Here is a 230,686-nt window from a genome sequence, read left to right on the forward strand (position 1 = left end):
ACTCCTTGTATCTTGAGGTTTCGTACCCCTCAACCTTAGCGAGCGCGAGCGGGGTTGGCGGCCCTGTTCGCCAGGGGCGCAGTTCCGACGTTTGCCTCGCTACAGCTGCGGCTGGGACCACAGCACCTCGCCGCCCGCCTCACGAATGGTTGCGTGGGGGCTGTTCTCGAGGGTGATCTCCACGTCGAGGAAGCGCTCTCCCCCGTTTTCGTGGGCGCGATACGTCATTTTTTCGTTTGCGATGTCGAGGACCTCGGTTCGGGAGGTCACGAGCCACGGCGCATCCCGGCGCACAGCGATGAGGCCGGCGATCGCCTCACGCATCGCGGGCCCTTCACCGAAGAAGTCACTCGGGGAATCGGGGAACGCCTGGCGCACGTCGTCATCTCCCCCAACGCGCTCTTCCTTAATGCCGCGGAAGGCCTGTTCATCCCCGTAGTAGAGGGCTGGGGTGCCACCAAGCGTGTAGAGAATCGCGTGGGCCGTAAGCGCACCGTCGGCACCGAGCACGCTCGCGATGCGGCTCGTATCGTGGTTGCCCACGAACGTCAGCGGCAGGAAGTGCTCGAGGAATCCGTTGTGGCGCCCAAGGGTCCATTCGAGCTCGAACAGATTCTTCTGCTCGATGCTCGAGTAGATCGCCTTCCACAGCTCGTACTCGGTCGCGGAATCAACTCCGGCATCTTTCACGAATGCGGCATAGTCGCCGTGGATGATTTCCGCGAAGAAGAACGCTTCGGGGAAGTCACGGCGAAGGGCGGGGATGATGTCACTCCAGAAACTCGGAGGAACCGAGTAGGCGGCATCGAGACGCCAGCCATCGATCCCCCGCTCGAGCCAGAAACGCATCACGTGGGCGATCCGCTCGTGCGCGGCGGCGCTTTCGTGATGGAAGCGGGCAAGCTCCCCGTGCCCTTCCCACACGCGCGGTGCCGGGCCGCCCTCGGCGTGCATGTCGATGTCGAATTCGCGGCCGCTCGCGTCGGCCGCGGGATTTTCGAGCTCGCGGCGAAGCGGCGCGAAATCGGTCGAGACGTGCGAAAACACGCCGTCGAGGAGCACGCGGATCCCCCGCTTTTTGCACTCGGAAAGGAAGCGATCGAAAGCGGCGTCGTCGCCAAGGCGCGGGTCGATCTTCAGGTAGTCGAGGGTGTCGTAGCCGTGGGTTTTCGAGGCGAAGATCGGGCCAAGCGCGATGCCGTTGAGGCCGATTTCCTGCACGTAGTCGAGCCAGCTTGTGAGGTGGTCAAACCCTCGGCCGGTGCGGGAATCGCCCTCGCGGATCGGGGCATCGGTGAAACCGAGCGGGTACACGTGCCACCACAGGGCGTGATCGATCCAAGCCATGACTACTCCTCCTTCACACGGCGCCGCGCGCTGTTAAAAGCGTAGCGGCCCCGCCTCCGCTTTCGCGAAGAGGGGCCGCGCCCTTAAGGGATGGTGCGAGACTACTTATCTTCGCCCTTATCCTCAGCCTTCTCGGCAGCCTTCTTCGTGGTGGCCTTCTTGGTGGTGGCCTTCTTGGCGGCCGGCTTCTTCTCAGCGGTCTTCTTGTCCGCGGACTTCTTTTCGGTCGTCTTCTTCGCGGCGGGTTTCTTGGCAGCAGCCTTCTTGGCGGGCTTCTTCTCGCCCTCGTCCTTGGCGTCCTTCTCGGCCGAGGAAGCGTCGGACTCCTCACCCTTCGAAAGGCCCAGATCCAGAACCTTGCCCTCGGTCGACTTGACGGTCACCTCGGCGAGCACGTCGTCGAGAGCCTTCGAACGCTGCACCTCGCCGAAGATCTGTTCGAGCTGGCCGCCCTGGGCGACAGCCTGGAGGAACGTGTTCGGGTCCATGCCGTACTGCGCGGCCATCTGGGACATGAAGCCCATGAGGTCTTCCTGGCCCACCTCAACCTCGCGCGTTTCGAGGATCGCGTCGAGGAGGAACTGCGCACGGATCGCCTTGACCGTGTCGTCCTTGATTTCCTCGCCGTGCGGGTCGTCAGCGCTCTTGCCTTCGTTCTCGAGGTGCGCCTCGATCTCGTCCTTCACGAGCTGCTCGGGAACCTCGACCTCGATGTCCTCGAGGAGCTTTTCGATGAGCGCGTTACGGGCGAGCGCCACGCGGTTGCCCTCGGCGTCCTTCTCTGCCTGCGCCTTGAGATCGGCCTTGAGCTCGTCGATGGTGTCGAATTCGGAAGCGAGTTCGGCGAATTCATCGTCAGCCTCGGGAAGCTCGCGCACCTTCACGCTCTGCGCGGTCACGGTGATCTGTGCTTCCTCGCCGGCGCGGTCGCCACCGGCAAGCTTCGACGTGAAGGTCGTGGTCTCGCCAGCCGAGAGGCCAATGAGGGCCTCGTCGAGGCCGTCGAGCATGTTGCCCTCGCCGATGTTGTACGACACGCCTTCGACGGTGTCGATCTGCTCGTCATCGATCTTCGCGATCATGTCGATCGACACGAAGTCGCCATCCTCGGCGGGGCGGTCCACGCCCTTGAGGGTGCCGAAGCGCTCACGCAGCGCGGTGAGGCGCACGTCCACGGCGTCATCGTCAACAGCCGGCTCTTCGATCTCGACTTCAATGTCACCGAAGGTGGGAAGTTCGATCTCGGGGCGCACATCCTGCTCGATCACGAACACAAGGTTGCCCTCTTCCGAGCCGTCGAGGCCCGGAACTTCCGTGACCTCAACCTCGGGGCGGCCCGCCGGCTTCAGCTCGGCCTCGGCCGCAGCCTGCTGGTAGTAGCCCGGGAGCGCGTCGTTCACGGCCTCCTGAATGATGGCGGGCTTACCGAAACGCTGCTCGATGAGCGACGTGGGAACCTTGCCCTTGCGGAAGCCGGGAAGCTGCACATCCTTGGCAATCTTCTTCGCGGCCTGATCGATCGCGGGCTTCAGTTCCTCGAAAGGAACCTCAACGTTGAGCTTCACGCGGGTGGCGCTCAGCTTCTCGACTGCAGTCTTCACGTGCAAGTCTCCTCGTAGTAGTTCTCGTATTTCAAAGTCGGTAACCGGGGCGCCGTGAGGCGGCCCCTGCGACGTCGGGATGACAGGATTTGAACCTGCGACCTTCCGCTCCCAAAGCGGACGCTCTACCAAGCTGAGCTACATCCCGGTGCTGCATCCCGGTCGAGGCCGTAAGACCATCGAAGGCCGATGGGGCAACCCCGCCAAGTTTACCCGCCTCCACCTGAGGGCGCTCGGGCATCGCTCGCGTGATGTGACGAGATACATGCGCGCCCCGGCCCGCACTCGCCTTGGGGCATGGCGCAGTATGTGGCAAGATGGATCCCTGAAGCGCTTCGAGCGCTTTTCGCGGGTGTAGCTCAATGGTAGAGCCTCAGTCTTCCAAACTGATTACGCGGGTTCGATTCCCGTCACCCGCTCCACTCCCTTCTCGAATTGCATAGAGGTTGTGGGGGTTTCACCCACGCTTAGCTCTCCCGTCGCCTTCAACTGCGCACCTCGGCCGGCGCCCCGCCCTCCACGGGTTTTCTTGCTTCGTTAGTCGCAAAACCGACAAAATCCGTCCCTAGATCTCCGCTTTATCCTGATCTACCTGCGGAAACGTTTTCTTGACTGTTTCTTGCTTCCTACTCCCCTTTACACACTCGGCGAAGCAAGAACGACAGCGCTCAGCCTCATGCCCCTACCCAATCGGCTCCGGGCAGGGCCCCGAGCGCCTGGCAATGCTTCCCACTGGCCGCGCGGGCCACGCTCGAGATCACCCACCCGAGCTGCACCCAAAGTTTTCTTGCTTCGTTAGCCGCAAAACCGACAAAATCCGTCCCTAGATCTCCGCTTTATCCTGATCTACCTGCGGAAACGTTTTATTGACTGTTTCTTGCTTCTCAAGCATACTGATGTCATGACCCCACTCAATGCAACGTCGAGGGAAAAGGCGATCGCCCGTCTGCGACGTTTTCTTGCCCTACCGGCTGAGCTTCCTTGGCTCGAGTTCAAGGAGAACTCTGCGACATCGGGGCCTGAGATTGCGAAATATGCGTGCGCACTCGGGAACTCTGCGCGTCTCCATGACGAGCCGGCCGCCTACATGGTGTGGGGCGTAAGCGACTCACACGAAATTGTGGGAACCACATTCCAATGGCAGACGGCCAAGGGGAAGGGCAATGAAGATCTCCTCCCTTGGTTGCAGCGAGTTATTGACCCCGCACCCCAGATCAGTTTCAAAACTGTCGAGGTCGATGGGTTCCGTGTCGTGCTTATGCGGGTCCCCGCTGCGATTTCAGCCCCCTACGCCTACGATCATCAACGTTTCTTCCGGCTTGGCAGCTACACCAAAAACCTCATGCAGTATCCCGATCACGAACGGGAGCTATGGCGCAAGCTCAACCAGTTCCAGTTTGAGGCGAGCAACGTAGCGGAGGAGCTCACCGAAGCGGAGATTATTGAACTCCTTGATCCAGAGGCTTTCTTCATGAATCGCCCTGAGTTACCACGCATCTCGGGTAACGCCCTCATTGACACTTTGGCCTCGGCGCAGGCGATCTCGCACTCGTCAGAGTTGGGGTGGTGCATTCCTGCGTGGTCAGCCCTCATGTATGCGCGCTCCCTCAAGGATTTCCCTCGCCTCAACGGCTTGGCTCCACGCGTCATGCACTTCGCGGGTTCCTCGCGAACGAACCTGCAACGCGAGTGGGAATTCAACGAAGGATACGCCGCATCGTTCGGCCCCATCATGACTCTTTTCGAGACCGTTAGGCCGGGTGGGGAGACGCTCGATGCCACCGGTCGCCGGGTGGAAACCCCTCCGCTTCCGACGGTTGCCTTTCGCGAGGTGTTCGCTAATGCGCTCATGCACCAGGATCTCGAGCAACGAGGTCAGTACCTGACGGTCGAGATATTTAGCGATCGGGTCGAGGTGACGAATCCAGGAACCCCACTCGTGAATCCTGAGCGGTTTATCGATGCGGCTTCCACGACTCGAAACGTGCGACTTGGTGAGGCTTTACGTCTGGCGCACTTCGTTGAACAGCGAGGAAGCGGCTGGGACAAGATTGTCGAATCCCTGGAGGCGGCACATTTTCCGCCTGCTCTTATTCGCGCAAATGGCAACACGACCGTGACGTTGAGCGCCTATCGTACTTTCGCTTTGATGACGACCGAGGAAAAAATTCAGGCGGTCTATCAACATGCTTGCCTTGGATTTTTGGCAAGCCGTCCGGTGACTAACGCGTCGATTCGCAAGCGTTTCGGTCTTCGTGATTCTCAAGCCTCGCAGGCGACACGGCTCATCAACGCCGCGCTGGAGAAGGGGCGGATCCGCGTGCATGACGCCGACGCGGGGCCGCGGAGCCGTCGGTATCTCCCTTATTGGGCTGTGTGAGCTCTCCGCGTACTTCGCTCCAGGGGTGGGGGCGAGAGGTCCCTCTTTTCGCAGCCGAGGGCTTTTAGACTTAGATCACACCCGTTGCTACGCGAGAAAGGCCGAGCGATGGCCACCGCTGTTTGTGCACGCGAACTCACCGTCACGATCGGCGAGAAACGTATTTTAAAGGATCTCAACCTCGATGTTGAGAAAGGCGCCTTCCACGGGATTATCGGCTCGAATGGGGCGGGCAAAACAACGCTGTTCGATACGCTCCTGGGTTTCCGCAGGGCTACCTCGGGAACGGTTCGACTTCTCGATTCAAATCCGTGGCCACGCAATCCGCAGTTGCTTCGACGGATCGGCATTCAACATCAATCGCCGGCGTTTTTCACGAAGATGACTCTTGTGGAGCACGTGCGGGCTGTGGCGAGCATTTTCGATGTTCCTTCGGCATATGTTGAGGAGGTTCTCGAGGCGCTCAATCTTACGGCTGCGGCGCACACGCGCTGCACGAAACTCTCGGGTGGTGAGCGGCAGCGTCTCGCGCTCGCCTCGGCGCTCGTGCATCGCCCGGAGGTGCTTTTCCTGGATGAGCCCACGGCGGGGCTCGATCCTGCTGCGCGCAAGTCGCTCGTGGAGCTGCTGCGGGACACGGAGTTCGGCGCGATGACGGTGCTGTACACGACGCACTACCTCGAGGAGGCGGAGCGCTTGTGCGATGTGGTGTCGATTCTCGATCAGGGCCACGTGCTCGTGACGGATTCGCCGCGCTCCCTCATCACGAAGGCGCATCTTGGCACCACGGTGCTTTTGCCGGGCGCCCTGCACCAGGAGCAGCAGGTACGGGCTCTGTTTTCAGGGGTCGAGAAGGGGGCCGACGGTCTCCTGGTTCGCACCGATGATGCAGCTTCGGCTTTTGCTCTCTTGACCCACAACGGCATCGAGACAGCGGGCGCAGTGGTGAGCCAGGGAACTCTCGAGGACGTGTTTTTCTCGGTAACGGGGAGGGAGATTTCGCGATGAAAACGGTGCGTTCGCTGAGCCGGGTGTTGCTCAAGACTGACCTTCGCGACACGTCAACGATTATCATGTCGTTCGTTTTTCCGCTCGTGCTTCTGGTGGTTTTGGTGCGCGCTTTTGGCACGATGCCGGAACTTCCCGGCATGGATTTTGTGTCGCCGATTTGTGTCAACGTGCTGGGTTTTGGCGTGGCGTACGTGGGGATTTTTGCGGGTGCTTTGCATATTGCGCAGTGGCGTGAAAATGGCATGGTGCAGGTGCTTCGCGCTTTTCCGCTCTCCACGGGGGCGATTCTTCTCGCGCAAGCGCTCGTGGGGGCGTGCCTTGCACTCATTCAAGCTGTATTGCTTATTGCTCTTGCGGTCACGCCGTGGATTGGCATGGAGCTTTCCCCGTGGGCCCCGCTCGGAATCGTGCCGCTTGCACTCGGCTATCTCACGTTTTATTTCCTTGGCGTGCTTCTCGCGGTTTTCGTGCCGTCCCTCGCAGCGGTGTCGATGCTCGCGAACCTCATCATTATTCCCCTCGGCTATGCGGGTGGGGCGATGATGCCAATTGAGCTTCTCCCTCGGTGGGTGCAGAACATCGCGCCGTACACGCCGTTTTTCCAGATGCGTGTAGCGCTCAGCAAGCCACTTATTGATCTTGGCACGTGGGGCGACGCGGGACTTGGCTGCGTGTATTTGCTGGTGGCGTCGGCTATTTTGCTGCCGCTTGCCCACCGGTTCTTCCGCTGGAAGTAAACCCGCACCTAGTTGTCATTGAACACGGGCACGGCGATTCCGCGCAGCACCCTAATTTCTTGCCCGCTGAACGTGTCGGCGAAGAGGGAGACTTCCCACGGTTCGACCTTCTCGAGGATTTTCGCTTTTTCGTCGCTTTTCACGGTTTCGATTGTGGCGACTTCGAAGGTGAACACTCTGCCGGTCACGTCGGTGATGGTGAACCGGTCGCCGTCGGACGTTTCGGTGAGCCGCCCCAGTTGCCCGGCCGTGTTCGGCCCGCCGATGGCGAGTGTGCCGCGCTCGAGCACGCCGGCGTAGGCGCCGGGGCGGGGGCTTTCGGGGCGCCAGCTCGCGGCGATGGGGAGGCGCACGTCCAGGGCGGGGATCTCGAGGATTCCGACGTAGTCTCGGCCGTCGATGTTGACGACGGGGCTCGGCGTGCTTTCGCCTTCGGGAACGACGTTAGCGTTCGTGCGCTCGGTGGGGATGAGCGAATCGAGCTTGGCGAGGTCGCTGCGGGCGCTCTCGAGGTCCCGGTTCTGCTGCACGTAGCTCCTGGCGACGAGGGCGATCGCGAGGATCACGCCTGCGGCGAGGAGTACGCGCAGCAGAACCTTCGCTCTGATGCGGGGTCTCGAGGTCACCTGTTTAGCGTACCGAACGCCTCCTCCAGTACAGACCGCCAATCGCACCGGCGATCAACAGCCCCGCGAGGGCGTAGCCGGGGCGGAAGCCGTCGCCGCCGGAATCGGGCAGCTCGTAGTTCGGGAAGTTCTTGACCGTCACGACGGGGGCATCAGCTCCCGCTTCGGGTTTGCTGATCTTCCGGAAATCGTCGCTCTTGGTGTAGCCCGCGGGTGCGGAAACCTCCATCACCCAGTACGAGTCCTCTTTGAGCCCCGTGAGGTCGGCGTTGCCGTCGTTGTCGGTCGTCACGACCTTCAGGGGGTAGTAGCGCGTCTCGCCGTCCTTGATGATCTGGTTTTTGAACGATTCGGGAAGCGTGGCTTTGACCTTGTCGCTCTCGGCTTTGTTCGGCGTGAGAAGACCGAAGGTCGCGCCTTCGAGCGGGGCGCATTCCGTGTCCGTGGTGCAGTTGCCGCCATCGAGCTTGCGGATTGACGCGGCCCACTGGCCGTTACGGTTTACCGCGGTGAACTCCGGATTTTCGGCTTTGCGGTAGGTGAACGTCGTGTGGTTGCCGGTCACGCGCGACTCACTCTCGGGCACAGCCTGTTCAATGCGCGCAAGTTCGGAGCCGTCGCTCGCAGCAATCTCGACGAGGGTGTACTGCGCCCCCTCTCCCCACTGCCACTTAGTGTTCGTGGGGTTCCAAGCCTTCGCCTGAGCGTCGTACTGGTAGGTCGTTTGCGGCGAGAGAGGCAACGCCTTGGAGGTGGTTTCACCCTTCGCGACGGTCCGCTCGACGAGGGCCACCTGGCGCTTCTCAAGCGCCTTCTCGAGGCTCTGACTTTCGAGCTGCGCCGGCGTCAGCGCCTCCCCGGAATAAACGAGGAACTGGTAGGTCGAGTCTGCCGCAGCCTGACGAGGCTGCCCCTTCTCATCCACGAGGGCCTTAGCCAGCGTGGGTGCCGGCGGGATGCGCACGCCTACCTTGAGCGGGATGGACGACAGCGTGAGGGTGCTGGATCCCGGTGCCAGGTAGCGGTAGCCGAAGGTGTTCCAGGCGATCTCGCCGGGCTTGGCGTCGGCGTCGTCCGGAATCTTCGAGTCGAAGCTCACCCGTAGGGTGCCATTGCCGGGGATCACGCCCGCGTTATCAGCAAGGCTGATGCGCATGGAACGCATCTTGTCCATGGCATCTGGTTGAGCGAGCCATCTACCCGAAGCGGTGTTCCCGGCCCAGTCGTCGTCGTTGAAATCCGTCTTATCAGAAAAATCGATGCTGTACTTCGACGGGTCAATCGCACGCAGGACTTTGCCGTCCTTGTCAACGAGTTCCACCTTGAGATTCAGCTGGTCCCCAAAGGCAGTCTTGAATTCACTCAAGCGCTGGGGCGCCGTCGCAAACGTGTAGTCGTCGCCCTCCTGCGGAAGGTTGTTGATGAGCACCATCTTGTTGATGGAGTCGCTCTTCTTATTCGTCACGTTCATCTCGTAACGGAACACCGAGTCCTTCGAGGGGAGCGTGATGAAGTTCGGGTCGCTTACCGACGTCGCATCGTTGTCAGCATCCGCGACCTCGACGACCCGCTCAATCGACGTGGTGAACAGGTCATCCGCGATCGGAATCTGGGCTACGGACTGTACCGATGGCTGATCCTGGTAGACCTTGGGCAAGGGCTTCGGGCGGCCGAAGTTGTTGTAGTCAAGGTAGTTTTCGGCGGCCTTGACCGTCTGCTTCGTCACGGAGCCGTGCTCCACGGCCCGCGGATCCCAGCCCTTCGACAGAGGCGTCAGATAGCCGGTGTTGAACGCGACGCGATAATCCTGCTTGGCGCTCGCCTTCCGCTTGCCGTTCACGACAAGCACGGCCTTACCACCGGGCTCAAGCGGCATCCCGGAGAACGCATTGCCGCCACCCGGAGGGCGCACGCCTTCGCTGTCGATGGGTGCGCGGACGTCGAGGCGCACGCCACCGCCCTCCGGCACCGAGCTGAGCGAAACATAGATCTGCGGGTGCAGGTAGTTGATGGGGTACTTCAGGACCTGCGCCTGTCCATCGACGGTCAACGTAGTCGTGACCTCGTTGAAGTACGGTGCCGTATAGGTGATCTCCACCGATTTCTTGCCGTTGCTGTCGGTGCTCCATTTCCCGAAGGTGAAGAGCGTGGTGTCATAATTACCAGTGCTCTTTGTGCCGGAGGCATTCTCGGTATGGAACTTCACGGGGCCGGTGAATTCATAGTGCTCGTCGAGCACGTCGGAGATGATGTAGTCGGAAATCGGCACCGCCGAATCGTTATGGCCGGTGACCGTCCACTCCAGCGTGTCTTCATAGCCCGCGTACTCAGGGCCCTCCACGCGCTTGCCGAGCGCTGATTTCGCGGTGACGTCCTTGCTCACGCCCGGGACGAAGAGCTTACGCTGCACGTCGACTGTGGACACGAGCCACTGCTCGCCATCTTTGCCGCTCATGCCGAGCTTGGCGGCGCCTGCACCGTCGACCACGTCGCGAGTACCGTCGTTCAGCGGGTTCTTCTCGAAGGCGTTGCTGGTGATCGTGACATCAGGATTGACGCTCATGGGGTTCGCCATGCCGCCGTCGTGCGGCATGCCCACCCAGTTGGTGGCGACATTCGTGAGCTTGCTCTTGTCGTCCACAAGCGCGAAGTACCGGAACGCGAGGGTTTCGCCAGCGTTGAGGTAGTACTTCTGCTTGGCCTTGTCATAGGAGAGGTTGGAGCCCTCACCAGAGTTGTCAATCTGGAACGTCACCTTACGCGGGTTGCTCGGGTCCGTGCTCGCGTGAACGGTGCCGATCTTGGGTTTCGACGAGGTACCGGAAAGGGAAACCGGCACCTTGGAGGCGTCAGCCACCCAGTTCCAGGAATTCTTTCGATCCTGTTCCGTGGGGAACACGAGGTTGTGGCGCTGCCCACTCACGTACGCGTGTGCCGCATCAGATCCGCCGAAGGTGAAGCCCTCGGGCAGCACGTCTTCGATGTCGTTGAGGTAGATGCGCGAGGAACCATCGTTGTGGAGAACGGCGTAGTACATGACGAACCCGCCCTGCTCCCCGTAGATCGTGCGGCCGTCCTCGCTTCCGTCTACCTGCAGCACCTTGTCTTGCGGATTGGATCTGCCGGAACAGGAGGTTACGCCGCTGGGCGAAACCTTGCAGATCGAGGTAAAGGGTTTTGCCGTGCCATAGGAACCGGTGGACGAGACGCCCTTTTGCAACGTGGCCTGAAGCCCACCCTCGAGGTAGTGCGAAACCTGCGACTTCGCGTCCTTCACGTACCAGGTGTTGTACAACGTCTCGGAGCTGTACGCCCCCACATACTCCTGCCACTGATCGCCTGCAGGGAAGGTAAGCGTCACGTACCAGTACACATTGCCGGTGACGCTGAGCTTCAGGTCCTCGCCCCACACGATGTACTGCTGCGTGTCATCAGCCTTCTGATCAACGGGGTTCGTGTTCGTGATGCTCCAGCTCTTGAGGCTGCCCTGCTCCACCTTCACAGTGTTCTGTTCAGGGAACTCAATGTTCACGTTCGCCTTTGACCAGGGGCTGCCCTTGAGACTCTTCGGCAAGGCGTCGTAGATGTCCTTGCCGGTGACGGTATACGGCTGCTCGCCGAACTGCGAGAGGCTCACCCGGTAGGTGACGGTCTCGCCGTCGGAGATCTTGCTCTGCTGCACTGTGGCGTCGTCGCTCAGGTTGTTGACGTTCCTCTTGTCCGTCACGATGCGCTTGTCAGAGCCGAGCTTCGAGATATTGAACGTCTTCGAATCGCTGGCCTGGAACTCGCGGTGCCCCCCACGTCCAACGTTGATCACGTCGTCGCGTTTCGCCCCTGCGTTCTTGTAGCCCGCGACTTTCGGATCGGTGACCGCCTTGTAGCGCACGGAAATTACCGACGGGTTCTGGAAGTCCTGCGAGGCGATGTACCAGTAGGTGTTGGTCTGGATTCCCTTGTCGCCAAGGTCCGTGATCTCGACACGGTCGGCCACGAAGATCTTCTCCGTCGTGCGTCCGCCGGCTTTCTCCTCGGCGCGGAACCGCACACCTTCATACGTGCCGGGCTGGTTCAGCACGTAGTACTGGGTGCCCGCCACGTCCATCGTGGGCAGGCCACGATTCGCAAGCGCTTCGTTCAAGCCGACCTCGGCAAGGAGCACCTGGGCGCCGGTGAGATCGTCGATGAGGGGCACAGAATCGTACGTCGCCTGGCCGCCCTTTCGTTCGAGCGTCAGGGAGTAGTCGACCACGGTACCGACCGGAATCTCGGTGCCGTTCGTGGTCACCTTGTCGCCGTTCACGAACGCATGCTTGGAGAGCTCGATCGCGTTCTCAATCTTCGCGGCGTCCGGCACATCCTTGCCGAGGTGCACAGTGTTCGTCGCATCCTCAGAGGTGAGATCGCCCGCCATGAAGTGATCCTTGACGGTGGCCTTCACCACGCGCTGGATTTTTTCGCCACCGTTGATCGTGCCGTTCGGCAGGGCCCAGGTGAGGGTGTAGGTGGTTTTTGGCGTGACGATCCATGTCCCGAGCGCCTTCGCGAACGCCGCTTCCGTCGCTTTCACCGTGGTGGCAGCGGCGCCGTCGCGCTTGACGGCGAGTGTGCCGTCGGCTTTCTTCTTCACCGTAAAGTTATGGTTCTGGGAAGCGACGCAGTCTTCCGACGTCTGCGCCGACGGGGTGACGCTCCCCCCCGACGTGCCAGTTCTGCCTGCGACGGTGGCCGTGCACACTTCTACGTTCTTGATGTCGATGGTGAGGGCATCGCCACCGTCGGCGGCAAACATCGCGAGCATCTGTGCCGGGGTGACGTGGAACGCCTTAGGAAGTGCGTCGACGATCTTGCCCTCGTCCTCACGACCCTCGTTAATCTTCCAGGGCTGAGTGCCCTGGTTTTCAGCAGTGATAGTGAAGTCGATGGGGTCACCGCGGAAGTACTGCTTGTTGCTGTCGTGCGACTTTGAGACTTTGGGCTCGACACCTTTTGCACGGATCGTGGCCGGCGCATCAGCCTTGGTCGCCCTCTCCGCACTGTGGCGGTATTTCGTCGTCACGTCCAGGTGATTGGCGATGTCTGCCTTGAACGAGCGATCCGGAGCCTTATCCCCACTCTTCACGAGCACGTTGTCCGCAAACTTCACCCGAAATGCGGGTCCGTCGACCCTCGTAGTGGGTTTGGTCGGCGCGTACGGCATCGTGATGGTGATGGTCCGGAAATCTTTCGAGAATTCGTACCTGAATTTACTGTTTTCTATGTAATCGCCGGGGTTATACACCGTGAGCACGGGCGTACCGCCGGCGACCAGGGTGTTGAAATGCGCATTCCCATCGCTCTGGCCGGGATATATCGACGTAGTAAACCATTCGAATCCTGTGCCATTCGACTTCTGGCCACCACTGAGTTTGGAACCCAGCTTATTCACGATGTCAGGGTTGATCTCAAAGCCTTCGGGAACGGTGAAGGTGTCCTTGTACACCATCTCCACGGCAGGATCTTCGCCACGATCGCTCTTCCAGGCGCCCTTCTCGTCAACATTCCCGGCGAGAGTAGCGTCATCACGTTCGTTGTGGATGAGGTAGCGAAGGTTGTGGATGTAGTATCGGCCGCTCTTCGCGTCGTACGCCAAACTGGGATCGGTGGTGTCACCCCACGTTTCCTTCGTGGTGCCGTTCGCGGCTTGCGTGGAATCGAGCAGCACCTTCTTCGCGTTGTACTCGGTTCGATCCACGCCCCACTTCGCGGAGTGGACGCCGCACTCGGGAGCGCTTGCCTTCGCACCGCGCGCTTTGAGCTGCTCAGAAGTCAGTTCTTCCACCCACGATGTGACGGTGCCGCCCGCAGATTTAGGCGGGTACACGGCCTGCACATCGAGCGCGAACGTTTCGCCAACTTCGGCAGCGGGCACCTCGATGTAGTACACGAGCCCGTCGCCATCGGCTTTCTTCAGCGTGTACTTATTCTTTTGCGCTTCACGCTGCTGGTAGTAGGTTTCGCCAACCTTGAGCTTGGTCTTGGAGTCGCCCGCAACGAGATATGGGAGCTCAGTTTCGCCCTGCTTCGCATTCGCGAACTCAAAGTAGATGCGGAAGGTGCGGTCGTCGTTCGCGGTCGTGTTCGAGATACCGAACCGCTGCCCGTAGCCCTCGCCGCTCCAACGCTGCGAGACTTTCTCGACGATCGCGTCCTTTTTGATGGTCTCTTCGTTGTCAGCGCCGGCGCGCTGATCGATGACCTCGATAGAAATGTCGCCGTCAGTGAGGTTGTGCATCACGGCGCCGCTTCCGGCGGTGCACTCCCCCACGCCAACGGCGTCAGCGTTTGCTCCGTCCACGGAGAAGGACGGCTGCGTGAGCCCGAGCATGGTGAGCATGAGGGTACATGCCGCAAGGAAGGCGGTGATGGAGCGCCAGGTGCTGCGCTGCTCTGCTTGGTGTCGCGCGTTAGTCATTGTGCGCTCCCTTCCGTGCGGTGCGTGCTCGCTGAGGGCGCGGTGCGCTCAGGGCGAGCATGGTGATGCCGAGAGCGCCAAGAAGTGCGGCGCTCAGCCAGTAGCTGTTGGCGTTAAAACCGGTGCGGGGCAGCGGCGTCTTTTTCGGCGTGGGGGTGGGGGTGGGGTTGGTGTCGGTTCCGGCGTCGTGGAGGGCGTCGGCTCCGGGGTAGGCGTGGGCGTTTCACCGGGCGTGAGCGTGTTCATGATGATGAACGTCGCGCCTTCGCGGGTGTTGGTCACGGTGTAGGCGAGGCCGTCGAGTTGTTCCACGGCGGTCCATTCGGCGCCGCTTTCATCGCTCCACGCGTAGCTCCAGTTGTTCGCGGAGCTGAGCGTCACGGTTTCGGCTCGCACGCCGTTTTTGAAGAGGTCCACGGTGATGCTCGCGGGGCGCTGCTGTTCGGCGCCTCGGTCGCTCCAGTGCTTGACCACGCGGTAGTCGCGTGGGCGGGGCTTCGTGGTCGCGTTGAACTTGGGCTTCACCACGACGTCGTAGGTGATCTGGCCTTCGGTATTGCGTGCGGGGATCGACACGATCGCGGGGGTGAAGGTGAGGGTTTCGGTGCCGCGCGCCGTTTCGCGAACGCGGTCGTTGAGCACCACGAGGTACACGCCGGGCGTGAGGTGTTCAGCGCGGAACGTTCCAGCTTGATCGGTTGCGCCGGCAGCGTCGGCGGACTTGCCGGAGGTAGTCACGTAGTCCGCGAGGGTGCGGGCGAGGGTGGCCCAAGTCCCTTGGGTGAGGTCTCCGGTTCCGACGGTGTCTGCCCAGGCGGTGCGCTCGAGCAGCGTGGCGTAGCCGGGCACGGCGGGGAGGCCGCGTTTCGCTTGGGCGATGCGGTAGGCCGACGCTTGCACGCCCTCAATCGCTTCTCCATTCGCGCGGTGGAGCTCGACGGTGAGGGAGGAGTCGCGCGTCTCGTCTACCTGGCCGAGGTCGATGGCGGCGTTGCCACCGTCGGCATGGGCGGGCGCGGTGAGGGGTGCAAGGGCGAGCACGAGCGCAAGGGCGAGGAGCCCAAGGGCGCTGAGGCGCGCGAAGCGTGAGGCGGCGCCGTGTGTGGCGCGCTGGAGGATGGTCATGAGGCTTTCCCCTCGTGTGAGGTCGTGGCGCGGGTGCGCTTGCGGCGTGAGTGCATCACGTAGAGCGCGCCCAGGCAGATGAGGATGGGGACGGACACGAACATGGAGACGAGCACGGGGTCCATACGCACGGCGTCCGCGGGAAGGTATTGGGATTCGACGTAGTCCACTCGGTGGCCGCGCACGAGGAGGCGATGCGTGTTGATCGCGTACGGCGTGCACGTGATGAGGGTGACGTAATCTTGCCCGTCGACGATCTCGAGGTCCTGAACTTCGTGCGGTTCCACGACGCGGATTTGGTCAACTTGGTAGGCGAGGTTGCGGTCGAGCGCGTGGAGCACGAACACGTCGCCTTCGCTCATTTTGTCGAGGTTGGTGAAAAGCGTGGAGGTGGGAAGGCCGCGATGCCCGGAGAGCGCCACGTGGGTTCCTTCGCCTCCGCCGGGAAGCGAAGACCCGGGGATGTGACCCACGCCGGCTTGGAGCACCGGATCTTCCACGGTGTGGTAGACCGGCAGGTCAACACCGATTTTGGGGATTTCGATGTGGCCCATCATTCCCGTTCCCGCAGGGTTGAGCAGCGAGTTGTATTCGGCAAGCTGGTCGTCGCTCAAGTGGAATCCCGCGGTGGAGTTGCGGAGGTTCTCGTTGTAGGTGTCAACGTCACGCCAGATTTGCGTGAAGTCGTCCGCGCTCATGTGTGCCACGGTGTCGTCGTAGCGCGCGATCGCGCGGCCCTGATTGAGGGAGTTCCAGTAATCGCTGATGGGTGGGTAGAGCAGAATGCCGAGCCCAAGAAGGAAAACGCCTGCGAGAAGAAGATCAGGCCAGCGCTTTCGCTTCTTGGGTGCGCGGGATTCCCGCCCGGCAGGTGCCGGGCGGGAATCCTGAGCGACATTCTCACTCATGCGCAATGAGACTCTCAGGCCTCAGCGCGCTTGCGGTTGCGTGCAACGATGCCGAAGCCGGCAAGCAGCATCACTGCGAGGCCGCCTGCGGTGAACAGCACCGTACCCATGCCACCGGTGGACGGGAGGTCCGAGGTGGAGGTGTTAGTGATGTTCTGGTAGACAGTCGCAGCGGCGAGGTCGCGAGACGTGGCCTTACCGTCGATCGTTGCCTGCGTTGCCTTGAAACCATGCTTGGCGGTAAGGCTCGTCAGTTTACCGAGGCCCTCTTTAGTCTCTTCGTGCTTCGCTTCGATGGTGAAGTTCACCGGCTTCTGCAGCGCGACGTACCCTTCGGGAGCCTTCGTCTCCTCGAGGTAGTACGTGCCAGCATCGAGGCCCTGGAACTTGAAGGTCTTTCCCGCAACCGTCTTCACCGCGGTGACCTGCTTCGCGTCAGTCACCCACGAATCGACCTTGTTGTTCTTGTCGAGCTTGGCGTATTCCTTGACGGTTTTGCCCTGGTCGTTCTGAACCTCGCGGTAGAGTTTGAACTCTGCGCCAGCAAGACGATCGCCGGTGGAGGCGTCAGTCTTGGTGTTCTCAATGGTGTAGGTGAACACCCAGGTGTTGTCCCACGGGGTCTCGCCAGGCGTTTCCTTGCCAGAGCCCTCAGCGGTGCTCTTCTGGTAGTACACCTGCGACTTGTTGCCGTTGCCCTTGTCATCGATCGCGGCGTTTGAGTTGAGCTTCGCGGTGTACTCCACGCGGATCTTGGAATCCTTGTTGGCCTTCGGGGCAGCCTTCTTCAGATCTTCGAACTCAACGGAGAAGGTCTTGCCGCCCACGTAGTGGCCCTCGGTGTCCGAAGCCTTCTCTGCTTTGGAAACCGTGAAGCCCTCGGTGATTTCCTTGTCGTCCACGTAGACCTTGACATTCTGCGGGTCGTTGAAAGCCTTGGAGAGGGTGTCGCGGAAGCCGTACTTGTAGCTGTCGAAGCCGGCGTAGTTGGAGGGCAGGGTGCCGTGCAGCACGAAGGGCACGTCGTCGCCGATGGTGTAGTCAGCGGTCTCACCGAGCTCGCCCGTGGAGTTTTCCTTGACCTGCTTGTCGTGGGTGGGAACCGACGACTTGGACTTGACGGTAACCGTGCCCACAACCTTGAGGATCGGCGAGGTGACGGCCGAGGCTTCCTTGGTGTTGGTGTCAACGATCACGTAGTAGCCCTGTTCCACCGTGTCTGCGGTGTAGGTGAAGGGAGCCTTTTCACCAGTCTTGGTGAAGGTCACCGGGGAGCCCTTGACGTGCTTGGCCACAATCTTCGAGAGCTTCACGGCGTCGAGTTTCGAGAGCTTCGCGGCCAGCTGGGCAGCGTTCTCGTCGCCGGTCACCTCGGTGAACTTTTCAGCGAGTTCTTTGCGCAACAGGGCGGAGTCAACGCCGGTGCCCCACTCAATGCTGGCGAGCTGTTCGCCGTTCGCATTGCCCTTGAAGATCTGGTAGGCGCCGTAGGTGTGATCGCCCTCATCCGAGGTAATGGTGATGGCGGGATTCTTCGCATCACCGACGGGAGCAGCGTGGGCGAGCGGCGAGACGAGCACAGCGAGCGCCGCGAAGAGTGCGACGAGAACGGTGAGCAGGCCTCCCTTCGCCACGTTGCGGTGAGCATGCGTAAACATGTGGTTCTTTTCCTATCTGTCGTAGGCGCACACGACTCGTGCGCGCGGGGATATCGAAAGGTCACGCTCACCGGGGCGGGGGCTATTACGCACGGCCACTCGCGGCAGAGCATTTCGAGGTTATACCCAGAGTTACCGCGAGGCTAACTGTTGGGCAAATATTTATCGAATTGTTATGCAACTGCCCGAATGACGACCGTTTTAGTCGACCCACGTCACATGAGTCAGCGGCCACACGACGGCTTTCACGGTTCCCAGGACTTGATCTTCGGCAACGGTGCCGAGGTGCTCTGAGCGTGAATCGATCGACGTGCTGCGGTGATCGCCAAGCACGAAGTAGCGACCTTCGGGAACCTGGTAGGGGAAATTGATATCCACGTTGCCGCCCTCGCCGGGGTCGAGCACGTAGCTCTCGTCGAGCTTCTCGCCGTTGACGATCACGCGGCCATCCTCAGCGAAGTCGATCCAGTCCCCCGGGAAGCCCACCACGCGTTTGAGCAGAACCTTGTTGTTGTAGTAAAAGGCCACGATATCGCCGGTTTCGAGGCTCTTCGAGTGGGTCGCTACAGCGAGGTCGCCATCGCGGAACGTGGGCTCCATTGACGTGCCGCGGATTTGCAGCACGGAGAGGAAGAAGGTGGAAATGAGGATTCCCACGGCGGCCGTAACCACGGCAACTTCGAGCACGCGGCCGAGGATTTTCCAGCGAGAGCGGGACTTGCGTGGGGCCTCGCTTGTGCCCTTCGCGCTCTGATTCGCGGGCTCCGAGCTGGTCTCACCGACGGTCCCGGCAGGGGCCGCGGCACACTTACCTTCGCGGTTCGGCTTGGGCGAATCGCCCCCGGCAGCCGGTTTCTCTTCATTCACCTTCGGGGCAGGCGCGCGGCGCTTCCCCTTCGGCTTATTCTCAACTGCGTTGTTACCGGAATCGGGACGAGGCTCGTTGGCATTCGCTGAGCCGCGATGAGTCGCCATGCGCGCCTCCCCTCTCCCGTGTCTCCGATTGCGTGGTAGCTATAAGAATAACCATGCGAGGCGCGGGAGTGCGCGCGGGCGAGTGGGCCGCTTGGCGCGCATCACGGTAACTTCACGGGCGCGTACTCGGGAAGCACGCGATATAGCCATGCGGCGCCACCCCACAAGAGCCCCGACGTGAGCAAAGCCGCCCACCCCACGGGCAACGCGAGCGTCACAATCGACACGAGAAGCGGCGCCGAAAGCCGCCCCGCCCCCATGAGCGTGTTCCAGCGGGCAAGGTCGCGCGTGCGCGTCGCGCTATTGGAAAGATCAATCCCGAGAGTCATCATGATTCCCGATCCAAGCCCATTACCAATCCCCGCAACGATCTGGGCGAAAAGCAGCACCGCAAAACCGCGGCCGCCAGCGGAAAGCCCCGCTTCACCGAGTGCAAACGGCGCCGCGAGCGCAAAGCCAAGCCCAAGGATGCTCATGCACGGCACGATCGCCGCGACCCTCCCCCACCGATCCATGATCACGCCCGCCGGGTAAAACAGCAGAATCTCGATTGCGGCGGCAATGCCGAAAATGAGCGTGACGTCCCTTTCCGTGAGTCCCATCGCCACCGCCATGAGCGGCACCACGATCGGCCGATTCGTGCGCGCCGCGGCCAGTGGCAGCACGCCGAGCGCCACCCGCAGCATGTCTCGAAACGTCAGTTGGCGCCCGAGGGCTCCGGTCACGGTCTCGGGTTCGCGAGGTTTTTCCACGGCGGCGGGCTTCGCCTCACCGCCTTCAGGTCCGACGATTGCCGGGCGAGCGTCGGAAACTTTCCCTCCCGGCGATGCATCGCCCTCGAGCATGCGCGCCCACACGCACCACACCGCGACCGCCACGAGAACGGCATAGAGGTAGAACACCCACGGGGCGTGCCCCACCCACAACACCGCCGAGGAGAGAAGCGGGCCGAGAATCTCACCGATGCGCACCGCGCCGCCGAACGAGGTCATGCCCCGAGCGCGCACGCGCGGCGGAAGGTGGGTGCCAAGGTAGGCCTGGCGGCCGAGGTTCCACACGATCATGCACACGCCCTGCACCACGAGCGCGCCAATCAGCACCCATCTGTGCCACGCGGAAGGCGTGCCCGCAAGCGCATCCCCCACAACGGCGCCGAGACCGAGGTTGAGCACGATGAGCAAGGCCCCCGTCGCGAGGATCGCACGGCGCTCCCCCACGCGCGCCATGAGCTTGCCTGCGGGAACGGTGCCCACGACCGAAAGGATGCCCGCGATGAGGCCGAGGGCCGCAGCGCCCGAGATGGAAAAGCCCATGCGAATCGCGATGAGCGGAAGGATCGGCAGGATCGCAGCGTTGCCCGAGAACTGCAGCGCCGTAGGCACATACACGGGAAGAATGAGAGGCCTGAGCGCCGCGCCGGCTTCGGAGCTGCCGCGGCCGAGGTGCGGGGTAGGAGGCTCGTTTTTCGCCACACCCGCTCCTTCTTTCATAGACTCGCCACGAAGCGGCCCTCGCGTCGCATTCTCGCGCTTCCCGCCCGCGCGGCACGGCCGCGCAGAAAGATTCTGCCATGAGCACACCCGAGCACCGCGAAGTTCTCACGATCGTCGACGCCGCAAGTGCACTCGGCGACGCCCTCGTGAGCGAGTCCTACCTTGCCCTGCGTGGACGCGGCGAGGTCACGGCCCTGAGCGCCCACCCGGAAAACCTCACACGATTTTCGCGCGCGATTCGCTACGAGGCCATCCCCCACGACCTTGGCGAGTATGCCCTCACGCTCGGCGGCACGAGCGCCCTCCTGCTCGTGATCGAGAACAACGAGGAGGCCGAAGCCCTCACCACCCGAACAATCCGCGCGATGCGGCGCGCGGGCGTGAGGCGGCTCGTCGCGGCGGCGCCCCTCGATGCCCTCGCCTACACCGTTCATGGCACGCGCGATGCCGAAGCACCGCGCCGGGAACTCTCCCTCATCGTGAGAACAAGGAAGGCGTGGGCACACGTCGGAACCCCGAACCCCGGCCTGCTGAGTGCCCGCCGGGCCCTCGAACTCGTGCGGCGCTCGGGCCTTGACACCACGCTGCTCCTGCACCCGCCGATCCTCGTGGCCCCCGGGCCCGCGAGCGTCACCCGAACCCCCACCGCCTACGCGCCCACCGCGAGCGCCGAGATCACCGCCGCAAACGCCGCCCGCGCGATCCTTTCTGCCCGCACCGACTCCTCGATCGGCGCCGAAGACGTGCTGAGCGAAGGCTGAGTCGAGAGAAAAGTCAAAAAGACTAGCGAGAAGGGGGCACTGTGCAGCGCCATCCAGGCCGTGCCCCTATCGTGGTGCCGTGACTGAGAACGCGACAAACGCTCCCCAGAATCTTCCGCCCGCCGCCTCCTTCAACGCGGCCGACTTTGACGCCTACCTCTTCGACCTCGACGGGGTCGTGACCCCCACCGCCGAGGTGCACATGCGCGCATGGTCCCGCATGTTCAACCAGGTGCTCGTGGATTACGAGGGCCAGGCCAAATACACCGACATGGACTACTTCACGTACGTGGACGGCAAACCCCGCTACGACGGCGTGAGGAGCTTCCTCACCTCGCGCGGTATCGAGCTTCCCGAGGGCACGCCCGAGGATGCCCCCGCCGCGATGACCGTGTGCGGGCTCGGCAACCGCAAGAACGCGCTCGTGCTCGACATCCTCGAACAGGAAGGCGTGGAGCCCTACCCCGGCACGCTCGCCTTCCTCGACTCGCTGCCGGCAACCGCGAAAGTCGCGATCGTCTCAAGCTCGAAGAATGCCCGCACCGTGCTGAAAGCCGCGGGCCTCCTCGAGCGTTTCGAGGTGATCGTGGACGGCAACGTCGCCGCCGAACACTCCATCCCCGGCAAGCCCGCGCCCGACACGTACCTCCACGGCGCGACACTCGTGGGCGTGCCCGCCGAGAAAGCCGTGGTGCTCGAAGACGCCACGAGCGGCGTGCAGGCCGGCGCCGCCGGCAACTTCGGCGCTGTGATCGGCGTTAACCGCGGCGTGGGCCACGAGGCACTTGCCGAGGCCGGCGCCACCATCGTCGTCGACGACCTCAAGGAGCTGGCATGAGCCTCCACAAAGTTTCCGCCGCCCCCATGGACAGGGTCCACCTTCCCGTCAACGAGTGGCAGCTCGTGGAAGCGCGCCCCGGCGCCGATCTCGGCTTCCTCGAAACGATTTTCGCGACCGCGAACGGCTACCTCGGGATGCGCGGCACGCCCGAAGAGGGCCGCGACGTGGCAAGCCACGGCACGTTCCTCAACGGCTTCCACGAAACCTGGCCCATCAAGCACGCCGAAAACGCGTTCGGCTTTGCGAAAACCGGCCAGACCATCGTCAACGCGCCCGACTCGACCGTCATCAAGCTGTACGTGGATGACGAACCGCTCAACGTTTCCACGAGCGACCTCCTCGAATACAAGCGCTGGATCGATTTTCGCGAAGGCGTGCTGCACCGCGACCTCCTGTGGCGCACACCGAGCGGCGCCCACGTGCGCGTGCGCTCAAGCCGCATGGTGAGCTTCACCGACCGCCACCTCGCGCTCATGTCCCTCGAGGTCGAGATGGTCAAGGGCAGCGCCCCCATCGCGATCTCCTCGCAGATCATCAACCGCCAGGATCTCGACCTCGATGCCGCGCCCGCCACAGCTCCGCTCGCTGGTGAAAACAAGCACGATCCGCGGCAAACCACGTCGTTTGATACGCGCGTACTCGTGCCAGAGGACAACCACGCCTCCGGCGACCGCGTGCTCATGGGCTACCGCACCGCTCACTCCGGAATCGGTATTGGCGTTGCCGCCGACCACGAAGTGGAAACCGAGATCAACTTCCAGAGCCTCGTCAAAATCGACGACGACATGGGCCGCTTCATCATGCGCGGCGAACTGCCCGAAGGCGAAAAGTTCCTCGTCAAGAAGGCCGTGGCGTACCACTACGCGGCGGGCGTGCCCGTACGGGAGCTTCAGGACCGCTGCCGCCGCACGCTCGACCGCGTGCACAAGCACGCCTTCGAGCACTACCACGAGGCGCAGCGCGAGTTCCTCGAAGGCTTCTGGCAGCGCTCCGACGTGCGCATCGAAGGCCAAAGCGCCGTACAGCAGGCAAGCCGCTGGTGCATCTACCAGCTCGCGCAGGCCGCCGCCCGGGCCGACCAGGCCGGTGTTCCCGCAAAAGGCATGACCGGCTCCGGCTACGAAGGCCACTACTTCTGGGACACCGACATCTACGTGGTCCCGTTCCTCACATTCACCTCGCCCGAATGGGCGCGCAACGCCCTGCGCTTCCGCGTCAACCTGCTCGACGCCGCGCGCGAGAGGGCACGCGAGCTCAACCAACGCGGCGCCCTCTTCCCGTGGCGCACCATCAACGGCGACGAGGCGAGCGCGTACTACGCGGCAGGAACCGCGCAGTACCACATCGATGCCGACATCGCGTGGGCATTCTCCACCTACAACGACATCACGGGCGACACGAGCTTCCTCGATCTCCAAGGCGCCGAAGTTCTCGCCGAAACGGCGCGCATGTGGGCCGATCTCGGCTTCTGGCGCACAAACGGCGATCGCACCTTCCACATCCACGGCGTGACCGGCCCCGACGAATACACGACGGTCGTCAACAACAACCTGTTCACGAACGTCATGGCGAAATACAACCTCGAGCGGGCCGCCCGCACGCTGCGTGACCTGCGCGAACGCCTCCCCGAGACCTACCGCGCGCTGGTGCAGAAGATCGACCTCGACGAGCGCGAGATCGACGAGTGGCAGGCGTGCGCCGAAGGCATGTACATCGAGTTCGACGAAACGATGGGCATCCACCCGCAGGACGACCGCTTCCTCGACCGCGAAGTGTGGGATATCAAAGCCACCCCGCCCGAAAAGTTCCCGCTCCTGCTCAACTACCACCCGCTCGTGATCTACCGCTTCCAGGTCATCAAACAGGCCGACGTTGTGCTCGCCACCTACCTGCGCAGCGCCGAGTTCACAACCGAACACAAGAAGGCGAACTTCGAATACTACGACCCGATCACGACCGGCGACTCGACCCTCTCGGCGGTCGTGCAGTCGATCATGGCCGCCGAAGTGGGCCACCAGGACCTCGCCCTCGACTACTTCCTCACGGGCCTCTACGTGGACCTCGCCGACCTCCACAAAAACACGAAAGACGGCGTGCACATCGCCTCCGCGGGTGGCGTGTGGAACGGTCTCGTGGCCGGCTTCGGTGGAATGCGTTTCACCGACGGTGACGTGAGCTTCGACCCGCGCCTTCCCGACGAATGGCCCGCCCTCGAATTTCCCCTCACCGTGCGCGAAAGCCGCTTCACCGTGCGCATCACGAAGGGCGAGATCAGCTTCGTGCTCGAAGAAGGCAACGAGCTCGAGGTAAGCGTGCGCGGCGAAACCGTGCGCGTCACGAGTGAAGGCGTGAGCGTTCCGCTTCGTGGCCAAGGTCCCCTCCTCGAAGATGGCCACCTCGAAGCGCACTACGTTGGCGACACGCGCGCCGACGGCTCCGTGATTACCTCGACCGTGCCCGACCCGAACGCCCCGTGGGAATACCCCGAGGCGGCGATTGAGGGCCACGAAGGCTAGGCCGCAGGGTTAAGATTGAGGTCCGACGGTTGCCCGGCAAGCGTCGGACCCTGTTTTTTCATCGAAAGAGAGTCATGAAACCGCGCATCGTTCGTGCTGACCTTCCCGCCGAGATCACCCGCGAGCTTCCGCCATGCGTGAAGCGCCGCGATCTCGGCGCCCTCGGCCTCACGGGTGCTGCCGCGCTCGCCCTCGCCGGCTGCGGGCCCGATCGCGGCGGCCTCAAGGCAAAGGAAGTCCAGGTAGATGATTCGGGGGCAGTGGCGCTTGAAGATCTGCCCGAGAACCAGACGACAATCGTGAACTTCGGCGGACAGCGGGCCTTTGTGGCGGTGGTGCGCGGAAGCGGCGAGGACCTCCACGGCTTCGAGGCGTACTGCACGCACCAGGGCTGCGCCCTCAACCCCGAGGGGCCCGTGCTGCACTGCCCGTGCCACGATTCGACATTCGATTCGGAGACGGGCGACGTCAAGGGCGGGCCGGCCGAGAAGCCCCTCGTGGAGGTTGCGCTCAGCGTGGCGAACGGCAAGGTTACCCGTGCCTGAGGCCTCGCATCTCACGAGCGACGGGCGCGTGCGGCGCGAGGTCGTGAGCTTCGTGCGGCGCGGCTCGCGCCTCAATGCGGCCCAGGAGCGGGCATGGCAGGCGCACGCGCAGCAGTACGTCGTGGAGGTGCCCCGCGGGGCGCGTTCGACCCTCGCTGATCCCTCGGTGCGGCTCTCCGTGCCGGAACTGTTCGGAAACCGCCACCCGCTCATTGTGGAGATCGGCTCCGGTCAGGGCGATTGCGTGGCCGCCGCTGCCGCCTCACGCCCGGGCGAGAACTTCCTCGCCCTCGAGGTGTACAAGCCGGGAATCGCGCAAACGATGCTCCACCTCGAGCGTCTCGGCCTCCCTCAGAACGTCAAAATGCTCGAGGTTGACGCCGAAAACTCCCTCCCCACGCTTCTCGGGCCCGAGTCGATCCGCGAAGTGTGGATCTTCTTCGCCGATCCGTGGCACAAAACGAAGCACCACAAGCGCCGCCTCATCTCCCCCGAGTTCTTGCGCGTGCTCACGGAGCTACTCGAGCCGGGCGGAATCATCCGCACCGCAACCGACTGGGCCGACTACGCCGAGCATCAACACGCCGCCTTCGAGACCGTCGCCCGCGAAGGGCTGCTCGTGAACCTGCACCCCGAAGGGCCTCGGCCCGAGGGCACTGCCTCGGACCCGGTGAGCGAGGCGATGCCGCGCGTGGGGTTCGCCCCTCGATTCGATGGGCGCGTGCGCACCGCCTTCGAGAAGAAAGCGACCGCCGCGGGCCGGCTCGTGTGGGAGTTCGCCTACCAAAAGGCGTAAACGCGCCGGCTGGCTAGGCCTCCGCGGGCGATTCGAACTTGTAGCCGAGGCCTCGCACCGTCACGATGAGTTCCGGGCTCTTCGGATTGACCTCGATCTTCGCGCGCAAACGCTTAATGTGCACATCGAGAGTCTTCGTGTCGCCCACGTAATTCGAGCCCCACACGCGGTCGATGAGCTGGCCGCGCGTGAGCACGCGATCGGCGTTACGCAGGAGGATCTCAAGCAGCTCAAATTCCTTGAGCGGCAGCGGCGTATCTTCACCGCGCACGCGCACCACGTGGCGATCAACGTTCATCTCGATGCCGCCGGCCGTCAGAACCGCCTCGTCTTCCTCGCCTTCCTGGCTTGTGGCCTTCTGCTGCTCGCCGCGGCGAAGCACCGCCTTAATGCGGGCGAGAAGCTCACGCGAAGAATACGGCTTCGTCACGTAGTCATCGGCGCCGAGCTCGAGGCCGAGAACCTTATCGAACTCGTCATCCTTCGCGGTGAGCATGATGACGGGAACGCTCGAGGTTTTACGGATCTCGCGGCACACGTCGGTGCCGCTCATACCGGGAAGCATGAGATCGAGAAGCACGAGATCAGCGCCGTGCACCTGGAACACCGCGAGCCCACGGTCGCCCGTGTTCGCGACAGCGACCTCGTATCCCTCCTTGCGCAGCGAGTAGCTGAGCGCGTCGGAGAAACTCTCCTCGTCTTCAACAATGAGGATGCGTGCCATGATTCCTATTCTCCTGTGTGAACGGGCAGGTCCCTGGGTGAATCGTCGGCGAGCTCGGGAATGCGAAGCGTGAACGTCGAACCCGAGCCCTCCTTCGACCATACTGTGACGTCGCCACCGTGGTTGCTCGCAATGTGCTTCACGATCGACAAACCGAGACCGGTGCCGCCGGTCGCACGAGAGCGAGCCTTATCCACGCGATAGAAGCGCTCAAAGATACGCTCCATATTCTCAGGCGAAATACCGATGCCCTCATCCTTCACGGAAATCTCGACCATACCGTTATGGCGGCGAGTCGACACACCGATGAGAGTGTTCGGCGGTGAATACGTAATCGCGTTCATGATGAGGTTCGACAGCGCCGTGGTGAGCATCGTCGAGCTTCCGAACACCTCGAGGTTCGGCGTACCGCCAGACTGGATCGACATTCCGTGGCCCGAGGCGAGGTTCTGGTTGAGGGCAACGGCTTCGGCCACCACGGAATCGACATCGACCGAGGAGGCGTCGGCAAACGACTGCGCACCCTGCACGCGCGACAGTTCAATGATTTCCTGCACGAGGAGGGAGAGGCGCCGCGATTCGGTTTGCATGCGGCCCGCGAAGCGGCGCACGGCCTCCGGGTCATCGGCCGCATCCTCCATCGTTTCGGCAAGAAGCGTGAGCGCGCCCACGGGTGTTTTCAGCTCGTGGGAAACATTCGCCACGAAATCGCGGCGGGTTTCCTCCACGCGGGACTGCTTCGTGAGGTCATCGGCAAGCACAAGAATGCGGCGCGAACTACTGAGGGCGCCCACGCGCACGCTCACGACCGTGGGCGTGTTCTGGTCCGAGCGAGTGTTCTTCGCGTTCGTGAGCACCTGCTCGCGAAAACCGCCCTGGCGCGACACCTGGGTGACGATATCGATAAGATCGCGATGCGCGAGCCGCGGATAATCCCCGCCGGTCGTGCGCACGAGCCCGTAACTGTAGGCGAGGGGCGAAGCGCGCAGCACATCGCCGCTTGAATCAAGCAGCACGTATGCGCTCGAAAGGATCGACAGCACCTCGGAGGTTGGCTCCGTAATGGCCGGCTTCGGCGGTTCGGGCACGGAACGGCTCCCGCGCATCGCCGCATACATCGCCACAGCCCCCGCCACGAGACCGCAGAGGGCGGCAGCAATGAGGAGGGCAACGGAATTCACCCTATAAGGGTACGCGCTCGCGCATTCCGACGCCTGCTCGGACCCCATCGAATCCACTTTCGTTTCCTGGTTATTCACCTTGAGGTTTGCATACATTCACCTCCCGCCGGGAAGATGGGATCACAGTATTGCCTCTAGAGAAAAGGACGATCCGATGCGTGCCGCATTCCAGAATGAACTTCAGGTCCTGCGCGAAGGCCTGATGGAAATGAACTCCCTTGTGGCCACCGCACTTGAGGATGCCTCGAAGGCGCTGCTCACCGGCGATCTCGCGCTCGCCGAACAGGTCATTGTTCGCGACCAGGAGATCGACGACCTCCAGGCCGAGCTCGACGAGAAGTCGGTCGACGTTCTCGCGACCCAGTCGCCCGTTGCCACCGACCTGCGCACAGTCGTCGCCACGCTCCGCATGAGCGCCTCGCTCGAGCGCATGGGCGATCTCGCCGCCCACATCGCTCTCGTGCTGCGCCGCCGCCACCCGAATGAGGTCATCCCCGCAGACCTGAAGTCGGCCATTGAAACCCTCGCCGATCTGAGCCTCAACGCCGTGAAGGACGCAGGCAAGGTCCTCGACACTTACGACGTTGCTCTCGCTGCCGTCGTTGAGGAGCGCGACAACAACCTCGACCGCGCGATGGACGAGGTCTACGCCGCCCTTTCTGCCGATGATGCCCCCTACTCCGTGAAGGAATCGGTGGATCTCGCGCTGCTCGCCCGCTTCTACGAGCGCCTCGGCGACCACGCCGTCTCGGTGGCGCGCCGCGTGGTGTTCCTCGTGACGGGCGACGCGCTCGACTCGCACACCCCCCACACGGACGTCACCGAGTTCTGATTTTCAGCTTTCTCGCTGACGCGGCGCAAGGGGCCTAGGCGGCCTTCGCGAAGCCGCACTTCTCCTTTGGCGGGGTCCCAGCATGAGCTGGGGCCCCGCATTTCGCTGCAGCTTCCACCCCCCCTTTTGGCTGCACCGCCTTTTCCGCAGCACCTCCCCTTTTGGCTGCACCGCCTTTTCCGCAGCACCTCCCCTTTTGGCTGCACCCTCTTTCCCCTGCACCCCACCTCCACCCCTCACCCTCTCGGCACCACCCGCCTCACCTCTCACCTCTGCCCCACCCACTTCACCCCTCTGACCCCCACCTCATCTCTCCCCTCCCTCAGCACCACCCACTCCCCTCAGCTCCACCCGCCTCACCTCTCCCCCTCCCCCTCAGCTCCACCCGCCTCACCCCCTTCTCGACGAAAGTGGTCAAAAACGGCACTGATCCACCAATTTTCAACGCGAGGTGGCGGTTTATCACCACTTTGGATGGCACAGAAAAGGTAAGCAGGTGGAGGGCCGACGGTGGCCGGGCAACCGTCGGAATCCCAACTGCCTCCAGACTCCCCCGGTAGCCTGGTGCGGTACCCGCATCAAAAGCGACAGGAGTTCCCATGCCCTCGAAGCCCAGCAATCCCTTGGTCGGCGCTATCGTGACGGTCGCCGGGATCGGCACGTCGATCCTCGCGAAGAAGGCGCTCGCTGCCGGCTGGCATCGCGCCTTCGATGAGGAAGTTCCCGACTCGAAGTTCGAGAAGCAGGCCAAGAAGGACCTCAAGGAACGTAAGAAGCAGGCCAAGAAGGACGGCGCCTCGAAAGCTGAGCTCAAGGAAATGACGAGCGAATACGAGGACGTCGACGCCTGGAAGGTCGCGCTGTTCACGATCCTTTCGGGCGTGGTGATCACCGGTCTGCAGCAGGCTGCGAGGAAGGGCGCGCAGTCGGGTGCGGAGCGTCTCGTGGCGCGTCGCCCGCGCGCAAACCGCGGCTAAGCGACCCATTGTTTTCGGGCCCGGCCCCCACGGGGGTCGGGCCCTCACGCTGCTCGCACGTCGCGACCCTTCATCGACCATTAGGTGCCGAAGTTTCCCTGTTTCAACCATCGCTCACGACGAAAAAGCATTTCCGGCTTTACCGCTTCCGATTGCTCAGGGAGCCATAACTGTGAATGTTGCACGGTGCGTCTAGCCATGAGCTGTTCGAGGAGTTCAGGGGCCCACTGAAAAGAATCAGAATCAGTGAAGTGATAGTGCGAAGCACGGCTAAGAATCGCACACGCCCAATCAGCGAATTGCATCGCCCCATACCGGTGACTTTCCAGCTCCATGGGAACTTCGATTATGCGCTTCATAGGCGCGGGGCTCGACGCAGAATAAATGAACGCCGCCATGGCTGTAATCGCCTCTTCTCGAGGCATCGGGCCGCCTCGATCGAGGAGAACCAGAAGGTTTTGTTTCTGCTGATCCGCGTAAAAACACAGATTCTTAACAGCACCGAGTAGAGTTCGCCGCGTCGTTTCGCTCGGCGTGCGGCCCGTTTCCTTTGCCGTGCCTATCGGTTTGTGCTCACCGTAAAAATAGAAACGACCACCACGATCACTTAGGTAACGAGCGAGGGCCACCACCTGAGCATTGCGTGCCGGATATCGCTGCTGCGCACCGGTTGTATAGAGCTCTGCTCCTTTCTTTTCCCATCGACGTGGGTGTTTGCCCGAGGCCATAATATCCCGGCGAAACATACGAAATTTACGTTGCTCAAACCGCGCTCCGAATGCCCGCACTTGTGCCTCTGGCAGCACTATTCCCGCGTAACCGAAAAGCGGGTGGTGATGGAACTTCTTATGCCCCGGAGCCACGAAAGGGCCAACGTGCCCAAACTCATCTAGATACGCGACAAGCATAAGCAGCAGCTCCTTGAATTTTAACTGCGCGAGGGACGGCCACTGCGGGTCGTCCCTCGGAGTTAGCGCGTGGTCCGCGAAGGGACTGCTACTCACTTGTGACACTAACAGTGGATGGCCCCGGCTGCAATGGTGGTGTGAACTCCAGGCATCCTCAAACGACGATCTCAGTGGATAACACCATCGTGTCACGCCTGAATAGTGCCGTCTTTCGATGGAGAACCATTGTGGATAAAGCGGCGTCGGGACTTCTCGCGCGTTCTCAGCCTCGCCGCGGGCCTGGCATCCGTCGGACCCACCCCCACTCACACACGCTTCATGGCGAAGAAAAGTGCAGGGGCACGCCCCGAAACGGGGCCGTAGTGTCGTTTCCCCCGCCCTCAACGTGGGGTGGGCGGCGGAGTTTATGGCGTCTACTGTTGCCCGGTTTGCTCCTCGGGCGCGAGATACTCGAGTGATTCGTCGAGCAGCTGCACGGTCAGGCGCTGCGTCTCTTCGCCCACGGTGACATCAACGAGAACGTTGTCGCCAAGCTTCTTCGAGGTCGTCACCTCGATGGGTTCCGCTCCCTCGCCACCGATCATGACGGTCTCGCCGGCAGGCACGTTGATGCTTGCGCTGCCGCTCGCCCCCTCAACGAACGTGAGCTGCACCGTGTAATCCTGCGACGACTGGTTCACCACTGCGCCCGTGACCTGCACGCCGTTCGCGCCTTCCACCGCGAGGAGGTTGCGCACACCGATGGGCTGGGCGACACCTTCGGGGGTGAAGTTCACCAGGGCACCTTCTGCCGGCTGGTAGAAGTGGTGGGTCTGCATGGGGTTGAAGTAGGCGCAGCCACTGAGACTAAAAGCGGCAATGCCCATGAGCGCGGCAGCGCGGGAGAGGGGACGAAGTTTCACTCTGGCTCCTGCGATTCGTGAGGTCACGTGATGGTCGATGACGTAATGGTGTGCATCGCGAAGCGGGACTATCCAGCCGGGACTTAGAGCCCACCCGGAAGGAGCGCCGCCGCGCTAGCAGTTCCCTCACAGACTACCCCACAAGGCGCCCTCGCCGCCCAATTCTGCGGCGGCGAAATATAGCACACGCGTGAATGTTAGAATGGCTGCCGGACGAAAGGGACCTCAACTCATGAACTTTAATGTCGGCGAAACGGTCGTCTACCCGCACCACGGTGCGGCACTCATCGAAGAAGTCAACGAGCGCACCATTAAGGGCAAGGTGAAGAAGTATCTCAAGCTCAAGGTCGCGCAGGGTGATCTCACGATCGAGGTCCCGGCGGAAAACGTTGACATGGTGGGTGTTCGCGATGTCGTCGATCAGGAAGGCCTCGAAGAGGTTTTCGAGGTGCTTCGCCAGCCCTACGTTGAGGAACCCACGAACTGGTCTCGCCGCTACAAGGCGAACGTGGAAAAGCTCGCCTCGGGCGACATCAAGAAGGTTGCCGAAGTTGTGCGCGACCTGTGGCGCCGCGATCAGGATCGTGGCCTGAGCGCCGGCGAAAAGCGGATGCTTTCGAAGGCCCGCCAAATCCTCACCTCGGAGCTTGCGCTTGCCGAGGATTGCTCGCAAGAGCGTGCTGAGGAAATTCTCGACGAGGTTCTCGCCTCCTGATGAAACACATTGCGGTTGTGTGCGGCGCCGGGGTAGCCACCTCGTCGGTGATCCGCAAACGCATTGAAGCGCACTACGACGCTCGCGGCATCGACCTGAACGTTACTCAGGCAACCGTGATGGATATGCTCTCGCCGCAATTTTCTGCCGACGCGATCGTCACGACTGTCACCATCCCCTCCTCAATCGGCATCCCGCAGCTAAGCGGCATGCCGCTTCTGCTCGGCACAGATTCAAGCGTGACATTCGAGGCGCTCGACGAGTTGCTCGGCTTCACCTCGCGCCGCGAGGATCCGCAGGCCTAGCCCTGTGCCGCGCGGGCTAGTCGCCGCGTGGTTTCGGTGGGTTCAAGGTCGCGCCTTGGTGAAGGCTTCGCGGTCCGACGGCTGCCCCGCCCCCATCGTGTCGCGTTCGAAAAACACGGAGGGCGGCGGCCCACACAGTGGCGAGCCGCCGCCCTCAGCAATCAGAAATTCACCAGGTCAGTGGCAGGTCGCCGCCTCAACCGCCGAACGCACGATGTCGTCGAGGTCCTTCGAGCTCTTCCAGCCGAGCGCCTTCTCGATGCGCTCGGTGGAGCACACGAGGCGAGCGGGATCGCCAGCGCGGCGAGGCGCCATCTCGGGTTCGATCTCCACGCCCTTGGCGCGTGCGATCGCGTCGATTACTTCGAGAACGCTCGAACCCTTTCCGGTGCCCACGTTGAACACGCGGTGCTCGCGCTCGTCGTTTTCGAGGTAGCCGAGGGCCGCGACGTGCGCATCGGCGAGGTCTTCGACGTGAACGTAGTCGCGGATGCACGTGCCGTCGGGAGTGTTGTAGTCGTTGCCAAACACCTTCGGGGTCTTGCCGCTCTCGAGGGCATCGAGCACGATCGGCACGAGGTTCATGACGAGGGTGTCGGCGAGTTCCGGGGAACCGGCGCCGGCCACGTTGAAGTAGCGCAGGGCGACGGTGCGCATGCCGTGAGCGCGCTCGGCGTCGGCAAGCATCCATTCGCCCACGTACTTGGTCGCGCCGTAGGGGTTGATGGGGCGGCACTCGAGTTCCTCATCAACGAGCTCGACATCGGGCATGCCGTACACGGCGGCGGAGGAACTGAACACGAAGTCGCGCACGCCCGCGCGGGCGGCGGCGTCGAGAACGTTCGCGAGGCCGCCGATGTTGTCATGCCAGTACATTTCGGGCTTTTCGACGGATTCGCCCACCTGCTTGTGGGCAGCGAAATGAATCACGGCCTTCACGCCACGCTCGCGCATCTCGCGCTCGAGAACCTCAACGGCACCGTCGGCGGTGACGTCCTGCTCAATGAGCGGGGCATCGCCGATGCGGTTGCGAAAGCCCGTCGAGAGATCATCGACAACCGCGACGGACTCGCCGCGCTCGAGAAGAAGCTGCACAACGTGTGCGCCAATGTAACCTGCGCCACCAATAACCAAAGTCGTCATGGCTCTAGTCTAAGCACCCGCCTCGGCCGAACCTCCCCGAAATCTCTACGCAAATCACACGCCGCAACCAAAAACTCGAAAAATCCCGCCGTAAACTGACCAGCATGACCGTGCCAGAATCGCCCGAACCCTCGCTGCCTAAACGCAGCGCGGGGCGACACCGATACGCGAGGCCTACCAAGGCCGATTCGATCGCACAGAAAAACGCCCAGCAGCGCTATGAAGAAGCACAGCGGGAGCATGGATTCGACCTCTCCCGCAGGCAGGCTTCTCAATTCCCGAAGCCCGGTAGCACGAGGGCTGAGGCTGCCGTCGGAACCTCTACCGAAAACGCGAAGCGGGGCTCCGGTGCCCGCCTCGCCGCCGGTGCGGCCGTGACCCCGCTCGGCGATGGCGTAATGCGCACCGAGCCGCTGCCGAACCTGCGCCCGCGTGACCACCAAAATGCTGCGGCACGCGAGAATGACGATTCGATTCCCACCGGCGCTCCCGCAAGCATCGGCCTTGGGCGGCGCACGAGCCTCGAGGAAGGCTCGCTCGCGCGCGCGTCGGTGTGGACGGCGAGCGGCAGCGTATTCCCCGGGTTCGGGCTCATCCCCACGAAGTGGCGCGGGATTGGCATCGCGCTCATGGCGATCGTGATCCTCATTGTTGGCGCGTTTGCCGCGCTCCTCGCCTTCGGCGACCCCACAACGCTCGTGTTCCGCTACGGCACGCGCCGCCCGATTGTGATCGGTGCGCTCATCGCTGTTGCCGTGGGCACCTTGGTGTGGGTGGCAACGATCTTCGTCACGAACCAGCTCCACAACGTGCGCGAGAAGCTCCGCGGCCCCGCCCGCAACGCCTCGCGGGCCCTCGCCTACACGCTCGCCCTCATCGTGGCGCTTCCCGGCGTGTACACCGCGCACAGTCTCTATGCGACCCAGGCGCTGCTCGGCAACTCGAAGGTGTTCGCTGGCTCCGAGGCGCACAAGCTCGCGCCAGGCAAGGATCCATGGGCGAACCGCGAGCGCGTGAACATCATGCTGCTCGGCCAGGATGCAGGCCCGGACCGCACGGGCACGCGCCCCGACACGATCATGGTCGCCTCGATCGACACGAAGACGGGCCGCACGGCGCTGTTCTCGATCCCCCGCAACCTCCAGTACGTGCGCTTCCCGAAGGGTTCAGCACCGGCGGAGGAGTTCCCGGAAGGCTTCACGTATTTCGGTAAGGATCAGAACCTCATCAACGCGGTCTGGTCGTGGGCCGAGGGCGTGCGCCCCGACCTGTTCCCGGGCGACGACAACCCGGGCCTGACCGCGACCACGATGGCCGTCGAGGAAACGCTTGGTCTCAAGGTCGACTACTACGCGATGGTGAACCTCCAGGGCTTCGCCGACCTCGTCGATGCGATCGGCGGCGTCGATATCGAAGTGGAGCGCGACATCCCAATCGGCGGCGGCGCGTCGAAGGTCGAGGGCTACGTCAAGAAGGGCTGGCAGCACCTCGATGGCTTCCACGCCCTGTGGTACGCCCGCTCGCGCCACGGCTCGAACGACTTCGACCGCAATTGCCGCCAGCAGCGCATCGTGCGCACCGTTGCGGAAGAGGCGAACGTGTCCTCGCTCGCGCTCAATATCCCGAAGCTGATCGGTGCGACCGAGCGCAATATCGAAACGGACATCCCGAGAACTCAGGTTGAGGCGTTCGCTGATCTCGCGCAGCGCATCCAAAAGGGCGGCTTCAAGTCGTACCCCATCAACCCCACCGTGACGCCTTCGGGCAACCCCGATTACCCGTACATCAAGGAATGGGTGAAGGCCTCGATTGACGATTCGATGGAGGGCTACGGCGAAGTTCCCGTCAGCGGGAAGCCGGGCGGCAAGGCTGGTTCCGGAACGGGCGTGGGCGTCACGAACATGAGGCCGCTTCCCGCGGAGCCCACGACCTCACCCGACGATTCGGAAGGCGACAGCGACTCGAGCGATGCGGATAGCACCGGCGATTCGACTTCGACACCCGCACCCGAAGTCAATCAAGACCCGCTCGCGCCATGCATGCCGGGCAACGAGGATCCGATGGGCTAACGCCTCGCGCGAAAGCCCCTCACCGACTCCCCCTCACCGCGAAGCGCCCTGGTGCGGCTCGATCTAGTCGAGCTGCAGCAGGGCGTTTTCGAGCACTTCGGGCATCGCGGGGTGGATCCAGTACTGCTTCGTCGCGACGTCGCGGGCGTCGAGACCGAAGCTCATCGCCTGAATGAGCACCTGGATGAGCGTCGCCGCCTCGGGGCCGATGATGTGCGCGCCAAGGATCTTTCCGGATTCGGCATCGGCGATGATCTTCACGAAATCGCCCGGCGCGGAAAGCTCCATCGCCCATCCGTAGGCGACGTCGGCAAACTCCTGCCGCGCCACCCGGATCTCGCGCTCGGTTGCGCCCGCCCACTCACGTGCCTCGCGCTCGGTCATGCCCACCGTCGCGATGTGCGGGTCGGTGAACACGGCGGCGGGAATCGGCATGTCGTCGCTTCGGCGCAGGTCATGCGGGTGCAGGATGTTGTGCCGCGCGATTTTCAGTTCGTGGTTCGCGACGTGCTTGAGCTGTGCGGGCGAACTTAGGTCGCCGATCGAGTAGATCCCCTCGAGCACCTCGCCGCTCGGGCTCAGGGCCCGCTGATGGGCATCGACCATGACGCGCCCCGCTTTATCGACGCCGATCCCGCCGGCCTCGGCGTTCAGGAGGTCGCTGTTGGGGGTGCGGCCGGTTGCCACGAGAATGTCGGCAACGGCGAGGGTGCGCGGTGCGGGAGCGGTGGGGTTTTTGGGGTCCGACGGTTGCAGGTCAATCTCGACGCCGTCTTTCGTGCGTCGCACCTCGGTGGTCGAGGTATTGAGGTGCACCGTGTAGCGCTCGGAGGCAACCTCGGTGATGCGCCGCGCGACGTCCTCGTCGTAGGCGCGCAGCAACGTTCCCGAGCGAGCAATCAGGTGCACGTCCACGCCGAACGCGTCGAGGATGTGCGCGAACTCGAGGGCGATCACGCCCGAGCCGAGGATCGCGATCGACTCGGGGAGCTGCTCGAGACGCATGATCGTGTCACTCGTGAGGGGGCGCGCGTCGCGGAGCCCGGCAATGTTCGGGATCGCGGGGCGCGAGCCGGCGGCGAGGAGGAACGTCTCGGCGGTGATCTCGCGTGTCCCCTCGCGAGTCTCCACTTCGAGGCGTTTCGGGGCGGTGAAGCGCGCGGTTCCGCGCATGAGGGTCAGGTTCGCGTTATCGGGGTGGGTTTCGCGATACTCTTCGCCGCCGTGGGAGATCGGGTCAATGCGGCCAAAGATCCTCTCGCGTACCGATGGGAAGTCGACGCCACCGAGCGCGGCATCGACGCCGAACCTCTCGGCGTTCTCTGCGCGCGCGTTTTGCGCGATGTCGGCGGTGTGCACGAACATCTTTGTGGGAATGCAGCCGAGGTTGAGGCAGGTTCCGCCGAAAACATGCTCGGGGCCTACGCCGCGGTCGATGTAGACGATCGATTTCTCCTCGAACTCGGGGCCGGGGAAAGAATTGCCGGAGCCGGAACCGATGAGGGCAATGTCGAAGTGTTCTGGGGCGCTCATGGTCTCAAGGATACGGGCTACGACTCGCGCATTTCGAGCACCGTGAAACAATGGTTCCATGCACGAGATTCTCGAGACCATGCCCGAAGCGAGCGAGGCAATGTTCCTGCTCACGGCCCCCATCGAGAACGAACTCGTCATCACGAAATCCCGCTTCCTTGCCTACCTCGCGCCGGTTGCCACAGTTGACGAAGCCGACGAGATCATACGCGCGCGCCGCGCCATGCACCCCAATGCGCGCCACCACTGCACCGCCCTCACGCTCGGCACGCCCGTGCACCTTCAACGCTCCAATGACGACGGCGAGCCAAGCTCCACGGCCGGCATGCCCATGGCGCAGGCCCTGAGAGGGCGGCACATGACGAACATCCTCGCCGTCGTCACGCGCTACTTCGGCGGGATCAAGCTCGGGGCAGGCGGCCTCGTGCGCGCCTACGGGAGCGCCGTCACCGATTGCCTCGATGCCGCCGCAGCGAAGAAGCTCGTGCGCGAAAGAGTCGTTCGCCAGGTCACCGATCTCGAGGTTGGCTACGAGCTCGCGGGCACGTTCGAGGCATCGATTCGCGCGTGGGCCGAAAGCACCACCGGTGTGCGGGTCGAGGGCGCCAACTACACCGCGAGCGGCCTCACCCTTCGCTTCGTGCACCGCGTAGAAACCGCCCCTGACCTGGAGCGGGCCGCCGCTGAACTTTCCAGCGGCGCCGTGTACGCGGCAACCGTCGGATACACCTACGCCGATGTGCCCGCGCGATTTTAAGACCCCTGGCACGCCGAACAACGTGCGAAAAGTCCCGGGCGGCCCTATAGTGCTTGGAGGCCGCGAAACCGCGCGCCCAACGCTGACAATGGAGTCTTGATGAAAAAGGTCCTCAATTCGCTGCTGATGAAGATCGTGATTGCGATCGTGCTTGGCATTCTCGTGGGGCTCGTGGCCCCCGATTGGTTTTCGCGCGGCGCGGCAACGTTCTCGAAACTTTTCGGTAATTTCTTGAGCTTCATCATTCCGCTCATCATCATCGGTCTGATCACGCCCGCGATTTCCGAATTCGGAAAGGGCGCCGGCAAATGGCTCGGCGTGACCGCCGCACTCGCCTACTGCTCCACCCTCGTGGCCGGCACTTACGCGATCGCCGCCGGTTACCTCGCCTTCCCGGCGCTGCTTGGGAGCAGCACGCAGCTCGGCGGGGTTACCGAGCCGAAAACGAGCTTCGAGCCGTATTTCGAGATCGCCATGGATCCCATCTTTGGCGTGATGACGGCGCTCATCACGAGCTTCGTGATCGGCCTTGGCATCGTCGCAGTGCGCGCCACGACCATTAGCGAGGGCTTCCTTGAGCTTCGCAAGATCGTCAACGCCACGATCTCGAAGATCATCGTGCCGCTTCTTCCGCTCTACATTTTCGCGATCTTCGAAAACATGACGGCGAAGAAAGAGGTCTGGGACATCATCGTGAAGATGCTTCCGATCGTCGTGCTCGCCTTCGTGCTCACGGCCATCATGCTCGTTCTCCAGTTCCTCGCCGCCGGCATCGCCAAGCGCAGGAACCCGTTCGTCATGCTCGGCAAGATGCTGCCCGCCTACGCCACCGCGCTTGGCACGAGCTCGAGCGCAGCGACCATTCCTGTCACGACCCGCTGCGCGGAAGACGCCGGGGTGTCGAAGTCCGTCTCGAACTTCGTGATTCCGCTGTGCGCGACGATCCACCTTTCGGGCTCGACCGTGAAGATCACCCTGTTCGCCTTCGCAATTTTGTGGACCACGCACGGCGACTACAGCTTCGCGAGCCTCCTCGGCTTCGTGGCGATGCTCGGCGTGTCGATGATCGCCGCGCCCGGCGTACCCGGCGGCGCGATCGTGACGGCATCGGCGCTTCTCGGTGAGCAGCTCGGCTTCAACGAGTCGCAAGTGGGCCTCATGGTCGCCCTCTATGTGGCGCTCGACTCGTTCGGCACCGCCACGAACGTCACGGGCGATGGCGCGATCGCCGCGGTCGTGGATCGCCTCTCGGGCGGCAAGGTCAGCGATGATGCTGATGCCGATACCGATGCCGATGCCGAGAAAGCGGAAGCTGGGGCTAAAGCGGAGACGGCCACCGACGCGCCTGAACTCCCCGTGGAGGAATCGACCGAGCGCGTCTCGGGAGGATCCGCTCGGGCGTAGCTTGCTTCCTCGTTTCTTCTTTCATCTCACTGGAGGCGCGGCTTCGGCCGCGCCTCCTTTTTGTCGCGAACCGCTCACTGGAGGGCTGTGAGCACGGTGCGGGCCTTCGTGAAGGTCTCCTCGATCTCGGAACTGGCATCGCTCAGGCGAGTGATCGCGCCGCCCACCCCGAATCGAGCACCGGCCTCATCGAGTACCGCCGTGCGAATCACAATGCTGAGCGACGCCGCCCCGTTCGGCGAAATCCACCCGATCGCCCCGGAGTAGATGCCGCGCGGCCCGCCCTCGAGCTCGCGAAGAAGCTGCACCGTGCGGAGTTTCGGCGCACCCGTCATAGAGCCGCCGGGGAAGGCCGCTTCGATCGCGTCGAAGGCGGTGCGGCCGGCCGCGAGCCTGCCCGTGATGGTCGAGATCATCTGGTGCACCGTGGGGAAGGATTCCACCTGGTAGATGCGTGGAACCTTCACGCTGCCAGGCTCACACACACGCGAGAGGTCGTGCCGCACGAGGTCCACGATCATGAGGTTTTCGGCGCGATCCTTGCGGCTTGCGGCGAGCTCAGCGCGCAGCTTCGCATCCTCCCCCGGATCTGCGGAGCACGGTGCCGTTCCCTTGATGGGGCGCGACTCGACCTCTCCCTCGGCGCTCACCTCGAGAAACCTCTCGGGCGACGCGCTCGCCACGCTCCACTCCCCGCACTGAAGAAGCGCACCGTAGGGCACGCGCGCCACGCGCCTGAGCCGCGCGTACACCTCGAGCGGGTCGAACTGGCCCGGCACGCGCGCCTCGTTCGTGAGGCACAGCTCGTAACTTTCGCCCTCGTCAATGAGTTCCTGGCAGCGGGCGATGAGAGCCGCGTAGCGGGCGGGGGTGTGCCGGTAGATGGGCGCGGGTGCGGTTCCGACGCCAGCTTCCGCCTCGCTGCCCCGACTTCCAACCTGCGCTTCTCTCGCCCCCACGAGCACGCTCACCATGTTCCGAGTCGCTTCAGCGATCCACGCGCGCTGCTCCCCCACGGTGCCGGGGGTTTCCGCACCGCCGCTGAGTTCCGCGAGCGCGACTGCCCTCACGGTGCGGCGCTCGTGGTCGATCATGAGGGCGCGCGTGAGAAACACCAGGTGAGCGTCGCTTTCCATGCCCGCGCGAGGCTCGCGCTCGAGGCCGAGGGTTTCGGCACCGAGCCCGTAGCCGAGGTAGCCCACATACCCGAGGGCGAAGCCCCCGAGACGCTCGGCTGCTCTGTGCCCTTCATCGTCGAGCCGCACCTCGCGCAGTTTGCCTCGAAGTTCATCAAAGAACCCGCCCTTCGCGGGAACGCCCTCGACGCGCGCCACATCCGGAACTCGATACTCGAAAACGTGCGAGCCGGGGCCGTCGCACGCGCCCATGATCGAGAAGCGGGAGCGGTGATCCTCGCTTGCCGAATCGAGCCACACCGCGCGCGGCAGCGGTGCGACAAGATCACGGTAGAGCGCCTCGGCCTCGGTGAAAATGTTCTCCAACGCCATCTCGTGGCCAAGCAGAAGCGTGTGGCTCGCGGGAGCCTGATCGGCGTTGCCGGCGGGGTTCACCCGAGAAGGCTTTGCCTCGATTCTTGCCGGGCAATCGTCGGCCCCGCCTCGTACGTTGAGGAAGGCGCGCATGAGGTCAAGGCCGCCCTCGGTGCGAATCGATTCGGGGTGGAACTGCACGCCCCACGCTTTGTGCCCGCGCAGACGCGCGGCTTGGATCGCGCCGTCGGGCGTGGTGCCGAGTACCTCCAGTTCACGCGGGCATTTCTCGATCGCGAGCGAGTGGTAACGCACGATGCGCAGCGCGCGCGGCAAGCGCGCAAACACGGGATCGTTCGCGGCAGCGTCCTTGAAGCGCAGCGCATCCTCGAGACCGTGCATGGGGGTGGGCGCACTTCCCACGCGCCCGCCGTGGGCAACAGCCATGAGTTGCAGGCCCAAGCAAATACCGAGCACGGGAATATCGCGCTCGAGTGCTGCGCGGTACACGTCGAGCGAGCAGCCGAGGTCGCCCGGATTGTGCGGGGTGCCGGGGCCTGGGCCGATGATCACGTGGCTCACGCCGTCGAGGCTCGGGCGTGGCCCGCTCGCGAGCAGCACCTGCGGCATGGCGCCCGAGGCTTCGGCAACGAGGTGCGCGATGTTGAACGTGAACGAGTCGTGGTTATCAACGATGAGGACGCTCATGCGAAATGCTCCCGGAGAGGCTCGGCGCGCTCCCACAGCGCGTCCTGGAAGTCCCGCGCGGCGGGGGCAAAAGGCCCGCGGGGTGGGGCGCATGTGTCGGCAATGTGCGGGGCGGGCAGGTCCGTGAGTCCGACGCTTGCCTCGCACACGCCGTGCAGCGAACTGAGAAGCCACATGGCGTCGGCCTCGAGAAGGCGCTGTTTCGTGAGGGGCGCCGCGAGGGTTTCGTGGCCGCGCTCGCGCGCGATCTCCACGATCACGCGTTCGGTGATGCTCGGTAGGCGGTCGGCGTCAATGCTCGTGACGAGCACGCCGTTCGACCATAGGGCGACGCTCCCGAAGGCGGTTTCGCTGTAGTGGATTTGAGGGGCAAGGGGGTGCGGGGTGCCGTCGGAAATTTTGGCGCTGCCCGGTGCGGAAGGGGTGTTCCGGCCGCCCTGTGCGTGGGTGCCGTCGGACATGCCCGCGCTGTTCACCCCCGCTGAGCGTGCACGCAAGAGGGCATCGCTCGCGCCGCTCTTCACGGCCCATTGCCGCACGCGCTCTTGCCAAGCGAAATCGGGGCCCTTGAGGCGCGGGCGGGTGCGTTCGTCGTTGCCGGGGTAGGCGATGAGGTGCGCGGTGGTCTCCAGGCGCTGCTCTGTGATTGGCCGAGCGTTAACGTCGGATCGGAGCTCGCCTCCAACCTGCTCGAGGGTGAGCTTCGGGAAGAACAGGCCTGCCTCTCCCCCGAGTGTGTGCGCGGCTTGTTCGTAGAGCGCCGCGACGGCGTCGTCGATCGCCCCCGGGCCCACCTCGGCGCCCCACAGCTCGTGCGCCGACTCGCGCATGCGCTCCCGGTGGGCGCTCGGAGCCACCGCACGGCCGTCCCTCACAAGGAAGGAATCAACGAGTGGCACGGCAGGGCTCCTTCACAGTGATCGCGCGGGCGGGTAGGCAAGGGGATGCCAGCGGCATTGGTGCTGGCTGCAGTGATAAAGGTACACCCGCCCTGGCGCGCACATCGAAGCCGCGCGCTACTCGTTTCGGGCGGGTGTCCCCTTGATCATTGAGACTCGCTGGGTTACATTTCAGTCAAGCGCTGTGCAATAGCACTGCGAAGTGAGCTCGGCAGCCTTCCGGACGGTGGGTGAGCCGGGCTTCGCGCTTTAAAGCATTCTTGCCTCGGCTACGAGCGGCTCTGCGCATTTCCTCCATTCCCCCTTCGCTGCGAAGCACCAGGCAATGGCGTCGGAAATCCACAGCAACGGCTACTCCTCCTTCTGACCCCATGCTCCCTGTGGGTACTCGGTGCGCAGCCAGGTCATGAACCCTTGGGCGACACTCGCGCCGTACGGGTCGTGGACGATGCCGTGATCGATTTCTTCGGCAACGATCGCCTGGGCCAGATGGTAGTGCTCGCGAACAACTCCGTAATCCATGTCTTCTCTTTCGGCGATCTCGTCCTCCCCGGCGAGGCAGTGCTCCCGGATGGCCGAGAGCACGCGCATGAAGTCGTCGTTGTCGCGAAGGTGGTCGTAATTAATCATTGAGGTTCCCTATCAGTCGTCACCGCATGTGGTCTAGGTAACAATAAAAAAATACTTCGCGGGGCGCAACCCCTTTTTTGCGAATCTGCCAACCCTCGCCGCGCCCACAGAAAATGACGACATCGACTGATGTTACGATCACTTTTCAAAGAAACTGATCGTAAGGGTGGTCGTTGTGAGCAGTTTTGTGCCTGTGCCTCCGGTTGAGCGCCGTCCCGAAAGATGGGAGGTCCCCCACGGCATGACCTCGCGTCGCGCCCGTGAGCGCGGCACTGGAACATACTTCGTCACGAGTCCAGCGCGCATTTCCACGCTGACACTCGATTTGCCCTCCGGCCTCGCTGCTCATATTGCCGATGCCGAGAACGCACTCGCGAGTTTCGACGAGCACAGCTCCGCAACCTTCGGATCTCTTGGCCAACCGCTAGGTCCGATGTCGAGCATCCTTTTGCGGAGCGAAAGCGCCTCGAGCTCACAGATTGAAAATCTCACCGTTGGCGCACGACAGCTCGCTCTCGCCGTACTGAACGAAAACACGAGTTCTCATGCCTCTCTCGTGCTCGGAAACGTTCGCAGCATGGAGGCAGCGCTCTCACTCGCCGAGAGCCTCGACGTTGATGCTCTCCTCGAGATGAATGTCGCACTCTTGCCCGACGGTGGACGCCTACGCGAGAGCCTTGTGTGGGTGGGCAGTTCAAGCTTCTCCCCCGTGGGCGCCGCGCACGTCGCCCCTCACGCCAGCGATGTACCCGAGGCGCTCGATGATCTCATCGCGTTCGCACGGCGCACCGACATGCCCGTTCTCCTCCAGGCCGCCATCGCTCACGCCCAGTTCGAAACAATCCACCCCTTTATCGACGGCAACGGGCGCGTTGGCAGGGCACTCGTGCACGCAATGCTCGCGCACCACGGACTCGTGACCTCCACAACCGTGCCCATTTCCGGCGGCCTTCTGCGAAATACGAAGCGCTACTTCGATGCGCTGACCGCCTATCGCGAAGGAAACGCCGCGCCAATCATCGAATGCTTCGCTGACGCCGCGCTCGCATCCGCGAACGACGGCCGCGAACTCGCCGACCGCCTCAGCCACATCGCCCGCGAGGCAGAAAACACGCTTCGCAACGCCGGAGTTCGGCGCCACTCATACGCCTACCCACTCGTCCAGGTTCTTGTGGGGCAGCCCGTGGTCAACACAGTTTTCGTGCGCGAAAAGCTCGGCGTCAACACCTCCGTTGCACAGCGAGCGATCACGACGCTCACCGAGCTCGACATTCTCACTGAACGCACGGGGCGCAAGCGGGGACGCGTGTGGCACTGCACGGCCATCATCGATGCACTCGAGGAATACGCGGAACGCTCACGCCGGGCGTGAACTGTTCCGTACTCGCACACGATTCGGCGCTCCCCCTCCGTCAGGGCGCGCACCAGCGGGCACAGAAAACGGGCGACCCGGTCGCTATGACCGAGCCGCCCGCTTCTACGTCGAGTGGGCCCTGCGGGGATCGAACCCGCGACCCGCGGATTAAAAGTCCGATGCTCTACCAACTGAGCTAAAGGCCCCTGTTACTCGAACTACCACAGTTTAGCGGTCACACGCCGTGCCTCCAAGTTCACGGGGCGCACCTCACGCACGCGCACGGCGAGAAACAGGTCAAAAATGTGAGCCCTAACCAGGCGGTGTCAAGAATGTGTCAGGAAAAATCGGCGCCGCGTCAAGAACGCGTCAGTTTTCATTCGGGCCCGGGCCACCTCGACGTTCGATAGCAGTGCCGCTCAACCGAGCGACTTCGCACACCGGGTACCCCGGTTGCGGATCCGCCACGCCGGAGGGTTTCCGGCAGCACCATTCAGGAGCCATACCGTGCTCGACATTGTGTTTGTCGTATTGACGACCGTGTTCTTCGGAGGATGCCTGGGCCTCGCATCGGCGGTGAGCCTGCTGTGACCATCCTCGATATCGCCTGGCTGCTCATCTGCGCAGCCGCAATCGTGTACGTGACCTATGCACTCATTCGACCGGAAAGGTTCGGGTAGTCATGGCGTTCGTGCAAATCCTCGTTCTCATCGCGGCACTCGTCGCGGTGCATCGATCGCTCGGCGCGTACATGGCGCGCACCTTTACCTCTGAGCGCCACCTGTGGCCGGAGCGGCTCGTGTACCGCTTCGCGGGGATCCGAACCGACCGCGAGCACTCGTGGCGAATTTACCTTCGCAACATTCTCGCCGTCTCTCTCCTGAGTGTGCTCGGCCTCTACATCCTGCAGCGCGTTCAGCAGTGGCTGCCCATGGCACACGGCCTCGGACCCGTCGAAGAGACGCAGGCGTGGAACACGGCGACCTCGTTCGTGACCAACACGAACTGGCAGTCGTACGGCGGTGAAACGACGATGTCCCATCTCACGCAGATGCTGGGCATGTCGTTCCAGAACTTCATTTCGGCCGCCGTCGGAATCTGCGTGGCTATCGTGATCATTCGCGGTATTGCCCGCCACGGCACGGATAAGCTCGGCAATTTCTGGGTTGACCTCGTGCGCTGTAACTTCCGCATCCTTCTTCCGATCGCGTTCATCGGCGCGATCCTCCTGATCGCCGGCGGCGTCATCCAGAACTTCAACGCCGCCCAGCACGTGCACACGCTCACCGGTGGAACGCAGATGATTCCCGGCGGCCCCGTCGCGAGCCAGGAAGCGATCAAGGAGCTCGGCACGAACGGTGGCGGCTTCTTCAACGCGAACTCCGCTCACCCGTTCGAGAATCCGAACGGCCTCACGAACCTCCTCGAGATCTTCTTGATCCTGCTTATCCCGTTCGCTCTCCCCCGCACCTACGGAATCATGGTGGGCGACAAGCGTCAGGGCTGGGCTGTTCTCGGCGCGATGGCTGTTCTCGCGATCGGTTCGCTCGCCGCCACGACCGCCCTCCAGCTTCACTTCGCGGGCGATCATCTCGCCGCGATGGAAGGCAAGGAGGCGCGCTTCGGGATCGTCGGTTCAAGCTTGTTCGCGACCGCGACGACGCTCACCTCAACGGGCGCCGTGGACTCGATGCACTCCTCCTACGAGCCGATCTCCGGCGGCGTGTTGATCTTCAACATGCTTCTCGGTGAAATCGCGCCGGGCGGCGTCGGTTCCGGCCTGTACGGCATGCTCGTCATCGCGATCATGAGCGTGTTCATCAGCGGGCTCATGGTGGGCCGTACGCCCGTCTACATGGGTAAACGCATCGGCCCGACCGAGGTCAAGCTTTTGAGCCTGTACATCCTCGTCGTGCCCGTGCTCGTGCTCGTGGGTTCGGCAGTCGCCATCGCCCTGCCGTCGACGGCGGCGTCGCTCGCCAACGGCGGCCCCCACGGTTTCAGCGAGGTGCTGTACGCGTTCACGTCGGCGTCCAACAACAACGGTTCCGCCTTCGCGGGCCTCAACGCGAACACGCCGTTCTTCAACGTGGCGCTCGGCTTCGCCATGCTGCTTGGCCGCTTCTTGCCGATGCTGTTCGTGGTGGCGCTCGCGGGCAAGCTCGCCGCCAAGGAGGTTGTCGCAACCAACCGCGGCACCCTGCGCACTCACACACCTCTCTTTGCAGGCGTCATGGCCGGCATCGCGCTCATCGTGACCGGCCTGTCCTTCCTTCCGACGCTCGCTCTTGGACCACTTGCTGAAGGACTCATGAAATGACTCAGGTACAGGTGACCGACCGCGTTTCTTCGCAGCCTCACGGGGCGACGACCGCGAATTCCGGATCAGGCTTCACGCCGCGCGCTCTTGCCAAGGCGCTCCCGCAGGCGCTGCGCAAGTTGAACCCTGCGCACATGGTGCGCACGCCCGTCATGTTTATCGTCGAGATGGGCGCGCTCATCACGATCATCGTGGGCTTTTTCAAGCCGAGCATCTTCGTGTTCTCGCTCGCGATCTGGCTGTTCCTCACGGTCGTGTTCGCGAACCTCGCCGAGGCCGTCGCCGAGGGGCGAGGTAAGGCGCAGGCCGATGCGCTCCGTTCCGCGAAGACAGCGGCCGTGGGCCGCGTGCGCCGCGAGGATGGAAGCATCGAGGAGGTGCCCGCTGCGGATCTTCGCCCCGGCGACATCGTCGTGGTGTGTGCCGGCGAGACGATCCCGGGCGATGGCGACGTCGTCAAGGGCGCCGCGACGGTCGATGAGTCTGCGATTACGGGCGAATCCGCTCCCGTGATCCGCGAAAGCGGCGGCGACCGTTCCGCGGTCACGGGCGGCACGCGCGTCCTTTCGGACGAGATCGAGGTGCGCATCACTTCGGAGCCGGGCAACACGTTCGTGGACCGCATGATCGACCTCGTCGAGGGCGCGCAGCGGCAGAAGACCCCGAACGAGATCGCTCTTTCGGCGTTCCTTTCGGTGCTCACGCTCATCTTCTTGTTCGTCGTCGCGACGCTCGTTCCCATGGCCGATTACGCGGGCGCGAAGCAGCCGATCGAGGTTCTCATCGCCCTGCTCGTGTGCCTTATCCCCACGACGATCGGCGCGCTCCTTTCGGCGATCGGTATCGCCGGCATGGATAGGCTCATGCGCCGCAACATCATGGCGACGTCGGGCCGCGCGGTCGAGGCCGCTGGCGACGTGACGACTCTGCTGTTGGACAAGACCGGCACGATCACGGTGGGTGATCGCCAAGCGAGCGCGTTCATTCCCGCCCGGGGCGTGAGCGAGGACGAGATCGCCTACGGCGCGCTGCTGTCCTCTCTCGCGGACGAGACCCCCGAGGGGCGTTCGATCGTGGAGTTCGCGACGACGACCATGGGCGTTGGCCCGATTCCCGAAAGCGAATATCGAAACGCCGAGTTCATTCCGTTCAGTGCGGAAACGCGCATGAGCGGCGTGCAGCGCACTCCCGAGCACTGCATCGTCAAGGGCGCGGCTTCCGAGATCCTCAAGTGGGTCGCCGCGAAGGGCGGGACCGTCACGGAGGATGTCAACGAAACTGTGCGGGAGATTTCTTCCGACGGTGGCACGGCCCTCGTCGTGGCCGAAGAGAAGGCCGGGGCCCGCCGCGTGCTCGGCAGCCTGCACCTCAAGGACGTCATCAAGGAAGGCATGACGGAGCGCTTCGCGCACCTTCGCAAGATGGGTATTCGCACCGTCATGATTACGGGCGACAACGAGCTGACGGCGCGTGCAATCGCGAAAGAGGCCGGTGTTGACGACTATCTCGCGGGCGCAAAGCCCGAGGATAAGCTCGCACTGATCCGCAGTGAGCAGCGCGGCGGCAACATGGTCGCGATGACCGGTGACGGCACGAATGACGCTCCGGCGCTTGCGCAGGCCGACGTCGGCGTGGCCATGAATACGGGCACGCAGGCCGCGAAGGAAGCGAGCAACATGGTCGATCTCGATTCGGATCCGACCAAGCTCATCGAGATTGTCGAGATCGGCAAGCAGCTTCTCATCACGCGCGGTGCTCTCACGACGTTTTCGATCGCAAACGACGTCGCGAAGTATTTCGCGATCGTTCCCGCGATGTTCGTGAGCGTGTTCCCCGGCCTCGATCTGCTCAACGTCATGCGCCTGAGTTCACCCGAGTCGGCGATCCTCTCGGCCGTGATCTTCAACGCGCTCATCATCGTTGCGCTCATTCCTCTCGCGCTCAAGGGCGTGAAGTATCGACCGGGTTCTGCGAACCAGCTCCTCGGCCGCAACCTGCTCATCTATGGCCTTGGCGGATTCATCGTTCCGTTCATCGGGATCAAGCTCATCGACCTTGTCGTGAGCATCATTCCCGGGCTCTAACCATGAGGGCCGAGCCGCGAGGGCACCGCTTCTCGTGACCTCTCCGGCTCGGCCCCACCACCACTGTCGTTTTTCTCTCGATTGGAAAACTCATGAACTCGACAATCTCGGGCCTCGTCTCCGCCGTGTGGCGCTCCACGCGCGTCCTTCTTGCCCTTCTCGTTGTGCTTGGCCTGTTTTATCCGGCGGCCGTGTGGGTCGCGGGCCGGGCGTTCGCTCACAATGCCGACGGTTCCATGATGAGCCTCGATGGCCGCACCGTCGGGTCGTCCCTGATCGCTCAGGACACGTCGAAGGATCCCGCCCTGTTCCACCCCCGGATGTCGGCGGGTGACTACGACGGTTTGGCTTCGGGCGGCTCGAACTTGAGCCCCGTCGGTGAGGAGATCACCGCGCAGGTCGCTGAGCAGCGCGCCCTTATCGCCCGCGAGAACGGCGTGGATGAGGCCGTTGTCCCCGCGGATGCGGTGACCGCGAGCAGTTCCGGTCTCGATCCACACATCAGCCCGGAGTATGCTCACCTCCAGATCGAACGAGTGGCGAAGAACTCGGGGCTTTCGCGGTCGGCTGTTGCACAGCTCGTCAAGAAGCACACCCAGGGTCGAACCCTCGGTTTTGCAGGTGAAGAGGTCGTCAACGTCAATGAGCTGAACCTCGACCTGCGTGCGGCGAAGGACTGACATGAACACGGTGCGCGGTGTACTCAAGGTGTATCTGGGGGCTGCCCCCGGCGTAGGTAAGACCTGCGCGATGCTCGAGGAGGCCCATGACCGCCTGAAGGGCGGGGAGGACGTCGTCGTGGGTGTCGTTGAGACCCACGGGCGTTCGGGTACCGCCGCGAGGCTTGAGGGGCTGCCGGTGATTCCGCCTCGGCGGGTGAACTATCGCGGCTCGACATATGACGAGCTTGATGTTCCGGCGATTATCGAGCGCAAGCCCGACGTCGTTCTCGTGGACGAGCTCGCTCATACCGTGCACGGTGAGGATACGACGGCGAAGCGCTGGCAGGATGTTCACCGTTTGCTCGATGCGGGCATCAATGTCATCTCGACCGTGAACATTCAGCACCTTGAGTCCCTCAACGACGTGGTCACGAACATTACGGGCCACGTGCAAAACGAGACGATTCCCGATCCGGTCCTGCGCGAAGCGGAAGAGGTCGAGCTGATCGACCTGAGCCCCGATGCGCTGCGCGTGCGGCTGCGGCAGGGGCAGGTGTATGGGCCCGCGACCGTGGATGCGGCGCTCAGCAAGTTCTTCCGCAAGGGGAACCTCACGGCGCTTCGTGAGCTCGCGCTTTTGTGGCTCGCCGATCAGGTCGACGATGGTCTCGAGAAGTACCGCAGCGAGGAAGGCATCAAGGAGCCGTGGGCGGCGCGAGAGAGGATCCTCGTGGCCGTGGGCGGCCGCCCGAAGACGGCCGCGCTCATTCGACGTGGCCGCCGCATCGCGGGGCGCATCGCCGGGCGCGAGCTCCTCGTCGTTCACGTCCTCGCGGCGGATGGCCCGCCGCGCATGTCACCCGAGCAGATGAGTGAGGCACGCTCCCTTACCGAATCTCTCGGCGGCTCCTGGCACGTGCTTTCGGGCGATGACGTCCCGCGCACGCTCCTCGATTTCGCCACGACCGTGAATGCGAGCCAACTCATCGTGGGCGCGTCGCGTCAGGGCTTCGCGCAGCGGCTGCTCATGCGGTCCACGAGCGCCGCGATTATCGACGGTGCCGGCGACATCGACGTTCATATCGTCGCCGTGGACCCGCCCGCCACGCACTGGTCGGCTCCCACGCCTCCCACGAGCCTCTCCCCAGCGCGGCTCGCGACGGGCTGGGCACTCGCGACCGTCCTCACGATCGTCGTCACCCTCGCGAACCTCGCGCTCGGCGATCCCACGGCGCACCTGTCCACGGCGATCATGAGTTTCGTGCTCGCCTCCGTCGTCGTCGCCCTCGTGGGTGGCCTGTGGCCAGCTCTCGCGACCGCCATCGGTGGCGCGCTCTTGCTCAACTGGTTTTTCACCGCGCCCACGCACACGCTGTCCATCACGGAACCGAAGAACATCTTCCTGCTCATCGTGTTCGTGCTCGTCGCGGTCCTCGTCGCCCAGGTCGTTGATGGCGCTGTGCGCCGCCAGCGCGAGTCCCAGGAGGCGCGCCGGCACGCGCAGCTCATGACGGAGCTTGCCCGCTCCGTGATCCGCGACGGGATCGGGATCCAGGAGATCCTCGAACAGATCGCCACGACGTTCGGCCAGGATGGCGTCGCCCTCGCCACCGTCGAGGGCACGGCGCTCGTGCCCGAGTACAAAGTAGGCATCCCGATCGAATCGGTCACGCTCGCCGACGAAGCCTTTTCGCTCGATGACCAGCACGTTCTCGCCCTCGTTGGCCGCCCGCTCACGTCGAGCGAGCAACAGCTCCTCGAGGCCTATTCGGGCCGGCTCGTGAGCCTCATGACCCAGGCGCAGCTCAACCGGGCCCGCACGCAGGCCCGGCAGCTCGAGGCCGCGAACTCCGTACGCACGGCGCTTTTGACAGCCGTCTCGCACGACCTGCGCACCCCGCTCGCGACGATTAAAACGGCCGTCTCCGGTCTCCTCCTCGACGACGTTGATCTTCCCCGCGACGCACAGGTGGAGCTTTTGCGCACGATCGAATCGTCCTCGGACAGGCTGGATCGGATCGTCGCGGACCTCCTGGATATGTCGCGCATCCACACGAATAAGCTCGAGGTTAAGGCAGTCACCGTCGGACCCGCCGAGCTGGTTGCCCAAACCCTTCACCACATGGACCCCTCCCTCGTGCCGCCTTCGCTCGAGGTGCGCGTTCCGCGCGAGCTACCGGCGATCACGACGGATGCGGCGCTCATGGAGCGCGTGCTCGAGAACCTCATCAGCAACGCGGCCAAACACACCGACGCGGGAGTCACGATCGACGCGACACAGGATGGCGAGCGTATCCTCATTCGCGTGATCGATTACGGGCCCGGCCTCACTGAGGAGAGCAAGGCGCGCCTGTTCACGCCGTTCACGCGGTTCGGTGACACGACGAACAGCCACGGGCTCGGCCTCGGCGCCGCGGTCGCGCGCGGGCTCGCGGAAGGCGTGGGCGGCACGCTCACCGCCGACGACACTCCGGGAGGTGGGCTCACAATGGTGCTGTCACTGCCGCTCACGATCACCCCAGCCGCCGCCGACAGTGCACCTACCCCCGCTCACGAGACCACCACCGTTGGGAGCGCGTCATGATTCTCATCGTCGAGGACGATCCAGCACTGGCGAGGGCCATGACCGTGAACCTCACGGCCCGCAAATACCAGGTGCTCACGGCAACGACCGGGGAGCAGGCGCTCGTCATGGCCGCCGACAATCCGATCGAGGCCGTCCTCCTCGACCTTGGCCTACCGCACATGAGCGGCCTCGACGTCATCGACGGAATCCGCGGCTGGTCAGATGTCCCGATCATCGTCGTGACCGCCCGCCACGAAACCCACACGAAGATCGAGGCTCTCGATCGCGGCGCCGATGACTACGTGACCAAACCCTTCGCGCTCGGGGAGCTCCTTGCGCGTTTGCGCGCCAACCTCAGGCGGCGAACGTCAGGCTCCCCCTCCCCCGTCGTGACCACCGCCGACGGGCGCCTCACGATCGACCTCGCCGCGAAAACCGCGACCGTCAACGGCACGCCGGCGCGCCTCACCCCGCACGAGTGGGGCATCGTGAGCTACCTCGTGAGCCACCCCAATCAGCTCGTGCGCAAGGACGAACTGCTCGAGAACGTGTGGGGCCCCGAATACACGAACGAGGCCGGCTACGTGCGCGTCTACATGTCGCAGATCCGCCAGAAACTCGAGGAGGATTCCTCCGCCCCGCGCTACTTCCTCACCGAGCCGGGCCTCGGCCACCGCTTCGTGCTTGGCAGCTAGCGTTAGCGCGGCAAGTAGGCGCTGCGCTGCCTCGTCCAGGTGACGAGGAGGCGTTCGCGGGCTCGGGTCGCCCCCACGTATAGGAGCGAGCGTTCGCGGAGCATCGCCTCACTTCGCCCATCGGGATCGAAGTTGTAGCCGCGCACGGCATAGGGCACATGCTGGTCGTCGATGCCGAAGAGGATCACGCGTTCAAACTCGGTGCCCTTGGAGCGGTGGAGGGTCATGACCGCGGGCCGAGAGTTGAGGTAGCCGCCGCGATCAATGTTCTGCACGCGTAGCCCACGCTCCTCGAGCGCGCGCACAAGGTTGTCGCGCTGTGTTTTGGTGCGCGTGAGGATGCCGATACGGGGGCTCGTGTGCTCGCCCTCGCCCATGTCCTCACGCCATGCGCGCAAAACCTCGGCGACACGATCGAACTCCTCGGCGAGAGTGTCGGCACCAATGAATTCGGGAGCGGGGCCGTGCATGAGCGAGCGGTAGGAGCCGTGTCGCGTGGTGAGTTCGTCGCTTCCCGCCTCATCGCTATCGAGGGCGCCGGAGTAGTCTCCGCCGTCGAGGATTGACAGGGCGAGGTTAAGATTTTGCGCGGTTGTGCGGTAGTTGAGGCGGAGGCGCCGCGAACGCCCGCGAATGTTGATCCCGTAGTGGCTTGGGCGTACCGCGGTGGAGTAGATCCGCTGGTGTTCATCGCCCGCGAGGAACATGTCGTTGGGGCCCTCTGCCACGAGTGCCCGAAGAAAAACGAGGCGCACGGGGTCGAGGTCTTGCGTTTCGTCAACGAGTACGTGGTCGGCAACGCGACCATTCTTTTCGGCGTGCAGGTCGAGCATGCGTGTAGCAATCGCGATGCGCTCGGTGAAGGTCACCTCATCCGCAAGCTGCCCGCTGTCGCGAAATGCCTCGATGATGTTCCACATTGCGGCGCGCTGCTTTCTTCCAAGTTTGGCGCCGCGGCCTTTACGGGAGGCTCGCATGTAGTCGTGTGCGCTCGTGAGAGCGAAGGGAAGGATCACACTCGCATACTCGGTCGTAAGGAACGGCACTTCTTCGAGCACGCCTTCGATCGGCGTGCGAAGGCGCGCGCTCGCGACCGCATCGCTCCATGCGGCGTTCTCATTTGTGCGCACGCGAGGCACATCGCTCGACCAACCAAGAACTTCGCGCATCGCCTCGGAGAGGTCAGCGCCGGGCCGCACAACGTGGGTCGCGAGCTGGTCAACGTTCGCGATGAAGATTCCGGGATCACCGAGGTTGTCGGCGATACGCACGTCCGGGTCGAGTGACTGAATGTGGGCGCGCAGCTGTTCGGCGAGGTTCGTTGTGAAGGTTGTGGCAATAATGCGCGCTTCGGGGTTGCGGCGCGCGAGTTCCACGGTGCGGTGCACGAGCACGACGGTTTTTCCGGTTCCGGCGCCACCTGTGAGGCGGTAGGGGCCTCTCGTGTGAAGGGTGACGTAGCGCCGCTGCTCGGGGTGGAGGAAGAGCCGCCATGCCTCGAAGTCGCCGCTCTCGAGCACGCGTTGCAGGTCGTCATCGCTCGTGAACACGGCGAAGGTGCTGCGGGCAGTGTCGGTGGCGAGGGCCTCGAGGAGAGCGCGGTCCGACGCCACTTCGCCTTCCTTGCGCGCTTTTTCGGCCGGCGCTGCCGCGTATCGTTCGAGCACGACGGCGAAGGGGTCACCCACGGCGAGCGCGAGGAGTGCTTCTGCTTGCCACGGGACTTCGGCGGCATCAATAAGCGCTTCGAGCTGTACTTCGTTTGCTTTAACGGCGGCGTAGGCGAGGTCGTGATCGATGCCGAGGTCGCTCACGAGGTGCGAAGCGTCGTAGTGCTCGAGCGGGATGTGCGCGGTTCCTTCGGGTATATGTGAGCGCGCGGCGGCGAGTTCGGCTTTGTGCCGTGCTTCAAGCTTCGCGGTGTGGGCGCGAAGTCGCGCCTCGAAATCCGCTTCGGAGTCCCCGCTCGACCGGATCTCAGGGATTCTTGTCGCGGGGTTGAGCGTGCACACGGATGAGCGAGCAATTTTGATCGCGTCGTCGTGGTTGTACACGCCCGTGGGGATCCACGTGGGCTCGCCGCCGTCGGGGTTGTCGATCTTGAACACGACCATGCGAAATTGGTCGTTCACTCGAACGGTGCGCACACGCGCGTCGGCGGGCTGTTGCATGGGTTCGACGTGCAGGCCAGGCAGGTCGGCAGATTCCTGAAGCTTGCGGAGGGTTTCGGTGGTTTGTGCCGAGACCTGCTTCGGTACGGATGTGAAGAACGAGGGTGGGATGTACAGCATCGAGCTCATGGGCGCTCACCTTTCAATGCGAGAAGCAGGGCAGCTGCGGGGTCGTTTTCGCTTCCGTCGATCACACGCCAGCCAGCCTGCTCGAGTTCCGCACGAGAGCCGGCGTCGAGTTCATCGGCCACGAAGGCGATCTCGTCATCGAGCCACGCAAGGTCCACGATGATGCCTTCGATTTCCTCACCTTGCGCGGGGAGGGAGACACCGCGAGTGGCGAGGTCTCGAAGCACGCGGCCTTCAGCATCGGTCAGGGCCTCATCGAGAAGTTCCTGCCACTCGGGGGGCACGGACGCGATGGCGGAGCCCGGAGCGCCCGGATCTCCAGCACGAGCACTACGGCGGTCCGCGGGGTCGGCACTCGCTACTGCCCTGGTTCCGACGCCCGCCTTTGCCGTATTGCCGCGGATGAGGCTCGTTGTGGTCATCGTGAAACGCGTGGGGCGCGGCATCATTTGCGCAAGGTTCGAGAGGCGCAGCCACGCGCGCCACTGCTCACTGAAGCCCGATTCTTCGAGGGCGTTCGGCGTATCGTCGAGCACGGCCATGATGCCACTTCGCTCTTCGGCGGCTCGTTGAGTCGCAAAAGCAAGCAACGCACCCCTACGGATCACGGAGGAAAACGCCGAGTTGAGGGCCGGGTTTTCCACAACGACCTCGCTGCTTCGCCCCTTGCTCTCGAGCAACGCTCTCGCGGCGGATTCGAAGCCGCTCACGTCGCTTTCGATGAATGCTGTCCCGCTAGACATGAGGAACGGCATCACTTTGCCCATGGCGCGGGGCACGTCGAGGTTTCCGCTCGCGACCACGTGGAAGAGGATGTCGAGCGCCGAGCCGCCGATGAGCGTGGACGTGTCAGGCGGAAGTTGCCGCGCGTTCACCCACGCACTCAGCACGGCATTGTTAATGAAGAAGGGCGGCTGTGTGGCCGCGCGCTGTGTGCGCGAGGGGTTAGCGGAGGTTCGATTAAGACCGTGAGCCTTTTCGAATTCCTCGAGGTCGTCCCAGGCGGAGGAGAGCACCCAGTAGTTCATGTCGCGCAGCGCCTGGCGTTTCACTGCATCATCGGCGAGGCGATTGTGCGCGGCTCTCGCGTGGTATTGCTCGCCGTCGGTGAATACGGCAATTCCCTGAATATCGCTTCCACCCCATGTGAGCACAAAGTCAGGTTCGGCGGGGCCCACGCGCGTGCGGGTACTGAGCGTGAATGACTTTTGAGGCGTCGTAATGCGCACTTCTTCGCCCGTATTGGTGGAGCGGCTCGTGACCTGAAGGCCAGGGGTCTTTTCCCATGCCTCCACGAGGAGGGCGCGGAAGCGGGATTCAAACTTCGAGTCGCCGCTGAAACCCTTGACGGCAAGGCCGCCTCGTTCGCGCCCATTCTTGATCGCCCAATCCGTGCCCTCGGGGACTTCGGCGCTCACGTGGAGGATTTTCTCGAGGGTGAGGAGCACCTTTGTTTTGCGCGCGGTGCGCCCTCCGGGGAAGGCGGCGATGCACGCGGGGCAACCGTCGGCACACGCACATTCTGCGAGGGCTTCGCGGGCTGCCTCGAGCACACGGCGCGCACCCTGGGCGCTCGCGAGTTCGGCAAGATACCCTGTGCCGCCCGGAACGGTGTCGTGCAGGAGGAGCGCCGGGGTTTTCTCGCCGGGCCCGCCGGTGGGATCCCCCACGACGTCGATCGCGATGTTCGCGATGCTGCCGCCGAAGAGGCGGTCAATACCGAGAAGAAGCGCGGCGCCAAAGCCCGCAAGCTCCTCCGAATCGGGTTTTTCCTGGCGAAGGAACGTGGGGAGGGTCAGGGCGGCGGCTTCGCTCACCATGTCGCGCGCGAGAACGATGCTCGTGTTCTTGCCTTTGCGCTCACGGCGCAGAGAGCACCACGCCTGGTGTTCGGAGGGCTTGTTGTCGCTCGTGTCCGGGTCCACGTGCCCGCATTCGCTACACACCACGAACCCTTCAACGGGTGCGGTGAGCCCGCCGAGTGTGAGGGTCGCCGAGGCCTCGGTGGGCTGGCCAAGGTTCAGCCTCGTGAGGCGCGCGGCGCGGTAGAAGGTGAAGCCCATACCGAACGCGGTCTCGTGCCACGAGTCGCGAATCTCGGCGTTCGAGACGTCCACAAGGATGCGCTCTTCGTAGCGTTTCATTGCACGGTCATCGTCCGCATCGGAGATGACGGCGTGCGAACGCTTCATCGTCGAATACACCTTGCGAAGGTCCACGACGGTGAGGTGCTGGCTCGCGTCGGAAATGCCCGGTTGCCCGCACGCGGGACATGTTTCAGGAGCGTACTGTTCGATTGGTACCTGGTGCGAACAGTCCGGGCACACGGCCACGCGCGTGCGGTTGCTGCCGTCGGTACCGAGATCGATCGTGTCGATCGTAAGGGCTTTGCCGTGCACGTAGAAGCGTGATTCTGGGGCAAGGTCCCGCAGGGCCGCGCTTCCGGCACGGTCGTAGGTTTCGTTTTCGTGGCGCCACTTCTTGTTGTCGTCTTGCCAAATGAGGGTTGCGTCAAGCGTCACGGAGTCGTCCACGAGCGTGTAGTTCGGCAGGAGACCGAAGCGTTCGAGAACGCTAATCCAGTGGCTGTGGTCGAGCTCGGCGATTTCGCGGCGAAGGCGCCCGGATTGGCCGCGCAGGCGCTTCTTTTCGCCCTCGATATCGAGCTCCTCGTCTTCCCCCTCAGCAGGAGAGGCGATCCCGAGTTTTTCCTCTTCGAGCGTGAGGAGGGAGAGCTCAGCGCTCAGCTGCGCCTTGTTCTCTTCGGCCTGCTCGGCAGTGTCGAGCGCGAGGGATTCGAGGCTCGCAAGGCTTTCGGTGAGTTTCTGGCGGCGCCGCACGAGTTCTTCGCGTTCCATCTTCCATCGCTCCGCGGCGCTATTGATGCTCACCTCGAGGTCGTGCTTGCCATCCGTGGGAAGCGCCCACGCGCGAAATGCCTTGAGTGCCTCCGCGGTGAGGCCCTCCCACGGCCGTTCGGCCACGGAGAAGGCGCTCAGGAATTCCTCAACGCGCCGCTCGCCGCGCTCGCGCGCCTCCTCAATCACGGCGCCGAGGAACGATCCTGGCCCGGTTTTGGCGAGCACGGGGCTGCCGTAGGCGGGTTTTTCTACGCGAGCATCACCCGCGAGGAGGTCCATGAGGAAGGCGAGGTATTGGCGGCGCAGGATCTCTTCGGCGCTCAGGTAAGCTCCGGGGGCGCGCACGGCACCGTTGATCATGCTGAGGGGGTTACTGCTGAACGCACTCAGCCCACCGCGCACGGGAACGAACGTGACGTTGAGGGAGTTGCCCGTGAGGCGCCCGGCGCGGCCCACGCGCTGGAGGTAGCTCGCGACGGTGCGCGGCACGGAGGCGAGCATGACGGTCGAGAGGTCGCCGATGTCGATACCCATCTCGAGGGTTGGGGTTGCGACGAGGACGTTGGGGGCGCCGGGGCTCGAGGCGGACTCTTTGAACTTCTGTTCGTAGTCGAGGCGTTCCTCGGTTTCGAGGAGGGAGGTGTGTTCGCGCGCGATTACGCGGCGCATGTCGGAAAGGTAGAGGCTCTGGTAGTAGTTTTCACCGATCGCGCTCGGTTCGAGGTTTCCTGCGCAGCGGGCGCGCATGCACGGCCCGCCGGTGAAGGACGTAAGCGCCGCTTCGAGTCCGAGGAACGTGTCGCCGCAGGTCGTGCACGTGAGGCTCGGGGTCTCACCGCCGTGTTCGATCACATCGGCGCGACGCGCCACGAGCCGCTCTGGCACGAGCGCGTACGTCACCGCGCCACGCTCGGCGCGCACCGCATCGAGGATCCCGTGCGCGGCGAGCGCTTCGAAGAGTGGCCGCACGAGCGAGGCCGCCTCTGGGCGAAATAGCTTAAGGGCCCGCCTCGTCCAATCGAGGTACCAGCTTTGGCTACTACTGACCGAGTCGAATTCGCTCTTTTCCGCGAGCGCTCCGAAGGCCGGGAAACCCGCGGCTCCGCGGCCCTTCGGGAAGGCTGGCATGATCGCACTTTCGGGCCGCCTACCCCAGATCCAGATCCGCTTGCCGCCGCGCGTGCGGAACTTCTCGTACCACTCGTGGCTTATCGCGCCACGAATCCGGAGACGTTCGAGCACGCCGCGCACCCACATCGCCTCGCGTGATGTGCCGCGCCCATGCTGCTCGCGGGTACCGCCGAAACTTTTGAACCCCTCAATCATGGCGCTCGCTCCCATGCCGCTCTTCGCGACCGCCACCGCTGCCGCGGCTTCGAGTTCGTCATCGCTCACGGCAACGCCCGCGTGCGCGGCGCCCGTGACGAGCAGGGTGCGACCTACGTGGCCCGTGCGGCCGAGCTCGAGGGCAAGGTCGAACGTGAGTCGTTTCGCGACCTTTCGCTCGGCCCTCTCGCGCTGTTTTTCGCTATAGCGCCGCCCGCTCCCCGGCGCATGCTCAGCCCAGAAGGCGCGCACGTCGTTCGCATCGACGATTTCGGGGTGGAGCAGTCGGTAGCGCGCGGCCCCACCATCGTCGCGGGCCTTCGCGCGCGCGATCATGCGCTCGGAGATCTCGACGATCGAGGCGTTTTCGCTCGTCAACGCATCGAGGATCGCGGAGCGGTAGGTCATCGCGTGGCTTCGCGATTCGACGAAGCCCGCGCGGTGGGCCGCGTCTTGCACAGAGTCGGTGAACACGAGAGCTTTTTTCTCGTTCGCGTCGAGGGCGCGCGAGCCGAAAAGCGAGGTGAGGGACACCGAGAGAAGGGTTGCCACGGCGCTTCCCACGAAACGGATCCCCTCGGATTGTTCGCATGCGGGGCACGTCGAATTCCGCACGTTCTCGCCCGCCCTGGCGCCGCCGTAGGTAAGAACGGGGATGATCGTGCCGGAGTCTTCGTCGCCGGCGTCGTCGGGTTCGGTGATCTCGAGGGTGTGGGTGTCGATGTTGAGGTAGAGTCTCGCGCCGATCGCGGAGGACTCGGCCGTGCCTCGCGCGTCGGGGGTGTCGAGCAGGAGCGGCCGGTAGCCCTCGTCGCCCACGAGGGAGGCACGACGGATCTTGTTCACGTCGCTTTCGAAGGCGTTGCTTGCCTTGGTGACGCGCGTGGCCCAGCCGGAGCGGCCGCAGTGGCGGCAGAAGATCGCGGGCAATTGCAGGGTTCCCTCGAGTTCGTCGTTGCTCACGCGGCCGCGGTCATCGCCCCACGCGAAGTGCGGGGCGGTTGCCACAACGCGATTGATGCGGCTCACTTCGCGGATCCACGTGTGGATTTCGAGGGTGGGGAATGCGTTGCGGTTCGCGGGATCGCCCTGGCTCAGCTGTGCGCGCACGTGGCTGAGGGCGGCAAGGAGGAGGGTGAGCGCGTCGTGCTGGAGGCGTGTGTTGGGGGCGAGCGTGGGCAGGAGCCGCTCGGCAAGGGCACGCGTGGGTTGGGCTTCGCCCGTGTGTTCGAGAATTGCCCGCACGAGGGGGTGGGCGATCAGGAGGTCGGCTTCTCTCAGGTCGTGTGCGCGGGCAAGGCGTTCGAGGTCACCGTCCGTGCTCCACAGGGCGCTCAGCACGGCGTGCGTGAGGTCTTCGGGGCTTCGATCGGAGTTGGGGTGCAGGTAGGTGCGCGCGAGTACGCGCACGGTTTCAGCGCTCGGCCGGGTCGCGCGCAGGTGCGCGGCGTGGGTGTGCACCTTTCGTTCCGACGCTTCCCCGAATTCCTCGAGGCTTTGGCGGCGTTCGCCCACGATCGCGGAAGCGTCAATCTTTTCGCCGAACACGGCGGCGGCGAAGGTGAGCATCGACTCTCCGGAGTCGCCATCGCCGAGGGTTGCCGAGGTCGCGACGGGGGCGAGGTGTACTTTGCCTGGCGCGAGACGGTTTAACAGGAGGCGCATGCGGCGCAGGAGCATCGCCACGTCGGTGCCTTGCGCCCCGTCGTATGTATGGAATTCATCGAGCACAACGTAGCGGAGGGTCTCGGCGCTTGCCGCCCACAGTTCGCGGTCGGCTTCGCGAAGGAGCAGCTGGTCGAGCATTTTGTAGTTGGTGAGGAGGATGTCGGGGGCTTCGGAGCGGATCGTGGTGCGCTCGGTGATGAGCCCTTCGGCATCGACCTGAGTGCGGGAGGTCACGGAGGCTTCGCCCGTGTAAAGGGCGGCCGTGACGCCGCCGTAGGCGGGGTTGCTCGTGATGGTTTTCGCGAGGCGTGCCGCCTGGTCGTTCGCGAGGGCGTTCATGGGGTAGAGGATGAGCGCCTTGATGCCGCCCGCGCTCCTACCCGCTTGACGTGCGGCCTGGCGGGCGCGTGCGGCGTGGTCGAGGATCGGGAAGAGGAACGATTCGGTTTTGCCCGAGCCCGTGCCGGTGGTGACGAGGGTCGGTGCGGGAACGCGGAAGCCGTTCTCGTCTCGCGTGCCTTCGAGCGCGGGGTTCGTCGAGAGGCGCGCAAACGCGGCGGCCTGGTGAGCGTAGGGCGTGAACCACGCGGGGAGCGTGGGAAGCGGCGGTACGGGCGGCTCTTCGGCCTTCACGAACGGGAGGCGCGTGCGCACGTAGGGGCCGTCGAAAATACCCGCGGTGTCGTGTTCGAGGAAGGCCGCGAGGGCTTGCTCGACCGAGGGCTCCGTGAGGGCGATCGCCGTCGTGACGTAGTCGGTGATCGCCCGGCGCAGGTCGTTTGCCTGGAGCGCGGGAAGGAGCTCGCTCATCTGGTGCCTCTATCTCAGTTGTGCGCGTGCGGGACCATTACAGGTGGTAGCGGCGCGCGAATTCGGCGTAGGCCTCGCGCATGTCTGCTTCGCGATCAAGGATACGGAACGGCAGCTCGTAGGTGTATTCCACGCCGCTTCCGGGGTGGGCCACGGTACGCGCTTCGGCATCGAGCGCACCCTGCTCTGCTTCGCTCTTTGGCCTTCCGGCCTTCACCCATGCGCTGCGCAGCTCCGAGGGGATCTGCCGCCCATTTGCGTCGAAGATGTAGGCGCCTTGCCCCTCGCCGCGGTCATAGCCCGCGAGCACACCGAATTGCGTGCGGTAGATCGTCGCGAGCTCGTCGATGCTCACGCCCGTCACGTGCGCCATGATCGCATCGAGCTCCACGAGCGCCTGGCGTCGGTCCTCGTCCCGGCGAAGCGGCACGGTCTCGTCCCACTCGCGCGGCACGTCGCCGAGCGCGGGCCGATCCGCGCGGTCGTGCCCGCCCGCCCATGCATCGCCGCGAAAGCTGCCGTAATCCGTCTCGGCGATCTCGCTCCACAGCTCCGCATAGGCGTTCGTGAGGCAGTTCAGGCGCAGCACGCGCAGGAGCGCGGCGGGGGCGAGGGGATGGGCGCCAGGAATGAAAGGAAGCCTAGAAGCTTCACCGAATCGGATATCTCCCCCGCATGTCGCACGCGCAAAGTAGTCGTCAAGTAAAGCTCCCATGCTCGCTTGCGCGAGGGCAATACCGCGCGAATCGAATCCTGTGGCACCTCTCGGTGCCCCAATTGAACAAACCGGATCAACGTGCCCCGTACCAGGGGGCATAATCGAGGAGATGAGGGTACGCATCGATTGCCGGTTACCCGTCATGCGCCGCCACATGATTCGGTAGTGGTCGCGCACCTGCGTCGTCTCCAGGGGCTTGCCATCAATGTCGCGCTCAAGCGCCCATTCGCCGTAGCTCGCGTCGTAGCGACGCGTGTTCGGTGAGCCGTCAATATAGCTCCCGTAGATCGGCTTGTATTCGGTCACGGGAAGAGCCCCGGGCTCAAGCGTCTCGAGGTCCACGTCCGTGTAGTCGCGATTGTTCTTCATGGACCTGTTGCGGCTCTTCGAAAGCGGCGTCGCGATATGGAAGTACGGCCCCTGAAGGATCACGTCGTGCCAGGATTCGGCGGCGCCCCAGCGCTGCTCGAAGTAGCCTTTTGTGCGATCCGTGGTCTCGTGCCATCCACCGTGGAACTGCGGATTGAGGCTCCCAATCTTTGCACCGTGCGCGAGCTTCGCGAGCACCTCGGCGCTCGCGGCGTTCGGAGCGGCGAGCATACGGCTCTCCGTCACCGGACTGTTCTCGTCGCCGTTCTCCATAACCTCGTGCCACAGGCGAAGCGTGGCCATATCGACCGTGAGGATGCGCCCGCGGTGGGGCGCGAGATTCCACTTCCCGTGCTCGTCTTTGTTTCCCGGCACGGGGCCGCTCCCGTCGTGCCGGAGCGAGCCCTCGATCGTCGAGGGGTGAAACACCCCCATGGCGGAAAGAAACCTCAAGGAACCCGGCGAGCGTTCGCTGCCATAGACGTTGACGGCGTACTCCGTCATGTGGTGAACCTCGTCAAAGAGCCGCAGCTCGTTGACGATCCGCCAGTGTCGCCTGAGGCGCGGGTAGGTTGCTGCGCGAAGCGGGTAAGCCCTGGCATCCGCAAGATGCGTGGGCGGGTGGAGGAGCGTGACGATCCCGCCCGGGGCGCTGCTCGCCCACGCGCGGCTCATAAACACCCGGTAGAGGTCTGGTTGTGTGCCCCTGAGCTCTGGATACACGGATGTGCTCGCCACAAAGTCGCCTGTGCCCGCATTGTCTGTTGCGCCCGCGAGAAGCGCCTCGGTCGCCCCTTTTATTGCCAGGCTCCCCTCGCGTCGCGCCTTCTTCGCGCCCTCGGAAGGCTTGTTCGTGAGAACCCACCACGGGTCGAAGTCGGAGAGAATGCCCGCTTCATCAAACATTGGCCGCACCCACGGCGGGTTGCCCACCTGGTAGTCGAAGCCGCCCCGCTCAAAGGCGGGCGCAAAATCGAGCTCCCAGTGGAAGAAGCGTTGCTCGCGCGCGATCTCGCGCGCTTGCGCGAGCCACGGGGTCGCCTCCTCGAGCGCGCCGAGATCAGCGCAGCCCTCGGCTGAGAAAAATACCTCGACGGTGTCAAGGGCGTTCCACGCGTCTCGCGAATCGCCAAGGTACCCGCCGCTGCGCACACGCTCCTTCTCCTTCGCGTTGCTGCGACCCGCTTCCACTTGTTCGCGATAGCTCGTGCCCACGATCTTCTCGATCGTCGAAAGCCACTCCTCGAACGTGGGCGGCGCCGGGATCTCCCGTTCCCCCTCGTGGCTCGTGCCACCCACCTCGGGTTCTACGGGCCAAAACCACAGCGCGCACCACGCATCCATCACGAGCCGCACGCGCTGGTACGCCGATTTGCGATCCGCGAGCGAGGCCTCGATCTCGGCGCGCGTGATCGCTCCACCCTCGGGGGCTTCGAAGCCCCACACGTCGATCGAGCGGCGCGTATTCTGCTCGGCAGCCTCGAGGCGCCGAAACGCAATCATGAAGAGCTCCTCAACGCGCTGCGTGAGCTTCTCGAGCCTCGCGATCTGGTCCTTCGTGGGGTTCTTCTTGACGCTCCTAGACCACTTGCGCAGGGCCTTCGCCCCTTCGGGCGCGAGCTTCTTCACGGCGGCATCCTCACCTGCGGCGCCCCACCCCTCACCGGGGAGCAAGAAGTGGAAGATTTTTCCGCTCACGGTGCCGAAGGAACCGTCGGAACCCGCCCCCTTCGAAAGCGCACCGCGCGCAATCGGGTCAGGCACCCCCTCCACAAGATCCTTGAGGGGCTTCTTAGCCGACTGCTCGGCCTTGCCCTTCTTCGCCTTCTCTCCCGCCTTCAGCATGTTCGCCGCCGCATACGTGGCGCGCCTCGCACCAATGAGTGAATTACCCGCGCGGAGCCGAAGCCCAAACCAGGGGGCCTTGAGACCGCTCGACATCGAGTCGAGCCACAGTGACACCTCCGCGAGCTCAACAGCCGTGGGGTTGAGGTCCACGCCGTACACGTTGTGCAGGGCAATGTAGGCCTTAACCTTCTGAAGCTCGCGCGGGTACTCTTCCGGGTCGATCCGTTCGCCGAGCTCCGTCTGGCGGCGCTGCAAGTATTCTTCCGCGAGCTGGCGCACCGCCTCGATCGCGAACGCGCCCGAGCCAAGCGCGGGTTCGCACACCCTCAGCCTCAGGATCTCCTCGGCGCTCGTCACACGACGAGTCACGCGTGTGCCGTCAAAGGTCGTGTCTTCTCGGGTTGTGGCGCCCTCGGGAACCTCCTCGCCCTCGGCAATGATCGGGTCAAGGAGTTCCTCGAGACCCTGGCGCACCGTGAAGCGCGTGATCACCTCCGGCGAATAGTACGAGGCGCTCTGCTGGCGCTCGCGGCCCGAAAGGCGGAACACGAACTCGCCGTGCGCGTAGCGGCGCACGTGCTCCTCGCCCGATTCGTCGCGCACCATGACGCGGTGCTCGGTGAGGCTCTCATCGAGGCTCGCCGCTGGGACCACCCACGAGCCTTTGCTCGGGTCGCCGTCCTTCGCGACTTCCACGAGATCCTCCGTGGCAAACGAGCCGCGGTAGCTCATGAGCGACTCGTACACCGCGCCGAGCTGGTTAATGCCGAGCGCGACATACGAGATGAAGCCTCGCTCGCGTCCCTTCGTTTCCTTCGAGAGCATGAGGTTGCGCAGCACCTTCTGGAGGGCGGCATTGCCAAGCTTCACTTCCGAAATGCGGCCCGTGCGATCCTCGCTGAACAGATCCGCCTCGAGGTTCTCAAACCTCAGGGTGCTGCCCGCGAGCGCCGTGTACTCATTGCCCTGCTCATCGTGCTTGATCACGGGGCCGCGAGGCGTGTGCCCCTTGTTCACGAGCGTGAAGAGCCGCTCGAGGCTCTCGTAAAGGTAGGTGCCGTTTTCCGACGCGCCGCCGAGCCGGCGCAGGGTCATCTCGCGCAAGCGGTCGATCGAGTAGCCGCTCGCGTATTCGAGCTGCCCCGCCGGGAGTATGCCCAGCTCGGGGCTTGCCTCGGCGTGCAGCACGAAGAGAATGCGATACAGGTAGCGCAGGGCCTCGAGTGCGAGCGGTTGCGCATCCTTCTGCTCGAGATCGGCAAGGCCCGCCTCGCGGCGGCGCCTCACGACCTCGTTCGCGATGATTTCGATCGAGGCGCGCACTCCGTCACGAAGATCCGCCGAAACGCCCACCGCGTTCTCCACGGCCTTCTCACGCGTGTCACGCCACCACAGCTCCCCAGAGGAATCAGGTGCGAGGCATTCGGCGGCAAGGCCGACGAGGGCCCGCTGCACCTCGCCGCCATTTTTCGTGTCGTTGCGCTCCGCGACCGTTTGAAGGTCGATCACGAGGTAGCGGCCCTGGGGCCACAGATCCGACGAGGTGAGGATCGCGTAGCGGCCCGCAAGAGCGAGCATGAGCTCAGGGGCATCCTCCTCGATGGCGGCATGGCTGAACGCCGCGGCGACGCTCTCGAGCTTCACCTCCTCACTCGTGCCCTCGCGGAGGGTCACGGGTGCAAGGAGCGAAGATTCGTTCTTGCTCACGACGTCCTCGTGCGAGGCCGCTGCCTTCGCGAGCACAATGAGAAGCGGACGCTCCTCGAGGCTCCGATCCCCCACGCGGATGAGCGGGGATTCGTCGCCGAGCACGTGGCGCGCGTGCACCGTTCCCTCGCGCTCAAAGGCTCGGCCGATCGGCTCGCCCGCCTCAGTCGTGAAGCCCGCGATGAACAGGACGAAGCGCGCAACCGCAAGCGAGGCCTCCGCGAGCTCGTCGTCCTCGCGGCGAGAGTTCGTGCCGCTCGAGGCGAGAGACTGCGCACGCAAGAACAGCTCAAGGAGCTCCGTGCGGCGCGACGTGAAGCGCGTGAGAGGCGACGGTCCGCCATCATCCTTCCACTGCTTCACGACATCGCGCACGCGCGCGAGGTACGTGCCCGACTTCTCGTCGCTCGTGAAGTAGTGCTCGGAGATCCAATCTTCGACGATGATGAGCGCATCTGATGCGGCCATGACCTCGCTCCTTCGGGACTTCCAGTGATGAATGCGGGTGGGGGTAAATGCCTACAATGCTGCTTGTTGCGACGTGCGGTTCTAGATGTGCCTACGCGCGCGGAACCGCGACGAGCAAGGGCCTCACGAACTCGCGCTTCGGCACGAGCTCATCGACGCTGCTCTTCGCACTCCGCACCGCCGAGCTCGTATGCCGAAACAGCTGGGTTTGTTTCGGGTGAAGCTTCGCGTTGTCGTCCCACGTCATCAGGCGCCTGCGCTGCTTCTCCGCGCGGTCGCGGGCGGCACGTGTGATCGCCGGCATGATGTTCTCGCGCACCTCACGCTCCGCCTCCGTGAGTGCGGCCGCGAGAAGCCCCGCGTACTGTTCGGGTTCGCGCACCTCGGTGCCGGGAATATCGGGGCAGAGCCCAATCTCGTCGAACAATTCCGCGGGGTCCACTTCCCGCATCACGCGCGGTGTCTCGCCATCCATGGCAACGGCGAGCAGCTCCGTGTGCACCGTTTGCCCGTTCTCCGCCGTGAGTAGCGCCTGCACGAACACCCACGGTGCGCCCACGCTCGCCTTGATCACCGGGATCGTGCCCTGATCGTGGCGCGCGAGCGCCCGATCCGCAACCCATTCCACAACGGGGTGCAACGGGCTGAGGTAGTGCACGGCGGGCCACAGGGTGCCGTCGGCCCCTTCGCGCGCTCGCGCGAGCGAACCATTGGCGACGTTCGCATCCGAGGTCAGCGCAATCCGGTGGGTGATGCCCCGCTCGCGCACGTAGCTCTGCGGCAAAAACTCGAGGCGGCGCACCAAATCGCTCGGCGGTGTGAACTCGAGCAGCGATTCGCGCGAATCATACGTGAGGCCCACGCCGCCCGCCGATGGATCACGCTGCTCGTTGCCGCCGAACACCTCCGCGAGGCCCGTGCGAACGAAATCCTCCTCCGAATCGAACAGGCCCGTATCGAATACCGCCTCGCGCTCGGCGCGGTGGCCCCGAGCTTCCTCGTGCTCGCCGGCGCCATTGCCCGCGAGGATGAGGCTCAAGAAAGGATTCTCGACCATCGTTACCGCTTGCGCGGGTTCGGGAAGCACCTCGTCGATGTCCTTCGTGCCGCGCAGAGCCTCCACCACCGAGTTCTTTTCCTCGCTCACGCTGTACTTATCCATGAGGCTCGCGGCATCGCCGAGGAGCGTATGGGCCTCATTCTCGCGCTCGAGCAAGCGCTCGAGGACTCGCACGTCGCCATCCGAACCCGGGACGCCCGTGAGGTCCAAAAGGAGCGCCGTGATCTGCGGGGCGACTCGCTGCCCGTAGCGATCAATGCGGCCGTTACGCTGCTCGAGGCGAATAAGCGACCACGGAATGTCGTAGTGCACAAGCTCGTGACACTGGCTGTGGAGATTCACACCCTCCGAAGCCACATCGCCCGTCACAAGCACGCGAATCGGCGAGGACTTTTGCTTGAAGCTCTCCACAATCGCCTGCTGGGTCGAATCCTGCAGGCCGCCATGCATGATCGTGACCGGGCCGAACGGCTGCCCCTTCGCGGCCTTTGGAAACTTCAGCGCCTTCTCGATCGATTCCTTGAGCCACTCGAGGGTTTTCACGCGCTCGGCAAAAATGACGATCCGCTCGTCGCTGCCAGGGCCCACGCCCTTCTCCTTGAGCAGCTTAATAAGCCTCTGGAACTTCCCCGACGATCGCAGCGGATTGCCCGCGAGGCAGCGATCATTAAGATTCTTCAACCGCGTGAGCGCCTCGCGCTCCTCCTTCGCGGGCTGCGAATCGATCCCCTCGATTTTCGCAAGGCGTGTGCTCACGCTTTCCGCGAGCGCGCTCGGCGAAGAAAGGAATGCCTCCATGAGAACCCACGGGAACAGTGCGTTCTTTCGGCCCGTTGCCGACGGAGCCCTGAAGGATCCAGGGAGCGCTATGGAAGCGTCGGACCTCTCGCCTTCCTCCCATGCCGCACCCGGGTGGGTCCACGTGCGGGCAATCTCGAGCGCCACCTCGCGCTCTGCTTCTGACGGCTCCGCGAGGGTGAGCACCGGGTCCTTGCGCGGCTGCCAACGCTCCCCCACCACATCCTTCACCGAATCCGAATACCGGTGGCGGCGAATCATGAGCTTTTGCGCCGTGTCCTTTTCCACCTCACCCTGTGGGCTCACGCTCGTTGGCTCCAAAAGGCTCATGAGCTGCGCAAACGACTCATTCTTGCCGTTGTGCGGCGTTGCCGAGGCAAGGATCAACGCATCCGTGTTCGGCGCGAGAATGCGCGCGAGCTGATTGTTCTGCGTGCTCTGATTCGTGACGTTATGCGACTCGTCAATGACCACCGCATCCCACGTGTGCGAGCGAAGATCGTGAACGAAACGCTCCTGCTTGAGCGTATCGATCGAAATGATGACCTTCTCGAAATACGAAAAAGGATTACTCGTTGCCGGAAGCTTCTGCTTCACCGCCTGCACACCTTGCGAATCAAGACGCACAAATGGCAGCGCGAACCGCACCCACATTTCGTGCTGCATCTGTTCGAGCACGTGTTTCGGGCACACGATCAGCACGCGGCGACCGCGGCCACGGCGCATAAGCTCAGTCAAAATCATGCCGATCTCGAGAGTCTTCCCGAGACCCACCGCATCCGCGATCAGAAGTCGCGGCCTCAGCCGCTCCGGGTCGAGCGCCGCCTCGACAGCCTCGCGCTGATACGGGAGATCATCCGCGAGCATCCGCGGAGCCACCGTAAGGCCGGGATGCGCGATCGGTACGGGCGTTTTCCGCAAAGTCGACTCGAGCCACAGGCGAGTCTTTCGATAGTGCGGCGACGCGTCACCCACAAGCGTCGCCGCACGCGGATTCACCGGGACAATCCGGTCGAGACTCTCGTAAAACTGCGCCTCGATACCCTCCACGAAGTCGCTCACGCCGCGCACCGTGAAAAGCGCGCCGTCCGACGTCTCCTCAACCGACGTCACGAGCCACGTCTCATCGCGCACACGCACGAGCGAACCCGGCGGAGTCATCGCGGCAACGCCGCTCACATTAGGCGTGGCGTCAATCGGGGTCGCGCTCACGGGGGTCCTTCCTCGAGGGGTGCGAAGGGGGCGAAACCATTGTGGCATGAGGCGGACCAAAGGAGACCCCCGAGGCTTCAAAAACCATGTAGTATGACGCCAACGCCTAACGACCGTTAGACGAACTGGATGCTCACACTCAAGGGAGAGAGCCGTGACTGAACACAACATCCATTCCTTTAGGCCAACCCGCCGGACCACACTCGGCCTCGGCGCCGCAGCCATCGCCCTCACCGGTCTCGCCTCATGCGGCGGCTCCGGAAAGTCCGGCGGAGGCTCGGGCGGCTTCAAAGAACAAGAGCTCAAGCTCCCCACCTACGTCGAGCCCAAGCTCCCCGAAGGTGGCATTGCCTCTGATGTCGAAGGCATGCCCACGATCTTCACGAGCCCCCTCAAGGAATACTTCAAGTCCGTTGACAAAGCACCCGGAAGCGGCGGCGAAGTCACAACCTTCCAAGTTCTCTGGGCAGCACCCCCACGACCACGTGAAAAGAACGACTACTGGAAGAGCCTCGAAGAGCGGCTAAACGTTAAGTTCACCCCCACCCTGGTCGCATCCGACGGCTACAACGACAAGCTTTCGACCACGATCGCATCTGGCAAGATCCCCGACCTCACGTTCGTCCAAGACACGGACGCGATCGGCCAGCGAGCACTCGCAGACGGCGCCTTCGCCGACCTCTCCGAGGTTCTCGCCGGCGACAACATCAAGAAGTGGCCCAACCTCGCCAACGTCGCCACCAACGCTTGGAAGGTCTCGTCAAAGAACGGACACATCTACGGCGTCCCAAACGAAAACCCCTTCCTCACCAACTTCCCGATCATCCGCAAGGACCTCCTCAAGCTCGCCGGTCACGAGAACATGGGTGCAAACACCGACGAGTGGCTCCAAGTCATGACCGATATCGCGAACCTCAAGCAAGCACATGGCAAGCAAATCTGGGGCATGGCAGGCATCGACGGCAAAGCGCAGGCCATGTTCGAGTGGATGTTCCGCGCAGGTACGACATGGCAGCTCGACGATTCGGGCAAGATCACGAACGTCCTCATGACGGATGTCTTCGAACAGGTCATGGAATACGAGAATAAGCTGTGGAAGGCAGGGGTTATCCACCCCGATGGAATCGGCGGCAATCTCCCCGACCTCTTCACGCCCGGCCAAATCGCCCTCTCGATCGACTCCTTCTCCGGGTTCTTTGGAAACCCCATCATTGGCCAGGTCATGGATGCTACCGAGGGCGCCGAGCTTGAATTCTTCGTTCCTCCCGCATTCGACGGGGGCGACCTTGTTATTCAGAGAGACGACGGCTACTGGGGCATCGTGGCGATTTCCTCTGAGGCAGCTAAGGATGAAAAGCGGCTCGAAGAGCTCCTGAACATCCTCAACTACTGGCGAGCACCTTACGGCTCCGAGGAAAACCTCTTCATTACAACCGGCAATGAAGGCGTGAACTTCGAGTTTGGCCCGAACAACGAGATCGTTCCACTCAATAATGAACAGGCAGACTCGGATCGCTTGGCCTTGCAGTGGCTCGGCGCATTCGCTTCACCCACCTTCCAGATCCCTGAGCGCCTGATCTTCTTGGCTGACAATTTCAAGACCAGCCTCGAACAGCTCATCAAGTTCACCGTGCCGAACCCGGTAGCCGGAACGATTGCTCCAAGCGCGGCAACACTGAACGCCAAGCTAGACACCTTGAACACCGATTACCGCAATGGCTTCATCACCGGCCGCAAGCCACTCAGCGACATGAAGGCTTACCGGGACGCCTGGCTCAAAGCGGGCGGGCAGAAACTATGCGATGAATACACGGAAGCCTACGAAAAGACAAATGCATAAGCGGACTAATCGCTAATAGAAGTTGTTCGGGCCCTGAGATCGGCCAGCAGGGCCCGAATAACTCGCTCAGTAACAGCCGCCATATCAACCGAAGAATTATCTAACAAAAATTGATATTGAAGCCCGTCCATGACCGCGATAATCCCAGCGGCCACCTCTTCGATATCTTGCTCCGGGACAGAAGGGTCACCGATCGCCTCGGCAACACCTTCAGCGACCTTGGGTCGCAAACCTTTAAATCGAGATATGAAAAAATCTTTTGCTGGATGATCCTCCGTCAATGATTCACCCAATAAAACTGAATAGAGCTGAGTAAGTACCAGATTCTCGCTATTTGCTTCCGAGGTTTCGACTAGATGGGCAAGCCGCGATTCACCCGCCTCTTCGAATGACGTGGACGTAGCACTCCGAGAGACATCATCACGGTAATCTAGAAGCGCTACGAGAAGTTCGTCTTTCGAATTGAAGTGATGCAGAAGGCTCGGTGCAGAGATACCTACTAAGCTGGCAATGTCGGCAAGGCTCGCGCGCGAGTACCCGTACTGCTGAATAACAATCGACGCAGCTTCGAGAATTTGTCTACGTCGCCGCGCCGTTCTCTCGGCTCGTGTTGTCGCCACCTGGCTGCTTACCTCAGTTTTATTAGGCATAACAAAACCATAGCAGTTTGCTCGATTCGAAGATGAAAATATGCAAAACTCTAACTATATTAAAAGAGAAAATGACCAGATTGTTTCAGGTCGAGATCTTCCCGAGTTTCGTCGAGGGATGGGCCTAGGCGGCTGGCTTCTGCCAGAGGGATACATGTGGGAATTCGAGGGAGAAGTCAATTCGCCCTTGCGCATGGAAAAGCTCGTCGCCAATATTCTCGGGGTTGACTCTGAAGAATTCTGGCAGAAATATCTCGACCGGTTCATCACGGAACGCGACATCGAGACCATCGCACGGGCTGGCTTCGATCACGTGCGTCTTCCTCTCAACTCGCGCACCATTATGAGTCAGGGGCACCTTAGTGCTGAGGGTGCCCGCCGAATCGACACCCTTATCGACTGGTGTAAATCTTCCGGTCTCACGGTAGTGCTCGACCTTCACGGCGCCCCCGGCGGGCAGACCGGCGCCAATATCGACGATTCTCCGAACCGCGCCCCCGAACTCTTTACAGACGCCAGCAACTTCGAGGCCGGGGTTCGCTTGTGGGGTGAACTCGCAGAACGCTACGTAGATGAACCTTGGGTTGCGGCCTACGACATCCTCAACGAACCGCTGCCAGACACCGAGGACAATCGCGCGCTGATCCCTGAACTCAATCGCTTCCACCGAGAAGCAGCACACGCGATTCGAGGAGTTGATCCGTGGCACCTACTCTCGTTCGAAGGCTGGCACTGGTCTACGAAATTCGAAGGTCTCGAACTCGATATTGACGAGAATTCAGTGCTGCACTTTCACAAGTATTGGTCGACTCCCGACACGTCAAGCATCCAGCCTTACCTTTCCTTGCGCCGAAATACAGGCCTCCCACTATGGATGGGCGAAAGCGGCGAAAACACTAATGAGTGGTATGGAAAAGCCTTCGCGCTCTTCGAGTCGCACAGCATTCCATGGACCTTCTGGACGTGGAAAAAGCTTGCGCGCACCAATTCACCAGCGACCATCACAAAACCACAGCACTGGGACCTACTCGAAGCCGCTGCACAAAACCCGACCCTGGCGATAGATCGAGAGAAAGCGTCGGCGGCCTTATGGCAGTTTGTCGACAACCTTCCCCTCGAGCGATGCACCATCAACCCTGATGTCCTTGAGTCACTCCCGGGCATTCATTCCTAGCACTTTTCACGACTCTCTCTTCGACAAGGAAGCCAAAAATGTCAGAACAAGTGAACGAGTCAACCGTCAGCGGCCCCACTCCGGAAACGCCAGCGGCACCTTCCCCACCCTCACCAGCTACTTCTCACCGCTCCAAGGGTGGCCTGTGGTACCGCATGCGACGCGAATGGCAGATGTACGTGTTCATCGTGCCTGGGCTCATCTTCTTCCTCGTATTCGCTTACCTGCCCATGCTCGGCAACGTCGTGGCTTTCCAGGATTTCTCCCCTTTCCGCGGGATCTTCGGCTCTGATTGGGTTGCGTTCGACAACTTCATCAACCTCTTCTCCGACACCGAAGTCATCAAGGCTCTCGTCAACACGCTCATCATCTCGGGATTGCAAATTCTTTTCGCCTTTCCAGCGCCTCTGCTTCTCGCACTCTTCCTGAACTCACTCATGAGTGACAAACTCAAGAAGACCCTGCAGACGATCGTGTACCTCCCCCACTTCATTTCATGGGTTATCGTGATCGCCATTTGGCAGAAGATTCTTGGCGGGGCCGGGCCGGTCGCTCAGCTCTTCGAGCTCTTTGGCATGCACGGTGTGAACGTCATGACGAATCCAGACACGTTCAAAATGCTCGTGGTGTCTCAGGTGATCTGGAAGGACGTCGGTTGGGGCACGATCATCTTCTTCGCGGCCATCACCGCCATCCCTACAGAGCTTTACGAATCTGCCGCTACCGATGGGGCCGGTGCATGGCGCCGCATGTGGCACGTGACGCTTCCCGGACTCGTCCCTGTAATCTCGCTGCTCCTGATTCTCACTGTGGGCAATGTGCTCACCGTCGGTTTCGAGCAACTTCTTCTTCAGCAGCCAGCCGTTGGCTCCGATGCCGCACAGGTGCTCGACACCTTCGTGTACTTCCGCGGTATCGCTGGTGGCGACTGGGGTCTATCGGCCGCTGCTGGCCTACTTAAAGGAATCATTGCCACAGTGCTCGTCGTCGCCTCAAACCGCGTAGCGAAGCGCCTCGGCACAGGAGGGATCTTCTAATGACTGTCGAAACGACGCCCGAAATCCTCACCGAAAGTCTCGAACCCACCGGAAAAAAGACCCATACCGGGCGTCCGCCGTGGATGGCCACTCCTGGCAAGGGAATCCAGGTGCTCAAAGGAGTTCTTATCGCCGCGATCGTGGTAGTGATGCTCTACCCGTTCATTTACGTGATCGCGTTCTCGTTCGCGGACCGACGTTCAGTGGGGTCCGGGCAACTTTTTCCCACATCGTTCTCCCTCGCAGCGTATGAGTCGATCTTTGCGGGCGGAGTGGTCACACGTTCCCTCCTTATCACCGCTGGCGTGACTCTTGTCGGAACTGTTCTCTCGCTGTTCTTCACAGCGATGCTTGCCTACGGGCTCACTCGCACGAAGCAGGTGCCGTTCTCCAAAACCGTTCTCGTTTTGGTTCTATGCACCATGTTTTTCGGGGCTGGCATCATCCCGAATTATCTCCTCATCAAAAACCTCAACCTTCTTGACAGTCTTTGGGCTCTGATCCTGCCTGGCCTCATCAACGCGTTCAACATGATCGTGATGCGAAACTTCTTCATGGAGTTGCCGCAGGAACTCTTCGAGTCAGCACGCATCGATGGAGCAAGCGAATTCAGAATCTTCTTCTCGATCGTTCTTCCCCTGTCGAAGGCGGTTCTCGCTGTCGTCGGCCTCTTTTATGCGGTTGGCTACTGGAACTCCTTCTTCAACGCGTTGCTTTACATCAACGACACGACCAAATGGCCCATCCAATTGGTTCTCAATCAGTACGTAGTCCAGTCGAATGCCCTCACGGATCTGCAGGCTCCTGACCGCCCTGTGCCGCCGGCGCAGACAGTCCAGATGGCGATCGTCGTGGTTGCAACACTGCCGATTCTGGTGGTCTATCCGTTCGCTCAGAAATTCTTCACGAAGGGCGTATTGACAGGCGCCATCAAGGGGTAGCCACCGATCCGCAGGTCATGTCGGGGCAGGGTGCCCCTTGTGTTCGGGCATACTGGCCCTCGACACACCTGTTACAAAGGAGCTCGCCCATGGCATCACGCTGGCCGATCCCACCCAAGAAAGAGCGCGGCGAGGTTTTGCTTGCGAGTGGTCCGAGCAGAGTTTTCCATTGCATTTACAGCTTTCCCTCCGCGATTTCCGCGGTTCTCTTTGGGGGGTTTGCCACGTTTCTCGTTCTCGATCCGGGGAAAGCCACGCAAGCGGAGCTCGTCATCGGGACGATCCTTCTGGCGGGCCTTGGCTTCTTATTTTTCGCGGGGTTCGTGTGGTGCAGGCGCTTTGGAGTGTGGGCTACGCAGCGCGGTGTGCTCGTGCGCTACATTCCGGGTCGAACGAAGTTCCTCCCGTGGGCTGCGATCGCCGCTTTCGAACCCGGCATGCACGATGGAGTGGAGTTGCGATCCCTGACTGCACGCATGGTCGATGGCACGAGCCACATGGTGCCCATTTTCTACAGAACAGACGGGCAACGAGATTTTCTCTCCTCGAAACTCACGCCCGAAGGTGCCCGCTACGTGGGCCCCGACGTAAACCCCGCCGTGGTGCTGCCTAGGTTGCTTGACCTGCATCGCCAGGGGCGGCTCGGGGCATAGCCCGGCGCGCGCACCGATTCCCCTAAAACAGCGTCACGCCGCACCGGCCGTCTGCCATACTTGAGTCATATCCTCCCGCCACCAAGGAGCGCGCCCATGGCATCACGCTGGCCCATCCCACCTGCCAAAGAGCGCGGCGATGTTCTCCTCTCGTCCGGCCCCGGCGCTATCTACCGCTGGATCTACGGCGGAACGTGCGCGTTTTTCGCCGTGCTCATCGCGGTCGCACTCGTGATGACCAACCTCTTCCCCCACGACACTTCTGGTGCAGAGCGCGCCGTGCAAGCGGTCGTCTTTAGCGGCCTCATCCTGTTTCTCACGTTCGGTTTTCTGCTTTTCACCACGCAGGGGGTGTGGGCCACGCGAGAAGGCATTCTCATGCGCTCGTTACCGGGCACGGGACAGTTCCTCCCCTGGAGCGAGATCAACTCTTTGGAGCCGGGCCAGCTCATCGGCAAACGTCTTCGTACCCTCGTCGCGCACACAGCGCGCGGCGAGAGCGTCAAGGTCCCCGTGTACTACAGATGGGGCACGTCGAGCGTGAGGTTCAGCGCGAAGCTCACCCCCGAAGGCTCCCGCCTCGTTGGCCCCGACAACAACCCCGCGGTTGTCCTCCCCCAGTTGCTTGAGCTGCACCGGCAGAACCAACTCGGCGGGCAACTCTGAATTAGTTCAACTACTCGGCGAATACTGGAAGGCCTACCTCGCCCACAGTGCTAGCTCCTCCCACTGTGCAGGGGCGCCAGTACGGCTAAGAGGAACCAAAGCATTCACGGGATAAGTAGCCATCAGAGACGGCAAACGCTCGGCTTGCGACAAACCGAGTTGGCGATGCAAGTACTGGATCAGGGAGAGCTGTCCGAAAACTCTATTCATCGTGCCCGCGAGTGGAGTCAGTCGAACATCTTTTTTCAACTTAGGTTTGATGTCGTACACCCGATTAAACATTCGAGCATGGTGCGCCGCTAAGTTCCGCAAGACATTGAGCGATTTGAGCCACGACTCGAGCTGAGGCGCGCTCAGATCACAACGTTCAGCCACCCGGTTCCGGGCAAGGCCCGGAGACATTCCATAGAGGTGGGAAATCATCCCCCAGTCCATGATCTCCACGGCCGCCCAAATTGGCATCTCGCCCTGATACTTTCGCCGATGGTGGCCTACGAAATCCTCTTTTGATCCGCGCAACGCGGAGTCATACTTCTCCCGCCACACTTCATACCTACTCTTACGGTCTCGCCGACGTTGCCGAGCCTGCGGACCTAACTGTTCGGGGACGAGGTGGATGAGCGGGTCAATTCTGCCGAGCTCATAGCCGAGCATGGCACGAACGGCCATTTCCACCCGATCCAACTCGCGGAAGATCCCGTATCGAAGCCTCTCATCGAATTCGTACAGAGCAGCGACGAGTTCCAATGATGCACCGTCAATAAATTTCTCAGTAGCTACTCCATTTTTCGGATTGAACTTCAGTAGTGGGTACCAGTACCCCGACAAGCGGTAATAGTTGAATCGCTGCAGGAAGCTTTCGGCCCAGGCCCGGTCGTCGATCTGCAGGCCTCGCTTGCGGAGCAAATCGACCTGCTCCGCATAGGTCTTAAATTGCTTCGCATGGGCCATGCATCCCCCGATCCCCCGTAAACAAAGACCGGCCCTGGACTCCCACCGAGGTGGGCAGCGGAACCGGTCATGTTGCCTCAACGATACCCCGGGGGCATGCTGGAGACAAGCAATGCGACTCTAGCTTTAACCCATGTCTCAACCTTGGCACGCGCGTAGGAGCCCTCCCCCGCGCCACCTCGTGGCGGCGCGAAAGGGAGGGCTCGATGTGCTTGCTGAAGGGCAACCGGGTGCGGTTTAGCCCCAGATCTCCGCGACGGCCGCGATGAGCTCGGGGCTCGCCTGCTCGTAGTCGAACGTCTTCGGCAGGTGGCCCGACGGCGCCTTGCCGAACGCCGAGATCTCACGCATGAGCGAATCGGGGCGCTTCGCGGCAACACCGGCAATCGCCTGCTTGAGCGTGAAGCCAATCTCGGCGTCGTTCACGAGGGAACGCAGGCGCGCGTAGCGAACCTCGCGGCCCTTCTCGGTGTCGTCGAGAACGGTGCCGAATCCGGCGCTCGTGAGCGTTGCTTCCTCGCCAACCTTGAGGCCGGTGACGGTGATCGTCGAGGCATGCGGCGCGGGCCGATCAGCCGGGCTGAGCTTATGAACGCGCAGCTCATCGGCGAATTTCTCGGCGCCGGGGGCGAAGGTAGCGTCGGAACCGCTCGCCTTCAGATCCCCGAACTCGGCCGAGTCGTGCCCGAGCAAGCGAATACGCCACTCGCGCCGCTCGAGCGCCTCGCGCGCCACCTCGGGGGTGTCGGCGGGGATGGTGAGGGTGAGGGTGTTGTCCGACGCTTGCACGGCCACGCGCACGTGACTCCATACGAGATCGTCGCCCGCCTTCCACTCTTCGTGGAGCGTGAATTCCCCATCGCCACCCGCGGCGACGATCAACTCGAGAACCTCGGGATTGTCCTCGATTTTCTCGGGGACGGCGTTCGCCGGCGTGAGCGGGAGGATGCCGCCGGCGCGCACGAGCACGGGAATCGAGCCGAGCGGGCGGAACATCTCTTGCGTGAACGCTCCCGAATCGGGGCTGCCGTAACGCTGCTCGGTGAACAGATCGAACCACATGCCGCCGGGGAGGATCGGCTCGACGCTGCCGCGGCCCACGTCCTTCGCGGCGGGGCGCGTAATCGGCGCGACGAGAAGTTCGGAGCCGAACAGGTACCCCTGGTCGTTGCGATACGCGGGGTATTGCGGCGCCTCGAAATACACGGGCTCGACGATCGAGCGGCCCTCATGATGCGCGCGGTAATTCATCGAGTGCAGGTACGGCACAAGACGGTGACGGAGGCGCAAATGCGCCGCCTGAATCTCGCCGTGCGGGGCCGGGAAGTTCCATGGCTCCTTCACGGCGAACGGAGAATTCGACGAATGCAGGCGGTTGATCGGCGAGAACACGCCGAACTGCACCCAGCGGGTCGCGAGCTCGTTATCGCGAAAGCCCTCCATGTGCCCGCCGATGTCGTGGCTCCACCAGCCGTAACCGATGTTCGCCGCGGCCGCCGTGAAACCAGGCTGGAACGCGAGCGACTCCCACGTCACGATCGCATCGCCCGAGAAACCCACGGGGTAACGGTGCGAGCCGGGGCCCGCGAACCGTGAGAACGTGAGCGGGCGCTCGATCGAGCGCTCACTGCGCGTGAAATGCTCGTGATTGAGCACCCACAGCGGGTCCACGCCCTCGATGCTCGAATACGGGCCCGACTGCCAGTCGATCCACCAAAAATCCGTGCCTTCATCCTCGAGGCGCTTGTGCAGCACATCGAAATAGGCGTCCATGAACTCGTCGTTATTCACGTCGAACGGGATGGCGGTGCCATCGGCGGGCTTGCCGAGCGCCTCGCACATCGCCTCATACGCATCCTCGAAGGCGCGCACGCCATCGGCCGGGTGAATGTTGAGGGTCACGCGAAGGCCACGCTTGTGCAGCTCCTCGAGGAAACGCTCCGGATCAGGGAAAAGGTCACGATTCCACGTGTACCCCGTCCAACCCGAACCGTACTTCAGGTCCACGTCGGTGAGGTGCCAATCCATGTCGATCACCGACACCGAGAACGGAATATCCTCCGCGCGGAACGCATCCATGAGCTCGAGGTAGCTCTCCTCGCTATAGCGGTGGTAGCGCGACCACCAATTGCCAAGAGCAAACTTCGGCACGATCGGCTGAGGGCCACTAATCGCGAAATAATCCCTCACCGCAGCAACATGGTCGCGACCCGCCGCGAACACGAAAAGATCGATGCTGTCTTCTTCGGCAGCGCGGGCGCGCAGGCGACCGTCGGCATCAAACACCATCGAGCTCGAATCGTCGATCACCGCATACCCCACCGCCGAGTTCACGCCCGGCTCAAGCGGAATCTTGCCGTCGGCAACATCGAGCGTACGGGCCGCGCCGCCGAGGTTCCCGTCGAGCGCGCGCTGCGTCTCCCCGTTCAGCGCAAGCTGACGATCGGCCGGAAGCGACAGATCCTGCCCGTACCGCCACACCGAGTGATACGCCGAAACCCCGCCCTTGACCTCAACCTTGAGGCCGTTCGCCGTGAACGGGCCGCGATCGTATTCGAGGTAAAAGTTCTCCGTCTCGACCGTGAGGCGGCCCTGGTACTCGCCAATCGAGTACTCGGAAGGATCCAGCACCACGTTGCGATTGATCGCGAAGGTCGACGGGCGATCCTCAAAAGCGCCGCTCGGCGAATACTCGAGGCGCACCACGCGCGGCGTGACCGGCGTGATCCGAAAGTGCTCGCCGACGAGTTCAGCGGGCAGGGCAATATCAGGCATGAAGTCTCCTCATCTCGCGCGAGCCCCGCATGGACTCACCCCCTCAGCCTACGTGCGGGATCTGGGCCGATACCGTGCGAGTTTATGAAAAAACCAGAGCGTGCAGCCCCTGGGAGGGGGCCGCAGCCCTGGATTTTTCATCGAGAGTGACGCAAGGAGTGTGCCGCCGGCGCCTCTGCTTAGCTCTCGAGCGGCCTCGCGTCGAGGTCGAAAGCCATGATCGCGGCCATCGCTAGCGCACGCTCCTGATCGTGCTGAAGGAAGCCAATCGTTCGACCGAGGAGCGACGAAGGGATCGTGACCGTGTTGTCGAGAGAGGCGGCAGAGCGGTGGTCGAGGCCGTTACGCTCCCCTAGCTCAACTTCGCTCGAGAGCCCTTTGACCGTCGAGGTGATGGGCGCGACCGTCACCTTGGTCATCGCACTTCGAGCGGCCTCTCGCGTCAGCACAAGAACCGGTCGGGTCTTGTCGAGCTTCGCAAGGCAGATTTCACGCACGTCAGTCCTCGAATGAGGCGTGGTGCGCGGTCCACTCCACGAGGGAGTCGAGATCATCCTGCGGGCCTTCCGCATTCACGATTGCAGCGTCCACAAGAGCCGCTTGCCGCCTCTTCTCTCGTTCGAGCGCGACGCTCACGAGGTCAGCTCGGCTACCGGCGGCTCCTGTGGACACACTCCGGTCAAGGAACTCCACGAGGTCGTCTGGAAGACGCAAGGAAATTTGCACCGTCATGCCTGCACCCTACCACCGCGAATCCCACTTTGGGATGCACTGCTATTTGTGCCGCAACAGCAACGAGCGCGCTAGCGCCCCCGCCGGAAGCCGCCGCCTACATGAGGTTGCGGCGGCCCTTTTCGGCACTCGTCGCATGCCCCTGCGGGTTGGCCTCGAGCACAAACCGAAGCACGTGCAGCGCCGTGCGCTGAAGCTCGCCAAGGGTGAGGCCGCCGTCGGAACCAAGCGAATCCTTCACGCCCGTATCGCACGTATCGCCGCCGTGCTCCTTGCTGCCGGGCATGAGAACGTCGATGCCACCGCGCACGCGGTAGGCGCTGTCGCGAAGGGCCGGGAAGTTCGGATCCTCCACCATGCGCATCCACCAGTCGGTCATCACGAGGCCGTCGAAGCCGAACTCTCCGCGCAAAATCGTGGTCACGAGGTCGTAGCTGTAGTGGCCCCACACCCCGTTGATCTTGTTGTACGAGGTCATGATGGTCTGCGGCTGCGATTCCTTCACCATGATCTGGAAGCCGCGCAGGTAAATCTCGCGTAGTGCGCGCTCGCTGACGCGCGAATCGGAGAAGATGCGGTTGTGCTCCTGATTATTGGCCGCGTAATGCTTCGGGCACGCCGCGACACCCTTGGACTGCACGCCGTTCACGATCGCCGCGCCCATGAGGCCCGTGAGCAGCGGATCCTCGGAGAAATACTCGAAGTTTCGGCCACACAGCGGATCGCGCTGAATATTCATGCCGGGGCTGAGCAGGATGTCGGAGCCCTTGGCGAGCATCTCCTCGGCGTGAAGCTCGGCAAGCTCGCGCACCCCCTCGGGGTTCCACGTGGAGGCGAGCGCGGTGCCGCACGGCAGAAGCGACGCAAACGCGGAAACACGCAGGCCAGAGGGGCCATCGGTCGTGATCGCGGGCGCCACACCCCGCTCGCGCAGGGACTCGGTCACGCCGCCAAGTGCACCGGCATTGCCGCGCACGCCAAGGGGGCTGTCCATGGTCGTGTCACCGTAGGCGAGGGCAGTGAGATCCTCAGTTCCGACGGTTGCCACGAATTCCTCAAGGCTCACCTTCCCGGAGCGCACCTCCTCAAACGAGGGCGCGGCGGCGCCTTCGGCGGGCGCCGGCAGTTCCTTGGGCAACCGCTCAAGGATGCGGCGGGCAAGGTCACGCTGCTCCTCGGGGGCGGGTTCGTATCCGACGGTCGCCTCGCCATCATCGCCCCGAGTGAGAATCATGCGGTCAAACCCGCAGCCCTTCTGGATCGAGGAGGCTTCTTCGAGCTGCTGCACAACGATCAGGTTCTCGATCTCGATCTCGCCGGCAAGCTCGGTGTCCTTCACGTTTTGGCCCACGTGCAGGCGATACGTGCCGGGCTCGACCACGTAGGCGCTCCTGTGGCCCGTTGCGCCCGAATCGTCGTAGGAGGCGAAGTCGCGAAGATCAACGTCAAGGCTCACCGTGGCGCTCTGGCCAGCGGCAACACTGCCGGTGCGGGCGAAGGCCGCGAGGCGGCGCGAGGGCTGGGAAAGCTTCCCATCAGGGGTTTCGAGGTAGGCCTGCACAACCGTGCTGCCTCCGCGCTCGCCCGTGTTCTTCGCCGTGACATCGAGGTGGGCGCGGGTGGCGTCGGACCCAAAATTCCCGAGGCCGAGCGAGAACGACGTGTAGCCGAGACCCTCGCCGAAGTGGAACTGCGCGGCGCCCGGCGCGAAAGTTTCGTAGTAGCGGTAGCCCACGAACACATCCTCCGCGTAGTTCGTGACATCCGGATCGCCGAAGTTCTGCGCGCTCGGGGCGTCTTCGTAGCGGCGCGCGATCGAGGCGGTGAGGCGGCCGCCGGGCTCCGTGACGCCGGTCAGGACATCCGTGAGCGCATGCCCCGATTCCATGCCGCCCGCCCACGCGATCACAAGCGCGGAAATACTGTGGCGCTCCGCCCACGAAAGATCCATGACGTTGCCCGCATCGACTACGACGACCGTGCGCGCAAACGCGGCACTGACCCGCGCGATCAGGGATTCTTCCTGCTCGGTGAGGAAGTACGAGCCGGGCGCGAGCTCCGCATCGCGGTCCTCCCCCGCCGCTCGGCCGATTACCACAATGGCCACATCGTTGCGCCCAGCCGCCGCGCTGATCTGCTCATCCTCGAGCTCGAACTCCGGGTAGTGCGTGGGCCACTTGCCCCACACCGTGCCCGGATCCGCGGGCTGCTCCTCACTGAAACGATCATAGGCCGCGGCGAGCTCCTCATCGACCTTCACCGCGCCCGATTCGCGAAGCGCATCCGTGAGGTTCGAGATGTACGGCGGGTTCACGTCGCCACCCGAGCCATAGCCGACGGCCAGCCAGTCCTTCGCCGTGCGACCAAAGAGCGCAACGCGGCTCTCGGGCGCAAGCGGCAGCACGCCATCATTGCGAAGAAGCACCGTGCCCTGCGCGGCAAGCTCGCGCGCTTTCGCGGCAAGCCGCGGATCGAGGCGGCGATCCGCCGAAACATCGGCGGCCGTTGACTGCTGGGACATCGTTTCGTGACTCATGGTGCTCCTCGTTGATGCTCGAGTCGAGGCGCCGGGCGGCCCCAGCGCCTCACCGTCACCCCAGTCTACTGGCCGCCCATGCCCGTCGTGGCGAAACCGCGCACGATGTGCTCTTCGGCTACCTCCTTGGTCGACCCACTTCATGAAGAAACTGCCGCACCCAAAGCCCCACACACCGCCCCAAGCCCAGTTTCTTCATAATCCGCGACGGGGAGGCCGGTGCGACGGGAAGGCCGGTGCAACGGGGAGCCGGGGCCGCGACGACTATAAAAAGTGCCCGCCCCCTTGTTGTGGGGCGGGCACTTGCGCTCGAGGCGCGTCTCTATTGATTCGTCACGATCAGTTGTCGGACTTCGTGAGCAGTCCGTAAATGAACATGACCACGAGAGCGCCGATCACCGACAGGAGGATCGTCCACAGCGACCACGGGTTGTCAAGGAGCGAGCTCCAGCCACCGTCGCCGAAGAGACCACCGATGAGGCCACCGACGATGGCGCCGATGACACCGAGGATGATGGTCATCCCCATACCCATCGACTGCTTGCCCGGCATGACTGCACGGGCGAGGAGGCCAATGAGGCCGCCGATGATAATCCACGAAATGATTCCCCAAATAAGAGACATGGAGTGACTACTTTCTGTTGAAGTGAACCAGGTCCACAAGTGTCCCGGGCGGTGTTAGCGAACCTGGGTTAGCGAACAGTGCCCGGGCGGTTGAAAAGTCGTCAACCATCATCAATCCTACCTGGGAGACACATCCGCAAAACTGCACGTCATCTGAAATTTCACACCTCTTTACCGAACACGCAGTACACCTTTGCTGGAGCACCACAACTGCGCCTCTCGCCACGGCGGCGCCTCACAAAGAGTGGGCGGCACGTCCACACACGTGCCGCCCACTCTTTTAACAGTCGCGAAGAACTATTCGAATCAGAAGTCCCAGTCGTCGTCCTCAGTCTCGACGGCCTTGCCCATGACGTAGCTCGAACCGGAGCCGGAGAAGAAGTCGTGGTTCTCGTCAGCGTTCGGGGAGAGCGAGGCGAGGATGGCGGGGTTCACCTCGGTCGCCTCCTGCGGGAACAGCGCCTCGTAGCCAAGGTTCATGAGGGCCTTGTTGGCGTTGTAGCGAAGGAACATCTTGACGTCCTCGGTCCAGCCGACCGGGTCGTAGAGGTCTTCGGTGTATTCCTCTTCGTTGTCGTAGAGGTCCATGAGCAGGCTCATCGTGTAGTCCTTGAGCTCCGCCTGGCGCTCGGGCGACTGCTTCTGAACGGCCTGCTGGTACTTGTAGCCGATGTAGTAGCCGTGAACAGCCTCGTCGCGAATGATGAGGCGAATGATGTCGGCGGTGTTCGTGAGTTCGCCGCGGCTCGAGTAGTACATCGGCAGGTAGAAGCCCGAGTAGAACAGGAAGCTCTCGAGGAGGGTCGAGGCGACCTTGCGCTTTTCGGGGTCGTCGCCGGTGTAGTACTCGAGAACGATCTTCGCCTTCTTCTGGAGGGCCTCGTTGTGCTCGCTCCAGCGGAAGGCCTCGTCGATCTGCTTGGTGTTGGAGAGCGTCGAGAAGATCTGCGAGTAGCTCTTTGCGTGCACGGATTCCATGAACGCGATGTTGGTGTACACGGCTTCTTCGTGGGGGGTCACAGCGTCGGGGATCAACGAAATAGCGCCGACGGTTCCCTGCACCGTATCGAGCAGCGTGAGCCCGGTGAACACGCGCATCACGAGTTCCTGCTCCTGCTCGTTCAGCTTCGACCAGCTCTGGATGTCGTTCGAGAGCGGCACCTTTTCGGGAAGCCAGAAGTTGCCTGTGAGGCGATCCCACACTTCCTGGTCTTTGGGATCTTGGATGCGGTTCCAGTTGATGGCCTGCACGCTGTGCTTGATGTGGTCGGTGTTCACGCTCATCCTTTCGCAACGATGGTTCTCAGCAGGCGTCGGACTCCAGGCCGGCTTAGCCGGCCGCCCCATCCCTGCCAGCGTAAGCTCGGGGGTTCCGACGCTTGCCCACGCGGCATTCTCGCCCATCCTAGCGAGCCGAACCGACGACTGGATGAGGGGCGCGTGACTTGCTCTCAGCGGGGCGTTTTAGGGTGAGCTGTAGATCACGCCCGCAGTAGTCAGGATCCCTCATGCCGTTCGTTTCGCTCGTGTTTGTCCTGTTCATCCTCTACGGCGCAGCGATGGCTGTTTTCCCCTTCCAAACGTGGGAGATCACCATGGCGTGGGCCTATAAGGATCGCGAGGCGAACGAGCCCAGCCCGGCAGGCCTGGCAATCATGAGGGTGGGCGGCGCCATCATCGTCATGGGGGCGATCGCCATGTTTGGCTATTACCTTCAGGCCACGGGGTAGGGGTGGGTCTCGTGTCGCTGCCGTCCATGGTCCTCGCGTTCATTTTCTTCGCCGCCTACATTCTCGTGTGCCTGTGGGCGGCGATTGCACCACGCGGCCTGTGGCGAGCACTCAACGGCCGGGTCTATTGGCACCGACGCGGTGCTGAACCGAGCAGCGCCGTCTTTATGCGGATGCGGATCGTGGGAATCGTCGCGGCGCTCATGGGCGTGGTGGGTATCCCGCTCGCAGTCGTGTGGGCGATGGTCACGAACGCGGTCACGAACGGTGAGGGATACAAGCAGATGGGAGCTCAATCATGATGTTCTTGGCAGTGATCGTACTTGCGCTGTGCCTCGTTTTCGCGCTGTGGTACGCGATTTCGCCGCAGCATCTGTGGCGCACCTTTTACTCGTGGCGCTACCGGGACCGGGAGGCGAACGAGCCGAGCGAGACGACGTACTTTCTCCAGCGCGTCGGCGGCATCGTGGGGTCAATCCTCGCGGTTATTGGCATCATCGTGATCATCGCCCTCGCGCTCGATGGCCAGGCAAAGGAGTACGAGCGGAGGAAGCAACTCGAAGGCCAGCAGCTACAGGTCCAAACGGTGGTCCACTTCCCGGAAGCGTGACCATCACCCCCGCTTACACCGCAAGCGCGTAAAACGCGCTGTCTAGCCCGCTGAGTGGTGCAATTTGACATCCTTCTGGTGGCACACGTTACAGTGACTGGGAGCGCTCCCAACGGGTGTGCGTCACGCGGCTACGAAGTCGCGAGGCGCGCAAAACTCCGCAACGCATGGGGGCGCGAAACTCAGCGAGGAGGAGGACACACGTGGCCACGATCAACGATGTCGCTCGCGCCGCGGGCGTCTCCCGCAGCACCGTCTCACGCGTACTCAACGGACAGATCTCCTCCCCCGAAGCCCGCGCCAAGGTTGAAAAAGCGATCGCCGAAACCGGCTACCGCGCCAACGCCCACGCACGCTCCCTCGCCTCGGGCAAAAGCAACGTCTACGCGGCGATCCTCACCGAGCCCTACGGCGAGTTGTTCGAGGACCCCACCTTCGGGCGGATGCTCCAGGGCATCAACTCCGCACTCGTGGGCACCGACATTGCCCTCAACCTACTCTTCGCCACCACCGACGAGGAGCGCGAACGCACACTGCGTCAGCTTGCCCCGAACCGGGTCGACGGCGCGCTCGTGCTCTCGCCCCACATCGACGATCCGCTGCTCGAAGCAATGAGCACCGCGATTCCCACGATCGTTCTCGGCCCCCTCGTTGAGGGGCGAGAGAACACGTGGACCGTAACGATCGATGACCGCCAGGGCGGCGAGCTCGGTGCGCGCCACCTGGTTGAGCGCGGCGCCCGTCGCATCGCAATCATCGCCGGCCCCGACACGGCGCAGGGCGCCCACGATCGCGTCGAGGGCCAGCTCTCAGCACTCGGCACTACCCCGCTCGAGGTCATTCACGCGCCCTACTCAACCGGCGGAGGCGCCCTAGCCACGCGTGAGCTCCTCGCGAAGCACCCCACCCTCGACGGAATTCTGTGCGGCTCCGACCGTCAGGCGCTCGGCGCCCTCGCCGTCCTCCGCGAGGCTGGCCGAAGCATTCCCCACGACGTCAAGGTCGTGGGCTTCGACGACCACGCGTTCGCTGCCGAAACGACCCCCGCGCTCACCACTATCGCGCAACCCATCTTCGACGTCGGTGCGAGCGGAGCACGCCTGCTCAATGCGCTCGGGGACCACCGCACCATCCAGTCGCTCACGCTTCCTACGTCCCTCGTGGTGCGCGAAACGACCTAAAACTTCCACGAACACAAGATTCAAAGGAGAACCTGATGAACGACAGTTGGATCCACGAGATCCCCGCGTCGGTCCGCGCGATCCGCGAGGCCACCGCGAGCCGTCGCGCCGTTCTTGGCGCGGGAGCCGGCGTGAGTGCGCTCGCTCTGCTCGCAGGCTGCGGCGCGAACACCGACCCGAACACGGTCACCGTCGGATCCCACCAGAGCGATGCGATCCCAAAAAAGGCCGTGCTGGACATGCTGAGCTCGTGGAAGGGCGGCAAGGTCGAGATCAATACGGTCGATCACGAAACGTTCAAAGAGAGCATCAACAACTATCTCCAGGGCAACCCCGACGACGTGTTCACGTGGTTCGCGGGCTACCGCGCACGCTTCTTCGCCGAGCGGGGCCTCGTAAGCGACCTGAGCGACGTGTGGGAAAACATCGACGGCATGCCTGAGTCGATGAAGGTCGCCTCCTCCGCCGATGACGGCCGCCTCGTGTTCATCCCGTGGAACTACTACCCGTGGGCCGTGTTCTACAAGCCGAGCGTGTTCGAGAAGCACGGCTGGAGCGAGCCCGCCACGTTTGATGAGTGGCTCGCCCTCAACGAGGACATCAAGGCCGCGGGGCTCACCCCTATCGCGTTCAGTGACAAGGACGGCTGGGAAGCCATGGGCACGTTCGACATGCTCGACCTGCGCGTCAACGGCTATGACTTTCACGTGTCGCTCATGGCGGGCAAGGAATCGTGGGAAAGCCCCGAAGTCAAGAACATTTTCGCGGCCTGGCGCGAACTCCTCCCCTACCAGCAGGCCGACCCGCTTGGGCGCACGTGGCAGGAAGCCGCGCAGTCCATGCTCAAGGAAGAAACGGCGATGTACACGATGGGCATGTTCATCGACCAGCAGTGGGCAGAGAGCGACGACCCAGAAGACCTCGACTTCTTCACCTTCCCCGAGTTCGATCCGTCGATCGGCGCGGATGTCGTCGAAGCCCCGATCGACGGCTGGATGATGGCAGCGAAGCCCCACAACGAAAAGAAGGCGAAGGAACTCCTCACGTACCTCGCGACGGCCGACGCCATCCAGTACAAGCTCGATGCCGATCCTTCCGTGATCTCACCGCGCACGGACCAGGATCAAAGCAACTACTCGAAGCTCCAGAAGAAAGCCGTCGAGCTCATCACCAACGCGAGCGCGATTTCCCAGTTCCTCGACCGCGATACGCGCCCCGATTTTGCCTCGACGGTCATCAGCCCGTCGCTGCAGAACTTCCTGAAGAACCCCGACTCGATCGACTCGATCCTTCGCGACATCGAGAAGCAGAAGAAGTCCATCTTCCCTGCCGAGTCCTAACCCCTATTTCGACCTCTATCCAAGGAGCGAGTCGTGTCCAAAAAGATCGGACCGCTAGCCAAGCTGCACGGTAAAGATAAATTCACCGTGATCGCGATGAGCGTCATCCCGCTCGTGATCGTCGGCGTTTTCGTGTGGATTCCCGCCCTATGCACCGTGATCCTGTCCTTCAGCAACTGGGACGGCATCGGCGGCCTCGGCGACATTCATTTCGTTGGCATCCAGAACTACATCGACATGTTCACGATCTACCCGCCGTTCTGGCCGGCGCTGTGGCACAACGTCGTGTGGCTCCTCGTGCTGTTCTTCATCTTCACTCCGCTCGGGATGTTCCTCGCGGTGCTGCTCGATAAGGAACTGAAGCTCACGAAGTTCTACCAAACCTCCCTCTATCTGCCGGTCGTGCTTTCGGCCGCGCTCATCGGCTTCATTTGGCAGCTCATGTACAGCCGCGACCAGGGCTTCATCAACGCTGTTCTTGGCACGCAGATCGACTGGTACGGCGATCCGAACATCAACCTGTACGCGGCGATCATCGCGAACGGCTGGCGTCACGTTGGCTACATCATGCTGCTCTACTTAGCGGGCCTCAAGGGCGTAGACCCAGCCCTCAAGGAAGCAGCCGCCCTCGATGGCGCGAGCTCCGCCCGCACCTTCTTCCAGATCATCTTCCCGGTGCTGCGCCCCGTGAACATCCTCCTGCTCGTCATCACGTTCATCGAGGGTCTTCGCGCGTTCGACATCGTGTGGATCATCAACAAGGGCCGCAACGGCCTCGAGCTCATCTCGACCCTCGTGACCTCGAACGTCGTGGGCGAGGCCAGCCGCATCGGCTTCGGTAGTGCGCTCGCCACGATCATGCTCATCATGAGCTCGATCTTTATCGTGATTCAGCTGCGCATCATGCTCAAGGGAGAGAACTGACATGACCCCGAAGAAAAAGAATCTCACCGTCTCGAGGGCGTTTCTCAACGTCTTCCTTATGATCGTCGCACTCGCGTGGCTGTTCCCGCTCCTGTGGGCGCTGTTCAACTCGTTTCGCGACTACGGCTACACGAGCCAGCACGGCTATTTCAGCTTCGGCGGTTTCACGCTCGACAATTTCGTGAACGCGTGGGAGCAGGGCGGCTTCACTCAGTCGTTCCTCAACTCCCTCATCATCACGTTCTTCGCGGTCGTGTTCACCCTCGCGCTGAGCTCGTGCATGGCATTCGTGCTCGCACGTTTCTCGTTCAAGTTCAACCTCGCGATGCTCGCGTTCTTCGTGGCCGCGAACCTGCTGCCACCGCAGTCGCTTCTCGTGCCGATCTACCGCATGTTCATGTGGATCCCGATCCCCGAGTTCCTCTCGGCCTCCGGTTCGCTCCTCGACACCCACCTCGGCGTCATCATCGTGAACACGGCGTTCCAGACCGGCTTTTGCACGTTCGTGCTCGCGAACTACATGAAAGGCATCCCGGCAGAAATCTACGAGGCCGCCGACGTCGACGGCGCCTCCGTGTGGTCGCAGTTCTGGACTCTCACGATCCCGCTGTGCCGCACCCCTCTCGCTGCCCTCGCGACACTGCAAACTGCCTGGATTTACAACGAATTCTTCTGGGCTACGGTGTTGCTGCAAAAGGGCGATAAATTCCCCGTCACGAGCTCCCTGAATAACCTCAAGGGCTCGTTCTTCACCGACTACAACCTGCTCTCGGCGGGCTCGATCATCGCGGCCCTGCCCATCCTGATCCTGTTCTTCGTGCTGCAGCGTCAGTTCGTTTCAGGCCTCACGATGGGCTCGACCAAGGGCTAAGATTCTCGACCGCCACAACAAAGGAGTTTTCCATGAGCACCCTTTCCGAGATCACCTCCTACTCCCCCGGCTCGGGCGCGCGGGTCTCGCCGCGCTGCCACCTCTCCACAACCGCAGAAGCGGTGAGCCTCGCGGGCACGTGGAAGTTCGCCTACTCGCGCAGCGCCGAGGGCGCGGGAGAATCAGCTCCGACGGTGGACTTCGACGACTCGAGCTGGGACGACATCACCGTGCCCTCGCACTGGGTTCTCACCGGCGGCGGCGACTACGGTGACTTCGGGAAGTATGGCGCCCCGGCCTACCAGAACGTGCAGTTCCCGTTCCCCGTCGACGCCCCGAATGTTCCCGACGACAACCCGACGGGCGACTACCGCACCCGCTTCACGCTGAGCGCCGAGAAGGTCGAGGAGCTCGAGAAGGGCACGCGCGTGTACCTGCGCACCCTCGGTATCGAGTCCCTCGCGATCGTGAGCCTCAACGGCGAGCAGGCGGGCGTCGTGCGCGGCTCGCGCCTCACACAGGAACTCGACGTCACGAACCTCCTCGTCGAAGGCGAGAACGTGCTGCACGTGCGCGTGCACCAGTGGTCTTCCAACACGTACCTCGAGGACCAAGACCAGTGGTGGCTGCCCGGTATCTACCGCGACGTGGAGCTCCTGTTCCGCCCGGCCGCCGGCATCGAGGACGTGTGGCTGCGCGCCGATTTCGACTCGACGAACGGCCCTTCCGCTCCCGGCCCCGGCACGCTCATTCCGGAAATCCGCGCGGAGGAAGCCGCCTTCCCCGTCACGGTCGCCATCGACGAGCTTGGAATCTCGGAAACGTTCGAGAGCCCGGCAGCCGTCGGCCCCATCCCCGTTCCGGAAGTGGAGCCGTGGAGTGCCGACGTGCCCCGCCTGTACACCGCGACCGTGTCGAACGCCGCGGAGACGCTCACGATCCGCACGGGCTTCAGGCGCGTCGAGATCGTGGGGCACGAGTGGCGCGTGAACGGTAAGAAGCTGCGTATTCGCGGCGTGAATCGCCACGAGTACGATCCGAAGCTCGGCCGCGTGTGGGACCGCGAGAAGGCACGCGAGGGGCTGCTGCTCATGAAGCACCACAACGTGAACGCGATCCGCACCTCCCACTACCCGCCGCATCCCGAACTCTTCGACCTTGCCGATGAGCTGGGCTTTTGGGTCATGGACGAGTGCGATTACGAAGCGCATGGCTTCCTTGGCGAAAACTGGCGCGACGTTCCCGCGAACGATCCGCGCTGGCGGGATGCGCTTCTTGATCGCGTCGAGCGGTTCTTCGAGCGCGACAAGAACCACCCGTCGATCGTGTCGTGGTCGCTCGGCAACGAGGGCCACACGGGCGCGAACATGGCGCAGATGGCGAACTGGCTGCGTCGCCGCGACCCGGAGCGCCCCGTGCACTACGAGCAGGACTACGACGGGCAGTACACCGATCTCGTCTCGCGCATGTACCCGCCGATCGAAGCAATGCGCGACATGGCTGCCGGGCGCGGGAAGTTCGGCGGCACCATTCCGGGCCGCAACGCGGAGCTCGCGAAACGCCCCATGATCCTTTGCGAGTACGTGCACGCGATGGGCAACGGCCCGGGCGGCATCACGGAATACGAAGAAATCTTCGACACCTACCCCCAGTGGCACGGCGGCTTCGTGTGGGAGTGGCGCGATCACGGCATCGCCGCCCGCACCGAGGATGGCACCGAGTTCTACGGCTACGGCGGCGACTTCGGCGAACCGGTTCACGACTCGTCGTTCGTGTGCGATGGCCTCGTGCTTTCCTCGGGTGAGGCAACTCCGGGGCTCGTCGAATTCGGCGCCGTCGTGAGCCCGATCAAGCTCGAGTTCGACCTCGCTATGGAGGGCGATACCGAGCGGGCCATCGACAACGATGTCGAGGACGTCAACATCACCGCGGCGCACGTCCAGGACCTCCGCCACGCCGGCGATCTTGACGACTTCGTGTTTGAGGTCATCGATGAGGTCGACGGCCGCGAAGTGCTGCGTCGCGAATGCCCCGTCGAAAAGGTTTCCGCAAACGGCTGGAAGAGCTACGCCGGCGAGCTGACCCTTCCACCCTTCGCCGAGGGCCACGAGGGCGAACCTTCGGGCGAGAAATTCCGCACGATCCGCGCGGTTCTGCGCGAGAGCACCGCGTGGGCCGACGCCGGCCACGAAGTGGCGTTCACGCAGGTCCCTGTGGTGGACCCGAGCCACACTGTAGCGCCTTCCTTCCCCTCACCGCTGCCCTCAAGGGCAGGCGACGGTGAGCACATGGGCCAGATTCCGGATTCCGACGGTTCCTTCGCTCTCGGCGAGGCCCACTTCGATCCGCGCACGGGCGACCTCGTGAAGCTTGGAAGCCTCGATCTCGCTGGCCCTCAGCTCCGCCTGTTCCGCGCCCCCACCGAGAACGATTCGCTCGGTGACTTCGGCTCATACATCCTCGCCGACCCGGCCGAGACGACCGGCTCGGGAACCCAGGCCCCGCCCACCGCGGCGCTGTGGCGAGAGATCGGCATCGATAAGCTCGAGCGCCGTGTCATTGGCGTGTGGCTTGACGAGCATGAGGTCCGCGCCGTGCACCGCTACAGCACGCCTGCCGGCCGCGCTTACGTCGATCTCGACCTCACGTGGCGCCTCGAGGACGCTTCAAGCAACGCTAAGGGCAACGCCTCGCGCGTTCTTCGGTTGTATGCCGACGCCGCACCTTCCGCGAACTGGGAGTACGTGTGGGGGCGCCTCGGCATTGAGTTCACGGCGCCGCTCGGTGCCGGCGAGGCCTCGTGGTTCGGTTCGGGCCCCCTCGAGAACTACGCCGATTCGTGCCGCGCGGCGCGCATTGGCCGCTTCTCGATGCCCGTCTCAAGCCTGAATGTCGAGTATGCGGTTCCGCAGGAGTCGGGCTACCGCCCAGGTCTGCGGGAGCTTCAGCTTTCGGGTCTTGGCCTCACCGTGCGCACGGATGCCGTCGGACCCCACCGCGAACGGCCCGGTTTCCAGGTGCGTGAGCACTCGATCGAGCAGATCACGAAGGCCCGCCACCCGCATGAGCTGGGCGAAGCGGAGCGCACGCACCTCATTTTCGATGTGGCGCAGCACGGTCTCGGTTCGCGCTCGTGCGGCCCCGACGTGAGGCCCGAGTACCAGCTGCGCCCGCGCTCGGGTTCCTGGTCTCTCACTTTCGAGGTGTAACCGCCCACTAGCTGAGGGCCCCTGCCGCGGCAGGGGCCCTCTTTTGAGGTTGGGTCCTGGCTCACACCACCGGCCAATTTTCTCCTGGTCTGATCCCCTTACCTCTTTGCTAGCTCCCCAGGTCGGTCCCCCCCTCTCCCCTCTCCCATTCGACTCCCCACCTTCGCTCTCCCGTTCAGCTCCCCACCCCCTCTCTCTCCCTCTCTCTCACCGCAGCAAAGTGGTGAAAAAAGGCCGCCTCGTGTCGAAAATCGACCCTCTGACGCGGCTATTCACCACTTTCGTGAGATGCCGAAGGGGCAAGAGAAGGTGAGCGGAAAAAGGGAAGGTAGAGAGGGAGGAAAGAAGGTGGAAAGAGAAGAAGGTGGGAAGAGAAGAAGGTCGGGGCCAGGAAAGGCCGCAACTGGAATCCGACGGCCACCGGCCCCCATTGCCACACAAGAAAACGCCCCGCCCACCATGACTGTGAGCGGGGCGCCTCCTAGAAGTCCTCTGCTAGAGCATGCAGCTCACGCAGCCCTCGACCTCGGTGCCCTGAAGGGCCATCTGGCGCAGGCGAATGTAGTAGAGGGTCTTGATGCCCTTACGCCACGCGTAGATCTGCGCCTTGTTCACGTCGCGAGTCGTCGCCGTGTCCGGGAAGAACAGCGTGAGTGAGAGGCCCTGATCAACGTGCTTCGTCGCCTCGGCGTACGTGTCGATGATCTTCTCGTAGCCGATCTCGTACGCATCCTCGTAGAACTCGAGGTTGTCGTTCGTCATGTACGGCGCCGGGTAGTAAACGCGGCCGATCTTGCCTTCCTTGCGGATCTCGATCTTGGACACGATCGGGTGGATCGAGCTCGTCGAGTGGTTGATGTAGGAGATCGAACCGGTGGGCGGAACGGCCTGCAGGTACGCGTTGTACATGCCGTGTTCCTTCACCTCGGCAGCGAGGGCCTTCCAGTCCTCCTGCGTGGGCAGGTGAATGCTCGAGTTCTCGAAGATCTCACGCACACGCTCGGTCTTCGGTTCCCACACGCCGTTGATGTACTTCTCGAAGTATTCGCCGCTCGCGTACTTCGAATCCTCGAAGCCCAGGAAGGTTTCGCCGCGTTCCTGCGCGATCTTCGTGGAGGCCTTGATGCACTGGTACACAACCGAGTAGAAGTACATGTTCGTGAAGTCGAGGCCCTCCTCGCTTCCGTAGTGGATCGACTCGCGCGCGAGGAATCCGTGGAGGTTCATCTGCCCGAGGCCGATCGCGTGGGAGGCCTTGTTCCCGTTTGCGATGGTCGGCACCGAGGAGATGTCGGAGGAATCCGAGACTGCCGTGAGGGCACGGATCGCCGTCTCGATCGTCTTTTCGAAGTCGGGCGAGTCCACGGCCTTCGCGATGTTGAGCGAGCCGAGGTTGCACGAGATGTCGCGGCCGAGCGTCTCGTAGGAGAGGTCGGCGTTCATGGTCGACGGGGTCGAGATCTGGAGGATTTCCGAGCACAGGTTCGAGTGGGTCACCTTCGCGCCGCCGATGGGGTTCGCGCGGTTCACGGTGTCCTCGAACATGATGTACGGGTAGCCCGATTCAAACTGGATCTCCGCGAGCACCTGGAAGAAGTCGCGTGCGCGGATCTTCTTCTTCGCGATGCGGTGGTCGTCCACCATTTCGCGGTACTTCTCGCTCACGTTGATGTCGGCAAACGGCTTGCCGTACACGCGCTCGACGTCGTACGGCGAGAACAGGTACATGGGCTCGTTGTTCTTCGCGAGCTCGAACGTGATGTCGGGGATGACGACGCCGAGGGAGAGGGTCTTGATGCGGATCTTCTCATCGGCGTTCTCGCGCTTCGTGTCAAGGAAGCGGAGGATATCGGGGTGGTGCGCGTGGAGGTACACGGCACCGGCGCCCTGGCGTGCACCGAGCTGGTTCGCGTAGCTGAACGAATCCTCGAGGAGCTTCATCACGGGGATGACGCCCGAAGACTGGTTCTCGATCTGCTTGATGGGTGCGCCGTGCTCGCGGAGGTTCGAGAGCAAAAGGGCCACGCCGCCGCCACGCTTGGAAAGCTGAAGCGCGGAGTTGATCGAGCGACCGATCGACTCCATGTTGTCCTCGATACGCAAGAGGAAGCACGACACGAGCTCGCCACGCTGCGCCTTGCCCGCGTTGAGGAAGGTCGGCGTCGCAGGCTGGAAACGACCATCGAGGACCTCGTCGACGATGCGCTCCGCGAGCGCCTGATCGCCTGCGGCGAGGGTCAGGGCAACCATACACACGCGATCTTCGAAACGCTCGAGGTAGCGCTTGCCGTCGAAGGTCTTGAGCGTGTACGACGTGTAGTACTTGAAGGCGCCAAGGAAGGTGGGGAAGCGGAATTTCTTCGCGTACGCGCGCTTATAGAGCGACTTGATGAAGTCGAAGCTGTACTGGTCGAGAACGTGCTTCTCGTAGTACTCCTTCTCCACGAGATAGTCGAGCTTCTCCTGCAGCGTGTGGAAGAAGACCGTGTTCTGGTTGACGTGCTGGAGGAAGTATTCGCGGGCCGCCTCGCGGTCCTTCTCGAACTGGATTTTGCCGTCCGCGTCGTACAGGTTCAACATGGCGTTGAGCGCGTGGTAATCCATCGCCTTGTTGTGCTCGTAGCCCGGCATCTCGGTTAGCTCTGCCAAAACCGTTCCAACCCTTCTTTGACTTTGGTGACATCCCTCGATGTCCCAAGGAGCTCAAACTTGTAGAGGTGCGGCACGTTGCATTTGCGGGCGATGATGTCGCCGGCGATGCAGTATGCCTCGCCAAAGTTCGTGTTCCCTCCCGAGATCACGCCTTTGATGTGTGCGCGGTTGCGCTTGTCGTTGAGGAAGTGAATGACCTGCTTGGGGACCGCTCCCCCGGTATTGCCGCCACCATAGGTGGGCACCATGAGCACGAAGTCTTCGTCCATGACGAGCGGATCTTCGGTGCGACGCAACGGGATTCGCGCGACGCTTGACTCGGGAAGCTCAAGCTTCTCGATGAAACGCTTGGTGTTCTCCGAAACGGACGAAAAATAAACAAGCTTGCTCATGGTGCACGGTCACGACGCTTAACTGCTTAGAGGCTTGCCGCCTGGCGAAGTTCGCTCGCCTGCGCGGTGAGGGCCTTGATCTTGTCGGGGCGGAAGCCCGACCAGGAGTCGTTCGAGGTGGTCACCACAGGTGCCTGCATGAAGCCGAGTGACTTGAGGTGCGAGAGAGCCGCGGCGTCCTCGGTGATGTCCACGAGCGTGTACTCGAGACCAGCCTTGTTGAGGGCGCGCTTGGTGGCGTCGCACTGGACGCACATGGGCTTGGTGTAGACGGTGATCTCCATGAGAGGCCTTTCAAACTTCGTGGTGTTCTTCGTGTTCGCGGGGGACGCAAAACCTCGATGCAAGGCTGCGCGAACCAACGGACTCAACACTACACCTAGTGGCAGATCGATGGGAACACCACAAGATGTACTGAATTACACGAATGTGATGTGGATGGCGTGTGGACACGCTGTGATCTCATGTGAACGCACAGTGAACAGCGATGGCGTTATCCACGAACCATGCACGTCGCAGGCACGAGACGCGGTGGATGGAGTTGTGGACAAGTTGTGTTCGACGGTGAATTTTCGAAGTTTTCCACGACGACTTGGGGACGGAAGCTCGCGCCACCGTCCCCAAAAAATCCTTGTGTGATTCACACCCTTCGGCGTGTCGCACCGCAACCGAAGGCTACGCCTCGCTGGGCTCGTTCCCGCTTGCGTTCTTCGCCTCGCTGCGCTCCGCCTGCACGGGCGCGCTCTGCTCGGAGATCTCGACCTCGCCCTCCTCGGCACCTTTCGAGCTCACGGCCTCGAACTCGCCCTCAGCCGGCTCGGGCGCACTCACGATCGGGGTCTCCGTGAGCGGGTTCTCGGCAACGACGGTGCTCCCCTCGCGCGCCTCAGCCCCGTGGCCGCGGCTCTCCTGCTCGGCTCCCGCACCCTCACTCTCGGGCTCGGGCTCGGGCTCGGCGTTAATATCGCGCCCCTCCACAAGGGCGAGCTCGCCAAGAACAGCTCTCGCCACCTCGAGATCCTCGAGCGCCTCGGTGAGCCCGTACGAAGGCTCCTTCCCCTTCGCCGCAAACGCATAGAACGCTTCGTGGAGGCCGTAGGCGGGCGAAAATTCCGAAAGGCGCTCGCTCGTGACAACCGCGCCGTCAGACTTCTGCGTGAACGTGAAGGAGCCTCGCGTATCGAGATCGGCGGCATGAGGAAGCTCCACGCGCCCCTGCCGACGATTCGTGACGAAGCGAATCGCGTCGTGGAACTCCGGCGCGAACGGCAGGTAGTGCCACACGAGACGCACGTGCACGCCCTTCTCGAGCGCACCGAGCACCTCAATCGAACCGGGGATCACCTGCTCGGGCCAGTGCCGCACGCCGTGCAGTTCCACGAGCGGACCGTAGGTCGAGCGCAAAAGCGCGAGTTGGGCGAGCAGGCCCGTAAGCAGGCCCTTGACGTAGATATCGCGGTCGCGCTGATTCGCGCCGGGTCCCGCGCCTTTCTCCACTGCCTCTTTGAGGCTTTCGCGGCGCGCAATGCGCTGCTCCGAGGGCAGGTCGTAGGCCGCGGAGGTCACGTGATGTTTCCCGTGCATCACGGAGCTCGCCGGCATCAGCGTCTCAAACTCGAGGCTGCGCAGGTCGCGTGCCTGGTTCTCGTCCACAAGGAGACGCACCGACGAGTCATAAAGTGCACCGTAGGCAAGCATTACGAGCGGGCGGCCAGCCATCCGCTCGAACTCCGCAATCGCCTGGAGCTCTTCCGTTCCATATGCGACGGGTGGCTCAACGAGAACGGGAATGCCGCGCTTGATGATCTGGAGGATATCCTCCCCCTTCACGCCATCGGCACTAAAGACGACCGCATCAAGCTCAACGTCCTTGCTGCGCACGGCTGCCATGAGATCCTTGACGCTCCCGTAGCGCCGCTTTTCGTCCATGCCCCATTTTTCGGCCGCCTCGCGCAGCCTGCGCGGCGAAATATCCACGACGGCGCTGAGGTGGAAGCGATCGTGGCGGCGCTGCAGCATCGGCAGGTGTACCGCTTGCGCGCACGTCCCGAGCCCCACAACGGCAACGTTAATTTTCGAGGGCATGAGCGAAATCCTTCCGGTCGTGGCGGGGTGCACCGTGCGAAAAGGGTTCCGACGCCTGCCGGGCAACCGTCGGACCCCCATCCATTAAACACGCGGGCCCGCATTAGGAACTGCACCCCCGAGCGATTACGCTGAGAAATGTGTGCGATGCGCACGTGCGAGAGAGCTAGCCGAAGGAGCAGGCCGGTGTTTTACGAAACCGCCCACACGTTCGTCGCCCCAATGATTAAGGCGTGGTGGCGGCCGAAGGTCACGGGGCTTGAGAACGTGCCCAAGACCGGCCCCGTCATTATTGCGGCAAACCACCGCGCGAACGTTGATTCCTTCCTCGTGCCCGTCGTGTTCCACCGCAAGGTGCGCTACATCATCAAGGCTGATTTTTGGCACAAGACCGGCCTCACCGCCAGCATCAAGCAGCGCTTCTTTGAGGCGGTGGGCTCGATTCCCGTGGAGCGCGGCACCTTGAAGTCTGCGCACGGTTCCCTCGAGAAGGCCCGCCAGGTACTTCAGGAGGGTGGCCTGTTCGCGATTTACCCCGAAGGCACCCGCTCGAAGACTGGCAAGCTCGGCCGCGGCCGCACCGGTATCGCGTGGCTGGAAGAAAAAACGGGCGCGCCCATCATCCCCGTGGGGCTCGTGGGTACCGAAAAACTTTTCGTACCTGGCAAGACCCTCCCCCGCCCGCGGCGCGCGAAACTCGAGGTGCGCATCGGCACACCCATCGACTTCAGCCATATCGATCGCTCGCTGCCCGAAAACCGCAGGCGCCGCGCCATCACGGATCGGGTGATGGAGGAAATCCAGAAGCTCAGCGGGCAAGAACGCGAAACGTCCCAGCCGAAAACCGAACACTGAAGGAGATCGACGGTGAGCATCCTCGTGGCCTACATTCCCACTCCGAAAGGCGAAGCGGCCCTCGAAGCCGCGATCGAGCGCGCCATGCAGTTCGGCACCGCGCTGCGCCTCGTCAATGTCGTGCGCGACTCGGTCGAATCGGATCCGCGCCACGCGAGCGCCGAGCAACTCTCCTTCGCGGAGCAGACGGCCCGCCGCGCGGGCGTGCGCGACGTTAATTCTCGCACCAGGCACATCGACGAAGGGGACGAGGTTGCCCACGCGATCATGAGCGAGATCGAGGAAACGGGCGCGGACACCCTGGTGCTCGGGGCCCGCTTCGGCGGCACGGACGACCCTCGCTACCTCGGCAACACCATTCAAACGGTGATCGCGGACTCCCCCGCGGATGTGTTGATCGTCTAGCCCCAGCCGAGTTCGTGAAGGCGATCCTCTTCGATGCCGAAGAGGTGGCCGATCTCGTGGAGCACCGTCACTCGGATCTGCTCCTCGAGGTCTTCGCGGCTCGACGCCATACGCGTGAGTGGCCCGCGGAAAATCACGATGCGGCCCGGCTCGAGGAAGCCGTCGTAGTGGCCGCGTTCCGTGAGGGGCACGCCATCGAACACCCCCAGTATCTCCTCGCCGCCCTCGGGTTCCTCCTCTACGAGGATTACCGTGTTCGAGTCGGCGACCTGCGCCGCGACTTCAAGAGGGAGGGAGTCGAGCGCGTCGTCGACCGAAGCTTCGAAGTCTTCGCGGCTCATGGGGTCCATGCCCCAAGAATTCCAAAACGCCTTCGTGGAGGCAAGCGTCGGCCCCGCCCCCACCGAGCGTGGCAGGAACGGGGCCGAGCGTTTCAGCTGTGCGTTACTGGAGGCTGCCGGGAACCTCGTCCGCGCCCGCGTTTGCCTTCACGGCCTTCTCGATGCGCTCGCCGATCTCCTGGTCAACGTTCTTCCAGTACTCGAATGCGCGCGAGAGCACGGGCTCGATCACGCCGTCGAGGGCACCCGCGACGGTGTTCACGAACTCCTCGCGCTCCTCGTCGCTAAACACCTCGCGCACGAGAGTGCCGGCCTGACCAAAGTCGTCGTCCTCCGCGTGGAGGGTGTACGCCGAGCGCACCATGTCGCCGTCGCTCTCCCAGCCGTTGTCAACGACGCCCTGCTCATCCTGGTACGCACGACCGAACGAGTTCGGGGCGTACACGGGAGCATCGCCCGAGTGGAAGAACTCCATCGCCCCTTCCTTCGAGTAGGTGTTCTGGTCGTTCACCGGGCGGTTCACGGGCAGCTGGTTGTAGTTCGTGCCGAGGCGGTTACGCTGCGCATCCGGGTAGGAGAACACGCGGCCAAGCAGCATCTTGTCGGGCGAGAACCCGATGCCCGGAACGAGGTTCGACGGGCTGAACGCCGCCTGTTCGATCTGCGCGAAGTGGTTCACGGGGTTCTGGTTGAGCTCGAACTCGCCCACCTTGATCAGCGGGTAGTCCTTCTTCGACCAGGTCTTCGTGAGGTCGAACGGGTTGAAGCGGTAGGTCTTCGCGTCCTCGTACGGCATGATCTGCACCGAGACATCCCACTTCGGGAACTCGCCGTTCTTGATCGCGTCGAAGAGGTCCTTGCGGTGAGCATCGGCATCCTCGCCCGCAATGCGCGTCGCCTCCTCATTCGAGAGGTACTCCACGCCCTGCTGAGTGTGGAAGTGGTATTTGACCCACGACTTTTCGCCGGCCTCGTTCACCCACATGTAGGTGTGCGAGCTGTAGCCGTTCATGTGGCGCCAGGTCTTCGGAAGACCACGCGGGCCCATGAGGTACGCGACCTGGTGGGCGCTCTCCGGCGAGAGGGTCCAGAAATCCCACTGCATCGTCGCATCGCGCAGGCCCGAATCGGGAAGGCGCTTCTGCGAGTGAATGAAGTCGGGGAACTTCATGGGGTCACGGAGGAAGAAGATCGGCGTGTTGTTGCCAACGATGTCGTAGTTGCCCTCTTCCGTGTAGAACTTGAGCGCGAACCCGCGCACGTCGCGCCACGTGTCGGGCGAGCCGAGCTCACCGGCCACGGTCGAGAAACGCGCGAGCATCGGAGTCTTCTGACCCTTCTGGAAAAGCTTCGCCTTCGTGTACTTCGAGACATCCTCGGTCACGCGGAGCTCACCGAACGCGCCCGAACCCTTCGCGTGAGGGCTGCGCTCGGGAATGCGCTCGCGGTCGAAGCGCGCGAGCTTCTCTACGAGGTTCACATCATGGAGAAGGAGGGGGCCGTTCGCACCAACGCTCAGCGAGTGAGCATCGGATTCACGCACGGCACCGGCTTCGCCGCTGCTCGGGAGGTTGGGATCAAAAGTGCTCATTCTTCTTCCTGTCCTTATCTCGTGGGGGGAGGAATCAAGGGGCGATCTCCCCCGCTTCGTTGTGGAGGGATCACATTTGTCAACACTACCTGCGCTCCTTGAGCACACTCGCAAAGTCCGCACGATGGCGGCGAGCAGGCGTCGGAACCCCCTCGACCGCGCCGCACGTGCGGCACGCCCATACGCACGCGCTGCGCCCACCATCGCAAAAACAAAACCGCCCACCATAATGGCGGGCGGTTTTCGCTGTACCCCGTACGGGATTCGAACCCGTGTTGCCGGCGTGAAAGGCAGGTGTCCTAGGCCGCTAGACGAACGGGGCGGGCGGAAATACTCTACCCACCTCGGCGACCAAACGCCAACTGGGAGAGTCTGACGGTGACGCACGGCACCGCGTGGTTGAATGAGGAGAGCCATTTTGCCCTCTCAACAATCCGCGAGGTCCTTTCGTGACACCTACCCGTCCCTCCCGCTTCAGTGTGCGTGCGCGTGCTGCCGCCGCCGTTAGTGCCCTCACCCTTGCCGCGCTCTCCCTCAGTGGGTGCGGGGCCCTCATACAAGCGGGCCAACAAGCGTCATCTGGCTCAAACGGCACCGCCGCCACGGGCAGCAGCACCTTCGAAAAAGACGCCGAAGCAGCGCTCAAGGACCTCGAGGGGACCACGAGCAAAGCCTTCGGAACCGACGGCATGGAACCCCTTGGAACGATCGCCCCCGTCGTTGAATCCGCGGCCTATGATCTTGGCGCCGATCCGGCAAAAGACGAGCGCTGGGCGAAGTTCTACGACCAACGCGCCGAGTGGGGCGAATGTGAACGCGCCGAGTACAAGGCTGCAGAATGCGCCACGATCGATGTTCCCCTCAAATGGAATGATCCCGAAGGCGCCACCCTCTCGCTCCTACTCACGCGCCTGCCCGCCAAGACCGACAAGCCTCGAGGCTCACTTCTCGTCAACCCCGGCGGCCCGGGCGGCTCGGGTGCCGAACACGTCGCCGCTTACGGCACCATGCAGATCAGCCCCGGCGTTCTCGAGCAGTACAACGTGATCGGTTTCGATCCGCGCGGCGTGAAGGATTCCGACGGTATCCAGTGCCTCGATGATGCTGAAACCGACGAGATGCTCTCGACCGACCTTCCCGACACCGAAGAAGGCGTACAAAAGGCGAAAGAATGGTCTGACAAGCTCGCCAAGGCCTGCGGCGAGAAGTCCGGTGACCGGCTCCAGTACGTCGATACGTACTCCGCGGCGCGCGACATGGACGTGATCCGTTCAGCCGTCGACTCCGAAAAGCTCGACTACCTCGGCTTCTCCTACGGCACGTACCTCGGCGCGACCTACGCCGAGATGTACCCCAAGCGCACGGGACACCTCATCCTCGACGGCGCTCTCGATCCGTCGCTCACCATGAACGAAATTGTGGCGGGTCAAGCCGAGGGCTTCGAAAACGCCGTGAAGGACTTCGTGACATGGTGCCAGACCGAGCGCGACAGCTGCCCCCTCACGGGCAGTGTTGATGAGGGCGTCCAGCAGCTTCGCGACTTCATGAAAGACGCCGGGAAGAACCCCATTCCCACGGCAAGCGGCCGCAAGCTCAACGAGACCCTCGCCTCAACGGCGATCCTCACCGCTCTCTACAGCAACGAGACCTGGGAATACGTCGCCCTCGGGATCGAAAGCGCCAAGGCCAACAACTCCGCCGACGTTCTCCTCATGCTCGCCGACCTCGCCAACGAGCGCGAAGAAGACGGCTCATTCAAGTCCAACAGCACGTTTGCGAACCCCGCCGTGAACTGCCTCGACCACGTGGGCGTGACCGACAAGGAGTGGCTCAAGAAGGAAGGCGATCGCCTCGCCAAGAAGTACCCCACATTCGGCCCGTCCCTCGGTAGCAGCGATGAGGACGGCTGCGCAAACTGGCCCGCGAAGCCCGTGCGTTACCCCGCAAAGATCAACGCCAAGGGCTCGAGCACGATCGTGGTGATCGGCACCACGGGTGACCCCGCAACCCCCTACGCATGGGCCGAATCCATGAACGCGCAACTCGAGAACTCCGTGCTCCTCACCTGGAAAGGTTTCGGGCACACCGCCTACGGCCGCTCGGGCGGCTGCATCGAGGAAATGGTCGACGCCTACCTCCTCGAGGACAAGGTCCCGGACGACGGCGCGAAATGTGAGTAGTCACTGAGCCCGGGTCAGCGGGGAGGTATACGCGTCACCCGCCGAGATGTGACCGGTCCATCACCTGCACGGTTTGGCACCCGGGCCGTTTCTCCCGTAGAGTTGTGGTTCGTGCGCGGCGCGTGAGCGACGCACACGCCTCCTTAGCTCAGTCGGTAGAGCGATTCACTCGTAATGAATAGGTCGCCGGTTCGATTCCGGCAGGAGGCTCCACAAAAAAGCGGCCCCCACCAGGACAAACACCCGGTGGGGGTTCTCTTTACCCAAACTGAAGTGGCGCGTTGTAACCCTTCTTGTCACCCTTCAGTTAGCCATTCGGTTAGCCATGTGCCGCAACTCTCACCTCTGCCACCCCACCAATTGCGGCAGGCCAGTCCCCCAGCTCCAACCTCTCCCCCGCCCCCGCACCGCCGCATCGCCGGGCACACATCGAAAGTGGTGAAAAATCGCCACCAGAACCGGAATTCCGGCGCGCAGCGGCCATTTTTCACCACTTTCATGAAGGGGAAGGAGTAGTGGGGTGTGGGGAAAAGACCCGACTACCTGCGCCCACCCCCTTTTTCACGGGACCTTGGTACACCTTCCGCGCACTCCACTCGGTGAGCTCCGACACCCCTACGCCGAGCGCGGGCGCCGCCTACTGGTCGTGATGCGGAAAAGCCGCGAAGGCATTGTCGATGTCGCGCGAGGCCGCAGCGGAGAGTTCACCAAAGGCTTCGACCGCGAGCGCCCGACCGCTCTTACGTTTGACGGTGCGCCACAGGGCAACCATGCGCCCACCGCGCACGATTCCCCGCCGGAACACCCCGTTGTTTCCGGGCACGAGCAGCGCGTGCTCTTGTTCGGTCATGAGGGCGAGACGGTCGGGGTATCCGAGCACGAGCTCGTCGAAGCCGGGCAGCAGGAAGGTGCCCCGAACGCGTGCGGCGGCAGAGCTGACCTCATCGGCAAGCCCCGCGCGGCAGAACAGCGTCTCGCCTGCGGCGTCACTGCCCCATTCCTCGATTCCGTCGCCGATCTGGAGGGCAGCCGCGCGGATCTGGCGAAGCGGGAGTTTCGTCCACCACGCGAAATCGCGCAGCGTTGCGGGCCCATGACTTGCGAGGTAGCGCTCGAGCAGTGCCGCGGTTGCCGCCACTGTGTCTCCCCCGAAACGCTCCTCGAGTCCCGTCCCCTCGGGAAGCCAGGCCGCGGCATCGGCGATTCGCTGTTCCGCACCGTCGATCGGCCCGTAGATCAGGTGGCCTGATGCCATGAAGTAGGTGATGAGGTGGTAGCCGCGACCGCCACCCGTCTCAATGCCGCCACTTTTCCACGCCTCGAGGAGCTCCGGCCGCGTCACACCTCGCACTTTCCCCGCGAGGAATTCGAGGGCGAGGTTCAGCGCGTGCTCGACCTGGGCGTCGGAAAGATTGCGCGAGCGGCGGCGCCTTGCTTCCCACTCTCCCTTTTTCGCACACAGCTCGGTCATCCACCGGGCATCGCGAGCGGCCATGGCGAAAACGGTCCCTCGCATCGGGTAGCCGCGCACGATCTCGCCTGCGTCAAACGCGCGCAGTACTTCCCGCATGCGCGCATCGCTCGGGAGAGTTTCAGGGTCCGACGCTTGCGGAGCCACCGTCGGAACCTGATCCTGGTCTGGTGCTTCACCGACCTTTTCCGCATCGAGCCGAAGGGCGATCGAGGAGAGCAGGCCGGGCAGATCCTGCCCCTGCATCGCGCCCATCGCGTGCACGAGATTCCCGGCGTTGCGGTGCCTCGGCAGGGCTAGTCCTTGTGCAGTCAGGCGCGCATATATGAGGCGGGCGCGCTCGGTGCGAGTACTGGGGGCGAAGGATCGTGGTGGCATGATCTCACCCTATAGAGCGCCACATTCGCCCAGATTCAGGTGTAGGCGACCGCGCTTTTCTCCGCCCTGAACGGGAGCGGGGCCTAGTATGAGTGCGGCCCCATTCGTGAGATGAAGGAGATTCATGACCACCGCTTCCGTTGCCGGCACTCGCCCCGTGCTCGCCGATTCGCTCGTCAAGCACCGCACGCTGCTCACCGATCTCTCGCTCATTGCGGCCGGTGTCGTTGTGGTGGGGATTCTCGCGCAGGTCACGATTCCGCTTCCCTATGTGCCGATCACGGGCCAGACTCTCGGCGTGATTCTCGTGGGTGCGGCGCTCGGTTCGAAGCGCGGCGCGGCGTCGCTCGCCACCTACCTCGCGGCGGGTCTTGCGGGCGCCCCGATTTTCGCGGAGTTCGGCGGCGGCCCGGGCATGGTTCTCGAGCCGAGCTTCGGCTTCATCATCGGCTTTATCCCCTCGGCCTTCGTGGCGGGATGGATGGCGGAGCGCGCGTGGGATCGCAAATTCATTCTCGCGCTGCTTGGCTTTATTGCCGCGAGCGCCTTCCCGTTCATCGTGGGCGTGCCGTACATGGCCTGGGTGCTCAACTCGATCATGGGCCTCGGCCTCGACTTCGCGGGCATCATGAACGCGGGTCTCCTCCCGTTCATTCCGGGTGGGATCGTGAAGGCCGCGATCGCCGCTGGTCTGATTCCTCTTGCGTGGAAGGGCGTGCGGGCACTCGAGAAGTAGCCCCTGCCCCTAGTGCGGGTCGCGCCTAAGTGCGCGGTTCGTTTTCGCGGTCGCTTCGAATGCCATCGGGTCCTCGGGCCAGGGGTGTTTCGGGTAGCGGCCGCGCATTTCTTTGCGCACCTCGGCGTACGGCCCCGCCCAAAACGAGCGCAGGTCCTTGGTAATCGCGAGGGGTTTCCCGCCGGGTGAGAGCAGCTCGATGAGCACGCTCACCCTGCCCTCGACGATGCGCGGTGTCTCTTCGAGCCCGAACATTTCCTGCAGCTTGACCTTGAGCCTCACGGGCGCCTCATCCGCGCCCTCCTCACCGGCGTGCGCAATCTGTTCGGCGCTCGGGTAGTCCAGGCGAATTTTGGAGTCCGACGGTACCTGCACTCTCTCGGGCACGAGTTCTTCGAGTCGCGCAGCTTCGGGCCATGGGAGGGCGCGCTCGAGGATAGGTCGCATGTCGATGGCGGAGGGGGCGACGGGGTGGTTTCGGCCGACACCCGCAAGTGCCTCGAGCTCGGGGCCGGCGAGTTCCTCGAGGCGAGCAAGGAGAGCCTCGTCGCTCACGTCGGGCCACGGATCGCCGAGCTCACGGTGAAGAAGCGCGAGGCGTGAGCGTAGGTTCGCGGCGCTCGCGCTCCACGTGAACATGCCGAGTCCGGCGCGTTGAATACCCGCGAGAACGGCCTCGCGCGCGCCGGGTCCCTCGACCTTGGTTGGGGTCGAGGAGAGAACGATGCTGCCGAGCACCTTCACGCGGCGTGCTTTCGCACCGTGTTCGCCAAAGTGGATCTCGGTTCTCTCGCGCACGAGCGGTCCCGCGCACGCGAGGGCCTCCTCTTCGGTGAGGGGCGCGGCAGAGCGGATGATCGCACCCGTGCCGCGGGCAGCCTTCGCGTTCGAGCGTTGCAGCTCGGCAATCGCGATCCATTCGCCGAGGCCCTCATCGTTCGTGCCGGCGCGGGTCCCGCCCGCGGTTTCGTAGATGCCCGGTTCGATGCGACGTGCGAGGCGCTCGGGAAAGGCAAGGGCCGCCACGAGTCCGGCGGCGTGCGCTGGATCGTGCGGCGTCTCGAGCGCCCCCAGTTCGCCACCCGTTTCGAGGTGTGCATCGTTTGCATGGCGGCGAGCAATACGCGCGAAACGATTGGCTTCTCGCGCCAGACGCTCGCGCTGAATGCGCGGGCCCTCAACAAACCCACCGCCAAGCGGGAGGGGCGCCTCAAGGGAGAGAGCCGCGACGGTGCGCGAGGCGGCGTCGGAACCCACGACCCGTGTGGAGGTGAGCAGCGCTCGGGCAAGCCGCGGGTCGGTGGGGATCGAGGCAAGCGTGCGACCGAGTGAGGTGAGAGCACCTTCGGCGTCGAGGGCTCCAAGCGTGGTGAGGCTCGCGTGCGCATCTGCGAGGGCGTCGACCGGTGGCGCATCGGGAAGGCGAAGGCCAGCACCGCCAGGCGTTCCCCACGCGGCCATGAGAAGTGCCGTGTCCGTGAGGTCGGCACTCGCGATCTCGGGGAGGGTGAAGTCGCGCGCTCCCGCGTAGGCGAGGTCGTCGAAGAGGCGAATGGCGAGGCCTGGGCCAAGGCGACCGGCACGACCGGCGCGCTGGGTCATGCTCGCGCGTGAGGCGGTCACGGTCACGAGGCCGCTCATTTTTCGTGCGGCATCGCGGCGCACTTCGCGGCTCAGCCCTGAATCCACGACGATGCGCACGCCCGGGACGGTGAGGGAGGACTCGGCGAGATTCGTGGAGAAGATGACCCGTCGCGGCTCGCCGGCCTCGCGGCCCCGCACGATCCTGTCCTGCTCCCGCGCATCGATGCGGCCGTGAAGCTCGCATACGTCGGCGCGCACGCCACGCTGCGACAGCAGATCTCGCGCCGCAGCAGCCGCGTTTTCCACCTCCCACGCACCCGGGAGAAACACGAGAACGTCGCAGTCAGAGAATTCATCTGGCTCCTCGAGCGCCTCGACCGCCACGCGAGCGGCGTGCGCGAGGAAGTCGCGCGAAACTCCGCGCTCGTTCGTGCGTGCGGCAAAGGGAGCGCGCCGCGTATCCACGGGGAACAGCGCCGTGGGCGAGTCGATCACCGGGACCGGATACTCGAGCCCCTCCCCCATGAGACCGGCGAAACGCTCTGCGTCGAGGGTCGCCGACAAAGCGAGAAGCCTCAGGTCACCGCGCAAGTCGCGCACGTCGAGTGAGAAGGCGAGCGCGAGATCAGAATCGAGGGAGTGCTCGTGCACTTCGTCGAGCACGATCGCCGAAACATCGGCTAGCTCGGGATCCGCGAGAAGGCGGCGCACGAGAACGCCCGGGGTCACGAACTCCACGAGGGTGTCGCGCGTGAGCGTCGACTCACCACGAACCGTGTACGCGACGCGATCCGCCAGCGCCGGGGTGGACTGTGAGGCGAGCGCACGAAGTCTCGAGGCGCCCGCACGAGCGGCGACGCGGCGCGGCTGCGTCACAATCACGCGACCTGAGCCGGCATCGCCCGCGAGAGCATTCGCGACGATAGGCGGAACAAGCGTCGTTTTACCCGATCCCGGCGGGGCCTGGACGACCGCGCTCGCACCGGGCGACGCGATCGCCTCGGCGAGGTCGGCAGCGACACTCGCGAAGGCGAGATTTGCCCCGATCACCTCCAGATCGAAGGTGGCTGGTGAACCGTCGGACTTCGCTTTGCTCCTCACCCCACCCATTGTGCCAAGCGCGCGAAGACCAGCGGAATCACGAATGTGACGAGCCTCTCCGCTCTCAGGTGGCATTCGCACGAAAGGCTGTGTAAAGTAATTCGAGTCGAAGCGAGAGCACGACGAAAAAGGCCCTGTAGCTCAGTTGGTTAGAGTGCCGCCCTGTCACGGCGGAGGTCGCCGGTTCAAGCCCGGTCAGGGTCGCAAAAGCGACAAACCCCCTCGAGGAATCGAGGGGGCTTTTCCGTATCTCGCACTGCCCTCGCGCCACTCTCACCGCTCGGTCACGCAAACGTGTCTTACCTCTCCCCCGCTCGCACCGATTTCGCACACGCTCGCGGGCACTGGTAGGCTGTTCGCTGTTCCTTCTGGAACATTCGGCTCTGTAGCTCAGTTGGTAGAGCGTTCGACTGAAAATCGAGAGGTCACGGGATCGACGCCCGTCGGAGCCACAGCAATCCCCCGCCGGGTCGTCCCGGGCGGGGGATTTTTGTATGCCCCTTGAACGCACCATATTTCCGAAATTTCGGTCACGGGAGCGCCCCCGACGGCCGCACAAGCCGCGAAATCACTGGCACGCTCAGGGAATTTCCCGTTTGCTAGGTCACAGTGAGGGACGAACGCCCCGCAGAAACCGAGAAGAATCAAAGGAGATTTGCCCATGGCATCCGAAAACCCTGATCTCAAGATCGCCCAGGCCCACACCCTCAAGCCGATCACCGAGATCGCCGAGGCCGCCGGTATCCCGAACGACGCCCTCATCCCCTACGGCTGGACCAAGGCCAAGGTCGACATGAAGAAGATCGACCAGAGCAGCGACAAGCCGAAGGCGAAGCTCGTGCTCGTTTCGGCGCTCTCGCCGACCCCCGCGGGCGAAGGCAAGTCCACGACGACCGTCGGCCTTTCCGACGCGTTCTCCCTCAAAGGCAAGAAGACCGTCGTGGCCCTTCGTGAGCCGTCCCTCGGCCCGGTCATGGGCGTCAAGGGCGGCGCAACCGGCGGCGGCTACGCCCAGGTCGTCCCCATGGAAGACATCAACCTCCACTTCACGGGCGACTTCCACGCGATCCAGATCGCCAACAACACCCTCGCGGCCCTCATCGATAACTCGATCCAGCAGGGCAACCCCCTCAACATCGACCCGCGCCGCATCCAGTGGAAGCGCGTCCTCGACGTCAACGACCGCGAGCTCCGCTCAATCGTCGTCGGTCTCGGCGGCCCCGCACAGGGCATGCCCCGCGAAGACGGCTTCGACATCGTCGTCGCCTCGGAAATCATGGCGATCCTCTGCCTCGCGACCGACCTCAAGGATCTGCAGGAGCGCATCGCGCGCATCGTCGTGGGCTACACGTTCGATCGCAAGCCCGTGACCGTCGCCGACCTCAAGGTCGAGGGCGCCATCACGATGCTCCTCAAGGACGCCCTCAACCCGAACCTCGTGCAGACCCTCGGCGGCACCCCCGCCCTCGTCCACGGCGGCCCGTTCGCGAATATCGCCCACGGCTGCAACTCGATCATCGCGACCAACCTCGCGCGTGAGCTCGGTGAAATCGCCGTGACGGAGGCCGGCTTCGGCTCCGACCTCGGCGGCGAAAAGTTCCTCGACATCAAGTCGCGTTTCGGTGGCTTCTCGCCCGACGCGGTCGTACTCGTCGCGACCGTGCGCGCCCTCAAGATGCACGGCGGCGTGAAGAAGGACGAGCTCGAAACGGAGAACGTCGACGCGGCCCTCGAAGGCACCGCGAACCTCCGCAAGCACCTCGAGAACATTCGCAAGTTCGGCCTCGAGCCCGTCATCGCCCTTAACCGCTTCCCGTCGGACACCGAGACCGAGCTCAAGGCCGTTCTCGACTGGGCGAAGGAAAACGGCTACAAGGCTGCACTCTCCGAGGTGTGGGCCAAGGGCGGCGAAGGTGCACTCGACCTCGCCGACCAGGTGCTCGCCGCCATCGAGGAAGCCGGCGACTTCCACCACCTCTACGAGCCTGAGGACGGCGTTGAGAACGCCATCGAGACCATCGCCAAGGAGGTCTACGGCGCATCGGAGGTCCAGTACGTCGACGGTGCTCCCGCAGCCCTTCGCCGCCTCAAGAAGAACGGCTGGGACAAGCTCCCCGTGTGCATGGCGAAGACCCAGTACTCGTTCAGCGACGATCCCTCGAAGCTCGGCGCGCCCGAGGGCCACGTGCTCCACGTTCGCGACCTCATCCCCCGCCTCGGCGCCGGGTTCGTGGTCGCCCTCACCGGTTCGGTCATGACCATGCCGGGTCTGCCGAAGGAGCCCGCGGCACTGCGCATGGGCGTCGATGAGGACGGCAACGCGATCGGCCTCTTCTAAGGGACCACTTCGCCTTCCACTTCAGGGGGCGGGGGCGGCCATCGAGCCGCCCCCGCCCCCTTTGTTAAGTCGCAAGCGTCGGGCCCTCACAGAACCCTGCGTACCCTAGTGCCCGCCGGACTCCCGCTGGCGCGCGAACGTGTCCTTGGTGCCCTCCGCACTCTCGTCGAGGTCATCCTCGTCGAAGTGTTCTTTGAGTTCCGCAAGCTCGAGACCCATCGTGTGCGTGAGAACGTTCGTGGGAAGCGCATCCTCGGTTTCCCCATCGGGGTGAGCGTCTGCTTCCGGATCGATGAAGCCATCGTCGTCATCATCTCCCTCGCCACCGATGGAGAGTCGCGGCGTGAGCTCGTCGAACGCGTAATCGCTCCCCAGGAGGAAGCCGCGGCGGAACGCGGCACGCCCGAGCATCGCGCTCGAGGCGGTCATCGTGAGGAATTGTGCGACGAGAACGAGCGCAAGCATGCCCGCGAGCGCAAGCGACTGCGAGGCGATCGCCGCTCCCGCAAGCACGAGCACGAGGCCGAGCGTTTGCGGCTTCGACGCGGCGTGCATGCGCGAAAGAACGTCGTTGAACCGCACGAGACCCACCATAGCGATCGCCGCGATGAACACGCCGGTCACGATGAGGATCAAGCCGAAAATTTCAGCGATGCTCACTCAACGCCCTCCTTTCGTTCGGGAACGTCGGCGCGAGCGACAAACCTCGCGAGCGAAAGGGTGCCGATGAACGCGGTCGCTGTCAGGGCAAGGGCGGGAATGACCGCGAAGCTTGTGCCGGTCCACGCCGAATAGAGCGCGAGCCCCATCACCACTTGAACAACGAGCATGTCGAGCGCCACGGCACGGTCAATAATGGTGGGGCCCACGATCATGCGGTACACGATCGGGATCGAGATGAGACCGAGCGCGATCGCGGCGCCCAGAAGGATGGTGTCAAACATCAGCCCCGCCCCCTCTCACGCTGTATCCGGCACTGTTGAGAATCTCGCGTGAGGCAAACGCGCGCAAAAGGCGCTCCTCCTGGCGCAGGATGCTGTCATGCTGCGCCTTAATCTGTTCCTTCGTGGTCACGCCGATCGCGTGGAAGAACAGGGTCCCCGTGGCACGCTGGGCTTCCACTACTACCGAACCGGGAATCAGGGTGGCAAGGATGCCCGTGAACGAGAGGAACAGATCGCTTCGCGAGCGCAATTGCACGGCGATCACGCTCGAGCCGGGGCTTCCGGTGGGCCTCAGGGCAAAGCGGGCGACTTGGATACTGCCCGCCACGAGATCCTTCGCGAAGTGCGCGAAAAAGACGAGCGCGCTCACGGGTCGTAGCGTGACTTCGCGGCTCAGCGGGGGCGCGGGGAACATCACGTAGATCGCCGCGCCGAGGAGGAGCCCGCCGAGAATACTGAGAACGCTAAATTCTCCCCACAGGAGGCACCATGCGAGGGCGCCCCCCACGATGCCAAGGGCGTGCGTGGGCAGTACGCGGACGCGGTTGAGGAGGCGTGTCATTCGGGCGCCACCTGCCCTCCACCGGCATCGTCGATGTTGAATACGAGACGATCGGCGGCACCGTCGCCAAGTACGGCATTCACGTAAGGGACGCGTTCGAGGAGCGAAGAGGCCGCACTTTCGCTATAGCCAATCAGGGGCCCGGCAAACACCGTGAGAGCGAGGGAGAAGGCCACAAGAGTTGCTGTCGAACCACTCATGAGCAGGGGCGTCACGGGCTTATCTTTCGCGATTTGCTCGGGGGTTTCTTGCCAGAAGGCACGGTTCCACACTTTCGCGATGGCGTACATGGTGAGAAGCGAGGTAATAACGCTCAACGCCACAAGGATCCACGCGAGCACGCTCCCGCGATGGATACCGCCGATAACGAGGCCCACCTTTCCAATAAAGCCACTCATCGGGGGCACGCCAGCGAGGTTCATCGCTGGCACGAAGAAGAGGATCGCGAGCCACGGCGCGGCCTTTGCGAGCCCGCCGAGCTTCGCGAGGTTCGTAGTGCCGCCCACGTGTTCGATGAGGCCCGCCGCGAGGAACAGCGTGGACTGCACCGTAATGTGGTGGGCCACGTAGAACACGGTTGCCGTCATGGAGATCTGCGAGGAGATGCCAATACCGAACATCATGTAGCCCATGTGGCTCACGAGGGTAAAGGACAGCACGCGTTTGAGGTCCGTTTGCGCAATGGCCCCGAAAATGCCGATCACGAGGCTGAATCCTGCCGCGACAAGCAGCACGGTCGAGATTTCGGATTCAGGGAACATGAGGGTTTCGAGGCGGATGATCGCGTAAATCCCCACCTTCGTGAGGAGGCCGGCAAACACCGCGGTCACGGGCGCGGGTGCGGTTGGGTAGGAGTCGGGCAGCCACGCGGAAAGCGGGAAGATCGCCGCCTTGAGCCCGAACGCGATGAGCAGCACGAACTCGATGAGGAGGCGCACATGGTGGTCCACGTGGTCCATGCGTACGGCAATTTCGGCAAGGTTGACGGTTCCGACGGCTGCGTAGCAACTCGCGATTCCCACGAGGAAAAGCAGTGAACTCACCATCGACACGATCACGTATGTCGTCGCGGCTCGAACCCTACTCGCGGATCCACCGAGCGTGAGCAGCACGAACGAGGCGGCGAGGAGAATCTCGAAGCCCACGTACATGTTGAACAAATCGCCCGCGAGGAACGCGTTCGAGACTCCCGCGACGAGCAGAAGGTACGAAGGGTGGAAGATTGCGATCGGCGTCGACTCGATGTGTTCGGAAATGGTCTGTGCACTCGCGTAGATGAGCACGCCGAGGGTCACGAACGACGAGACGAGAAGCATGAGGCCCGTGAGCCTATCGGCGACGAGCACGATCCCGAGCGTTGGCGTCCACTTGCCGATCTGGAGTACGAGGATGTTGTTCTCGTTGATCCAGTACATGAGAAGCGCCGCGATCACGAGGTTCACGCTAAGCGTGCCGATCGACACCGCGAGCTGAAGCCGAGAGCGATGACGGGTGAGCAAGGCAAAAGCAGCGCCCAGAAGCGGCAGCATCACGGGTGCGGCAAGGAGAATCTCGAGGCTCATGAGGTCTCCTCCTCGTCATCGTCGCTATCGCTTTCGGTGAGGCTGTATTCCACGTCCTCGTCGGAAGTGAAGTCGTCGGAAATATCGTCATTCAGGTCATCGTGGGTATTCGCGCGGGCCTTTTCGGCCTCTTCTTGCATGCGCTCACGCTCACGTTCCTCGCGCTTCTCGTCGGCTTCAAAGCCCACACGCTCGATGTGCTCGTGACGGTGGCGTTCCACGAGCCTGCGCGAGCGGTCGGCAATGCGAAGATCCTCAACGTCATCGGGGACTTCGTCGTGGCCAAAAAGCTGCCACGAGCGGTACGACAGCGCCATGCCGAAGCCCGTGAGAGCCAAGGAGATCACGATCGCGGTGAGCACCATCGCCATAGGGAGCGGGTCACTCATGCCCTCGACCGCCCCCGAACCTTCGAAGGGGGGAGTTCCGGGGGTGCCAATCGCGAGAAGGAACAAAAGGTTGATGCCGTTTCCCGCGAGAACCGCGCCCATGATGATGCGCGAAAGGGTGCGTTCGAGCAGCATGTAGATCCCGCTCGCGATGAGCACCGCGGCAAGGAGAAGAACGAGGAGGCTAACGTGCATCGAGCTCCGCCTCCTGGTGCCTGTCGATTTGTTCGCCGAGCGTGCGCAAGATGTCGAGGGCGAGCCCCACGACGATGAGGTACACGCCAATATCGAACATGAGTGCGCTCGCGAGTTCGATTTCGCCGAGCACGGGCAGATGCCCGATCCACACGTAGCTCTGGAACACGGTGCCGCCTAGCAAAAGAGGCGTGATGCCGGTAAGTAATGCGAGCACCATGCCTACGCCGAGGAGGGCCCCTGCCTGCACGGGTGCAGCCTCGTTGAGCTCGTATCGGCCTCCGGCGAGGTAGCGCAGCGTAATCGCGAGACCTGCGACCAGGCCGCCAGCGAAGCCGCCACCGGGGAAATTGTGGCCCGCGAACAGCAAGTAAATGCTGAGCACCATGAGCATCGGGAAGGCGAGGCGTGTGATCACTTCAAGCACAACCATGCGCCGCTCGGGTGCGAGGGTGCGGCTCGCGAGGAGCCACGTGGCGCCGCGGTTGCCTTCGAGGTCTTCGCTTTCATTGTGGAATCGAAGCGTGTTCTCGGGGATGGAAGGATCGGAAGTCCGCCGCCAAATCGACAGGTCTTCTTCGAGGTCCCCCACGCGCACGATCTGCTGCTCGCGTTTTCGCACGAAAATGAGGGAGGCGATGCCGGAGGCGACGACGAGAAGCACGGCGATCTCCCCCATCGTGTCCCACACGCGTGCGTCCACAAGGGCGACGTTCACGGCATTGTGGCCCTTGCCGATTTCATATCCCGCCTCGATGAGTTCGGGACCGATCGGCGCGGCGATCCTTGCACCAGCCGCGTACGCAAAAACGGTCACGATCACGGCGGCCGTGAGGATCGCAATTGACCAGCGCGTGAATTGGTCGAAACGGCGAGGGCGGATCGAGAAGTGGGCGGGGAGGCGGCGCAGCACAAGAATGAGCACGACGGTCATCATCGACTCAACGAAAAGCTGGGTCGCGGCGACGTCGGGCGCGCCGTACATCATGAACAAAAGCGCAACGCCAAAGCCCGTGCCCGAAATAAGGAGGGCCGCCCTGAGCCGGCGCCGTGCGCGCGCTGCGCCGAGCGCGGCGAGGCCGGCGAAGCCCACCACGGCGATTTCGGCGGGGTGAGCAAACAGCACGAGGTTGTCGGGGGCCTTCCCCGTGAAGGCGATGGCTCCCGCGAGCATCACGACGAACACGAGGAAAATCGTGCCGAGGTGAACGGGAAGCGAGCCTCGCTGGAAGAAGGCCGTCGTACGCACCGCGAGCGAATCCACTTCACGCATGGACGCGCGAAAAAGCCTTTCTGCGTCGCACCAGCGCCCAAGCGCCGTGTTCTGAGGGCTTACCGCCTTTTGCACACGCTCGAACGGTGCGTGGGCGATCGCGAGCACCGCACCGAGCGTGAGCGCTGCGAGCGAGCAGAGGAGCGGGAGCGATACGTGGTCGGGGATCACGGCGAGATGGCCGAGCTCCCCCACCTTCGCGCTCGGGCCACCCGCAATGAGGGTGGCAAGCACCTCGAGTTGCGGCGCGAGCACGATCGCGGCGAGGCTCGCAGCCGCAACGATCGCGGGGATGAGCTGGAAACGAAGCGTGGGCTGCTTGTGCTTCACGCCGCGCGCACCGGGGAACACGTGGAAGAAAAAGCGACACGAATACGCGACCGTGAGCACGGATCCCGCGACGGTCGCGGCGAGAATCGCGAGGCCCCACGGCTCCCCCTCGGCGAAGGCGTAGAACACCGCTTCTTTTGCCACGAATCCAAATAGCGGCGGGAAGGCGGCCATCGATGCCGCACTCACGAAGGCGACGATGCCCACGATCGGGAGGTCCTTGAAAACGCCGTGCAGTTCACGCAGGTCACGCGTGCCGTAGCACTTGTCGATGATGCCGACGCTCATGAAGAGCGGCGCTTTGAAGAGCGCGTGGGCGAGCGTGAGCATGGCGCCGGCAAAAACCGCTTCGGGTGTCGCGATTCCCGCGATCGCTGCCATAAATCCAAGCTGCGACACCGTTCCGTACGCGAGCAGGAGCTTGATGTCGGTTTGCCGGAGGGCACGCCAACCACCGAGCAGCATGGTCACGGCACCGAGGGCGGAAACCGCGATCGTGAGAGGTCCGACGGTGGCCAGGAGCGGGGCGAACCTCAAAAGAACGTAGATGCCGCCCTTCACCATGGCTGCGGCGTGAAGGTACGCCGAAACCGGTGTCGGTGCGGCCATCGCACCGGGGAGCCAGAAGTGCCCGGGGGCAAGCGCCGATTTCGTCGCAGCACCGATCAACACGAGAACGAGGGCCACAACGAGGTACGGCGACACCGCAGTGAAAGCGGGCGACGTGAGGATCTGGGAGATTCGCATACTGCCAGCCTCGACGCCGAGCATGATGAGCCCCACCATGAGGGCAAGTCCGCCCGCGGTCGTGGAGATGAGTGCGTTAATCGCGGCGCGACGCGAGGCCTGTTTCGTGACGTAGTGGCCGATGAGCAGGTAGGAGAACACGGTCGTGAGCTCCCAGAACACGAACAGCATCATCGCGTCGTCGGCGAGCACAAGCCCGAGCATCGCCCCGGAGAACGCCGTGAACACACCCGCGAAACGCGCGAGCGACGGCTCCGTTTCCTTGAAGTACCGCGAGCAGTACAGCATGATGACCGTTCCGATACCCGAAACGATGAGGACGAACAGCCACGCGAGTGGATCGAGTGCGAAACTCAGCGTGATCCCGAACTGTGGGATCCACGGGTAAGTCTCCACCGCGGGGGTCTCGGCGAGCGCAGCCGGTGAGTGCGAGAGAAGGTACGCCGCCGTGGCTGCAGGAATAAGCGCGATCGGCAGAAATGCCTTTTGCCGCCACCATTTCACGAGGAGGGGCGCTATAAGTGCCATCGCGAAGTGCGCAGCGATGGCGATAATCATGCGGGGGTATCCGTCCTCGTAGTGTCGGTGCGGGGACGCTTAAGTTTATCAAGTCATACGCGCGACGCGGCGAACCGTCCCGCTACACGGAATAATCCCATCCCTCGGGAAGTACGCGACACTCGAGTTTCCCTTCGAGTAGTCGCTGCTGGACATCACCGGTAGCGTATGCGCTCGCGAGCTCGAGCGAACCATCACTGAAGTACCGGTCCAGGTACTCCTCTTCGGAAGGGAAGCCCGCGATAGTCACCCCCTGCTTTTCGAGACACGGAATGACGACATCTTTTTGGAACTGCCAAAAATCGCTTGCTTGCCTCTCGTTTGGCATCTCCCCCAGCGATGTAAATTTCGCGGAGCATCCATATTCCGAAACGGACCATTCAAGCGGCTTGCTAAGCGAAAACTCACCCCGCGTCACAATACCTTCGGAGGAAACATCGGTGTCGCTCCAACCGTCGTCGTGCATACACCGCACCCAGGCGCCTTGATCGTCCTTTACTTCCGCAGGGCTGTCTGGTTTCTCGGGTGCTGTGCGGCCTTGCGATGCATAGGCACTTTCGATACGTGCCCATTCGGCATCGAGCGCTTCTTCTCGGCTGACCTTCGGAAAGTAGCGGCTGCCCTGACCGTCGAGGCGAACTCGGGCATCCTGTACCCATTGCTCGTGCGTCGAGGAAGGAGCAACTTTCGGTGAAGATTCCGAGTTCACGGGAGAGCTTGAGCATCCCGCGACCATGAGCGCGACGGTGACGCACGAAGCGACTGCGGACAACATCTTCGTCATCGTCTTCATTGACTTCTCCTCATCGCAAGGCCACGCTTCACTCCGCATGGCGGTTCGGCGAACCACCTCAAGAATACAACTTAAGTCCCGTTTTGTGCAATGGGTCTCATGCTGCTTTTAGAACAGCTCGTTTGGCTCCACGAGGAAATCTTCGTGATCGAGCACAAACCCTCCGGTCTCGTCCCAAATCGCGCGCGCCACAGCGCTACAGCCGAGGTAGGCCTCGCGCCATTCACGAATCTGCGACTTCTCGGGGTTTTCGGCAACGAGCGTCGAAGGGTCATCGGGGCGATAGGCCACGGTGTACAGCGCCGCACCTTCCTTCACCCATTCGACATGTTCAATCGCAGGAATTTCACCCTCGAGCGTCGATGCCTCAACCACAAGGTCGGCGTGCGCAAAAATTGGGGCGGAGAGCATGTAGGGGAAACCGTCGGCCTCCCCCACGATCTCCGCTTCCTTGACGATCTTTTGCACGATCTCGAGCAGGTCCTTCGGGGCAAGCTCGTAGGCCGCGACCACGTGGAGGCCAGGCTGCATGAACTGATGCGGGGCGAGTTCGTGGCCCGTGTCGGTCACGAGTTTCCCGCCGAGGCGGCGCACAACATTGAGGGCGAATTCGAGAATCTCGCGCTCCTCCCCCGCGGGCACGCCGTTCGGGAAGGCAGTATCGAAGCCGTAACCATCGGGAATCTCCGAAGGGCCGCCATCGCGATGCATGGGAACCTCAATGCTCGCCTCATTCTTCGAGGGGTGCCACACCAGCGAGGTCGTATCGCTCACGCGAATCGTTTTCTTCTTCTTGCGTGCGAGCGGGTAACGGTTGAGCACGAGCGCGAAGAGATCATCGAGCCCGTAGCTTTGATCGAGAACAAGCGTGTGCGTCACGGGGTCTCCTCCAAGGGTGTTGCGGGGATCTGCGTGCGGTGAAAGTTCATGTAGGAGCGGGAAGCCGTCGGACCCCGTTGCCCCCGGTACCTGTTGAGGTTCCCCTCCGAGCCGTACGGGCGCTCCGCCTCGCTACTGAGGCGGAAAAAGCACAGCTGGCCAATCTTCATGCCGGGCCACAGCGCCACGGGCAGAGTTGCCATGTTCGAGAGCTCAAGGGTGATGTGCCCCTCGAACCCGGGGTCGATGAAGCCCGCCGTGGAATGCGTGAGCAGCCCAAGCCGGCCGAGGCTCGACTTGCCCTCGAGGCGAGCGGCGATGTCGTTCGGGAGGCTCACCGTTTCGTAGGTCGAGGCGAGCACGAACTCGCCAGGGTGCAGCATGTACGGCTGGTCAGGATCGACCTCCACGAGGCGCGTAAGCTCCGCCTGCTCCTTCGCAGGGTCGATCATCGCGTACTTGTGGTTGTCGAAGAGTCGAAAGAATCGATCGATCCGCACGTCCACGGACGCAGGCTGAACGAACTCATCACCAAAGGGGGCGATGCCGATGCGGCCCGCCTCGATTTCCGCGCGAATATCACGATCACTGAGAAGCACGCCTCTATCTTAACTCGAGGCCGCTTGCCTCACGCCGGTTTGGAGGTGCGGCGCGCGGCGGCTACACTGGGTAAGCACCTTTGCGGGTGTAGTTCAATGGTAGAACTTCAGCTTCCCAAGCTGACAGCGCGGGTTCGATTCCCGTCACCCGCTCCATTTCCACCGGATTGCATAGACGTTGCGGGGGTTATCCCAGCCGTCACGACCGGAATAACCCCCACGAACCCTATGGAATCCAGGAGAGGTTAGAGCTTCGACGCCACCTCGTACGCATCCCAGATCGCGTACTGGATGTTCGAAATCTTGCGGGCGTCACCGAGGATGTTCTTCGGCACGTTCACGTCCGTGATCGCCTCCCACATCTCGCTATCGCGCACGTACCCGATCGCGGACACCACCGAATCGGCTTCGAGCTCGCGCTCCTTGCCATCGACCTTCACGAGCAGGCCCTTCTCGGTCGTGCGAATCGCCGAGGCTTCCGTGAGCACCTCGATGCCGCGGTACGGCACGAGCTTGTGGAGCATGTCGTGGTTGGCGTGGCACAGGGGGCCGTTCTTCGCGAGCAGATCCTTTTCGACCTCGACGATCGCGACCTCACGGTCCTTCTCGACGAGAGAAAGGGCGAGCTCACAACCCGTGAGGCCGCCGCCGATGACGACAACCTTCTTACCCAAGTCATCCTGTGCAAGGAGGGCATCGGTCGCTTCGACGACCTCCCTCGCGTCACCAAGATCAAGCATGCGCGGCTTCGAGCCGGTCGCCACGAGAACGTGATCCCACTCGCCGCTCTTGATCATGTCGGGTGTGACCTCGGTATTGAGGTGTACCTCGACGCCGAGTGCCTCGAGTTCCTGCTCGTACCACGCAATGAGTGCGAGGTCATCTTCCTTGAAGGAAGGCTGGCCACCCGCGATCACGACACCGCCGAGTCGGTCGCTCGCCTCGAACAGCACGGGGGTGTGCTCGCGCTCGGCAAGCACGCGAGCCGATTCGAGGCCGGCGAGGCCACCACCCACGATCATGACCTTCTTTGCGCGATGACGCGGGGTGGGCAGGAGCACCGCGTCGCTTTCGCGACCCGCCTCGGGATTGACGGCACAGCGGATCGACAGGTAGCTCGCGATGCGGCCGATGCAGCCTTCCTGGCAGGAGATGCACGGGCGTACTGTCTCGGGCTTTCCGGCTTCGAGCTTGTTCACGATGTCGGGGTCGGCGAGCGTCGGCCGCGCGAGCGAAATCATGTCGCAGTATCCCTCGGTGATCGCCTTGTGCGCGAGCTCGGGGTTGTCCATGCGGCCGGCCATGATGATCGGGATTTCGGGCGCGGCGTCCTTGAGGCGCTTCACGTCGGGCATGTACATGCCCTTTTCCTGATACATCGGCGGGTGGTTCCAGAACCACGAGTCGTACGTGCCCTGATCGACGTCAAGGGTCTCGTAGCCGTAGGAGTGCAGAAGTTTCGCCGCTTCCACGCCTTCCTCGAAGTCACGGCCCTTTTCCTCAAATTCCTCGCCGGGCAACGCACCGTCGTTGAAGTCCTTGACCATCGAGCGCACCGAGTAGCGCAGCTGCACCGGGAAGTCGTCGCCCGCAACGTGGTGGATGGTTTCGACGATTTCGCGGGCGAACCGGAGGCGATTCTCAAGGGAACCGCCGTATTCATCGGTGCGGCGGTTATAGAACTCGATCGCGAACTGGTCGAGGAGGTAGCCCTCGTGAACGGCGTGGACCTGGATGCCGTCGTAGCCGGCCTGCTTCGCGATTTGCGCGGTGATCGCGAATTGCTTGACGATCTGCTTGATTTCGTCCTTGCTCATTTCGCGGCACGTCACGCTCGGATCCCACATGTAGGGAATCGCGCTCGGTGCCGCGGGGCTCTGCCCAGGCGGGATCGCGGCCGGGACGAGAACGCGCCCAAAGCCGGCACCGGCCTGGAGCACAATCTTCGAATCGAAGGCGTGCACGCGTTCGACAAGTTCGCGCGAGGTCGAGAGGAAAACGCCGGGATTGAGGCTCGGGTTCGGCATGAGCCCACCGGGCAGTTTCTCGGCGGCGTTTACCACCTGGCACACGCCGGTGATGATCAGGCCAATGCCGCCCTTCGCGCGGGCCGCATAATATTCGATGCCGCGCTGGTTCCAGCCGCCGTTGGCATCACCGAAACCGAGCGGACCCATCGGTCCCATCGCGTAACGGTTCTTGACCGGGATCGATCCGATCACGGTTGGGGAGAAAAGTTCGGGGTATTCCTGGCTCATGACTGCTCCTCACGGACTACGGTGGTCACTTCGTCGTTCACGTCAATGATTCGCGTCGGGCGAGGGCGTTCTCGCTCGGCGTGCCTACCCCAAACGTTACCCTCGTCACATCGCTGAAGGCCGCCCTTTCGTCCTTTTTCGGGGCGATTTCGGGCGGCCTTCGGGGGTGCGGCTTGGCGCTCAGGCGCGAGCAAAAACCTTCTCGCGCACATGGGCGTGGGAACCGGTTCCGACGATTGCCTCGCCCCGCGCAGTCTCAGCGGTAAGAACGCCGTCAACCATGCGATACACGGAATCGAACTCGTCGAGCTGCTCTTGCGCGTGGGTCACAACGACGGTCGCGAGGTCGCGCGTGCGGGTTGTCTCCGCGAGCAGTTCGATAATCGCTTTGGAGCGCTCCTGGTCGAGGGCGCTCGTGGGCTCGTCCACGAGGAGCACTTCGGGCTGGTGGAGGATCGCGCGGGCAATGTTGACCCTCTGGCGCTGACCGCCCGAGAGCGCCCCCGGTCGGTGATGCGCGCGATCGAGCATCCCCACGGAGTCGAGAGCCGACTCGATTCGTTCCTGGCGCTCCTTCTTCGAGACCCGCTTCAAGGTACCCGCGCCGAGACGTGCCACAATCTCGAGCTGCTCGGCGACGGTGAGCGAGGGGATGAGGTTCGGCGACTGGAACACGATACCCACGTGGTCGCGGCGCACTTCGGTTTTCTTCTTCTGGTTGAGCGACGTCGTCTCGATACCCGCGATCTTCACGCTTCCCGAATCGGGGCTCGTGAGCGTCGCCGCAACGGTCAGAAGGCTCGATTTGCCTGACCCGGAGGGCCCGGTCACGGCGGCGAATTCGCCCGGGTTCACCGTGAGGTTCGCGTGGTTGACCGCGGTGACGGTTGAGCCGCCGTCGGGGTAGGTGAGGGTGATGTCGGTGAGGTTCAGCATGGCTTTCGTCCTTTTCATCAAGGTTCGTGTGAGAGTGCGGGGCGCGGCAGGGCCGTGCGGGTTAGGCCGCCGACGCTTGCAGGGCCTTCGTCGGATCCACCTTCGTGATCGTGCGGACCGACACGAGCGAGCCCACGAGACCCGCGAGAAGCATGAGGATCGGAACGCCCACGAGCGTGAGCGCGTTCATGACGAACGGCATGGCGTTCGCGGCGAGCGCGCCGAGCCCGGCGGTGAGCCCCACGCCGATGAGCGAGCCGATGCCGAGCACAATGAGGGCCTGCCACAGCGAGTCACCCGCGAGCCAACCCGTGCGAGCGCCGATCGCCTTGAGAACCGCGATATCGCGCTGGCGCTGCATCGACCACACGAGGAAGAACACGCCGATCACGAGCGTCGAGATCAGAACGAGGAGAGCGATCATCATCGCGAGCGAGCCGATCTCCGAGCGGAATGAGCCGATCGCGAGAAGCGAGGGGAGAAGCGACTTCGTGGTCGTGGACTGGTCGCGATCGAGTGCCGTGATGTCGTCATCGGTGAGGGCCGAGGAGGCGTCGGCCCCTTCCGCGCCCACGAGGATGGTCGTGGCATACCCACCGGGCTGATGCGTGCGCTCGAGGAAATCGTGCCACGTGTCGAGGCTCGCGAACGCGACTGGGCGATGTGAATGGAACTCATCTTTGATCACGCGGTCCACCGCGAGTCTCTCCCCCGCAACGTCAACGGTGTCGCCCGCTTGCACTCCGAGCGATTCGGCCGTTGTTTCGCCGAGCACGAGCTTGCCGGCTTCGGGGATCCGTTCGTCAGAACCACTGGGCTCGGCCATGAGTACGACCGACTCGGTCTTTTCCCCCGTGTCGAGCAGGGCGCTCGAGATACCGAGCGGGGTTACCGCGTTATCACCGGCCTTCGCGGCCCACGCATCGAACTGTTCCTTGGTGATCTCCGAGTTCGAGAACTCTTCCTGCTCACCCTCGTCGACCGAAAGAACAACCTTGTCAGGATTGAGCGAGAGCATCGCGGAAATGTTCTGCATGGCGAGGCCACCGGTGAGGCCGGCGAGGAACGTCACGAGGAACGTCATGAGGGAGACGACGGCAACGATGAGACCGAAGCGGCCTTTCGCGAAGCGCAAGTCTCGAATGGCAAGAAACATGAGGTGAACTCCTTACGGCGTTTGATGATGTCTCTACTGTGCCGATCCGGCCCTCCCCTCCGGTACCTCCCGTCGGTACCCTCTTCGTTCATCCTTTTGGAGGAACGACCTCACGGGCCAGGGAATTAGGATCGGTGATATGCCCACCTCAGCCCGCACCCCATACGTCGTGGGGGCAGCCACACTCGCGTGCGTGCTCCTTGCGATTCCCATCCTCGAAAGCACCTTCGCCGCGGCTCCGCACACATCGAGCGTCGTGATCTTCAGCCTCGTGACGCTCGTTGTCATGCTCGTGGGCGGCGCGTTGCTCATGCACGCGGGAGACATTCACGCCGAGCCAGTGACAGTTTTTTCATGGCGCCCCCTCGTGTACATCGCCGTTCTTGCGTCCGCGTGGGCGATGGTCATCGCGGAAACACCCCACGCGACCTATTTCCTTTTCGCCCTCATTGGCATCTCCCAGTGGCTGCTTCCCGAACGCACCGGGGCTTTCGTGACGCTCGGCCTCACCGTTTTCACGATCGTGGGGCAGGTTTTTCACCACGGTGCTTCGACGGGCACGATCGTGGGGCCACTCCTGATCGCCGTGCTCATGCTCGCGTTCATGCACATGTACCGCGCGATGCGCTTCGAGGCGCTCCAGAAGAACGCCGTGATCGCCGAGCTTCGCGACGCTCAAGGTCAGCTTGTCGAATCTGAGCGCGAGAAAGCCCGCATTACCGAGCGCGAACACCTCGGGCGCGACCTTCATGACACGACGGCACAGTCGCTCTCAAGCGTGATCTTGCGGCTCGGTCTCGCGGAGGAGGCGCTCGACTCGGGTGAGAGTGCGGGGGCGCTCGAGCACGTGCGGTCCGCTTCCGACGCCACCTCGGAAGCCTTGAGCGAACTTCGAAGCGCGATCACCCACCTCACGCCGAAGGGATCGGGCCCCACTCGCCTCGAGGCTGCCTTGGTACGCGTCGCTGAAACTGCACGCTCGAGGGCAGTGTCGAACCGTCGCGGCACCACGCCGGTGATCGAGTGTCGCGTCGCGCCAGACCTGCCTGAACTCGACATGACGACCGCGACGAGTCTCGTGCGCATCGTGCAGTCCTCCCTCGCGAACGCCCTCGACCATGCTCACGCCTCGCGGATCGAGGTTCGGGCTTGTGCCGAGGATGGTGAAGTGCATATCGACATCGAAGATGATGGTCGGGGCTTCGACGTTGACGAGGCGCTCCTTGGCCCACGTAGCGATAGTGGCGGCTACGGCCTCGGGTTCGTCGTGCAACGCTCACGTGAGCTCGGCGGGAATGCCGCGATCATCGCGGCCCCCGGGGAGGGCACGCTCATAAGCGTGACGATCCCCGTGTCCCAGGCACCGTCGGGCCCTCCAGTTTCGCCCGTTTCCCCTGACTGACCTGCCCCACTCCACCCCGCTACTGCATAAGGAGCGTACCCATGATTTCTATCCTGATCGCCGACGACCACCCGGTGGTGCGCGCGGGGCTGCGCGCCGTGTTCGAAAGCCACGAGGACTTCACCGTCGTCGCTGAAGCACCCAGCGCTGAAGAGGCAGTCGAAAGAGCCAGCGAGGGCGATGTCGACCTCGTGACCATGGATCTACGGTTCGCGAACGGCGGCATGAGCGGCGTACAGGCCATTCGCGCTATTCGCGCACGGGGGGATCACCCGCGGATTCTCGTTCTCACCAATTACGACGACGATTCCGAGATTCTCGCCGCCGTCGAGGCCGGCGCCCAGGGGTACCTCTTGAAAGACTCCGCGCCAGCCGACCTCACGAGTGCGGTGCAGCGTGCCGCAAGCGGCGAGGTGGTGCTCGCACCCGTCGTTGCGGGCAAGCTCCTGCGCGAAATGCGCAAGGACCGCATCACCCTCACGGGGCGCGAGCGGGATGTGCTCAATGCACTCGATCGCGGTTTGAGCAATCGCGAGATCAGCGAAGAACTGTTCCTCTCCCCCACCACCATCAAGACTCACCTTGCGCGGCTCTACGGAAAGCTCGGAGTATCGAGCAGAACGGCGGCGCTCGCGCGGGCACGCGAAGAGGGGCTGCTCGACTAACCTTGCGGATTTGTCAGTATCCATGCGTGCACGCCCCACGGTCGTGCACAGTTCCCTAGCCGCTGACACGCGACAGCACCAATGACACCGGCACCACAACCGGACCCGAACCCTCACCGCAGCCCCTTTCCGCCAAAGATCGGACCGAGCGGCCCCAACCCTTCCGGAACCTGGGACGACGTCGTGAGAGCACACCGAAGCAAGTTCATTAGCGACGAACAGTACAAAAAACCCCAACGTAATCGATTGCTTAACTGCTGCTGGAGTTTCCGTTGTAGCAGCCACTGCTATTGTAGGAATCTGCGCACCGTTATGCGCCGTAACGGTTGGGACTGGATGCATCGCTTGCGCAGCTGGGATCACAACTCTCGGTGGAGCCTACGTTGGAAAGTGCTTTGCCTAGTTGGAGCGACAGGAGCCTAGATGAAAGCCTCGCAGATCGGAGTCATTGCCGGTTGCCTGATCGCGGCCACAGCCATAATTCTTAGCCAAACCGTCCTAAAGGATGCAGCGATCGTTCTCTGGGTCGTGGCAATTTGCGCCTTGGTCTTTGGCCCGGCAATTGCGTCCGCAATCGCTCGACTAGGGGCGTCGTTTCTAGCTTCGCGTGCTCCTAAGGGCCACTGACTTCAGCCGCAATCAACTAGTGCACTAGCTCACAAGTGTCCCGCGTGAAGCACTTGGCAGGATTTCAGGCTTGAGAACCTTGGGGTCGCGGGGTCAGCCAAGCCGCGGTGGACCTCAGATAGCCGGTTTCAGGCCAGCGCTCGGTGTGAGCGGAAGGTGTTGAACTTGGCCCGGTGGGCATCGTCCTCGAGGATCAGGCAATGAATACTCCCTTAGGCAACGTATAAGACGTCAGACGTCGACTATGCCAGCGGAGTGATCACGCTGTAGCTGGCCGCGGCGCCTTCGTTCTCCACGGCTGCTGATCCAGCCTTCAGTCCCTCTGCGACTGCATCTGGGAACGAGTATCCCTTCGCGAGGGCTGCGCTGAGTACCCCCACCGTGGCATCTCCTGCACCTGTGGTGTCTACAACCCGCGAGGGTTTCGTGGCAGGAAAATGCCCGTTACTGGTGCCGTCGGCCCACACGCCGCCCTCCTCACCCAGTGTAATAAGTACGGCCGTGGGGCCCAGCGCTCGCAGGTGTTCAGCAGCCTCAAGTGCTGCTTCGATCCCCTCGGGGACCTTGACATCGAGGGCGATCCCAGCTTCGGTCTCATTAACTACAAGTACTGTCACAGCGGTGAGATCGATATCGCTTAGCGATATCGCCGGGGCGGGATTCCACACCACTCGTGCGTTCACCTTTGCGGCAATCTTGATACTACGGATATTTACCTCGAGCGGAAGCTCCCCTTGTAGTACCACAACATCAGAGGAGTCAAGATCAGTAATGGCGTCAAGTGCGCCGGACGCCACCTGCCCGTTTGCCCCGGGGTCAAGTACGATCGTATTCTCGCCGTTTGCAGCCACTGTGATGAAAGCACTCCCGCTTGCGGTATCGATAGTGGCGAGATGCTCCATATTTACATCGTGCATGGCGAGCTCATCGCGAAGCGAATCGCCGGTGCTATCGGCTCCGACGGCACCTACGAACACGGTCTCAACCCCCGCATGGGCAGCCGCTGCCGCTTGATTCGCACCCTTCCCGCCAAGTCTGTACGAGAGCCCATTGCCGGTGAGAGTTTCCCCGGGCAGAGGATGGCGCTCGACCTTGACAGTGACATCTTGGTTGACTGAACCTACGACGATAACGCGATTCATGGGATCTCCTTGGATAGCTAAATGGGAGACGGCTGGCTGCGGCTCGAAATTGCAGCCAGCCGTCAACATATGAGGCGGATAACTCCGTTAGCGAATAGCATCCCCTAAGTACCGCTGTGGGTTCGTTGTGATCAGTCCATCAACAACTGACCCATCGATCCCATGGGCAATCAGCAACTCCCGAAATACAGATGGAACCACAGTAAAGCCGTTACCGCCTTTGGATGCCCACATCTGCTTCAGAAACAGGTCATGACTAAGCAGAATCTGGTCACCAAAACCCTCATTGATGAGATTTGCAACTGTCCTTGCCGTTTGGGAGATGGTTGGTGAGATACCTTCTCCGGGGAAAGTAATGTCGAGGCCGATCATGTCGAACTCAAGCCATACGCCTCGCTTAAGTAGTCGCATCTGGTAATCCAGATCCTCACCTGAGGGGTCCGAATGCGCGAGCGACACTTTACGGGGATCAACATGGCATTCATCGAGAACGATGTCGAGAACCTCGTCGCCGCGACGTTGCCAACCAGGCATATGAATATTGAGCGCTACGCCCCCAAATTCAGCCTGGGCTAGCCCGGCACCTTTTAGTGCCGCGCGTTCACCGTCAGTAAAGGCGGGCGACACCCCAATCTCACCAATTAGGCCCGGAAACACGCCTTCAACACCATTGGTGAGTTCCTCCAAGAAGCGATCGCGAATCTCTTCAACACTGGGGCCGGCGATATCCGCTCTTTCAAATTTTTCAAGATAAGTACCGGTCGCCATAATGACGTGCAAGCCAGTGCGCTCGGCTGCCTCCTTGAGGCGAGCGGGATTACGACCAATCTTTGCTGAGCCTGTTGCGTCAACGATCGTCTTCCCACCGAGCGCCTGAAAGATCTCCGCTTCGCGAACAATATCATCAACTGGCTTTGCTGCGACATTATCGGCGCAGCAATATGGGTCTTGCTTGAGGGCCCACTGCCAGCTTGGCGTTACCTCTTGACGGATTATCTTCGTGCTGAACTCGTATGTGGGCTCAGCAAGCACCGACGACAAGTCGTTGAATAGGTGCTCATGAGGCAGGGTGATGCCTAGCTCATCAGCGTGAACTTTTCCCAGAACAGTTTGTACATGACCAAACTCTGAACTCATGCCAGCGCCTTTCCGTCCAGTGAGCTGTTGATGTCAGCAGATGAATCATCGTCACGAATTCGGCGGGAGGGAATGAGCGCAACACCCGAGGCCACCAGAGCCACAGCAGCACCAATGAGCGTCATCGTGTGGACCGTCCCCATTCCGGGGAGCAAGCTGTCGATGAGGATTGAGCCAATGAGCTGTCCGGCGGTTGAGCACAGCGCCAGTACGAGAAGCCCGAGCTTGCGCACAAGAAGCGCCATCAGAGCGATGGATGCCAGACCAAGCGGTCCACCCAGGTACATCCACCATGCGCTAGGGGCGACGAACTCGCCGCTTCCCATGGCAACGCGAATAAGGAATGCAAGAGTAAGCGCCGTGAAGCCGATGACGAAGTTCCATGTAATGGAAACGAGCATCGAATCAGCAAGACGAGCGATATTGGAGTTACCTGCAGGCTGCCAGCCGGCAAGAAGGCCACCCGCGAACGGGAGAATCGCAAGCGCGATCATGTGAGGCACCTCGAAGTTGGGGGAGACAACGAGGAGAGTGGCGACGATTGCGAGCACGGCTCCAAGAATTCTAAAGAAGCTCAAGGCCTGCTTGAATTCGACGCCAATGCCAAGACGGTCGCACATCACACCGGAAATGACCATGCCGGAAATGAGTGACGTCTGGAATGTTGCAACTCCCAGTGCTCCGACACTTATCCCCTCGGAAAGCACGATGACCGCACCACAGAGACCTGCAAAGAAGTTAGGCCACGGCAGCTCTCGGCGGACCAACTGCCCAGGTAGGGCAAAGAACGCTCGGCGCAGTTTCGGGACAGGCAACACAATGAGGAACATCAGTATGAGACCACCGCCGAATGAGATGATCGCGGCGAGGTGCCCATCGCCAACATCAGTACCGAGGCGCCCATTGACTGCCGACTGAACTGGCCCAAGCATTCCAGCTAGAACGGTGAGGAATGCGAAGAGTCCGGCAGCCGCCGTGGTTCGAGCTGGCGGACGGGTATGTAGAGATGTATCCGGGGATAGGGTAGAAGAAGGCATCGTTGACAACTCCTTTGTGAAATATGGGATTAATTGTGGGCAAGCCATTCAATGGCTTGAGAGAAGAGGCGACCGTATCCAACCCAGTTCATGAACGGTTCGGGTGCCCAGTGTGGCGAAATGTCGGAGGCGAAGGCTAGCGTTCGCCCCTTTCCTACCTCGCGTACGGCGAGAAGCGGATCTCCTTCAACGGTGGCTAGCACCTTAGCGTCGTCCTTTGCCGCGAGCTTTTGATAGCCAAGCAGGATCGGCCATTCCGCATCGAGCCCATCGGTGACAGGATGGCCTTCAGCAGCCTGTTCAAGTTGACCTGAAACACCCTGAGGGGTTTCGATCCGGTCATCCCAGCGGGAAATGTTGACGGGGAGTACATCTTCGACAGCCGTTCCCGCGTAATTTGCCATCCCCTGGAAGCCCTGGAACGACAGGTAGCCACCAGCCATCATGAGGCCTCCGCCTTTGTTAACCCATTCGCGAAGGAGATGAAGCCTGTTTGGGCTGGGCAGGCCCTGTTCAAAGACTTCGGGTGGAAGAAGCATGGTATTCGAGCCGATGTCTGAGAGCAGAACAACGTCAAATTCATTGAGTTCTTCGATGGTGCGGGGGAAAAACTCGGCCACGTCGTGAGATCGCATATGCGTGACGTCGTGCCCGTACTCTTTGAGGACTTCGAGCAATTTGGCGCAACCAATATGCACCTGAGTGTGCGGAAACGCGTCGTATCCCTTGTGGTCGACCACTGCGCTGATCCACGATTCTCCAGCAAGTAGAACCTTCGCCATTTCATCTCCCTTGACTTGTTGCGCAACATCGCGCAATACTTGGTGTGTTCGATATTACAGTCACCTTCGGTTGGGTGCAAGGAGTTTGGAGGAATTCATCGTGTCGATGAGGGCTGTCGCGCGCGAGGCAGGCGTTTCAGCATCAACAGTGTCGCGCTACCTGCGTGGCGAGCTGCGTCTCAACTCCGAAACAGAGCGCCGCGTCGAAGCGGCACTCAAGACCACGGGGCACGTGCGACACCGCAATAAGCTGCGTTCCGTAGCCCTCGTTCTTCCCGAACTCTCAAACCCCTACTTTTCGCACCTCGCACAGGTTTTTGTGGAGGCTGCCCAGTCGCGCTCACTTCGAACACAAATCGCCGTTTCAAACGGTTCACGCGAGCGCGAGCAAGAAATTCTGGACTGGGTACTTGCTTCGCCCGATGTTGACTCTGCCGTGTACGTTTCGATGTCTGGAGATCAGAAGGTGTTAGGGGGTGTTCCAGCCCACTTCCCCCTCGTCCTTCTCGATGAAAGCCTCGAAGTAGCCGAGCGTCTCCAGGCTTCATATGTAGGAGCAGATCACTACGGGGGCGCCTACCAAGCAACCCAGTACCTCGTAAGTGCAGGCCACAGTCGGATTGCACATCTTGCAGGCCCACAAAACTTACGCTCGGCGCGCGAACGCCTAAGCGGCTATAGTGAAGCGCTTCAAGACCGAGGGATTGAATTTGACGAACAGCTAGTTCTGTCGGGGCCTTATTCTGAGGCGTTTGGGGCGGCTAGCTTGCCGCGCCTCATGCGGATAAAAAATCGACCAACCGCAGTGTTTACCGCAAGCGACATCGCAGCCATTGGACTAATCTCGGCCGGTCAACACAGTGGAGTTCGGATCCCAGAAGATTTGTCTCTTATCGGCTTTGACGGCATCCCCACGGGCGCTTGGACATCTCCACGGCTCGCCACCGTTGTACAGCCGTATAGCGAGCTCGCGCATATGGCCCTAGATCAGATTGAACGCCAGTGGCGAGGGGAGGACACCCAGCCCTTCAACCTACCAATGACCGTAGCTTGGGGCGAGTCTGTCATGCCACTCCAGAGCGGTGTTGTATGAGCTAGACGAGGACTTCGCTAAAGAGATCGACGGCGTGTTCCAGCTGATCAAGCTCAATCGATTCGTCCACCGAATGCATCTGATGGGGCTCTCCCGGCCCCCAGACAACAATGGGGATCCCGGGGAGAGCCGTAGTAAGTACGGAACCATCAGTGAAATAGGGAACCGGCTCCGCGACGCTCTGGGCCGGTAGTGCCGTTACGAACTCATTGTCCTGGGGAGTCGTCAGAGGTGCGAGGTCCAAATCTACGCCCACATCGATTAAATCTGGAAGACCACTAAGGCGTTCCATAGGAGCGTGTTGCGTGACGGTTCGAAAATCGATCGTTGCCGCGGCCCAATCAGGAACGATATTGGTGGCGTTACCACCGCGAATTGTTCCGATATTTAGTGACTCGGTACCGAGTCTGCGATCCATCTCGAGGGGCTGACTACTTTTCCACCGGATAAGAGCTTCAGTAAGTGTTTCGATTGCATTAGAGCCAAGATGCGGAGTTGAACCGTGAGCTGCTTTTCCGGCGGCGTTGAAGGTGTACCAAGTTGCACCCCTATGGCAGCTATGAACGTCAAGATTAGTCGCTTCGGGGATAACGATCCCCTTGACGGGAAATTTCTTCACGGCCTCGACGGCGTTGGCGGCACCACGTGATCCAATTTCCTCGTCTGCGGTAAGTAGAAGATGCGCGGGGGTTCCACGTTTGGTAGCAGCCACCAGTGCGAATACTGCTGCAGCGAGTCCGCCCTTCATGTCAACGCTACCGCGACCAAGCAGCCGGTCACCGTCGATAGCTCCACCCAATGGGTCGGTGGTCCATAAGTCCGGGGATGTAATCGGGACGGTATCGGTATGGCAAGCAAAGACAACCGCAGGCTCGCTCTTCTTTAATGCTGCTGGAGTAGATAGCAGCGTCCAAGGGCGACTCCCTCTGTACCGGTCGACGACGACGGCGCTATCTTGGGCGCTCACGAAATTAATCACCGCGTCTTGCACACGGTTCATGCCGCAGTCATCCCCGGAGACACTAGAAATTTTGACAAGCGCGGAAGCAAGATCGACGACACTCATGAGACTCCAACTCCAAAAGTCGAAAAAGCCAAGCGAGATTGCCCGGAATCCTAGACTAGACCTACTTTCTGCAGCTACTGAGAACAAGACGGGAGAGCTGTGAACCTTGTTTGGCCTCTGCACTTAAGTGCCGTGAGGCACCGCGTCCGTCGGCGTCGATGAGGGATCGCTAAAGATAGGCGCAGCGAGCTCGAGCTCAGTCACGCCAAATGTCTCGGATAATAGCTCGTCAGTACCAGGAATCCCATACACCTGAAGACCAGGAGTATGACAAGGCTCGAATCGATGCTGTTGAAGGGAAACCGCCGCAGCGATTCAGCACGATGTAGATCCGCGAGGGATGAGAACGCCCCGCACCGGTAGTTTTCCGGCGCGAGAAGTTCACACCTGCGCAATTCAGCTCTACTTCCGTTGACGCCCGCGTTTCTTGTTCGGAACCTCAGGCCCACCGAAGATTGCAGCGCCAAGATCATCGATATCGGCCGCAGTCGAGCCGTCCGAGGAACCGTCAGCAGTTTCGACCGATTCGCGCGAATCATCGTCACCCTCGGCCGTCTTACTCACACCGCGCTTCTTCGAGGGCTTACGCGCCTTTCGGCCACCCGAGCCTCGTGTGGACTGCGCCGCCGATTTCTTCGACTGTACCTGCGTACTCGAGGCCTTCTCGCGCACCGTTTTCGAGGCGCGCGACTCCCGATCAACGCTTTCGCTCGCTTCTCGCAAATTGTCGGCGAGATCGACCTGCTCGAGGCCCCGCGACAGCACGATCGGGACGACGAGCACCATGAGGGCCGCGACCACGATGATGCTCCGCACGAGCGGATGCGTCCCCTCATCTCCCGTGAGAGACACGACGGCGGGCGCGGCCGCGAGCGTCATGAGCACCGCGATGACACCGAAGCCAGAGGCGCCGGCAAGAGAGAACGTGAGCGCCAATCGCGCACGCGCCTCCGAAACTTCCGTGAGCACGCTCGAATACGCGAGTGAGTCCGGGCCGCCTGCCGCACCTTGCTCGACTCGGGCGAGGGCCGCTTCACTCGAGGCGACGCGCATGTACGCAGCGGACGCCACAAGGCCCGACGCCGCTACAGCGCCCACCGCAAAAGCCGGAAGTGAGGCTGCGCCGAGCCCGAAACCGCACACGGCCGGAGCCAGCAGTGCGCACATCACCACGATTGCGGAGGTGCGGCGAAGTGCGCTTTCAAGGCCCTCGAAACCAAGGTCATCGTCAAAATCCCCCGAGTCCTCAGCCCCCGCACCATCGCTGGCCTGGTCAGAAAGGGCAATGCGCGCCTCGGTCACCGCATTGGCGAGCACAGCGCGCGCGGGCGTCGCCACGAACGCCGAGACCGCAAGAACCGCAACGACCCCGAAGAAAAAGCCGAGAACGACCGTCGGCGAGTCGATGCTCAACGCACGCAGCTGCCTATCGGCCCACAGCGCACCCTGCTGCTGTGCCGCGCGCATCGCCCCCGCAATAGGTGCCACGAGTGGAAGGGCGGCCGCGCTTACCACAAGCGCCAGGACCGCGCCGGCAAGAGCCTTGTGGGAGGAACGATCGGCGGCGGCGTGGGGGTGTCCAAAAGCGGGGAGTCCGACGGTTGCCGAGCTAGCGTCGGACTGAGACTCATGGGCGGGATCTCCCGCGATCGCCGAAAAACCGCTCCACATCACTGCCGCAGCGGCAGCGGCGAGTGCGAGCAGATAGTAACCGAGGTAGGCGATTCCAGCGGCGGCCGTCGCAAGGCCCCACGCCGCGGCGATACCGAGCAGGGCGGCAATGGCGAGCAGCGCTAATGCGTGGCTGGAGCCGAGCCCCACGGACGACGGGCTGATGCGCCCGAAGCGGGCAGCGACGATCCCGCGGGAGCTACCTCCCCTCACGGCCGTTTCGGTTCGCACGTGCGGCCACACGATCGCGAGGCCCGCAAGGAGGGCGAGTGCGCCTCCAATGACGAGCGCGAGACCCGTCACGAACGAGGGGTTGATCGCGTGCAACATGAGCGTATCGACCACGCTTTGCGCTTCGGGGGCATCACCCACGTTGGCGTAGAAGTCAGGGAATTGCGCGACGATCTTCTCGATGAGAGGTTCCACCTCATCACGCGCAACGGAACTGGGCGCCTGCTGAGTGCCCGAGTCGACGAAGAGTGACACGAGCAACGGGTCGTTGAATTCTCCGAGCCCCACTTCGGCCATGCGGAGATTCGCGTAGCGAGTGGGCAGCCACAGGGTGAGCAACGAGCCCACGAGAGCGAGCGGAATGATTCCCGTGAGTCCGGCGCTCACAAAACGCGAGGAACGCGTTGATCCGGCGGGTATGACACACGAAGCGATGAGCGCCGCGAGTGCGCCACAAAAGAGCAGCAGCGCGGACACTATTCCCGCGAGCCCCACAATGGGCACGCCCAGCGTCATAATCGCGCCACCAAGAAGGGCGGCAAGCGCAGCGGAATCGACGGCACGAAGAGGTCCACGAGCGAGCCTCGGCGAGAGGGAGGCGGAGGGAACGGCGTCCCGTTCACGCGAGTGCTCGAGCGCGCCAACATCGATGAGCGCGCCCGTCTCTCCCAACAGCGAGAGCGCGACACCGGAACGCAGCGCCGCCCCACCTACGGCAAGTCCGAGCGCAACGAGAAGCAAAAGCGGCCCCGCATCGGCATGTTTCACGACGACGAGGGCGATGAGCATAAGCGTTGCAGCGCCCACGCCGATTCCGCGCACGCTTCCCGAAAGGGCCCGCGCGCGCGAAAGGCGCGGCTTCCTCGCGGGCTCCTCGGCTTCGCTCGAAACAGGAGCGCCCTCGCTCACGCGTGCGACCAAGAGCGCGCCGAGCACTGCGACGGCAACGGCGAGGATGCTGCCGAGAAACACGGAACCGCCGCGCAACACCCGATCACCGGCATCGCCGGGGGCAAGGGCCACGAGGACTCCCGCGCCGAGCCCGCCCCACAGGGCCGAATGCGATGCGGCCGTCACGAGCGTGCCGATCCGCGGCGCACGCTCATCGACGCCGTCGCCGCCACGCGCAAGCCACACCCACGGGTGAGCGAGGGCCACAAGCGAAAGAACGCCGGCGGCAACGAGCATCCAGCCGGTGTCGGCCCCGAGACTGAAGGCGCTCATGCGAGAAGCGAGAGGACGAGCGTTCGCGTGCCGTCCTCGGTCAGGGTCACGGGCACGCCCCAATCTTGCTGGTGCATGTGGCACGCGGGGAACTCCACGTTCGGGTCGGCATCGCACGAGGCTGCGCGCGCATTCACGTGGATCACACCTTCGCTGTAGTTCGGGTCGAGCTCGATCTCACGTTCGAGATCGCTCGACGTGCCGCCTCCGCTCACGAGCATCGCGGGTGGCGTCGTCGAGACGCTCACCTGCACGGCGGGGCCGAAGGATTCGTCGAGCTTATGCCCCTCGGGAGGGGTGAAGGCGACTTTCACGGTGAGCGGCCCCGCATTCGAGACCGCAGTTGCCGGTCGTTCGGTCTGCTGCGCCCCTTCATCGATGACCTGCTCAGCGGCGGGCGAAATGGAGATCCACGTGAGCTTGTGCGCGCCGGATTCCACAACGATGAGCTGCGCGAGCCCGTCGATCGGATCAACAACGATCAGGTCGCTCGGCTCCGAGAGCCCCGTCGCAACGGTCACCACGGAATCGTGAATCGGGTCGATGATGCGCACCGCGCCGTTGTAGGTATCGGCAACCGCGAGGCGACCGTCGGCAAGGACGGTGATACCGAGCGGATGCTGCAGCCTGGCCTTCTCGAGCGGCCCGTCCACGTGGCCGAAATCGAACAGGCCCTCGCCCACGAGTGTCGTGACCTCACTGCGATCCGCGGCGATCACGCGCACCGCGCTTGTTTCCGCATCCGCAACGAACACCGTTCCGTTCGCATCAACGGTGACACCCGAGGGCTGCGCCCACCACGAGCGCACGAGCGCGCCATCCACGAGCCCCTCTTGGGTCGTTCCCGCGAGCACCGCAAGGGCACCCACGTCCACGAACTCACCATCATCATTGAGCGCCGCGGGCCGGTAGGTCCACATCTGGTGGATGCCGGCCATCGCGATCACGATCTGCCCGGAAACGCCATCCCACTCCACGTCCCACGGGGTTGAGAGGGCGAACTGGATCGGGGTGCCCATGCCGGTGGGCAGGGCCTGGCCCTGCATCCACTGCTCACCGTTGCCGGCGAGGGTGAACACGTGGCTCTCGATTCGGGGGCGCAGGAGCCGACGCCTGCCGAGCTGAACACCGCGCAAACGATGATTCCCGGTGTCGGCAATCACGAGGTCGTAGCCCACCTGGTCGGCGATCTCGGGGGGAAGCACGGCGATACCGTTCGGCTGAGAAAATTGTGCCTCGCCCGCATCACCGTCATTCCAACCGCGCTCGCCCGTGCCGATCACTTCGTCGACACTCACGCCATCGGCTTCGAACACCACGAGGCGGTTTTGCCCCGCGTCGCTCACGACAATGCGCCCATCGGGCAAAAGGCCGCCCTTCGAGGGGAAACGCAGCGTGTGAAGTTCGGACTGCTCGAGAACGGTGGGGGCATCGCCGCGCACGAGGCTACCGTCGGACTCCGCCTCACTCACGAGGCGAGAGATGATCCCGTCAAGGTTCGCCGCATGCCCCTCCCCCGACATTGACGCCGCGATGCGTCCGTGCGTGTCGAGAACCATGAGGGTCGGCCAGGCCTTCGCGCCATATTCGCTCCACGTGCGCAGGTCGGGATCGTCGAGAACGGGATGCTCAACGCCGTAGCGTTCGATGTTGGCGATAAGAGCGTCGTGATCGCGTTCGAACGAGAATTTGGGGGAATGCACGCCTATAACGACGACTTCTTGCGACCATTTCTCCTCGAGAGGGCGCAGTTCATCGAGGACGTGCAAGCAATTCACGCAGCAGAAAGTCCAAAAGTCGAGGATCACGATCTTGCCGCGCAGATCCTCAAGGCTCAGATCGACCCCGCCGGTGTTGAGCCAGGAACGGCCGAGCAGTTCGGAGGCGCGGGGGCGTGCGGTTTCGCGGAAGTTCTCGCTCGTCATGTCAGTCCTGCTTTCGGTTCGGCCAGCTCTTCACCCACGCGAGAAAATCAGGGTCGCTCAAGGAGGAGAGCGTCACGTCGGCGACGTCGATCGGTTGCCCCGTCGAGGGAATCCCGATGAGGGTCATGCCAGCGGCTTTTGCGGCGCGCGCCCCGATCGGCGAATCCTCAAACGCGAGGCACCGGGAGGGCTCGCACCCGAGTGCTTTCGCGCCGGCCTCGTACATGTCGGGGGCGGGCTTCGGGTTTTCGACGGTACTCGCGCTTTGGAGACTCTCACAATATTCAATGAGGCCAGCGCCCGTGAGTTTCTTCTCGAGAATCTCGTGCCACGAGTTGGAGGCAACCGCGATCGGCACCTTAGTCGAGGCAAGTGCGAGGAATTCGCGCGCTCCCGGCATCACGGGGACGCTGCTTCCCAGCCGCGACTGGAAATCGTCGGTCACGAGTTGTTGCACATGAGCCGGGTCCAGGCCGGTCATCTCGCCGAGGATATCGGCGGTCTGCTCGAGGGTCGTGCCCATGAGCGCTCCAAGGTCCTCTTCCGTAGGCGATACGCCAGCGTCGTAGAGGACCTTGAGCTGCGTCTCGGTCCACAGCGCCTCGGTATCGAGAAGGAGGCCGTCGCAATCGGTCACGATCGCTTCGGGGATCTCGTGGCGCACGAGTCCAAGCGCGTTGTACACGGGCGAATACCCTTTGCGGCGATCGGGCCACGTCGCAGCCCATTCACGAAGGCCGGCATCACCGATCGCCTCGATCTCAAGTTCGCCCTCGGGATTCTGACCGGGGATCGTGGGAGCGACGATGAGTCGGCACCCAGCCGCGGAGGCCGCCTGTGCGCCCGTTTCCGAATCCTCAATCGCGAGGGTGCGCTCGGGGGCAACGCCAAGCAGTTCGCACGCGCGCACGTAAATGTCGGGGGCGGGCTTGGGGTTCGGAACGTCGTCGAGGGACACAACGTGGTCGACGTAGGGCAAAAGGCCAACGTCGGCGAGTTCCCTCACGAGCGGAGCGCGGTTGCTGTTCGAGGCCACCGCGACGGGGATGCGGGAGCTCGCAGCTTTGAGGAGCTCAGCGGCGCCCGGAAGAACGGGGATGCCCTCGGCAAGCTTGGCGAAGTAGATCTTTTTGAGGGCTTCGCCCACTTCCTCGGGGATCTCCCCCGTGAGCTCGGCGATCGCGATGACCACGTCCTTCACGTCACGGCCCACAAGCCACCGGCGGCGCTCCTCGTCCATTTCGAGGGAGCGCGCCTCAAGGTACTCGACCTGGGTGTCTTCCCACAGGCTCTGGGTGTTGAGAAGAACGCCGTCACAATCGAAAACGATCGCTTCGGGCGTGAAGGTTCCGAAGGTCTCGTGGAAGGGCGCAAGGCTGGGCGAAAAAGGCTCTGCGTAGTCGCTCATAGTGCCTCCACCATACGCAGCGGCCCTGAGAAGAGACCGTTCCCATCACAGCTTTTTTGCACGCGAGCGCCCTAGCATGTGGAACGTTAATCTTGCGTCGTTCTGGAAGGCATACCCCCGCCATGACTGCACTCACACGCGGATCCGTTCTTGTGATCGGAGCCGGCCCCTCGGGCCTCGCGGCCGCAGCCGCCCTGTCCTCACTCGGCGTGGAGTTCGATCTGGTGGATACGCAAAACCACGTGGGTGGCGTATGGAACGTCGCTAACGAGGACGCCCCAACCTGGCCGAGCATGAAACTCGCCACCTCGAAGTCTCACACCCAGTTTGACGATCTGCGCATGCCCGTGAGCTTCCCCTCATTCCCCTCCACCGATGAATACGCGACCTACCTTCGCGCCTACGCCTCCCATCACGGCCTCACGGAGCGTTTTGAGCCGAACAAGGCCGTGCGCAGCGCCCGCTCGTTTGGCGAGGGCCAATGGGAAGTAGATTTCTCCTCGGGCGAAGTGCGCCCCTACACCGGCATTATCGCCGCGCACGGCGTCTCGCAGCGTCCGTTCCTTCCGCCGCTGTGGCATGAGGCTCGTGAATCGGGCGTGCGCACAATCCACTCGAAGAACTTCCTCGGCGGCGAGGACACGACCGAGAAGAACGTGCTCGTGATCGGTGGTGGCCAAGAGGCTGCCGACATCGCCGTTGAACTCGCCAAGGCCAACCGCCGCGTTGCCCTCCATCCCACCGAGGCGCACTGGGTTGTGCCGCGCACGTGGGGCCCGTTCGCCGGTGACTCGCTCGCGAGGCTCGAGCCGACCTTCCTCGGTCGCGCCTTCAACGACACCGTCGCCGAGAAGCTCATCGAGCGCGCGATTGGCCGCCCCGAGACCGTGGGGCTGCCAAAGCCCAAGGTTTCAGTAATGGAAGATGAGCCGATCGTCTCTGATTCCTTCCTTAAGCTCGTGGACGAGCGTCGCATCGAAGTTCTCCAGGACGGCATGCACTTGCCATTCACGCGCTTCGATTTGATCGTCTTCGCGACCGGCTACGAACCGGGCGTCGACTACCTCGACCCCGCGTACACGAGCGATCTCTCCCTCGGGGCGTACCCGCGCTCACGCCGCGACCTTGCCGTGCTCGGCCAGGTACGCGTGCTCGGTGGCGTTACCCCGATCCTCACCCAGCAGGCCGACATCGCGGCATACGCGATGAAAGAACTCCTCGACGAGCTCGAGACGGGCACGCCGTCGCCCGCGCTCGCACGCTTCGAAAAGCTCAAGTCACGCGCCGATGCCGATGTTCACCGCACCGCTCCCCGCCAAAGCGGCGCTGGCCTCCGCGGCGCCGTCTCGGGCGTCGCTTCCCGCGTGCGCACCGCGACGCACTCCACGCGCATCGCGGAACAAACGCCGTGGAACGAGCAGAGCAGCCTCGACTCCCTACCCGAGGATCAGCCGATCCGCCTCCCGCTTACCGATCGCGAGCGTCTCCTCGCACGCCTTGCAACCGCGCGCGCGATTTTCGAGAAGTAAGCGTCGCGCCCCACACCGCCGCCCCGTAGATCGCAACGATCACGGCGGCGAGGCCCGCGCCCACGTGTTGGTCACGGAGGGTATCGGCAAACCACGTGCGCCCCATGGCGCCGAACCAACTCGGGGCGATCGCGTACGGCGTGAACGCCATCCACGCGAGTACGGCCACGAGAGCAAAGGCGCCGAGCGCGAAGGCGCCTTTCTTCCCCGCACGCATGAGCACCACGAGCAGGGCACCGCACGCCATCATCGCGAGGTCAAGGCCAAGATTTGCGGGGTGAGATTCGAGCAGTCGGCGCATGATCGCTGGAACAAGGTAGGCGCAGGCGAGAGCGAACGCCGGCAGAAGGGCGATTGCGCAGGTGAAGGCGCGACGCTTGCCGAGCACACCCCGAACCCCGTCGAGAAAGGCCTCGCTTGCCCCCATCCCGAGGGCGCTTCCCGGAAGCACAAGGAGGGCGAGTGCGAGCGCGAGGTGCGCGCTGAACAGCACTCGTGAGTAGACCGCGAGTGCGCTCGAGGCAAGGAGTGGGTAAAGAACGAGAGCGAGAACGATCCAGCGCCGATTCGGGTGATCAACTCCGCGCGCGACCCTCCGTGTGAGAAGCCACGTGAGCGCGAGGATCGAAGCGCCGATCGCGAAAATATCGGGCCTCACCTGCGTGAGGGAAGCAAAACTTCGCGGATCAGGAGGAAGCGCGTAGGTCGTGAGAATGCCGGCGGGTGTGGCTGGCGGTGGGATGTTTTGCGCGGGTGGCGGCGAGCTCGACATCGCGGCGGCAAGACCGATCGCGGCGCCCATGAGGAGAATCTCGAGGAGCGCGAGTTCACGAAAACCGGAGCGCACAAGGGACGTGCGCCGCGCGAGCACCCGCCGCTGAACGTAACCGCACACACCGAGAACGAGAAGCAACGCCGCCTTCGCGAGACCAAGCTGCCCATATGGATGCGTCAAGAGTTCGCTGAGTGCGCTCAAGCGCGCGAGGATCGCGAGCACACCCGAGAGGGCAAGGCCGATCCACGCGAGGAGCGCGAGGGAAGAGAAACGCTCGACCGCGCGCCGCATTTCGGGCTCGTCTTCGTCGTGGAGTGCGGGGAGGAATTGCAGCACCAGGAGGGGCCCGACCCACACCGAGAAGGCGAGGAGGTGGAAGAACATCGAGCTCGTCGCACTTTCGTGGCTCACGCTTCCCGCGGCGTGCCCCGTCATGCCCTTGGCAACGACCGCGCCGAGGGCCGTGAAGGTTGTGGCTCTGGCGGTTCGCGTGCTCGTTCCCGATACCCCGACGGCGCTCGCGAGTGCGGTTGCGGCGATCGCGGTAATGCTCCATACCCCAAGGTCACTCGCGGCGAACACGCCGATATCGGAACCGAAGTGGGCAGAAAATAGAGGTTGGCCGGAGGAGAGCGAATACGCGAGGATGAACTGGACGATGAGGAGGAGGGTCCATGCGATCGCGCTCGCGAACGCGATCGTCATGGCGCGCTCTCTCGCGCGCACCGTCCATGCGGCGGGCTCGGGTGAAGGGTCGAGTAGCCATCCCGCGAGAATCGATCCGCCGAGCGTGAGCGCTCCCGCGGCAGCGGCGAGTGCTGCACTCACGGGGAGCAGAGTCTCGGTTGCTCGGCCCGCGTTCACGAGCAGGATTTCGGCGTCCCCTGCCGCGTAGCGCGCGCCGGCCAAGGCCGCTGCCGCGCCGCCCGCGAGGGCCACGCACGAGATAAGGAGCGCGGCGATCACCGCGCGCGTGTGCGCACGGCTCACGCAGTCACCACAATGCCAAGCCAGAACGCTGCGAGGGCCGAACCAAGGCTGAGCGCGTAGTAGCCGAGGGCCGTAACCGTGGCGCGCGAGCGCACGAGCATCACGATTTCGAGCATGAAGGTCGACATGGTCGAAAGCGCGCCGCAAAACCCTGCTCCGAACAGCGCCGCGAAGCTCGCCGCAACGAGGTCGGTCGTGCCACCGAGTCGACGCAGCACGATTGCAAGAAAGAACGAGGCAATCACGTTCGCCACAAACGTCGGCCATGGAATGGGCGAGGCGGGCTTATCGGGGCTCGTTGAGGGCTTCAGGGCGGGCACGAATGTGAGCCCGTATCGGGCTGCGGCACCGAAAGCGGCTCCGAGGGCAACGATGACGACGATCATGGCGCTTCCTCCCCTTCCGCGGCGTGTTCGCGCGTGCTCATCACGCCCACGCGGTTACCCGCAACGAGGCCCACCATGACCGCGAGGACGCATACGAGGACGCTCGCGGTCACGTATTTAAAAGCTTCGAGCGGAAAGCCCGCGCCAATGATCGCGGCAATCTCGCCCGTGAATGTGCTCATCGTCGTGAAACCGCCACAAAATCCGGTGCCGAGCACAAGCTTGCACTGCGCATACTTCGGTGGTCGCTCGTCCCAATATCCCGTGAGCACGCCGAGGATCAAGCATCCAAGAAAGTTGGCAGCGAGTGTGCCCCACGGGAGATCGACGAGCGTCAGGGTCGTGGTGGCAGGGAGGGTGACCGAAAGGGCATAGCGCACAACTGCACCGGCGGCGCCGCCGAGTGCCACCCACGGGGCGCCTTTACGGAAGGGCAGCGGCTTGGGCTCAACGCGCACCGCGGCCGTGTCCGTGCTCGTGACGGCCGCGAATTCGGCCGTGCGCATGAGCGGGTCCTCACGGCGAAGGCTCCCGCGCTCTCCCTGGTCGTCCATCACCGCTCTAGCGTACGTCAGCCCCACACGAGTCCGAGACTCGGGTTCTCGAGAACAGCCGAAACGTCACGAAGCAGCTCCGAACCGAGCGCGCCGTCGATGAGGCGGTGATCGAAACTCAGCGCGAGTGAGCACACCTTGCGGGAGACGATCTCGCCGTCCACGACCCACGGCTTGTTCTTAATCGCGCCGAAGCCGAGGATGACTGACTCGCCGGGATTGAGGATCGGGGTGCCCGAATCGATGCCGAACACACCGAAGTTCGTGATCGTGATCGTGCCGTTGCGGGTTGCGGAGAGCGGCGTTTGCCCCGCACGCGCCGTTTGCGCGAGGTCGTTGATGCTCACGGCAAGCTCGCGCAGCGTGAGAAGGTGAGCATCCTTGATATTTGGCACGATGAGGCCGCGCGGAGTAGCCGCGGCGATGCCCAGGTTCACGAAGTGCTTATAGACGATCTCCTGGCTTTCCTCGTCCCACGAGGCGTTGACCTCGGGATTGCGGCGAATCGCAACGAGGAGCGCCTTCGCGAGCACAACGAGCGGAGAGATTTTGACGTCCTTCCACTCGCGGCTTTTCTTGAGCGTGTCGAGCAGTTCAAGAGTTGCGGTCATATCGACCTCGTTGAACACCGTGACGTGCGGCGCTGTAAACGCCGAGCTCACCATTGCTTCGGCGGTGCGTTTACGCACGCTGCGGATCGGTACGCGCGTCGTCTGCTCGTCGCTCGTCACCCCCGGGAACGGCTGGCTCTTCGGGGTTTTCATGTGCCCGGCAAGGTTTTCCGGCGCCTGCTTCTCTTCGCTCGGGAAGAAGCTTCCGGTCTGATCGGGGTTCTGCGCGGGGTGCTGTTCGAGCGAGCGCTGCGACGCGGCGATGACGTCTTGACGGGTCACGACTCCCCCGCGTCCTGTCGCGAGCACCTCGTGAAGGGCCACGCCAAGGTCTTTCGCGAGCTTGCGCACGGGCGGCTTCGCGAGAATGCGGTCGATCGGCACCTGAGGCTCGGACCCGCTTTGCGCGATCGCACGCTTTTTCCTTCGCGGGGCGGGGGTTTCACGCGCGCCGTACCCCACGAGGGTCTTCGGTTCGGTCTCCTCGGGCTTTTCGGAAGCGTCGGCCTTTTCGAGAGCGTCGGGTTCCGACGCCTGCTCCGCCTCCGGCGAAGTCTCAATATCAAACATGGGCTCGCCCACGTTGAGCTCATCGCCTTCCTTCACATGGACTTTGGCGACGAGGCCTGCGACGTGCGAGGGAAGCTCGACCGCACTCTTCGCTGTCTCAACGGTCACAACGGGGTCGTTGATTTCGACCCGATCGCCCTCCTTCACCTTGATCTCGATGATCTCTGCCTCGGTGAGGCCCTCGCCGGGATCGGTGAGGCAAATCTGGGTGATGCTACTCATGAGGGAACCTTTCGGGTGAGTCGATGCTCGATAGATCAGTGCTCGAGGGAGCGGTCAACGGCGTCAAGAACGCGTTCGAGGTCGGGCAGGTAGGCGTGCTCCATGCGCGCCGGCGGATACGGCGTGTGGTAGCCGCCCACGCGCATAACGGGGGCCTCCAGGCTATAGAAGCAGCGCTCCGTGAGGCGCGCCGCGATCTCGCCTCCGAGGCCGCCGAAGACGGGAGCCTCGTGAACGATGACGAGCCGGCCCGTTTTCGTGACGGAGGCCTGGAGACAATCGAAATCGATCGGGTTGAGGCTGCGCAGGTCGATTACTTCGAGCGAGAGGCCGTCGTCTTCGGCGGCCTGGGCTGCCTCGAGAGCCACGGGGACCGTCGGACCCCATGAGACGAGCGTGAGATCCGCACCCTCTCGCACGACGTTCGCCTCCCAGTGCTTGAGCGCGGGCCTGTTTTCGGTGTCCACTTCGCCCTTCACCCAGTAACGACGCTTCGGCTCGAGCATGATGACGGGGTCATCCGACTCGATTGCCTGGCGCGTGAGCCAGTAGGCGTCGTTCGCATTGGAGGGCGTGAGAATCCGCAGACCAGCGGTGTGGGCGAAGAGCGCCTCGGGGCTTTCCGAGTGGTGCTCAACAGCACCGATACCACCGCCATAGGGGATGCGGATGACAACGGGCATCCGCACGCGCCCCTCGGTGCGGTAGTGGGTCTTCGCGAGTTGGGTCGTGATCTGGTTGTAGGCGGGGAACACGAAGCCGTCGAACTGAATCTCGCAAATCGGGCGGTAGCCGCGATAGGCAAGACCCACGGCCGAGCCCACAATGCCGGCCTCACCGAGTGGCGTATCGACGACGCGGAGATCACCGAATTCGTCGAGGAGCCCCTGCGTCACGCGGAACACCCCGCCGAGCCGGGCGATGTCCTCTCCCATGAGCATGACCTTTTCGTCCGCGCGCATTGCATCGCGGATCCCCAGGTTGATCGCGCGGGCGATCGGGAGCTTTTCGATGCTCACTTGCCCTCGCCCTCCTCTTCAAACTGTTCGATGTAGCGAATGTACTCGGCGCGTTCCTCGGCCACGAGGGGGTGCTCGTCCACGTACACGTGGTCGAAAATCTGGATCGGATCCGGATCCTCGAGAGCGTGAATGTGGTGGTGGAGGCTCATGGAAAGATCGTGGCCCTCCTCCTTGCAACGCTCCACAAAGGCAGCATCCAGCTGATCCTCGCGCTTGAGATACGCCTCGAACCGCGCGATCGGATCGAGCGCAGCCCACTGCTTCTCCTCGTCTTCGCCGCGGTAGATGCGCGGCTCATCGCTCGTCGTGTGCGCGTTCATACGGTAGGTGAGAGCTTCGATGAAGTGTGGCCCCTGCCCTCCACGCGCGGCATCGAGCGCAAGGCGGCTCACGGCGTAGCTCGCGAGCACGTCGTTGCCATCCACGCGAACCGAGGGAATGCCCCAGCCGCGGCTGCGCTGCGCGAGCGGTACGCGCGTTTGTACGCTCGTTGCGGTCGAGATCGCCCACTGGTTGTTTTGCGTGAGAAACACGATCGGCGCCTCGAAGCTCGCGGCCCACGTGAATGCTTCGGAAACCTCGCCCTCGGAGCTCGCACCGTCGCCAAAGAGCGCGAGGACGGCCGTGTCAACCTCCGCATCGCCCGTACCGCATGCGCCATCGCGCGTAATCCCCATCGCGTAGCCAACAGCCTGGGGGGCTTGAGCGCCGAGCACGATCATGTACGGGTGGGTCATGAGCTCGCGCGGGTCCCAGCCGCAATGGTTGATTCCGCGCCATACCTCGAGAAGCTTCCACGGCTCGATCCCGCGCGCCCACGCGACGCCGTGTTCGCGATAGGTCGGGACGAGGTAGTCGTGCGCACGGGCCGCGTGCCCGGCACCGATTTGCGCGGCCTCCTGGCCCACGGCGCTCGCCCACAGGCCGAGCTGCCCCTGGCGCTGGAGGGAGGTCGCCTCGTGGTCGGCGGCGCGAACGATCACCATGTCACGGTAAAAACCGCGCAGGTCGTCGAAGTCGAGGTGCGCGAGCGCGGCATCAAGCTCGTCGTGTGGCGTGCGCGTGCCATCAGGCGAAAGAAGCTGGAGCGTCGGCTCGCTTGAGGCTGGATTCGGTATCGCGGTCTGGAAAACACTCACGAAACCCAGCCTAACCTACGGTGGCGTAGGTTTCAGCTTTTCTGCTCCTCCCACGCCTGCGCAATGGCGATCAGGCGCGAATTCGCGGCCTCTTCCGCAATCGTGATCCGGCAACCGTCGGATCCATACCCCCGCACCACGAGACCCCGCTCGAGCGCGAAGTGCACGAACTCCCCCGTGCGCTCGCCGAGCGGGAGGTACACGAAGTTGCCGTGCGACGGCACGAGCGTGCAGCCCAGGTCCAAGCCTTCGAGGGCGTGCTGCACCCGCGAGCGCTCCCGGCGAATCCACTCGACCCGCTCGGCAAGCTCGGTCCGGGCCGGCTCCTCGAGCGCCACGCACGCGGCGGTCTGGGCGAGGCTCGAGGCGCCGAACGGAATCGCCACCTTGTCGAGGGCCTTGGCGAGGCGAGGATGAGCAATCGCGTAACCGAGGCGGAGACCCGCGATGCCGTGCACCTTCGAGAAGGTCCGCACGCGCACGAGATTCTCGAAATCCTCGAAGGCTCGCGCTGAATCCGCGCGCACGTCGGGATCGGCGAATTCAACGTAGGCCTCGTCGAGCGCGACCGTCACGGTATCGGGAATGCGCTCGAGAAACGCCATAAGCTCGGGCGTTGTGAGCACCGTGCCCGTTGGGTTGTTCGGGGAACACAGGAAGATGAGGCGAGTACGCTCCGTGACAGCCTCGGCGATTGCCTCGAGGTCGAGTTCATGAAGCTCCGTGAGGGGAACGGGGACGGCCGTCGCACCGTGAGAGCGCACGAGAATCGGATACGCCTCGAAGCTCCGCCACGGAAAAATCACCTCGTCGCCCTGATCGGCGAGTGCGCGCACGAGGTCACCGAGAACGGCCGAGGCGCCCGTCGACACGTGAATCTGCGCGGGCTCGACCCCGTGCTCGGCCGCGAGGAGAGTACGAAGCCTCACCGCCGCCATGTCAGGATAGCGGTTAAGCCCCGCGAGCTCCCTCTCAAGCGCGGCGCGAATCTCGGGAAGCGGCGCAAACGGCGACTCGTTCGAACTCACCTTGTACGCGTTGGCGGGCGCAGGTTTCCCCGGAACGTAGGAGGGGATCGACTCGAGTACGCTTCGCACGTGAATGTTTTCGGCCATGCAGGAATGGTACGTGCAGGGCGCACTCGCACGCAGTCCGTGCCAAAATAGCTGCATGCGCCTCAGTGAAATTGACCCCGCTCTTCCGCTCACCCCGCTCGATGGCCGCTACCGCGCCCAGGTCGCTCCACTCGTGGATCACCTCAGCGAGGCCGCCCTCAACCGCACCCGCATGATCGTGGAGACCGAGTGGATGATCCACCTCCTCGACCAGGGCGCGATCCCCGGCTTGCGCTCTCTCACGGAGGAAGAACGCACCCTCCTGCGCCAGATCCCCGAGGATTTCGGCGCCGAGGGCATCGCCGAACACGCCGAGATCGAGCGCGAAACCGTGCACGACGTCAAGGCCGTCGAGTACTACATCAAACGCCGCCTCGCAGGCACGAGCCTCGAGCCCCTCGCCGAAATCGTGCACATCTACTGCACGAGCGAAGACATCAACAACCTCTCCTACGCCCTCATGATCAAGGGCGCCCTCGAAGACGTTTGGCTTCCGGCGCTGCGAGACCTCACCGCCGATATCGCGCAGCTTGCACGCGAATGTGCCGACATCCCCATGCTGAGCCGCACCCACGGCCAGGCGGCGACCCCCACGACCCTCGGCAAGGAACTCGCCGTGTTTGCCTATCGCCTCGAGCGCCAGATCGCGCGCCTCGAGACCGACGAGATCCTCGGCAAGATCAACGGCGCGACCGGCACGTGGGCTGCCCACGCCATCTCCGTGCCCGGCACCGATTGGCCAGCGGTCGCCAAGAGCTTGGTGGAGCACCTCGGCCTCACGTGGAACCCGCTCACGACTCAAATCGAGAGCCATGATTGGCAAGCGGAAATTTACTCGGACGTCGCGCGCGCGGGCCGCATCCTCCACAACCTCGCGACCGACATGTGGACCTACATCTCGCTCGGCTACTTCCGCCAGCGCTTGAGCGCCCAGGGCGGAACGGGCAGCTCGACCATGCCGCACAAGGTGAACCCGATCCGTTTCGAGAACGCCGAGGCGAACCTCGAGATCTCGGGTGCACTCTTCGATGTTCTCGCGCAAACTCTCGTGACCTCGCGCCTCCAACGCGATCTCACCGACTCGACCACACAACGCAACATCGCACCTGCCTTCGGCCACTCGCTCCTCGCGATCTCCAACCTCAAGCGAGGGCTCGCCGGCCTCGATATCGACGCCGAGCAGATGGCACGCGACCTCGACGCCAACTGGGAGGTCCTCGGAGAAGCCGTCCAGTCCGTCATGCGCACGCTCGGCATTCAGGGGGTCGAGGGGATGGATTCACCGTATGAACGCCTCAAGGAACTGACGCGCGGCAAGCGCGTGGATGGTCACGCGATGCGAGAGTTCATCACGTCGCTCGACCTTCCTGAAAAGGAGCGCGAGCGACTCCTCGCCCTTACCCCCGCGATGTATGTGGGGCTTGCGGCCTCACTCGTGGACTACCTCGAGGACTGATCTGCCCATGAACGACTGCTGCTCGGCCCCGCACGAGACCGCCCCCGGCTACCACGCCGATAAAACCGCCTACGTGCGGCGCTTGAAGCGCATCGAGGGTCAGGTGCGCGGGCTCCAGCGCATGCTCGAGGACGACACGTACTGCATCGACGTGCTCACCCAGGTCAGCGCCGTCAAACGCGCCCTCGAAGCGGTCTCGCTCGGCCTCGTCGAGGATCACGTGCGCCACTGCGTGCGGGATGCGGCCACCGACGGCTCCCCCGCCGTGATTGATGAGAAGCTCACCGAGGTGCTCACCGCCGTCAAACGCCTGATGTGAGAGTCTCGAGCGGCGCTTAGCATCCGTCGGACCCAAAATTCCGGCCGACCGGATTCCGTGCCCGCCAAAACCCTCGCGCGCTGAGCCGGCGAGGCGCACAATGGTGCCACCCCACCCGCCACAATGATGTGTTTGAGGACGGTCCGCCATGAGCGATCAGTACGTGTACCCTTTTAGCGCCGGTTCGCGCGAGCAGGTCGATCTGCTCGGCGGCAAGGGTGCGAATCTCGCCGAAATGACCCAGCTCGGACTTCCCGTGCCACCCGGCTTTACGATCACGACCGACGCCTGTCGGTACTACATGCGCTACGGGCACGAGCCAAGTGCACTCAACGACCAGGTGAAGCGCGAACTCGCGAGTGTCGAGAAGGAACTGGGGCGCACGTTCGGCGACCCGAAAAATCCGCTTCTCGTAAGTGTGCGTTCGGGCGCAAAAGTCTCGATGCCCGGGATGATGGAAACCGTGCTCAACGTCGGCCTCAACGATGCAACGCTCGAGGGCCTCGCCGAGCTTTCGCACTCGCGGCGCTTCGCGCTCGATTCCTACCGCAGGCTCCTCCAAATGTTTGGCCGCACCGTGCTCGATATCGATGCCGAGCTTTTCGAGGCAGTTCTCGACGACGCGAAGTCGGCCGCGGGAGCAGCGAGCGATGTCGAGCTTTCGGAAGGCGACCTCGAGCGGATCGTCGCGAGTTTCAAAGAGATCATCGAGCGCGAATCCGGCGCGCCCTTCCCGCAGGATCCGTTTACGCAGCTCACCATGAGTATCCACGCCGTGTTCGACTCGTGGAATTCGCCGCGCGCGATCGTGTACCGCAACACCGAGCGCATCCCCCACGATCTCGGCACAGCCGTCAACGTGTGTTCAATGGTGTTCGGAAACCTCGATGATCACAGCGCAACAGGCGTCGCTTTTACGCGTGACCCCGCGACGGGTGCACGCGGCGTGTACGGCGACTTCCTTATCAATGCTCAGGGCGAAGACGTCGTTGCGGGCATCCGCAACACGCTGAGCCTGCCCGATATGGAGAGGTTGCTTCCCGAAAACTACCGCGAACTCATCGGCATCATGGAGCGGCTCGAACAGCACTACCGCGACCTGTGCGACATCGAGTTCACGGTCGAATCGGGCAAACTGTGGATGCTCCAAACTCGCGTGGGCAAGCGCACCGCCGCTGCCGCCTTCCGCATCGCGACCGCCCTCCTCGACGAGGGAGCGATTAGCGAAAACGAAGCCCTCATGCGCGTGAGCGGAGACCAACTCTCGCGCCTCATGTTCCCCGCGTTCGATCCGCACGCCGAGCGCGTACTCCTCGCACGCGGCATGAATGCCTCCCCGGGCGCCGCTACCGGTCACGTCGCCTTTACCTCCGCCGACGTGCTCGAACGTGCGAAAGCAGGCACGCGCTCGATCCTCGTGCGCCGCGAAACCAACCCCGACGACCTCGCAGGCATGATCACCGCCGAAGGCGTGCTCACGGCGCGCGGCGGGAAGACCTCCCACGCGGCCGTCGTTGCCCGCGGTCTCGGCCGCACGTGCGTGTGCGGCGTCGAGGCATTCACGGTCGATGAGGCCGCCCGCGAAGTTCGCGTTGACGGCGAAGTGGTGCTGCGCGACGGGGATCTCGTGTCGATTGACGGCACGAGCGGTGAAGTCTTCCTCGGAGAGGTTCCCGTGCAGCCGAGCGCCGTGGCCGCCTATTTTGAATCCGGTGCAAGCCTTGAAGGCGCGACCGATATGCCACTCGAGGGCCTTGACGATGGCGAAGTCGAGCTCGTCACGAGCGTTGATCGACTCATGCGCGTCGCCGATCGCGAGCGCGCCCTACTTGTGCGCGCGAACGCCGATACTCCCGAGGATGCCGCTCGGGCGCGCCGCATGGGCGCCCAGGGCATTGGCCTCACACGCACCGAGCACATGTTCCTCGGCGATCGCCGCAAGCTCGTCGAGGACCTCATCCTTGCCGCAAGTCCCGAGGAACGCGAAGAGGCTCTCGCTGCGCTCCTCCCCCTCCAGCGCGGCGATTTCCTCGAGATGATCCGCGAGATGGACGGCCTGCCCATGACCGTGCGCCTCCTCGATCCGCCGCTCCACGAGTTCCTCCCCGACCTCACCGAACTCTCGGTGCGAATCGCGAAGGCTGAAGAGCGCGGCGAGCACAACGATCATGAGATCAAGGTGCTCGAGGCCGTGAAGCGCCTACACGAGCAGAACCCGATGCTCGGTCTTCGAGGGGTGCGGCTAGGCCTCTCCATCCCGGGCCTCTTTGGCATGCAGACCCGCGCGATCCTCGAGGCCGAAGCGAAGGCTCGCGCCGAAGGCTTGAAGCCGCAGGTGGAGATCATGATCCCGCTCGTAAGCTCCGTTCGTGAGCTGCGCGAGATCAAGAAGGAAATCTTCGCCGTGCGCGACGCAGTCACGCAGGAAACCGGCCTCAAGCTCACCACCGTGATCGGTTCGATGATCGAGCTGCCGCGCGCTGCCCTTCGCGCCGACGAAATCGCTGAGGAAGCCGAGTTCTTCAGTTTCGGCACGAACGACCTCACGCAAACCACGTGGGGCTTCTCGCGCGACGACGTCGAGGCCGGGTTCTTCTTCACCTATAAGGAGCACGGCATCCTGCTCACGAGCCCGTTTGAGTCGATCGACCAATTCGGCGTCGGCGAACTCGTGCGCATCGGCACCGAACGCGGACGCGCCGTCAACCCGGACCTCCATGTCGGCGTGTGCGGCGAACACGGTGGAGACCCGAGCTCGATTCACTTCTTCAACTGGCTCGGGCTCGACTACGTCTCGTGCTCACCGTTCCGCGTGCCAGTCGCACGGCTCGAGGCGGGCCGCGCGACGCTCAGCGTAGATGACTTCGAGATGAGCCACTAGCGCGGGCGGATGGAGAGCACGTCAATGTTCGCCTCGGGCGGGGCCGTGAGCGCGTAGCGCACGGCCTCGCCGATCGTCTCGGGCGTCATGTAGTCGCTCTCGACGTACTCACCGCCCTCGTAGGCGCGCAGTTCGCGCTGCATGTCGGTCGCGACGCGCCCCGGGTGGAGCGATACGACGCGCACGCCGTTTCCACGTTCTTCCTCGCGCAGCGCATCGGAGAGGGCGCGCAGGGCGAACTTGGTCGCGGAATACACGGCGTTGCCGGGCTTCGACGTGAAGCCCGAGCCGGAATTCACGAACACGATCGTGCCGCGCGCCTCGCGAAGCTCCGGGAGGATCTGGGCGGTGAGAACGGCCTGCGCGGTCACGTTCATGTGGAGGGCGAACTCCCAGTCGCTCGGCTTGGTGTTTTCGACCGTGTCGCCGGCGAGTACGCCCGCGCTCAGCACGACGCCGTCAAGCCCGCCGCTGCCTGTTCCGAGGGCGCCGCTCTCGCGGGCTTCGCGCATGCCGTCGATAATTTTCTGCGAATCGGCAAGGTCCGCAAGGACATACTCGGCCGACGGTAGCTCGGCCACGAGCGCTTCGAGCGCCTTTTCGTCGCGGCCCACGAGCACGAGATGGGCGAAGTCTTGGAGCGCGAAGGCGGTCGCGCGGCCGATGCCGCGCGTCGCGCCCGTGATCAAGATGCGGGGCTTCGAATTTGTCATAACCCCACTGTGTCACGTTCGCCTCGAGGAACCCTGCCCTCGGAACGCTCGGGGCTAAAGCACGCGCCCGGGTTCCCCCTCATCGGTGACAACGGGAAGACCCTGCATGAGCCACGCGTCCATACCGCCACCAACGTTGATCGCCTCGATTCCCTGCATGGCGAGCCACTGCGCGACCTGCGAGGAGCGCCCACCCGAGCGGCACACGAGGTAGATGTCCCGCTCGCGGCCCTCTTCATCCTCAACGAAAAGCTCATCGAGATGCGCGGCGAGGCTGCTCGCGGGAAGGTGGCGGGCGCTTGGGGCGTGCCCGGCGTCCCACTCATCCTGCTCACGGATATCGAAAAGCACGGCACCTTCGGGGACGCTCAGGGGGTCTACAGTCTCAAAGTCCATGCCTTCAGCGTAGACGCGAGGGCTCCATACGGACCGCAAAACGCCGACGCGAGGGGCACCCCACGCGCCGGCGCGAAATCTGCCCACATTATGGCTTCCTAACCAGCTGTGCGCACGCGTGCCCTCGCCGCTCGCGCCACGAGCGGAGAGCTTACAAGCGCCGACGCCGCCACAAGACCGAGCGCTGCCACGACACTCACGAGGAAGCCCACGGCCACGAGGGGATTCGTGGCCGACGACCCCATGAGAGCAAGCAGCACGAGAGCTGCCATGAACACAGAGACCACGAGAGAAATCCCCACGGGAATCGCGATTTCGGCAATGCGTGCGCGATGCAGCTGCCCCACGCTCGCCCCCGCGACGTGTTGGGCGCGATACCTCGGTCCCTGGTCGATCACGCGCGCGGTGTGGGTGACACCCGTGCTCACCGCTGCAAGAACCGCGGCGATCCCCACCGTGAGCAGCGCACCCGTCACGAGCGCCTGGTTCATGAGCTGCGCGACTGCATCGTCATTCGGGAAGGTCGTAATGATCGACGCAAGCCCTGCGACCACGAGAGCAATCGTCACGCCGGATACCGCACGCCAGCCCGCACGCGGATCCGAGGTGAGGCGCCGCGCCCCCACAAGGAGGCCCGGGGTAGGCGCGAGGGACGCGACGATCCTCGCGACGATCCACACAAGAAACGGCCCCGCGAGGTTCACGGCGAACACCATGGCGCCCACTGTTGCGAGCACCGCCACGATGATGACCCCGATCGGCATCCCTTCCATTTGTGGAAGAATCGTGGCCGCGATGAGAAAGGCCCCGATCGCGAGCACCCACACGACAAGGCGCACGACCGACATCCTCACCTTGTGAGCTCCGCGTGCAATCCCGAGCGGACTCAGAGCAACACCCGTAAGAGTGATCGACGCCGAAAGCGCGGCAAAGAGCGCAAGGGCAAAAGGCGTGAGCACGAGCGCCCACCACGGCAGAATGAGCTCATCCACCGTGAACTTCCTGATCCCGAAATCGAGATGCGAGAGGGGCCACGCGGCCGCGATGTGCACAGCAACGCCGATCACTGCCCCAACGATGGATTGCCAGGCGACGTCGGACACCGCAACACCCGCCACCTGCGCGCGTGTTCCCCCAACGAGCCTCACCGCTGCCAAATCCTTTTCGCGGCGGGCGAGCGAAAGTCGAGCTGCCGCCCCGCCGAGCGCGATCGCATTCGGTACGAGCAGAACGCACGCGAGAACTGCGCACATCACGAGCAACGGCATGACCTGTTCCTCGGGCGACGCTTCCGTGCCTGACAGTTCAAAACTTGCATTACCCAAGCGCCCGTAGAACGCACCCGTGCCCGCAAGCACGGTGCACACGATTGCGGTTGCAGCCGCAAACGCAATGACGGGAAGGGCATTGGCGAGGGAGTTTCGCCCCCGCACGAGCATGGGAAGGGCGTTCACCGCGTGACCTCCCGCTCGATCTGGCCGTCACGCATCGTAATCGTACGTGCGCACGCGGCAGCGACGTTCGGGTCGTGAGTCACCATGACGAGCGCGCTGCCCGCATCGGCCGTGGCCTGAAGAAGCAGCGCAAGGACCTCCTGGCCGGTCTGCTGGTCAAGAGCTCCCGTGGGCTCATCGGCATACACAACCGACGGTTCCCCCGCGAGGGCGCGTGCGATCGCGACGCGCTGGGCCTGACCACCCGAAAGCTGACCCGGTCGGCGCGCCTCGAGGCCCTCAAGCCCGAGCGCCGCGAGCCAACGCCGTGCAATCTTCTTCGCCTTACCGCGCGAAACACCCGCGAGCATGCGCGGAAGCATGACGTTCTCGAGTGCGCTCAGTTCGGGAAGGAGCTGGCCATCCTGGAAAACAAAACCGAAATCCGTGCGGCGCAGCTTTGTGCGGGCCGCGTCGCGCATTTCGCTCAGGTCACGATCACCATAGATCACACGGCCTCCCGTAGGAGCGAGGATGCCCGCGAGACAGTGAAGGAGGGTCGACTTTCCGCAACCCGAGGGCCCCATGATCGCGAGGCTCTGGCCGGCGTGAATGTCGAGGTTCACGCCGCGCAGGGCATGGGTGTTGCGGTCGTAGGCGAGTGAAAGGTCACGCGCCGAAAGAACGGTGCGGACGGTTGACTGGGCGGTGGACTGGGGCGAAGACATGTGCGTTGTTGTCATGCCTTTACCTTCCCGTGCAGGAAGGGTTCAGCGCGTCGGTCTCGAGGACCGCGTACGCCAAACGCGAGGCGGATGTTTCGCGGCGTCGATCGCTACCTTTTCCAACCGAAGGAGGAGCGGAGGTCATACTTTCGTCGCGCCACGATGCAACATGCGGAGGGCTCCGCAGACATGCGGAAGGCGCGGCCCGGGATATCCCGTGGCCGCGCCTTCGTCGCGAATGGTGCCCGAGCGGGCTTACCGATCAGCCGAACTTACCGGAGATGTAACGCTCGGTTTCTTCCTGCGCGGGGTTGTTGAAGATCTTGGTCGTCTCGTCAAACTCGATGAGCTTGCCCGGGGTGCCCGTACCGGCAATGTTGAAGAAGCCGGTCTTATCGGACACGCGCGAAGCCTGCTGCATGTTGTGCGTCACGATCACGATCGTGTACTGCGACTTGAGCTCGTGGATGAGTTCCTCAACCGCGAGGGTCGAAATCGGGTCGAGCGCCGAGCAGGGCTCGTCCATGAGAACGATGTCGGGCTTAACGGCGATCGTGCGAGCAATGCAGAGGCGCTGCTGCTGACCGCCCGAGAGGCCGCCGCCGGGCTTGTTGAGGCGGTTCTTGACCTCTTCCCACAGGTTCGCGCCACGCAGCGACTCCTCGACGAGCTGGTCGGCTTCGCTCTTTGACATGCGCTTGTTGTTGAGCTTCGCACCAGCGAGGACGTTCTCGGCGATCGACATCGTGGGGAACGGGTTCGCCTTCTGGAACACCATGCCCACGCGGCGGCGCACGTTCACCGGATCGATGCCCGGGCCGTAGATGTTCTCGCCGTTGATGTTGACCTCACCCTCGGCGTAGGCACCGGGGATGACCTCGTGCATGCGGTTGAGGGTGCGCAGGAACGTGGACTTGCCGCAGCCCGAGGGGCCGATGAGGGCGGTGACGCTGCGCGCGTCGATCTTGACGTTGACGTCCTCAACGGCGAGGAAGTCGCCGTAATAGACGTTGAGGTTCTTCACGTCGATGCTCTGTGACATCTGGAATCCTTTCAAAGATCAGCCTGGGAGGGCTCAGCGGCCGGTCTTCGGCGAGAAGTAGTAGGAGACGAAGCGGGCAAAGATGTTCAACACCATGACGATCACGATAAGCGTCAATGCTGCCGCCCACGCGCGCTGATAGTTGATATCCGGGTTACACGCGAATTCTTCGCGCGTGAAGTAGTTAAGGACCTTCTCACCCTTGTCGCCACACACGGCGTGGCCGAAGCCGTACTGCTGGTTGATGAAGGTCGGGAGCGCCATCATGCGGCCCTCGAACGGGTTGGCGTTCATCATCTGGAACACGCCGATCGTGAACATGAGCGGCGCGGTCTCGCCAATCACACGTGCGATGGCGAGGGTGACACCGGTCGTAAGACCCGCGATCGCCGTACGCAGCACGACTCGCACAATCGTGAGCCACTTCGGAACGCCCAGAGCATAGGCCGCTTCGCGCAGTTCGAGGGGAACGAGGCGAATCATTTCCTCACTCGAGCGCACCACGGTGGGGATCATGAGCACGGAAAGTGCAACCGAACCCATAGCGCCCATGCGCAGCCCGGCTTCACCCGAAAGGGTCGTGAAGAGAGCGAGCGTGAACAGGCCCGCGACGATCGAGGGGACACCGGTCATCACGTCGACGAGGAACGTGATGCCCTTGCCGAGAGTCTTTTGCCAGCCGGTCTGGGCGTACTCCACGAGGAACACCGCGGTGAGCAAGCCGATCGGAATCGAGATGATTGAGGCGCCGAGCGTGATGATGAGCGTGCCCACGATCGCGTGGAGGATGCCGCCGCCATCGGCGCCGCCGTTGAAGCCCTGCATGTCACCGGTGAGGAAGCCCGGTGTGAGCAGGCGCGGGCCGCCCTTCGAGATGACCTCCCACAGGAGCGACACGAGCGGGATCATCGCCGTGGCGAAGGCACCGACAAGGATGAGCGTCATGAGGCGATCCTTGGCCCAACGCTCGCCTTCGCGCACGCGGGAATAGAGATAGCCGATCACGAGGTGGGCGAAAAAGCCGAGAACGAGGATCGCGGGCAGCGTGAACGCGCCGGTCGCGAGCAGAAGAACCGCTACGACGACGAAGGCAATGACTCCCGTGAGGATCATGTGCCACCACGGCAGGCGACGCTCGCCAGAGTTCATGATGCCGTTGCGCTCAGGTTCCGAGCCGCGGGGGCCGGGGTTGGTGGTGTTGAGGGTTGCGGATGCTTCACTCATTGCTGATCCCCCTACTTCTTTCGTGCGCTAGCTGCCACGATCCAGCGGGCAAGCGCGTTGATGACGAACGTGATGAGGAACAGGACGAGGCCCGCGAAAATGAGCTTCGACATGTCAATACCGGTCGACTCCGCGTTCTGCGAGGCGATGTACGACGCGATTGTCATGTGCCTGCCCACCTCAAGGAGGTGCAGCGAGTAGGTGTAGCCGGGGCTCAGCACCATGAGGACCGCCATCGTTTCACCGAGAGCACGACCAAGGCCGAGCATGCAGGCTGAAACGACACCGCTACGACCAAAGGGAAGCACGACCATCCGCACCATCTCCCACTTGGTGGCGCCAAGACCGATCGCGGCTTCTTCCTGCGCACCGGGCGCCTGGAGGAAGACCTCGCGGCTCACGGCGGTGATGATGGGAAGGATCATGACCGCGAGCACGATCGCGGCGGTCATGACGTTGCGCATGGGAGCATGCGGGTTGCCCTGGAAGAGCGGAATCCACGACGTAAGGGGACTTGTGTTAAGGAAAGTGTAGAGCGGCTGCATGAGCGGCACGAGCCACACACCGCCCCAAAGACCGAACACCACCGAAGGCACGGCTGCAAGAAGGTCGATCACATAGCCGATGGGGGTCGCGAGTTTGCGCGGCGCGTAGTGCGAAATAAAGAGGGCGATGCCGATGGCGATGGGCGCCGCAATAAAGAGCGCGAGAAGCGAAGCGAGAACCGTGCCATAGACCAGCGGGCCCACGAACTCGAAGAGGTTCTGCTTCCCGCTATTGGTGGGGATCGCATTCCAGTTTTCAATCGCCGGCAGCGATTGAATAAGAAGGAAGATGAAGATTGCCGCGAGCACGGCAAAGATAATGAGGCCAGAGCCAACACTCAGCGACGAGAAGATCGCGTCACCGGGACGCGCGCCGGAGCTCTTGAAGCTCTCGCTTTTCTCGTTGCCCGGAGGCTGGGGGGCGCCCTTGGCGGGAGTGCTGTTTTCGGCAGCCGCTGTGCTCACGCGCACGCTCCTGACAGTAGGGGATGAAAAGATTTTCAAACAAGAGTGCGCCGCCGAACCTGGTGGGCTCGGCGGCGCACCGTTACGCCTCAGGCGTCAAGTGCAGGTCACTTAGCCTTGATCGCGTCGATCGACTTCTGCGCGTCCTCACGGAGCTTCTCCGAGAGGGGGGCCGAGCCGGCAGCCTTAGCCGCGTCGTTCTGGCCCTGCTCCGAGATCACGTAGGAAGCGTAAGCCTTCACGAGGTCGGCATCTTCCTTCTTCTCGTAGGTGTCGCACATGACCATGTAGGACACGAGGACGATCGGGTACGAGCCCGACTCGGTCGTGTCGCGAGCGAGGTCGAGAGCGATGTCGTTTTCGCCGCGGCCCTCAGCCTTGGGCGAAACCTCAACGGCCTTGGCAGCAGCATCGGCGCTGTAGGCGACGTACTCTTCGCCAACCTTGATCTTGGCGGTGCCGAGGTTGCCGGCCTTCGACGCGTCGGCGTAGCCGATCGTGCCGTTGCCACCCTGAACGGTGTTGACGAGACCCGAGGTCTTCTCGCCCGACTGGCCGCCGTTGTCGAACCAGGTCTCGATGGCGCCGTGCTTCCACGACTCGGGAGCAGCAGCGGCGAGGTACTCGGTGAAGTTCTCGGTCGTGCCCGACTTGTCCGAGCGGTGGACCGGAACGATGTCCGTGTCGGGGAGTTCAACATCGGGGTTGTCAGCCTTGATGGCCTCGTCGTTCCACTTCTTGATGTCGCCCGCGAAGATCTTCGCGAGGGTATCGGGCGAAAGCTGAAGGTCGTCAACGCCCTCGAGGTTGTAGACGACAGCGATCGGGGAGATGTAAACGGGGATGTCGAAGGCCTCACCACCGAAGCAGCGATCCTTCGAAGCCTCGACCTCTTCGCTCTTGAGGTAGGCGTCCGAGCCAGCGAAGTTGGTAGCGGCAGCGAGGAACTGCTCGCGGCCCTTGCCCGAGCCAACGCCGTCGTAAGTCACCGTTGCGCCCGAGTTCTGAGCCATGAAGCCACCGATGAAGGCGCCCTGGGCATCCTCCATCGAGGAAGCGCCGGCACCGTTAAGGGTGCCCGAGAGATCAGCGGGAGCGTTCGATGCGCCCTTGTCGCCACCCTTAGTATCGGTGCCGTTTTCGGTGGATTCGCCACCGCACGCCGCGAGAGCGAAGGCGCCGGCGAGGCCGAGGGCGGTTGCGGAAACGAACTTCTTCTTGAGGTTCACGAGTGTCCTTTCGAGGCTCTTCGAGCCTGGGATACGGGTCGTAAGTGGACACATCGAAGGTAGAAGCCAGAAGTGACGCCGCGAGTATTCCCAGGTGAACAAATGGTGAACTCATGTCGGAATTTCTGAGATTCCTGACATCTAACGATCGTTTTGCCAGTTCAGAGACCCATTCGGGCGTTCGTGTCACATTGCGATGTGCCACACATCCCAGACTTCGCAACTCTCATGACCCTCACAACCTTCGTTGCCTTCACGGCCTCTATCCAATATTGGGAAGGTGCCTCTCGACATCCACTATTCGGCCACGATCAGTCGTGTGAAGAACGAGCATTTCGCCCGGAGCGAGGTAAGGATTCTCCCGCGGCAACTTTCCCCGAACCTCTTTCGTACACGCATTTTTCGCCGCGGCGATGACCGTGGGCAGCACCGGCCTATGCGTACACACGACCGTGCGTGCGGCTTCGGCAATCGCGCGCTCCATAACCGCGGCCGCTCGCGCAGGCCGCTTCGCGTGCGCATGCTCGGTGAGCTCCGGCTTCTCGACGATGTCAATCCCTCCTTCGAGCGCGAACGGCTCGATGGTCTCGAGGCAGCGACGCCAGGGCGACGTGACAACGCTCTTTGGAGCGTAGGCCCCTAGGAGCGGCGGAAGCGCTGCGGCCTGCTTGCGACCCTTGCGCCGCAAGGGTCGGGTTTTCTCGTCGCCTTTTCGCCACTTCGCACGAGACTGCGCAGCCGCATGCCGCTGCACGATGACCGGCGTCGTGCTGAGCTCGCCATGATCGGCAAAATCGAGCACGCGCTTGAGCAAGTCCCGATCAGATTTTCTCGTAAGAATCTCACGCGCCTTCGAGACTGCGACCCATTCGACCCTGTCGATTTCTTTGGGATTTTTGGGACCCGGGCCGGTCTGGGCGCGCACTCGCGCCGCCCAGTAGTGCACTGTTTTCGGTCGGCCGTGCGTGCGGTAGTCAACCGTCGGAAGGGGGCGATCGAGGCGAATCCGATACCCGGTCTCCTCTTCCACCTCACGCACTGCCGCGGCAACAAACGATTCACCCGGCTCGAGCTTCCCCTTCGGGATCGACCAGTCATCATATTTGGGGCGGTGCACGAGAAGAACCTGCAGTTTCCCGCGTTTTTCACGCCAGACGAGCGCGCCTGCCGCGAGGATCGGGGACTGTTCGCGTGCCACGGGGTTACTCTCCTCGAAACGACAGCTCAGGGCCTCCCCAAGTGTAGTACGCCCCTCCCGCGTGCGTTTCGCGAGGGCAGCCCCGTAGACTTCCTTGAGGCATAACCCATAAAACGATTGGTTGATGTATGACACCGAGTGAGCGGGCACCCCTCACGGGCGCGTGTGCACTCGCGCTCGCCGCAGCCATGTCCCTTCCCGCACTCAGCGAAGAAGTCCTCGCGGGAATATTGGGAATGTTCGTGGTTCTCCTGTGCGTGAGCTGGCCGCACCTTCTCGAGCTTCCAAGCCGCATGGGAAGCGGCATCATCATGGCACTTGCCGGTCTTGGTTCGCTCGGCCTCGCACTCGCGCTCGGCACGACCGGTCTCACCACCAAGCTCGTCATCGTGATCGCCATCGCGCTGTTTTTGAGTTTTGCTCACGAAATGCTGCGCCGCGAACGCTCGCGGCTCACGCTGTCGATTTCCGGAACGGCAAGCGGCGCCCTCATCACTACCCTCACCGTGACCTGGCTGAAAGGCTGGGCACTCGCCTCGGCGAACGGGCCGGCAACCGTCGGATTCCTCCTTGCGATGACCATGGGCCTTGCGCTCGGAACCCTGTGCCTTGCCCTTCCACTCCCCTCCGCCGCGCGCGTGAGCTGCGCAATCGTGATTGGCGCGGCCACTTCCGGGCTCCTCGCCTGGGCCCTCGGGTACTCGCCGTTGATCATCGCGATGTCGACCCTCGCCGGCGCGGTTCTGTGCACGGCCTCGCTGTTCGTGTTCTTCCTTCTGTCGCGAGTGATTGGCGCAGCTGATCCGCGCGAGTCGCTCGCAGTCGCGATCTCGCCGATCGCCCTCACGGGTATCCTCGCGCTTTTGTTCCTCGAGGTTGCCCTCAGCTACGTTCCCGCGGACCTCGGGCTTACGGTCATCCCGGCCGCCTGAGCACCGTCCTTCAGGGGGAATACACGTATCATGCCCCACGTTAAAGAGACGTTCATTCACCACTATTCACAAGGGAGTTTTCGTGCCCATCGTCATCGATGAGAATCTCGACCCGTCGCTCTACCCACTCGCGTGGCTCGTAGGGGCGTGGGAAGGCACGGGTGCCGTGCAACTCAAGGGGGAAGACGGCGAGGAGGTCGGCCGCGCGATCGAGCAGCGCCTCACCGTGACGCCGGATTCTTCGGGTGGGCTTACCTGGGTCATGCGCACGTGGGTCCTGGACTCGCCCGCGCCTGAACCACCAACATCGGCGTTTTACGAAAAGGGCGAGGAAGGGTCCGACGCCACCCAGCAAAGCGGCGAGGCCGACATCGTGCGCGAGCTCCTTCTCGAGGAAAAAGGCACGTGGCGCACAACCGGCGTGCTTCCGGGCCAGGATGAAGAGGCGGCGAAGAACGCGAAGCCGGGTAGTCCCGAAAGCTACCTCTCTCACGGCGTGAGCCTCACCATGGAGCGTTCGAGCGCCTTCGGTGAGGCGCCCGCCGAGCACTGGGCAGGCGAAGTGCGCGGTCCACGAATCCAGCTCGCGACCCAGGATCTTGCCACGTCAAGCAGTGCTGCGGGCAGCGGCGACTCGCACGGGGCCCGCATGTTCGGGCTCGTGGGTGGGCGGCTCATGTGGCTTCAGGAAGTCGGCTCGTCTCTCTCGAATCTGCGCCCCTATCTCTCGGTCGAGCTCAACCGTGCCGCTGACGAGGACGTGAAGGAGGCGTGAGTCCCGCACCACTGATCACCCACCGCGCGATCCACGAGGAATCCGGCCCAGACGCGGCGGTTCCCGCGCACTACGGCGCGCCCCTGCGCGAGCAGCGACGCCTCGTTGCTGGCACGGCCGTCGTCGACCTCGGCCACCTCGAGGTCCTCGAGGTGCGGGGAGACGACCGCGCAACCTGGCTCACGACCGTCACCTCTCAAGTGTTCACGGATCGCACCGAGGGCGACTCCTTCGAGGCGTGCGTGCTGAGCCCCCAGGGGCGCGTCGAATCCCTCTTTCAAGTGGCGACCGGCCCCGAATCCTTCTTCCTCATCACCGACCCCGGCACGCGCGAGCGTCTTCATGACTACCTCGCCCTCATGACGTTCGCGAATCGCATCGAGCTTGTCGAGCGCGACGACCTTCACGTGCTCGGCTCATGCGCCCCGCTCGCCACGGTGTTCGGTGAGGAGTCCCCCACGCCGACTGCCACGTGGGTCCAAGCGTGGCCCGAGGTCGCCCCGGGCGGCGTTGCCTACGGCCCCGACCCCGATTTCCCCGAGCCATGGCACCTCACGCTCGTGAGCGACGCCGAGCTTCGCACCCCCGGGGCGCCCTGGCGTAAGCCCGAATTTTTTGCGGGCCTGTGGGCGGCAGAGGCCGTGCGTATCGTCAACCACCGGCCGCGCCTCGTGAGAGAAGTCGACGAAAAGACCATCCCCCACGAACTCGACCTTCTGCGCACCGCCGTTCACACGAATAAGGGCTGCTATCGTGGCCAAGAAACGGTCGCGAAGGTACTCAATCTCGGCCAACCGCCTCGGCGCCTCGTGCGCCTCCACCTCGATGGCTCCCAGGACATGCCCGCCCCCGTGGGTGCGGAGGTATTCTTCGGCACAAAGAAGGTGGGAACGCTTACCTCGAGTGCGCTCCATGCCGACGAAGGCCCGGTGGCACTCGCCGTTCTTAAGCGCACCGTGCCGCACGATGCGGCGCTCATCGTCGCCTTTGAGGTCGGCGAGGCGAGTGTGAAACTTGACGCTTCACAGGTCACGGTCGTGACCGAGCGCGACCATGGTGAGAGGCCGAAAGCGGCCCAGCTTCGCCGATAGTCAGGAGGAGTCCCCACGTGGACGAGGAGTGGAAGTCCCGCAAAACGGAGATCTTCGAGGTCCAAGAGCGCAATCTTCGCCGCGCTGAACGCGAGGAACACGAGAAGGCCACCGCGATCATTCTTGAGGGAATCGCGCGCTTTCGCGCAGCAGGGATTGACCCGCACCCCCTACGCGCCCTTCCCTACCGGGGCTCTCGGCCCGTGAAAACCACTCACGTCGGCTGGTATTTGAAGTCCGATCGTACGGTCGGCATCGATACCGAGGGGCACTACTACATCCTTTCTGCACCGGGCGACCTCATGACCCGATTCAAGGGCGCCACGCTCGAGCCAAAGAGCGCGCCCCTCATCGTGGGGCGCGGGGGTCGCGACGGCGAATGGTTTGAGATCGATAAGCTTCTCGAGCTGCGCCTTCACGAACCTGTGGCGCCCGCGAGGAGGCCCGCGGCGTGAAAAGCCCGAAGCTCAACGACTGGCTACACGCGGGTGCTTCCCGCGCGAGCGATGGCGCCTGGCAAATTCTGCTCGCTGCCTTCACGGCCGCGGCGGCCTACTGGCTCTCCAAGCACCTGTGGGGCCACCCCGCCCCGTTCTACTCGGGTATTACCGCCTTCCTCATCATCGGCCTCACGCTCGAAACGAAGATCCGTAAAAGCATCGACATGAGCACGGGCGTTTTTACGGGAATCATCCTCGGGGAGATCGCGCGCCTGCTCATCGGCTCCGGAACCTGGCAGCTGTTCGTCACGCTTTTCGTTTCGCTCATGCTTGCGCGATTCATTAAAGCGAGCGTCATTTTTTCGATCCAGGTGGGCATCCAGTCCATGATCGTGCTGCTCCTGCCGCAAACTCCCACGATGACGCCCCAGGGCAGGGCCCTCGACGCGATCACGGGCATTTCCCTCGGCCTGCTCGTGCACATCGCTTTTTCCCGGGACCCGCGCCACGAGCAGCGAAAAGCTGCCGACAAGTTCTTCGAGGAACTCAGGAACGCACTCACGAAACTGAGCGAGGCCGCGTTGAAGGGCGATTCACGACTCGCGACGAAAGCCCTTACCCAAATCCGCAACACTTCCCAGCGGCACACGGACGCGTGGGCCCTTGCCAACGACACCGCGAACGAACTCACGAGCTACTCCCCCACGCTCCACCGCCACCACAAGCACGTGAACCGGGTCCAGCACCTCCTCGTGGGCAGCGACCGCGCCATGCGCAACGCCCGCGTCATCGCGCGGCGCGAAGTCGAATTCTTGCGCGTCACGCAGCCCCACACCTTCCCGAACCTTGCCGAAGCTCTCACAGCGGCGGTCAACGCGATCGACGAAATTCAGGCCGGGGTCGACACGGAAGCTGACTTCACTCAGGCGAGGCGCAAACTTCGCCTCTTTTGTGCGCACCTCACTCCCGAAACTCTGCTTGCGACGGCGGAGGGAACCGTCGGACGCCTCGGCCATTTCGAAGGCATCTCGCTCGTGATTCAGCTGCGCGCCCTCGCGGTTGATCTCCTCGAAGCGACCGGCCTGCCCAGTTCGGACGCCCGCCGTTTCTTGCCCTCCCTCATCGTCGTCGCCGACTCCGACATCGTGGGTCCGCGCCCCATCACGCGCGAGATGAAGGCCGTTGAGCCACCCGCCTCAACGGAAGCACTTGAACTTCTCATCACCGATCGCACCGATCCCGACCGTAAGAGGAAGCCGTGATTACCTACACCATCGCGTATTACCTGTCCCTTGCCCTCGCCGTCATTTTCGTGGCGATCGAGGCATGGGCACTTATCAACGCGCTCCGCTTCCCCGCGAACGCTTACGACGCGGCCTTCAAACGGACAAAGACTTTCTGGACGCTCATGACGGCGGGCGCGCTCGTGATCGGTGTGGTCACGGGCTTTGGCCGAGGTATGGGCCCCTTCACGATCATGCTTCAGGTCATCGGTTTCGTCATGGCGGGAGTGTTCCTCGCCGACGTCCTTCCCGCTTTACGGCAGGTCATGGGCAACGCCCGCGGGCCTCGCTCGCGCTAGTCGGCATCACTTTCTGGGTCGTCACCCATCATCGAGGCACGAACCCGCTCGCCCATGGCGCGCACGACCGCGCGGGCTTCTTCGAGATCATCCGGGGCGAGGGCTCCCGAGTAGTACTCTTCCCAGGCTTTGTGCATGGCCGCGACCGCCTGCTCGCCCTTTTCCGTAATGAAAAGGTGGTTGGAGCGCCGGTCAACCATGTCGGGCACGCGCCCCACGAGCCCATTGACCTCGAGGTCACGAATCGCTGCGCTCGCATTCGAGGGGCGCAGAATGATGTCCTCAGCGACCTTCCCCGGTGTAATGCCCGGGGTGCGCCCGATATGTCGAAGGATCATCGCCTCAACCGTTGAAAGTCCCCGCATGCCCGGGATGTCAACGGTAAGCGCCTGGATGCGGCGGGAAATCAGGAGCATCTCGTCGATAATTTCAACGAGCGGTGTCAGTGTGCGGCGTTTGGCGGACACGGTAACCTTTCTGCTCGGTGGCGGGTCCTCTCCCCGCCCGGGGCACAGCAAGTATGCACCATAAAACCTGGTAAACACTCACTCCCGCGACACCTGGGATTTTACCGCTGTTCACTCTCCGAATCTTCGGATGGATGCTCCCCCGCATCGAAAAGCTCGGCTTCGTCGAGCGCGGGAAACTGCCCGGTTTCACCGCGGTCGCGCACGATCGGGATCGCACCGGTGCGCACGTCTTCGAAGCTCTCGCCCTGCAGGATCGTGGGATCGGCAACAACGCCTTTCTCCGCGAGGAAAGGAGCGGAGAGAACCTCGATCTCCTCAGTGCGCGGGCCCTGACGGTAGGTGCGCTCTTCGAGCTTGCGGCTGATCACGATGTACGAAGGAATGAGAAGCGCAATCGATCCCACCCAGGCGAGCGGAGCGCCCCACGCGACTCCGATGAACCCGAAGGCGGCACCGAGAACCACGGCGGTGAACACGCGCATCACAAGCTCGGCGATACCCGAATAGAACGGCGGCTTCATGTGGCCAAGGCCCTGCAGCGAACCGCGCACAACGAACAGGATGCCGAGAGTCCAGTAGGCCACCGAGTAGATCTTGAGAGCGTCGTGCGCAAGGCTGAGCACGACCGGCTGCTCGCTTCCAATGAAGAGCTCCACGAACACGCCGCCGAGCAGGAAGAGGGCGAGGCCGATCGCGATCGACACGCTCACGCTCACGACGAGCGCTTGGCGTACGCCATGCTTGACGCGTTCTATCTGACGCGCGCCATAGTTCTGCGCCACAAATGTGGAGGTTGCGAGACCGAGCGAGGCAAGGAAGGTGACGGCGATACCGTCAACCCGGCCGGCGGCCGTAAAGGCGGCGACAGCATCGGGGCCGAGGTCATTCAGGCGCACCTGAACGGCGATCGTGCCGATCGCGATCACCGAGGTCTGGAAGCCGAGCGGGAGGCCCAAGTTGAGGTGCTCGCGCAGCTCGGGCATCGTGACTTTCCAGTCGTCGAGGCTCATGTGCAGCACGGGAATGCGCGCGCGCACCCACAGCACGCACAGGAGCACCGACGCGAGCTGCGAGACTGCCGTGGCGAAGGCGGCGCCGGCGATTCCCCATTCGAGCACCGCAACGAACACAATGACGAGAACAACGTTGAGGAGGCACGCGATCGCGAGAAACACGAGAGGGGTGCGTGAATCGCCCACGGCGCGGATGATGGCCGCGAGAAAGTTGAAGAACACGAGCGTGAACATGAACAGGAAGCTCCAGAACCCGAACGTTACGGCATCGTCCATAAGCTCGGGCGGAGTCTGCATGATCTGGAGCAGCGGGCGAATGAAGATCGTGCCCACGAGAGTCATCACGAGGCTCGAAAGCGCAGAGAGGATGGCGCCGGCCGCAACCGAGCGTCGCAGTCCTTTCACGTCATCCGCACCAAAAGCCTGCGCAACGGGAATCGCGAAGCCGCTTGTCATGCCCCACGCGAAGCCCGTGATGAGAAACAGGAGACTCATGCTCGCGCCCACCGAGGCGAGTGCGAGTACGCCGAGGTGGCGCCCCACAACCATGGCATCGACGAACTGGTAGAGCTGCTGCACGACGTTGCCGATCAAAAGCGGCACCGAGAAGAGCACAATTGCCTTCCACGGCGTTCCCCTCAAGAGGCCTTGCGACTGTGACACGCGTGCTCCGCCTTCCTCGCCCTCCGGATCGTTGAAAACGGATCTAGTCTAGTCGCGCGGGCTCCCGATGCGAGGACAAAGGGCGCTTCCCTCACATTGTGAAACCGCGTCCGCGCCTGATCCTCGGAGGTTCACGGCGTGCGGACTTTCGACCTCCCTACCGGGTGCATGGGTGGCTAGTGTAAAAGGCGCGCGCCCAGGGTGCGCCTTTGAGTCCGACGGTGGCCTGGCAACCGTCGGGCCACATTCGAAAGGCAATCATGGCACTTCCTTCGACCACCGATCCTTCTCGCCGCCGCTACGCGACCGCCCTCCTCGTGGGCCTCATCGGCGGCTTGTTCTCCGCAATCGTGAAGTTTGGCTGGGAGGTGCCGTTCCCACCACGCACACCCGAGCGCAACGCCACCAACCCGCCGCAGCAGCTCCTACAACAACTGGGATTCGGCGAGGACTTCACCCACACGCTCGTTCATTTCAATGGCAACGGCCTGCCAATCATGAGCTTCATCGTCCACTTCAGCTTTGCGATCTTTTTCGCGGTTCTCTACTGCGTTGTTGCTGAGCGTTTCCCCAAGATCACTTTGTGGCAGGGTGCAGCATTCGGCATCGTCATCCACGTCGTTTTCCACGTTCTGCTCATGCCTGCGCTCGGCACGGTGCCCGCGCCGTGGGATCAGCCGTGGCAGGAGCACGTGAGCGAGTTCTTCGGCCACATCATCTGGATGTGGAGTATTGAAATCGTGCGCCGCGACCTTCGCAATCGTTTCACTCACGAGCCGGATCCGTGGGTTGCGCTCGATGCCACGGACGGCGCTCGCTAATGCCGTAGCGCGCTGGCCCGGACGGCCCTCGCACTCTTTCGTTTCGGGGAGTACGTTGGTGGTATGCGCACCATCATCAACGTCATTCTCAACATCATTTGGGTTCTTACCGCCGGGCTTTGGCTGTGGCTCGGGTACATCCTCGCGGGCATCATCGCGTGCATCTTCATCGTCACGATTCCGTTTGGCGTGGCGAGCTTCCGCATCGCGAACTACGTGATCTTCCCGTTCGGTCGCGAAGCCGTGCAGGTGCGGCCCCTTGGCGCGGTCGGAACCTTCGGCAACATCGTGTGGTTCCTCATCGCGGGCCTGTGGCTCGCTGCGGGCCATGTCGTGACCGCGCTCGCGCAGGCTGTGACGATCATCGGCCTCCCGCTCGCCTGGGCCAATATCAAGCTCATCCCCATCACGTGCTTCCCCTTCGGCAAGGAGATCATCTCGACGGGCGATACGCGCGTGATCTGATTTTTCGCGTACTCGCGAACCCGGGCCCCTAGCGGCCGCTCTCGGCTGTACCATCGAGGGCATAACTGCACCAAAGGAGGCCCGACGTGCCCCGCTCTACCGCCGCCGCCCGCCCTCTGCTCGCCCTTGCTGCAGCGTTCATGCTCGCGGTGCTTCCCGCGTGCGGCGCGCTTTCGCAGCACTCGCCGCCTGGGAAGGGCTCTAGCTCCGCACCTCCCGATTCCGCTTCCACGCTTTCAACGGTCGACTTCGAAAACACGACCATCGCGAACTTTGATCGCTGCCCCCACATGGATGAGCCGGAGACTCTCAGGGTCAAGAACGGTAACGGCACGGTTGATGTCGAGATCTATTACCCCTATGACGTCGACGAAGAAACATACGATGTCTTCGTTCCCGGGAATACCGAAAAACCTCTGTTCGTGAAACTTGGCGATCCGGCCCAGGAGATCGCGATCGTCAGCTTCGAATGCGCCTTTCCTGCCGCAGATCAAACATACGAACAGGGGTATCTTGCGCTCGGCATCGTCGATGGTGAGGTCACCCAGCTCGGCGCGCTCTCGTCTGCAAACTACCGGGAGCGTTACAGCACGACGGCCGGCGACTCCAAGGGATTCGAGCGATTTGAGATCGTGAGCACCGAGGGCGGTGAAATCCTCATGAAGGAGAAGTCCCCCGATCCTCGAAATTTTTATCCCGACGGTCGACCGCCAATCATCCTCGGCGGCGAAAGCGATCCATATACCGCTTTCTCCCGCTGGAGCCTCAATGACGACGGGACGAAGGTCGTCCGCACCGGCCGCGCCGACACTCTCGAAGAGCTCAATGCACACTCCCCGAGCGAAGACAACCACGCACGTCTATGCGGCAGATGGGGTAATTCCGATGAGTACGAGTGGAACGCGCGCGAAAACGGAGACGACGCGTGCCAGGCTTCCTCCACCATCACCCTCAACGGCAACCCTGCTTGCAAAGAGATCAGCCTCGGGCCGTCCTCGAAAGAGTTCGCCCTCATGCAGTGCGAGGTCCTCGAATCGACGTTCGCTATGGGTACGGATGGCGTTCCCGTCACCTTTGACGCGGTCTCGGTATCGGCGGAAGACATGACCGATGTGTCGAGCGCGATGGAGGGAGAGCCCTCCTTCGCCTTCACCAACGGTCACGGCATCCTGTGCACGATGTATCCGAATGACCATTTCAACGAACCCTCAGCAGACTGTGAACGCGTGGGCGATCCCGATCCCGTCGCGAGCTTCAGCTACAACATCAGCGGTGGGGAAGTCTCGAGTAACGACGAGGTTCCCGAGGTTCAAAACTCGTACCGCATTGACGTCAACTCCGTGAAAACCCTCGAGGTGGGCACCGCTGTGCGCTATGGCGGGATCGCATGCACCGCAAACGACGACGACAAATCGATCACGTGCATACACGGCGTGAGCGGCGAGTGGTTCACGATCGGCCCCGACCTCAACCATTCAAGCGCCGGCGATGATCCGGGGAGCGTCGGCTAAAACCCTGAGGAACGTATGAAGCGCCCCTCCCCGATTTCCCGGGAAGGGGCGCTTCGTTGACGTCAGGCGACGATCACATCTTGTGGCCTGCCGAGCGGAGGTTCTCGCACGCCTCAACGACGCGCTTCGCCATACCGGCCTCAGCCTTCTTGCCCCACGAGCGCGGGTCGTACATCTTCTTGTTGCCGACCTCGCCGTCGATCTTGAGGACGCCTTCGTAGTTCTCGAGCATGTGGCCCGCAACGGGACGCGAGAACGCGTACTGGGTATCGGTGTCGACGTTCATCTTGATGACACCGTTGTCCACAGCTTCCTGGATCTCTTCGAGGGTCGAGCCCGAGCCACCGTGCATCACGAGGTCGAACGGCATGTCCTTGCCGTACTTCTCGCCAACGGCCTTCTGGATGTCGAGGAGGATCGACGGAGTCAGGCGAACGTTGCCCGGCTTGTACACGCCGTGCACGTTGCCGAAGGTCAGAGCGGTGATGTAGCGACCGTTCTCGCCAAGGCCGAGAGCCTCGGCGGTCTTGAGGCCGTCTTCGGGGGTCGAGAAGAGCTTCGACTCGTCGACATCTGCCGAGTAGCCGTCTTCCTCGCCACCCACGACGCCGACCTCGATCTCGAGGACCTTCTTTGCCTCAACGGTCTTCTCGAGGAGACGCTTCGCGATCTCGAGGTTTTCGTCGACCGGAACGGCCGAGCCGTCCCACATGTGCGAGGTAAACAGGGGGTTCAGGCCCTTGTTAACGCGCTCGTTGAGGTCCCACTCGATGAGCGGCTCAACCCAGCTCTCGAGGTTCTGCTTCGCGCAGTGGTCGGTGTGAACGCCAACCGTGACGTTGTAGTCCTCAGCAACCTCGTGGATGAACTTTGCGAGGGCAACCGAGCCGCGAACGCGGTTCTTGACGGTCGAGCCGGAGAGGTACTCAGCGCCGCCCACGGAGACCTGGATGATGCCGTCCGACTCGGCTTCGACGAAGCCCTGGAGTGCGGCGATCGCGGTCTGCGAGCTCGATACGTTGATCGCGGGATAGGCGAACTTGCCTTCCTTCGCGCGGTCGATCATTTCGTTGAACTGTTCCGGGGTTGCAACAGGCATGTGTGCTCCTTCGAGTGGGGATCGCGGGCACCCGTGTACCGCGCAGATCCACGTTGCGTTTGCCCTTTCATTCTTCCACACGTCGCACGGGACGCCCCGAGGATGGGCCCGCTTCCGCGAGAATCATGAGATCCGGGCCACACGAATGCTCGGTGGGGTGCGAGCGGTCCGACGGCTGTTTACTGGTCGGCGTGAGGAATCCGCACGATGAGGCTGTAGGAACCGTCGGAAAGCGCCCCGGCGTTCACGGTTCCACCGAGCGCGTGGGCTCTTTCGCGCACGCCCCGCAGTCCCATGCCGGAGCCTGGAGCGGGTTCGAAGTCCTCGGGCGGTGCGGTATTGATGACGTCGATGCCGGTGACATGTTCACTCGTCATAAGCGTGATGTGAATGTCGCTTCCGGGCGCGTGCCTGAGCGCGTTGGCGAGGCCCTCTTGGGCGGCGCGATAGAGGGCAAGTCCGACGGTGGCCGGCACCTGGGGGATCCCCGTTTTCGGCACGCTGAGACTCACGTGGGCGCCAGTCTCGCGCGAGCGTTCCACGAGCGCGGGCAGGTCCTTGAGCTCGGGTTGCGGGGCTCTCGTGGCGCCTTCTTCGGGCTCCGTTCCGCGCAGCATGGTGAGGAGCGCGCGCATTTCTCGAAGGGCGTTGCGAGAAGTCACGGCGATCGAGGCGAATTCGGCACGTGTGGCGTCGTCGAGCTCTGATTGCGTGAGGCGGTAGGGCGCGGTTTGTGCTTGGACGCTGATGACCGACATCGAATGGGCGACGACATCGTGCATTTCGCGCGCGATGCGGGCACGTTCGGCGAGCTCGGCGCTTTCGGCGAAGGCGCGTTCCTGGCGCTCTTCGGCTTCGCGGCGCGCAGACCGTTCACGCGAGGCGACGCGCGCGGAATCGGCGAGCCAGCGAAAGCCGTATCCGAGCGCTGCGGAGACGATCCACAACACGATCGTGAATCCCAAAACGAACAGGCTCCATTGGAGGAAGTCCGCGGGGGGTGAGGGCTGCTGATACAGCCACACACACCGAACGATCGTTCCTATTAGCGCGATCACGCTCAGCGCCGCAAATAACGCCGTGCTTCGTTTGATGTTCCGGTGGAGGCTCAAGGTGAAGAGGGCGAGCCCGCCGAGCAAGAGCGGCACCTCCGAGCCGGGCATCAGCACCCGGTCACCGGCAAACACGGTCGCGAGAACGAGGGAGGTGCCATAGGTGCCGAGAAATGGTGCGCATGTGAATATGGCTCCGAACCTCGGCCGTCGCACGAGCAGAACAAACGCGAGCCCCCAGGAAAGCATGAGCAAACCGAAGAACAGCCCGGTGACGGGGATCGTGAACAGCCCGAACGCGAGATAGCGCGGCGCGACGCGATCCCACAGGGCACCGTCACCCGAGATGGTGATGTGGATCGGCGCGATGACCGCGATCACCGCGGTCGCCCATCCTTTGAAGCTGATTGTCGCAAACGAGTCACCCTCGAGAATCTCGCGCGCGAGGGTGTTCTCGATACGTGCGGCGAGGTGGAGGGTGAACGGCAGCAGAGCGAGGAGCACGAGCCCCACGAGTGCGTAGATTGCTGAATCAATGACGGAGAGCGTCACCGCATAAGGCTCGAGATCAACGCTCGGGCCAAGGCCTCGGACGATGGGAGCGGTAATCCCCGATTCGTATGAAAGATCGATGAGCGTCACGAACGGGAAGAGAAGACCGCACAACAGGGCAAAGAGCACTTGGGCGCCGAGGACTACGGCGGTGCCCACGCGCACGGAGTTCAGTACAAGCGCCTCGCTGAGATAGTCGAGCCAAAGCCGTAGGTTCCCAAGGAGCCGAAAATAGTCGGCGAACGAGTGAAACTCGGGGATTTTTGTCCGTGGCTGGAGCTTCTTGTCGCCTCTCCACACGTTGGCGCGAGTTCTCGTGAGGTCAGCGGCGAAGCCGCCCGCAAGCAGGATGCCCGGCAAGAACAGAAGACCAATGAGGAGGAAGGCAAGCGCAAAGAGGCTGAGAAAGCCAAGTGCAAAAAGCGCGCCCCCCACGAGAAGTCCAAGAACGAGGCTCGGAAACACGTAGAGAAAGTCGCGGCCCAGTTGCTTCGCATGCGCTCTGAGCGGCGCTTTCGACCACGGCGCGACCACGTCTGTGCCACGCTCCTCCGCCACTGTTCTTGTCATGGGTTAACCGTAAAGGTCGAGCGGGGGTGTCCACATCACTCTCGTGTCTCACGCGCACAATACTTCCGGATGAGCCGATATCCGCGTGGGGCAGCTTCCCCTCCCCTACGCTTAAGACATGAGCGAGAACTCCCCCATCCGCGTCATGATCGCGGACGACCAGCCCATGGTGCGCGCCGGCTTCGAGGCACTCCTCGCGGCCCAAGCAGACATCGACGTCGTCGGGACCGCCGCCGATGGACGCGAAGCCATCGACGTTGCACTCAAGAACCGGCCCGACATCATCCTCATGGACATCCGTATGCCGAACCTCGATGGGCTCGCCGCAATGGAGGAGATTTTCCGCGCGGGCCTCGACCCTGCACCACGCACCATCATCCTCACGACCTTCGACGCCGACGACTACGTGTTTACTGCCCTCAAGGGCGGCGCGAGCGGCTTCCTCCTGAAAGACGCCGAGGTGGATGAGCTCGTCGACGCCGTGCGAAAAGTCCATCGCGGTGGCGCGCTTCTCGCCCCGTCCATTACGCGAAAAGTGATTGAGGATTTCGGAGCGTTTGCGCGCAGCCAGCGTCGGACCGACCCCGCCCTTACCGAGGCCATCGCCTCCCTCACGGACCGCGAGCGCGAAGTTGCCCGCCTCGTTGCCAAGGGCCTCTCGAACGCCGAGGTGGGCTCCACGATGTTTCTCGCGGAGCCCACCGTGAAAACCCACGTGTCCCACATTCTGCAAAAACTCGGCCTTCGTGACCGCACGCAGATCGTCGTGGCCGCCTATGAATCGGGACTCGTAGAAATCGGGGAAGACTGAGCGGGGCTCAGACCTCTTCGACCTCGGCTTCGTCAAACGTCGAGGTGTCGATCACGAAGCGGAAGTGCACGTCGCCCCTGACGACACGATCGTAGGCCTCATCAACGTCGTTCACGCCGAGGACCTCAATCTTCGCGCCGATGTTGTGCTCTCCACAGAAGTCGAGCATGTCCTGCGTCTCGGGGAGCCCGCCAATGTTCGAGCCTGCGAGAACTTTGCGACCGCCCGTGAGGGCACGGGTGGGGATCGGCATACCCTCGGGAGGAAGGCCTACGAGCACCATTGTCCCGCCCGGCTTGAGAAGCCCCATGAAGCCCGGGAGGTCGAATTCTGCGCTGATCGTGTTGAGGATGAAGTCGAACTTGCCCTTGTGGGTCTCGAAGAAGTTCTCGTCCTCACCGGTCGCAAGAAGTTCCTTCGCACCGAGCGAGAGTGCGTCCTCTTCCTTCTTACGCGAGCGAGAAATGACGCTTACCTCGGCGCCTTTCGCCGCGGCGATCTGGACGCCCATGTGGCCGAGTCCGCCGAGACCTGCGACAGCGACCTTCTGGCCTTCGCCCACCTCCCACGTCGCCAGCGGCGAGTAGGTCGTGATGCCTGCACACAGGAGGGGCGCGGCCACATCAAAGTCGAGTGAATCGGGGATGCGGCACACGAAACGCTCGCGCACCGTGACCTTCTGCGAGTAGCCACCCTGCGTGACCGTTCCGTCTTCATCGATCGCGTTATAGGTGCCGATTGCGCCATTGAGGCAGTTGTTCTCGAAGCCCTTCTCGCATTGCTCGCACTCGCCGCACGAGCCCACGAGGCAACCGACGCCCACGCGGTCGCCAACCTTGTATTTCGTGACTTCGGGGCCGACGGCCTCCACGACGCCAGCGATTTCGTGCCCTACCGCAAGAGGGAACTTCGCGGGACCCCACTCGTTTCGGATCGTGTGAATGTCGCTGTGGCACACGCCGGCGGCCTTAATGTCGATGAGAACATCGGTGCCCTGCGGCTCGCGGCGTTCAATATTGACAACCTTGAAAGGCTCTTCCGGGCCGGTCTTTTGGAGGGCTTTCACGGTAATGCTCATGGTGTGCTCCTAACCATGGATCGGGTGTTCGGCGGTCTGCGCCGTTGCTTTTTCACCCTACTGTCCAGGTCAGAGTCGTTTCTGACCACACATGAGCGTGGCGAAGCTAGCGCGATAGATCGCGCGGGACGTCGACATGCTGCGTGACCCACGTGTGCATCACGATCGCCGCGGCGTGCCCCACGTTGATCGAGCGGGTACTGCCAAACTGGGAAATGCCGACGATGAGATCGGCGGCCTCAAGCAGCGGCGATGACACTCCCCCGCCCTCTTCGCCGAACACGAGCACGGCGTTTTCTGGAAGGCGGGTGTGTTCGAGGGGTACGGCGCCCGGAACTATATCGACCGCAACGACCGCCCGGCCGTTGGCGTGGGCCCACGCGAGGAACTCCTCGGGGCTCGCGTGATGAAATTCGTGCTGGTAGCGATCCGTGACCATCGCTCCGCGCCGATTCCATCGTTTCTTGCCCACGATATGAAAAGCCGCGACTCCGAACGCGTTCGCCGTGCGCACGATCGACCCGATATTGAAATCGTGGTCGATGTTCTCGATCGCCACGTGCAAATCGTTGCGGTGATGGGCGTCAAGATCCGCCATGATCGCCTCGCGGCGCCAGTACCGGTAGCGGTCGGGAACGTTCCGACGGTCGCCGGCCTCAAGCAGCGCCGGATCAAAATGAGGCTCCTTCGGCCACGGGCCTTCCCACGGGCCGACGCCGACCTCGCGCTTTTCGGTCATGAGTTCGTGCGTTCGCGCATCTGTTCAGCGTCGTCGGGATCGGGCAGGCCGAGCCGCTTGCGGCGACGCTCGCGGAGAATGAGCTTCACGAAGAAGTAGAGCACCACGAGAATCACGAGCACGTAGCAGACCTTCGAGAAGATATCCGTGTAGGGCTCGATCACGTGCCACTGTGTGCCAAGGAAATAGCCGAACGCAAGGAAGATGGAATTCCAGATCGCACTTCCCAGGGCCGTTAGCAGCGTAAACATGGGCAACTTCATCGCGAACATGCCCGCGGGGATCGAAATGAGCGAGCGGATGCCGGGGATGAAGCGCCCGAAGAACACGCCCTGCATGCCGTGCTTATCGACCCAGGCGTTCGTTTTCTCGTAGTCCTCGACGTTGATGAGGGGGAGCTTAATGAAGAGGGTGCGCGTGCGTTCGGGGCCAAGGATGCGACCGAGACCATAGAGAATGTAGGCGCCGAGGGTCGAGCCGATCACCGACCAGAGAAGCAGCACCCAATACGAATGCTCGCCAGTGCCGGCCGTCACGCCCGCGAGCGGGAGGATCACCTCCGAAGGGATCGGCGGGAACACGCATTCGAGCAGCAGCAGAAGCATCACGCCGATGCCCCCCATCGAACTCATGATGCTGATCGCCCATTCAACGACGTTCACGTCAGATCCCTCCTCCTCATGCGCCTAGGCGCGTGCGCGCAACCGTCCCAGTGTACGTGCCCCGGTGCGCTCACTCGTCGTTCGACGAGCCGTCCTTGTGGGCCTTGCCGCTCGTTTTTGCCTTGATTTCCGACGCTTTCTCCGCGATCTCGCGCTTCACGATCTCGTGGATCGTAGGCTTCGGTGCCTTTTCATACAGCTCCTCGATCGCGGCCTTAGCCTTCTCGAGGAAGACCGTGCGACGCAGCTTAAGCGAAGGCGTCACGAGATTCGGATCGGCGAGGTTCGCCTTCACGAGCGCAAACTTCTTGATGCGTTCCGTTCGCGACACGTCGAGGTTGGCGTTCTCGAGGTACGGGAGGATCTCCGCGATGAGCTTGGGATTTTCAATGATCTCGATATCGTCGCCGCCATTGTCGTCGTCTTCCGATTGCTGGATGAGCAGCGCCGTAAGGTACGGGCGATCATCGCCCACGGCGACCGCGTAGGCCACGCTCGGGTGCTGCTCGACGGCGCCTTCCCACCCCGCTGGCTCAATGGTCTTTCCGCCAGAGGTCACGATCACGTCCTTGGAACGGCCACTGAGGGTAAGGCGGCCGGAGCTATCGAGGCTTCCAAGATCGCCGGTTCGCAAGAAACCGTCGGAATATGCCGCCGCCGTGTGTTCAGCATTCCTGTACCCGGGCGAAACCCCGGGGCCCTTCGCGAGCACTTCCCCTTCTTCGCTAATGCGAATCGTGGTGCCGGGAACGGGAACGCCCACACTCCCCGCGGTGAGGTCTCCCGGGCGGTTCGCGGCGATCGGAGCGGTCGTTTCCGTGAGGCCGTACCCTTCGATGATCGGGATACCGAAGCCGCGAAACGCGAGCGCGAGCGAGGGGTGGAGTTTCGCACCCCCGCACAGAATGTAGTGGATGTTTCCACCGAGCAAGCGGCGAATCGTGCGATAAAAAAGGCGTTCGTAAAGGGCACGCTTCGCGGCGAGGCGCAACGGGAGTCTCGGGCGCTCGCGCTCGTGGAAGCCTTCGCCGATCATGCCGATTCGCACCGCGGTCTCACGCGCGTCCTTCCACAGGCGCCCCACGTGTTTTTTATCGGCTTGCGCGGCCACGGCGTTGAGGATCTTCTCAAGCACACGCGGCACCACCATCACGAACGTCGGTTGGATTTCCGTGAACGTGGGAATGATGCGCGAGGTATCCGAAAGGTGAGCAACGCGCATGCCAAGCGCCAGGCAAATGAGCTGAACGCCGCGCGCGAGCACGTGCGAAAGCGGAAGGAAGAGGATCGTTGACCCGCGCTCGTTGAGCACGTCCCCGTGCGACACGCCGATGTTCTGGAGTTGGGCCACGAAATTGCCGTGCGTGAGCTGCACACCCTTCGGGTCGCTCGTGGTCCCCGAGGTATAGACGATCGTCGCAATGTCCTCGAGCATGCGGGACGTGCGGGCGCTTTCGAGATCGGCGTCGCTCACGGGCGGTTCCGGCTCGCGCTTCACGAGGTCGCTCACGCACTCGTAGCCCGGGGTGCGCTCCATGGTCCATACACGATCCGCGCCGCCGAGGGCACCCGCGAGTGACTCGGCCTGTTGTGCGGTGCCGGCAACGGCGCGTGTGATCCCCGCGTCTTCCACGATCGCCTTGACCTGGGATGGGGCGCTCGTGTCGTAGATCGGCACGACGATGGCACCGGACCAGAGCGCAGCGATATCGGCAAGCACCCATTCGTAGCGTGTGGGGCCCATGATCGAGATTGCGTCACCCGGTTTGATGCCCGCGGCGATGAAGTGCCGCGCAAGCGCACGTGCGGAGGTGAAAAACTCCTTGGTGGTCACGTCGCTCCACGTGGTCGCTCCGGCGGCGTCTGTACCAGTTGGAACCTGGAACGCGATATGGCCGGGCGCCTCGCTCTCACGGTTCACAAAGAGGTCGGTGAGGCGCTCAACGCCATTCGGCTCAACGAGAAGTGGGCTTGTGTATTCGCGCAAGGAAGTGGGCATGAAAACGGTGCTTTCGCGTCGGATACGGAACCGTAGGCTACGGAACCGTAACTAGTCTAAAGGGTCGAGAGCACGCCAAACATTCCTCACTCCCGTAGACCGCAATTCCAGGGGAAACTCCGGGGCGAAACGGTACATTGGCGACATGACCTTCAACCCCAATTCCGAGATTCGCTCCGATAACACCCGCCGCCGTTCGGGTGGCGGTGGTGGCATGCGCCGCGGAGGGGCGATCGCCCTCGGTGGCGGCGGCCTCGGCACGCTCGTTCTCGTCATCGTGATGCTCTTCCTTGGCGTCGACCCGTCAATGCTTCTTGGTGGCGGCCAGGCCCCCGCTCCAAGCTCTCAGCAGCAGCCCCAGCAGGGAGCTGTTCTCGAGGAATGCCAGACCGGTGCCGATGCGAACGAGAACGACGACTGTCTCGTGCAAGCAACCGTCGAATCCGCCGACTCACTGTGGGCCAGCCAGGCCAAGGAGGCCGGGTTCCAGTTCCAAGAGCCACAAGCGGTGGTGTTCACCGACTCGGTCAACACGGGCTGCGGCCCCGCGACCTCCGCGACGGGTCCGTTCTACTGCCCCGCCGATTCCACGATCTACGTGGACACCTCGTTCTATGAGCAGCTCAGTTCACGTTTCGGGGCGAGCAGCGGCCAACTCGCGAAGGCCTACGTCGTGGCACATGAGTACGGGCACCACATCCAGAAGCTTGACGGCACGATGCAGCGCATCGATCGCTCGGGAACCGGCCCCGACTCGGATCAGGTGCGTCTCGAGCTTCAGGCCGACTGCTACGCGGGCATGTGGGCGCACCATGCGGCAACCACGGTTGATGACGAAGGCACGACGATGCTCGAGCCTCTTACCGACAAGGACGTTGACGACGCCCTCAGTGCCGCAAGCGCCGTGGGCGACGACCACATCCAGGGCGAGGTCACGGGTGGCCAGGTCATGCCCGACACGTGGACACACGGTTCCTCCGAGCAGCGCCGGAACTGGTTCGTGAAGGGCTACAACGAGGGAACCTCCAAGGCCTGCGACACGTTCGCCGTGAACCAGCCGTAGAAGCCACGGCACAACTCCTCCCACCGCTGCGGCGGGAGCACGGAAAGGGCGAGGTTAGTCCCGACGCTTGCGCAGCAACCGATCGACGACCGACCTGCGCGCGGCCGCTCGCTCAACTTTATGGACGCGCACCCTGTTCATCGCTTGCGCAATCGGCTCGCTTTGGAGGGCACGCCTAATTGCCTTCGGCGTTGCCTTTTCAAGTGCCTCAGAGTTGTAGGCGAGCGACGGAATCGAGACAACCTCACCCGCCGAAACATCCTTGAGAGCGTGCTGCACCACGAATGGCGCCTTGAGCCACGTCACGCGCGGCGCACCATCCATATTGACGGCGGCGTTGTGGTGACTTTCCGTGTGCACAAATCCGGGAATCAGCACGGTCGCGCTCACGCCCGTCCCTTCGAGTTCTTGGGCGAGATACTCCGTGAAAATGACCACCCAGCTCTTCGCCGCCGCCGAGAGGTTTGTGGCGGTAAAGCCCGCCATCGACGACACGTTGAGGATTGCGCCGGACCCCTTGCGCGTCATTGCTGTTGCCGCAGCGTGCGCGAGGATTAAGGTCGCGCGCACATCAAAATCGACCTCTTCGAGAAACTCCTCGATTTCCCCCTCCAGAAAGGACGCGCGCACCGAGTGCCCCGTGTTATTCACGAGCAGGCCGATGGGGTCCACGGGATCAAGCAAGCGGCGCGCCACACGCTCAACATCGGCCTGAACGGAGATATCCGCCGGAAGGATGTTCACGCGTACGCCGGACACCGCCTCAATCTGGGCGGCGACGGCGGCGAGGCGATCTTCATTTCGGGCCACGAGCACGAGGTCGTGACCGCTGCCGGCGAGCTGCCACGCAAATTCGAGGCCGAGGCCGGAGGTTGAGCCGGTGACGAGCGCGAGAGTCATGCCCTAAGCGTATCCACGCGAACCTTCGTGCACCCATAGGATGGGCACATGCGAATCGCCACCTGGAACATCAACTCTCTTCGCGCGCGCATGCCGAGGCTTCTCGAGGTCATTGATCGCCGCGATATCGACGTCATCGCACTCCAGGAGATCAAAGCCAAACCCGAGCAGCTTGACCTCAGCGGCCTCACCGAGCGCGGCTTCGAGGTTGCCGCCCACGGCCTGAACCAGTGGAACGGCGTGGCCATCGCCTCACGCGTGGGCCTTCGCGAGGTGCGCCGCGAGCTCCCTTCCCTTCCCACGTGGGGCGAGGGAGCCGATGCCGTGGTGGAAGCACGTGCGATCGGCGCTGTCGTGGGCGAGGCCGCCCGCGATTCGAAGCCTCTCGAGCTGTGGAGCCTCTATATTCCGAACGGACGCGAACTCGACCATCCGCACTACCCCTACAAGCTCGCGTGGCTCGAGGCTCTTCGAAAGTACGGCGCTGCGCGTCTCACTCCGAGCGGTCCCGGCGAAGATTCCGGAGAGCGTTCGGCGACGCTCTTCGCTGGCGACTTCAACGTTGCCCCGACCGATGCCGACGTGTGGGACATCGCGGCGTTCGAAGGCAAAACCCACGTGAGTGCACCCGAACGCGAGGCAATTGCCGCGATCGAAAAGGCCGGCTACACCGACCTCACGCGCGACTGGCTCGATGCCCCGGGCACCTTCACCTACTGGGATTACAAGGGACTCAAGTTTGCGAAAAAGCAGGGAATGCGCATCGATTTCCTCTTCGGCTCGCCCGCCGTGCACGAGGCTACGACCGGGGCGATGATCGACCTCGCCGAACGTGCGGAAAAGTCGACGAGCGATCACGCGCCCGTGATCGTCGACGTGCACCTCTAGGAGCGGTGAGGCCAAAGCGAGCGTCGAAAACCTCCCGCAGCCCCGTTAGTGACGCCGCCGCGCGCGGTGCTGAATCTCGAGCATGTGCTGGGTACGAGACATCGCGACCATGCTCGAGTCAATGAGGCTCGGGTGTGCGCCCGTAAAAACGCGCAGCTCGTAAGCCTGCGCGAAGGCCGTCAAGGCGAGGTCGTAGTGGCCGGCCGTGAAGAGCGCTTTGCCGAGATGCTGATGGAGAACGGACTCCCACGCGGTGCCGCGGCACTCTTCGAGCAGCACGCGATAGTCGGCAATCGCCTGATCGGTTTCACCGAGGTCTCTGCGACAATCGGCGAGGATCGCCCGCAAGCGCACCGATGACGGGCGCTCAGCGAGCATGACTTCGCAGCGCTCGCGAGCCGTCACGGGGTCACCGCTCCACAAGGCCCGAATCACCTCTCGCGCATAGTCGTGGGCGAATTCTCGCTCGAAGGCTTCGAGGTCGTCGATCACGGGGCGCAGCGTTATGGGGTCGATATGCCAGCCCGATTCCACACCGGAAACGGAGGGTGCCTTGAGCGGCCCCTCGGAGGGCTGCTTAGCGCGCATGAGCGCTGCTTCCTGCATAGGCGCGTTCCTCTTTCGTGCTTGTGCGCGGCGATGACCGTGAGAGAAGCGGAGTGTGGGGGAGAGAATCGAGCCAAAAAGGAGGCGCCCTTTCGAGCGCCTCCCGGGGCCGATCCGGGATCAAGCGTGCACTTGGTGGTGTGGTATCCGCTTTCGACGAATCCGCACCGGTCCAAACGTGGACCACTCGCACGTGGGTTTCGAATCATTCCCTTGCTTTGTGATGCCCACCACTCTACACACTCATTGTGACCCACGCAACCCTCGCCGGGAAAAAATTTCGCCTCTCCGCTCGCACTCCACATCACGCTCCGCTCCACAAGATTGGGCTGGCCCTAGAACGGACCTTCTGTGCCGCGAAACATAGAGGCATGACACATGCCTTCCCTCGAGTCGCACACGGGCGCCGCAACGCTTCCATTTTCGTGAGTCGCGTAGCCGGCGAAACCCCATTTGCCCCGCACGAGCCTTCGCATGACGCTATCGCGTGGCTCGGCGAAAACTTCTCCCTCGAAACTCTCGTGCGCGATCTCATCCAAGCAACAGGCTTTGACTTCGCCGCAGCAGACCTCCCGCGCGGGCACGTGCGCGCAGTCGTGTGCGAGGTCTCCCTCCTGGAAAAGGCCACCGAAGCCTTCCCCGCTCTACCTCTCATCGCCGTCTGCGAAGGCGAACCCCGCTCGCACGAATACAAGCGGGCTCTCGACCACCGTGCACGCGCTCTTCGCACCCTGCCGTCGGAGTCGGCCGAACTTCTCGGCGACCTTTCCGCACTCGCCGCGTCCTCGGAGGAAAGCCGTATCCTCGCGTGTCTTCCGGGGCACGGCGGGGCGGGAGCCACCTCCCTCGCGGTCGCACTCGCTCTCGCCGCATCGAAGCGGGGCGCCCCAGCCACGCTTGTGGACGCGGATCCGCATGGCGGCGGAATCGACACGCTCGTGCAGGCTCGACACGTGGAGGGTGCGCGGTGGAGCGACCTGGGCGGGGCAGGAGGCACGACGGATGCTCAGGTGCTAGTTGAGGCTCTCCCTCTCGTTGACGGCTACCGTCTTCTCACCTTCGCTCGTACCCCCGGTGAAACGGTGAATGTGCAGGCGCTCGAAAGCCTGCGCGCCGCACCCGGCACGCTCATTTTGGACGCGCCACTGCGGGCCGGAGTCGCAGCGCATTTCAGTCCCGATATCGCCCTCGTCTCGCTCCACCCGAGCGAACACGCCCTCGCCGCGACCGAGCGTACCCTCGAGGCTCTGCGCGAGGCACATCCACGCACGCGCATAGGGATCGCCCTGCGCACTCGCCGGCGCGGCGAGGCCTACCGTGCGCGCGACATCGCCGACCACTTCGGGCTTCCCGTCATGCTCAGCTACCGGAGCGCACGCGAGGGTTTCGTTCCCGGTCTCGATCGCGACCGCAAAGGGATCGAGGCCGCGTGCTCACGTTTCCTCGCGACGCTTGCGGGATCCCGATTTTCCGGAGTGCAATCATGATCCTCACCGACGAACTCCTCGCTCGCGTGCACGAATCACTGCGGGAGGAGCCAGGCACAATCGATGCGCGCCGCATTTCACGCATTGCCCAGGCCCACGGTCTCATCCTCGATCGCGCAGGGCTTCTCGAGCTCACCGATCAGGTGCGCCATCATCTCGAAGGCCTCGGGCCCCTGCATACCCTCGCCGCGGAGGGAGTGAGCGACATTCTCGTGAATCCCGACGGCAGCGTGTGGGTGGATTCAGCTCACGGACTCGAGCGCACTGATCTCACGCTCACCGCGAGCGAGGCGCGTGCTCTCGCGACCCGACTTGCCTCGCTCGGGAACCGCCGCCTCGACGACGCGATGCCGTGGGCCGATGCGCAGCTTCCCGGCAACCTCCGCTTCCACGGTATGCTCCCCCCGCTTTCGGCGGGCGGTGCGAGCATAAGCCTGAGGCGCGCCGCGGCCCTCCCCTTCTCACTGATGGCCCTCGAAGCCTCGGGCACACTCACACCGTCCGGGCGGGCACTTGTTGAGGCGATTATTCACGCTCGTCTCTCCTTTCTTGTGAGCGGCGGCACCGGTAGCGGGAAAACGACTTTGCTCGGGGCGATGCTCGGTGCCGTGGACCCCCGCGAGCGGGTCATCATCGTGGAAGACGCCACCGAACTGCGACCCGCGCACCCGCACGTGGTTCACCTCCAGGCGCGTCACGCGAATGCCGAGGGCATGGGCGAGATTAACCTCGCGACCTTGATCCGGCAGTGTCTGAGAATGCGCCCCGACCGCATTGTCGTGGGCGAATGCCGTGGAGAGGACATCCGCGAGCTCCTCCAGGCACTCAACACGGGGCACGAGGGCGGGTGCGGAACCCTTCACGCGAATACCGCAGCGGACGTTCCCGCGAGGCTCGAGGCCCTCGGGGCTCTCGCTGGACTCGATCCGCTCGCGCTCGCCTCACAGGCTCTTTCGGCGATCACTGTCGTGTTACACATGCACCGTTCACCCGATGGTCGTGCGCTTTCCACGATTGCCCTCCTGCAACGCGGGGGCGATGGGCGACTCGAGTGTGTTCCAGCGGTGAGCTTTGGTGCACGAGAGCGTCGGTTCCCGGCTTTCGATGCGCTCGAGGCTCGACTCGCACAGGGAGGCGCCCTATGAAAAGCGGAGCGTTACTCTCGGACGATGCCCTCGCTGGGCTGCTCGACCACGTGGCGATGGCACTCGGGGCTGGCGTGACGGCGCCGCACGCGTGGTTGGCGGTCGCAAAAGCCACGCGTACGCCGCGTGAGAAGCAGTTCGCCGAAACGATGGCCCGTATCCCACCAGCACTTGTGCAGCGGATGAACGGCGCTCTCAACGCTCCTCGGGAAGCGGTGCGTGCGGTTGTGCTCTGTCACGTGATGTGTGAGAGCACGGGGGCGCCGCTTTCGGGTTTGCTCACTTCGCTCGCGAACGGGCTTCGCGATTCTTCCGACGCTGCCCGGGCCCGCAGCGCCGCCTTCGCGGGCGCGAAGAGCACAGCTCGCGTTCTCATGGTATTGCCACTCTTCGCGATTGGCCTCGGTTATGCCATGGGCGCGGATCCGTTGCGAGTGCTTCTCACGTCGAGGCACGGCATGCTCATGCTGAGCACCGGTGTGCTGCTCACCGCGATTGGTTTCGCGTGGATGAACCGCATGCTCGCCGTCGCGCGCGGCGTGAGTGCCGAAATCGATCCGCTCATCGTGATCGATTTGATCGCGAGCGTCGTCCACTCAGGGATCCCGCTTTCGTCGGCCTGCATGCGCATAGGCGAAGCCCTCGAGAACACGCCCCCGGGTCCCGCGCTTCTCGAGGCGGGGCGCGCTCTCGCTCGCGGCATGCCACCCGAAGGCGCGCTTTCCACGCTCGAAGGAGACTTAGCGGTGCTCACGAGCGCCGCCAGCCTCTCCCACGCCACAGGCGCTCGTCTTGCGCCGATCCTTTCTGCCGTCACGCGCGATCGACGCCGTGCACGCGTGCGCGAGGTCGACGAGGCCTCCGCAAAACTCGCCGTGCGTCTCGTTCTTCCCACGGGAATCACGATCTTGCCCGCATTCGTGTTGCTCGGAATTGTCCCGATCATTACGGATCTCGTCACCACACACTTCGGCCGCATCTGGCCGTAGGCGCGCGGCGACCGCCGTTGCGCAGCACAGAAGAATCCTTGAAGGGGGATACATCAATGACCGATACGACTACTCACACCAAGCCGAATAGCGCCTCACTTCGTGAAACTCTCGCGGATGACACGGGAGCGACGACCGCAGAATATGCAGTCACGATCGTCGCTGCGTGTGCTTTTGCCGCGCTCTTGTTCGCCGTGCTCACGAGCGGCGAAATGCAGGGCATTCTCACGAGCATTATCCAGGGCGCCCTCCACTCGGCGAGCTGAGCATGGTACCGGAAACCGAGCAACGTGCCCGACCGCTTAGGCGAGCACTTCGAGCGGATTCCGGTGCGGCCACGGCGGAGACGGCGGTGGTGCTCATCGCCGTCTTCGCTCTTCTCGCACTGATCGTCTCACTCGGAGGGCTCTTCGTGAGCCACGCACGGTTATCAGAAGGCGCTCGCACCGCGGCGAGGGAAATGATGATCTCCGCAGATCCCCAGGGAGCGATCGCGAAGGCGAAAGTCGTGAGCGGTGACGGGGCATCATTCAACATCAGCACAAGCGGCGATTGGGTCACGGTCAATGCTCATGCCACCTGGCGCGTGGGCGGGCCCGTTCTCGGTATGACCTTTCCGCTTGAGGCCAGCGCTCACACGCGACTCGAGCCGCATCTGGTAAGGAACGGGCCGTGAGGGCACGCCTCAGCGAGGAGCGTGGCAACGCTACCGTGACCGCACTCGGGGCCATCGCGATTACCTCCGCCATCCTCACCGTGCTCGTCACGCTCGGAATAGTCCATCAAAGCCGGTCGCTAGCCGCCTCAGCCGCCGAGCTTTCGGCGCTTTCGGCCGCTGATGCGCTCGCAGGTGGTGGCGCCGCCGGCGAGGCATGTGCAGTTGCCCTTGAGGTCGCCGAGAAGCACGGAACGATTCTCGAAAGCTGCGAGACGCAAGGTTTCGAGGCGCGGATAGCGGTCGCCGTAAGGGTGCACATCCCGCTACTCGGGGCTCAAAGCCTCACCGAGTTGGCGCGTGCCGGCCCAGCTCCCGCAGAACCGTGAGCGCACCCGCCTTGCTGAGGGGGTCGTTACCGTTGCCGCATTTCGGGGACACAATGCATGCGGGGCAGCCCGCCTCGCATTCGCACGCCTCGACCATGTCGGCGGTCGCACGAACCCATGCGGGGGCGCTTTCGTAGGCGCGTTCGGCAAAGCCGGCTCCGCCTTGCGCGCCGTCGTACACAAAGATCGTGGGTTTTTCGGTATCGGCATGCAGAGCGGTAGACACGCCGCCGATGTCCCACCTGTCGCACGTTGCGAGCAGGGGAAGCATCGCGATTTGGGCGTGCTCGGCCGCGTGCAGGGCGCCGGGGAAGTCGGCCTCCTCGAGGCCCCACGCGTGGAGAAGGTCGGCGGGGATCTCGAACCACACGGCTTTCGTCGCGAGGGTGCGCGCGGGCAGATCAAGCGGGTGTTCGCCGAGCACAGCGGAGGTGTAGATGTCACGCACTTGGTAACCGGTGACCTGGTCGGTGACCTCGACTTGCCCGAAGCACACGGCGATGTCACCCCACCGTTCGCTGCGCTCGACCTGGCGCACGCTGATCGACGAGGTCTCTTGCGGCTGGGTGGTGTGCTGCGGGCTCTCCCGACGCACCATCGCGACGGCGTTCTCCACATCGAGGTGATTCACGACGTAGCTCGCACCCTGATGGAGGTACACCGCGCCGTCGTGCACGTGCTGGTGGGCGCTCGCGCCATCGACCGTACCGATGAGCTGCCCGCTGGCTTCGTCCACGATCCTCACCCTCTCACCTCCGCTCCCCCGCAGGTCGGTAAGGTCGTGCGGCCGCTCGTCAAGCGTCCAATACCAGCCGTGAGGCCGACGCCTGAGGATGCCCCGCGCCGCCAAGCTTTCGAGAAGCTCCCTGCTCGTGGGGCCGAAGATCTCTTCCTCCCCATCGCGGATGGGGATCTCCGCCGCGGCTGAGCACAGGTGCGGTGTCATGACATAGGGGTTGGAGGGATCGAACACGGCGGCCTCGACTTCGGCGCCAACGATCATCTCGGGGTGGTGCACCACGTACGTGTCGAGCGGGTCCTCGCGCGCGATAAACATTGCGAGGGCATCGCGAGCGTGAGCTCCGTGAGAGCGCCCTGCACGCCCGAATTGCTGCCACAGCGATGCTCGCGTTCCCGGCCATCCCGTGACGAGCACCGCATCGAGCCCCGAAATGTCGATGCCGAGCTCGAGTGCATTGGTGGAGGCGAGGCCCACGAGCTCCCCCGAGCGCAGCGCCTGCTCGAGAGCGCGACGTTCCTCGGGAAGGTATCCGCCTCGGTAGGCCGCGATGCGCGTCGCACGATCGGCAAGCAACGCGGAGCCGGTCGCTTCCGCCGCGGCGTTCACCGCGCGCTGTGCGCCTTTCGCGACCAGCTCGCTTGAGCGCCGCGAACGCGTGAAGGCGAGCGTTTGCGCCCCTTCACACACGAGATCACCGAGCAAGGCTCCCGCCTCGGTGGGGGCTGGGCGCCGTCGGACCTCCACGTGAGCTTTCACCCCGGCCTTTGCGGACTGCTCGCGCTCCGCCTTCGCCCTGCGTGCGGCCTCGCGGGCATCCTCCCCCTCGTCAAGATCGGCGATGCCCGGCTCCCACAGGGCGATCGTGAGGGGATTCTTTGGCGAGCCGTCCTCGGTGACAGCCGTGACGCTCCGGCCCACGAGGCGCGAAGCGCTCACCTCGGGGCTCGCACTCGTCGCGGAGGCGAGCACGAACGTGGGATGCGCCCGGTAGTACTCGGCGACCCGCGCGAGACGCCGCATAAGCATCGAGACGTGCGCCCCGAACACGCCGCGGTACACGTGGCACTCATCGATGATGATGTAGCGCAGCGTTCGAAAGAACGGAATCCAGTGCTCGTGGCCCGGGAGAATGCCGTAGTGGAGCATGTCGGGGTTCGTGAGCACAAGGTTGGCGTGTCGCCGCACCCACCGCCGCTGGTCGAGCGGGGTGTCGCCATCGAACACCGCTGCCCGAACCTCCCTCAGATTCGCCCCGCGCGCGAGGCGTTCAATCGAGGTGAACTGGTCGTAGGCGAGAGCCTTGGTGGGGGCAATGTAGAGGGCGCTCGCTCGCCTTGCCGCGGGGTCCTCGCGGCGCGCTTGAATGTCGGTAAGCGCCGGCATGAGATAGCCGAGCGACTTCCCCGACGCAGTTGAGGTCGCGATGACCGTATCGCGGCCCGCGTGAGCGAATTCGGCGGCCTGCGCTTGATGCCACCACGGCCGCTCAACCCCGTGTGCTTCGAGAGACGTGCGCAGCGAAGAGTTCACCCATCGCGGCCACTCGGCGAAGCGGGCCTCGCGCGCGGGGCGATGTTCAACGAATCTAAGCGAGTCGGTGCGATGCGGTGGCGCCGAAAGGCGCGCGAGCGCGCGCTCCGCATCGAAAGCCTCGCCTTTCACGTGCCGCCTCCACTCATCTTCGCTCCACTCACGCGGTACGCCACAATGGTAGGCATGAGCACGGCACACACAAGCAGCACTCTTCCCCCGACGCCCACGATCGACCCCGTTCTCCTTGCGCGACTGCGCGACGACCTCGCCTCGGCGCGCTACACCGCCGACGGCATTGACGAGATCCTCAGTGCCCCCGCCCGGGCAGCGCTCGAGCGCGAAAACCCGATCCCGGCGTTGCGCGAGCTCGGTCCGCTCGCCGAAAGCGGCACCGCGAGCGCGACCCTCATGCGCCTGTTTACGCTCGGTCGCACCGCTACGCGCACCGAACTCGACCGCGCACTCCCGCACGTACGCACCGAGGGACTTCTTGCGCTCGGCCTCGTGCGGGAAGTGGGCGGCGAAAATTCCGACGCCGCCTCAGCTTTCACCGCGACGTTCGATCTTCGCCCGTACCAGGCCACCGATGATTTCGGCGACATCCTCTGGTGGATCGTTTCCGATCTCGGCGAACTCGCGACGGGCCGCGCGCTGGAGGGCGAGCATGTTCTCGGTATCGGCGGGGCCACCTCGACTCTCATCGCGATCACGCCGCGCACGAAAGTCACTCGAGCCCTCGATCTCGGCACCGGTTGCGGCATTCAAGCGCTTCACGCGGCCCGCCACGCGGCGCACGTCGTCGCGACCGACATCTCCGAACGTGCGCTTACGCTCACCGAGTTCAATGTCGCCCTCAATCACGACACTCTGCCCGCGAGTCACGTGATCGAGACCCGCAAGGGCTCGATGCTCGAACCCGTGAGCGGCGAAACCTTCGATCTCATCGTCTCCAATCCCCCGTTCGTGATCACGCCCCGCGTGGCGGGCGCCGAAACGTGGACCTATCGCGACGGCGGCGCGGAGGGCGACACGCTCGTGGCGAGCCTCCTTTCCGAAATCGACGACTATCTCGCGCCAGGCGGCATCGCCGCGATGCTCGCCAACTGGGAGATCACCGCGGGCGCCGAGTGGGATGCGCGGCCGCGCACATGGCTCGAAAACTCGAGTGCGAGCGCGCTCATTGTTCAACGCGACATCGAGGATCCGGCGTCCTATGCCTCGACGTGGCTGCGTGACGGTGGTGTCACCGACCGCGACGAGCGCTGGACGCCCATGACGAACGCGTGGCTCGACGACTTCGCCTCCCGTAACGTCGCCGGCATCGGATTCGGCCACGTGCTCCTCACGAAGCCTCGCGACGGGGAGAAGCGTTTCGAGCATTACGCCTTCATCGAGACCACCGGCTCCGGTCCCCTAGGTCCCCGTTACGCGGAGATGCTTCGGGCACGCGCGCACCTTGCACAGCTCGACGACGCCGCTCTCGGCGAACTCGTCCTCGCGCGCGCCGACGACGTGATCGAGCGACGCCACTACACTCCCGGTGACGAGGACCCCATGGTGATCGACCTTGTCCAGGGCGGGGGTTTCGGGCGTACGCTCCAGATTGACACCCACACCGCGGCCATCGTCGGCCCCCTCACCGGTCAGTACCCGCTGAGCGTGTTCCTCACGGCCTACGCTTCCCTCCTCGAAGCCGCTGACCAGGCCGAACATGCCGAAGCTGCACGTGACGCAATCATGCGCACGACGCGTACCCTCGTCGAATGGGGCTTTCTCCACATCGTCGAGCAGCCAAAAGCCGCGTAGTGTTACGGTACGGTTCAGGGCAAACCGCGCGGCACCATATTCCCGCCACGCACACACCGCAGTAAGGAAGTACATCGAGTGAGCGCTCGCAACCTCGTGATCGTCGAGTCCCCCGCGAAGGCGAAAACCATCGGGAAATACCTCGGGGACGACTTCACGGTCGCCGCCTCCGTGGGGCACATTCGTGACCTTCCCCTGCCCAAAGAGCTGCCCGCCGACATGAAAAAGGGGCCCTACGGTCGCTTCGCCGTCAACGTCGAAGAGGGCTTCGAGCCCTACTACGTCGTGAACCCCGACAAGAAAAAGACCGTCTCCGAGCTCAAGAAGCTCCTCAAAGAGGCCGATGCTCTCTACCTCGCCACCGATGAGGACCGCGAGGGTGAAGCGATCGCGTGGCATCTTCTCGAGGCCCTCAAGCCGAAGAAATCGCTTCCCGTGTACCGCATGGTTTTCCACGAAATCACGAAGGAAGCCATCCAGAAGGCGCTCACCGAGACTCGCGAGCTCGACATGCCGCTCGTCGATGCTCAGGAAACCCGCCGCATCCTCGACCGTCTCGTGGGCTACGAACTCTCCCCTGTGCTGTGGCGCAAGGTCCGCCGCGGCACGAGCGCGGGCCGCGTTCAATCGGTCGCGACGCGTCTCGTTGTGGAGCGCGAACGCGAGCGCATGGCCTTCACGTCCGCCTCGTACTGGGATCTGACGGGCGAATTCATCACCTCCGAAATGAGCGACCGCAGCGTCGACACGCCCGCGTTCACCGCGCAGTTGCGCACCCTTGATGGCCAGCGCGTCGCCACGGGACGTGACTTCACGGACGAGGGCGAACTGAAAAAGAGCCTCAAGGGAAACGTCACCGTCCTGACCGAGGAAAGCGCACAACTTCTCATCGAAGCGCTCGAGGGGGCCAAGGCCACCGTCGGAAATCTCGAGTCCAAGCCTTACACGCGCCGCCCCGCAGCTCCCTTCACCACGAGCTCCCTCCAGCAGGAGGCGAGCCGCAAGCTGCGCATGGGCGCCCGCCACACGATGTCGACCGCGCAGCGCCTCTACGAAAACGGCTACATCACCTACATGCGTACCGACTCGGTCGTGCTCTCCGGTGAGGCAATTCGCGCGAGCCGCGCGCAGATCCAGGAAATGTACGGCGCCGAGTACGTCCCGGACCGCCCCCGCGTGTACACGAGCAAGTCGCAGGGCGCGCAAGAAGCGCACGAGGCGATTCGCCCGGCGGGTTCGAACTTCCGCACGCCCGCGCAGGTGTCGAACCAGCTAAGCGGCGACGAGTTCCGCCTCTACGAACTCATTTGGAAACGCACCGTGGCCTCCCAGATGGCCGACGCGAAGGGCACGACCACGTCGGTCACGCTCGATGTTGAAGGCAAGGGGCGCACCGCCCACTTTGGTGCCTCGGGCACGATCATCACATTCCGCGGCTTCCTCGCCGCCTACGAAGAGGGTCGTGACCAATCGCGCTATGCCGAGCAGGACGGCAAAGATAAGCGTCTCCCCCAGATGAAGGAAGGCCAGCAGCTCACCGCTGCCGAGTACACGCCGAACGGGCACGAGACGACTCCCCCGCCGCGCTACACCGAGGCCTCGCTCGTGCGCGCACTCGAGGAACGCGGAATTGGCCGTCCCTCCACGTACGCCGCCACAATCTCGGTGATCCAAGACCGCGGCTATGTCGAGAAGAAGGGCACGGCGCTCGTGCCGAGCTGGCTCGCCTTTAGCGTTGTGCGTCTTCTCGAGGAGCATTTCGGAAAGCTCGTGGACTACGAGTTCACGGCCGACATGGAAGCCGGTCTTGACCGCATCGCGGCGGGCAATACCGACCGCGTGCACTGGCTGAGCGACTTTTATTACGGCAAGTCGGGCTCTTTCGATACGCCCGTCGAGGGTGGCCTCAAGGCGACGCTCGATAACCTTGGCGAAATCGACGCGCGCGCGATCAACACCGTCTCGATCGGCAACGGTATCGACCTGCGTATGGGCCAGTACGGGCCCTACATTGAGCGTGCGGTCGAGGGCTCCGATACGCCTCAGCGCGCGAATGTGCCCGCCGATCTCGCACCGGATGAGCTCACGCTCGAGAAGGCCGAAGAGCTCATGACCCGCGCGAAGGACGACGGTCGCGTGCTTGGCCGCGACCCTGATTCGGGCTTCGAGATCCTCGCGAAGGATGGCCGCTACGGCCCCTACGTCACGGAAAACCTTGAGCTCGACGAAGAAACGAAGGCGCTTCCAAAAACGAAGCAGCCGAAGCCCCGCACCGCTTCACTGTTCAAGGACATGGATCTCGCCACCGTCACTCTCGAGGACGCCCTCAAGCTCCTCTCGCTTCCCCGCGTCGTGGGGAAGGACGCGGAGGGCGTTGAGATCACCGCGCAAAATGGCCGCTACGGCCCGTACCTCAAGAAGGGTACGGACTCTCGTTCACTCGAGACCGAAGCGCAGCTGTTCACGATCACCGAGGAGGAAGCCCTCGCGCTCTACGCCCAGCCGAAGCGGCGCGGGCGGGCAGCGGCGAAGCCTCCCCTCAAGGAGCTCGGCGTGGATCCCACGAGCGAGAAACCGATCGTGATCAAGGACGGCCGCTTCGGCATGTACATCACGGACGGCAAGACCAACGTGACGCTCCGCAAGGATGAATCGCCCGAGACGATGACGCATGAACGCGCCGTGGAGCGTCTCGCGGAGAAGCGCGCGAAGGGCCCCGCGAAGCGGAAGACGACGCGAAAGTCCAGTTCGCGCGCGAAGTCCTCGAAAAAATAGGGGTAGCCGGCGTACGGTGGTTGCATGACTGCACCACTGACGCTGCCTGCCATTACCGTCCCCGATCCGGCCGAAGCACCTGGCCTTCGCTGGGGTGTGATCGCGCCCGGCGGGATCGCCAGGAACTTCATCGGCACGATGCACGCGGCCACCGCCTCGCGCCTCGTTGCCGTGTGCTCGCGCTCGCTCGAGCGCGCGCAGGTTTTCGCGAGGGATTTTGAGTCCGACGCCGGCTACGCCCACGCCTATGCCAACGTTGACGAGTTCCTCGCCCACGAGGGGCTCGAAGCCGTCTACGTAGCCTCCCCTCACGCGCAGCATTTCGCGCTTGCGAAGAAGGTGCTCGAGGCGGGCATTCCGGTTGTGATTGAAAAGCCGATGACGCTCAACGCCGATCAGGCACGCGAGCTTTTCGCCCTTGGACGTGAGAAGGGCGCGTACGTACAAGAGGCGATGTGGTCGTGCTTCATGCCGCACTACGACGTGATTCGTCAGGTGATCGAGTCGGGAGTGATCGGCGAGGTCACCGCGGTCATCGCCGATCACTGCCAGTACTTTCCGTTCGACCCCGAGCATCGGCTATACGCACCTGAGCTTGGCGGAGGGGCGCTGCTTGACCTCGGCGTGTACCCGCTCGCCTTCGCACACTGGGCTGCGGGATCGCCGACGCAGGTGCACGCCACGGGAACCCTCACCGCAACGGGGGTCGACGAGATGGTCTCGATCTCGGGTCTCTCGGGCCGCACCGTCTACGCCGTGCACACGGGGCTCGGTGCGCGCAGTTCGGTCGAGGCGCACGTGCTCGGCACACGCGGCAAAATCGACGTGGACTCGTGGTTCTTCGTGCCGAATTCCTTTACCGTGACCCAGTTCGAAGCGGGGAAAAACGGCGAAGACGTGACCGAGCGTTTCACGTACGAGGATTCACTCCCCTACGCCCTTCCCGAGCATCCCGATGGCGGCAACTACGGCATGGCGTTCGAGATCGCTGAAGCCGCGCGAAACATTCGCGAGGGAAAGCTCGAATCACAGCGCTGGGGCGAGCGTGACACCCTCGCTGTTCTCGAGGTGATGGATCGCGTGCGTGAGATTGTTGGCGTGCGCTATCCGGGCGAGGAGAACTAAGGGGCGCACTCATGCGCACCTGAGACAATGGGGCCATGTCGAGCATCGATCCCACAGCACCGCGCACGCCTCTCACTCCCGCCACGGCTTCGCCTTCCCCCACGGGCCTTTTCGTGACGTTCGAGGGTGGCGATGGAGGCGGCAAGAGCACGCAAATTCCGCTGCTCGAAAAATGGCTTCGGAGCGGAAGCTCCCCTTTCGCGGGGGCCGAGGTCACCGTGACGAAGGAGCCGGGCGGGAGTCCGCTCGGCGCCCAGATCAGGGAGCTGATCCTCCACTCCGATCACGTTTCTGACCGCAGCGAGGCTTTGCTTTACGCTGCCGATCGCGCTCATCACGTCGAGACCGTCGTGCGGCCAGCCCTCGAATCAGGCGGGATCGTGATCGGTGATCGCTACCTCGATTCCTCCGTCGCATACCAGGGAGCGGGCCGCGCGCTCGATCCAAGCGATGTGTATGAGCTCTCCATGTGGGCTGCCCAGGGTCTCCTCCCCCATGTCACGTTCCTCCTCGACATCACCCCCGAGGCTCTCGCCGAACGCCGCGAGAAAGCCTCGCTCGATCGCCTCGAGCGCGAGGGCATCGAGTTCCACGAGGCCGTACGTGCCGCCTTCCTCGATCTCGCACGCCGCGACCCCGAGCGGTGGATCGTGATCGACGCTTCGCGGTCGATCGACGACGTCCACGCCGAGATCACGCAACGCCTCGCGGACTGGGTTCGCGTCAATGCCCACACCCTCACCGGAGCGGCCGAGCATCCTGTCGAGGGCACTACCGAACCGGATTCGCTCCTGTGAGCGTCTACGACACGGTCGTTGGCCAAGCAGCCGCGGTCGCGCAGCTGTCGCGTGCGGCCTCGCCCGAGGGCTCTCTCGCCCAGGCGTGGCTCATCGCGGGCCCGCCCGGTTCCGGTCGCTCGAGCATCGCACGTGCTTTCGCCGCGAGTCTCTTGTGCGATCATCCCGTGAGCGGCCAGGGCTGCGGCGAGTGCCAGCCATGCCGCACCGTCCTCGCGGGCAGCCACGGCGACGTCACTGTCGTGCGCACCGAAACTCTCACCATTTCGAAGAACGAAGTTCGGGAGCTCGTCTCAACCGCGCAGCGCGCACCAGCATCGGGCCGCCACCGCGTGCTCATCATCGAGGACGCCGACCGCATGAGCCCCGGTACGTTCAACGTGCTCCTCAAGGCCATCGAGGAACCGCCCCCGCGAACCGTATGGATGCTGTGCGTGCCCTCGCCCCAGGACCTCGCGCAGACGATCCGTTCGCGCTGCCGCGTCGTCAACCTCCAAGTGCCCCCGCCCGAAGCCGTCGCCGCGCTCCTCATCGACCGTGATGGGATTTCACCCGAACTTGCGCACCGGGCTGCCGCGAGCGCCCAGGGTCACATCGGGATCGCCCGCCGCTACGGTCTGAACCCCGATTCTCTTGCCGAGCGCGAGGATTCGGCGCGGAAGCTTCTTGCACTCACAAGCGTCGGCCACGCCATCGCCTTCGCGAAAACGCTCATCGAACGCGCCGAATCCGAGGCGCACGCCGAAGCAGACGAGGCGAGTTCGCGCGAACGCGAAGCGTTTATGCGCGGTGCTGGAATCGAACCTGGCGGGCGCATCCCTCCAGCTCTTCGCGCCCAGGTCAAGGCCCTCGACGACGAGGCGAAGCGGCGCGCAACCCGGCTTGTCCGTGACGTCATCGACCGCTATCTGCTTGACATTCACTCGGTGCTTCGGGACGTGCTCGCGCTCCAGCTTGAAACTGACGCGCCACTCGTCAACCCCGGCATTGAGCGCGAGCTGAGCGAGCGCACGCGCGTGCACTCGCCGGAGACGACTCTCGCGCTCCTCGATGCCGTGGGCACGGCACGCGAGCGGGTCGGCATGAACGTGCCGCCGCAACTCGCACTCGAGGCGCTCCTCGCCGCGATCGTCGCGGCGCGCTGAACCTCTTTACTCTTCCTCGGTGGCCTTCTTCGCGGCGAGCTTTTCCTGCTCTTTCTTCAGGAGCGCCTCGTCGATGATCGACTTTTCCTCGAACCGGTCTTCGTAGTCCACGGCTTCTTCGTCGAGGACCTTCTCGGGTAGGTCCCCCGCGATGCTCTGTTTCTCAGCGTCGGTTTCCGAGTGCGCACCACAGCCGTACTGGAGCGACACGACGCGACCATCGGCAGGCGACCACTCATTCGTGCAAATGCCGAACTCCTGACGCAGTGAACCATTGAGCAGGGAGAGGAAACCGCACGAGGCGCACTGCGCCTTCACCGTACCTTTGCGCCCGCGCTTGCTGACTTCACGAGGCCCGAAGTTGCCGCTCATCCAGCGTTTCGCGGCGTCCTCGCGACCCTCGCGTGACAGCACTCGCTTGCGGCCAAGCCCCAGCTCCCACACGGCAACCCGGTCGGCTTCCTGATCATCGGTCTGCTCGTAGCCCTGCTCGAGGCGCGCATCATCGGCGTTGTAGGGGAGCACATCGTTTTCGCCCACGTCGCCGGGGCGCAAACGCTCGGACCACGGCTCCCATTCGGGGGCAAGAAGCGATTCTTCGCCTGGAAGGAGCGCCGTTTCGCACACCGTCGCGACCTTCGCGCGCGGGGCACGAGCGAGCACGGCCACCCAGGTCCACCCCGCGTACCCGGGCATCGTCGCCTCAAAAAAGTGCGTCACGAGGCGCTCACCGCTTGCCTCGGCGCGTACGTGCGCGCCAACCTGATCGGGCTCGGCAACCTCGAGTACGGCAGCGGCAGCCTGTTCAATCGCGGCCGCGCACACGGCATCGAGCTTCGGAGCGCGCGTGCGCGCCTTCGCGGGGGCGGTGGAGGTCATGAATTAAGCCTCAAAGTTGTCGGCGACGGCACGCAACACGGTCGCAATTTTCTGCGCATGGCCCCTATCGGGGTAGCGGCCGTGGCGCAGCCCATTCGAGGCGCCGTCGAGAAGTTGGATGAGGTCCTCGACCATGACGGCCATGTCCTCGGGCTTGACGCGACGTGCGCGAGCGATGCTCGGTGCAGGATCGAGAAGGCGCACGGTGAGCGCCTGGGGGCCACGGCTGCCATCGACCATGTCGAACTCAACGCGCTGGCCCTTGCGTAGCTGCTGAACCCCTTCGGGGAGGGTCGACGCATGCACGTACACGCTCTGGCCATCCTCGCTCACGAGGAAACCAAAGCCTTTTTCAGCGTCAAAGAACTTGACCTTGCCGTTCGGCACAGTGATTCCGCCTTTTCTCTCGAGCGCTCACGCGCGTGAAACAGGCTCTAGTCTATCGCGAGCGTTCCGCCGTGGAAAAGGGCAGGCGGTGCCATCACGGCACAGGTCACCTCGGTGCGATATCCAAGGTTCACCGGGTGGGCTTTCGAGTCCGACGCCAGTGCCGCCACGGGGCTTCTTTCTTTTGAAGGCGCGCCTTCGCGTTACTGAGCGAACGCGCTTGGGCACGGAGTCTCGAGTGCCGCGAGCGGGCACTGGGCACACGCAGGTTTTCGCGCCGTGCAGAGGTTCCGCCCATGGAAGATCAACCGGTGCGAAAGCATCGTGAGGTCCACGAGGTCCCGGCAACCGTCGGACTCGGTACGCGCCGTCACGTCCCGCTCAACCGTGCGCGGGGTGGTGCTTTCACTCCATCCGAGCCTTCGCGCAAGTCGACCCACGTGCGTATCGACCGTGAGCAGTGAGTGACCGAACCACACTCCGCGCACGACATGCGCCGTTTTCCGCCCCACGCCCGCGAGTGATTCGAGGGCCTTTTGATCGTCGGGCACCTCTCCGCCGAAGTCTGTGGCAAGGCGCGCGGAGAGCTCCTGCACGTGGCGGGTGCGGCGCGTGGCCATCCCAAGTGGGCGCACAATGGATTCGATCTCTTCCTCGGGCGCCGATGCCATCGCTTGCGCATGTGGCCAGCGTTCGAACAGCTCGGGAGTCACGGCGTTCACGCGCGCGTCCGTGGTTTGCGCCGAGAGCACGGTCGCCACGAGAAGTTCGAACGCCGTAGAAAAGTTCAGTTCGCATTGCGCCTCGGGATAGAGCTTCGCGAGCTCGAAATCGACACGCTCCACCGCGGGAATTGCCTGGTCCTTCAGTCCCGAATTCATGAGGCCATTGTGCACTCGTGTCCAGGGACGCAGAAACCGCGCGGCAAGTTTCCGGATTTCTCTAGGCCTGATCACGAATCAGGTATTAGTGTTAAGAAGTACGCGTGTGCGCAACGCACACCCCAAAAATTTCCGCTACACCAGCGCAACCACAGGAGGAACCGTGGACGAGAACATCGTTCGTTCAGCACCGCTATTCGCCGCGCTCGATGACGACGGCAAGCAGGCTGTCCTCGCTTCGATGACTCAGGAGGACTTCCACCGCGGCTCGGTCGTGTTCCGCGAAGGTGACCAGGGCGACCGCCTCTTTATCATCGCGAGCGGCAAGGTTAAGGTCGGTCACGCCTCCGGCGACGGTCGCGAGAACCTTCTCGCTGTGCTCGGCCCGGGCGAAACTCTCGGCGAGCTTTCGCTTTTCGATCCGGCACCGCGTAACGCCACGGCAACCGCCGTTGCCGAGACGACCCTCTACTCGCTCTCTCAGCAGGACCTCTACCGTGTGCTCGCCCAGCGCCCCGAGGTAGCCCGCCACCTCCTCGCTTCGCTCGCACGCCGCCTGCGCAAGACCAACGATTCGCTCGCGGATCTCGTGTTCGCGGACGTTCCCGGCCGTGTCGCGAAGAACCTCCTCGACCTCGCTCAGCGCTTCGGCCGCCAAAGCGATGAGGGCATCATGGTCTCGCACGGCCTTACGCAGGAAGAGCTCGCCCAGCTCGTCGGCGCTTCGCGCGAAACAGTGAACAAGGCACTCGCCGACTTTGCACACCGCAACTGGATTCGCCTCGAGGCTCGCGCCGTGCTGCTCCTCGACATCGAGCGTCTGCGCCGCCGCGCACGCTAAGGAACGCGCGAAACACTCTGCAACAAAGGAAGGGAACGAACCCCTAGCGGTTTGCTCCCTTCTTTTTCTTCCGGCTCTCGCCTCATGAGCGCGGCTAAGCCCGGTCGGCACCTGTGATGTATTCAAGCGCCGCGCGAATGTTGCGCTCCGAACCCTCTCGGAAGCTCTCGAGATCGCTCTTGCGCGCGCCCTCCTCACGCAGGGCCGCGTAATCATGTCCGTAAATTTCCTCGAACATGCGCCGCACCGTGAGAACACCGCGCTCGCGCGCTTTCCTCACCTGCTCGAGTCTCTCGCGCCGATGTGCGAGGGCCTCCTGGGAAGCAACGAGCGCCTCGTGGGGGGCTTCAATCGGTTTCCCGTGCCCGGGGTAAAGACCCGAGATGCGCCCGTCCATACACATCACGCGAATGATATTGAGGCACTGAAGGTATTCGTGGAGCGTGCAATCCTCGCCCACAACGGTCGGTGCGCCGTTGAGGAGGGTGTCGCCCGTGAGCAATTCACCGCCCTCAAGGAGCAGTCCAATCGAATCAGCCGTGTGGCCCGGGAGGTGAATGACGTCGGCGACGATGCGGCTGTCGAGCGAGATCTCGCTCGGAACGGGGGCCGCGCCGGGCACGAGGGCGGGCTCGGCAGCCCACAGCGGCACGGTGATGCCGGTTGCGGAGCTGAGGGCTCGCCGTACCATCGACGTGGCACCCGTGTGGCCTTCGTGGTGGTGGGTCACGATGATCCCCCCCACTCGCCGCGCACCGGTGGCGACAACCGCGTCGACCACCCTTTGGGCGTGCTCGCGCACCGCGGGACCTGGATCAACGATCCACACGGTGCGCTGAGCGGTAAAGATATAGGTGCGCGTGCCGTCAAGCGTTCGCGGCCCTGAATTCGGGGCGAGCACCCACGAAAGCTGCACGCCGGAAGAATCGGGCTCGCGGTTCATCGTTAGCGGAACTCCACGAGGAGGTCGACCTCAACGGCAGCATCGAGCGGGAGCGCGGCAACGCCCACCGCGGCACGCGAGTGCGAGCCCGCCTCCCCGAGGACGTCACCGAGCAGTTCGCTCGCACCGTTGATCACTCCGGGTTGCGCCGTGAACTCGGGAGCCGACGCCACGTAGCCGGTAACCTTCACGACGCGCGTAATGCGATCGAGGTCCCCGATCTCAGCTTTGATTGCCGCGAGAGCGTTGAGTGTAGCCTTCTCGGCTTCCTTCTTCGCCACCTCGGCCTCGACGTCGGCGCCGACCTTGCCGGTCACCTCGAGCTTGCCACCCACGAGAGGCAACTGGCCGGAGGTCTGCACGGTGTTTCCGGTGACAACGGCCGGAACGTACGCCGCAACGGGCTTCGCCACCTCGGGAAGGGGCAGTCCGCGCTCACTGAGCTTTTGTTCGACGGTACTCATAGGAAATCAGGCTCCTTCATTAATGGGTCGCTTGAAATAAGCGACGAGGGATTCGGGGCCCTGAGGGCCTTGGATGACCTGGACGAGCTCCCAGCCATCGGAGCCGAAATTGTCCAGAATCGCCTTGGTGTTGTGAATGAGCAGAGGTGTGGTGAGATATTCCCATTTCTGAATCGTAGCCATGCTCCCAGCTTAGCCGGGCGTGCTTGAACCTTTCCGGTTCTCGAGCACAGGCAGCCACGACGTGATCGACGGGTGTTCGCGAAGGAGGCGGCGGCGCTCACGCTCGGTCATGCCTCCCCACACGCCGAACTCAATCCGATTGTCGAGCGCATCGGCGAGGCATTGGTTGAGGACCGGGCACGAACGGCACACCACTTTGGCCTTGTGCTGATCGGCGCCCTGGACGAAGAACTCTTCCGGATTGAGGCTCGCGCACGCGCCCTGCGATGCCCAATGACGCGTGTCGTGCAACGTGTCAACACTGCTCACGCTCACTGTCACACCTCCCGAATTAGCTCGCTTCGAATTTTGGCGTGATCCCATACTAATGAAAGTGTGACGCGACCCCCAATTCGGGCACCTGCGCACAACTTTCACACGCGCGATACTGCCCTGAGCGCCCTCCCCTTAGTAGGGTGTGAGCATGCCAGAGTCTCAGCAGGAGCCATTGGTCCGTTCCAATCCAGGTGAACCGACCACCACTCTCACCCAAGCGCTCACCGGCGTGGGCGGTTTGCTCGCCGTGTGCACCCTCGCGGGCATTCTGCTCGCCGCCTTCTTCCTTCCGGTCGTGACCGCGATGTCGGCAGCCGCGAAGGACGGCGTGAACCTCTTTAATTCCCTCCCGAGCGAACTCGATGTCGCACCGCTGAACGAAGCCTCCCGCATCGAAGCGGCTGACGGCAGCCTGCTGGCGACCTTCTACTCCGAGAACCGCGTCATGGTTCCGCTCGACAAAATCGATGAGGATCTTCAGCACGCCGTGGTCGCCGTTGAGGATCGCCGCTTCTATCAGCACAACGGCTTCGATCCCCAGGGCACGTTCCGTGCACTCGCCTCGAACCTCGCGGGCAATAGCCTCCAGGGCGGCTCGACCCTCACCCAGCAGTACGTGAAGAACGCTCTGCTCATGGACGCCTTCCAGCGCGGTGACGATGAAGCGATTCAGGCCGCAACCGAATCCTCACTCATCAGGAAGCTTCGCGAGGCCAAAATCGCGATCTCCCTCGAGAAAAAGTGGAGCAAAGACGAGATCCTCAACGGCTACCTCAACGTTGCACAGTTCGGGCCCTCCCAGTACGGCGTCGAAACTGCTGCGCAGCATTACTTCTCGAAGAGTGCTGCGGATCTTACGCCGGGCGAAGCAGCGCTTCTCGCCGGTATTACAAACTCACCAAACGGCAATGACCCCGTGAAGCATCCGAAGAACGCCACCAAGAGGCGCAACCAGGTGCTTCACGACATGTACCAGCTGGGCTATATCAGCCAAGAGGACTACGAAGCGGCAAAGAATCAGCCCATCGAAGACATGCTCAAGGTCACCGATTTCCGGGCGGGTTGCTCGACTGCCGGCGGCAGCGGTTTCTTCTGCGACTACGTGACCCGCACGCTCCTCAACGATCCAGCCTTTGGCAAAACGAAAGAGGATCGCCGCAAACTCCTCTACGGGGGCGGCCTCACGATTAAGACCACCCTTGATCCGGCACGTCAGAAGATGGCGGAAGATATCGTCAATCGCAAGGTTCCGGCTGATTCGGAGTCGGGCTTCGGCCACGCGATCGTGAGCGTTGAACCAGGCACGGGAAATATCCGCGTCATGGCGCAAAACCGCACCTACAACCCTTACAAGGACGCGAAACCGGGCGAAACCTCGCTCAACTATACGGCGCCAAAGTACTTGGGCGGCGGCAACGGCTTCCCCGTTGGCTCGACCTTTAAGGCCTTCGTTCTCACGACCTTCCTCAGCAACGGAGGTTCGATTTGGGACTCCGTGGGCCGCGGCTCGGGCACGTTTAATGACTTCCCTGCGAAATGCCTTCGTCATGGCAAGTGGCGCGAGCCGGCCGGGTGGAGACTCAAGGATTCGGGTCGCGATATCCATGGCTCGATGAGCGTCCTCGACGCCACCAAATTCTCGATCAACACCGCATATGCCAACATCGCACTACGCACAGACCTCTGCAGTATTGCGGAAACGACCCGCGCGCTAGGCGCAATTCCGGGCAAATGGGACGACTCAATCCCGGCCAACAAAGAAAAGCCAGTCAACGACATCTTCGGCGCAGATCTCTCACCCGCAACCCAGGTGATCGGCGAGATCAATATTCCGGCCGTGAGCATGGCCGCCGCCTACGCCGCCTTCGCGGCGGAAGGCAATTACTGCAAGCCGCAAGCGATCGAAACGGTGGTTGGCCGCGACGGGAAAGAACTTCCCTTCACAAAGTCACAGTGCTCGCAGGTCATCAAGCCGGAGGTCGCCAATGCGGTGGCGTGGACTCTCATGCAGGGCCTCTCGGATCCAAGGGGCACCGGCAAAGGTAAAACAATCCCCGGCCACGATGCGGGTGGCAAGACGGGCACCTCCGGTAGGCAGTACCACACGTGGTACGTAGGCTTCACCAAGAACCTCTCCACCGCCGTGTGGTTCGGCAACCCCACCGCGAATCGTCGGCCCACCGGCGTGGAGGTCGATGGTCAGCGCCTCGTTGGCAACGTGTGGGGCAGCACCGTTTCGCTCCCCACGTGGCAAGAGTTCATGATCAAGGCCCACGAGGGACTCCCCTCGATCCCCTTCCCGCCGAAGCCCCAGGGGGTTCAGCGAGCACCACAAACGCCGGATTCGCGCGGCTCGAGTGAGGGGGGCGATGAGGGTGCACCCGCTCCCGCACCTGCCCAGACTCCCGAGCAGGCTCCCGCGCCCGACCAGGGTGGCGCACCTCAGGAGGACACCCAGGAAGAAGCGGAGACCGACGTTGGCGCCGCCGCATCGACTCCCGCGCGAGAAGAAGCACCCGCGGGGTACAGGTACGTCTACCCGGGGGACCCGGACTACGACGACTACGTGGAATACGAGGAGTACTACCCCGGTGACTAGCGCGAAACCACTCCCTCTCCTTGGCGGCGCCGGCGCGCTTGCAGCCGTCGGAACCGCTGCGGCCGCCCACGTGTGGGCCCGCCATATCGAGATCAACCTTTTCGAAATCCGCGCACTCGACCTGCATGTTCTCCCTTCCGGGGCCCAGCCAATCCGCGTGCTCCATATGTCGGATGCCCACTTGCTCCCCGAACAAACGAAGAAACGCGAATTTTTGCGAAGCCTCGCCTCGCTTGAGCCCGATCTTGTCGTCAACACCGGCGACAACGTGGCGAGCGAAGGTGCTATCGATGCCATCGCACGCGATATCGCGCCGCTCCTCGAACGCCCGGGGGTTGTGGCCCTCGGCTCCAACGATAAATACGCGGCAGGGAAGCGAAACATTTTCCGCTATCTCCTTCGCGATCCCAGGCCAAAGAACTTCCGCGACGGCGTTCAAAATGAGCCGCTCGAGGTCGGCCGACTCGTGGCGAAATTAACCGCTGGCGAATGGACGAATGTCTCGAACGCTCGAACTCTCATCGAACTTCCGGGCTGCGATATCGAGGTTGTCGGGGTCGATGACCCTCACCTCGAACACGACGAGTTCCCCCCGGTAGATTCGGCGTGTGCCGCCAGGACCACTCGCCCTTCCTTCAAGATTGGCGTCACCCATGCGCCCTATAGGCGCGTGCTCGACCAGTTTGTTGACGATGGGTGCGACCTCATTTTCGCGGGGCACACTCACGGAGGCCAGCTTGCGCTTCCGTATTTTGGCGCGATCGTGACGAATTGCGATCTTCACCGCTCACAGGCAAAAGGACTCAGTTTCCATCGAGGCGTTCCGCTGCACGTCAGTGGCGGTATTGGCGCGAGTCCCTTCTACAACATGCGGTTTGCTAACCGGCCCGAGGTCACGCTCCTCACGCTCAAACCTCGCCTCACCTAGCGCCCGGCGCGCCGCACGGTGGTGGCGATCACGCCACATCAATTCGCTTCGCAGCGAGGCGAGGCGCTATAGTTGATGAGGTTCGCAGGGCCTTCGAGGCTCGAGCGCTCTATTCGGGGTGTGGCGCAGCTTGGTAGCGCGCTTCGTTCGGGACGAAGAGGTCGCAGGTTCAAATCCTGTCACCCCGACCACACAGAAAAGCCTCCGCTTAGGCGGAGGTTTTTCTTTTGTCCGAAAACTCAACGCACTTTCTTTTTCGATATCGGAGGACGTTCAGGTAAATACATCTATTGGAATTACACGGGTGTAACTACCATGATGACGTTCTTTTGAAAAGTCGCCGCGGCATCACTTTGGGCAAAAAAGAGTAAAAGTTTGGCAAATCCGATGCTCTGAATGGTTCCTGAGAGTTCCCGGCCACCCCTCCCCTCCCCTAATGTGGAGCGCGGGTCATGCACGTGACTCACCCCCGTGATCGCTTCCCGTCACCTCGGGGGTAGCTTCCTCGATGTGCACCCTGTGGCGGGAGTTGGTGTAAGCACCAACCGCGAGGGTAGGAAAGTTGCTCCCCCATGCTTCGTACCGCACAGCGTGGCACTCACCGTGCCGAAGGCCCCGCCGTCATCGACTACAGCAGCCTTCTCACCCCTGTCTCGAAGGGGGCCGTCGGTGCCGCCGCTCTGACCGCCGTCGCCGCCACGGCCGCAACCGGTCTCGGGATCGCCCCCGCAGACGCCGCTCCTTCGACTCATAACGGCCCCGTTTCGCAGGCTGGCACCAAGCTGCCGTCGGTCTCCGCGCTCGGCACCAAGCCCCTGCGCACCGGTCACCGCGGCCAGCAAGTTCAGGCACTCCAGTCACTCCTCAACCACCACGGCGCAAGCATCAAGATCGACGGTTCGTTTGGTCGTAAGACTCGCAATGCTGTCATAACGTTCCAGGCTTCTTCCGGCATTGGCGTGGACGGTGTCGTGGGCGCCCGTACCCGCTCGGCGCTCGCCTCGAAGAACCCGACCTCGGTCAACGCCACCCCGAAGCTGCGTCCCGGATCGCGCGGCAACGCGGTCAAGAACCTCCAAAGCCTCCTCAACAAGGCTGGCGCCAACATTAAGGTCGACGGTGTTTTCGGCCGTGGAACGAACACCGCGGTGCGCAACTTCCAGGCCTCCGCCGGCGTAGGCGTCGACGGCATCGTGGGCCCCCGCACCTGGAACAAGCTCAACTCGGGTGCCGGTTCGGCTGCCGCGAAGAATTCGACCTCGGTGAACCACACCCCGAAGCTCCGCCGAGGCAACCGCGGCGACGCGGTCAAGAACCTCCAGAACCTCCTCAACAAGGCTGGCGCCAACATCAAGGCCGACGGGATCTTCGGCCGCGGCACCTACAACGCCGTGCGCAACTTCCAGGCCTCCGCCGGCGTAGGCGTCGACGGCATCGTGGGCCCCCGCACCTGGAACAAGCTCAACTCGGGTGCCGGTTCGGCTGCCGCGAAGAATTCGACCTCGGTGAACCACACCCCGAAGCTCCGCCGAGGCAACCGCGGCGACGCGGTCAAGAACCTCCAGAACCTCCTCAACAAGGCCGGCGCCAACATCAAGGCCGACGGGATCTTCGGCCGCGGCACCTACAACGCCGTGCGCAACTTCCAGGCCTCCGCCGGCGTAGGCGTCGACGGCATCGTGGGCCCCCGCACCTGGAACAAGCTCAACTCCGGCAACGTCACGATCGCCGACTCCCGCCCAACCGAGAGCGCCACCTCGGCACCGGTCAACAACACCCCGAAGCTCCGCCGAGGCAACCGCGGCGACGCGGTCAAGAACCTCCAGAACCTCCTCAACAAGGCCGGCGCCAACATCAAGACCGACGGGATCTTCGGCCGCGGCACCTACAACGCCGTGCGCAACTTCCAGGCCTCAGCCGGCGTAGGCGTCGACGGCATCGTGGGCCCCCGCACCTGGAACAAGCTCAACTCCGGCAACGTCACGATCGCCACGGCGCCCGCTTCGAGCACCGCAGCCCCCGCGCCTAAGACGTCGGTGAAGGGTGACGCCTCCGACACCGCCATCGTTGAAAGCGCCAAGAAGTACCTCGGCACGCCTTATGTATGGGGCGGTTCCACGCCCTCGGGTTTCGACTGCTCGGGCCTTACGTCGACCGTGTACCGCGAAAATGGCATCTCCATTCCGCGCACGGCTCGCAAGCAAGCATTCGCAGGCAAGATCATTTCAGAAAATGAGGCTCGTCCCGGCGATCTCGTCGTTTTCACCCAGGGCAACTACGGCCACGTGGGCATCTACGCGGGCAACGGCGAAGTGATTGATGCCGGCCGTTCGCCGCGCAAGGTCGTTCAGCGAAAGATTTGGACGTCGAAGGTTATCTACGTCACATACCGCTGATCGGTAGAGGGGTTCGATCCTGACGCCAAGCGTCGTGGGAAGAGGATCGAGGCCACACCGTTCAGTTCATGCGGGCAGCCCTCCGGGGCTGCCCGTTTTTATGTCCGACGGTTTCGTGGACACCGTCGCGCCAATTTTCCAGCGCGCATCTATCCCCTCATGGCAGGGTTGAGCTGTATCTTTGCGCGCGAGCGCGCAGAGCCCGCCCCATCTACCCGAGGAGTGACATGTCCACGAAGCCTGAGCTCAATACCGCTCCCCTGCCCCTCATCCCCGAACCGGTTTCGGTGCGCTTTGGGAACACCCCTGCAGAGGACTGGGTGACGTCGGATCCGTTTGGCGAGGTCACGGTGGGCGTCAACAAGGATGTCCCCCGCACCGATTTCTCCATCACGATCCACAAGAAGGGCGCCTCGATTACGGCGGGTAGCGAGGCAGCGCTCGCCGATGGCCGCAACGCCTTCGCGCAGATCGTGCACCTTTCAGCGGTGCGTTCGCAGCTCGCAGCCGCGGCGACGGTGACTACCGAGCAACCGTCGGACCCCACCTACCGCATCCCGGCACTAACCTTGAACGATTCTCCCAAGCACGCGTGGCGCGGCCTCCTCGTGGATCCCGCGCGGCATTTCCTTCCGGTTGAGGACCTCAAACGGCTCATCACGGTGATGGCCGTGTATCGCCTCAACGTTTTGCACCTGAACCTCACGGATGATCAGGGCTGGCGCTTCGAGGTAAGCGGCTACCCGCGGCTCACCGAGGTTGGCGCGTGGCGCGAACGCACGGTTGAGGGCACCCCGCAGTTTGAGGGTGAGGACACGTTCGCCGAAGATCGCCACGGCGGCTTCTATACCCAGGATGAGCTGCGCGAACTCGTGCAGTATGCGCGCTCACGCGGCGTGACTCTCGTGCCTGGCGTGAATCTTCCGGGCCACGCACAGGCGGCGATCGCGGCGTATCCGAATCTGGGGAACTTCCCCGAGCGTCAGCTTCTCGTGCGTGAAACCTGGGGCGTGAGCGATCACGTGCTCGGTACGTCCGAAGCCTCGTTCCAGTTTGTTCGTGACGTTCTCGAGCAGGTTGCGGAGATTTTCGACTCGCCCTTCGTCCACGTCGGCGGCGAAGATGCACCCCTGACCGAATGGGAACGCTCACCCGAGGCGCGCACCCGCCGCGAGGAGTGGGGATATTCGCGCGAGAGCGAAATCCTCGGTCGCTTCATCACCTTCGCGGGTGAGGTGCTTCGCGACAAGGGGAAGCGCCTTGCGGTGTGGGATTCCGCAGCCCTTGTGCGTATTCCCGACGATGCGATTGTGCTCGCGGGGGGTGAGCCGAAGGGCGTGAAGGCTGCGACGTCGCGTGGTTTCCAGACCGTTGCGGCACCCGAGTCGGTGCTCGGGCTTGATCGCGTGCAGAGCCGAAACGAGCCAGCGGGCGCACACCCCGTTTTGAGCCTCGAGGACGTGCTCAAGGCGAGCCCGCTTCCGAAAAAGCTCAGCGATGAGCACGGCAAGCTCGTACTCGGCATCGAAGCAACGGCGTTCGGTCAGTTCATTCCCACGGCCCGTCACCTCGAGTACATGCTGTTCCCGCGCCTCGTGGCGGTCGCGCAGCACGCGTGGGGGTCGTCGATCGACACCGAGGAGCTTCACGAACGCCTGCGCGCGCACGAGGCACTTCTCGCCCACCTCGGCGTTGAGTCCCGCAAAATCCTCGACTAGGGGCGCGAATTCTTAGAGGTCCGCACCGCGGTCTTTACGCATTTGCCCCCCGACCCAGAGGGACACGATTCCCGTAAAGATGAGCAGTGCCGTGCTCGTCATGAACACCGCGAATGTCGCGCTCGAGGAAGGCATGAGGCGCCCGAAAATGGCGCTTAGCCCCGCGTCGCGCGACGTGGAAGCAGTGCTCGGAACGAGCGGCTCGACATCGATCACAATGTGGGCGCTCGTGCGTAGGCCCGCCGAGTCTTCGACCGTGTATTCGATGGGTGTAGTGCGACCCACGAACGTGTTCGCGGGGGTAAAGCGCACGCCGCCGGCGCTTGTCACCTCGAAAACTCCTTCCTCGGGGATTTCGAGGCGACGGCCCGAGCCTGCAACGAGTTCTTCAATATTGGTGGCTCGTGAGCTACGCAGCACGAGTGTTGAGGAATCGAAGGTCTGACCAGGACTCGCGGGAGTGTCGTTGCCGAGCACGTCAATCGTCACGGAGTTCACTCGGCTGTTTGAGAGGGCTTCGTCGTCACGCGCGGTGGGCACGGCGCTCGCGTATTGTGCGTGGAGAGTTCCGCTCGTGGTGTTGGAAGCGAGGACGCTTTCGATCGTGAAAGTGGCGACGTGGGGCGAGCTGCGCAGCACCGTATCGGGAGTGAAGGCCACGGCGCGGGAGTCGGGGTCGAATTCCCACACCCCCTCGCCAGGCACCGTCATTCTCTTGCGATCGGAGGAAAGGGTCGTGCCCTGCGGCATGTCGCGCTCGGTAAACGCGAAAGTGTAGGGCTGAACGTTGAGGGATCCATCAAGGGGCGTGAACATCGCCACCTGGCCCCACTTCGCGGCTGTATAACGTGCACCAACCTGGGGGTAGCCGACGCTCATGGGTGCAACCGAGGACGTGTTGCCGTCGAGATCTTTGCCTTTCACCCCCATGGGCGTCACGTCACGAACTTTGTCGCCGAGCGGAGTGAAGGTCAGGGTCTGCATGTTCCGGTCGAGCCCCCATGTTCCCTGATCGGCAACGGTCACTGAGAGACCGTCGTCGGAGGTGTAGTAAGAGGTCTCGCCACCGAACGGCGCAAGCTCAAGCGTTGACGGATCGACGTTGGCCGCCGCGCTCGCGAGGTCAAAGGTCACCGGTGCACCGTAACCTGCGGCGCGCGTCACGTCTCTGATGGCGGGGGTTTTGACTGTCACGGTGCCTTTGGCGACGGGCTGATATTTCGTGTCGCGCCCTTCGAGCGTGATGGGTCTCGGTTGAGTCCCGAGCCTTTCCCGCCTCGGAGTGAAGGTCACCTGTGCCCGGTCATCGGTCGCGAGTGCCCACGTTCCTTCATCGGGAACGATGAGACGCGTGCCGTCTTCCACGAGCGTGCTGCCCGCGGGAAGCCCTTCAAGCGTGAAGGCGAGCGAGGAAGGGTCCACGCCCGTACCGTCGAGGGCAAGGGGAACCATGACCTTTTCGCCTTCCGAGGCGCGTGCGCTCACGCTCGGGATTCCGGGATACGTCACGGTCAGGGTGACGGGTGCCGATTCGTACCCGGTCTTCGAACGCACCGAGAATTGCACGCTGTGGGATCCTCCCGCCTCGGAATTTTCGGGAGTGAACCTCACTCGCGTGTCGGTGATCTCCCACTTTCCCACGCCTTTGACAGAGAGCTTCTTACCGCCGTTCGTGGGCCTCGCGTCCTCGGATTCGGTGCTCGAAAGAAGCCTCATCGAATCCGTGTCGAGTGTCTCGAGGTCCTCCGCGGACACCATGAGAAACAAGTCAAAATCCCCGGGGTTGCCAAGGGTTGCCGTGTGCTTGAGCGCCGCTGGATCCGCGGGCAGTGTGAAGGGGCCATCTTCGCCGAGTGCGTGAGCGGCGGGAACAAGAGCCACGGCACCGGGCCCCTGGGCCACGGGAGCGAGCGCGGGTCCGACGGTTGCCGCAAGAACAAGCGCGCACGCTGCGGTGCGCGCGAAAGCACTCTGGAGAATCGATTTCCGGTGCACGATTCTCCTTCCCACGATTACCTCGAATTCACCCGCCACACTACCAGCGACGATAGTCTTAGAGAGCCCAAGTATCCCAGCGTAGGGAGTCCCATGCTCAGCATCGTGTTTTCCGATCATTTTCGCCGCGATTCGTTTCTCGAGGATGCCGCGCGCTTCATCATGGGGCAACGCTGGTGCAGCAACTCGCACCGAGAAGCGCCCGAGCTACAGATCGCGGGGTGGACTCGCCTCGCCGAGGATGAGCACCTCGTCGTATCGTTCGTGACCCTCGGTGCCACTGACGACGCACGCTTCGCACTTCCGGTGGCGTGGAATAAAGACGGTCGCGTTGAAGAGGGGGAACTCGAAAACCTCATTACGCATGTCGACACCCCGGTAGGATCCCACAACGTGTACGACGCGACGGGGATCGATCGCGCTCGCGCCCTCCTCGCCCGCGCCCTTGTCGAGGGGGCCTCTGGCGAGGGGCTCACGCTCACCCCACACCTGTGCGAGGCAACCGCGCAGGGTGTACGCGCAGATTTGCAGGCCATCACCACGACCGAACGTCTCGTGGGCGAGCAGTCGAACACGTCCCTCATCATTCACACGGAAAGCGGCAACGAGTACATCATCAAGATCTTCCGCCACCTCCATGAAGGCACAAATCCCGATGCCGAACTTCAAGAGGCACTGCAGGCGGAAGGCAACACGCAGATTCCCGAGTTCTTCGGCTACGTGAGTGGCACGGATGCGCTCGGCGGATCCGACATCGCGATCCTCAACCGTTTCCTTCCCGACGTTCAAGACGCGTGGCGCGAAGCCCTCATCGCTGCTGCCCAGGGCATCGATTTTGCCGGGCAGGCGTCGGACCTTGGCACCTCCCTCGCACAGATCCACACGGACCTCGCACGTGCCCTGCCCACCGAGCGAGCGAGCACCAATGCGCGTGCACTCACACTCGAGTCAATGAAGCGCCGATTCGCGCACCACGTCGAGGCTCTGCCCGTACTGGAGAGCTTCGCCGAGGCAGCAAACGACGTTTTCACACGTGCTCTTCGAATCGAGTGGCCGCCATTCCAGCGAATCCACGGCGATCTTCACCTCGGCCAGGTCCTCAACTCGCCAACCAAGGGCTGGGTTTTTCTTGATTTCGAGGGGGAGCCTTTGCGCCCCATGGCGGAGCGTGTCACGGCCGACTCGCCTTGCCGGGATGTCGCGGGCATTCTTCGAAGCATCGACTACGCGGCAGCCTACGTTGAACTCAATGAGGGCATCGATGCGCGCGAGTGGGCCGGCACGGCGCGCGAGGCCTTCATCGAGGCTTACCTCGCGGAGCGTTCAGCGCGGGGCGGGGAGGGCAGCGCGGAGGATCTGCGTTCACTTTTCCGTGTGTTCGAGCTCGATAAGGCCGCCTACGAAGCCGTGTACGAGGCGCAAAACCGCCCGGAGTGGCTCCCGATCCCTCTCACCGCGCTCGAGGAGCTCACGGCGACGGCTCACACTACGCTTCAGGAATGAAGTCGATCGGGCTCACGGAGGAGTAGCGGTCCTCGCGGATCGACACGACTCCCACGCCGCCGATAAACGGCGCGAGGGCCTGCGGGTTCTTACCGGGGTTCGCGAGGATGACCTGGAAGCCAAAGTGACGGAAGGATTCCATCGCGGCGGTGATGAATTTGCCCGCGCCTTTGCTGAAGGCCTCGTCGATGATGATGGGTGCGTAGCGGGGGACGTCCACGCCGGTCCCGGCCAGCTGATAGCGCAGCGCGGCCGCGAGGCAGAACGTCGTGAGGCGTTCATTCTGACCGCCGGAGAGCGGCCCTCCGGACTCGTGCGCGTGTACAACTTCGCCTTCCTTGTTCACTTCTTCGGCGTGGAAATGAACATGGCGGCGAACATCGAGGATCGCACGCGAGGCAAGATCCTCGCGAGTGCGAGCCTTCGTGATGATCTCCATGAGGTTCTGGAGCGCGAGGAAGCGCTCCTCGGCTTTTTCTCGATCAAGCGTGAGGTCGTTCTCAAGGCTCGAATTCGTCGCCTGGTTCAAGGCGCGCTTGAACTCGTCGAGAGCCGCGAGGTGCACGGGCCTCATTGACAGCTGGAGGTAGCGGCCCTCGTGGAACTCGACCTGCGCGAGCAACTCGTTGATCTTCGCAAGGCGCTTCCTAATCTGCGCGGGTTCGCGCGCGATCGCGGTCGCGAGGGCCTGCACATCGCCGAGAGTGTTCGAGGTAAAGAACTCAAAGAAGCGATCTTCAACCTCGGGAAGCTTTTCCTCCTCGATGCTGCGGAGAATCGCGAGGTATTCGGGCGCGGCCTCGAGCGATGTGTCAACGTCTGCGCCGCCCGCGGGCCAGCGTCGCGTAAATTCGCGCATTGCGGTGCGCATGTCTTCTTCGGCGCGTGCGGTTTTCTTCGTGAGTGCCATGAGTTCCGCATCGAGAGTTGCGGAAGCATCGCGCGTGACCCGGTCGATGTTGGAGAGGAGAAGGGTCGGGGCGATCGCGCGGAAACGTTCCTCGAGGTCGGCCCTCGTCTCGGGCGCGAGGGCGCGTTCCTCGATCTGGGCTTCGGCCTGGAGGTGGCGTTCACTGACCTGGTCGAGCTGTTCGTTGACGCGGCCGAGCTGCCCCACGATCTCGAGGAGTTCCTCGTCGCCTTCGCTGATCGACATCTCGACCTGGTCAATCTGCCGGGCAATCTGGGTGAGGGCGCTTGAGCCATCTTCGGCGGCGCGCACCATGTCTTCGAGGTTCGCGATGCGGCGGGCGACGCTCGCAGCGTCCACATCGTCCCAGGTCACAGTTTGGATCGCCTGGAGCGCGAAAAGCTTTTCGCGGCGGGTCTGGGCTTCCTTTTCGAGATCCCGCCGGCGCGCCTGCGCTTCAAAAAGGGCCTGTTCGGCGCGCGTGCGTTCCGCTTCGAACACGGCACGCTTCGCACGGTTGTCGAAGCCCAGCACCCAGTTCGAGCGGTCGTTAATCTGCCGCTCGGCGTTCTTTTCGTGGCGCGTCGCAGAGTGCTTGATTTGGCCCGAGCGGAGCACGGCGCGGGGGTGTTTCGTGAATTCTTCGAGGGTTTCCGCGCACAGGTAGTCCATGCGCGAGGCAACCTCATTCGAGAGCCACTCGTGGAACTCGCCCTCGCGAATGTCAATTTTCGCCCCGAGTGAGCGCTGATCAAGTCGTTTCGGTGCCGGTTTGACGCCCGTGTTGATGCGGTTATAGGATACGCGGCGGCGAAGCTTCATGCCGTCGATTTCGCGTGCGAAAGCACGGTAGGCACGCTCGGGGACGAGGATCGAGCGTGCGAGACCACGCAGAGCCTGCTCGGCGGCGGCCGTCCATTCCTCTTCGCCCGCGCGCACCTGCAGCAGCTCGGCCGCGAACGGAAGATCGGTTGCGGCCACGCCGATGCGTTCGGCGAGAAGATCGCGCAGGGCGACGTCGTCGGAGTGGAGGTTCGAGGCGCGAGTCGTCAGCGAGGCCAGTTCCTGGCGGGTGGTCTCGAGCGCGTGCGCGTGCTCGCGCACCTTCGCCTCGGCCTCCCACTGGGTTTGCGCTTCGTTCTTTTCGTCTTCCTCAAGCGCGGCGCGCAATTTCGCGACCTCACGCTGGGTTTGTGTAAACGTTTCTTCGTTCGACGGTGTGCGCAGGTCCGCGAGCGCGAGCTGCCCGGAAAACTCGGTCGCGCGTTCTCGGCGGCGGTCGCGTTCCACCTCGAGGCCCGCGATCTGTTTCTTCCAATCGTCGATTTCACCGCCGCCAGCGCTCTTACGCTGTTCCTTCAGCTGAGCGAGGTCGCCGCGTGCATCAGCGATGTCCTGGGAGAGGCGGTTGCGGTGCGCGCGGAGCCTGTCCTGGTCACGCGTGAGGCGGTCCTTTTCATCGGCGAGGAGGCGCACGAGGTGCTGGGCCGCGAAAACATCAATATCGTTGCGGCGATCCACGAGTTCGCTTCCGCGCGAGCGCGCCTCACGCCACACCTTGTCGGCTTCACGCAGCCCCGTGAGAACGTCACGCTGCTCGCGTGCGGTCACGAGCGCGTCGTATACCTCGGAAAGGTTCTGGAAGTTCGCGAGGGCCTGATCAGCCAGGTCAAAGGTTCGGGGCTCGTCGAGCATGTAGTCGCGAAGCAGCGCATTGACGTCGCCGAGCTCCTTCGCGGATTGGATCTTGTGGAGAAGCCCGAGTGCTTTCTCGTCGGGAATGCCAAGGATTTGGCTAAAGCGTGCGCGGTATTCGCGGAATTGGCGGAACGTCTCGGTGCCCTCGAGAGTCTTTTCGAGTTCGCGGCCTTCAATGCTCGTGCTCACGAACGGGCGTAGGTCCGCAACGTCGTAGGGTTTCGAGGAGATGACGTAGAGGCTCTTGACGTCCGAGTCAGAGCTGTGCCCCGATTGGAGCAGGAACATACGCGTGAGTTGGAGGGTTTCGCCGAGGCCGTTGCCGAAGCGGAGGCTCACGACGCTCAGCGTGGAGTTCTCGCGCAGCACTTCCTGGCTGAATTCTCCGGTCGCGGCGTCGTAGTGCATCGCCCACGCGCCTCGCACGTAGCTTGCAACGGTACGGCGGTATTTCGTGCTGCGCGGCCCGGCGTCGGAGGCGGCGGCGTTGAAGTGGAGGGCCCGCGGCGGGGTGAGTAGCGCGCTGATCGCGTCGAGCAGTGTGGACTTGCCCGTGCCGGGACCGCCCGTGAGGAAATAGCCCTTCGAGCTGATCTCGAGGTCGTGGGTGCCGTGGAACGTGCCCCAGTTGCTCAGTTGCACGTGGTTGAGGCGCCATTGGCCCGGGTGCGGGTGGTCGGGATCCGTCACGTCACGCCGGGAGTTTTCGGCGGCGATTCCGACGCTTGCCTCGCCCAGGCCGTCGAGGGGGTTTTGCGCGTCGCTCATAGGCATATCTCCGCTCGTAGAACTCATTCGGCCTGTCCTTCGGTCGTGGCGCGGGAATCGTCAAGTGCGTTTGCGGCGCCCGTGACGTCGTCACCCGCGCGCTCGTAAAGGTCGATGAAGGTGCGCGCGGTGTCGGGGTTGATCATGAGTTTGAGAACGGGTGAGACCTCGAAGGAATCGCCCTGCTCTTCGAGGAGTCCTGCGCGCTGGATTTTCGCGATCGACGTGCGGATATCTTTCGTGAAGCCTGCTTCATCGGTCGAGGTCGAGCGGCGATAGGGCGCGATGTTGGCGAGGAGTTCGGCTTCGCTCACGACCGCGCGTTGCCCGCGCGAGGACTGTGTGAGGAGGTGCTGGCGCAACACGAGAAGAAGCACGGTGTCGAGCCGGTTGAGGCCGGTGAGTCGGCGAAGGAGTTTCGGGGCGTCCGGGTCATCTTCGCTTTGGCGCACGAATGCGACCTGCGCATCGTCGTCGAGCACGAGTTCGAGGAACATGTCGGCGAGGCGCTGCTCGATGTAGGCGCGATCGCGAAGGAGCTGGCCGTAGCGCTGGGGGTCGCGTCGACCGTCCAGGTAGGGCCCTTGAAGCAAGGCCACGAGAACGCGACGGGATTCCTCGACAAGCGCTCCCCCGGTGGAGCCGGCGTAGGTGAGGTCGTCATCGTCACGTGCGAGCGCCCATTCGTCACGGTCAGTGCTCGGCGTTGCCGCCGGAGTGGTGCGACCGTCGGTGGCGGTTTCCTCGTGTTCTCGCATGCGCGCGCTCTCCTCGTTTTCCACGCCCTCCAGACTACCGGCCGCCGAAGAGTTATCCACAATTTTCCCCCGCCCTCTTTTGGGCCCGCGTTTGAGTTCATAGGTTGACTGCATCAGCTCACCTCACCCGAAGGAGCCGAAGTGTCCCTTCCCTCGCTCACTGGCGAAACTCATCGCACTCCCGCGAAAATTTGGGTCATCCTTGCGACGTTCGCTCTCGTGTGTGTCGTTCTAGGGCTGTGCCTCGCCCCCGTCGCAACGTGGCTCGTGCCTGTCGGCCCCGAGTCGGCCTGGGGCAACAGTCCACTGGCGGGGCTCGACCAGATCCTCTTGCGCATATTCGCGTTTTTGTTCGTGATCAGCGTGTTCCTCGGCGCAGGGAACTTCGCCGGGCTTGCCGCAGTCCCGTTTGCGATCGCGGCTCTCACGCGGTGCAAAGGTGCAGACCGCATCGGGTTTGCTCTCACGGCGATAACCTTTTTCATCCTCGGGCCGCTCCTCGCCGTTCTGAGCGCGCTCACCATGGTCGCCCTTTCTTTGGTCCTCGCAACCGAGGTCACCAGCAATCCCGCCACAGGCGCGGTGAGGACCGAGTGGGAGGGACTCCGCTCTCTGGTCGTCTTTGGAACGTTCGCTGTCCCGCTCGCCATCGATCTTGTGCGATTCGCCGTCCTGTCGTTTGCGGGAGTCATCGTGTACTTCGCTGACCCCCGCTCTGGCCCTGCCGGCTCCCCTTGAGCGCGGTCACCGTCCTACTCCCCCAGCCCGCGAACGTGCCGTAAAGTTGTGTGCGTCACCTTCGATACGCCCAGGGAGGTATCGTGACGGCGCCTGCACCCCCCTCACACCGACGCCCCGCTGCGCTATGGATGCTGTTCAGCGGTCTCGCACTGGCGATGATCCCCGTACTGCCGATCATCATTCTTTTCCCGGCAGGCGAGTCCCCTTCACCGTCGCCTGAAGTTCCAAATGATGTGGGCACCTACGCGAAGCAATTCGACTCGCTCGTGGAGAGCCTGAAATCGCTCGCTGTCCTCATCGTCTGCTGGCTAGTCGGCACGAACCTTCTCGCTCTGTTCTCGTTCCCCTTTGCGCTCACGGCTCTCAAGCGGTGCACACGCAAGGTTTTCCGGACGAACATTCACTCGCTCATCTACTTCGTGGTGGGCCCCGTTATCGTGCTCCTAAGCTTCGTCGTGGTCGTCGTCCTCGACCTCGTGGTGATGAATGTGCTCGATGCGGCAACTTCAAATAATGAGAGCGCACGGAACGTCGCTGTGCCTTTCGTGACCGCTGCCTTCGCCATCCCTCCGATCCTCGACATCGCCAGGTTCGTGTACCTCTTCTTCGCGAGCATTCGGGTGTACCGCACGAAGACGCACCAACAGGAGGTCGAGGCGTCGTGAACGCTCCACCAACCAAGATTTCGATTCGCAATCATGCCGGCCCCTCGCGAGTGTGGGTCCTTCTGTCGTCGATCGCGTTTGCCCTGCTCGTGCTCGCTCCCGGCGTTGGGGTCGCGCTCCTTTTATTCCCCGTTTTCATCGAGGATCCGCCGAACACAATGCCGGCCTTTAGAGGCGTCAACACGCTGACCTACACCGTTGTGCGTTCGGTTCTTGTGTGCGTCGTGGCCGCCCTCGCCGCCAATGTCCTTGTCATGTTCGCCGCCCCCGCTGTCGTCCGAGCGATTAAACGGTGCCCCACGCCGAGTGCCGCACGGTTCGGAACCATCTCCGCGATCGTGTTCGGCGCGGGTCTTCTCCTCAACGCGGCGGTCTGGGGATTAGCGCTCGGCCCGTTCGTTCTTTCCTTTTTCCCCGCTCTTCAAGGGGCTTCCGAATCGCTTGGAAATGTCAGTTCACAGGCCTTTGAGAAGCTTCCGCTCCTCTCATGGATTTTCATGCTCGGGCCGTTCTTCGTCGACTGGGTGCGATTCCTCGTGATGCTCATCGCCGGTATCGCGGTCTCCACGGCGCGGCTGCCAGGCACCGCAATGCCCACCACGACGCTTACTGCTCAGGGACCTCGCTGAGGAAGAAGAACGCGGGCACGCGCGCCGCGTAGTCCGTGCCACCTGCCTCGAGGGAATCTTCGCGCCAGCGCACGATCTCGGTATCGCCCTCGCGCGCATCCGCGTGCGCCGTGGCGAGGAACATGAGGCCGATGATGCTCGCGAGCCCCTGCGGGGCCCCTTGCTCGCGCACGACCTGAGCGATGCTCGCCTGGCCCTTCGCTTTGACAACGCCGTTGACGGACGAGGCGAGCCCCACGAGATCGATGTCATTCGTACGCACGAGTTCATCGAGCACTTCGACGCTCAGGCGCGAGGCATCATGCACTTCCGCCTCGGGCGGCACACCCGGATCACTCGGATCCTTGAGAAGGTGCTGCGCGACCGAATTCATCTGCACGCGCGAAAGCCCCACATCAATCGGTTCAGCCTTGCGATGGCTCACGAAATCTTTTTGCGCGAGAGCAATGCCCTGTGCCTCTTGAAGAAGGTCGAGAAGAACGCGATGCTGGCGGAAGTCTTGGCTGCGCACAAAGCGCGCGAGCGAACGATACAGCTCGGTCTTGACGTCAAGCACCTCTTGGGCGGGCTCGTACAGGTCGCTGAACACGTTCGCGAGGCGGTCGCGTTCGCGGCGTGTGAGTGTGCGCGTGAAGTCACGTGAAAGGAGGCGATCCACGAGGTCCTGGGCTCGCTCATTTTGCTTCGGGTCGTTGAGCATCCGGAAGAACGCCGTAAAGGTTTTGCCCACCTTGGATTGACCGAGGAGGTCATCGCCCGCGAGGAGCTGCTCCAAAATCTCGCCGCGCGAGCCTTCGGGCGAAAGAATCTGCTCGCGAAGATTGAGGTCCACGGCGCGCAGATCCTCGCGGTATTGGAGGAAGTCACCGCTCAGCTCGTCGGCGACTTGGAGGATGTCGCGAAGGCGCTCCGCGGAGTGCTCAGCGGGAGGCAGCATGAGTTCGCCCTCGCTGAGCGCTTGAATTTCTCGCTCGATCTGCGCGCGGCGCAGTTGGAGGCCGCGAAGGCGCACGTCGCGGTCACCTTCGGTGTCTTCCGCGAGTCGCTCGAACTGCTGCATCACGAGCGTAAGGCGCGACTCGGTGGTCGTGGGGCGATGCTCCTCAAGAGAGGAAATGAAACTGATCGCCTCAACGGTCGATACCGAAAGCTCGAAGGTCGTCTCAACCGTGGTCGGGTCATCGCGCCGCGTGAGATAACCTTCACGCACCCACGAATCTACATACTCCGAAGCCCCGCGCTGAACATCCTCATCGCCGCGCAAGAGGTCCAGATGGCTTGCCACGCGCGCAACCAATTCGGAGCGATCGAGTCTGCGATCACCGGCGGGGAACACGGTCTGCAAAATCGCGAGGGTTGCGGGCGCCTTCGTTGCGGAGAGCAGCCTCCACGTGGACATGCGACGAAGCCGCTCGTAGGCCTCGGCACGCTCGTTCGCACTATGGCCGCCGAAGGTTTGAAGATCGCTCACACTCACGCCTCAACACTATCGAAGCCGCGCACGCTTAGCGGTACTCACCGTAGTAGGCACCCGTGCGCTCCTCGCGAAGCACCTCAAAGTCGCCGCTCAGGATCGCCGCGCGAATTTCCTCGACGAGGCGTACAACGAAGCGCTCGTTGTGGATCGTGCACAGAGTCGAGGAGAGCATCTCCTTTGCCTTGAAAAGGTGATGGATGTACGCGGCTGTGTAGTGGGTGCACGTGTAGCAGTCGCAGCTCTCATCAATCGGTGCAAATTGCGTACGGTACTTCGCGCCCGTGAGGTTCACCCTGCCACGTGCCGTGTACACGGCACTGTTGCGCGCGACGCGCGACGGCGAGACGCAATCGAACGTGTCGGCACCCGCCGCGATGCCCGCGAACAGGTCGTCCATTTCGGAAAGACCAAGAAGGTGGCGCGGTTTCTCGTCGGGGAGCTCGTCCGTCACCCAGCCAACGATCGTCGAGAGGTTTTCCTTCTCGAGGGCACCGCCGATCCCGAAGCCATCGAACTGCCAGCCCTCCACGGTCATCGCACCAAGATCACGCGAGGCCTTGCGCCGCAGATCCTCGTACTGCGCACCTTGGATGACGCCCCACAGCATCTGGTAGGGCTTCCCCTCGCGCGCTCTGGTGAGACGTTGATGTTCGGCGATACAGCGCTCGGCCCACAGCCGCGTGCGTTCAAGCGCCTTTTCCTGGTAGCCGCGTGAGTTCATGAGAGTCGTGAGTTCATCGAAAGCAAACATGACATCCGCCCCGAGCGAATGCTGGATCTGCATTGAAAACTCCGGCGTAAAACGATGCTCGGAACCGTCGATAAAGCTGCGGAAGTTCACGCCGTCATCGTCCACGTGTGCGAGGCGTTCCTTGCCCTTCTTCGTCGCAAGATCCGTGCCGTCGGGCGTGCTCGCGCGATCACTGCCCGCGAAGGACTCGGAGAGCACCTTCTGGAAACCGGCGCCGAGGCTCATGACCTGGAAGCCGCCCGAATCGGTGTAGGTGGGGCCACTCCAGTTCATGAACGCCCCGAAACCACCCGCCTCGTCAACGAGCTCGTGCCCCGGCTGCAAATAAAGGTGGTAGGCGTTGGCCAGGATCGCTTGCGCGCCGAGCTCTTTCATCGACTCCGGAAGGACCGATTTCACGGTCGCCTTCGTGCCCACCGGAATAAACGCCGGGGTCTGAATATCGCCGTGCGGCGTGTGAATCACGCCCGCGCGGGCCTTCTCTCCGTGACGCGCGGCAATATCAAAACCCGCGCCTTCTTTTTCGCTCGTGCTCATTGGACCATTTTCCCACGAGAGAGCGCACACCGTCGACGCGCATAAGGGGTGCGCTCGGGCCTGCGGCCTGTAAAGTTCTGTATCGTTCCACGTTCACATCATCGGAAGGGCACATGGCGAACGCACGCGGGCACCGTGCCCCTTCAACGAGCGAGGGCGCGCCGAACTTTGCGCTCGAGGATTTTGTTCAAGACGCGCAAGAACCCGCACTCGAGAATCTCGACGACTTCTCGTGGGTGCAAGAGGCCGAAGAACGCGAAAGCGAAGACATCGCCGCGTGGGGCGCCGCCGAAGACACGGGCGAGCCGTTCGTGTGGTACCAGGAACCGCAGGTTGCCGAGCAGGCGTCGGACTCCCCCGCACCCGGGCACGACACCCCCGCAGCACCGACTCCTCGCGCCTCCGCACCGAAGGCGCAGCCCTCCCACTTCCGCCCCGAGATCGAAGGCCTTCGCGCCGTAAGCGTGTTCATGATCGTCGTCTACCACGTGTGGCTCGGGCGCGTCTCGGGCGGCGTCGACGTGTTCCTGTTCATCTCAGCGTTCCTACTCGGCTCCTCGTTTGCGCGACGCCTCGATGCGCGCAAACCGTTCGGGCCCGTGCGGTACTGGCTGCGCACCTTCACGAGGCTCATGCCTCCCGCGACCATCGCGATCCTCGGCACCCTCCTTGGCAGCTACCTGATCCTGCCCGAATCCTCGTGGCAAACGGTGATTTCGCACGCGATCGCCTCCGCCACGTACATCCAAAACATTTGGCTGTCGATCACGAGCGTGGATTACTACGCGCTCGACGCCTCAACCGCCTCCCCGCTCCAACACTTCTGGTCACTCTCGCTCCAGGGCCAGGTGTTCCTCACGTGGCCGCTGCTCTTCATCGCGGCGAAGTATGCCGCGAGGAAAAGCGCGCACCCTCGCCGCGTCGCCTTCGGATTCTTTACCGTGATCGCGGCCGCGTCATTCGCATTCTCGATCTACTACACGGCCACGCATCAATCGTCCGCCTACTTCTCCACGCCCGCGCGCGCATGGGAAGTCGCGTGCGGTACTCTTCTCGCCCTGAGCCTCCCCACCCTCGATCGTCTCCTCGGCTCGGCCCGCCCGGTTCCCCCACCGCGCCCCGCCACCGCACGCTGCGCGCCCTCGCCGGCTGGGTGGGCTTTGCCCTGCTCGTGTCTCTCGGCATCGTGCTCAACGTTCAAGGCCTCTTCCCCGGCTGGATCGCCCTGTGGCCCCTCACGGGAGCGGGCCTCATCATCGTTGCGGGATACTCCGGTACGTCGTGGGGCTTCGACCGCGTGCTCACCATGAAGCTCCCTCGCGCGCTCGCGTCGAGTTCGTACAGCCTCTACCTCGTGCACTGGCCGATCCTGATCCTGTGGCTCGCCCACTCCGGGCAGAAGCGCGCCGGCGCCCTCGACGGACTCCTCGTCATCGCGGGGAGCATGGCCCTTGCGTGGATTCTCTCCACAATCGTCGATTCGCGTTTCCGTAAGCCCTCGTGGAAAAGCGCGCCCTGGTGGCGCTCCCTCACGGTCATCGGCACGTGCCTCGCCCTCGTTCTCGGCGGGGCGCTGGGACTCCGTGGCTACCTCGCGAGCCAGCAAACGTCGGACCCCATCACCGCCGACTCGCCCGAGAGCTCACGCGTTCTCACCGAACCCTTCAACCCGGACACCCTCAGCCCGAAGGGCTTCGAGCTGGACGACCAGTGGCCAAGCCTTCCCCATCTGTGTGACGACCCGAGCGGCGTTCTCGTCGCCACGAAAGATATTCCCTGCGAAACCCTGCGACCTCTTGACGCGAAAACCAACGCGACCGTCCTCGTCGTGGGCTCCTCCCACTCACGCCAGTTCATCCCCACCCTCCTCGCCGAGGCCCAAGCGCACAACTGGCAGATCATCAACTTCACCAAGAACGCGTGCACGTTCCGCGAAGATTCGAGCCTTCAGGACGGCGAGTACTGCAAGGGCTACTTCGACCAGGTCATGAACGCTATCGACGCACACCACCCCGATCTCGTACTCATGACGTCGACCGCCGCCACGTCAACCGGGGCAGATGAGACTTTGCCTCCAGGCACACGCGAGGGCATCCAGGCAGTACTCGACAAGGGCGTCAACGTTCTCGCCCTCCGCGATGCCCCGCGCTGGCCCACGAGCCTTTACACGTGCGCCGAGTCCGTGATCAACGCGGGCGGCGAGCCCAAGCGCGCCGACGATGAGTGCGGAGCGAACCTGAGTTCAAAGCTCGCCGAGGAGGACCCGAGCGCGGCTCTCGACGGCATGACCGGGGAAAGCGGCGCGAAGCTCTACCGCATGGATCTCAGCGATCTCATTTGCCCAGACGGACGCTGCGCCCCGATCCAAGGGAACGCCTACGTGTACATGGATGACAACCATCTCACCCGCACGTTTACGAGCGGGATCGCGAAAGAGGTATCGGCGAGGTTCGAGCAACTCGGCATCGGGCTCGGAGAAAACACGGGAGGGGCAGGGGCCGACGGTGGCGGGCCGTAGGGCTGCCCACGCAACGCACGTCACCCTCGAGCTGACGGATGAACACTGCCTGTAGCATGTACGCTCGAGCGTGGGCTTTGCCCCGCATTTCGTTAACATTCACTATCCGAGGCGGCTCATGACCTGGCAACCACTCCTCCTCCCCGCGATCGTCGCGTGCCTGTGGGTGACGGTGCCAGGTTTTCTCGTGAACATCGCACTCGGGTGCCGCCGTATCACCGCCTTTTTGCTGAGCCCGCTTTCGTCCGTGGGACTCATTGTTGCCGCCGCGATTCTTGCACCGTTCGTCGGCATGGGCTGGGGTCCCCTCCCCGTTGCCATCGTCACCGTCGCGTGTGGCGCCGGTAGTATTGGCCTGCGTTTTCTTCTCCATAAGGCGTTCGGTACGCCCATGTGGAATCGCCATAGGGTTCGGGCCTCCTGGCGCACCCGCATGTTATCCCCGGCTGCTCTGGTACTCATGACGATCGCGGGGTCGTTCGCACTCATGCTTCGCCATGTGCGGAACATTCTTGGTACCCCTTTCGCCTTTTCACAGGCCTTCGACGCGACATTCCACCTCAATGAGGTGCGGTGGATGATCGAGCATCGCAACGGTTCGAGTCTCGATACTCTCACCATGACTGCGGCTCCTTGGCACTCGAAGTTCTACCCCGCAGCTTGGCATGACATCGCCTCACTCACCGGTCTTACCACCGGAGTCCACGACGTCTCGCTCCTCACGAACGCGTCGATCATCGCCACCGTGTGCGTCATTTGGCCGGTGTCGATGTTGTCTCTCGTGTACGTCCTCACTCCCGGGAATTTGCTGCGTTACACGATCTTTCCCACCGGAGTTATTCTCGCTGCGCTTCCGGCTTTTCCCCTGACGTTCGTCGAACATGGTGTTCTCTACCCGAACCTACTGGGGTACTGCCTGCTGCCCTCCCTCTATGTTCCCTACCTCGCCCTCTTGAGGCAGGCCAAACGCCTCACGATGTCGCACGTCCAGATCTTCGCCATTGGAGCTCTGGGATCAGTCGGGACGGCGTTCGCCCACCCGACGGCAGCAATCATGATGCTTGCCGGCTCGACCCTCATGACGTTCTACACCGGCGTTCGTTTTATCCTCAACCGACGCTCGATGCGCGAGGTCATAACGCTCGCGGGTATCAGCCTAGTCTTGGGCGCGATCACCGTGACCGCGTGGATGAAGATCCGTCCGTCGGGTCAGTCGGCTGAGATTTGGGGCCCCGTCACCGACACTGTCGGTGCTATTGGCACGATTTTTATCCACACGCCGATCCGCGGCATCCCCCAGTACATCGTTCTTTTCCTTACCCTCGTGGCAGTCGTCGGTGCGCTCCGCACGCGCTTCTACCTCCCTCTTGCTCTGTGGATTTTCACGGCCTTCCTTTGGGTTGTCGCCTCCTCCTGGCCTATGGGCCCCGGCCGCCGCGCCCTCGTTGGCGTGTGGTATTCGGATGTTCCGCGCCTCTACGCACAGATGGGGCTTTTCCTCATCCCTGCGGCCGCTATCGGTGTGGGGTATGCATGCAAGTGGCTCGCAAGAACTTCACGGGTTTTCGCTCGCACTCCGCTGCGCCGCACCGGCCTCGCAGCCCTCGTTGCTGCCGCCCTCGTCTCTGTCTCTCAGGCGAACCCGATGATGGACTCGTTCATTGATCGAGTCGAAGAGACCTATACCCTTGGGCCGCAAACTAACTCGGTGAACCGTCAAGAGCTCACTTTTATGACCGAGCTTCCGGAGTTCGTGGGCCCAGGGGACAAGATCTTCGCGAACCCGTGGCGAGGCGAGGCCCTTACGTATGCGTTCTCCGGCGTCAATATTTCTACGCATCACTTGCTTTCGTACGAGTCCCCCTCCGACATCTATCTCATCAGACACCTCAACGCAATCGACACAGACCCGGTCGTGTGCGAGGCCCTTAAAGTGGGCGGCTACACTCACGTCGTGTACTTCTCCGGCCCCGAGGTGGACTTCGCCTATGCCGTCTATCCTGGTCTGACGGACTTGGATAAAACACAAAAACTCGAGCTCGTTCATCAGAGGGGTAATGCCTACCTCTATAAAGTTTCTGGCTGTGATGCTTAACGGCTCGCTATTAATGCTCTTCCGCACACAACATTTTGGAGTCGAACATGACAGTTGACATTTTGTTCCCCTTTTATGGCGATGTCGCACTGATGAAGCAAGCGGTTCGCTCAGTCATTGGGCAGACCAACACGGACTGGCGATTGGTTGTCGTTGACGATGGTTACCCTGATGACTCGATTCCCGGCTGGTTTGAGTCCCTCGACGATTCCCGCATCACCTATATGCGCAATGAGAAGAACCTCGGCGCGAACGGCAACTACACGAAGGCTCTGAGCTTCGTTGAGAATGACCTCGTCACCGTCATGGGTGCCGACGACGTTATGCTCCCCAACTACATTGATTGGTTTGTTCACGCTGCACAGTCCCAGCCCGAAGCTCAAATCTTCCAGCCGGGCTGCGTCGTGATTGACGAGAACAACGCTCTCTCGAACACCCTCGTTGAGCGAGTCAAGGACCATTACCGCCCTTCCAAGGCGGGGGTTCTGAGCGGTGAAGAGCTCGCAACGTCAATCCTTCGCGGCAACTGGCTGTATTTTCCGTCGCTCGGCTGGCGTGCGAGCACCATTACGGAGATCGGTTTCCGCAAGGGCCTCAATGTTGTGCAGGATGCGGCTCTCGTGCTTGACGTGGCCATGAGCGATGGCGGGCTTTACTACGATCCGACAGTCGCCTTCATGTATCGCCGCCACGGCGGTTCAGATTCGTCGTGGCGCGCCCTCGAGGGAACCCGTTTTGAGGAGGAGCGCCTCTTCTTCAATCAAATTGCGAACGAGATGACTGAGAAGGGCTGGGCGAAGGCCGCACGAGCCGCGCGCCTGCACGTGTCGTCGAGACTCCACGCGCTCAGGCTTCTGCCTAAGGCTGCCCTGGCCAAGAAATGGCAGGGCGTCAAGAACCTCGCGACGCATGCCGTCAAGTAACGATCAAACGGTCACAAAGCGCGATTCTGCCGCGATTCTGGCTGCGTCAGCGTGCGCAGCAGTATCCGCTTTGCTGGCCACTTGGCTCGCGAACCGGTTTCTCGAACCGGCCGAAGTCACCGAGTTCCTCCTGTTTTGGTCGGTGCAGTTTGGAATTTTTGGTGTCGTTGCTGGTATTCAGCAGGAAGTCACTCGTGCAGTAGGAGCCGCGCACCTTTCACGATCATCCAATGGAGCTCCGGTCGTTTTGGCAGCGGCAACGGTCGGCGGTCTATGCGCGATCGCGACAATTGCGACTTCACCACTGTGGGGAAAGTCCACACTGCCCACAACCACCGCCGCATCAGTCGCGCT

182 protein-coding genes and 9 tRNA genes (1 of these 191 only partly in view) are annotated in these 230,686 nt (G+C 63.2%); 91 read left to right on the forward strand and 100 right to left on the reverse strand.

Features of this window, described 5'->3' with window-relative positions; translation table 11 throughout:
* Positions 1-99: 99 nt before the first annotated feature.
* The 3 genes from NBW56_RS03985 to NBW56_RS03995 all read right to left on the reverse strand — a co-directional run bounded on the left by NBW56_RS03985 (position 100) and on the right by NBW56_RS03995 (position 3,096).
* Complete coding sequence (locus NBW56_RS03985; RefSeq protein ID WP_250258050.1) at positions 100-1,347, reverse strand: alpha-amylase family glycosyl hydrolase; 1,248 nt, start codon at positions 1,345-1,347, stop codon at positions 100-102.
* A 101-nt stretch (positions 1,348-1,448) separates the two neighbouring features.
* On the reverse strand, positions 1,449-2,948 hold the full coding sequence (gene tig / locus NBW56_RS03990; protein WP_250258051.1) for a trigger factor: 1,500 nt from the start codon (positions 2,946-2,948) through the stop codon (positions 1,449-1,451).
* Positions 2,949-3,022: 74 nt separating this feature from the next.
* A tRNA-Pro gene (locus NBW56_RS03995) sits at positions 3,023-3,096 on the reverse strand.
* Between the two features lie 200 nt (positions 3,097-3,296).
* Here NBW56_RS03995 and NBW56_RS04000 point away from each other — a divergent pair.
* The 4 genes from NBW56_RS04000 (at position 3,297) to NBW56_RS04015 (ending at position 7,076) form a co-directional block, all read left to right on the forward strand.
* Positions 3,297-3,370 (forward strand) — tRNA-Gly (locus NBW56_RS04000).
* Between the two features lie 479 nt (positions 3,371-3,849).
* The gene (locus tag NBW56_RS04005; protein WP_250258052.1) at positions 3,850-5,328 is read left to right on the forward strand and encodes an RNA/DNA-binding domain-containing protein; all 1,479 of its coding nucleotides are present in this window, start codon (positions 3,850-3,852) and stop codon (positions 5,326-5,328) included.
* A gap of 108 nt (positions 5,329-5,436) precedes the next feature.
* Positions 5,437-6,336 (forward strand): ABC transporter ATP-binding protein, encoded by a 900-nt coding sequence (locus NBW56_RS04010; RefSeq protein WP_250258053.1) that lies wholly within the window; start codon positions 5,437-5,439, stop codon positions 6,334-6,336.
* Positions 6,333-7,076, forward strand: coding sequence for an ABC transporter permease (locus NBW56_RS04015; protein ID WP_250258054.1), 744 nt, complete (start codon positions 6,333-6,335; stop codon positions 7,074-7,076). The genes NBW56_RS04010 and NBW56_RS04015 overlap by 4 nt, the downstream gene beginning before the upstream one ends.
* Positions 7,077-7,084: 8 nt before the next feature.
* Here NBW56_RS04015 and NBW56_RS04020 read toward each other — a convergent pair whose 3' ends face one another.
* The 7 genes from NBW56_RS04020 to NBW56_RS04050 all read right to left on the reverse strand — a co-directional run bounded on the left by NBW56_RS04020 (position 7,085) and on the right by NBW56_RS04050 (position 20,294).
* A complete protein-coding gene (locus NBW56_RS04020) occupies positions 7,085-7,702 on the reverse strand; it encodes a sortase (RefSeq protein WP_250258055.1) in 618 nt (205 codons plus the stop codon).
* Between the two features lie 4 nt (positions 7,703-7,706).
* The gene (locus NBW56_RS04025; protein ID WP_250258056.1) at positions 7,707-14,156 is read right to left on the reverse strand and encodes a prealbumin-like fold domain-containing protein; all 6,450 of its coding nucleotides are present in this window, start codon (positions 14,154-14,156) and stop codon (positions 7,707-7,709) included.
* A gap of 93 nt (positions 14,157-14,249) precedes the next feature.
* Positions 14,250-15,281, reverse strand: a complete 1,032-nt coding sequence (locus tag NBW56_RS04030) for a Cna B-type domain-containing protein (RefSeq protein ID WP_250258057.1) — start codon at positions 15,279-15,281, stop codon at positions 14,250-14,252.
* Entirely contained in the window at positions 15,278-16,189 is a 912-nt protein-coding gene (locus NBW56_RS04035) for a class C sortase (RefSeq protein ID WP_250258058.1), read from the reverse strand. Before NBW56_RS04035 ends, NBW56_RS04030 begins: the two co-directional genes overlap by 4 nt.
* 14 nt (positions 16,190-16,203) lie before the next feature.
* On the reverse strand, positions 16,204-17,847 hold the full coding sequence (locus NBW56_RS04040) for a SpaH/EbpB family LPXTG-anchored major pilin (RefSeq protein ID WP_250258059.1): 1,644 nt from the start codon (positions 17,845-17,847) through the stop codon (positions 16,204-16,206).
* Positions 17,848-18,048: 201 nt separating this feature from the next.
* The gene (gene lepB / locus NBW56_RS04045) at positions 18,049-18,822 is read right to left on the reverse strand and encodes a signal peptidase I (protein WP_250258060.1); all 774 of its coding nucleotides are present in this window, start codon (positions 18,820-18,822) and stop codon (positions 18,049-18,051) included.
* Positions 18,823-18,923: 101 nt separating this feature from the next.
* Entirely contained in the window at positions 18,924-20,294 is a 1,371-nt protein-coding gene (locus NBW56_RS04050; RefSeq protein ID WP_250258061.1) for an MFS transporter, read from the reverse strand.
* Positions 20,295-20,392: 98 nt separating this feature from the next.
* Between NBW56_RS04050 and NBW56_RS04055 the strand changes: the two genes are divergently transcribed.
* The 5 genes from NBW56_RS04055 (at position 20,393) to trmB (ending at position 25,774) form a co-directional block, all read left to right on the forward strand.
* A complete protein-coding gene (locus tag NBW56_RS04055; RefSeq protein WP_250258062.1) occupies positions 20,393-21,076 on the forward strand; it encodes an NAD(P)H-binding protein in 684 nt (227 codons plus the stop codon).
* Between the two features lie 79 nt (positions 21,077-21,155).
* The gene (locus NBW56_RS04060) at positions 21,156-21,914 is read left to right on the forward strand and encodes an HAD family hydrolase (RefSeq protein ID WP_250258063.1); all 759 of its coding nucleotides are present in this window, start codon (positions 21,156-21,158) and stop codon (positions 21,912-21,914) included.
* Entirely contained in the window at positions 21,911-24,433 is a 2,523-nt protein-coding gene (locus NBW56_RS04065; protein ID WP_250258064.1) for a glycoside hydrolase family 65 protein, read from the forward strand. Before NBW56_RS04060 ends, NBW56_RS04065 begins: the two co-directional genes overlap by 4 nt.
* A 74-nt stretch (positions 24,434-24,507) precedes the next feature.
* Positions 24,508-24,978, forward strand: coding sequence for a QcrA and Rieske domain-containing protein (locus NBW56_RS04070; protein ID WP_250258065.1), 471 nt, complete (start codon positions 24,508-24,510; stop codon positions 24,976-24,978).
* The gene (gene trmB / locus NBW56_RS04075) at positions 24,971-25,774 is read left to right on the forward strand and encodes a tRNA (guanosine(46)-N7)-methyltransferase TrmB (RefSeq protein WP_250258066.1); all 804 of its coding nucleotides are present in this window, start codon (positions 24,971-24,973) and stop codon (positions 25,772-25,774) included. The genes NBW56_RS04070 and trmB overlap by 8 nt, the downstream gene beginning before the upstream one ends.
* Before the next feature lie 13 nt (positions 25,775-25,787).
* On the opposite strand, the gene NBW56_RS04080 is transcribed toward trmB, so the two are convergent.
* Positions 25,788-26,498 (reverse strand): response regulator, encoded by a 711-nt coding sequence (locus tag NBW56_RS04080; RefSeq protein WP_074299359.1) that lies wholly within the window; start codon positions 26,496-26,498, stop codon positions 25,788-25,790.
* 5 nt (positions 26,499-26,503) lie between these two features.
* On the reverse strand, positions 26,504-27,775 hold the full coding sequence (locus NBW56_RS04085) for a sensor histidine kinase (RefSeq protein ID WP_502799325.1): 1,272 nt from the start codon (positions 27,773-27,775) through the stop codon (positions 26,504-26,506).
* 58 nt (positions 27,776-27,833) lie between these two features.
* Between NBW56_RS04085 and phoU the strand changes: the two genes are divergently transcribed.
* Entirely contained in the window at positions 27,834-28,511 is a 678-nt protein-coding gene (gene phoU / locus NBW56_RS04090; protein ID WP_250258068.1) for a phosphate signaling complex protein PhoU, read from the forward strand.
* A gap of 599 nt (positions 28,512-29,110) precedes the next feature.
* Positions 29,111-29,488 carry a DUF4235 domain-containing protein gene (locus NBW56_RS04095; RefSeq protein ID WP_065248312.1) on the forward strand — a complete coding sequence of 126 codons (378 nt, stop codon included), beginning with the start codon at positions 29,111-29,113 and terminating at the stop codon, positions 29,486-29,488.
* A gap of 80 nt (positions 29,489-29,568) precedes the next feature.
* Here NBW56_RS04095 and NBW56_RS04100 read toward each other — a convergent pair whose 3' ends face one another.
* Both NBW56_RS04100 and NBW56_RS04105 read right to left on the reverse strand, forming a co-directional pair.
* Positions 29,569-30,396, reverse strand: a complete 828-nt coding sequence (locus tag NBW56_RS04100) for a DUF3800 domain-containing protein (RefSeq protein ID WP_250258069.1) — start codon at positions 30,394-30,396, stop codon at positions 29,569-29,571.
* 413 nt (positions 30,397-30,809) lie between these two features.
* Positions 30,810-31,298, reverse strand: a complete 489-nt coding sequence (locus NBW56_RS04105; protein WP_250258070.1) for a hypothetical protein — start codon at positions 31,296-31,298, stop codon at positions 30,810-30,812.
* A 232-nt stretch (positions 31,299-31,530) separates the two neighbouring features.
* On the opposite strand from NBW56_RS04105, the gene NBW56_RS04110 reads away from it, so the two are divergent.
* Positions 31,531-32,013 carry a CarD family transcriptional regulator gene (locus NBW56_RS04110; RefSeq protein ID WP_055089928.1) on the forward strand — a complete coding sequence of 161 codons (483 nt, stop codon included), beginning with the start codon at positions 31,531-31,533 and terminating at the stop codon, positions 32,011-32,013.
* Positions 32,013-32,318, forward strand: coding sequence for a PTS sugar transporter subunit IIB (locus tag NBW56_RS04115; RefSeq protein WP_126847258.1), 306 nt, complete (start codon positions 32,013-32,015; stop codon positions 32,316-32,318). The genes NBW56_RS04110 and NBW56_RS04115 overlap by 1 nt, the downstream gene beginning before the upstream one ends.
* A gap of 177 nt (positions 32,319-32,495) precedes the next feature.
* On the opposite strand, the gene galE is transcribed toward NBW56_RS04115, so the two are convergent.
* Positions 32,496-33,461, reverse strand: coding sequence for a UDP-glucose 4-epimerase GalE (gene galE, locus NBW56_RS04120; protein WP_150332825.1), 966 nt, complete (start codon positions 33,459-33,461; stop codon positions 32,496-32,498).
* Positions 33,462-33,565: 104 nt separating this feature from the next.
* On the opposite strand from galE, the gene NBW56_RS04125 reads away from it, so the two are divergent.
* Positions 33,566-35,530, forward strand: a complete 1,965-nt coding sequence (locus tag NBW56_RS04125; protein WP_250258071.1) for an LCP family protein — start codon at positions 33,566-33,568, stop codon at positions 35,528-35,530.
* A gap of 63 nt (positions 35,531-35,593) precedes the next feature.
* On the opposite strand, the gene NBW56_RS04130 is transcribed toward NBW56_RS04125, so the two are convergent.
* On the reverse strand, positions 35,594-37,063 hold the full coding sequence (locus tag NBW56_RS04130; RefSeq protein ID WP_250258072.1) for a mycothione reductase: 1,470 nt from the start codon (positions 37,061-37,063) through the stop codon (positions 35,594-35,596).
* Positions 37,064-37,121: 58 nt separating this feature from the next.
* Between NBW56_RS04130 and NBW56_RS04135 the strand changes: the two genes are divergently transcribed.
* Together NBW56_RS04135 and NBW56_RS04140 are read left to right on the forward strand one after the other, a co-directional pair.
* On the forward strand, positions 37,122-37,820 hold the full coding sequence (locus NBW56_RS04135; protein ID WP_250258073.1) for an IMPACT family protein: 699 nt from the start codon (positions 37,122-37,124) through the stop codon (positions 37,818-37,820).
* Between the two features lie 99 nt (positions 37,821-37,919).
* Entirely contained in the window at positions 37,920-39,224 is a 1,305-nt protein-coding gene (locus NBW56_RS04140) for a dicarboxylate/amino acid:cation symporter (RefSeq protein ID WP_250258074.1), read from the forward strand.
* Between the two features lie 74 nt (positions 39,225-39,298).
* On the opposite strand, the gene pabB is transcribed toward NBW56_RS04140, so the two are convergent.
* From pabB to NBW56_RS04155, 3 genes are all read right to left on the reverse strand, one after another.
* The gene (gene pabB, locus NBW56_RS04145; RefSeq protein ID WP_250258075.1) at positions 39,299-41,422 is read right to left on the reverse strand and encodes an aminodeoxychorismate synthase component I; all 2,124 of its coding nucleotides are present in this window, start codon (positions 41,420-41,422) and stop codon (positions 39,299-39,301) included.
* Complete coding sequence (locus NBW56_RS04150; RefSeq protein ID WP_250258076.1) at positions 41,419-42,321, reverse strand: aminotransferase class IV; 903 nt, start codon at positions 42,319-42,321, stop codon at positions 41,419-41,421. The genes pabB and NBW56_RS04150 overlap by 4 nt, the downstream gene beginning before the upstream one ends.
* Before the next feature lie 351 nt (positions 42,322-42,672).
* A complete protein-coding gene (locus NBW56_RS04155) occupies positions 42,673-42,951 on the reverse strand; it encodes a hypothetical protein (RefSeq protein ID WP_250258077.1) in 279 nt (92 codons plus the stop codon).
* Between the two features lie 241 nt (positions 42,952-43,192).
* Between NBW56_RS04155 and NBW56_RS04160 the strand changes: the two genes are divergently transcribed.
* Positions 43,193-44,323, forward strand: coding sequence for a Fic family protein (locus tag NBW56_RS04160; RefSeq protein ID WP_250258078.1), 1,131 nt, complete (start codon positions 43,193-43,195; stop codon positions 44,321-44,323).
* 115 nt (positions 44,324-44,438) lie between these two features.
* Here NBW56_RS04160 and NBW56_RS04165 read toward each other — a convergent pair.
* Positions 44,439-44,511, reverse strand: a tRNA-Lys gene (locus NBW56_RS04165).
* 381 nt (positions 44,512-44,892) lie between these two features.
* On the opposite strand from NBW56_RS04165, the gene NBW56_RS04170 reads away from it, so the two are divergent.
* The 6 genes from NBW56_RS04170 to NBW56_RS04195 all read left to right on the forward strand — a co-directional run bounded on the left by NBW56_RS04170 (position 44,893) and on the right by NBW56_RS04195 (position 52,632).
* Complete coding sequence (locus NBW56_RS04170; protein WP_161970209.1) at positions 44,893-44,985, forward strand: potassium-transporting ATPase subunit F; 93 nt, start codon at positions 44,893-44,895, stop codon at positions 44,983-44,985.
* 2 nt (positions 44,986-44,987) lie between these two features.
* Positions 44,988-46,625 (forward strand): potassium-transporting ATPase subunit KdpA, encoded by a 1,638-nt coding sequence (kdpA, locus tag NBW56_RS04175; protein WP_250258079.1) that lies wholly within the window; start codon positions 44,988-44,990, stop codon positions 46,623-46,625.
* A complete protein-coding gene (gene kdpB, locus NBW56_RS04180) occupies positions 46,622-48,709 on the forward strand; it encodes a potassium-transporting ATPase subunit KdpB (protein ID WP_250258080.1) in 2,088 nt (695 codons plus the stop codon). Before kdpA ends, kdpB begins: the two co-directional genes overlap by 4 nt.
* 92 nt (positions 48,710-48,801) lie before the next feature.
* Entirely contained in the window at positions 48,802-49,389 is a 588-nt protein-coding gene (locus NBW56_RS04185; protein WP_250258081.1) for a potassium-transporting ATPase subunit C, read from the forward strand.
* A gap of 1 nt (position 49,390) precedes the next feature.
* Positions 49,391-51,955 carry a DUF4118 domain-containing protein gene (locus NBW56_RS04190; protein WP_250258082.1) on the forward strand — a complete coding sequence of 855 codons (2,565 nt, stop codon included), beginning with the start codon at positions 49,391-49,393 and terminating at the stop codon, positions 51,953-51,955.
* Complete coding sequence (locus NBW56_RS04195; RefSeq protein ID WP_070459044.1) at positions 51,952-52,632, forward strand: response regulator; 681 nt, start codon at positions 51,952-51,954, stop codon at positions 52,630-52,632. The genes NBW56_RS04190 and NBW56_RS04195 overlap by 4 nt, the downstream gene beginning before the upstream one ends.
* 2 nt (positions 52,633-52,634) lie before the next feature.
* Here NBW56_RS04195 and NBW56_RS04200 read toward each other — a convergent pair whose 3' ends face one another.
* The 4 genes from NBW56_RS04200 to NBW56_RS04215 all read right to left on the reverse strand — a co-directional run bounded on the left by NBW56_RS04200 (position 52,635) and on the right by NBW56_RS04215 (position 69,777).
* The gene (locus NBW56_RS04200; protein WP_250258083.1) at positions 52,635-54,932 is read right to left on the reverse strand and encodes a UvrD-helicase domain-containing protein; all 2,298 of its coding nucleotides are present in this window, start codon (positions 54,930-54,932) and stop codon (positions 52,635-52,637) included.
* Complete coding sequence (locus tag NBW56_RS04205; RefSeq protein ID WP_250258084.1) at positions 54,929-61,597, reverse strand: DEAD/DEAH box helicase; 6,669 nt, start codon at positions 61,595-61,597, stop codon at positions 54,929-54,931. Before NBW56_RS04205 ends, NBW56_RS04200 begins: the two co-directional genes overlap by 4 nt.
* A 37-nt stretch (positions 61,598-61,634) precedes the next feature.
* On the reverse strand, positions 61,635-66,707 hold the full coding sequence (locus NBW56_RS04210) for a DNA methyltransferase (RefSeq protein WP_250258085.1): 5,073 nt from the start codon (positions 66,705-66,707) through the stop codon (positions 61,635-61,637).
* A gap of 91 nt (positions 66,708-66,798) precedes the next feature.
* On the reverse strand, positions 66,799-69,777 hold the full coding sequence (locus NBW56_RS04215) for an SNF2-related protein (RefSeq protein WP_250258086.1): 2,979 nt from the start codon (positions 69,775-69,777) through the stop codon (positions 66,799-66,801).
* A 154-nt stretch (positions 69,778-69,931) separates the two neighbouring features.
* On the opposite strand from NBW56_RS04215, the gene NBW56_RS04220 reads away from it, so the two are divergent.
* Positions 69,932-71,617, forward strand: a complete 1,686-nt coding sequence (locus NBW56_RS04220) for an extracellular solute-binding protein (protein ID WP_250258087.1) — start codon at positions 69,932-69,934, stop codon at positions 71,615-71,617.
* 5 nt (positions 71,618-71,622) lie between these two features.
* On the opposite strand, the gene NBW56_RS04225 is transcribed toward NBW56_RS04220, so the two are convergent.
* Positions 71,623-72,267 carry a TetR/AcrR family transcriptional regulator gene (locus NBW56_RS04225; protein ID WP_250258088.1) on the reverse strand — a complete coding sequence of 215 codons (645 nt, stop codon included), beginning with the start codon at positions 72,265-72,267 and terminating at the stop codon, positions 71,623-71,625.
* A gap of 40 nt (positions 72,268-72,307) precedes the next feature.
* Here NBW56_RS04225 and NBW56_RS04230 point away from each other — a divergent pair, with 40 nt between their 5' ends.
* From NBW56_RS04230 to NBW56_RS04250, 5 genes are all read left to right on the forward strand, one after another.
* Positions 72,308-73,441: a glycoside hydrolase family 5 protein gene (locus NBW56_RS04230; RefSeq protein WP_250258089.1), complete on the forward strand. Its 1,134-nt coding sequence runs from the start codon at positions 72,308-72,310 to the stop codon at positions 73,439-73,441.
* A 38-nt stretch (positions 73,442-73,479) separates the two neighbouring features.
* The gene (locus NBW56_RS04235) at positions 73,480-74,478 is read left to right on the forward strand and encodes an ABC transporter permease (protein ID WP_250258090.1); all 999 of its coding nucleotides are present in this window, start codon (positions 73,480-73,482) and stop codon (positions 74,476-74,478) included.
* Entirely contained in the window at positions 74,478-75,419 is a 942-nt protein-coding gene (locus NBW56_RS04240) for a carbohydrate ABC transporter permease (RefSeq protein WP_250258091.1), read from the forward strand. The genes NBW56_RS04235 and NBW56_RS04240 overlap by 1 nt, the downstream gene beginning before the upstream one ends.
* A gap of 89 nt (positions 75,420-75,508) precedes the next feature.
* Positions 75,509-76,072 (forward strand): hypothetical protein, encoded by a 564-nt coding sequence (locus NBW56_RS04245; protein WP_250258092.1) that lies wholly within the window; start codon positions 75,509-75,511, stop codon positions 76,070-76,072.
* Positions 76,073-76,168: 96 nt separating this feature from the next.
* Positions 76,169-76,738 carry a hypothetical protein gene (locus tag NBW56_RS04250; protein WP_250258093.1) on the forward strand — a complete coding sequence of 190 codons (570 nt, stop codon included), beginning with the start codon at positions 76,169-76,171 and terminating at the stop codon, positions 76,736-76,738.
* Positions 76,739-76,771: 33 nt separating this feature from the next.
* On the opposite strand, the gene NBW56_RS04255 is transcribed toward NBW56_RS04250, so the two are convergent.
* The 7 genes from NBW56_RS04255 to nrdF form a co-directional block, all read right to left on the reverse strand.
* Positions 76,772-77,689: an Abi family protein gene (locus tag NBW56_RS04255; protein WP_250258094.1), complete on the reverse strand. Its 918-nt coding sequence runs from the start codon at positions 77,687-77,689 to the stop codon at positions 76,772-76,774.
* A gap of 237 nt (positions 77,690-77,926) precedes the next feature.
* Positions 77,927-80,464 (reverse strand): TIM-barrel domain-containing protein, encoded by a 2,538-nt coding sequence (locus NBW56_RS04260; protein WP_250258095.1) that lies wholly within the window; start codon positions 80,462-80,464, stop codon positions 77,927-77,929.
* Positions 80,465-80,643: 179 nt separating this feature from the next.
* The gene (locus NBW56_RS04265) at positions 80,644-80,961 is read right to left on the reverse strand and encodes a type II toxin-antitoxin system PemK/MazF family toxin (RefSeq protein ID WP_250258096.1); all 318 of its coding nucleotides are present in this window, start codon (positions 80,959-80,961) and stop codon (positions 80,644-80,646) included.
* A 1-nt stretch (position 80,962) separates the two neighbouring features.
* Entirely contained in the window at positions 80,963-81,196 is a 234-nt protein-coding gene (locus NBW56_RS04270) for a ribbon-helix-helix domain-containing protein (protein ID WP_065248334.1), read from the reverse strand.
* 97 nt (positions 81,197-81,293) lie between these two features.
* A complete protein-coding gene (locus NBW56_RS04275) occupies positions 81,294-83,732 on the reverse strand; it encodes a glycoside hydrolase family 3 protein (protein WP_250258097.1) in 2,439 nt (812 codons plus the stop codon).
* Between the two features lie 339 nt (positions 83,733-84,071).
* Positions 84,072-84,356, reverse strand: a complete 285-nt coding sequence (locus NBW56_RS04280; protein ID WP_250258098.1) for a GlsB/YeaQ/YmgE family stress response membrane protein — start codon at positions 84,354-84,356, stop codon at positions 84,072-84,074.
* A gap of 306 nt (positions 84,357-84,662) precedes the next feature.
* Positions 84,663-85,634, reverse strand: a complete 972-nt coding sequence (gene nrdF, locus NBW56_RS04285; RefSeq protein ID WP_250258099.1) for a class 1b ribonucleoside-diphosphate reductase subunit beta — start codon at positions 85,632-85,634, stop codon at positions 84,663-84,665.
* A 230-nt stretch (positions 85,635-85,864) separates the two neighbouring features.
* On the opposite strand from nrdF, the gene NBW56_RS04290 reads away from it, so the two are divergent.
* The 8 genes from NBW56_RS04290 to NBW56_RS04325 all read left to right on the forward strand — a co-directional run bounded on the left by NBW56_RS04290 (position 85,865) and on the right by NBW56_RS04325 (position 94,221).
* Entirely contained in the window at positions 85,865-86,086 is a 222-nt protein-coding gene (locus NBW56_RS04290; RefSeq protein ID WP_126847204.1) for a DUF6199 family natural product biosynthesis protein, read from the forward strand.
* An 11-nt stretch (positions 86,087-86,097) separates the two neighbouring features.
* Entirely contained in the window at positions 86,098-86,388 is a 291-nt protein-coding gene (locus NBW56_RS04295; RefSeq protein WP_126847202.1) for a DUF6199 family natural product biosynthesis protein, read from the forward strand.
* The gene (locus NBW56_RS04300; protein WP_126847200.1) at positions 86,385-86,696 is read left to right on the forward strand and encodes a DUF6199 family natural product biosynthesis protein; all 312 of its coding nucleotides are present in this window, start codon (positions 86,385-86,387) and stop codon (positions 86,694-86,696) included. Before NBW56_RS04295 ends, NBW56_RS04300 begins: the two co-directional genes overlap by 4 nt.
* A gap of 203 nt (positions 86,697-86,899) precedes the next feature.
* Complete coding sequence (locus NBW56_RS04305) at positions 86,900-87,877, forward strand: LacI family DNA-binding transcriptional regulator (RefSeq protein WP_250258100.1); 978 nt, start codon at positions 86,900-86,902, stop codon at positions 87,875-87,877.
* A gap of 35 nt (positions 87,878-87,912) precedes the next feature.
* Positions 87,913-89,217, forward strand: coding sequence for an ABC transporter substrate-binding protein (locus tag NBW56_RS04310; RefSeq protein ID WP_250258101.1), 1,305 nt, complete (start codon positions 87,913-87,915; stop codon positions 89,215-89,217).
* Positions 89,218-89,250: 33 nt separating this feature from the next.
* Positions 89,251-90,141 carry a carbohydrate ABC transporter permease gene (locus tag NBW56_RS04315; RefSeq protein ID WP_250258102.1) on the forward strand — a complete coding sequence of 297 codons (891 nt, stop codon included), beginning with the start codon at positions 89,251-89,253 and terminating at the stop codon, positions 90,139-90,141.
* A 1-nt stretch (position 90,142) separates the two neighbouring features.
* Positions 90,143-91,012: a carbohydrate ABC transporter permease gene (locus tag NBW56_RS04320; protein ID WP_250258103.1), complete on the forward strand. Its 870-nt coding sequence runs from the start codon at positions 90,143-90,145 to the stop codon at positions 91,010-91,012.
* 32 nt (positions 91,013-91,044) lie between these two features.
* Positions 91,045-94,221 (forward strand): glycoside hydrolase family 2 TIM barrel-domain containing protein, encoded by a 3,177-nt coding sequence (locus tag NBW56_RS04325; protein WP_250258104.1) that lies wholly within the window; start codon positions 91,045-91,047, stop codon positions 94,219-94,221.
* A gap of 495 nt (positions 94,222-94,716) precedes the next feature.
* Here NBW56_RS04325 and nrdE read toward each other — a convergent pair whose 3' ends face one another.
* From nrdE to NBW56_RS04345, 4 genes are all read right to left on the reverse strand, one after another.
* Positions 94,717-96,852 carry a class 1b ribonucleoside-diphosphate reductase subunit alpha gene (gene nrdE, locus NBW56_RS04330; RefSeq protein ID WP_250258532.1) on the reverse strand — a complete coding sequence of 712 codons (2,136 nt, stop codon included), beginning with the start codon at positions 96,850-96,852 and terminating at the stop codon, positions 94,717-94,719.
* Between the two features lie 5 nt (positions 96,853-96,857).
* Entirely contained in the window at positions 96,858-97,265 is a 408-nt protein-coding gene (gene nrdI / locus NBW56_RS04335) for a class Ib ribonucleoside-diphosphate reductase assembly flavoprotein NrdI (protein ID WP_250258105.1), read from the reverse strand.
* Between the two features lie 26 nt (positions 97,266-97,291).
* Positions 97,292-97,549 carry a glutaredoxin-like protein NrdH gene (gene nrdH, locus NBW56_RS04340; RefSeq protein WP_065248823.1) on the reverse strand — a complete coding sequence of 86 codons (258 nt, stop codon included), beginning with the start codon at positions 97,547-97,549 and terminating at the stop codon, positions 97,292-97,294.
* A 391-nt stretch (positions 97,550-97,940) separates the two neighbouring features.
* Positions 97,941-99,350: a Gfo/Idh/MocA family protein gene (locus NBW56_RS04345; RefSeq protein ID WP_250258106.1), complete on the reverse strand. Its 1,410-nt coding sequence runs from the start codon at positions 99,348-99,350 to the stop codon at positions 97,941-97,943.
* Positions 99,351-99,536: 186 nt separating this feature from the next.
* On the opposite strand from NBW56_RS04345, the gene NBW56_RS04350 reads away from it, so the two are divergent.
* Together NBW56_RS04350 and NBW56_RS04355 are read left to right on the forward strand one after the other, a co-directional pair.
* Positions 99,537-100,205 (forward strand): lysophospholipid acyltransferase family protein, encoded by a 669-nt coding sequence (locus tag NBW56_RS04350; protein WP_250258107.1) that lies wholly within the window; start codon positions 99,537-99,539, stop codon positions 100,203-100,205.
* Between the two features lie 12 nt (positions 100,206-100,217).
* Complete coding sequence (locus NBW56_RS04355) at positions 100,218-100,610, forward strand: universal stress protein (RefSeq protein ID WP_065248349.1); 393 nt, start codon at positions 100,218-100,220, stop codon at positions 100,608-100,610.
* Here NBW56_RS04355 and NBW56_RS04360 read toward each other — a convergent pair.
* From NBW56_RS04360 to NBW56_RS04370, 3 genes are all read right to left on the reverse strand, one after another.
* Entirely contained in the window at positions 100,607-100,960 is a 354-nt protein-coding gene (locus NBW56_RS04360; protein WP_250258108.1) for a metallopeptidase family protein, read from the reverse strand. The genes NBW56_RS04355 and NBW56_RS04360 overlap by 4 nt on opposite strands.
* A gap of 94 nt (positions 100,961-101,054) precedes the next feature.
* Entirely contained in the window at positions 101,055-102,542 is a 1,488-nt protein-coding gene (locus NBW56_RS04365; RefSeq protein ID WP_250258109.1) for a catalase, read from the reverse strand.
* Positions 102,543-102,791: 249 nt separating this feature from the next.
* Positions 102,792-102,864 (reverse strand) — tRNA-Glu (locus NBW56_RS04370).
* Between the two features lie 127 nt (positions 102,865-102,991).
* On the opposite strand from NBW56_RS04370, the gene NBW56_RS04375 reads away from it, so the two are divergent.
* A complete protein-coding gene (locus NBW56_RS04375; RefSeq protein ID WP_250258110.1) occupies positions 102,992-104,722 on the forward strand; it encodes an alpha/beta hydrolase in 1,731 nt (576 codons plus the stop codon).
* 137 nt (positions 104,723-104,859) lie between these two features.
* A tRNA-Thr gene (locus tag NBW56_RS04380) sits at positions 104,860-104,935 on the forward strand.
* 424 nt (positions 104,936-105,359) lie between these two features.
* Here NBW56_RS04380 and NBW56_RS04385 read toward each other — a convergent pair.
* Entirely contained in the window at positions 105,360-106,571 is a 1,212-nt protein-coding gene (locus tag NBW56_RS04385) for a winged helix DNA-binding domain-containing protein (RefSeq protein WP_250258111.1), read from the reverse strand.
* A gap of 124 nt (positions 106,572-106,695) precedes the next feature.
* Here NBW56_RS04385 and NBW56_RS04390 point away from each other — a divergent pair, with 124 nt between their 5' ends.
* Entirely contained in the window at positions 106,696-107,307 is a 612-nt protein-coding gene (locus NBW56_RS04390) for a biotin transporter BioY (protein ID WP_250258112.1), read from the forward strand.
* A gap of 9 nt (positions 107,308-107,316) precedes the next feature.
* On the opposite strand, the gene hrpB is transcribed toward NBW56_RS04390, so the two are convergent.
* The gene (hrpB, locus tag NBW56_RS04395; protein ID WP_250258113.1) at positions 107,317-110,067 is read right to left on the reverse strand and encodes an ATP-dependent helicase HrpB; all 2,751 of its coding nucleotides are present in this window, start codon (positions 110,065-110,067) and stop codon (positions 107,317-107,319) included.
* Between the two features lie 55 nt (positions 110,068-110,122).
* On the opposite strand from hrpB, the gene NBW56_RS04400 reads away from it, so the two are divergent.
* The 3 genes from NBW56_RS04400 (at position 110,123) to NBW56_RS04410 (ending at position 112,330) form a co-directional block, all read left to right on the forward strand.
* Positions 110,123-110,196: transfer RNA gene (locus NBW56_RS04400), tRNA-Asp, on the forward strand.
* Between the two features lie 175 nt (positions 110,197-110,371).
* Positions 110,372-110,444, forward strand: a tRNA-Phe gene (locus NBW56_RS04405).
* Between the two features lie 209 nt (positions 110,445-110,653).
* Positions 110,654-112,330: a formate--tetrahydrofolate ligase gene (locus NBW56_RS04410; protein ID WP_250258114.1), complete on the forward strand. Its 1,677-nt coding sequence runs from the start codon at positions 110,654-110,656 to the stop codon at positions 112,328-112,330.
* A 105-nt stretch (positions 112,331-112,435) separates the two neighbouring features.
* On the opposite strand, the gene NBW56_RS04415 is transcribed toward NBW56_RS04410, so the two are convergent.
* The 9 genes from NBW56_RS04415 to dcd form a co-directional block, all read right to left on the reverse strand.
* Complete coding sequence (locus NBW56_RS04415) at positions 112,436-112,990, reverse strand: cation:proton antiporter (protein WP_250258115.1); 555 nt, start codon at positions 112,988-112,990, stop codon at positions 112,436-112,438.
* Entirely contained in the window at positions 112,987-113,274 is a 288-nt protein-coding gene (locus NBW56_RS04420; protein ID WP_065248358.1) for an MrpF/PhaF family protein, read from the reverse strand. Before NBW56_RS04420 ends, NBW56_RS04415 begins: the two co-directional genes overlap by 4 nt.
* Positions 113,267-113,836: a Na+/H+ antiporter subunit E gene (locus NBW56_RS04425; RefSeq protein WP_250258116.1), complete on the reverse strand. Its 570-nt coding sequence runs from the start codon at positions 113,834-113,836 to the stop codon at positions 113,267-113,269. Before NBW56_RS04425 ends, NBW56_RS04420 begins: the two co-directional genes overlap by 8 nt.
* Positions 113,833-115,398 (reverse strand): Na+/H+ antiporter subunit D, encoded by a 1,566-nt coding sequence (locus NBW56_RS04430; RefSeq protein WP_250258117.1) that lies wholly within the window; start codon positions 115,396-115,398, stop codon positions 113,833-113,835. The genes NBW56_RS04425 and NBW56_RS04430 overlap by 4 nt, the downstream gene beginning before the upstream one ends.
* Positions 115,395-115,982, reverse strand: a complete 588-nt coding sequence (locus NBW56_RS04435) for a Na(+)/H(+) antiporter subunit C (protein WP_250258118.1) — start codon at positions 115,980-115,982, stop codon at positions 115,395-115,397. The genes NBW56_RS04430 and NBW56_RS04435 overlap by 4 nt, the downstream gene beginning before the upstream one ends.
* Positions 115,972-118,890, reverse strand: a complete 2,919-nt coding sequence (locus tag NBW56_RS04440) for a Na+/H+ antiporter subunit A (RefSeq protein WP_250258119.1) — start codon at positions 118,888-118,890, stop codon at positions 115,972-115,974. The genes NBW56_RS04435 and NBW56_RS04440 overlap by 11 nt, the downstream gene beginning before the upstream one ends.
* 82 nt (positions 118,891-118,972) lie before the next feature.
* Positions 118,973-119,683, reverse strand: coding sequence for a hypothetical protein (locus NBW56_RS04445; protein WP_250258120.1), 711 nt, complete (start codon positions 119,681-119,683; stop codon positions 118,973-118,975).
* A gap of 108 nt (positions 119,684-119,791) precedes the next feature.
* Positions 119,792-120,562 (reverse strand): hypothetical protein, encoded by a 771-nt coding sequence (locus NBW56_RS04450; RefSeq protein ID WP_250258121.1) that lies wholly within the window; start codon positions 120,560-120,562, stop codon positions 119,792-119,794.
* Complete coding sequence (gene dcd, locus NBW56_RS04455; protein ID WP_250258122.1) at positions 120,559-121,161, reverse strand: dCTP deaminase; 603 nt, start codon at positions 121,159-121,161, stop codon at positions 120,559-120,561. Before dcd ends, NBW56_RS04450 begins: the two co-directional genes overlap by 4 nt.
* Before the next feature lie 82 nt (positions 121,162-121,243).
* Here dcd and NBW56_RS04460 point away from each other — a divergent pair.
* Positions 121,244-121,317, forward strand: a tRNA-Gly gene (locus tag NBW56_RS04460).
* A gap of 89 nt (positions 121,318-121,406) precedes the next feature.
* Here NBW56_RS04460 and NBW56_RS04465 read toward each other — a convergent pair.
* The 3 genes from NBW56_RS04465 to NBW56_RS04475 form a co-directional block, all read right to left on the reverse strand.
* Positions 121,407-123,419, reverse strand: a complete 2,013-nt coding sequence (locus NBW56_RS04465; protein WP_250258123.1) for an oxidoreductase — start codon at positions 123,417-123,419, stop codon at positions 121,407-121,409.
* A 180-nt stretch (positions 123,420-123,599) separates the two neighbouring features.
* The gene (locus NBW56_RS04470) at positions 123,600-124,355 is read right to left on the reverse strand and encodes an ABC transporter ATP-binding protein (protein ID WP_250258124.1); all 756 of its coding nucleotides are present in this window, start codon (positions 124,353-124,355) and stop codon (positions 123,600-123,602) included.
* 61 nt (positions 124,356-124,416) lie between these two features.
* Positions 124,417-125,511: an ABC transporter permease gene (locus tag NBW56_RS04475; protein WP_250258125.1), complete on the reverse strand. Its 1,095-nt coding sequence runs from the start codon at positions 125,509-125,511 to the stop codon at positions 124,417-124,419.
* A 139-nt stretch (positions 125,512-125,650) separates the two neighbouring features.
* Here NBW56_RS04475 and NBW56_RS04480 point away from each other — a divergent pair, with 139 nt between their 5' ends.
* Together NBW56_RS04480 and NBW56_RS04485 are read left to right on the forward strand one after the other, a co-directional pair.
* On the forward strand, positions 125,651-126,913 hold the full coding sequence (locus tag NBW56_RS04480) for a sensor histidine kinase (RefSeq protein WP_250258126.1): 1,263 nt from the start codon (positions 125,651-125,653) through the stop codon (positions 126,911-126,913).
* A gap of 41 nt (positions 126,914-126,954) precedes the next feature.
* Positions 126,955-127,578: a response regulator gene (locus NBW56_RS04485; RefSeq protein ID WP_250258127.1), complete on the forward strand. Its 624-nt coding sequence runs from the start codon at positions 126,955-126,957 to the stop codon at positions 127,576-127,578.
* 869 nt (positions 127,579-128,447) lie between these two features.
* Here NBW56_RS04485 and NBW56_RS04490 read toward each other — a convergent pair.
* The 4 genes from NBW56_RS04490 to NBW56_RS04505 all read right to left on the reverse strand — a co-directional run bounded on the left by NBW56_RS04490 (position 128,448) and on the right by NBW56_RS04505 (position 132,339).
* Positions 128,448-129,347, reverse strand: a complete 900-nt coding sequence (locus NBW56_RS04490) for a ribokinase (RefSeq protein ID WP_250258128.1) — start codon at positions 129,345-129,347, stop codon at positions 128,448-128,450.
* Between the two features lie 87 nt (positions 129,348-129,434).
* Positions 129,435-130,484, reverse strand: a complete 1,050-nt coding sequence (locus tag NBW56_RS04495; protein WP_065248375.1) for a phosphotriesterase family protein — start codon at positions 130,482-130,484, stop codon at positions 129,435-129,437.
* On the reverse strand, positions 130,481-131,521 hold the full coding sequence (locus tag NBW56_RS04500) for a DMT family transporter (RefSeq protein WP_074298235.1): 1,041 nt from the start codon (positions 131,519-131,521) through the stop codon (positions 130,481-130,483). The genes NBW56_RS04495 and NBW56_RS04500 overlap by 4 nt, the downstream gene beginning before the upstream one ends.
* Positions 131,522-131,550: 29 nt before the next feature.
* The gene (locus tag NBW56_RS04505; RefSeq protein ID WP_223845748.1) at positions 131,551-132,339 is read right to left on the reverse strand and encodes a glutamine amidotransferase; all 789 of its coding nucleotides are present in this window, start codon (positions 132,337-132,339) and stop codon (positions 131,551-131,553) included.
* A 49-nt stretch (positions 132,340-132,388) separates the two neighbouring features.
* On the opposite strand from NBW56_RS04505, the gene NBW56_RS04510 reads away from it, so the two are divergent.
* Complete coding sequence (locus NBW56_RS04510) at positions 132,389-133,396, forward strand: LacI family DNA-binding transcriptional regulator (protein ID WP_082991169.1); 1,008 nt, start codon at positions 132,389-132,391, stop codon at positions 133,394-133,396.
* A 1-nt stretch (position 133,397) separates the two neighbouring features.
* Here the strand turns inward: NBW56_RS04510 and NBW56_RS04515 are convergent, their stop codons facing one another.
* The 4 genes from NBW56_RS04515 to NBW56_RS04530 all read right to left on the reverse strand — a co-directional run bounded on the left by NBW56_RS04515 (position 133,398) and on the right by NBW56_RS04530 (position 140,921).
* Positions 133,398-134,462, reverse strand: a complete 1,065-nt coding sequence (locus tag NBW56_RS04515) for a M20 family metallopeptidase (protein ID WP_065248378.1) — start codon at positions 134,460-134,462, stop codon at positions 133,398-133,400.
* A 402-nt stretch (positions 134,463-134,864) separates the two neighbouring features.
* The gene (locus tag NBW56_RS04520; RefSeq protein ID WP_250258129.1) at positions 134,865-137,588 is read right to left on the reverse strand and encodes a hypothetical protein; all 2,724 of its coding nucleotides are present in this window, start codon (positions 137,586-137,588) and stop codon (positions 134,865-134,867) included.
* Positions 137,585-139,513, reverse strand: coding sequence for a thioredoxin-like domain-containing protein (locus NBW56_RS04525; protein WP_250258130.1), 1,929 nt, complete (start codon positions 139,511-139,513; stop codon positions 137,585-137,587). The genes NBW56_RS04520 and NBW56_RS04525 overlap by 4 nt, the downstream gene beginning before the upstream one ends.
* 1 nt (position 139,514) lies before the next feature.
* Entirely contained in the window at positions 139,515-140,921 is a 1,407-nt protein-coding gene (locus NBW56_RS04530; RefSeq protein WP_250258131.1) for an HAD family hydrolase, read from the reverse strand.
* Between the two features lie 122 nt (positions 140,922-141,043).
* On the opposite strand from NBW56_RS04530, the gene NBW56_RS04535 reads away from it, so the two are divergent.
* Entirely contained in the window at positions 141,044-142,450 is a 1,407-nt protein-coding gene (locus NBW56_RS04535) for an NAD(P)-binding domain-containing protein (RefSeq protein ID WP_250258132.1), read from the forward strand.
* Here NBW56_RS04535 and NBW56_RS04540 read toward each other — a convergent pair.
* The 7 genes from NBW56_RS04540 to NBW56_RS04570 are packed head-to-tail and all read right to left on the reverse strand — an operon-like array spanning position 142,389 to position 149,834.
* Positions 142,389-144,215, reverse strand: a complete 1,827-nt coding sequence (locus tag NBW56_RS04540) for a CopD family protein (protein WP_250258133.1) — start codon at positions 144,213-144,215, stop codon at positions 142,389-142,391. The two genes, NBW56_RS04535 and NBW56_RS04540, sit on opposite strands and share 62 nt — an antisense overlap.
* Positions 144,212-144,601 carry a fluoride efflux transporter FluC gene (locus NBW56_RS04545; protein WP_250258134.1) on the reverse strand — a complete coding sequence of 130 codons (390 nt, stop codon included), beginning with the start codon at positions 144,599-144,601 and terminating at the stop codon, positions 144,212-144,214. Before NBW56_RS04545 ends, NBW56_RS04540 begins: the two co-directional genes overlap by 4 nt.
* Entirely contained in the window at positions 144,598-145,155 is a 558-nt protein-coding gene (gene crcB / locus NBW56_RS04550; protein ID WP_250258533.1) for a fluoride efflux transporter CrcB, read from the reverse strand. Before crcB ends, NBW56_RS04545 begins: the two co-directional genes overlap by 4 nt.
* A 17-nt stretch (positions 145,156-145,172) precedes the next feature.
* Entirely contained in the window at positions 145,173-146,558 is a 1,386-nt protein-coding gene (locus NBW56_RS04555; RefSeq protein ID WP_250258135.1) for a dihydrolipoamide acetyltransferase family protein, read from the reverse strand.
* A gap of 35 nt (positions 146,559-146,593) precedes the next feature.
* Positions 146,594-147,577 (reverse strand): alpha-ketoacid dehydrogenase subunit beta, encoded by a 984-nt coding sequence (locus NBW56_RS04560; RefSeq protein WP_284346090.1) that lies wholly within the window; start codon positions 147,575-147,577, stop codon positions 146,594-146,596.
* The gene (locus NBW56_RS04565) at positions 147,574-148,719 is read right to left on the reverse strand and encodes a thiamine pyrophosphate-dependent enzyme (protein WP_250258136.1); all 1,146 of its coding nucleotides are present in this window, start codon (positions 148,717-148,719) and stop codon (positions 147,574-147,576) included. Before NBW56_RS04565 ends, NBW56_RS04560 begins: the two co-directional genes overlap by 4 nt.
* Positions 148,720-148,751: 32 nt before the next feature.
* The gene (locus tag NBW56_RS04570; protein ID WP_250258137.1) at positions 148,752-149,834 is read right to left on the reverse strand and encodes a histidinol-phosphate transaminase; all 1,083 of its coding nucleotides are present in this window, start codon (positions 149,832-149,834) and stop codon (positions 148,752-148,754) included.
* A 55-nt stretch (positions 149,835-149,889) separates the two neighbouring features.
* Here NBW56_RS04570 and purB point away from each other — a divergent pair, with 55 nt between their 5' ends.
* The 3 genes from purB to ppdK all read left to right on the forward strand — a co-directional run bounded on the left by purB (position 149,890) and on the right by ppdK (position 154,490).
* A complete protein-coding gene (gene purB / locus NBW56_RS04575; RefSeq protein WP_250258138.1) occupies positions 149,890-151,290 on the forward strand; it encodes an adenylosuccinate lyase in 1,401 nt (466 codons plus the stop codon).
* Positions 151,291-151,297: 7 nt separating this feature from the next.
* Positions 151,298-151,609 (forward strand): metal-sensitive transcriptional regulator, encoded by a 312-nt coding sequence (locus NBW56_RS04580; protein ID WP_065248388.1) that lies wholly within the window; start codon positions 151,298-151,300, stop codon positions 151,607-151,609.
* Positions 151,610-151,757: 148 nt separating this feature from the next.
* A complete protein-coding gene (gene ppdK / locus NBW56_RS04585) occupies positions 151,758-154,490 on the forward strand; it encodes a pyruvate, phosphate dikinase (RefSeq protein ID WP_250258139.1) in 2,733 nt (910 codons plus the stop codon).
* Here the strand turns inward: ppdK and NBW56_RS04590 are convergent.
* The 9 genes from NBW56_RS04590 to NBW56_RS04630 all read right to left on the reverse strand — a co-directional run bounded on the left by NBW56_RS04590 (position 154,487) and on the right by NBW56_RS04630 (position 163,460).
* Complete coding sequence (locus NBW56_RS04590; protein ID WP_250258140.1) at positions 154,487-155,203, reverse strand: SDR family oxidoreductase; 717 nt, start codon at positions 155,201-155,203, stop codon at positions 154,487-154,489. The genes ppdK and NBW56_RS04590 overlap by 4 nt on opposite strands.
* Positions 155,204-155,257: 54 nt before the next feature.
* A complete protein-coding gene (locus NBW56_RS04595; RefSeq protein ID WP_250258141.1) occupies positions 155,258-155,599 on the reverse strand; it encodes a rhodanese-like domain-containing protein in 342 nt (113 codons plus the stop codon).
* A 98-nt stretch (positions 155,600-155,697) separates the two neighbouring features.
* Positions 155,698-157,053: an FtsX-like permease family protein gene (locus NBW56_RS04600; protein ID WP_250258142.1), complete on the reverse strand. Its 1,356-nt coding sequence runs from the start codon at positions 157,051-157,053 to the stop codon at positions 155,698-155,700.
* Positions 157,050-157,775: an ABC transporter ATP-binding protein gene (locus tag NBW56_RS04605; RefSeq protein WP_250258143.1), complete on the reverse strand. Its 726-nt coding sequence runs from the start codon at positions 157,773-157,775 to the stop codon at positions 157,050-157,052. The genes NBW56_RS04600 and NBW56_RS04605 overlap by 4 nt, the downstream gene beginning before the upstream one ends.
* Positions 157,776-158,019: 244 nt before the next feature.
* Positions 158,020-158,799 (reverse strand): phosphate ABC transporter ATP-binding protein PstB, encoded by a 780-nt coding sequence (gene pstB, locus NBW56_RS04610; protein WP_250258144.1) that lies wholly within the window; start codon positions 158,797-158,799, stop codon positions 158,020-158,022.
* A gap of 33 nt (positions 158,800-158,832) precedes the next feature.
* Positions 158,833-160,023 carry a phosphate ABC transporter permease PstA gene (gene pstA, locus NBW56_RS04615; RefSeq protein ID WP_250258145.1) on the reverse strand — a complete coding sequence of 397 codons (1,191 nt, stop codon included), beginning with the start codon at positions 160,021-160,023 and terminating at the stop codon, positions 158,833-158,835.
* Between the two features lie 11 nt (positions 160,024-160,034).
* Complete coding sequence (gene pstC / locus NBW56_RS04620; protein ID WP_065248395.1) at positions 160,035-161,033, reverse strand: phosphate ABC transporter permease subunit PstC; 999 nt, start codon at positions 161,031-161,033, stop codon at positions 160,035-160,037.
* A 107-nt stretch (positions 161,034-161,140) separates the two neighbouring features.
* Positions 161,141-162,262 carry a phosphate ABC transporter substrate-binding protein PstS gene (pstS, locus tag NBW56_RS04625; protein WP_126847110.1) on the reverse strand — a complete coding sequence of 374 codons (1,122 nt, stop codon included), beginning with the start codon at positions 162,260-162,262 and terminating at the stop codon, positions 161,141-161,143.
* A gap of 262 nt (positions 162,263-162,524) precedes the next feature.
* Entirely contained in the window at positions 162,525-163,460 is a 936-nt protein-coding gene (locus NBW56_RS04630; protein WP_250258146.1) for an NUDIX hydrolase, read from the reverse strand.
* Between the two features lie 128 nt (positions 163,461-163,588).
* Here NBW56_RS04630 and NBW56_RS04635 point away from each other — a divergent pair, with 128 nt between their 5' ends.
* The 6 genes from NBW56_RS04635 to NBW56_RS04660 all read left to right on the forward strand — a co-directional run bounded on the left by NBW56_RS04635 (position 163,589) and on the right by NBW56_RS04660 (position 168,280).
* Positions 163,589-164,392: a hypothetical protein gene (locus NBW56_RS04635; protein ID WP_250258147.1), complete on the forward strand. Its 804-nt coding sequence runs from the start codon at positions 163,589-163,591 to the stop codon at positions 164,390-164,392.
* A gap of 82 nt (positions 164,393-164,474) precedes the next feature.
* Positions 164,475-165,167, forward strand: a complete 693-nt coding sequence (locus tag NBW56_RS04640) for a heme-binding beta-barrel domain-containing protein (protein WP_250258148.1) — start codon at positions 164,475-164,477, stop codon at positions 165,165-165,167.
* Positions 165,164-166,258 carry a CAF17-like 4Fe-4S cluster assembly/insertion protein YgfZ gene (gene ygfZ / locus NBW56_RS04645; RefSeq protein WP_250258149.1) on the forward strand — a complete coding sequence of 365 codons (1,095 nt, stop codon included), beginning with the start codon at positions 165,164-165,166 and terminating at the stop codon, positions 166,256-166,258. The genes NBW56_RS04640 and ygfZ overlap by 4 nt, the downstream gene beginning before the upstream one ends.
* Positions 166,259-166,275: 17 nt before the next feature.
* The gene (locus tag NBW56_RS04650; protein ID WP_250258150.1) at positions 166,276-166,713 is read left to right on the forward strand and encodes a hypothetical protein; all 438 of its coding nucleotides are present in this window, start codon (positions 166,276-166,278) and stop codon (positions 166,711-166,713) included.
* Positions 166,710-167,960: an FUSC family protein gene (locus NBW56_RS04655; RefSeq protein ID WP_250258151.1), complete on the forward strand. Its 1,251-nt coding sequence runs from the start codon at positions 166,710-166,712 to the stop codon at positions 167,958-167,960. The genes NBW56_RS04650 and NBW56_RS04655 overlap by 4 nt, the downstream gene beginning before the upstream one ends.
* Positions 167,957-168,280: a DUF2516 family protein gene (locus NBW56_RS04660; protein WP_065248403.1), complete on the forward strand. Its 324-nt coding sequence runs from the start codon at positions 167,957-167,959 to the stop codon at positions 168,278-168,280. Before NBW56_RS04655 ends, NBW56_RS04660 begins: the two co-directional genes overlap by 4 nt.
* Here NBW56_RS04660 and NBW56_RS04665 read toward each other — a convergent pair.
* Positions 168,277-168,747 carry a MarR family winged helix-turn-helix transcriptional regulator gene (locus NBW56_RS04665; RefSeq protein ID WP_250258153.1) on the reverse strand — a complete coding sequence of 157 codons (471 nt, stop codon included), beginning with the start codon at positions 168,745-168,747 and terminating at the stop codon, positions 168,277-168,279. The two genes, NBW56_RS04660 and NBW56_RS04665, sit on opposite strands and share 4 nt — an antisense overlap.
* Before the next feature lie 101 nt (positions 168,748-168,848).
* The gene (locus NBW56_RS04670; RefSeq protein WP_250258154.1) at positions 168,849-170,426 is read right to left on the reverse strand and encodes an MATE family efflux transporter; all 1,578 of its coding nucleotides are present in this window, start codon (positions 170,424-170,426) and stop codon (positions 168,849-168,851) included.
* A gap of 260 nt (positions 170,427-170,686) precedes the next feature.
* On the opposite strand from NBW56_RS04670, the gene NBW56_RS04675 reads away from it, so the two are divergent.
* The 3 genes from NBW56_RS04675 to NBW56_RS04685 all read left to right on the forward strand — a co-directional run bounded on the left by NBW56_RS04675 (position 170,687) and on the right by NBW56_RS04685 (position 173,223).
* Positions 170,687-171,247 (forward strand): YagU family protein, encoded by a 561-nt coding sequence (locus NBW56_RS04675; protein ID WP_065248406.1) that lies wholly within the window; start codon positions 170,687-170,689, stop codon positions 171,245-171,247.
* Positions 171,248-171,310: 63 nt separating this feature from the next.
* A complete protein-coding gene (locus NBW56_RS04680; RefSeq protein WP_250258155.1) occupies positions 171,311-171,712 on the forward strand; it encodes a YccF domain-containing protein in 402 nt (133 codons plus the stop codon).
* 86 nt (positions 171,713-171,798) lie between these two features.
* On the forward strand, positions 171,799-173,223 hold the full coding sequence (locus NBW56_RS04685) for a hypothetical protein (RefSeq protein ID WP_250258156.1): 1,425 nt from the start codon (positions 171,799-171,801) through the stop codon (positions 173,221-173,223).
* A 73-nt stretch (positions 173,224-173,296) separates the two neighbouring features.
* On the opposite strand, the gene fbaA is transcribed toward NBW56_RS04685, so the two are convergent.
* Both fbaA and NBW56_RS04695 read right to left on the reverse strand, forming a co-directional pair.
* On the reverse strand, positions 173,297-174,322 hold the full coding sequence (fbaA, locus tag NBW56_RS04690; RefSeq protein WP_250258157.1) for a class II fructose-bisphosphate aldolase: 1,026 nt from the start codon (positions 174,320-174,322) through the stop codon (positions 173,297-173,299).
* Between the two features lie 179 nt (positions 174,323-174,501).
* Positions 174,502-176,496 carry a sensor histidine kinase gene (locus tag NBW56_RS04695; protein ID WP_250258158.1) on the reverse strand — a complete coding sequence of 665 codons (1,995 nt, stop codon included), beginning with the start codon at positions 176,494-176,496 and terminating at the stop codon, positions 174,502-174,504.
* Between the two features lie 118 nt (positions 176,497-176,614).
* On the opposite strand from NBW56_RS04695, the gene NBW56_RS04700 reads away from it, so the two are divergent.
* The gene (locus NBW56_RS04700) at positions 176,615-177,307 is read left to right on the forward strand and encodes a response regulator (RefSeq protein WP_065248410.1); all 693 of its coding nucleotides are present in this window, start codon (positions 176,615-176,617) and stop codon (positions 177,305-177,307) included.
* A gap of 7 nt (positions 177,308-177,314) precedes the next feature.
* On the opposite strand, the gene NBW56_RS04705 is transcribed toward NBW56_RS04700, so the two are convergent.
* From NBW56_RS04705 to NBW56_RS04720, 4 genes are all read right to left on the reverse strand, one after another.
* Entirely contained in the window at positions 177,315-178,385 is a 1,071-nt protein-coding gene (locus NBW56_RS04705) for an NAD(P)-dependent alcohol dehydrogenase (RefSeq protein ID WP_250258159.1), read from the reverse strand.
* Positions 178,386-178,491: 106 nt separating this feature from the next.
* Positions 178,492-179,124 carry a TrmH family RNA methyltransferase gene (locus tag NBW56_RS04710; protein WP_250258160.1) on the reverse strand — a complete coding sequence of 211 codons (633 nt, stop codon included), beginning with the start codon at positions 179,122-179,124 and terminating at the stop codon, positions 178,492-178,494.
* Positions 179,121-179,786, reverse strand: a complete 666-nt coding sequence (locus NBW56_RS04715; RefSeq protein WP_065248413.1) for a DedA family protein — start codon at positions 179,784-179,786, stop codon at positions 179,121-179,123. Before NBW56_RS04715 ends, NBW56_RS04710 begins: the two co-directional genes overlap by 4 nt.
* A gap of 70 nt (positions 179,787-179,856) precedes the next feature.
* On the reverse strand, positions 179,857-181,785 hold the full coding sequence (locus NBW56_RS04720) for an AMP-dependent synthetase/ligase (RefSeq protein ID WP_250258161.1): 1,929 nt from the start codon (positions 181,783-181,785) through the stop codon (positions 179,857-179,859).
* A 145-nt stretch (positions 181,786-181,930) separates the two neighbouring features.
* Between NBW56_RS04720 and ypfJ the strand changes: the two genes are divergently transcribed.
* Positions 181,931-182,848 carry a KPN_02809 family neutral zinc metallopeptidase gene (gene ypfJ, locus NBW56_RS04725; protein WP_250258162.1) on the forward strand — a complete coding sequence of 306 codons (918 nt, stop codon included), beginning with the start codon at positions 181,931-181,933 and terminating at the stop codon, positions 182,846-182,848.
* Between the two features lie 54 nt (positions 182,849-182,902).
* Here the strand turns inward: ypfJ and NBW56_RS04730 are convergent, their stop codons facing one another.
* Positions 182,903-183,748 (reverse strand): SDR family NAD(P)-dependent oxidoreductase, encoded by an 846-nt coding sequence (locus tag NBW56_RS04730; RefSeq protein WP_065248416.1) that lies wholly within the window; start codon positions 183,746-183,748, stop codon positions 182,903-182,905.
* A gap of 48 nt (positions 183,749-183,796) precedes the next feature.
* Between NBW56_RS04730 and NBW56_RS04735 the strand changes: the two genes are divergently transcribed.
* Positions 183,797-184,636, forward strand: coding sequence for an exodeoxyribonuclease III (locus tag NBW56_RS04735; protein ID WP_150332710.1), 840 nt, complete (start codon positions 183,797-183,799; stop codon positions 184,634-184,636).
* Between the two features lie 45 nt (positions 184,637-184,681).
* On the opposite strand, the gene NBW56_RS04740 is transcribed toward NBW56_RS04735, so the two are convergent.
* A complete protein-coding gene (locus NBW56_RS04740) occupies positions 184,682-185,242 on the reverse strand; it encodes a tetratricopeptide repeat protein (RefSeq protein ID WP_250258163.1) in 561 nt (186 codons plus the stop codon).
* Positions 185,243-185,613: 371 nt separating this feature from the next.
* Here NBW56_RS04740 and NBW56_RS04745 point away from each other — a divergent pair, with 371 nt between their 5' ends.
* From NBW56_RS04745 to NBW56_RS04770, 6 genes are read left to right on the forward strand one after another with little or no spacing between them, the layout of a single operon-like run.
* Positions 185,614-186,729, forward strand: a complete 1,116-nt coding sequence (locus tag NBW56_RS04745) for a CpaE-like family protein (RefSeq protein WP_250258164.1) — start codon at positions 185,614-185,616, stop codon at positions 186,727-186,729.
* On the forward strand, positions 186,726-187,874 hold the full coding sequence (locus tag NBW56_RS04750) for a TadA family conjugal transfer-associated ATPase (RefSeq protein WP_250258165.1): 1,149 nt from the start codon (positions 186,726-186,728) through the stop codon (positions 187,872-187,874). The genes NBW56_RS04745 and NBW56_RS04750 overlap by 4 nt, the downstream gene beginning before the upstream one ends.
* Entirely contained in the window at positions 187,871-188,863 is a 993-nt protein-coding gene (locus NBW56_RS04755; RefSeq protein ID WP_250258166.1) for a type II secretion system F family protein, read from the forward strand. Before NBW56_RS04750 ends, NBW56_RS04755 begins: the two co-directional genes overlap by 4 nt.
* Positions 188,864-188,919: 56 nt before the next feature.
* Positions 188,920-189,129, forward strand: coding sequence for a DUF4244 domain-containing protein (locus NBW56_RS04760; protein WP_065248421.1), 210 nt, complete (start codon positions 188,920-188,922; stop codon positions 189,127-189,129).
* Between the two features lie 2 nt (positions 189,130-189,131).
* On the forward strand, positions 189,132-189,539 hold the full coding sequence (locus tag NBW56_RS04765; protein ID WP_074298304.1) for a TadE/TadG family type IV pilus assembly protein: 408 nt from the start codon (positions 189,132-189,134) through the stop codon (positions 189,537-189,539).
* Positions 189,536-189,907, forward strand: coding sequence for an Rv3654c family TadE-like protein (locus NBW56_RS04770; protein WP_250258167.1), 372 nt, complete (start codon positions 189,536-189,538; stop codon positions 189,905-189,907). Before NBW56_RS04765 ends, NBW56_RS04770 begins: the two co-directional genes overlap by 4 nt.
* On the opposite strand, the gene NBW56_RS04775 is transcribed toward NBW56_RS04770, so the two are convergent.
* Complete coding sequence (locus NBW56_RS04775; RefSeq protein ID WP_250258168.1) at positions 189,864-192,311, reverse strand: DEAD/DEAH box helicase; 2,448 nt, start codon at positions 192,309-192,311, stop codon at positions 189,864-189,866. The two genes, NBW56_RS04770 and NBW56_RS04775, sit on opposite strands and share 44 nt — an antisense overlap.
* 54 nt (positions 192,312-192,365) lie before the next feature.
* On the opposite strand from NBW56_RS04775, the gene NBW56_RS04780 reads away from it, so the two are divergent.
* From NBW56_RS04780 to NBW56_RS04800, 5 genes are all read left to right on the forward strand, one after another.
* A complete protein-coding gene (locus NBW56_RS04780) occupies positions 192,366-193,988 on the forward strand; it encodes a DUF7059 domain-containing protein (protein ID WP_250258169.1) in 1,623 nt (540 codons plus the stop codon).
* A gap of 78 nt (positions 193,989-194,066) precedes the next feature.
* Positions 194,067-196,763, forward strand: a complete 2,697-nt coding sequence (topA, locus tag NBW56_RS04785) for a type I DNA topoisomerase (protein ID WP_250258170.1) — start codon at positions 194,067-194,069, stop codon at positions 196,761-196,763.
* Positions 196,764-196,787: 24 nt separating this feature from the next.
* Positions 196,788-197,888, forward strand: coding sequence for a Gfo/Idh/MocA family protein (locus NBW56_RS04790; protein ID WP_250258171.1), 1,101 nt, complete (start codon positions 196,788-196,790; stop codon positions 197,886-197,888).
* A 35-nt stretch (positions 197,889-197,923) separates the two neighbouring features.
* A complete protein-coding gene (gene tmk, locus NBW56_RS04795) occupies positions 197,924-198,685 on the forward strand; it encodes a dTMP kinase (RefSeq protein WP_250258172.1) in 762 nt (253 codons plus the stop codon).
* Entirely contained in the window at positions 198,682-199,830 is a 1,149-nt protein-coding gene (locus NBW56_RS04800; protein ID WP_250258173.1) for a DNA polymerase III subunit delta', read from the forward strand. The genes tmk and NBW56_RS04800 overlap by 4 nt, the downstream gene beginning before the upstream one ends.
* A 6-nt stretch (positions 199,831-199,836) precedes the next feature.
* On the opposite strand, the gene NBW56_RS04805 is transcribed toward NBW56_RS04800, so the two are convergent.
* The 3 genes from NBW56_RS04805 to NBW56_RS04815 form a co-directional block, all read right to left on the reverse strand.
* Positions 199,837-200,709 (reverse strand): DUF3027 domain-containing protein, encoded by an 873-nt coding sequence (locus NBW56_RS04805; RefSeq protein WP_250258174.1) that lies wholly within the window; start codon positions 200,707-200,709, stop codon positions 199,837-199,839.
* Positions 200,710-200,712: 3 nt separating this feature from the next.
* The gene (locus NBW56_RS10135; RefSeq protein ID WP_284346091.1) at positions 200,713-201,096 is read right to left on the reverse strand and encodes a cold-shock protein; all 384 of its coding nucleotides are present in this window, start codon (positions 201,094-201,096) and stop codon (positions 200,713-200,715) included.
* Positions 201,097-201,299: 203 nt separating this feature from the next.
* Positions 201,300-201,977, reverse strand: a complete 678-nt coding sequence (locus NBW56_RS04815; protein WP_250258175.1) for an endonuclease III domain-containing protein — start codon at positions 201,975-201,977, stop codon at positions 201,300-201,302.
* Between the two features lie 163 nt (positions 201,978-202,140).
* Here NBW56_RS04815 and NBW56_RS04820 point away from each other — a divergent pair, with 163 nt between their 5' ends.
* Entirely contained in the window at positions 202,141-202,818 is a 678-nt protein-coding gene (locus NBW56_RS04820) for a Crp/Fnr family transcriptional regulator (RefSeq protein WP_065248830.1), read from the forward strand.
* A gap of 94 nt (positions 202,819-202,912) precedes the next feature.
* On the opposite strand, the gene NBW56_RS04825 is transcribed toward NBW56_RS04820, so the two are convergent.
* From NBW56_RS04825 to NBW56_RS04840, 4 genes are read right to left on the reverse strand one after another with little or no spacing between them, the layout of a single operon-like run.
* The gene (locus NBW56_RS04825) at positions 202,913-203,761 is read right to left on the reverse strand and encodes an MBL fold metallo-hydrolase (RefSeq protein ID WP_250258176.1); all 849 of its coding nucleotides are present in this window, start codon (positions 203,759-203,761) and stop codon (positions 202,913-202,915) included.
* Between the two features lie 2 nt (positions 203,762-203,763).
* Positions 203,764-204,225, reverse strand: a complete 462-nt coding sequence (locus NBW56_RS04830) for a RidA family protein (protein WP_250258177.1) — start codon at positions 204,223-204,225, stop codon at positions 203,764-203,766.
* Positions 204,226-204,231: 6 nt separating this feature from the next.
* Positions 204,232-204,408 carry a Sp36 family protein gene (gene sp36 / locus NBW56_RS04835; RefSeq protein ID WP_150332685.1) on the reverse strand — a complete coding sequence of 59 codons (177 nt, stop codon included), beginning with the start codon at positions 204,406-204,408 and terminating at the stop codon, positions 204,232-204,234.
* A gap of 9 nt (positions 204,409-204,417) precedes the next feature.
* Complete coding sequence (locus NBW56_RS04840) at positions 204,418-204,723, reverse strand: WhiB family transcriptional regulator (protein WP_082991175.1); 306 nt, start codon at positions 204,721-204,723, stop codon at positions 204,418-204,420.
* 148 nt (positions 204,724-204,871) lie between these two features.
* On the opposite strand from NBW56_RS04840, the gene NBW56_RS04845 reads away from it, so the two are divergent.
* The 5 genes from NBW56_RS04845 (at position 204,872) to NBW56_RS04865 (ending at position 212,364) form a co-directional block, all read left to right on the forward strand.
* Entirely contained in the window at positions 204,872-207,322 is a 2,451-nt protein-coding gene (locus NBW56_RS04845) for a transglycosylase domain-containing protein (RefSeq protein WP_250258179.1), read from the forward strand.
* Entirely contained in the window at positions 207,315-208,250 is a 936-nt protein-coding gene (locus NBW56_RS04850) for a metallophosphoesterase (protein ID WP_250258180.1), read from the forward strand. Before NBW56_RS04845 ends, NBW56_RS04850 begins: the two co-directional genes overlap by 8 nt.
* A gap of 114 nt (positions 208,251-208,364) precedes the next feature.
* Positions 208,365-208,441, forward strand: a tRNA-Pro gene (locus NBW56_RS04855).
* Between the two features lie 381 nt (positions 208,442-208,822).
* Positions 208,823-210,646 (forward strand): C40 family peptidase, encoded by a 1,824-nt coding sequence (locus NBW56_RS04860; RefSeq protein ID WP_250258181.1) that lies wholly within the window; start codon positions 208,823-208,825, stop codon positions 210,644-210,646.
* A 227-nt stretch (positions 210,647-210,873) separates the two neighbouring features.
* A complete protein-coding gene (locus NBW56_RS04865) occupies positions 210,874-212,364 on the forward strand; it encodes a beta-N-acetylhexosaminidase (protein ID WP_250258182.1) in 1,491 nt (496 codons plus the stop codon).
* Positions 212,365-212,376: 12 nt separating this feature from the next.
* Here the strand turns inward: NBW56_RS04865 and NBW56_RS04870 are convergent, their stop codons facing one another.
* Complete coding sequence (locus NBW56_RS04870) at positions 212,377-214,359, reverse strand: Ig-like domain-containing protein (protein WP_250258183.1); 1,983 nt, start codon at positions 214,357-214,359, stop codon at positions 212,377-212,379.
* 93 nt (positions 214,360-214,452) lie between these two features.
* Between NBW56_RS04870 and NBW56_RS04875 the strand changes: the two genes are divergently transcribed.
* Positions 214,453-215,862: a maltokinase N-terminal cap-like domain-containing protein gene (locus NBW56_RS04875; protein ID WP_250258184.1), complete on the forward strand. Its 1,410-nt coding sequence runs from the start codon at positions 214,453-214,455 to the stop codon at positions 215,860-215,862.
* On the opposite strand, the gene NBW56_RS04880 is transcribed toward NBW56_RS04875, so the two are convergent.
* Both NBW56_RS04880 and NBW56_RS04885 read right to left on the reverse strand, forming a co-directional pair.
* The gene (locus NBW56_RS04880) at positions 215,846-219,265 is read right to left on the reverse strand and encodes an ATP-binding protein (protein WP_250258185.1); all 3,420 of its coding nucleotides are present in this window, start codon (positions 219,263-219,265) and stop codon (positions 215,846-215,848) included. The two genes, NBW56_RS04875 and NBW56_RS04880, sit on opposite strands and share 17 nt — an antisense overlap.
* Positions 219,262-220,020 (reverse strand): DUF4194 domain-containing protein, encoded by a 759-nt coding sequence (locus NBW56_RS04885; protein ID WP_250258186.1) that lies wholly within the window; start codon positions 220,018-220,020, stop codon positions 219,262-219,264. Before NBW56_RS04885 ends, NBW56_RS04880 begins: the two co-directional genes overlap by 4 nt.
* Positions 220,021-220,137: 117 nt before the next feature.
* Between NBW56_RS04885 and NBW56_RS04890 the strand changes: the two genes are divergently transcribed.
* The 3 genes from NBW56_RS04890 to NBW56_RS04900 all read left to right on the forward strand — a co-directional run bounded on the left by NBW56_RS04890 (position 220,138) and on the right by NBW56_RS04900 (position 222,031).
* Complete coding sequence (locus tag NBW56_RS04890; RefSeq protein WP_250258187.1) at positions 220,138-220,734, forward strand: hypothetical protein; 597 nt, start codon at positions 220,138-220,140, stop codon at positions 220,732-220,734.
* Between the two features lie 83 nt (positions 220,735-220,817).
* Positions 220,818-221,402, forward strand: a complete 585-nt coding sequence (locus NBW56_RS04895; RefSeq protein ID WP_250258188.1) for a hypothetical protein — start codon at positions 220,818-220,820, stop codon at positions 221,400-221,402.
* Entirely contained in the window at positions 221,399-222,031 is a 633-nt protein-coding gene (locus NBW56_RS04900) for a hypothetical protein (RefSeq protein ID WP_250258189.1), read from the forward strand. Before NBW56_RS04895 ends, NBW56_RS04900 begins: the two co-directional genes overlap by 4 nt.
* Here NBW56_RS04900 and NBW56_RS04905 read toward each other — a convergent pair.
* Both NBW56_RS04905 and tgt read right to left on the reverse strand, forming a co-directional pair.
* Positions 222,009-223,502 (reverse strand): DUF3375 domain-containing protein, encoded by a 1,494-nt coding sequence (locus NBW56_RS04905; RefSeq protein WP_250258190.1) that lies wholly within the window; start codon positions 223,500-223,502, stop codon positions 222,009-222,011. The genes NBW56_RS04900 and NBW56_RS04905 overlap by 23 nt on opposite strands.
* A 34-nt stretch (positions 223,503-223,536) precedes the next feature.
* Complete coding sequence (gene tgt / locus NBW56_RS04910; protein ID WP_250258191.1) at positions 223,537-224,796, reverse strand: tRNA guanosine(34) transglycosylase Tgt; 1,260 nt, start codon at positions 224,794-224,796, stop codon at positions 223,537-223,539.
* Between the two features lie 113 nt (positions 224,797-224,909).
* On the opposite strand from tgt, the gene NBW56_RS04915 reads away from it, so the two are divergent.
* The 5 genes from NBW56_RS04915 to NBW56_RS04935 form a co-directional block, all read left to right on the forward strand.
* Positions 224,910-226,106: an acyltransferase family protein gene (locus tag NBW56_RS04915; protein ID WP_250258192.1), complete on the forward strand. Its 1,197-nt coding sequence runs from the start codon at positions 224,910-224,912 to the stop codon at positions 226,104-226,106.
* Positions 226,107-226,240: 134 nt separating this feature from the next.
* Positions 226,241-227,314 carry an SGNH hydrolase domain-containing protein gene (locus NBW56_RS04920; RefSeq protein ID WP_250258535.1) on the forward strand — a complete coding sequence of 358 codons (1,074 nt, stop codon included), beginning with the start codon at positions 226,241-226,243 and terminating at the stop codon, positions 227,312-227,314.
* A 118-nt stretch (positions 227,315-227,432) separates the two neighbouring features.
* Positions 227,433-229,409, forward strand: a complete 1,977-nt coding sequence (locus tag NBW56_RS04925; protein WP_250258193.1) for a DUF6541 family protein — start codon at positions 227,433-227,435, stop codon at positions 229,407-229,409.
* A 47-nt stretch (positions 229,410-229,456) separates the two neighbouring features.
* A complete protein-coding gene (locus NBW56_RS04930; RefSeq protein ID WP_250258194.1) occupies positions 229,457-230,332 on the forward strand; it encodes a glycosyltransferase family 2 protein in 876 nt (291 codons plus the stop codon).
* Positions 230,319-230,686 carry the 5' end (the start) of a hypothetical protein gene (locus NBW56_RS04935; protein ID WP_250258195.1) on the forward strand. It continues 934 nt past the right edge of the window, so 368 of the gene's 1,302 nt are visible here — the first part of the coding sequence; it begins with the start codon at positions 230,319-230,321; its stop codon lies off the right edge, out of view. The genes NBW56_RS04930 and NBW56_RS04935 overlap by 14 nt, the downstream gene beginning before the upstream one ends.

The sequence above is a fragment of the Dermabacter sp. Marseille-Q3180 genome, assembly GCF_940792985.1.
In the GTDB taxonomy this organism is placed as follows: domain Bacteria; phylum Actinomycetota; class Actinomycetes; order Actinomycetales; family Dermabacteraceae; genus Dermabacter; species Dermabacter vaginalis.

Excerpts from the sequence above, each read along its gene's own strand:
- NBW56_RS03985 (WP_250258050.1), bottom strand. The coding sequence starts at position 1,347 with ATGGCTTGGATCGATCACGCCCTGTGGTGGCACGTGTACCCGCTCGGT.
- NBW56_RS04005 (WP_250258052.1), top strand. The coding sequence starts at position 3,850 with ATGACCCCACTCAATGCAACGTCGAGGGAAAAGGCGATCGCCCGTCTG.
- NBW56_RS04010 (WP_250258053.1), top strand. The coding sequence starts at position 5,437 with ATGGCCACCGCTGTTTGTGCACGCGAACTCACCGTCACGATCGGCGAG.
- NBW56_RS04015 (WP_250258054.1), top strand. The coding sequence starts at position 6,333 with ATGAAAACGGTGCGTTCGCTGAGCCGGGTGTTGCTCAAGACTGACCTT.
- NBW56_RS04025 (WP_250258056.1), bottom strand. The coding sequence starts at position 14,156 with ATGACTAACGCGCGACACCAAGCAGAGCAGCGCAGCACCTGGCGCTCC.
- NBW56_RS04030 (WP_250258057.1), bottom strand. The coding sequence starts at position 15,281 with ATGACCATCCTCCAGCGCGCCACACACGGCGCCGCCTCACGCTTCGCG.
- NBW56_RS04035 (WP_250258058.1), bottom strand. The coding sequence starts at position 16,189 with ATGAGTGAGAATGTCGCTCAGGATTCCCGCCCGGCACCTGCCGGGCGG.
- NBW56_RS04040 (WP_250258059.1), bottom strand. The coding sequence starts at position 17,847 with ATGTTTACGCATGCTCACCGCAACGTGGCGAAGGGAGGCCTGCTCACC.
- lepB (WP_250258060.1), bottom strand. The coding sequence starts at position 18,822 with ATGGCGACTCATCGCGGCTCAGCGAATGCCAACGAGCCTCGTCCCGAT.
- NBW56_RS04055 (WP_250258062.1), top strand. The coding sequence starts at position 20,393 with ATGAGCACACCCGAGCACCGCGAAGTTCTCACGATCGTCGACGCCGCA.
- NBW56_RS04065 (WP_250258064.1), top strand. The coding sequence starts at position 21,911 with ATGAGCCTCCACAAAGTTTCCGCCGCCCCCATGGACAGGGTCCACCTT.
- NBW56_RS04070 (WP_250258065.1), top strand. The coding sequence starts at position 24,508 with ATGAAACCGCGCATCGTTCGTGCTGACCTTCCCGCCGAGATCACCCGC.
- NBW56_RS04080 (WP_074299359.1), bottom strand. The coding sequence starts at position 26,498 with ATGGCACGCATCCTCATTGTTGAAGACGAGGAGAGTTTCTCCGACGCG.
- NBW56_RS04085 (WP_502799325.1), bottom strand. The coding sequence starts at position 27,775 with ATGTATGCAAACCTCAAGGTGAATAACCAGGAAACGAAAGTGGATTCG.
- phoU (WP_250258068.1), top strand. The coding sequence starts at position 27,834 with ATGCGTGCCGCATTCCAGAATGAACTTCAGGTCCTGCGCGAAGGCCTG.
- NBW56_RS04095 (WP_065248312.1), top strand. The coding sequence starts at position 29,111 with ATGCCCTCGAAGCCCAGCAATCCCTTGGTCGGCGCTATCGTGACGGTC.
- NBW56_RS04100 (WP_250258069.1), bottom strand. The coding sequence starts at position 30,396 with ATGCTTGTCGCGTATCTAGATGAGTTTGGGCACGTTGGCCCTTTCGTG.
- NBW56_RS04110 (WP_055089928.1), top strand. The coding sequence starts at position 31,531 with ATGAACTTTAATGTCGGCGAAACGGTCGTCTACCCGCACCACGGTGCG.
- NBW56_RS04115 (WP_126847258.1), top strand. The coding sequence starts at position 32,013 with ATGAAACACATTGCGGTTGTGTGCGGCGCCGGGGTAGCCACCTCGTCG.
- galE (WP_150332825.1), bottom strand. The coding sequence starts at position 33,461 with ATGACGACTTTGGTTATTGGTGGCGCAGGTTACATTGGCGCACACGTT.
- NBW56_RS04125 (WP_250258071.1), top strand. The coding sequence starts at position 33,566 with ATGACCGTGCCAGAATCGCCCGAACCCTCGCTGCCTAAACGCAGCGCG.
- NBW56_RS04130 (WP_250258072.1), bottom strand. The coding sequence starts at position 37,063 with ATGAGCGCCCCAGAACACTTCGACATTGCCCTCATCGGTTCCGGCTCC.
- NBW56_RS04135 (WP_250258073.1), top strand. The coding sequence starts at position 37,122 with ATGCACGAGATTCTCGAGACCATGCCCGAAGCGAGCGAGGCAATGTTC.
- NBW56_RS04140 (WP_250258074.1), top strand. The coding sequence starts at position 37,920 with ATGAAAAAGGTCCTCAATTCGCTGCTGATGAAGATCGTGATTGCGATC.
- pabB (WP_250258075.1), bottom strand. The coding sequence starts at position 41,422 with ATGAGCGTCCTCATCGTTGATAACCACGACTCGTTCACGTTCAACATC.
- NBW56_RS04155 (WP_250258077.1), bottom strand. The coding sequence starts at position 42,951 with ATGATTAATTACGACCACCTTCGCGACAACGACGACTTCATGCGCGTG.
- NBW56_RS04160 (WP_250258078.1), top strand. The coding sequence starts at position 43,193 with ATGACCTCGCGTCGCGCCCGTGAGCGCGGCACTGGAACATACTTCGTC.
- kdpA (WP_250258079.1), top strand. The coding sequence starts at position 44,988 with ATGGCGTTCGTGCAAATCCTCGTTCTCATCGCGGCACTCGTCGCGGTG.
- kdpB (WP_250258080.1), top strand. The coding sequence starts at position 46,622 with ATGACTCAGGTACAGGTGACCGACCGCGTTTCTTCGCAGCCTCACGGG.
- NBW56_RS04185 (WP_250258081.1), top strand. The coding sequence starts at position 48,802 with ATGAACTCGACAATCTCGGGCCTCGTCTCCGCCGTGTGGCGCTCCACG.
- NBW56_RS04190 (WP_250258082.1), top strand. The coding sequence starts at position 49,391 with ATGAACACGGTGCGCGGTGTACTCAAGGTGTATCTGGGGGCTGCCCCC.
- NBW56_RS04195 (WP_070459044.1), top strand. The coding sequence starts at position 51,952 with ATGATTCTCATCGTCGAGGACGATCCAGCACTGGCGAGGGCCATGACC.
- NBW56_RS04200 (WP_250258083.1), bottom strand. The coding sequence starts at position 54,932 with ATGAGCTCGATGCTGTACATCCCACCCTCGTTCTTCACATCCGTACCG.
- NBW56_RS04205 (WP_250258084.1), bottom strand. The coding sequence starts at position 61,597 with ATGAGCGAGCTCCTTCCCGCGCTCCAGGCAAACGACCTGCGCCGGGCG.
- NBW56_RS04210 (WP_250258085.1), bottom strand. The coding sequence starts at position 66,707 with ATGGCCGCATCAGATGCGCTCATCATCGTCGAAGATTGGATCTCCGAG.
- NBW56_RS04225 (WP_250258088.1), bottom strand. The coding sequence starts at position 72,267 with ATGCCTAATAAAACTGAGGTAAGCAGCCAGGTGGCGACAACACGAGCC.
- NBW56_RS04230 (WP_250258089.1), top strand. The coding sequence starts at position 72,308 with ATGCAAAACTCTAACTATATTAAAAGAGAAAATGACCAGATTGTTTCA.
- NBW56_RS04235 (WP_250258090.1), top strand. The coding sequence starts at position 73,480 with ATGTCAGAACAAGTGAACGAGTCAACCGTCAGCGGCCCCACTCCGGAA.
- NBW56_RS04240 (WP_250258091.1), top strand. The coding sequence starts at position 74,478 with ATGACTGTCGAAACGACGCCCGAAATCCTCACCGAAAGTCTCGAACCC.
- NBW56_RS04245 (WP_250258092.1), top strand. The coding sequence starts at position 75,509 with ATGGCATCACGCTGGCCGATCCCACCCAAGAAAGAGCGCGGCGAGGTT.
- NBW56_RS04250 (WP_250258093.1), top strand. The coding sequence starts at position 76,169 with ATGGCATCACGCTGGCCCATCCCACCTGCCAAAGAGCGCGGCGATGTT.
- NBW56_RS04255 (WP_250258094.1), bottom strand. The coding sequence starts at position 77,689 with ATGGCCCATGCGAAGCAATTTAAGACCTATGCGGAGCAGGTCGATTTG.
- NBW56_RS04260 (WP_250258095.1), bottom strand. The coding sequence starts at position 80,464 with ATGCCTGATATTGCCCTGCCCGCTGAACTCGTCGGCGAGCACTTTCGG.
- NBW56_RS04270 (WP_065248334.1), bottom strand. The coding sequence starts at position 81,196 with ATGACGGTGCAAATTTCCTTGCGTCTTCCAGACGACCTCGTGGAGTTC.
- NBW56_RS04275 (WP_250258097.1), bottom strand. The coding sequence starts at position 83,732 with ATGAGTCACGAAACGATGTCCCAGCAGTCAACGGCCGCCGATGTTTCG.
- NBW56_RS04280 (WP_250258098.1), bottom strand. The coding sequence starts at position 84,356 with ATGTCTCTTATTTGGGGAATCATTTCGTGGATTATCATCGGCGGCCTC.
- NBW56_RS04290 (WP_126847204.1), top strand. The coding sequence starts at position 85,865 with ATGCCGTTCGTTTCGCTCGTGTTTGTCCTGTTCATCCTCTACGGCGCA.
- NBW56_RS04300 (WP_126847200.1), top strand. The coding sequence starts at position 86,385 with ATGATGTTCTTGGCAGTGATCGTACTTGCGCTGTGCCTCGTTTTCGCG.
- NBW56_RS04310 (WP_250258101.1), top strand. The coding sequence starts at position 87,913 with ATGAACGACAGTTGGATCCACGAGATCCCCGCGTCGGTCCGCGCGATC.
- NBW56_RS04320 (WP_250258103.1), top strand. The coding sequence starts at position 90,143 with ATGACCCCGAAGAAAAAGAATCTCACCGTCTCGAGGGCGTTTCTCAAC.
- NBW56_RS04325 (WP_250258104.1), top strand. The coding sequence starts at position 91,045 with ATGAGCACCCTTTCCGAGATCACCTCCTACTCCCCCGGCTCGGGCGCG.
- nrdE (WP_250258532.1), bottom strand. The coding sequence starts at position 96,852 with ATGCCGGGCTACGAGCACAACAAGGCGATGGATTACCACGCGCTCAAC.
- nrdI (WP_250258105.1), bottom strand. The coding sequence starts at position 97,265 with ATGAGCAAGCTTGTTTATTTTTCGTCCGTTTCGGAGAACACCAAGCGT.
- nrdH (WP_065248823.1), bottom strand. The coding sequence starts at position 97,549 with ATGGAGATCACCGTCTACACCAAGCCCATGTGCGTCCAGTGCGACGCC.
- NBW56_RS04345 (WP_250258106.1), bottom strand. The coding sequence starts at position 99,350 with ATGCCCTCGAAAATTAACGTTGCCGTTGTGGGGCTCGGGACGTGCGCG.
- NBW56_RS04360 (WP_250258108.1), bottom strand. The coding sequence starts at position 100,960 with ATGGACCCCATGAGCCGCGAAGACTTCGAAGCTTCGGTCGACGACGCG.
- NBW56_RS04365 (WP_250258109.1), bottom strand. The coding sequence starts at position 102,542 with ATGAGCACTTTTGATCCCAACCTCCCGAGCAGCGGCGAAGCCGGTGCC.
- NBW56_RS04385 (WP_250258111.1), bottom strand. The coding sequence starts at position 106,571 with ATGCCACCACGATCCTTCGCCCCCAGTACTCGCACCGAGCGCGCCCGC.
- NBW56_RS04390 (WP_250258112.1), top strand. The coding sequence starts at position 106,696 with ATGACCACCGCTTCCGTTGCCGGCACTCGCCCCGTGCTCGCCGATTCG.
- hrpB (WP_250258113.1), bottom strand. The coding sequence starts at position 110,067 with ATGCCACCTGAGAGCGGAGAGGCTCGTCACATTCGTGATTCCGCTGGT.
- NBW56_RS04410 (WP_250258114.1), top strand. The coding sequence starts at position 110,654 with ATGGCATCCGAAAACCCTGATCTCAAGATCGCCCAGGCCCACACCCTC.
- NBW56_RS04420 (WP_065248358.1), bottom strand. The coding sequence starts at position 113,274 with ATGTTTGACACCATCCTTCTGGGCGCCGCGATCGCGCTCGGTCTCATC.
- NBW56_RS04425 (WP_250258116.1), bottom strand. The coding sequence starts at position 113,836 with ATGACACGCCTCCTCAACCGCGTCCGCGTACTGCCCACGCACGCCCTT.
- NBW56_RS04430 (WP_250258117.1), bottom strand. The coding sequence starts at position 115,398 with ATGAGCCTCGAGATTCTCCTTGCCGCACCCGTGATGCTGCCGCTTCTG.
- NBW56_RS04435 (WP_250258118.1), bottom strand. The coding sequence starts at position 115,982 with ATGCACGTTAGCCTCCTCGTTCTTCTCCTTGCCGCGGTGCTCATCGCG.
- NBW56_RS04440 (WP_250258119.1), bottom strand. The coding sequence starts at position 118,890 with ATGATTATCGCCATCGCTGCGCACTTCGCGATGGCACTTATAGCGCCC.
- NBW56_RS04445 (WP_250258120.1), bottom strand. The coding sequence starts at position 119,683 with ATGAAGACGATGACGAAGATGTTGTCCGCAGTCGCTTCGTGCGTCACC.
- NBW56_RS04465 (WP_250258123.1), bottom strand. The coding sequence starts at position 123,419 with ATGAGCCAGGAATACCCCGAACTTTTCTCCCCAACCGTGATCGGATCG.
- NBW56_RS04470 (WP_250258124.1), bottom strand. The coding sequence starts at position 124,355 with ATGCTGAACCTCACCGACATCACCCTCACCTACCCCGACGGCGGCTCA.
- NBW56_RS04475 (WP_250258125.1), bottom strand. The coding sequence starts at position 125,511 with ATGTTTCTTGCCATTCGAGACTTGCGCTTCGCGAAAGGCCGCTTCGGT.
- NBW56_RS04480 (WP_250258126.1), top strand. The coding sequence starts at position 125,651 with ATGCCCACCTCAGCCCGCACCCCATACGTCGTGGGGGCAGCCACACTC.
- NBW56_RS04485 (WP_250258127.1), top strand. The coding sequence starts at position 126,955 with ATGATTTCTATCCTGATCGCCGACGACCACCCGGTGGTGCGCGCGGGG.
- NBW56_RS04490 (WP_250258128.1), bottom strand. The coding sequence starts at position 129,347 with ATGAATCGCGTTATCGTCGTAGGTTCAGTCAACCAAGATGTCACTGTC.
- NBW56_RS04495 (WP_065248375.1), bottom strand. The coding sequence starts at position 130,484 with ATGAGTTCAGAGTTTGGTCATGTACAAACTGTTCTGGGAAAAGTTCAC.
- NBW56_RS04500 (WP_074298235.1), bottom strand. The coding sequence starts at position 131,521 with ATGCCTTCTTCTACCCTATCCCCGGATACATCTCTACATACCCGTCCG.
- NBW56_RS04515 (WP_065248378.1), bottom strand. The coding sequence starts at position 134,462 with ATGAGTGTCGTCGATCTTGCTTCCGCGCTTGTCAAAATTTCTAGTGTC.
- NBW56_RS04520 (WP_250258129.1), bottom strand. The coding sequence starts at position 137,588 with ATGAGCGCCTTCAGTCTCGGGGCCGACACCGGCTGGATGCTCGTTGCC.
- NBW56_RS04525 (WP_250258130.1), bottom strand. The coding sequence starts at position 139,513 with ATGACGAGCGAGAACTTCCGCGAAACCGCACGCCCCCGCGCCTCCGAA.
- NBW56_RS04530 (WP_250258131.1), bottom strand. The coding sequence starts at position 140,921 with ATGAGCGACTACGCAGAGCCTTTTTCGCCCAGCCTTGCGCCCTTCCAC.
- NBW56_RS04535 (WP_250258132.1), top strand. The coding sequence starts at position 141,044 with ATGACTGCACTCACACGCGGATCCGTTCTTGTGATCGGAGCCGGCCCC.
- NBW56_RS04545 (WP_250258134.1), bottom strand. The coding sequence starts at position 144,601 with ATGATCGTCGTCATCGTTGCCCTCGGAGCCGCTTTCGGTGCCGCAGCC.
- crcB (WP_250258533.1), bottom strand. The coding sequence starts at position 145,155 with ATGGACGACCAGGGAGAGCGCGGGAGCCTTCGCCGTGAGGACCCGCTC.
- NBW56_RS04555 (WP_250258135.1), bottom strand. The coding sequence starts at position 146,558 with ATGAGTAGCATCACCCAGATTTGCCTCACCGATCCCGGCGAGGGCCTC.
- NBW56_RS04570 (WP_250258137.1), bottom strand. The coding sequence starts at position 149,834 with ATGGCCGAAAACATTCACGTGCGAAGCGTACTCGAGTCGATCCCCTCC.
- purB (WP_250258138.1), top strand. The coding sequence starts at position 149,890 with ATGCGCCTCAGTGAAATTGACCCCGCTCTTCCGCTCACCCCGCTCGAT.
- NBW56_RS04580 (WP_065248388.1), top strand. The coding sequence starts at position 151,298 with ATGAACGACTGCTGCTCGGCCCCGCACGAGACCGCCCCCGGCTACCAC.
- ppdK (WP_250258139.1), top strand. The coding sequence starts at position 151,758 with ATGAGCGATCAGTACGTGTACCCTTTTAGCGCCGGTTCGCGCGAGCAG.
- NBW56_RS04590 (WP_250258140.1), bottom strand. The coding sequence starts at position 155,203 with ATGACAAATTCGAAGCCCCGCATCTTGATCACGGGCGCGACGCGCGGC.
- NBW56_RS04595 (WP_250258141.1), bottom strand. The coding sequence starts at position 155,599 with ATGGACTTTGAGACTGTAGACCCCCTGAGCGTCCCCGAAGGTGCCGTG.
- NBW56_RS04605 (WP_250258143.1), bottom strand. The coding sequence starts at position 157,775 with ATGACAACAACGCACATGTCTTCGCCCCAGTCCACCGCCCAGTCAACC.
- pstB (WP_250258144.1), bottom strand. The coding sequence starts at position 158,799 with ATGTCACAGAGCATCGACGTGAAGAACCTCAACGTCTATTACGGCGAC.
- pstA (WP_250258145.1), bottom strand. The coding sequence starts at position 160,023 with ATGAGTGAAGCATCCGCAACCCTCAACACCACCAACCCCGGCCCCCGC.
- NBW56_RS04635 (WP_250258147.1), top strand. The coding sequence starts at position 163,589 with ATGACACCGAGTGAGCGGGCACCCCTCACGGGCGCGTGTGCACTCGCG.
- NBW56_RS04675 (WP_065248406.1), top strand. The coding sequence starts at position 170,687 with ATGGCACTTCCTTCGACCACCGATCCTTCTCGCCGCCGCTACGCGACC.
- NBW56_RS04680 (WP_250258155.1), top strand. The coding sequence starts at position 171,311 with ATGCGCACCATCATCAACGTCATTCTCAACATCATTTGGGTTCTTACC.
- fbaA (WP_250258157.1), bottom strand. The coding sequence starts at position 174,322 with ATGCCTGTTGCAACCCCGGAACAGTTCAACGAAATGATCGACCGCGCG.
- NBW56_RS04695 (WP_250258158.1), bottom strand. The coding sequence starts at position 176,496 with ATGACAAGAACAGTGGCGGAGGAGCGTGGCACAGACGTGGTCGCGCCG.
- NBW56_RS04700 (WP_065248410.1), top strand. The coding sequence starts at position 176,615 with ATGAGCGAGAACTCCCCCATCCGCGTCATGATCGCGGACGACCAGCCC.
- NBW56_RS04705 (WP_250258159.1), bottom strand. The coding sequence starts at position 178,385 with ATGAGCATTACCGTGAAAGCCCTCCAAAAGACCGGCCCGGAAGAGCCT.
- NBW56_RS04710 (WP_250258160.1), bottom strand. The coding sequence starts at position 179,124 with ATGACCGAAAAGCGCGAGGTCGGCGTCGGCCCGTGGGAAGGCCCGTGG.
- NBW56_RS04720 (WP_250258161.1), bottom strand. The coding sequence starts at position 181,785 with ATGCCCACTTCCTTGCGCGAATACACAAGCCCACTTCTCGTTGAGCCG.
- ypfJ (WP_250258162.1), top strand. The coding sequence starts at position 181,931 with ATGACCTTCAACCCCAATTCCGAGATTCGCTCCGATAACACCCGCCGC.
- NBW56_RS04730 (WP_065248416.1), bottom strand. The coding sequence starts at position 183,748 with ATGACTCTCGCGCTCGTCACCGGCTCAACCTCCGGCCTCGGCCTCGAA.
- NBW56_RS04735 (WP_150332710.1), top strand. The coding sequence starts at position 183,797 with ATGCGAATCGCCACCTGGAACATCAACTCTCTTCGCGCGCGCATGCCG.
- NBW56_RS04740 (WP_250258163.1), bottom strand. The coding sequence starts at position 185,242 with ATGCAGGAAGCAGCGCTCATGCGCGCTAAGCAGCCCTCCGAGGGGCCG.
- NBW56_RS04745 (WP_250258164.1), top strand. The coding sequence starts at position 185,614 with ATGACACATGCCTTCCCTCGAGTCGCACACGGGCGCCGCAACGCTTCC.
- NBW56_RS04750 (WP_250258165.1), top strand. The coding sequence starts at position 186,726 with ATGATCCTCACCGACGAACTCCTCGCTCGCGTGCACGAATCACTGCGG.
- NBW56_RS04755 (WP_250258166.1), top strand. The coding sequence starts at position 187,871 with ATGAAAAGCGGAGCGTTACTCTCGGACGATGCCCTCGCTGGGCTGCTC.
- NBW56_RS04760 (WP_065248421.1), top strand. The coding sequence starts at position 188,920 with ATGACCGATACGACTACTCACACCAAGCCGAATAGCGCCTCACTTCGT.
- NBW56_RS04765 (WP_074298304.1), top strand. The coding sequence starts at position 189,132 with ATGGTACCGGAAACCGAGCAACGTGCCCGACCGCTTAGGCGAGCACTT.
- NBW56_RS04780 (WP_250258169.1), top strand. The coding sequence starts at position 192,366 with ATGAGCACGGCACACACAAGCAGCACTCTTCCCCCGACGCCCACGATC.
- NBW56_RS04790 (WP_250258171.1), top strand. The coding sequence starts at position 196,788 with ATGACTGCACCACTGACGCTGCCTGCCATTACCGTCCCCGATCCGGCC.
- tmk (WP_250258172.1), top strand. The coding sequence starts at position 197,924 with ATGTCGAGCATCGATCCCACAGCACCGCGCACGCCTCTCACTCCCGCC.
- NBW56_RS04805 (WP_250258174.1), bottom strand. The coding sequence starts at position 200,709 with ATGACCTCCACCGCCCCCGCGAAGGCGCGCACGCGCGCTCCGAAGCTC.
- NBW56_RS04815 (WP_250258175.1), bottom strand. The coding sequence starts at position 201,977 with ATGAATTCGGGACTGAAGGACCAGGCAATTCCCGCGGTGGAGCGTGTC.
- NBW56_RS04825 (WP_250258176.1), bottom strand. The coding sequence starts at position 203,761 with ATGAACCGCGAGCCCGATTCTTCCGGCGTGCAGCTTTCGTGGGTGCTC.
- NBW56_RS04830 (WP_250258177.1), bottom strand. The coding sequence starts at position 204,225 with ATGAGTACCGTCGAACAAAAGCTCAGTGAGCGCGGACTGCCCCTTCCC.
- sp36 (WP_150332685.1), bottom strand. The coding sequence starts at position 204,408 with ATGGCTACGATTCAGAAATGGGAATATCTCACCACACCTCTGCTCATT.
- NBW56_RS04845 (WP_250258179.1), top strand. The coding sequence starts at position 204,872 with ATGCCAGAGTCTCAGCAGGAGCCATTGGTCCGTTCCAATCCAGGTGAA.
- NBW56_RS04860 (WP_250258181.1), top strand. The coding sequence starts at position 208,823 with ATGCTTCGTACCGCACAGCGTGGCACTCACCGTGCCGAAGGCCCCGCC.
- NBW56_RS04865 (WP_250258182.1), top strand. The coding sequence starts at position 210,874 with ATGTCCACGAAGCCTGAGCTCAATACCGCTCCCCTGCCCCTCATCCCC.
- NBW56_RS04875 (WP_250258184.1), top strand. The coding sequence starts at position 214,453 with ATGCTCAGCATCGTGTTTTCCGATCATTTTCGCCGCGATTCGTTTCTC.
- NBW56_RS04880 (WP_250258185.1), bottom strand. The coding sequence starts at position 219,265 with ATGAGTTCTACGAGCGGAGATATGCCTATGAGCGACGCGCAAAACCCC.
- tgt (WP_250258191.1), bottom strand. The coding sequence starts at position 224,796 with ATGAGCACGAGCGAAAAAGAAGGCGCGGGTTTTGATATTGCCGCGCGT.
- NBW56_RS04915 (WP_250258192.1), top strand. The coding sequence starts at position 224,910 with ATGGCGAACGCACGCGGGCACCGTGCCCCTTCAACGAGCGAGGGCGCG.
- NBW56_RS04920 (WP_250258535.1), top strand. The coding sequence starts at position 226,241 with ATGGCCCTTGCGTGGATTCTCTCCACAATCGTCGATTCGCGTTTCCGT.
- NBW56_RS04925 (WP_250258193.1), top strand. The coding sequence starts at position 227,433 with ATGACCTGGCAACCACTCCTCCTCCCCGCGATCGTCGCGTGCCTGTGG.
- NBW56_RS04930 (WP_250258194.1), top strand. The coding sequence starts at position 229,457 with ATGACAGTTGACATTTTGTTCCCCTTTTATGGCGATGTCGCACTGATG.